Source organism: Fibrobacter sp. UWB13, from assembly GCF_900177805.1.
Taxonomy (GTDB): Bacteria; Fibrobacterota; Fibrobacteria; order Fibrobacterales; family Fibrobacteraceae; genus Fibrobacter.
In genome coordinates, this window is record NZ_FXAX01000001.1 from 1,728,342 (window position 1) to 1,959,027 (window position 230,686).

The 230,686-nt window shown below is 48.1% G+C and carries 185 protein-coding genes and 2 tRNA genes (2 of these 187 only partly in view); 86 read left to right on the top strand and 101 right to left on the bottom strand.

The features are described 5' to 3' along the window. Positions 1–1,191: the 5' portion of a threonine--tRNA ligase gene (gene thrS, locus B9Y77_RS07210; RefSeq protein WP_085491012.1), read on the bottom strand. 747 nt of this gene lie to the left of the window's left edge; the window shows 1,191 of its 1,938 coding nt (coding positions 1–1,191); it begins with the start codon at positions 1,189–1,191; the stop codon falls past the left edge of the window. A 389-nt stretch (positions 1,192–1,580) separates the two neighbouring features. Between thrS and B9Y77_RS07215 the strand changes: the two genes are divergently transcribed. The 10 genes from B9Y77_RS07215 (at position 1,581) to B9Y77_RS07260 (ending at position 12,698) form a co-directional block, all read left to right on the top strand. Next, complete coding sequence (locus B9Y77_RS07215; RefSeq protein WP_085491013.1) at positions 1,581–2,177, top strand: restriction endonuclease subunit S; 597 nt, start codon at positions 1,581–1,583, stop codon at positions 2,175–2,177. Between the two features lie 2 nt (positions 2,178–2,179). Then, positions 2,180–3,730: a type I restriction-modification system subunit M gene (locus B9Y77_RS07220; protein WP_085491014.1), complete on the top strand. Its 1,551-nt coding sequence runs from the start codon at positions 2,180–2,182 to the stop codon at positions 3,728–3,730. Between the two features lie 78 nt (positions 3,731–3,808). Next, positions 3,809–4,684 (top strand): KilA-N domain-containing protein, encoded by an 876-nt coding sequence (locus B9Y77_RS07225; RefSeq protein ID WP_254899954.1) that lies wholly within the window; start codon positions 3,809–3,811, stop codon positions 4,682–4,684. 2 nt (positions 4,685–4,686) lie between these two features. Continuing rightward, a complete protein-coding gene (locus B9Y77_RS07230; RefSeq protein ID WP_085491015.1) occupies positions 4,687–5,616 on the top strand; it encodes an MBL fold metallo-hydrolase in 930 nt (309 codons plus the stop codon). Then, entirely contained in the window at positions 5,613–6,110 is a 498-nt protein-coding gene (locus B9Y77_RS07235) for a hypothetical protein (protein ID WP_085491016.1), read from the top strand. The genes B9Y77_RS07230 and B9Y77_RS07235 overlap by 4 nt, the downstream gene beginning before the upstream one ends. A 5-nt stretch (positions 6,111–6,115) precedes the next feature. Further along, positions 6,116–7,381 (top strand): restriction endonuclease subunit S, encoded by a 1,266-nt coding sequence (locus tag B9Y77_RS07240; RefSeq protein WP_085491017.1) that lies wholly within the window; start codon positions 6,116–6,118, stop codon positions 7,379–7,381. Continuing rightward, the gene (locus B9Y77_RS07245) at positions 7,378–10,473 is read left to right on the top strand and encodes a type I restriction endonuclease subunit R (protein ID WP_085491018.1); all 3,096 of its coding nucleotides are present in this window, start codon (positions 7,378–7,380) and stop codon (positions 10,471–10,473) included. The genes B9Y77_RS07240 and B9Y77_RS07245 overlap by 4 nt, the downstream gene beginning before the upstream one ends. Beyond that, positions 10,473–11,174: a M48 family metallopeptidase gene (locus B9Y77_RS15935; RefSeq protein WP_085491019.1), complete on the top strand. Its 702-nt coding sequence runs from the start codon at positions 10,473–10,475 to the stop codon at positions 11,172–11,174. Before B9Y77_RS07245 ends, B9Y77_RS15935 begins: the two co-directional genes overlap by 1 nt. 238 nt (positions 11,175–11,412) lie before the next feature. Next, positions 11,413–11,904, top strand: a complete 492-nt coding sequence (locus B9Y77_RS07255) for a hypothetical protein (protein ID WP_139829271.1) — start codon at positions 11,413–11,415, stop codon at positions 11,902–11,904. 59 nt (positions 11,905–11,963) lie between these two features. Continuing rightward, positions 11,964–12,698: an acid phosphatase gene (locus B9Y77_RS07260; protein WP_085491021.1), complete on the top strand. Its 735-nt coding sequence runs from the start codon at positions 11,964–11,966 to the stop codon at positions 12,696–12,698. Positions 12,699–12,753: 55 nt separating this feature from the next. Here B9Y77_RS07260 and B9Y77_RS07265 read toward each other — a convergent pair whose 3' ends face one another. Continuing rightward, on the bottom strand, positions 12,754–13,689 hold the full coding sequence (locus B9Y77_RS07265) for a bile acid:sodium symporter family protein (RefSeq protein WP_085491022.1): 936 nt from the start codon (positions 13,687–13,689) through the stop codon (positions 12,754–12,756). A gap of 125 nt (positions 13,690–13,814) precedes the next feature. On the opposite strand from B9Y77_RS07265, the gene B9Y77_RS07270 reads away from it, so the two are divergent. Both B9Y77_RS07270 and B9Y77_RS07275 read left to right on the top strand, forming a co-directional pair. Then, positions 13,815–14,843, top strand: coding sequence for an acyltransferase family protein (locus B9Y77_RS07270; RefSeq protein WP_254899955.1), 1,029 nt, complete (start codon positions 13,815–13,817; stop codon positions 14,841–14,843). A gap of 92 nt (positions 14,844–14,935) precedes the next feature. Further along, the gene (locus B9Y77_RS07275) at positions 14,936–17,857 is read left to right on the top strand and encodes a galactose-binding domain-containing protein (RefSeq protein ID WP_085491024.1); all 2,922 of its coding nucleotides are present in this window, start codon (positions 14,936–14,938) and stop codon (positions 17,855–17,857) included. 137 nt (positions 17,858–17,994) lie between these two features. Here the strand turns inward: B9Y77_RS07275 and B9Y77_RS07280 are convergent, their stop codons facing one another. Next, positions 17,995–19,005 carry a hypothetical protein gene (locus B9Y77_RS07280; protein ID WP_254899956.1) on the bottom strand — a complete coding sequence of 337 codons (1,011 nt, stop codon included), beginning with the start codon at positions 19,003–19,005 and terminating at the stop codon, positions 17,995–17,997. Positions 19,006–19,408: 403 nt separating this feature from the next. Here B9Y77_RS07280 and B9Y77_RS07285 point away from each other — a divergent pair, with 403 nt between their 5' ends. After that, complete coding sequence (locus B9Y77_RS07285) at positions 19,409–20,260, top strand: DUF4423 domain-containing protein (RefSeq protein ID WP_085491026.1); 852 nt, start codon at positions 19,409–19,411, stop codon at positions 20,258–20,260. Then, positions 20,257–21,825: a carboxypeptidase-like regulatory domain-containing protein gene (locus B9Y77_RS07290; protein WP_085491027.1), complete on the top strand. Its 1,569-nt coding sequence runs from the start codon at positions 20,257–20,259 to the stop codon at positions 21,823–21,825. Before B9Y77_RS07285 ends, B9Y77_RS07290 begins: the two co-directional genes overlap by 4 nt. 76 nt (positions 21,826–21,901) lie before the next feature. On the opposite strand, the gene B9Y77_RS07295 is transcribed toward B9Y77_RS07290, so the two are convergent. The 3 genes from B9Y77_RS07295 to B9Y77_RS07305 are packed head-to-tail and all read right to left on the bottom strand — an operon-like array spanning position 21,902 to position 23,768. Then, positions 21,902–22,225 (bottom strand): DUF3392 family protein, encoded by a 324-nt coding sequence (locus tag B9Y77_RS07295; protein ID WP_088640469.1) that lies wholly within the window; start codon positions 22,223–22,225, stop codon positions 21,902–21,904. Between the two features lie 12 nt (positions 22,226–22,237). After that, entirely contained in the window at positions 22,238–22,870 is a 633-nt protein-coding gene (coaE, locus tag B9Y77_RS07300; RefSeq protein WP_085491029.1) for a dephospho-CoA kinase, read from the bottom strand. Positions 22,871–22,898: 28 nt separating this feature from the next. Next, a complete protein-coding gene (locus B9Y77_RS07305) occupies positions 22,899–23,768 on the bottom strand; it encodes a DMT family transporter (RefSeq protein ID WP_085491030.1) in 870 nt (289 codons plus the stop codon). Between the two features lie 88 nt (positions 23,769–23,856). Here B9Y77_RS07305 and mscL point away from each other — a divergent pair, with 88 nt between their 5' ends. Continuing rightward, positions 23,857–24,306 (top strand): large-conductance mechanosensitive channel protein MscL, encoded by a 450-nt coding sequence (gene mscL / locus B9Y77_RS07310; protein WP_085491031.1) that lies wholly within the window; start codon positions 23,857–23,859, stop codon positions 24,304–24,306. Between the two features lie 200 nt (positions 24,307–24,506). On the opposite strand, the gene B9Y77_RS07315 is transcribed toward mscL, so the two are convergent. From B9Y77_RS07315 to B9Y77_RS07330, 4 genes are read right to left on the bottom strand one after another with little or no spacing between them, the layout of a single operon-like run. Beyond that, positions 24,507–25,742 (bottom strand): DNA replication/repair protein RecF, encoded by a 1,236-nt coding sequence (locus B9Y77_RS07315; RefSeq protein ID WP_085491032.1) that lies wholly within the window; start codon positions 25,740–25,742, stop codon positions 24,507–24,509. After that, entirely contained in the window at positions 25,739–26,788 is a 1,050-nt protein-coding gene (locus B9Y77_RS07320; protein WP_085491033.1) for a PorV/PorQ family protein, read from the bottom strand. Before B9Y77_RS07320 ends, B9Y77_RS07315 begins: the two co-directional genes overlap by 4 nt. After that, complete coding sequence (locus B9Y77_RS07325) at positions 26,785–28,398, bottom strand: hypothetical protein (protein WP_254899957.1); 1,614 nt, start codon at positions 28,396–28,398, stop codon at positions 26,785–26,787. The genes B9Y77_RS07320 and B9Y77_RS07325 overlap by 4 nt, the downstream gene beginning before the upstream one ends. Positions 28,399–28,416: 18 nt before the next feature. Further along, entirely contained in the window at positions 28,417–29,049 is a 633-nt protein-coding gene (locus B9Y77_RS07330) for a LolA family protein (RefSeq protein WP_085491035.1), read from the bottom strand. Positions 29,050–29,212: 163 nt separating this feature from the next. On the opposite strand from B9Y77_RS07330, the gene B9Y77_RS07335 reads away from it, so the two are divergent. Further along, positions 29,213–30,346 carry a hypothetical protein gene (locus B9Y77_RS07335; protein ID WP_085491036.1) on the top strand — a complete coding sequence of 378 codons (1,134 nt, stop codon included), beginning with the start codon at positions 29,213–29,215 and terminating at the stop codon, positions 30,344–30,346. Positions 30,347–30,637: 291 nt separating this feature from the next. On the opposite strand, the gene B9Y77_RS07340 is transcribed toward B9Y77_RS07335, so the two are convergent. Next, on the bottom strand, positions 30,638–31,693 hold the full coding sequence (locus B9Y77_RS07340) for a hypothetical protein (RefSeq protein ID WP_085491037.1): 1,056 nt from the start codon (positions 31,691–31,693) through the stop codon (positions 30,638–30,640). A gap of 157 nt (positions 31,694–31,850) precedes the next feature. Between B9Y77_RS07340 and B9Y77_RS07345 the strand changes: the two genes are divergently transcribed. The 4 genes from B9Y77_RS07345 (at position 31,851) to B9Y77_RS07360 (ending at position 36,081) form a co-directional block, all read left to right on the top strand. Then, the gene (locus B9Y77_RS07345) at positions 31,851–33,284 is read left to right on the top strand and encodes a glycogen synthase (RefSeq protein ID WP_073423469.1); all 1,434 of its coding nucleotides are present in this window, start codon (positions 31,851–31,853) and stop codon (positions 33,282–33,284) included. Further along, positions 33,275–33,348, top strand: a tRNA-Ile gene (locus tag B9Y77_RS07350). The genes B9Y77_RS07345 and B9Y77_RS07350 overlap by 10 nt, the downstream gene beginning before the upstream one ends. Positions 33,349–33,449: 101 nt before the next feature. Next, complete coding sequence (locus B9Y77_RS07355; RefSeq protein WP_085491038.1) at positions 33,450–33,953, top strand: type IV pilin protein; 504 nt, start codon at positions 33,450–33,452, stop codon at positions 33,951–33,953. A 91-nt stretch (positions 33,954–34,044) separates the two neighbouring features. Then, positions 34,045–36,081 carry a glycoside hydrolase family 3 N-terminal domain-containing protein gene (locus B9Y77_RS07360; protein ID WP_085491039.1) on the top strand — a complete coding sequence of 679 codons (2,037 nt, stop codon included), beginning with the start codon at positions 34,045–34,047 and terminating at the stop codon, positions 36,079–36,081. On the opposite strand, the gene B9Y77_RS07365 is transcribed toward B9Y77_RS07360, so the two are convergent. Both B9Y77_RS07365 and B9Y77_RS07370 read right to left on the bottom strand, forming a co-directional pair. Beyond that, positions 36,078–37,076 (bottom strand): HigA family addiction module antitoxin, encoded by a 999-nt coding sequence (locus tag B9Y77_RS07365; RefSeq protein WP_073423472.1) that lies wholly within the window; start codon positions 37,074–37,076, stop codon positions 36,078–36,080. The genes B9Y77_RS07360 and B9Y77_RS07365 overlap by 4 nt on opposite strands. 8 nt (positions 37,077–37,084) lie before the next feature. Further along, positions 37,085–37,408, bottom strand: coding sequence for a type II toxin-antitoxin system RelE/ParE family toxin (locus tag B9Y77_RS07370; RefSeq protein ID WP_085491040.1), 324 nt, complete (start codon positions 37,406–37,408; stop codon positions 37,085–37,087). A gap of 170 nt (positions 37,409–37,578) precedes the next feature. On the opposite strand from B9Y77_RS07370, the gene B9Y77_RS07375 reads away from it, so the two are divergent. The 5 genes from B9Y77_RS07375 (at position 37,579) to B9Y77_RS07400 (ending at position 43,895) form a co-directional block, all read left to right on the top strand. Further along, positions 37,579–38,610, top strand: coding sequence for a hypothetical protein (locus B9Y77_RS07375; protein WP_085491041.1), 1,032 nt, complete (start codon positions 37,579–37,581; stop codon positions 38,608–38,610). Positions 38,611–39,388: 778 nt separating this feature from the next. Further along, the gene (rffA, locus tag B9Y77_RS07385) at positions 39,389–40,534 is read left to right on the top strand and encodes a dTDP-4-amino-4,6-dideoxygalactose transaminase (RefSeq protein WP_085491043.1); all 1,146 of its coding nucleotides are present in this window, start codon (positions 39,389–39,391) and stop codon (positions 40,532–40,534) included. A gap of 6 nt (positions 40,535–40,540) precedes the next feature. After that, on the top strand, positions 40,541–41,737 hold the full coding sequence (locus tag B9Y77_RS07390; protein WP_085491044.1) for an ATP-grasp domain-containing protein: 1,197 nt from the start codon (positions 40,541–40,543) through the stop codon (positions 41,735–41,737). Between the two features lie 97 nt (positions 41,738–41,834). Continuing rightward, positions 41,835–42,974 carry a Gfo/Idh/MocA family protein gene (locus B9Y77_RS07395; RefSeq protein WP_085491045.1) on the top strand — a complete coding sequence of 380 codons (1,140 nt, stop codon included), beginning with the start codon at positions 41,835–41,837 and terminating at the stop codon, positions 42,972–42,974. Then, on the top strand, positions 42,975–43,895 hold the full coding sequence (locus B9Y77_RS07400) for a glycosyltransferase family 2 protein (protein WP_085491046.1): 921 nt from the start codon (positions 42,975–42,977) through the stop codon (positions 43,893–43,895). Here the strand turns inward: B9Y77_RS07400 and B9Y77_RS07405 are convergent. Genes B9Y77_RS07405 through B9Y77_RS07415 form a run of 3 tightly spaced genes read right to left on the bottom strand, consistent with a single transcriptional unit; the run spans position 43,852 to position 44,919 of the window. Beyond that, on the bottom strand, positions 43,852–44,106 hold the full coding sequence (locus B9Y77_RS07405) for a hypothetical protein (RefSeq protein WP_014546710.1): 255 nt from the start codon (positions 44,104–44,106) through the stop codon (positions 43,852–43,854). The two genes, B9Y77_RS07400 and B9Y77_RS07405, sit on opposite strands and share 44 nt — an antisense overlap. Further along, on the bottom strand, positions 44,097–44,660 hold the full coding sequence (locus B9Y77_RS07410; protein ID WP_085491047.1) for a DUF3990 domain-containing protein: 564 nt from the start codon (positions 44,658–44,660) through the stop codon (positions 44,097–44,099). The genes B9Y77_RS07405 and B9Y77_RS07410 overlap by 10 nt, the downstream gene beginning before the upstream one ends. Beyond that, positions 44,653–44,919 carry a DUF3791 domain-containing protein gene (locus B9Y77_RS07415; protein WP_254899959.1) on the bottom strand — a complete coding sequence of 89 codons (267 nt, stop codon included), beginning with the start codon at positions 44,917–44,919 and terminating at the stop codon, positions 44,653–44,655. The genes B9Y77_RS07410 and B9Y77_RS07415 overlap by 8 nt, the downstream gene beginning before the upstream one ends. Positions 44,920–45,076: 157 nt before the next feature. Between B9Y77_RS07415 and B9Y77_RS07420 the strand changes: the two genes are divergently transcribed. Continuing rightward, a complete protein-coding gene (locus B9Y77_RS07420) occupies positions 45,077–45,946 on the top strand; it encodes an ABC transporter permease (RefSeq protein ID WP_085491048.1) in 870 nt (289 codons plus the stop codon). A 35-nt stretch (positions 45,947–45,981) separates the two neighbouring features. Here B9Y77_RS07420 and B9Y77_RS07425 read toward each other — a convergent pair whose 3' ends face one another. Together B9Y77_RS07425 and B9Y77_RS07430 are read right to left on the bottom strand one after the other, a co-directional pair. Beyond that, positions 45,982–46,788: a nucleotidyl transferase AbiEii/AbiGii toxin family protein gene (locus tag B9Y77_RS07425; RefSeq protein ID WP_085491049.1), complete on the bottom strand. Its 807-nt coding sequence runs from the start codon at positions 46,786–46,788 to the stop codon at positions 45,982–45,984. Beyond that, entirely contained in the window at positions 46,785–47,684 is a 900-nt protein-coding gene (locus tag B9Y77_RS07430; RefSeq protein WP_085491050.1) for a type IV toxin-antitoxin system AbiEi family antitoxin domain-containing protein, read from the bottom strand. Before B9Y77_RS07430 ends, B9Y77_RS07425 begins: the two co-directional genes overlap by 4 nt. A 203-nt stretch (positions 47,685–47,887) precedes the next feature. Between B9Y77_RS07430 and B9Y77_RS16195 the strand changes: the two genes are divergently transcribed. From B9Y77_RS16195 to B9Y77_RS07465, 8 genes are all read left to right on the top strand, one after another. After that, the gene (locus tag B9Y77_RS16195) at positions 47,888–48,010 is read left to right on the top strand and encodes a hypothetical protein (RefSeq protein WP_254899960.1); all 123 of its coding nucleotides are present in this window, start codon (positions 47,888–47,890) and stop codon (positions 48,008–48,010) included. Between the two features lie 178 nt (positions 48,011–48,188). Beyond that, complete coding sequence (locus B9Y77_RS07435) at positions 48,189–49,490, top strand: ABC transporter ATP-binding protein (protein ID WP_085491051.1); 1,302 nt, start codon at positions 48,189–48,191, stop codon at positions 49,488–49,490. Beyond that, the gene (locus B9Y77_RS07440; protein ID WP_085491052.1) at positions 49,487–50,650 is read left to right on the top strand and encodes a CDP-glycerol glycerophosphotransferase family protein; all 1,164 of its coding nucleotides are present in this window, start codon (positions 49,487–49,489) and stop codon (positions 50,648–50,650) included. The genes B9Y77_RS07435 and B9Y77_RS07440 overlap by 4 nt, the downstream gene beginning before the upstream one ends. Continuing rightward, positions 50,650–51,054: an FAD synthase family protein gene (locus B9Y77_RS07445; RefSeq protein ID WP_085491053.1), complete on the top strand. Its 405-nt coding sequence runs from the start codon at positions 50,650–50,652 to the stop codon at positions 51,052–51,054. The genes B9Y77_RS07440 and B9Y77_RS07445 overlap by 1 nt, the downstream gene beginning before the upstream one ends. A 20-nt stretch (positions 51,055–51,074) precedes the next feature. Beyond that, positions 51,075–52,058, top strand: coding sequence for a glycosyltransferase (locus B9Y77_RS07450; RefSeq protein WP_085491054.1), 984 nt, complete (start codon positions 51,075–51,077; stop codon positions 52,056–52,058). Further along, a complete protein-coding gene (locus B9Y77_RS07455; protein WP_085491055.1) occupies positions 52,055–53,065 on the top strand; it encodes a glycosyltransferase family 2 protein in 1,011 nt (336 codons plus the stop codon). Before B9Y77_RS07450 ends, B9Y77_RS07455 begins: the two co-directional genes overlap by 4 nt. Further along, on the top strand, positions 53,058–54,083 hold the full coding sequence (locus tag B9Y77_RS07460; RefSeq protein WP_085491056.1) for a glycosyltransferase family 2 protein: 1,026 nt from the start codon (positions 53,058–53,060) through the stop codon (positions 54,081–54,083). The genes B9Y77_RS07455 and B9Y77_RS07460 overlap by 8 nt, the downstream gene beginning before the upstream one ends. Positions 54,084–54,095: 12 nt before the next feature. Next, positions 54,096–55,049, top strand: a complete 954-nt coding sequence (locus B9Y77_RS07465) for a glycosyltransferase family 2 protein (protein ID WP_085491057.1) — start codon at positions 54,096–54,098, stop codon at positions 55,047–55,049. Here the strand turns inward: B9Y77_RS07465 and B9Y77_RS07470 are convergent. Together B9Y77_RS07470 and B9Y77_RS07475 are read right to left on the bottom strand one after the other, a co-directional pair. Then, the gene (locus B9Y77_RS07470) at positions 55,005–55,904 is read right to left on the bottom strand and encodes a glycosyltransferase family 2 protein (protein ID WP_085491058.1); all 900 of its coding nucleotides are present in this window, start codon (positions 55,902–55,904) and stop codon (positions 55,005–55,007) included. The genes B9Y77_RS07465 and B9Y77_RS07470 overlap by 45 nt on opposite strands. A gap of 15 nt (positions 55,905–55,919) precedes the next feature. Beyond that, positions 55,920–56,969 carry a glycosyltransferase family 2 protein gene (locus B9Y77_RS07475; protein ID WP_085491059.1) on the bottom strand — a complete coding sequence of 350 codons (1,050 nt, stop codon included), beginning with the start codon at positions 56,967–56,969 and terminating at the stop codon, positions 55,920–55,922. Between the two features lie 44 nt (positions 56,970–57,013). Here B9Y77_RS07475 and B9Y77_RS07480 point away from each other — a divergent pair, with 44 nt between their 5' ends. The 4 genes from B9Y77_RS07480 to B9Y77_RS15940 are packed head-to-tail and all read left to right on the top strand — an operon-like array spanning position 57,014 to position 60,522. Further along, entirely contained in the window at positions 57,014–58,903 is a 1,890-nt protein-coding gene (locus tag B9Y77_RS07480; RefSeq protein ID WP_139829272.1) for a hypothetical protein, read from the top strand. Further along, positions 58,903–60,138 (top strand): alkaline phosphatase family protein, encoded by a 1,236-nt coding sequence (locus B9Y77_RS07485; RefSeq protein WP_085491061.1) that lies wholly within the window; start codon positions 58,903–58,905, stop codon positions 60,136–60,138. Before B9Y77_RS07480 ends, B9Y77_RS07485 begins: the two co-directional genes overlap by 1 nt. Continuing rightward, positions 60,111–60,392: a hypothetical protein gene (locus B9Y77_RS07490; protein WP_139829273.1), complete on the top strand. Its 282-nt coding sequence runs from the start codon at positions 60,111–60,113 to the stop codon at positions 60,390–60,392. Before B9Y77_RS07485 ends, B9Y77_RS07490 begins: the two co-directional genes overlap by 28 nt. Further along, positions 60,379–60,522, top strand: coding sequence for a hypothetical protein (locus B9Y77_RS15940; protein WP_176221721.1), 144 nt, complete (start codon positions 60,379–60,381; stop codon positions 60,520–60,522). Before B9Y77_RS07490 ends, B9Y77_RS15940 begins: the two co-directional genes overlap by 14 nt. 70 nt (positions 60,523–60,592) lie before the next feature. Here the strand turns inward: B9Y77_RS15940 and B9Y77_RS07495 are convergent, their stop codons facing one another. From B9Y77_RS07495 to B9Y77_RS07515, 5 genes are all read right to left on the bottom strand, one after another. After that, positions 60,593–61,591, bottom strand: coding sequence for a PD-(D/E)XK nuclease family transposase (locus B9Y77_RS07495; protein WP_085491063.1), 999 nt, complete (start codon positions 61,589–61,591; stop codon positions 60,593–60,595). A 264-nt stretch (positions 61,592–61,855) separates the two neighbouring features. Next, positions 61,856–62,152: a hypothetical protein gene (locus tag B9Y77_RS07500; RefSeq protein WP_085491064.1), complete on the bottom strand. Its 297-nt coding sequence runs from the start codon at positions 62,150–62,152 to the stop codon at positions 61,856–61,858. A gap of 437 nt (positions 62,153–62,589) precedes the next feature. Further along, positions 62,590–63,834, bottom strand: a complete 1,245-nt coding sequence (locus tag B9Y77_RS07505; RefSeq protein ID WP_085491065.1) for a type II toxin-antitoxin system HipA family toxin — start codon at positions 63,832–63,834, stop codon at positions 62,590–62,592. Then, complete coding sequence (locus tag B9Y77_RS07510; RefSeq protein WP_085491066.1) at positions 63,834–64,052, bottom strand: helix-turn-helix transcriptional regulator; 219 nt, start codon at positions 64,050–64,052, stop codon at positions 63,834–63,836. The genes B9Y77_RS07505 and B9Y77_RS07510 overlap by 1 nt, the downstream gene beginning before the upstream one ends. Before the next feature lie 318 nt (positions 64,053–64,370). Next, entirely contained in the window at positions 64,371–64,784 is a 414-nt protein-coding gene (locus B9Y77_RS07515; protein WP_176221722.1) for a hypothetical protein, read from the bottom strand. Between the two features lie 18 nt (positions 64,785–64,802). Here B9Y77_RS07515 and B9Y77_RS07520 point away from each other — a divergent pair, with 18 nt between their 5' ends. Next, positions 64,803–65,015: a DUF3791 domain-containing protein gene (locus B9Y77_RS07520; protein WP_085491470.1), complete on the top strand. Its 213-nt coding sequence runs from the start codon at positions 64,803–64,805 to the stop codon at positions 65,013–65,015. Positions 65,016–65,040: 25 nt separating this feature from the next. Then, entirely contained in the window at positions 65,041–65,271 is a 231-nt protein-coding gene (locus B9Y77_RS07525) for a hypothetical protein (RefSeq protein ID WP_217807223.1), read from the top strand. Here B9Y77_RS07525 and B9Y77_RS07530 read toward each other — a convergent pair. Continuing rightward, positions 65,268–66,425: a HipA domain-containing protein gene (locus B9Y77_RS07530; RefSeq protein ID WP_085491069.1), complete on the bottom strand. Its 1,158-nt coding sequence runs from the start codon at positions 66,423–66,425 to the stop codon at positions 65,268–65,270. The genes B9Y77_RS07525 and B9Y77_RS07530 overlap by 4 nt on opposite strands. 337 nt (positions 66,426–66,762) lie before the next feature. On the opposite strand from B9Y77_RS07530, the gene B9Y77_RS16200 reads away from it, so the two are divergent. After that, positions 66,763–66,891 carry a hypothetical protein gene (locus B9Y77_RS16200; RefSeq protein WP_254899961.1) on the top strand — a complete coding sequence of 43 codons (129 nt, stop codon included), beginning with the start codon at positions 66,763–66,765 and terminating at the stop codon, positions 66,889–66,891. Between the two features lie 139 nt (positions 66,892–67,030). Here the strand turns inward: B9Y77_RS16200 and B9Y77_RS07535 are convergent, their stop codons facing one another. From B9Y77_RS07535 to B9Y77_RS07560, 6 genes are all read right to left on the bottom strand, one after another. Further along, on the bottom strand, positions 67,031–67,543 hold the full coding sequence (locus tag B9Y77_RS07535) for a type IV pilin protein (protein ID WP_085491070.1): 513 nt from the start codon (positions 67,541–67,543) through the stop codon (positions 67,031–67,033). 356 nt (positions 67,544–67,899) lie between these two features. Next, positions 67,900–69,234, bottom strand: coding sequence for an ATP-binding protein (locus tag B9Y77_RS07540; RefSeq protein WP_085491071.1), 1,335 nt, complete (start codon positions 69,232–69,234; stop codon positions 67,900–67,902). Positions 69,235–69,599: 365 nt separating this feature from the next. Next, on the bottom strand, positions 69,600–70,955 hold the full coding sequence (locus B9Y77_RS07545; RefSeq protein WP_085491072.1) for a GGDEF domain-containing protein: 1,356 nt from the start codon (positions 70,953–70,955) through the stop codon (positions 69,600–69,602). Positions 70,956–71,086: 131 nt separating this feature from the next. Further along, on the bottom strand, positions 71,087–71,305 hold the full coding sequence (locus B9Y77_RS07550) for a hypothetical protein (protein ID WP_085491073.1): 219 nt from the start codon (positions 71,303–71,305) through the stop codon (positions 71,087–71,089). Further along, the gene (locus B9Y77_RS07555) at positions 71,305–71,778 is read right to left on the bottom strand and encodes a DUF3990 domain-containing protein (protein WP_085491074.1); all 474 of its coding nucleotides are present in this window, start codon (positions 71,776–71,778) and stop codon (positions 71,305–71,307) included. The genes B9Y77_RS07550 and B9Y77_RS07555 overlap by 1 nt, the downstream gene beginning before the upstream one ends. Next, on the bottom strand, positions 71,775–71,993 hold the full coding sequence (locus B9Y77_RS07560) for a DUF3791 domain-containing protein (RefSeq protein ID WP_085491075.1): 219 nt from the start codon (positions 71,991–71,993) through the stop codon (positions 71,775–71,777). Before B9Y77_RS07560 ends, B9Y77_RS07555 begins: the two co-directional genes overlap by 4 nt. Before the next feature lie 66 nt (positions 71,994–72,059). Between B9Y77_RS07560 and B9Y77_RS07565 the strand changes: the two genes are divergently transcribed. Next, on the top strand, positions 72,060–74,633 hold the full coding sequence (locus B9Y77_RS07565) for a TIGR03960 family B12-binding radical SAM protein (RefSeq protein ID WP_085491076.1): 2,574 nt from the start codon (positions 72,060–72,062) through the stop codon (positions 74,631–74,633). Here B9Y77_RS07565 and B9Y77_RS07570 read toward each other — a convergent pair whose 3' ends face one another. After that, entirely contained in the window at positions 74,634–74,846 is a 213-nt protein-coding gene (locus B9Y77_RS07570; protein WP_015732184.1) for a DUF6812 domain-containing protein, read from the bottom strand. 212 nt (positions 74,847–75,058) lie between these two features. On the opposite strand from B9Y77_RS07570, the gene B9Y77_RS07575 reads away from it, so the two are divergent. The 3 genes from B9Y77_RS07575 (at position 75,059) to B9Y77_RS07585 (ending at position 78,731) form a co-directional block, all read left to right on the top strand. After that, entirely contained in the window at positions 75,059–75,901 is an 843-nt protein-coding gene (locus B9Y77_RS07575) for an LOG family protein (RefSeq protein WP_085491077.1), read from the top strand. 167 nt (positions 75,902–76,068) lie between these two features. Further along, positions 76,069–77,175, top strand: coding sequence for a protein kinase domain-containing protein (locus tag B9Y77_RS07580; RefSeq protein WP_085491078.1), 1,107 nt, complete (start codon positions 76,069–76,071; stop codon positions 77,173–77,175). Between the two features lie 71 nt (positions 77,176–77,246). Next, positions 77,247–78,731 (top strand): hypothetical protein, encoded by a 1,485-nt coding sequence (locus tag B9Y77_RS07585; protein ID WP_085491079.1) that lies wholly within the window; start codon positions 77,247–77,249, stop codon positions 78,729–78,731. Positions 78,732–78,873: 142 nt separating this feature from the next. Here B9Y77_RS07585 and B9Y77_RS07590 read toward each other — a convergent pair whose 3' ends face one another. Beyond that, on the bottom strand, positions 78,874–81,021 hold the full coding sequence (locus tag B9Y77_RS07590) for a glycoside hydrolase family 9 protein (RefSeq protein WP_085491080.1): 2,148 nt from the start codon (positions 81,019–81,021) through the stop codon (positions 78,874–78,876). A gap of 436 nt (positions 81,022–81,457) precedes the next feature. On the opposite strand from B9Y77_RS07590, the gene B9Y77_RS07595 reads away from it, so the two are divergent. Next, a complete protein-coding gene (locus tag B9Y77_RS07595; RefSeq protein ID WP_014546686.1) occupies positions 81,458–82,399 on the top strand; it encodes an aldolase catalytic domain-containing protein in 942 nt (313 codons plus the stop codon). A 253-nt stretch (positions 82,400–82,652) separates the two neighbouring features. Continuing rightward, positions 82,653–83,393, top strand: coding sequence for a hypothetical protein (locus tag B9Y77_RS07600; protein WP_085491081.1), 741 nt, complete (start codon positions 82,653–82,655; stop codon positions 83,391–83,393). An 85-nt stretch (positions 83,394–83,478) separates the two neighbouring features. Here B9Y77_RS07600 and B9Y77_RS07605 read toward each other — a convergent pair whose 3' ends face one another. Together B9Y77_RS07605 and B9Y77_RS07610 are read right to left on the bottom strand one after the other, a co-directional pair. Continuing rightward, positions 83,479–84,312, bottom strand: coding sequence for an aldo/keto reductase (locus tag B9Y77_RS07605; RefSeq protein WP_085491082.1), 834 nt, complete (start codon positions 84,310–84,312; stop codon positions 83,479–83,481). Positions 84,313–84,425: 113 nt separating this feature from the next. After that, positions 84,426–85,355, bottom strand: a complete 930-nt coding sequence (locus tag B9Y77_RS07610) for a cation diffusion facilitator family transporter (RefSeq protein ID WP_085491083.1) — start codon at positions 85,353–85,355, stop codon at positions 84,426–84,428. 87 nt (positions 85,356–85,442) lie between these two features. Here B9Y77_RS07610 and B9Y77_RS07615 point away from each other — a divergent pair, with 87 nt between their 5' ends. Further along, a complete protein-coding gene (locus B9Y77_RS07615; RefSeq protein WP_083555476.1) occupies positions 85,443–86,741 on the top strand; it encodes an efflux RND transporter periplasmic adaptor subunit in 1,299 nt (432 codons plus the stop codon). Between the two features lie 65 nt (positions 86,742–86,806). On the opposite strand, the gene B9Y77_RS07620 is transcribed toward B9Y77_RS07615, so the two are convergent. Then, positions 86,807–87,658, bottom strand: coding sequence for a prepilin peptidase (locus tag B9Y77_RS07620; RefSeq protein WP_085491084.1), 852 nt, complete (start codon positions 87,656–87,658; stop codon positions 86,807–86,809). A gap of 71 nt (positions 87,659–87,729) precedes the next feature. Between B9Y77_RS07620 and B9Y77_RS07625 the strand changes: the two genes are divergently transcribed. The 3 genes from B9Y77_RS07625 (at position 87,730) to B9Y77_RS07635 (ending at position 89,014) form a co-directional block, all read left to right on the top strand. Beyond that, complete coding sequence (locus B9Y77_RS07625; RefSeq protein WP_085491085.1) at positions 87,730–88,188, top strand: DUF6941 family protein; 459 nt, start codon at positions 87,730–87,732, stop codon at positions 88,186–88,188. A 92-nt stretch (positions 88,189–88,280) separates the two neighbouring features. Then, complete coding sequence (locus B9Y77_RS07630) at positions 88,281–88,841, top strand: hypothetical protein (RefSeq protein ID WP_085491086.1); 561 nt, start codon at positions 88,281–88,283, stop codon at positions 88,839–88,841. A 99-nt stretch (positions 88,842–88,940) separates the two neighbouring features. Beyond that, positions 88,941–89,014, top strand: a tRNA-Val gene (locus tag B9Y77_RS07635). 85 nt (positions 89,015–89,099) lie between these two features. Here B9Y77_RS07635 and B9Y77_RS07640 read toward each other — a convergent pair. The 3 genes from B9Y77_RS07640 to B9Y77_RS07650 all read right to left on the bottom strand — a co-directional run bounded on the left by B9Y77_RS07640 (position 89,100) and on the right by B9Y77_RS07650 (position 96,847). Beyond that, positions 89,100–90,137: a hypothetical protein gene (locus B9Y77_RS07640; protein ID WP_085491087.1), complete on the bottom strand. Its 1,038-nt coding sequence runs from the start codon at positions 90,135–90,137 to the stop codon at positions 89,100–89,102. Between the two features lie 250 nt (positions 90,138–90,387). Further along, positions 90,388–92,016 (bottom strand): SLC13 family permease, encoded by a 1,629-nt coding sequence (locus B9Y77_RS07645; RefSeq protein WP_085491088.1) that lies wholly within the window; start codon positions 92,014–92,016, stop codon positions 90,388–90,390. Positions 92,017–92,062: 46 nt separating this feature from the next. Further along, positions 92,063–96,847 carry a T9SS type A sorting domain-containing protein gene (locus B9Y77_RS07650; protein WP_139829277.1) on the bottom strand — a complete coding sequence of 1,595 codons (4,785 nt, stop codon included), beginning with the start codon at positions 96,845–96,847 and terminating at the stop codon, positions 92,063–92,065. 187 nt (positions 96,848–97,034) lie between these two features. Between B9Y77_RS07650 and B9Y77_RS07655 the strand changes: the two genes are divergently transcribed. Then, positions 97,035–97,880: a hypothetical protein gene (locus tag B9Y77_RS07655; protein WP_085491090.1), complete on the top strand. Its 846-nt coding sequence runs from the start codon at positions 97,035–97,037 to the stop codon at positions 97,878–97,880. A 156-nt stretch (positions 97,881–98,036) separates the two neighbouring features. Continuing rightward, positions 98,037–98,807 (top strand): hypothetical protein, encoded by a 771-nt coding sequence (locus tag B9Y77_RS07660; protein ID WP_085491091.1) that lies wholly within the window; start codon positions 98,037–98,039, stop codon positions 98,805–98,807. Positions 98,808–98,937: 130 nt separating this feature from the next. On the opposite strand, the gene B9Y77_RS07665 is transcribed toward B9Y77_RS07660, so the two are convergent. From B9Y77_RS07665 to B9Y77_RS07695, 7 genes are all read right to left on the bottom strand, one after another. After that, the gene (locus B9Y77_RS07665) at positions 98,938–100,758 is read right to left on the bottom strand and encodes an extracellular solute-binding protein (protein WP_085491092.1); all 1,821 of its coding nucleotides are present in this window, start codon (positions 100,756–100,758) and stop codon (positions 98,938–98,940) included. Positions 100,759–100,865: 107 nt separating this feature from the next. Continuing rightward, positions 100,866–101,678 (bottom strand): ribonuclease III, encoded by an 813-nt coding sequence (rnc, locus tag B9Y77_RS07670; protein WP_085491093.1) that lies wholly within the window; start codon positions 101,676–101,678, stop codon positions 100,866–100,868. A gap of 299 nt (positions 101,679–101,977) precedes the next feature. Continuing rightward, on the bottom strand, positions 101,978–102,217 hold the full coding sequence (gene acpP / locus B9Y77_RS07675) for an acyl carrier protein (RefSeq protein ID WP_014546672.1): 240 nt from the start codon (positions 102,215–102,217) through the stop codon (positions 101,978–101,980). A gap of 47 nt (positions 102,218–102,264) precedes the next feature. After that, a complete protein-coding gene (gene fabG / locus B9Y77_RS07680; RefSeq protein ID WP_085491094.1) occupies positions 102,265–102,993 on the bottom strand; it encodes a 3-oxoacyl-[acyl-carrier-protein] reductase in 729 nt (242 codons plus the stop codon). A gap of 193 nt (positions 102,994–103,186) precedes the next feature. Beyond that, positions 103,187–104,170 carry a phosphate acyltransferase PlsX gene (gene plsX / locus B9Y77_RS07685; RefSeq protein WP_085491095.1) on the bottom strand — a complete coding sequence of 328 codons (984 nt, stop codon included), beginning with the start codon at positions 104,168–104,170 and terminating at the stop codon, positions 103,187–103,189. A gap of 14 nt (positions 104,171–104,184) precedes the next feature. Next, positions 104,185–104,373, bottom strand: coding sequence for a 50S ribosomal protein L32 (gene rpmF / locus B9Y77_RS07690; RefSeq protein WP_014546669.1), 189 nt, complete (start codon positions 104,371–104,373; stop codon positions 104,185–104,187). A gap of 2 nt (positions 104,374–104,375) precedes the next feature. Beyond that, positions 104,376–104,903 carry a YceD family protein gene (locus B9Y77_RS07695; protein ID WP_014546668.1) on the bottom strand — a complete coding sequence of 176 codons (528 nt, stop codon included), beginning with the start codon at positions 104,901–104,903 and terminating at the stop codon, positions 104,376–104,378. Positions 104,904–105,094: 191 nt separating this feature from the next. Between B9Y77_RS07695 and B9Y77_RS07700 the strand changes: the two genes are divergently transcribed. Continuing rightward, entirely contained in the window at positions 105,095–106,852 is a 1,758-nt protein-coding gene (locus tag B9Y77_RS07700) for an Ig-like domain-containing protein (RefSeq protein WP_085491096.1), read from the top strand. 189 nt (positions 106,853–107,041) lie between these two features. On the opposite strand, the gene B9Y77_RS07705 is transcribed toward B9Y77_RS07700, so the two are convergent. The 5 genes from B9Y77_RS07705 to B9Y77_RS07725 all read right to left on the bottom strand — a co-directional run bounded on the left by B9Y77_RS07705 (position 107,042) and on the right by B9Y77_RS07725 (position 113,419). Further along, a complete protein-coding gene (locus tag B9Y77_RS07705) occupies positions 107,042–108,937 on the bottom strand; it encodes a glycoside hydrolase family 5 protein (RefSeq protein WP_085491097.1) in 1,896 nt (631 codons plus the stop codon). Positions 108,938–108,964: 27 nt separating this feature from the next. Next, complete coding sequence (locus tag B9Y77_RS07710; protein ID WP_085491098.1) at positions 108,965–110,191, bottom strand: carboxypeptidase-like regulatory domain-containing protein; 1,227 nt, start codon at positions 110,189–110,191, stop codon at positions 108,965–108,967. Next, positions 110,191–111,030, bottom strand: coding sequence for a TIGR02147 family protein (locus B9Y77_RS07715; RefSeq protein WP_073423516.1), 840 nt, complete (start codon positions 111,028–111,030; stop codon positions 110,191–110,193). Before B9Y77_RS07715 ends, B9Y77_RS07710 begins: the two co-directional genes overlap by 1 nt. A gap of 87 nt (positions 111,031–111,117) precedes the next feature. Continuing rightward, positions 111,118–112,578: a LamG domain-containing protein gene (locus B9Y77_RS07720; protein ID WP_085491099.1), complete on the bottom strand. Its 1,461-nt coding sequence runs from the start codon at positions 112,576–112,578 to the stop codon at positions 111,118–111,120. Next, entirely contained in the window at positions 112,568–113,419 is an 852-nt protein-coding gene (locus tag B9Y77_RS07725) for a TIGR02147 family protein (RefSeq protein WP_085491100.1), read from the bottom strand. The genes B9Y77_RS07720 and B9Y77_RS07725 overlap by 11 nt, the downstream gene beginning before the upstream one ends. 193 nt (positions 113,420–113,612) lie before the next feature. Between B9Y77_RS07725 and B9Y77_RS07730 the strand changes: the two genes are divergently transcribed. Both B9Y77_RS07730 and B9Y77_RS07735 read left to right on the top strand, forming a co-directional pair. Beyond that, positions 113,613–116,018 carry a DUF4859 domain-containing protein gene (locus B9Y77_RS07730; protein ID WP_085491101.1) on the top strand — a complete coding sequence of 802 codons (2,406 nt, stop codon included), beginning with the start codon at positions 113,613–113,615 and terminating at the stop codon, positions 116,016–116,018. Positions 116,019–116,189: 171 nt separating this feature from the next. Further along, positions 116,190–118,424, top strand: a complete 2,235-nt coding sequence (locus B9Y77_RS07735) for a rhamnogalacturonan lyase (protein WP_085491102.1) — start codon at positions 116,190–116,192, stop codon at positions 118,422–118,424. Between the two features lie 66 nt (positions 118,425–118,490). On the opposite strand, the gene B9Y77_RS07740 is transcribed toward B9Y77_RS07735, so the two are convergent. Next, positions 118,491–119,903, bottom strand: a complete 1,413-nt coding sequence (locus B9Y77_RS07740) for a CotH kinase family protein (protein ID WP_085491103.1) — start codon at positions 119,901–119,903, stop codon at positions 118,491–118,493. 112 nt (positions 119,904–120,015) lie between these two features. Beyond that, on the bottom strand, positions 120,016–120,246 hold the full coding sequence (locus B9Y77_RS07745) for a hypothetical protein (RefSeq protein WP_085491104.1): 231 nt from the start codon (positions 120,244–120,246) through the stop codon (positions 120,016–120,018). A 75-nt stretch (positions 120,247–120,321) separates the two neighbouring features. On the opposite strand from B9Y77_RS07745, the gene B9Y77_RS07750 reads away from it, so the two are divergent. Beyond that, positions 120,322–122,943, top strand: a complete 2,622-nt coding sequence (locus tag B9Y77_RS07750) for a hypothetical protein (protein ID WP_254899962.1) — start codon at positions 120,322–120,324, stop codon at positions 122,941–122,943. A gap of 76 nt (positions 122,944–123,019) precedes the next feature. Here B9Y77_RS07750 and B9Y77_RS07755 read toward each other — a convergent pair whose 3' ends face one another. After that, positions 123,020–123,868 (bottom strand): TIGR02147 family protein, encoded by an 849-nt coding sequence (locus B9Y77_RS07755; RefSeq protein ID WP_073423527.1) that lies wholly within the window; start codon positions 123,866–123,868, stop codon positions 123,020–123,022. Positions 123,869–124,159: 291 nt separating this feature from the next. Here B9Y77_RS07755 and B9Y77_RS07760 point away from each other — a divergent pair, with 291 nt between their 5' ends. From B9Y77_RS07760 to B9Y77_RS07780, 5 genes are all read left to right on the top strand, one after another. Beyond that, a complete protein-coding gene (locus B9Y77_RS07760) occupies positions 124,160–126,511 on the top strand; it encodes an Ig-like domain-containing protein (RefSeq protein ID WP_254899963.1) in 2,352 nt (783 codons plus the stop codon). A 61-nt stretch (positions 126,512–126,572) separates the two neighbouring features. After that, on the top strand, positions 126,573–128,243 hold the full coding sequence (locus B9Y77_RS07765; protein ID WP_085491107.1) for a LamG-like jellyroll fold domain-containing protein: 1,671 nt from the start codon (positions 126,573–126,575) through the stop codon (positions 128,241–128,243). 128 nt (positions 128,244–128,371) lie between these two features. After that, the gene (locus tag B9Y77_RS07770; RefSeq protein ID WP_085491108.1) at positions 128,372–129,502 is read left to right on the top strand and encodes a glycosyltransferase; all 1,131 of its coding nucleotides are present in this window, start codon (positions 128,372–128,374) and stop codon (positions 129,500–129,502) included. 2 nt (positions 129,503–129,504) lie between these two features. Continuing rightward, positions 129,505–132,027, top strand: a complete 2,523-nt coding sequence (locus B9Y77_RS07775; protein ID WP_085491109.1) for a DNA topoisomerase III — start codon at positions 129,505–129,507, stop codon at positions 132,025–132,027. Positions 132,028–132,146: 119 nt separating this feature from the next. Next, the gene (locus tag B9Y77_RS07780) at positions 132,147–133,418 is read left to right on the top strand and encodes a glycoside hydrolase family 3 N-terminal domain-containing protein (RefSeq protein WP_085491110.1); all 1,272 of its coding nucleotides are present in this window, start codon (positions 132,147–132,149) and stop codon (positions 133,416–133,418) included. Between the two features lie 76 nt (positions 133,419–133,494). Here the strand turns inward: B9Y77_RS07780 and B9Y77_RS07785 are convergent, their stop codons facing one another. Together B9Y77_RS07785 and B9Y77_RS07790 are read right to left on the bottom strand one after the other, a co-directional pair. Beyond that, entirely contained in the window at positions 133,495–134,061 is a 567-nt protein-coding gene (locus B9Y77_RS07785) for a 3'-5' exonuclease (RefSeq protein WP_085491111.1), read from the bottom strand. Between the two features lie 6 nt (positions 134,062–134,067). Next, the gene (locus B9Y77_RS07790; RefSeq protein WP_073423542.1) at positions 134,068–134,655 is read right to left on the bottom strand and encodes a hypothetical protein; all 588 of its coding nucleotides are present in this window, start codon (positions 134,653–134,655) and stop codon (positions 134,068–134,070) included. Positions 134,656–134,817: 162 nt separating this feature from the next. Between B9Y77_RS07790 and B9Y77_RS07795 the strand changes: the two genes are divergently transcribed. Both B9Y77_RS07795 and B9Y77_RS07800 read left to right on the top strand, forming a co-directional pair. Then, positions 134,818–135,678 (top strand): glutamate--tRNA ligase family protein, encoded by an 861-nt coding sequence (locus B9Y77_RS07795; protein ID WP_073423543.1) that lies wholly within the window; start codon positions 134,818–134,820, stop codon positions 135,676–135,678. A gap of 35 nt (positions 135,679–135,713) precedes the next feature. Continuing rightward, entirely contained in the window at positions 135,714–139,796 is a 4,083-nt protein-coding gene (locus tag B9Y77_RS07800; RefSeq protein ID WP_085491112.1) for a hypothetical protein, read from the top strand. Positions 139,797–139,917: 121 nt separating this feature from the next. Here B9Y77_RS07800 and B9Y77_RS07805 read toward each other — a convergent pair whose 3' ends face one another. Both B9Y77_RS07805 and B9Y77_RS07810 read right to left on the bottom strand, forming a co-directional pair. Further along, positions 139,918–140,319, bottom strand: coding sequence for an SPOR domain-containing protein (locus tag B9Y77_RS07805; RefSeq protein WP_073423545.1), 402 nt, complete (start codon positions 140,317–140,319; stop codon positions 139,918–139,920). Between the two features lie 61 nt (positions 140,320–140,380). After that, complete coding sequence (locus B9Y77_RS07810) at positions 140,381–145,096, bottom strand: fibro-slime domain-containing protein (RefSeq protein ID WP_254899964.1); 4,716 nt, start codon at positions 145,094–145,096, stop codon at positions 140,381–140,383. A 389-nt stretch (positions 145,097–145,485) separates the two neighbouring features. On the opposite strand from B9Y77_RS07810, the gene B9Y77_RS07815 reads away from it, so the two are divergent. Further along, positions 145,486–146,301: a GGDEF domain-containing protein gene (locus B9Y77_RS07815; RefSeq protein ID WP_085491114.1), complete on the top strand. Its 816-nt coding sequence runs from the start codon at positions 145,486–145,488 to the stop codon at positions 146,299–146,301. 22 nt (positions 146,302–146,323) lie between these two features. Here the strand turns inward: B9Y77_RS07815 and B9Y77_RS07820 are convergent, their stop codons facing one another. The 3 genes from B9Y77_RS07820 to B9Y77_RS07830 all read right to left on the bottom strand — a co-directional run bounded on the left by B9Y77_RS07820 (position 146,324) and on the right by B9Y77_RS07830 (position 149,951). Next, positions 146,324–147,718, bottom strand: coding sequence for an MATE family efflux transporter (locus B9Y77_RS07820; RefSeq protein WP_085491115.1), 1,395 nt, complete (start codon positions 147,716–147,718; stop codon positions 146,324–146,326). Positions 147,719–147,888: 170 nt separating this feature from the next. Next, entirely contained in the window at positions 147,889–148,731 is an 843-nt protein-coding gene (locus B9Y77_RS07825) for a hypothetical protein (RefSeq protein WP_085491116.1), read from the bottom strand. Positions 148,732–148,739: 8 nt separating this feature from the next. After that, on the bottom strand, positions 148,740–149,951 hold the full coding sequence (locus B9Y77_RS07830; protein WP_085491117.1) for a Rossmann-fold NAD(P)-binding domain-containing protein: 1,212 nt from the start codon (positions 149,949–149,951) through the stop codon (positions 148,740–148,742). A gap of 129 nt (positions 149,952–150,080) precedes the next feature. Here B9Y77_RS07830 and B9Y77_RS07835 point away from each other — a divergent pair, with 129 nt between their 5' ends. Beyond that, positions 150,081–151,403, top strand: coding sequence for a polysaccharide deacetylase family protein (locus tag B9Y77_RS07835; protein WP_085491118.1), 1,323 nt, complete (start codon positions 150,081–150,083; stop codon positions 151,401–151,403). Between the two features lie 129 nt (positions 151,404–151,532). Here B9Y77_RS07835 and B9Y77_RS07840 read toward each other — a convergent pair whose 3' ends face one another. Both B9Y77_RS07840 and B9Y77_RS07845 read right to left on the bottom strand, forming a co-directional pair. Further along, a complete protein-coding gene (locus B9Y77_RS07840; RefSeq protein WP_139829278.1) occupies positions 151,533–152,420 on the bottom strand; it encodes a hypothetical protein in 888 nt (295 codons plus the stop codon). Between the two features lie 45 nt (positions 152,421–152,465). Continuing rightward, positions 152,466–153,281, bottom strand: a complete 816-nt coding sequence (locus tag B9Y77_RS07845; protein WP_085491120.1) for a TIGR02147 family protein — start codon at positions 153,279–153,281, stop codon at positions 152,466–152,468. Positions 153,282–153,548: 267 nt separating this feature from the next. On the opposite strand from B9Y77_RS07845, the gene B9Y77_RS07850 reads away from it, so the two are divergent. Both B9Y77_RS07850 and B9Y77_RS07855 read left to right on the top strand, forming a co-directional pair. Then, complete coding sequence (locus B9Y77_RS07850; protein WP_085491121.1) at positions 153,549–154,121, top strand: NUDIX hydrolase; 573 nt, start codon at positions 153,549–153,551, stop codon at positions 154,119–154,121. Next, entirely contained in the window at positions 154,088–155,167 is a 1,080-nt protein-coding gene (locus B9Y77_RS07855) for an SDR family oxidoreductase (RefSeq protein ID WP_085491122.1), read from the top strand. Before B9Y77_RS07850 ends, B9Y77_RS07855 begins: the two co-directional genes overlap by 34 nt. Here the strand turns inward: B9Y77_RS07855 and B9Y77_RS07860 are convergent. From B9Y77_RS07860 to B9Y77_RS07905, 11 genes are all read right to left on the bottom strand, one after another. Beyond that, positions 155,136–155,906: a hypothetical protein gene (locus tag B9Y77_RS07860; protein WP_139260778.1), complete on the bottom strand. Its 771-nt coding sequence runs from the start codon at positions 155,904–155,906 to the stop codon at positions 155,136–155,138. The two genes, B9Y77_RS07855 and B9Y77_RS07860, sit on opposite strands and share 32 nt — an antisense overlap. A gap of 6 nt (positions 155,907–155,912) precedes the next feature. Then, entirely contained in the window at positions 155,913–156,695 is a 783-nt protein-coding gene (locus B9Y77_RS07865) for a hypothetical protein (protein WP_085491123.1), read from the bottom strand. Between the two features lie 61 nt (positions 156,696–156,756). Next, positions 156,757–157,260 carry a hypothetical protein gene (locus B9Y77_RS07870; protein WP_073423558.1) on the bottom strand — a complete coding sequence of 168 codons (504 nt, stop codon included), beginning with the start codon at positions 157,258–157,260 and terminating at the stop codon, positions 156,757–156,759. Further along, positions 157,260–158,102, bottom strand: a complete 843-nt coding sequence (locus B9Y77_RS07875; protein ID WP_139829280.1) for a hypothetical protein — start codon at positions 158,100–158,102, stop codon at positions 157,260–157,262. The genes B9Y77_RS07870 and B9Y77_RS07875 overlap by 1 nt, the downstream gene beginning before the upstream one ends. Positions 158,103–158,367: 265 nt before the next feature. Continuing rightward, a complete protein-coding gene (gene carB / locus B9Y77_RS07880) occupies positions 158,368–161,586 on the bottom strand; it encodes a carbamoyl-phosphate synthase large subunit (RefSeq protein WP_085491125.1) in 3,219 nt (1,072 codons plus the stop codon). A 256-nt stretch (positions 161,587–161,842) separates the two neighbouring features. Continuing rightward, positions 161,843–162,019, bottom strand: a complete 177-nt coding sequence (locus B9Y77_RS15945) for a hypothetical protein (RefSeq protein WP_170861494.1) — start codon at positions 162,017–162,019, stop codon at positions 161,843–161,845. Positions 162,020–162,142: 123 nt separating this feature from the next. After that, a complete protein-coding gene (locus B9Y77_RS07885; protein WP_073423564.1) occupies positions 162,143–162,445 on the bottom strand; it encodes an HU family DNA-binding protein in 303 nt (100 codons plus the stop codon). Between the two features lie 106 nt (positions 162,446–162,551). Beyond that, entirely contained in the window at positions 162,552–163,679 is a 1,128-nt protein-coding gene (locus tag B9Y77_RS07890) for an AI-2E family transporter (protein ID WP_073423565.1), read from the bottom strand. After that, complete coding sequence (locus B9Y77_RS07895) at positions 163,657–164,445, bottom strand: hypothetical protein (RefSeq protein WP_254899965.1); 789 nt, start codon at positions 164,443–164,445, stop codon at positions 163,657–163,659. The genes B9Y77_RS07890 and B9Y77_RS07895 overlap by 23 nt, the downstream gene beginning before the upstream one ends. Beyond that, positions 164,429–165,160 carry a CIA30 family protein gene (locus tag B9Y77_RS07900; RefSeq protein ID WP_085491127.1) on the bottom strand — a complete coding sequence of 244 codons (732 nt, stop codon included), beginning with the start codon at positions 165,158–165,160 and terminating at the stop codon, positions 164,429–164,431. Before B9Y77_RS07900 ends, B9Y77_RS07895 begins: the two co-directional genes overlap by 17 nt. Continuing rightward, positions 165,161–165,664, bottom strand: coding sequence for a hypothetical protein (locus tag B9Y77_RS07905; protein WP_085491128.1), 504 nt, complete (start codon positions 165,662–165,664; stop codon positions 165,161–165,163). It abuts the gene before it with no gap. A gap of 190 nt (positions 165,665–165,854) precedes the next feature. Here B9Y77_RS07905 and B9Y77_RS07910 point away from each other — a divergent pair, with 190 nt between their 5' ends. After that, the gene (locus B9Y77_RS07910; RefSeq protein WP_085491129.1) at positions 165,855–166,679 is read left to right on the top strand and encodes a tetratricopeptide repeat protein; all 825 of its coding nucleotides are present in this window, start codon (positions 165,855–165,857) and stop codon (positions 166,677–166,679) included. Between the two features lie 163 nt (positions 166,680–166,842). Here the strand turns inward: B9Y77_RS07910 and B9Y77_RS07915 are convergent, their stop codons facing one another. Then, complete coding sequence (locus tag B9Y77_RS07915; RefSeq protein WP_085491130.1) at positions 166,843–168,804, bottom strand: FISUMP domain-containing protein; 1,962 nt, start codon at positions 168,802–168,804, stop codon at positions 166,843–166,845. A gap of 175 nt (positions 168,805–168,979) precedes the next feature. Between B9Y77_RS07915 and B9Y77_RS07920 the strand changes: the two genes are divergently transcribed. After that, entirely contained in the window at positions 168,980–169,516 is a 537-nt protein-coding gene (locus B9Y77_RS07920) for a DUF4823 domain-containing protein (RefSeq protein ID WP_085491131.1), read from the top strand. A gap of 120 nt (positions 169,517–169,636) precedes the next feature. After that, positions 169,637–171,214, top strand: a complete 1,578-nt coding sequence (locus tag B9Y77_RS07925; protein WP_073423572.1) for a biotin attachment protein — start codon at positions 169,637–169,639, stop codon at positions 171,212–171,214. A 149-nt stretch (positions 171,215–171,363) separates the two neighbouring features. Here B9Y77_RS07925 and B9Y77_RS07930 read toward each other — a convergent pair whose 3' ends face one another. The 4 genes from B9Y77_RS07930 to B9Y77_RS07945 all read right to left on the bottom strand — a co-directional run bounded on the left by B9Y77_RS07930 (position 171,364) and on the right by B9Y77_RS07945 (position 177,371). Further along, a complete protein-coding gene (locus tag B9Y77_RS07930) occupies positions 171,364–172,128 on the bottom strand; it encodes a hypothetical protein (RefSeq protein WP_085491132.1) in 765 nt (254 codons plus the stop codon). A 70-nt stretch (positions 172,129–172,198) separates the two neighbouring features. Further along, positions 172,199–174,694: a hypothetical protein gene (locus tag B9Y77_RS07935; protein ID WP_085491133.1), complete on the bottom strand. Its 2,496-nt coding sequence runs from the start codon at positions 174,692–174,694 to the stop codon at positions 172,199–172,201. After that, on the bottom strand, positions 174,694–175,971 hold the full coding sequence (locus tag B9Y77_RS07940) for a hypothetical protein (protein WP_139829281.1): 1,278 nt from the start codon (positions 175,969–175,971) through the stop codon (positions 174,694–174,696). The genes B9Y77_RS07935 and B9Y77_RS07940 overlap by 1 nt, the downstream gene beginning before the upstream one ends. A gap of 176 nt (positions 175,972–176,147) precedes the next feature. Continuing rightward, complete coding sequence (locus tag B9Y77_RS07945) at positions 176,148–177,371, bottom strand: sensor histidine kinase (RefSeq protein ID WP_254899966.1); 1,224 nt, start codon at positions 177,369–177,371, stop codon at positions 176,148–176,150. 176 nt (positions 177,372–177,547) lie between these two features. On the opposite strand from B9Y77_RS07945, the gene B9Y77_RS07950 reads away from it, so the two are divergent. The 7 genes from B9Y77_RS07950 to B9Y77_RS07980 all read left to right on the top strand — a co-directional run bounded on the left by B9Y77_RS07950 (position 177,548) and on the right by B9Y77_RS07980 (position 185,240). After that, entirely contained in the window at positions 177,548–178,399 is an 852-nt protein-coding gene (locus B9Y77_RS07950) for a sigma-70 family RNA polymerase sigma factor (RefSeq protein ID WP_085491136.1), read from the top strand. A 118-nt stretch (positions 178,400–178,517) separates the two neighbouring features. Beyond that, positions 178,518–180,302 carry a S41 family peptidase gene (locus tag B9Y77_RS07955; protein WP_085491137.1) on the top strand — a complete coding sequence of 595 codons (1,785 nt, stop codon included), beginning with the start codon at positions 178,518–178,520 and terminating at the stop codon, positions 180,300–180,302. Between the two features lie 21 nt (positions 180,303–180,323). Further along, entirely contained in the window at positions 180,324–181,097 is a 774-nt protein-coding gene (locus tag B9Y77_RS07960; RefSeq protein ID WP_235002871.1) for an MlaE family ABC transporter permease, read from the top strand. A gap of 18 nt (positions 181,098–181,115) precedes the next feature. Beyond that, positions 181,116–181,439 carry a DciA family protein gene (locus B9Y77_RS07965; RefSeq protein ID WP_085491138.1) on the top strand — a complete coding sequence of 108 codons (324 nt, stop codon included), beginning with the start codon at positions 181,116–181,118 and terminating at the stop codon, positions 181,437–181,439. 21 nt (positions 181,440–181,460) lie between these two features. Next, positions 181,461–183,401 (top strand): DNA topoisomerase (ATP-hydrolyzing) subunit B, encoded by a 1,941-nt coding sequence (gene gyrB, locus B9Y77_RS07970; protein ID WP_073423581.1) that lies wholly within the window; start codon positions 181,461–181,463, stop codon positions 183,399–183,401. Further along, positions 183,402–184,406, top strand: a complete 1,005-nt coding sequence (locus B9Y77_RS07975) for a polyprenyl synthetase family protein (protein WP_085491139.1) — start codon at positions 183,402–183,404, stop codon at positions 184,404–184,406. A gap of 129 nt (positions 184,407–184,535) precedes the next feature. Beyond that, positions 184,536–185,240 (top strand): hypothetical protein, encoded by a 705-nt coding sequence (locus B9Y77_RS07980; protein WP_085491140.1) that lies wholly within the window; start codon positions 184,536–184,538, stop codon positions 185,238–185,240. A gap of 55 nt (positions 185,241–185,295) precedes the next feature. On the opposite strand, the gene B9Y77_RS07985 is transcribed toward B9Y77_RS07980, so the two are convergent. The 4 genes from B9Y77_RS07985 to B9Y77_RS08000 all read right to left on the bottom strand — a co-directional run bounded on the left by B9Y77_RS07985 (position 185,296) and on the right by B9Y77_RS08000 (position 192,429). Then, positions 185,296–186,228, bottom strand: a complete 933-nt coding sequence (locus B9Y77_RS07985) for a magnesium transporter CorA family protein (protein WP_014545607.1) — start codon at positions 186,226–186,228, stop codon at positions 185,296–185,298. Positions 186,229–186,401: 173 nt separating this feature from the next. After that, a complete protein-coding gene (secD, locus tag B9Y77_RS07990; RefSeq protein WP_085491141.1) occupies positions 186,402–189,014 on the bottom strand; it encodes a protein translocase subunit SecD in 2,613 nt (870 codons plus the stop codon). Between the two features lie 186 nt (positions 189,015–189,200). After that, the gene (locus tag B9Y77_RS07995; RefSeq protein ID WP_085491142.1) at positions 189,201–190,475 is read right to left on the bottom strand and encodes a glycoside hydrolase family 13 protein; all 1,275 of its coding nucleotides are present in this window, start codon (positions 190,473–190,475) and stop codon (positions 189,201–189,203) included. After that, complete coding sequence (locus B9Y77_RS08000) at positions 190,456–192,429, bottom strand: 4-alpha-glucanotransferase (protein ID WP_085491143.1); 1,974 nt, start codon at positions 192,427–192,429, stop codon at positions 190,456–190,458. The genes B9Y77_RS07995 and B9Y77_RS08000 overlap by 20 nt, the downstream gene beginning before the upstream one ends. 649 nt (positions 192,430–193,078) lie before the next feature. Here B9Y77_RS08000 and B9Y77_RS08005 point away from each other — a divergent pair. The 3 genes from B9Y77_RS08005 to B9Y77_RS08015 are packed head-to-tail and all read left to right on the top strand — an operon-like array spanning position 193,079 to position 196,522. After that, complete coding sequence (locus B9Y77_RS08005) at positions 193,079–194,902, top strand: BatD family protein (protein ID WP_085491144.1); 1,824 nt, start codon at positions 193,079–193,081, stop codon at positions 194,900–194,902. A 13-nt stretch (positions 194,903–194,915) separates the two neighbouring features. Then, positions 194,916–195,686, top strand: coding sequence for a tetratricopeptide repeat protein (locus B9Y77_RS08010; RefSeq protein ID WP_085491145.1), 771 nt, complete (start codon positions 194,916–194,918; stop codon positions 195,684–195,686). Between the two features lie 11 nt (positions 195,687–195,697). Next, positions 195,698–196,522 carry a BspA family leucine-rich repeat surface protein gene (locus B9Y77_RS08015; RefSeq protein WP_085491146.1) on the top strand — a complete coding sequence of 275 codons (825 nt, stop codon included), beginning with the start codon at positions 195,698–195,700 and terminating at the stop codon, positions 196,520–196,522. A 10-nt stretch (positions 196,523–196,532) separates the two neighbouring features. Here the strand turns inward: B9Y77_RS08015 and mnmA are convergent, their stop codons facing one another. The 3 genes from mnmA to B9Y77_RS08030 all read right to left on the bottom strand — a co-directional run bounded on the left by mnmA (position 196,533) and on the right by B9Y77_RS08030 (position 206,885). Further along, positions 196,533–197,600 carry a tRNA 2-thiouridine(34) synthase MnmA gene (gene mnmA / locus B9Y77_RS08020; protein WP_085491147.1) on the bottom strand — a complete coding sequence of 356 codons (1,068 nt, stop codon included), beginning with the start codon at positions 197,598–197,600 and terminating at the stop codon, positions 196,533–196,535. 13 nt (positions 197,601–197,613) lie between these two features. Further along, entirely contained in the window at positions 197,614–204,870 is a 7,257-nt protein-coding gene (gene sprA / locus B9Y77_RS08025; RefSeq protein WP_085491471.1) for a T9SS outer membrane translocon Sov/SprA, read from the bottom strand. 122 nt (positions 204,871–204,992) lie between these two features. Further along, positions 204,993–206,885: an AIPR family protein gene (locus B9Y77_RS08030; protein ID WP_073423591.1), complete on the bottom strand. Its 1,893-nt coding sequence runs from the start codon at positions 206,883–206,885 to the stop codon at positions 204,993–204,995. Between the two features lie 256 nt (positions 206,886–207,141). Between B9Y77_RS08030 and B9Y77_RS08035 the strand changes: the two genes are divergently transcribed. From B9Y77_RS08035 to B9Y77_RS08045, 3 genes are all read left to right on the top strand, one after another. Continuing rightward, entirely contained in the window at positions 207,142–207,894 is a 753-nt protein-coding gene (locus B9Y77_RS08035; protein ID WP_073423592.1) for a leucine-rich repeat domain-containing protein, read from the top strand. A 120-nt stretch (positions 207,895–208,014) separates the two neighbouring features. Next, a complete protein-coding gene (locus B9Y77_RS08040) occupies positions 208,015–209,367 on the top strand; it encodes a S41 family peptidase (protein ID WP_085491472.1) in 1,353 nt (450 codons plus the stop codon). Next, positions 209,316–210,704 carry a S41 family peptidase gene (locus tag B9Y77_RS08045; protein WP_085491148.1) on the top strand — a complete coding sequence of 463 codons (1,389 nt, stop codon included), beginning with the start codon at positions 209,316–209,318 and terminating at the stop codon, positions 210,702–210,704. Before B9Y77_RS08040 ends, B9Y77_RS08045 begins: the two co-directional genes overlap by 52 nt. A 3-nt stretch (positions 210,705–210,707) precedes the next feature. Here the strand turns inward: B9Y77_RS08045 and B9Y77_RS08050 are convergent, their stop codons facing one another. Together B9Y77_RS08050 and B9Y77_RS08055 are read right to left on the bottom strand one after the other, a co-directional pair. Next, positions 210,708–212,015: a M23 family metallopeptidase gene (locus B9Y77_RS08050; protein ID WP_085491149.1), complete on the bottom strand. Its 1,308-nt coding sequence runs from the start codon at positions 212,013–212,015 to the stop codon at positions 210,708–210,710. Between the two features lie 228 nt (positions 212,016–212,243). Beyond that, positions 212,244–213,035, bottom strand: a complete 792-nt coding sequence (locus tag B9Y77_RS08055) for an FKBP-type peptidyl-prolyl cis-trans isomerase (RefSeq protein WP_085491150.1) — start codon at positions 213,033–213,035, stop codon at positions 212,244–212,246. Positions 213,036–213,163: 128 nt separating this feature from the next. Between B9Y77_RS08055 and glmS the strand changes: the two genes are divergently transcribed. Next, complete coding sequence (gene glmS, locus B9Y77_RS08060) at positions 213,164–214,993, top strand: glutamine--fructose-6-phosphate transaminase (isomerizing) (RefSeq protein ID WP_085491151.1); 1,830 nt, start codon at positions 213,164–213,166, stop codon at positions 214,991–214,993. Positions 214,994–215,106: 113 nt separating this feature from the next. After that, positions 215,107–217,050 (top strand): segregation and condensation protein A, encoded by a 1,944-nt coding sequence (locus B9Y77_RS08065; protein WP_085491152.1) that lies wholly within the window; start codon positions 215,107–215,109, stop codon positions 217,048–217,050. Between the two features lie 19 nt (positions 217,051–217,069). Here B9Y77_RS08065 and B9Y77_RS08070 read toward each other — a convergent pair whose 3' ends face one another. The 12 genes from B9Y77_RS08070 to B9Y77_RS08125 all read right to left on the bottom strand — a co-directional run. Next, positions 217,070–217,918 carry a TIGR02172 family protein gene (locus tag B9Y77_RS08070; RefSeq protein WP_085491153.1) on the bottom strand — a complete coding sequence of 283 codons (849 nt, stop codon included), beginning with the start codon at positions 217,916–217,918 and terminating at the stop codon, positions 217,070–217,072. Positions 217,919–217,929: 11 nt separating this feature from the next. Continuing rightward, positions 217,930–218,787 carry a TIGR02172 family protein gene (locus tag B9Y77_RS08075; RefSeq protein ID WP_085491154.1) on the bottom strand — a complete coding sequence of 286 codons (858 nt, stop codon included), beginning with the start codon at positions 218,785–218,787 and terminating at the stop codon, positions 217,930–217,932. A gap of 232 nt (positions 218,788–219,019) precedes the next feature. Next, complete coding sequence (locus B9Y77_RS08080) at positions 219,020–219,736, bottom strand: zinc metallopeptidase (protein WP_073423601.1); 717 nt, start codon at positions 219,734–219,736, stop codon at positions 219,020–219,022. Positions 219,737–219,926: 190 nt separating this feature from the next. Beyond that, positions 219,927–221,108 (bottom strand): ABC transporter permease, encoded by a 1,182-nt coding sequence (locus B9Y77_RS08085; protein ID WP_085491155.1) that lies wholly within the window; start codon positions 221,106–221,108, stop codon positions 219,927–219,929. Further along, positions 221,105–222,316: an ABC transporter permease gene (locus tag B9Y77_RS08090; protein ID WP_085491156.1), complete on the bottom strand. Its 1,212-nt coding sequence runs from the start codon at positions 222,314–222,316 to the stop codon at positions 221,105–221,107. The genes B9Y77_RS08085 and B9Y77_RS08090 overlap by 4 nt, the downstream gene beginning before the upstream one ends. Before the next feature lie 17 nt (positions 222,317–222,333). Beyond that, positions 222,334–223,332, bottom strand: a complete 999-nt coding sequence (locus B9Y77_RS08095) for an HlyD family secretion protein (RefSeq protein ID WP_085491157.1) — start codon at positions 223,330–223,332, stop codon at positions 222,334–222,336. Next, on the bottom strand, positions 223,332–225,023 hold the full coding sequence (locus B9Y77_RS08100) for a TolC family protein (protein WP_085491158.1): 1,692 nt from the start codon (positions 225,021–225,023) through the stop codon (positions 223,332–223,334). The genes B9Y77_RS08095 and B9Y77_RS08100 overlap by 1 nt, the downstream gene beginning before the upstream one ends. Positions 225,024–225,149: 126 nt before the next feature. Then, on the bottom strand, positions 225,150–226,856 hold the full coding sequence (locus B9Y77_RS08105) for a lamin tail domain-containing protein (RefSeq protein WP_085491159.1): 1,707 nt from the start codon (positions 226,854–226,856) through the stop codon (positions 225,150–225,152). 35 nt (positions 226,857–226,891) lie between these two features. Beyond that, positions 226,892–227,710, bottom strand: a complete 819-nt coding sequence (locus B9Y77_RS08110; RefSeq protein ID WP_073423607.1) for a polyphosphate polymerase domain-containing protein — start codon at positions 227,708–227,710, stop codon at positions 226,892–226,894. Between the two features lie 3 nt (positions 227,711–227,713). Next, positions 227,714–229,111: a TolC family protein gene (locus tag B9Y77_RS08115; protein WP_085491160.1), complete on the bottom strand. Its 1,398-nt coding sequence runs from the start codon at positions 229,109–229,111 to the stop codon at positions 227,714–227,716. Then, on the bottom strand, positions 229,111–230,220 hold the full coding sequence (locus B9Y77_RS08120) for an HlyD family secretion protein (RefSeq protein ID WP_072827835.1): 1,110 nt from the start codon (positions 230,218–230,220) through the stop codon (positions 229,111–229,113). Before B9Y77_RS08120 ends, B9Y77_RS08115 begins: the two co-directional genes overlap by 1 nt. A gap of 13 nt (positions 230,221–230,233) precedes the next feature. Continuing rightward, positions 230,234–230,686: the 3' portion of a DUF4956 domain-containing protein gene (locus B9Y77_RS08125; RefSeq protein WP_014545640.1), read on the bottom strand. 231 nt of this gene lie beyond the right edge of the window; the window shows 453 of its 684 coding nt (coding positions 232–684); its start codon lies beyond the right edge, outside the window — the gene reads right to left on this strand; the stop codon is at positions 230,234–230,236.

Consider the following 230,686-nt stretch of genomic DNA (forward strand, 5'->3'; position numbering starts at 1 on the left):
GCAGAAAATATGAGCATCGTCCTGCACAAAGCCACGCACACGCATAAGGCCGTGCATCGTACCGGCAGGTTCGTAACGATGGCACTTACCGAATTCGGCAAGGCGCATCGGAAGGTCACGCCAGCTGCGGAGCTGAGAATTGAAAATCAAAATGTGGCACGGGCAGTTCATCGGCTTCACAGCCATTTCGACATCGCCAGCCATCGTCTTGAACATGTTTTCGTTGTACTTGTCAGCGTGTCCGGACTTGAGCCAAAGAACCTTGTTCACAATTTCCGGAGTGATCACTTCGAGGTAGCCGCGATGGTCGATCTTGCCACGGATGTAATCCTTGAGGGCGTTCACCATCTTGGTGCCCTTCGGGTGCCAGAACACCATGCCAGGAGAATGGTCTTCGATGTGGTAGAGGTCCATTTCCTTGCCGATCTTGCGGTGGTCGCGCTTGGCGGCTTCTTCGAGCAACTTCACGTAAGTTTCGAGACCTTCCTTGTCAGCAAAGCAGGTACCGTAAACACGAGTGAGCTGGTCGCTCTTCTGGTCGCCGTGCCAGTAAGCACCGGAAATCGAAAGCACCTTGAAAGCCTTAAGCTTGCCCGTAGAAGGCACGTGAGGACCGGCACAGAGGTCTTCCCAGTTCTTGCCCGGTTCGCCCGTTACATAAAAACTCAACTTGCCATCCGAACCTTCGCGAGCGAGGGCACGTTCAGCGTTATCGTGCTTGTACTTGTCGCCTTCCGTGCGAGCGAGGCCTTCTTCGGCGCTAACTTCGCAACGAGTGAACGGACGGTCTTCCTTGATGATTTCCTTCATCCGCTTTTCAATCTTCGGGAAGTCTTCTTCCTTGAGCGGAGTCGGTGTCATCAAATCGTAGTAGAAACCCTTGTCGATTGCCGGACCGTAAGCGAGCTTTGTGCCCGGGAACAAGTCGCAGATGGCTTCGGCGAGCACGTGGCTGCAGCTGTGACGGAGGAGCATCAATGCATCCGGATCGTCGTTGCTCGGGGTGATGATGCGGATGGAACCGCTTTCGGTGAGCGGACGGGTAAGGTCCAAAACCTTTTCGCCGAGTTTAACGCCAAGAGCCTTGCGTGCGAGGCCTTCAGAAATGCTCTTTGCAATTTCGAGGCCGGTGGTGCCCGATGCTACGGAACGTACGGAGCCATCGGGGAAGGTAAGTTCGATTTGAGACATAAATAATCCTTTTTTGTGGGCGGTTCTCGCCCGGTTCCCCAGAAATACGACATCTGGCGGTGAGGCGTAAGATAGAAAAAGACTATAAGTGTGGCTAGTGGTTGGTGATTAGTGGTTAGGAAATGTAATCGGAAATTGACCCGAAAAACGTCATTGCGAGGAATGAAATGACGAAGCAATCCATACAAAAAGGGAGGGGAAAGCCTTCCCCTCGCTCGCACTACGTTGCTCGCTACCCCTTCGCCTAGGGGCACCGCCCCCTAAAACCCCTGAAATTCCAAAAACAAATCACAAATCATCCATAACAAAAAAAATCTTCAAAAACCATTGCGTTCCCGGCCGAAATAACCTATATTACCATTGTAAAATCACAAAACAACCGTTGCAAAATGTTTTTGAAGGACGTTTCGAACATAAGAACAGGGCTGGTTACGGCCCGAAAACAGGCAAAAGGGCCCAAAAACGGCGATTTTCGGGAATATCGCCTGCTCAGCCTGCGCTGCATCAAGGAGCCGGGCGTCTTGGACGTGGGCCTTGCCGAACCGTATGCGGCCAACGACGAACTGAAGCAGGACTTTTTGACCCGGCAGGACGATATCCTGGTTCGCCTTAGCGCCCCATACACAGCCGCTTTGGTCAATGACGAATCCGCCGGCTATGTGGTACCCTCCCATTTTGCGATTATCCGCGTCGACAAATCGAAGGTGGATCCCGCCTATGTGTTGTGGCTTTTGCGCCAGCAATCCACTTTGAAGCAAATCTACCAGAATGTAAGCGGAACCATCGCGTTCGGCACAATCAATTCTAGTTTCTTCAACGATTTGAAAATCGACATCATCCCGCTCGAAAAGCAGCGGTTGATCGGTGCAGTCCTGAAGCTTTCGGAAAGGGAACAAGCCCTGCTTTCGGAACTTGCGAAGGCGAAAGCGGAACTGAACATGGCAATCATGGCCAATGCGTACAAAAGTTTAAGTAAAGGAAAATAGCAATGACGACAAAGCAAAACATCGAAAAAGTCCTCTGGAACGCATGCGACAGTTTCCGCGGTAAAATCGACAGTTCCCGCTACAAGGACTACATCCTGTCCATGCTCTTCGTGAAATACCTGAGCGACGTCTATAAGGAAACCCGCGAAAAATACGAGAAGCAGTACAAGGGCGACAAACAACGCGTAGAACGAGCCATGAGCCGCGAGCGTTTTGTGATGGATGAATCCTCCACGTTCGATTACCTCTACGAAAAGAGGAACGACAACCAGATTGGTCAAAAAATCAACGTGGCGTTGGCGGCAATCGAAAACAACAACAGCGCCAAGCTGCACGACGTTTTCCGCGCCATCGACTTCAACTCCACGGTTGACTTTGGTGAGCCCAAGGAAAAGAACGCGACCCTCAAGAACCTGCTGGAAGATTTCAAGGATCTTGACTTGCGTCCGTCGCAGTTGGACAACGCCGATATTATCGGTGATGCCTACGAATACATGATTGCAAACTTTGCATCGGATGCGGGCAAGAAGGGCGGCGAATTTTACACCCCGAACAAGGTGTCAGAACTTGTCGCGCGCTTGGTGAAGCCCAAGGAAAACGACCGCATTTACGACGGCACCTGCGGAAGCGGAGGCTTGCTGCTCAAGGCATTTGCGCAAATCAAGAACCGCAAGGCTCGTATTTACGGCCAGGAACAGAACATGCAGACTTGGGCTCTCTGCCGCATGAACATGTTCTTGCACGGAGTTGACGATGCCGTGATTTGGCAGGGTGACACGCTCTCAAACCCGGGCAACATCGAAAACGACCAGCTGATGAAATTCCAATGCATCGTGGCCAATCCGCCCTTCTCCTTGGACAAATGGGACAGCGGCTTCTTGGGCGATGCATCTGAGAACGACAAAAAGGCGAAAATGTCCGCCGATCTCGATCCGTATAAGCGTTTTGACTGGGGTGTTCCGCCGACGTCCAAGGGTGATTACGCCTTCGTGATGCATTTCCTCCATAGCCTCGACGACGCAACGGGCCGCATGGGCATCGTGCTTCCGCATGGCGTGCTATTCCGTGGAGCAAGCGAAGGCAAGATTCGCCAGACAATCATCGAAAAATTCAACTTCCTGGATGCGGTCATTGGCCTCCCGGCGAACCTGTTCTATGGCGCCGGCATTCCCGCCTGCATTCTCATTTTCCGCAAGAACCGCGGAGCCAACGAACACGTTCTCTTTGTGGACGCGAGTGGCGACGAACACTATGAGAAGGGCAAGAACCAGAACATTTTGCGCGAACAGGACGTGGCGAAGATTGTCGATACGTACAAGACTTATCTTGCCGACCCTAGTTACGGCGGCGAAGAAAAGTACAGTTACGTGGCGACGCTCGACGAAATCAAGAAAAACGACTACAACCTGAATATTCCGCGCTATGTTGATACCTTCGAAGAAGAAGCGTTGGTGGATATTGACGATGTCAAGACGAATATCAAGAACATCGAAGAAGAACTCTCGAAGGTCCAGAAGCAGATGGCTAAATACATGAAGGAGCTTGGGCTGTAAATTCATCAATTATCATTTTCGTGAAGTCACGAAAATGATGATGAGATATTTGTAATAAGGCAGAAATAGGAGCATGGTATGGTAAAAAAGATGATTCAAGCGAAAAAAGAGACGATTCATGCCTTAGGGATTGATATTGGTATCTATACCGCAGATTTCGAAAATGAGTATATCTCCCTGACGGATATTGCTCGTTTTAGAAGTTCTGACCCAAGAATTACGATTCATAGTTGGCTTAGAAATAGGGATGTGGTGGATTTTTTGGGGTTGTGGGAAGCCCTTCATAACACGGATTTTAAACGTAGCGAATTCGATACGTTTAAAAAAGATGCCGGTAGTAACGCTTTTACGTTCTCTATAAAGAAGTGGACCGATGAGATGGGAGCGGTGGGCATTGTCTCGAAGTCTGGCAGATACGGTGGCGGTATTTTTGCGCATAGCGATATTGCCATGGAATTTGCTTCGTGGATATCTCCTGAATTCAAACTGTATATTGTCAAGGATTATCGGCGCCTAAAATCGGACGAAAACAGCCGCCTGTCCCTAAATTGGAACCTGAATAGGGAAATTTCCAAGCTGAATTACAGGATTCATACTGATGCGATTAAGGGAAAACTCATTTTGCCGCAGTTGACCTCGATGCAGAAGAGTTTTGTTTATGCCGATGAAGCTGATTTGTTGAACGTGGCTCTTTTTGGAGAAACCGCCAAGGAATGGCGGGATGAAAATCCGGATAAAAAAGGGAATATTAGGGACTATGCCGATATCCCGCATCTTTTGGTCTTGGCGAACCTTGAAAGTTACAATGCCATTTTGATAAAGGAAGGGGTGCCGCAATCAGAACGACTTGTAAAATTACGTGAAACAGCAGAAAGTCAACTAGGAACTATTCTATCACTTGATTTACAAAAGCCGATTTTGATTGAAAATGGAACAAAGAGGATAGGGAAGTAAGTATGAGTATCATCAAGTCGTTTTCTGTTGGCGAAGGTGACATGTTTTACATAAAACATGGTAGCAGTAATTTTACCATTATAGATTGCTGCATGGATGATGATAATGCAGATTCTATTATTGGTGAGATCGTCCTGGAGAAAAAAGGAAAAGATATAACAAGATTTATATCAACACATCCTGATGAAGATCATATTCAAGGCTTAAAAAGGCTGGACGGTGCAATTGACATACGTAATTTTTACTGTGTAGAAAATAAGGCCACAAAAGATGAGCCTACGGAAGACTTTAAGTATTATTGCGCTCTTCGGGACAATAATAAAATCAGTTTTTATGTCTATAAGGGTTGTTCTCGTAAATGGATGAATGATTGCGATAGCAGTAATCCGAATGATTATGGTTCTTCGGGAATTAATTTCTTATGGCCAGATACAAATAACGCTGATTACAAAGATGCGTTAAAACAGGCTGCGGAAGGAACGGCGTTCAACAACATTTCTCCTATTTTTACTTATGAAGTTACTAATGGCGTTAAAGTGATATGGATGGGAGATATGGAGAAAGATTTCCAAGAAAAAATAAAGGATTGTGTAACTTGGCCTCAGGTTGACATACTCTTCGCACCGCATCATGGAAGGGACTCAGGCAAAGTTCCCGAAGAAATTTTAAAGAAACTAAATCCTCAAATTATTGTAATAGGAGAGGCTCCATCGGAACATCTTAACTATTATAGGGGATACAATACTATTACACAAAATACGGCAAAAGACATAATTTTTGATAATGACGGCGTTTGGACGCATGTGTATTTTGCCGAGCGGAATTATCCGTATGATTTATCATTTTTGACAAACCGAAACGCATTTAACAGAAAATTAGGTTTCTATGCAGGTTCATTTTTACCATATAACGCAATGAGGACAATGCGATGAAAGAAAAAATACCTTTCTACAACATAGTGAATATGTTCTTCGTTGGATGTGTGTTCGTTATATTTACGATCCCGTTCTTTATTGGCGCTATTGATTTAGATGCAACAAAAAAATACAGTGAAATAATGTCGAATTGGACCGGAATTATTTCGGTAGCTGCAATTGCAGCAATGTTTGAAATAGGTTTTATTATAAATAGGCTTGGCTCAATAATCATTGAACCTCTATATGTCATTCTAAAAATCTGGCCACGTGAAAAATACGATGCAAAGATTTCTGAAATAAGTCAGAGCAATGCCAAGTTTCAGTCGATGATAACAGAAATCAATCTTATGCGTAGTCATATTATGATTTGCTTGATAATCTTGATTGCAGCGTTGTTTTTAGGGAAATTTCTTTATGCATTGAGCATGTTTGCCTTGATATGTATTTTTTCTCTTGGCGGAAGAAAACATAATACAAAAATCAATATTATTAGAAAACAGAATGGGTAGAGTGTATGACTCCAGAGATTGAAAAAAGAATTAAGGCTGTGCAGGCGGGGCGTGTTCCGGCTGGGTATAAAAGGACTAAAGTTGGGATTGTTCCGAAGGAATGGGGCGAGGTTCGCTTCCATGATATGTTTTCTCGTGTTGTGCGGAAAAATAAAGAAGGCAATACAAATGTATTGACTATTTCGGCTCAATATGGTTTGATTAATCAAAACGAATTTTTCAATAAGACTGTGGCGAGCGATGATAAGTCGAATTATTATTTGATGGAAAAAGGCGAATTTGCCTATAATAAAAGTTATTCAAATGGTTACCCATTTGGAGCTCTAAAACGACTAGACTTTTACGACAAGGGTATCGTTTCTCCTTTGTACATTTGCTTTGCCGCAAGTGAGAATAACAAATGTCCTGATTTTTATGTTCACTATTTTGAAGCAGGTCTGATGAATGGCGAAATTCAGGCGTTTGCTCAAGAAGGCGCTAGAAATCATGGGTTGTTAAATATTTCAGTAGATGATTTCTTTAATTCAAATTTGTTGAACCCGCCTCTTTCGGAGCAGAAGAAGATTGCGGAGATTTTGGCGACGCAGGATAGGGTGATTGAGCTGAAGGAAAAGCTGATTGCCGAAAAGCAGTGTCAAAAGAAATATTTGATGAGCACTTTATTAGATAAAAGACAAGAGGCGAAAGACGAAAGAGGAACAAGCTCATCTAATAAATTTAAAATCAATGGAATTGAGATAGACAAAAGCAAATGGGAAAGGAAGCGAATAAATGAATTCTGTTCATTAAAAAGCGGCAATACCATTACTGCATCAAAATTTCACGAAAACGGGAAGTGTCCTGTATATGGCGGTAATGGATTAAGAGGTTATACAGATACATACACCCATGAAGGGCAATATACTTTAATTGGACGTCAAGGTGCCTTGTGTGGAAACGTGAAATTCGTTGAAGGAAAATTTTTTGCGTCTGAACATGCAATTGTTGTTTCCCCTTATCAAAGTTCTAGTATTTTCTTGTATTATTTCTTTGATTTCTTGAATTTAAACAAGAAATCAGAATCTACGGCGCAACCAGGCTTATCCGTAGATAAGATTTCAAAAATTTATTGCCACCTCCCCTCTCTCCCCGAACAAAAGGCGATTGCCGATGTTCTTTCTGCAGCAGATGAAGAAATTTCCCTTTTGCAAAAAGACTTGGAACAAGAAAAACTCAAGAAAAAGTCCCTGATGCAGTTATTGCTTACCGGTCTTGTGAGGGTAAAAGTATGAGCTTTACAAATCAATCTGACTTGATGCTTGAAGACAATGCAAGCAAGTACCCCGCAATCGAAGTGCTGGCGAAGCTGGGCTATACCTACATTTCGCCCGAAGATGCTGCCCAGGAGCGTGGGACGCAATACAATGTTTTGCTCAAGGAAATCCTCCGCAAACAGCTCCAGAAAATAAACCAGTTTGAATATAATGGCATTGCTTACAAGTTCTCCGCCGAAAATATTGAAAGGGCTATCGCAGAACTTGATGTCCCGTTAACCGAGGGGCTGGTAAAAACGAGCGAACGCGTTTACGATGCCTTGATGCTCGGTAAGAGTTATCAGGAAAAATTGGTGGATGGGACAACGAAAAGTTTCAATCTGAATTATATCGATTGGGACAATTTCGAAAACAATGTTTTCCATGTGACGGAGGAATTCTCTTGCGACAGCTGGGACAAGCAGAAAAACGCCCGCCCCGATATTGTCGTGTTCGTGAATGGAATTCCTTTTGCCGTTATCGAGTGCAAGGCTCCCGATATTTCTGAAGAAAAGGGTGTAGAGCAGAATATCCGCAACCAAAAAGCGGAATATATTCCGCAGCTGTTCAAGTACGTGCAGATGGTTGTCGCAACAAACAAGAATGCGGTCGAGTATGCGACTGTGGGCACCGGGAAAAAATTCTGGAATATATGGCGTGAACAGGATACAGAATGGCAAGCGAGCCTTGTTGATCAGATTGTTGCGGGGCGTGTCCCGACGGAACAGGACAAGACGCTGATTTCGCTGTTCGAAAAAGAACGCTTGCGCAAGTTCGCGAAGTATTTTGTCGTTTACGATGCCAACATCAAAAAGATTTGCCGATACCAGCAGTTCTTTGCGGTAGAGGCGATTATGAAGACCATTGCCGAAAATGACCCGGCAGGCAACCGTCAGAGTGGCGTCATCTGGCATACGCAAGGCTCGGGCAAGTCGCTTACTATGGTGATGGTTTCCAAGTATATTCTTGAAGAGCTGAGTTCGGTAAGCCCCAAAGTGATTGTCGTGACCGACCGTAAGGAACTTGACAAGCAGATTGCAAAGACGTTTACGCACACACGCCTGACGCCGGCCCGTGCTACAAGCGGCAAAAACCTTTGCGACCTGATTAACGAGGGCAAGGCTGACGTCATTACATCGATTATCAACAAGTTCAATACGGTAGATAATCAGGGTGTCAAGAACAATTCCAGGGATATTTTCGTCCTTGTTGATGAAAGCCACCGTTCGAACTACGGCTCGCTTGCTACCAAGATGCGAACGGTATTCCCGAACGCCTGCTACATCGGCTTTACCGGCACGCCGCTTCTGAAAAACGAAAAGAACACCTTGCATAAGTTCGGCAAGCTGATTCACAAATACACGATTAAGGATGGTGTAGAAGACAAGGCGATTGTACCGCTGATTTATGAAGGCCGCTTTGTGGACCAGAAAGTCGATGAAGAAAATATCGATTTGTGGTTCAAGATGGTGACGAAAAAGCTGAACAAATCGCAGATTGCAGAACTGAAAGCAAAATGGAGCAGCATTCAAAAACTTACGTCTAGCGATTCGCGCATTCGGCGTGTGGCAATAGATATTTACCAGCATTTTATGGACGGTTACAAGGAATCGGGATTCAAGGCGATGCTGGCGTGTAATTTCAAACGCGATGCCGTGCGCTACAAGCAAATTTTCGATACCCTTTGCGACATCAGGACGGAGGTAGTCATTTCGGCCCCGGATATGCGCGAAGGTCATGACGATGTTGACGAAAGTTCCGATGACCTTGTCGTAAGCTTCTGGAACAAGATGATGAAGCAGTATGACGATGCCGATGACTACGAGGATACGCTGAAAAGCCAGTTCTACGATGGCGAAATTGACATCTTGATTGTCTGCAGCAAGTTGCTTACGGGTTATGACGCCCCGAGGACGCAGGTCCTTTACATAGACAAGGAACTTAAGGATCATGGGCTGCTACAGGCGATAGCTCGTACGAACCGACTATACGAAGGTAAGGATTTTGGCCTGATTGTAGATTATCGAGGCCTAATTAGCAAGTTGGACGCCGCCATGGAAGTGTATAGCGGTGCCGGACTTGAAAATTACGATTCGGCGGACATCAAGGGCGTTGTCGTCGATGTCATGGCTTGCGTGGCACGCCTCCGCGAAACATACTCGCAGTTGTGGGATATTTTTGCATCTGTCAAGAACAGGAAGGATACGGAAGAGATTGAAATCTTTTTGGCGGATACAGAAGTCCGAGCCAAGTTCTACGATGCTCTCTGCGTTTTTGGTCGCGCTTTTACAATGGTGATGAACTCCGTGAAGGCGTTTGCCGCGTTCGAACGCAGAGAAATCGAAATGTTCCGAGATACATTCGTGTTTTTCTCGAAGATTCGCCGCAGCGTGAAAATCCGCTATGCCGATGCGCTTGACAATTCGGAATACGAACCGCAAATGCGAAACCTGCTGGATACTTATATGTCCGTGAAGGATGTGCAGCAGATTTACGAACCGATTGATATCATGAATATCGGCGATTTCGACAAGGTTGTTGACAAATTGCCGTCGGATAGGTCTAAGGCCGATGCTATCGTATCGCATCTTACAAAACGCATAAAGCTGAACCGCGATGAAGACCCTGCCTTTTATGATAGTTTCTCTAAAAGAATCAATACTGTCTTGGAAGAATTCAAGAATAGGATTCTTTCAGAAAAGGAATACCTCAAGCAAATATTTGAGGTGTTAGGGGATTTCCGTAGAGGCGATACCAAACAGAAGTTCCCGGAAAAGATTGCGGGTGATTTGGATGCGCAAGCATTTTATGGCGTTGCCATGCCTGTACTTTCTGAAAAATACAATATGGATTCCGAAGCTATCGCGACTGTTTCGCAGAAGATAACGCAGATAGTGCGGACTCATGATACCGTTGACTGGAAAACGAATATCGATATCCACAACCGTATTCGCCAGGATATTGACGACTTGTTCTATGAATTGGAAAACGACAAGAGTATTGCAGTAGATTTTGACGACATCGACAAAATCACGGAAAGCGTGCTGAACGTCGCCATGAGGAGATTCTGATGCTCCGCACAGTTGTTGTAGAGGGCAAGTCTATAGGCTACATGCTTGAGCGAAAGCCCGTCAAGAATATAAACCTGCGTATCCGTGCCGACCAAAGCGTGTATGTATCTGCTCCGAAAGATGTAAATGCAAAGACTGTCGATGCATTTGTATCCGAAAAATCAGCGTACATATTGCGCGCACTCAAAAAATTCAAGGACAAAAACCGTGAGACTGTTTTAGAGAACAACTTTGTTAATGGCGAAACGGTCAAGTTCTTGGGCCGCAACTTGCGTCTCAAAATAAAGAATGCATCGCGCAGTAAAGTAGAATCAGACGAAAGTTACGTGACGTTATATGTTAAGGATGTGCAAGATGCCGATTTAAAAAAACGCGTGCTCGAAACATGGCTCCGCAAAAAATGCAAAGACGAAATAACGGCAATTTGCAAGAAGGTTTACCCACAAGTAAAAAAATATGGCATCGCGTTCCCAGAAATCCAGCTCCGCGAAATGGTTTCTCGTTGGGGTTCCTGTTCTCCGAAAAAAGGATTCGTGACATTCAATACTGCACTAATCGCCATGCCAGTGTCGTGCATTGAATATGTAGTTACGCACGAATTTACGCATTTCCTATACCCGAACCATTCCAAAAAGTTCTACCAGCAGCTGGCGACATTCATGCCCGACTGGGAAGAACGTAAAAAACGGCTGGAAGGGTGATATCAATAATTAGGATAATATGCAAACTCCACTTGAAATTCTGAAGACGGTCTTCGGCTACAGTTCCTTTCGCCCGATGCAAGAGACTTCGCAAATTCGTTCACTGTTTTACCTCTTTTACCGTACTTGTTTTTCTCAAATTTTAATTGTATATTACCTTCAGCACCAGAAAGGGTGATGTTATTAGATCGCAATCCGCGCAAGCGGGGCGGTCTTTATTTTTTAAGGGAGCAAAAATATGAACAGAATCAAACTTATCGGAATCAACACAGAGGGATCCATGCGATTGTGGTTTGGGCCAGAAACGAAAATCGGTGTTTTCGCGTCGAGAGATTTTGACGCAGATGATTATCGACTGGAGCAATGGGCCGCAGAAGCAGGGCGGTTCCATCAATGTCTTGTGGGCACATTCCATTCGGATGCGGAGCGTCGTATTTTAGACATTGCGCTTGCGAACGGTGCGTTTGCGGTCTGGATTCGCGGGTGCAGTCTTCCCCGCATTTATCGTGGCGCCGTGGAAAAAGCGATGGAAAACGACCACTTGCTTACGCTTTCGTGCTTCCACAGAAAGCACCACACAGAAGCGACTGCGCGTTATTGCGTGCAATTGGTGTCCATGTGCACGAAAAAGCACACGTTCTTTATGAACGAAAACGATTCGCTGTTGGAGCCTGCTTATCGTAAAGTAGCATGGCATCGCAACACGCAGCTTTTTTACGGACGCGATTAGTGCGCATTTCATTACTGTAATAAACGTTCACGCGTTTTCTAAAAATATATCTTTAAAATATGATTACACTTCTCCAAAAATCTGTTTTCGCTCTTGCCATTTGCGGAGCAACTCTTTGCAGTTTTGCGGCAGACGCAAAGCCATACGTCAAGGCAGACGCGCTTCCGAACGCGCTCAACTTCTACCCTGCGCCGCCGGAAACAACGTCCGTCCAGTTCATGTACGACATCTCGCAATACATGTGGGGCAAAGCGATGCGAGCGGATTCCGCACGTGCCGCCCTGGCCGTGGCGCAGGCGGTAGAAACGATCGAGGACATGGCCAAGATGTTCAGCGAACCTTTTGGCATGGAAATTTCGGCAAAGAAGACGCCCGCCATCATGAACATGCTCGAACGCGGAATCCGAACGCTTAAGCAGGTGGGGAGCCAGCCCAAAAGGCATTACATGAGACGCCGCCCCTATGACCGCTTCAACGAATCGACTCTTGTCCCTGCCGAAGAAGAGCGGCTGAGAACGAATGGCTCCTACCCGTCGGGACACACCATTCGCGCCTGGTCAATGGCATTGCTCTTGGTCGAGGTGAACCCCGCTGCGCAAGACGCATTGTTGAAGTACGCCTATGAATGGGGTCAAAGTCGCGTGATTGCAGGGTTCCATTGGCAAAGCGATGTTGATGCCTCCAAGGTTCTTGTTTCAGGAGCGTTTGCAAGCTTGCACAACGACGAAACGTTCCTTGCCGACATGAAAAAGGCACGAGCCGAATTCAAGAAGTTATCTGCAAAAAAGAAATAGCCTGCGGAAATTATCCACAGGCATTACATGGAACTCGCTGCAGTACTAGACAGCGCTATTTATCCCAGCGGCGGTAAACATTCGCGAGAATCGCACCGGAAATGTTATGCCATACGGAGAAAATGGCTCCAGGAACGGTCGCCATGGCAAGGCCAGAGAATGCGGTCGCCGCAAGGCTTGTAGCAAGCCCGGAATTCTGCATGCCGATTTCAATAGAGAGGGCTTTTGTTTTGGGCGTAGAGAACTTGAGCATTTTGCCGAGACCAAAGCCACAGCCGTAACCGAGCAAGTTGTGCAAAATCACCACCGCGAACACGATAGCGCCCGTCGAAAGAATCTTCGCTGCATTGTGCGAAACGACAGCCGCAACAATCATCGCAATAGCAACCACAGAAACGAGCGGCAGAACTTTAATCGCCCGCGCAGTCCATTTGCCAAAGAACTTGTTGATAACAAATCCTAACGCAATCGGCACAAGCACCACCTTCACGATGGAGAGGAACATCGCCATCACATCGACATTGACCGTTGTTCGGAGTAGCAAATAGGTAATCGCCGGAGTCAGCACAGGCGCAAGAAGCGTATTCACGCTCGTCATGCCGACAGAAAGTGCGACATCGCCCTTCGAGAGGTAAGTGATGACGTTACTCGCAGTGCCACCTGGGCAAGTGCCCACGAGAACCACGCCCGCCATTAAAGCTGCATCGAGTCCAAACGCTTTCGAAAGTAAAAAAGCAAGTGCAGGCATCACGATAAATTGCGCCGCGCATCCAATCGTAATTTCTTTCGGTCGCATGAAAACCAGCGCAAAATCACTCAACTTGAGCGTAAGCCCCATGCCAAACATCACGACCATCAAAAGGTAATTCACCCACGAAAGTTGGATCCAAAGAGTCGTGCTTGGGGCAAATAAAGAGAGGGCTGCAATAGCAAGCACCACCACAGCCATCCACTTGCCAATAAATTCACTTATTTTTTCAAGAATACGCATTGCAAAACACCTTGTTAAAGCGAAAGCTCCGAGCCTCCCTAGAGCTCCCAATGAATATAGAATATTTACAATTTTCACTAAAAAAACAGACATCGCTATTTTGAAAAATCAAGTATATTAATAGGGTGAACAGCATACTTCAGACATTGTCAAAACACAGAAGTGCCATAATGGGCTTTGCCATATTATGGATTATGCTGTTTCATTTGCGAGTCCCTACAGATATAGACTTCATAGATTTTTTCAGGTCCGTCGGTTATGGCGGTGTAGACATTTTCTTATTTTTGTCCGGTTTCGGTCTTTACTATTCCCTATCCAGAAAAAATTTTGATTTAAAGAAATATTATAAGAGCCGTTTTTTCCGCATCCTTCCCGAATTTTGGATTGTGATAGGCTTTGCCTTTTTGGCGCAAATGGATTTTAGCACTAGGGCTTTTTACCAATTGATATGCAAGGCGACAACACTAGGCTACTGGATTGGGTATCGTGACGAATCGTGGTTTATTTCTTGCATAGTGTTCCTATACGCAATATTCCCTGTTTACTTCAAGCTATTCAAAAAATACGGGTATAAAGCATCGTTCTATTTTATCGGAGCGGGATTTTCTTTAATGTTAATCTACGCATTAACTTGTATTCTTTGCTACAACAACAAGAACTACGGGGGATTCATCATATTAACTTACGCAAGGCTCCCGATATTTTTCATAGGTGCAATTTTTGGCCATTGGGCAAAAGACGGTTGCAACATTAGACTCACCAAAAAGCTCAAAACAATAGGTTTATCATCAGCCTTTATCGCGACAATTATTTTATTCACATTCCAGACCTATTTTTTCTACGCCTTGCAAACCTGTTCTCTAGCCTATCTCCCCTACATTATCATAACACCTGTTCTGTGCTTACTTCTTGCAAAATTTTTTGACAAATATAAAACCATTGATAAGATTTTCACCATCTTCGGGCTCATGTCATTGGAATTGTATTTGTGCCACATATTTATATACAAATTATTCTTTGATTTCATAGACTTTTTGGATAAAGATTCTTCGAACATTCTTACCATGCTAATTTCATTTTTTGCGGCATACCTCTTGTACATCGTCAACAAAAAAGTCTTGTCAAGAAGAACCCATATTAGAATTAGGCCCTAACGCCATTCGAAGCCGCACAATGCCCATGTTGCAAAATCGTTTTATTACATTTTGAACATGAGTAAACCCTACCCCATTCTTGAGGAGGATAAATGAAATTCAAGCAACTTTTGTGCAGCACGGCCTTCGCAATTTCTGCGACATCTGCGCTTGCCGCACAGAACATCATCGAGATTGACGATGCGCATCCGGGCGTTGTCATCAACAAGCAAAACATGATGGGCGCCGATCTCGCCATCTGGAATCCGCCCACGCGTTATTACGACATGACGCCCGCCCTCGTCGATGGCGGCTACACCATTTTCCGTTTCCCGAACGGAAGCTTGAGCAATGACTACCACTGGAATGGCGCAGGCAAATACGACAGCACTGGACTCTGGACACCAAGCGAAGAAAGTTGGGCTCCGGGATTCCTCGGCGAAACAATTTACCGTGGCACGACCAAAGACAACTACGGATTCATCCGTCGCAGCCACCTTGCCGATGGCGACAAGAGCACTATGTGGTGGGGCGAAATTCTCGATCCAAAAGACCCGCCTTGGATCGTTATTGAATTCCCTGAAAAGAAAGACCTCGATTCCATCATCGTCGAATGGGGCAATCTCCGCCCGAAGTCTTTTGAACTTTCATATTGGACGGACGAATACGCCGAATACCCGGGCGTTCACCAGAATCTCGAAAATAAGTTAAAGAGATGGGGTACCGTCAAGGTCACTAGCGGCGAAACAAAGTACAAGTTCGCCACAACGCGCGCTCGCTATGTAGCGCTCCGCTTCAAGACGACCGACTTGCCGTCTAAAGGCGTGCAAATTCGAGAAATGAAGCTCTATAGCGGTTCTGACGATTTACTCGCCGGGAACGATTACAAGTTCTTCGCGATGTCCACGCGCAACGGCGACAAGCCGCGCACCGACTGGACCAACATCAAATGGCATTTCGAAGAATTCATGACCTACATCAACAAGCTCCCAAAACTTGTCAATGGTCAAAAAGCTCAAGCCGTCATTTGCGTCAACGCAGGCACTGGAACCTCTAAGGAAGCAGCCGCCTGGGTGCGCTACGCCAACAAAGTCAAAAAGTACAACATCAAGCAATGGCAAATCGGCAACGAACTCGACGGCGAATGGGAAGAATCCGGCCCGCTCTCGGCAAGGCAATATGCCGCACGCTTTATCGAATACGCCCGCGCCATGAAGGCTGTTGATCCGAGCATCATTCTGCACGGCCCGCTTCTCAGCACACACAAGATGCAGCAGAAAGGCGCAGGTCTCATGGATGGCAAATACTGGATGGCAGAATTCTTGCGTATCGTCGGTGAAGCCGAAAAGGCCGATGGCAAGCGCTATCTCGATGTCGTTGACTTGCACACTTATCCGTACTGGGCTCCGAACAACTTGAATGCTGCAGACATGCTCAAGGCGAGTCTCGATGTTGCACACAACGCCGACACGCTCAACGCCTGGATGAACAAGTATCTCGAAGGCAAACGTCGCGTATTCCTCTCGGAATTCAGCACGTCCGTGCAAGGCTCTCAAATTTGGATGGACTACCCGCAAGCAGCTGGCATGGCAAACATTTTTGCACAATACGCCGTCCGCTTTGGCGACCGTTTCCAAGCACTCCCATGGGATGCTTTCGGCAACGTGTTTGAAGGTCCAGACCACACTTGGGGTACTATCAGCATGACCGCGCTTTTGAAAGAAGGTTCCTGGAACCGTTGGGCAAGCCTTGAACCTACTGCAGAATATTACGGTGTCTACATGACGTTCAAGCGATTCCTCGAAAGCGGTTACGCCGTCGTTCCTGTCAAGAGCACTACAGAATCAGTCGTGCCATACGCTATTTGCAAAGGCAACAGCTGCAACGTTCTTCTCGTGAACCTCACCGACACCAAGCAAATTGTGCAGGTTGACCGCAAGAGCGAAAAGAAAAAACCGAGCAATGCACGCGTAGAAGTTGACGTGTTTGGTGCAGAACAGTTCAAGTGGATTGGTGACCAGCGCGACGCTTACCCGTACCCGAAAATGGGTCCGAGCGGTCGCCGCATCGAAGGCAAGAACCGCGATATCGAAGTGCCGCCGTTTGGAACTGTCGTTGTCCGCATGAACCCGGCTCAGCAAAACAGCGCTCCCGAAGTTCTCGCTGCAGCACTCGAAAAGAAAGTCCTTGTCGTAGGCGATACGCTTGACCTCTTCGTGACCGCCGTGCAAGAAGGCGGCGAACTCGCCGGTGCAGAAATTCAAATCAAGAAATGGGACAAGAACGGCCCGCTTACGGTTCGTGCAACTCCTGATGACGGCAAATGGAATTCTTCCATCGAAAGTTTCCACTTGCAAATTCCGCTCACAGAAAAAGTCTCGATTGGCAATAAGGAAATCAAAGTCACCATCACAGGCAAGAACAAAAAGCAGGCGTCGTTCAACATTCCGTTCCGCGTCCGCGGCGCTTACCGCACCACAAGCGTGATGCAGAACTTCGACAACGGTTTAGACAACGTATCGTGGTTCCCGGTCGTGAATGGCGACAACGCCACCTCGATGGACGCTAAGGTCTTTAACGGCAACCCGCCTCTCGGCGGCTACATCCGCCACGACTTCATCGTCGAGCAACCGCCTAATCTCGGTTGGCCGAACTACTCCGGAGCCTACTACAACGTGCCGGAAGAAATCAAGAATTCCGTCGGTATCGTTTTCGATTACGCCACATCGCACAACAATCCGCAAGGCTACATCGAACTGCAAATCATGTCGAGCCAGGTCGAAGACTACGACGAATTCATGGTCCGCCTCAAGAATACGCGCGGCAACTGGGTTCGCGATACGCTCATCTGGGAGAACATGAAGCAGGAAGGTTGGGGCAAGACGATTCCGCAACTCGACCCGACCAAGATCAAGAACTTTGCCTTCCGCGCCCGCTATAGCGGCAAGGGATTCATCAACCTCGACAACATCTACTTGCTTGGGGAAAACGGCAAGGAAGTCCCGATGCCAAGAGGTCTGCGGAGACTCCGATAGCATCAGCGATTCGAGACGCGTATGGTGATGCCGGCACAAAGACCGGCATGACATGAAAAAAACGCCGTCCTTGCAATAAGCAGGGGCGGCGATTTTCATATTATGGATCCTATCGCCTTCGGCTCCAGGAAGACTAATTACGCAAGTTCGTTCACGTGCTGAAGCACAAGCTTTTGTGCAGCACCATTGTACAAGACGGCGTCATAGTTTTCACCATTCTTGCCCACGCGCGATTCCGTCACAATGCCGTTTTGAGCGCCCGTTTCCGTCGGTTCAAAGAAAATCTTGCCAAGAGCAGTCTTCTTTTCTTCAAGCATGTTCTGAGCAACAAACCAGTCGCGAATGGCCTTGAAATAAATCTTTTCAACATTCGAATCCTGCGGGAGCAAGTCGTTCAAACGTCTTGCAATTTCGCTGACCGGCACCGGAGATTCATCTGTCGGATAATTCTTAAGCTGTTCTTCGGTCACATGGAATTTTTCCTTACCACTGCGGCCAGTCTCGCCCAATTCTGCACGCGATTTGCGCCTTGCCAAACGTTCATTCGCCTGGGCAACGCATTTATCAATATTATCCAAGATAAACTTCTGGGCATCGGCATTGCACTTCGTGTAAATCGAATGGTGTCCACGAATATCGGCTTCGACCTTTGCAAAACCAAGTTCTTCACCACGCGGAGTCGGCAAATTCAAGTCCTTGCCCTTATCGCCCTCTTCCTTCAAAAGAATACCTTCTCTTGAAAGCACCTCTGCCACGTCTGCGTACACAAGCGGCATCATTCCACTTTCATGCGGGATCAAGAAATTCAAGCGGCGTACAACACCCGATACAGAAACCGGTTCAACAGAAATTTCGAACTTGGACAACATTTCAGGAGTAAAGACAAGTTCTTGCGTCGCTACTTCGCGGACAGGGCGCGGCTTTACAACCTTTTGCGGTTTCGGAGCCACCACCTTTTCGCGGCGTTCCATCACCGGCATAACCTTTTGCTTTAAATAATCAGCCACATAGGTAAGGCATTTGCTAATACGTTCCTGTTTACAAACATCCGTTTCCGGCAAAGCTTCCTCGGTCAGAGGGTTCACACCTTCCGAAAGCTTTCGCAAATACATTTCAGCACGTTCAAGAATCTTAATTTCTGCTGGCATTTTTAACAATCCCTTTTTAATCTTTTTCAGGCTAGAACAATATAACATCTTTTATAAACAAAAAAAGCCAGAGCAGCTCTTAACCGCACCAGCTTTACGCCTATACACCAAATTTTACTTAAAGATTAGCCGTAAACAAAGCCAAGAACAATAGCAACCAGTGAAAAAATCACAACTTGCCTTAAAACAACGATGTCTTCTTTCTGCATAGCTACCTCTCTGTTTTCTGTTCCCTAAATTAAATTTTTAGAGAGCGAACCGAACCGATGTAAGAAAAACATCATTTTTACAAAAATAATCCGTGATAAACATCATACACCATATTGTCAATTCGTCAATAAAACTTAAAAAAAAACTGTCCTTGTCCTTTGTAAAAAATCTATTTCATAATAGAGGGTTTACCATGTTAAACATAGACGAAATTGGCGATTACAGAGATTTACTGAAAAATTTCTTTGTGCAAAAGAAATTGGAATTTCCGCTATTTTCCTATAAGATGATGGGACAAAAACTTGGACTCGAAACGAGCCAGGTTTTCCGTGTATTGAATAAGGAATCCCACCTCCCCGCGCAGAGTATCCCGCTCTCCAAAAAATTGCTCGGACTCAAAGGCCGCGATGGAGAACTTTTTGAGATTTTGGTGGCAGCATCGAGAACCAAATCCAAAGCCAAAAAGGACAAGCTTTACAAGATGGCTCTCGCATTGCAAGACGTGAGCCTCCGCAAGCTGAACTCCAACGAAATTTTATTCCTCAGCCGCTGGTGGATCCCAGTTGTCCGTTCGATTATCGAAATCAACGGAGGCAAGGCGGATGTCCACACCTTGGTCAAGCAGATTACCCCCGCCGTTTCCGAAGACCAAGTCAAAGAAGCAATACGCGTCTTGAAAGAGCTCAAGATGATTACGCCGCTTGCTTCCGAGCGTTACGCCGTTTCGACCGTCAATTTTACATCGGCAGGAGCAACCAAAGTTACCGCCATTCGCAGTTACCAGAATCAACTGCTTACGCTTGCGCAAAACGCGCTCGTCAACATTCCGCCGAGCGAGCGCAACATTTCATCAATTCTCGCTTGCGTCGATGACGAATGTCTTGAAGACCTCGTCGAGATGACTTGTGAATTTCGCAGACAAGTTCAAAAACGCGTTGCCGAAGTTGCAGAGCCCAAGAAAGTCATGCAGTTCATTTTTTCGCTATACCCCGTCGCCGACATTTCTGACAAAGAAACATCTAAAGAAAAAGCGAGGATAGCATGAAAAGATTATTAGCATCTCTATCCTGCATTTTGCTATTCGCCTGCTCCTCGGATAAGAATCTCGCAGGCGCTAGCACCGTTGAAACCGAAAACGCTTGCATCATCAACGTTGTAAACATCGATTCTAAACCGGCTGCCAACGTCGTCGCAAGGATCCGTCCGCTTTGGTACGTGGAAGGAGTTTCATCGGATTCCGCCGTCACGCAAAATAATATACAAGACGCAACATTAGAAGTCGCCGCAGATTCACTCGGCAACATCGTCATGGATTCCATCAACTTCGATAAAGGCTACATCGAAATCATTGATGGCAATTCCGGCGTTTTCCAGGCAATCGCCTCTAGCGACTTAAAGAAGAATAAATTAACAACCATGCAAATGGAAGAACTCGGTTCCGTCACCGGCAAGGCAGAGCTCCCTGAAGGAACCGACTACGCCTGGGTCCAGATTTACGGCACCGATAAAATCGTAAAGACCAACAAAGACGGCGAATTCACACTCGATTCACTCCCGCCAGCAAGCTACCAGATTCGAGCCATTTTGCCTGACGAACAAGAAACCATCGGCGAAGCCTCCATTACAATTTCTGCTGGCGAAAAGAGCGATATCCTAGCGCTAGCAAAACCGACTCTCGAAAATGAACAATTAGAGCAATGGGCACATGTTCGCACCATTCCGCTTGATTCTACAATCTCGGATTGGATGAAACCCATCGCAGAAACTACCGTTGTCTTTGTGCGATTAAACGAAACGAACTTCGACTTTAGCGAAGCCATGGACAACGGAAACGACATCCGATTCACCGACCAAAGCGGGAACCGACTCGCATTCAAGCGAGCTTTCTGGAACAGCACCACTCCAGACACTCCGCAGTCCGCAGAATTCCAAATCCGCATCGACGGCTCATCAAGCGTTGAAAACCTCGAAATGTACTGGGGCAAGACCGCCGCACTCGACGCAAGCGCAAGCAACGATATCTGGGCAAGCCTCCCCGACTCGCTCGTAAAAGCCATCCATTCCATCACGCTGATTGACTTCGAAAATCAAAAACTCGAATCCGCATTTGACTACGGCGACGGTCCGCGCGAATGGTACTTCCATCCACAAGACACAAACGTCACGACAACGCCCTCAAGCGAAAACATCCAGGACGCCTTTGAATCCAGCAAGGAACGTGGCGGCTACGTATTCCATTGGAAGAGCACTAGCAAAACAAGAGGCAAGTGGTCGATGATAGGCACACGAATCAACCGCAATCCATCAAGTCTCGAGGGCATCGATTCCATTGCGTTCTACGCCAAAGGCAAGGGCGAGCTCGGTTTTGCGGTAGAAGTTCTCAACGAGCCAACCGGCAAAACAAAGTATGTGGACTATCTCGATTCCACCTGGAAACGCTTCAGCTTTACGCCAAGCGATTTTGTCGAAGGCGATGGCGAGTTTGGGAATATGGGATGGGATTTCGTCAAGCCGCGCGTCACGACTTTCACCATCTGGATTGTAGACGAAAGCGAAATGTGGATTGACGACGTTATTTTATACGGAGTAAACCGCGACAATTTTAATTAGCTATTAGTCATCAGTCATTAGTTAATAGTTATTGATTGAATCTAACGACTATTGACCATTGACTATTGACTAAGTATCAGATATCTTTCCCGCTTTTGGCGAGGAACGCAAGCAGCACAAAGCATCCCGCAACCACACCAATCAAAGGCAAGTCCGAAAGTTCGCGCAATACCATGCGCAAAAGGCGCACCATCTGCGAACTTGCAAACGCATACCCGACACTGCACAGCACAACAAACAGTGCAAAGCGCCCAATGAACGGGATGCTTTTCGTGATGCGCTTGAAATAGTTATTGATGCAGGCGCCATAGAGCATCAAAAGCGTTGCAATCAGCCCGACCGAAATTGAATTCAAATGGGCTCTCAAAAAATTCGCGAACTGGTGAATATAAGGTTGCATAATTCCAATAAATTAGTGTAAGTCTCTTAGCAGTTCATCAAGCTGCTGTTCCACGTGCAATTTATCGCCATCGTTCATAACCGTGCGAATCCGCTTGCCCGGGAAAAGTTCTGGTGCGCAGGCGCCACGCTGATTTTCAATACGGCGTTTAGCATCGCTTTCGCTGAGGCCACGCAGCACCAGGCGTTCCAAGCGAACGCATTCAGGCGCATCGACAATCCAGATTTCGTCAAGCATTTTTACAAGCTCGGGCGCACGCGAGAAAAGCGCAGCCTCCACGAACCGGCACTTGTCCGCGACTCTCGTCAACTGCGTGGCTCTTTCACTAGAAGAGTCCGCGGCCTCCCCTGTAAAAAATTCCGCCACGGCACGGTTCAAGTACGGGTAAACAATCTGCTCCAACTTCACGCGAGCATTAGCATCCGCAAAAACTCGGTCCGCAATCAGCGCGCTATTCACGCCCGTCGGCGTCAAGCATTCTTCGCCAAAGTACGCCGCCATTTCAGCGCGCAGCCCCGCCGAATCGCGGTAAAGTTCATGCACTTTGCAATCGGCATCAAGCACCTGGAAATTACGTGTACGCAGCAAGGCCCCGACAAAGGACTTGCCCGCACCTATCGAACCCGTAATTCCAATCTTCAGCATAACGCTACTACTCCGCGACCATAAAAAATCAACGTCCGAGCGAAATCAGGCACAAGCCAATGACCACGCCCAACATTGCAAAAAACTTCGTTTTGCTCTTGCGTTCCTTGAATATAAGAATTCCCGCCAAGAAGCTGATGAACACACTCGAACGACGCAGCACCGTAATGATCGAAATCAACGCATCCGAATCGCTCACCGCCAAAAAATAGCAACGGTCTGCAATAATCAACAGCGCCGCCACCGCCAAGAACGACCAACGGAACTGAAACGGAGTCGTCTTTTTACGCGTCGGGTACCACGTGAACATAGTCGTCAAGAACTGCACCACGCACATGTAAATGCTGAACCAAACCTGAACCGTCAACGGTTCAAAATTCATGCGTTGCAAAATCAGCTTATCGTAAATGCCGCTGCAAGCCGCCAAAATCGTCCCGAGGAGCATCGCCACGACCCAGCCGTTGCTAAAGAAATGCCCCATTTCCTTGCGGCCCGCAAGCGAGAGCCCGATGTACGAACAAACGCAAACTGCAATACCCACCCACTGCATCACCTGCGGACGCTCGCCCAAAAAGCCAACCGCAATCATGATTGTAAACAAAGGAGCTAGCGCACGAATTGTCGTAGAAATGCTAAGCGGCATGTGCGCAATCGCGCTGTACGTAAAAAGCCAGCTTCCGCCGACAATCACCGACTTGACCATCAAAAACAGGTGGTCATGCAAAGTCAGCGGCTCGCAATGCCCGGACAAAAGTACCGGCAACATCAAAAGCGCATAAAAAACACTGCAGAGCAAAAGTACCGGACGGACAGCGTTATCCTGAACCGATTTCTTCTTAGCCAAGTCGTAAAAGCCAAGAAAAACCGCCGAAGCAAAAGCCAATATTAACCATGACATAACGCGCCAAATTTAAAAATTGCTAGCCAATAATCAAAGGTTTTTCCTATTATTTAATAACGTTAAACAACCCAACAAGGAGAAAGAAATGGGAATCAAAAACAAAGCAGCTTCACTCATTGAAGAATTCAAGGCATTTGCCTTCAAGGGCAACATCGTCGACATGGCCATCGGTATCATCATCGGTGCCGCCTTCGGTAAAATCGTTAACTCCTTCGTGAACGACATCGTCATGCCGCTCGTCACTGCAGTCATTGCCAAGTGCGGCGGCCAGAACGCAGGCGAAGGCATCAAGACGCTCGTCTACACGACCTCCGAAGGCATCGCCATTCCGTACGGCACGTTCATCGGTGAAGTCCTGAACTTCCTCATCGTCGCATTCGCCGTGTTCCTCATGATGAAGAAATTCCTCGGCTTTATGCAGAACATGCGCAAGAAGAAAGAAGCTGAAGCAGCCGCAGCTCCGGCAGCACCTCCGGCACCGAGCGCCGAAGAAAAGCTCCTCACCGAAATTCGCGACCTCTTGAAGAACAAATAATTAAAAAGGGGGAAGCCTCCCCCTACCTCGCACGACGTTGCTCGCTACCCCTTCTAACGGGGTGGTCCCCGTAACGCCCCCGATGCAAAAAACGCGCAACCCAGTTGCGCGTTTTTTTATTGTCACCCCGCACCTGTTGCGGGGTCGCCATCTCGTAATACGAAAAAAAATTCTAATGACTAATGACTATCAACCATTAACTAAATCTTCAGTTCAAACATTGCATCTGCTTTAAACGGCAGATCTTCAGCCTGTGGCGTCGCAATCACCACCTGACACTGCTTTTCGCGAATGAGCGAAGCGACTGCATCACGGCGGTTCACATCAAGCTCGGCGAAAATATCGTCCAAAAGCAAAATCGGCTTTGTCAAGTAACGCGATGCCACATCGACCGCCGCAAAGCGCATCGCAACCGCCGCCGAGCGGCATTGCCCTTGCGACCCGACAGAACGCATCTCGTAACCAGACGCACACAGAGCCAAGTCGTCACGGTGCGGCCCCGCCATTGTCATTCCCTGCAAGCGTTCTACGAATTCCAAATCCGCGAGCTTTCGCGCAAACGCATTCCGCAACATTTCCTCGCTAATAACATCCGAGCCGTCCGCCGCACTCCCGGCGACATTCCCAGAACCGTCCGCAAAACATTCCGCGCACTCTCCGCTAGCATTCATCGCACCCGCCGGAATCTCATCCATCATCTCATCCGACAGCGGGTCCGCCATATCAAGCGCATCCAGCGTCTTGAGAATCGAGCTCTTGTAAGCGCAAGTGATTTCATCCACCCCGCCCGAAAGCTTGCGATAGTACCGCGTAATAATTTCCGAGACTTCTTTCGAGAGCGCCATTCGCGCCGCCCAAAGTTTGGCACCAAGATCTATCAGCTGTTGCGTCAGCACACGGAACAAGTCTTCGCCACCGACCGCAGAACCCTTCTGCTTAAATTCCTTAAGCCATTTGTTACGCTGTTGCAGCACGCGCTTGTAATTGCGCAACACTAAAGAATTTGCAGAAGAACGGAAACAGAGAATTTCATCGAGCCAATGCCTGCGCACATCAGGTCCACCTCGCAAAAGCTCAATATCCGAAGGCTGCATAATCACCGCCGGGCACGTCCCGAAAAACGCCGTCGGAGACTTAAGCGTTTCACCGTTTTCACGAACCTCGCTCCCGCGAGAAAACACGCGAAGCGCTCGCTTCCGCTCGCGCCCCTCGTCCTCAAATTCACCGCGCAGAATCAGTTCGTTCTGCTTCCATGTAATCAGTTCACGCAAATCACGCGACCGAAACGAGAATCCCTGCGCAAGCAAATAAATCGACTCCAAAATCGTCGTCTTGCCGCAGCCATTCGGTCCGCAAATCACATTGATGTGAGCATCGAAGTTGCAGTCCATCGATTCTAGACTGCGCACCTTCGAAATGAACACTTTAGAAATCAAGGAATGTATCCCCGCAAGCCAAGGCTGAACGGAGACCAAATTCCCGCACTCGTTTCGTAAAGGAACGCATAGTTCACTTCAATCGGGAACCTTCTCCTACCCACGCGAATTTCAAACTTGTAACCAGCACCGAGCATCCAGTTCAAATCGTCCATACCTACGCGGAACGTCGCATTAGGGATAGCCTCGCATTCAAAACCGACGCGACCTGTCCAAACATGAAGCTGCGGGTCAAAAGCCAAAAGCGTATCGGCAACCTGGTAGTCAATCGCTTCCATCCAAGCATAAACAGGCTTGCCCATAATCTTAGAACGGTAGCCAAGACCTATCTGCAACACCTTCGGGCGCACGCCTTCCGTCGAGCTCAATGTATTATCACGGCTCGGGTTTTTCGTCCACTTTGCAGACAAGTTCTTACTAAAGCTCAAGTTGCGAATAACAACAGACGAAGACCACTTTTCGTTCCACTGACGGAACCAAGCCAAGTTAATCGTCACCGGGCTGCGGAAGGAATCTTCCATCTCGATGCCTTCGAAATATTGAGCCACATCCAAATTATCATAGCTCATCGAAAGCGAAAGACCGAAAGCATCTTGTCGTGTGGCGCGGTAGGCAAAGCCTAAGTAGAACATCGAGAAGAACGGTTTCGCCGTACCCATCGTTTCGTCGTCATCGTCAATCACTTTAAAATCGCGGTCACCGCGGTAAAGCATGGCAAAACCGACACCCATGCGCTTACCGACCTTGCCTTCAACGCCAAAGGCGCCACCCAGACGGTCCAAGTCACGCTTTTCAACGTTCAGCGTATATCCAATATCCTCGCGGAAACCAAGCAAAGCGGGGTTCCAGAAAGCGCCCGGCATAGAAGCCGTATCCGCAGAACCCGTATTGCCACGGCCCAGTTCACGGACACCGCCGCCCATACGTTCGACAAAGCCATCAAAACCGCCAAGCTCAGACTTTTTCGTAAAGCCAAGCGCCATCGCCGAAGAGGCAAAAGCACCCACAGCCATAGCTGTAACTACAAGATTCTTAAACTTAATCATCTGAAGTTACCTCCGAGCGTCATAGCCTTGCCCCAGCCAATGTGACCGTGATTATCCTTTACCCTGATGTAGTAAACACCCATCGTGCAATCCTTGCCATGGTCATCTCGACCATCCCAAATGTCTTCCTTCGGATTCGTGCTACGCGAAGCATCGGCATTACGCACCGCATCTTTCACAATCGTACGCACCTTGCGCATATCGTAGCTGAACACTTCAATCGTAATTTTTGATTCACGACCCACTTTATACGAAACAAGCGCTTCGCTGCCCGGCGTAATCACAGAAGGCACCATACGGATGCTTCCGAGATTGTTGTTCAGCTTTGCACGGTTCAGCACCACACTCCATGTTGCACCGGAGTCCGCCGACACAGACACACCGTTTCCGCGAGTCGCAATGGCAAGCCCCATACGATCCTTCGTAAGCGGGAAAGTACACATCGACATGATAATCGCCTTGCGGTCCGTAGCTCCCGTTTCATAGCCATAAAGCCACTGGAGCTTTCCATCGTCGTCTTGCTCCCAGGCATGCGCACCAAGCGAATCCAGCTTGAGGTAACCGCTAATCGAACCACCTACGGCACGTACCAGTACAAAAGCATTCTTACCCAAGAAAGCGACATCGCCTACCGTATAATCGGCTTCGTCATAGATATCCTTCTTTTGCACCTTGCCTGCCGTATCGAGGAAATTTACCTTGGAAAAGTCAGTAGCCTTTTCACCATACATGCGCCAAAGTCCGCCCACCACATTATCGTCTTTTTTGTAGGCAGTTTCTGCAATAATCTGAAGCGGTTCACCACCCATCCAAAGCCCCGTCACACGGGAATCCTTAAGGTTCTTCGAAACATTCTTGAGCCCGTCCGAAGACTTGACCCAAATGCCCTTAGCCGTTGCAAGCCAAAGGTCACCAGTTTCCGGGTGCACACGCACATCGAAAATTTCAGGATTGTTCTTCAAATCCAGTTCGGCATTATCCTTGAGCCTTTCAAGCTTATTCGTCTTTAGGTTCAGAACAAACGTCGTATCCTTGGCGCCGTTTTTGCCAGAAACATCGTACACCATCAAGCCCAATGCGCCACGGGCAGCCCAAAGGCGTTTTGCCGAAACTTCATAAGCAAAACCGCTGATAGCATACTGCATCGGCTTATCCAAGTCATCTGCCGCAGACGGGACATCAACCGGAGTTTCAACAATGTTCTTCAAGTCACGAACAGAATAAAAGCCCGCCGGTATCAAGTAGCGGTTATTCTTGTCCATTCCAAACATCGGGAGCACAAGCCCAAGCTTTGAATCCGCATAAACAGCGGGTAAGCGCCTGCGTTCTGCAAGATCGTCTTCAAGGATGGCATCCGACACAGCCGTTAGCGTATCCGACTCGACTTGAGCCTTGTCCGTAGACTCGGTCATCACAGTCCCATTGCTCGTCACCTTAAACTTCAGCAATGTCAAGCCGCTATAAGAATAGTCCCACGAAAAAGCCCACAAAGCTCCAGTTTCACCCGAAGGTGCCACCGCGTGCACATAGTTGCTAAACAGCGTTTCGCCAGCAAGAGCATTTGTACACAACGCCCCCCCCATAAGGAGGCCCGCCATAAATTTTTTCATCAAGCCCTTTTTCACAAGCTACCTCATATCGATTTCGTCAACGCCCGCAACAGGCTTGTACTTGAAATCATCGTTAGAAATATTCTTGACCACTTTCATGTCGATAATGCCATACCAAGTTGAATTCCCTGCGGGGTCTTCCGTAAAGAGGCGCACCGGGGAATAATCACTCTTGGAAAGCCAAACTTCCATCTTGGTAAACTGTCCCGCATATTTCGACGGGTCGAGCTTCAAAATCCAAAGCTTTTTACCAGCAAATTCGCCCTCGCCCATTTCGAGCGCCTTACAGTTCAAGTACTTGAACAAAAGTTCCGATGGATGGAGTGAACTCGACAAGTCTTCCACCGCCTTGATGAGCACCTGCTTCTGGTCCACATTCCACTGCCAAAGGCTCTCGCCATCACTATAAAACTTTATTCCCGAAAGATCCAACTTGAACTTGTCGCCCTCGGCAACAACGAGACTACCCGACTGGGTTCTGATATCCGGAGAATCCGCCTGATAAAGTTGAGCCCTAAAACTGAGGCTCCAGGCACGCCCCGACTTGAACCAAGCCTTGGACTTGTCCAAAACCTGATCCGCCGTCAACGCAAAAACACATTGCACCAAGGCAAGCGATAAAAAAACAAAAAAACGGGAGGAGAATTTCATATCCACCTATATTAAAGACTCTATCAAATTTACAAAACTCAATCCATCAAGGCGTAACAAATTCGTATTTTTAAGGGAAGATGGAGCCAAACATTGGTCTTGCGATAAAGATATTTCTATCTTTTGCACGTAAAAACCAAATTTTCTTTTTTGGAAGGATTGTATGCGTAAACTCATTTTGCCGATTGCCCTTGCCGCTACCGGTTTTGCCATGGCTGCAGACATCGAAATTCATGGAAATGTCGATTTTGACTTCGGTAGCTACTTCGACAGAGATTTTGACCCGACAAACGCCGCAAACCAGGACATCGACTTGTCCGTAACGGCAAACCTCGACGAAAACGTTTCTGTAACCGTTTTCACGAACACAAAGAGCAACATCACGAACTCCGACCAGGCATCAGAAATCCGCCATGGTCTCCCGCGTTCGACCTCCATTACTAGCGACAAAGACCGCTACACCGCCTTCAACTTTGACGGCGTGGAACTCCGCTGGAAGCCGTTCCAGGATGTAAGCTTCGTATTCGGTGACTTGACCTACAATGCAGGTACATTTAACTATTACTTCTGGCGCGATCCGAGCCGCTATGCCGTGATTTCTCGCGATCAGAGCGTTCGTGGTTTCGGTGTCGAAGTTGGCAACAACAAGTTTGGCGACGGTAAGTTCTACATCGGCGCAACCGACGACAGCAAGGCAGCAATCGCCGTGTTCGGTACTTACGCCCTCAAGCTCTTGAACCGCCCAGACGAACACCTGACCATTACCCCGAGCGTGGACTGGGTCTTCGGTTCTGAAGTCGGTCGTGGTTACACCTACTTCTTCGGTACTGAACTCGACTACTCCAAGAGTCTCGACATCCTCAACTACAGCATCTATGCCGTCTACGGTCTCCACCCGTACAAGGGCGACGCCGTCCACTCCTTCCTCGTTGAACCGAGCTTGAACTACAACATCTTCAACTTGGGCATGAGCTACTTCTATGCAATCGTCAACAAGGATGACGGCTACAAGGCAGCAGACCAGATCTTCACGGATGACCAGATGCTCTTCGCTATTGAACCGAGCTTCAACATCACAAAGAAGTTCGCTCTCGGCGTTAGCTTCGAATACCATGATCCGGATGCCGAAGTCAGCAAGGACGAATTCAAGTTCCTCGGCATGAACTTCTACCTCTACCCGACGCTCAACACGAATGTCACGTTCTGGTTCGGCTACAACTTCAGCAAGGACAAGAACCCGGTCGTCGGCGAAGCTACCAAGTTCTCCCTCGGCATGAGCGCCCACGCAGATTTCTAATCAGTGGTTAGTCAATAGTCATAGGCTATTGGTCAATAGCTATTAGACGATTGTAATTAGTTCCTCGGCAATACTGCCGGGGATTTTTTATTGTATGGATCCCCTCCCTTCGGTCGAGGATGACAAGAAAGACATAACAGCTTTTTGCAACTGTCATGCCGGCCGGAACCTGCCCCGGACATGTTCCGGGGTGCCGGCATCACCATCTCGTCGTAAAAAAGGTGACAACAAAAAAAGACCCGCCGCGCATCCGCGGCGAGCCTTGAAACAGTCTTTAAATTCCGTTACGAATTAGTGACCAAGGTACTTACGACCAATGCCGTACTGGTCCTTGTATTCGATGTAGTCCGGAACAAAGCCATTCGGATAAGAGAAGCTTACGTTCACAGAGCACTGGAATTCGTTCATCAACTTGCCCTTGCCCTTGAACTTCTTCTGCTTCTTTTCAATCTTTTCGTCACCCTTCTTGCCTACGAGAACTTCGGCTTCGCACCAGCCCGTGTTGCCCTTGGCATAGACTTCCTTGCCTTCGGTAGAAACAAGCTTGATCTGAGACGGGTCGAGTTCAGTGTTGTTACCCGTAGAAGCCCAGAACTGGAGTTCGCAAGAGAAACCATTCTTGGACTGCTTCATAGTCGGGAGAGCCATCACGTAGCCCCACTTGTCCACACGCTGCTTGCCACTCAAGTCCGGAACGTTTTCGCCGAAGATGAGGAAGTAACCGCGAGTGACCTTGCGGCTCTTGTTCAAAGCATTCTGGATTTCCTGATTTGTCGGAGCCATTTCAGCCATGCGGAGGAGCAAGTATTCCTTCACGACCGGATCGTCTTCGCCCAAAGCTTCCTGCAAGTTGCGAGCAACATAGAGCTTTTCGGTTTCTTCGCGGATGCTCTTGATAGCAGATTCTGCAACGTGGCGGGTCTTTGCGACAGATTCAGCGGAGTCAATCTTTGCAAAAGCGTTGATGATCGTAGCGTAGTCAACACCTTCCTGTGCAGCCTGGCGCTTACCGATTTCACCGAGCGTCTTGACATATTCTTCAACGGTTGCGTCTTCCTTGACCTTACCGATGTTGGATGCAGCCTTTTCAAAGTAGTTGCTGATAAGATCGCTGCTCAAGTCCTTCTTGGATTCCATATCGCCCGCACGCACGAGAGCGAGGGTGAAGTTGTCAAAGAATTCATCGGACATTTTGCCCTTCTTCTTTGCCTCAAGATAAGAGTTGATAGCATTGCGGAAACGGCCTTCCTTAAGGTGTTCGTCGCCGCGCTTTTCGTTAGTACCCTTACAGCCAGTCATCGTCAAGGCGACGGCAGTAGCCAAAGCAGCAATGAAAATCTTCTTCATTTTGTATCCTTCAGATGAAGTTTTAATAAAAAATATTGAAAAGGACTATTTATCAGGTTAAAAAGTAAAATACACCCTTTCAGTTGAAATTTAAATAAATAAATTTATACATACTTACTTTTGTAGGTAAATTTTTATTTGGAGTGTATAAAAACCAATGAATATACTCGTCGTAACTCCAGAAGCGGGGAACTGGAAGGTACCGAGCCCCCTCGCAACCGCGGTCAACTGCATGACGCAGGCATTTGCCAACGCCGGTTCTCAGGTTATTACTTGTTCGCCATTCTATAAAGACCATATTATCGATCCCGACAAGTATCATTGCGTTTATCAAGGCGTCGAAGCGTTGCAGAACAAGCCGTTCGAAGTCTGGCGTTCTGAAGACGACCCCCTCCACACTTATATATATAATGAGGAATATTTCGGCAGGCCCTATGTTTACGGACCACCGCACGCCCTCCCCTACAGCGACAACCACCTGAGATTCGCCATGTTCGCCTCGGCAGTGCTCTCCTACAGCGCGCAAAGCGGCATCCAGTTCCAGGCAATCCTCGGTCATGAATGGGGTGGTGCCCTCGTCGGTGCACTCTGCCACACCGTCTACCAAGAAGCATTCCACAACATCCCGTTTTTCTTCAACGTCCATAACATCACTTACGACTTCCACGTGCAGCCGAGCGAAATCGAAAAAATCGGTCTCCCGCGCAAGGATTTCAACATGGACGGCTACGAGTTCTGGGGCAAGGTCAGCCTCCTCAAGGCAGGCATCCTGTACGCCAACAAGGTCCTGTTCCCATCGTCAGGCTATCGCGACGCCATGCTTAACACGAACCTCCCCGGCGGTCTCAGCGGATTCTTGAACCGCAACAGCAGCAAGCTCCTCGGCATCCAGTTCGGCGTGAACTACAAGTTCTGGGACTTCAACGACGAAGCCAAGCGTCCCATCAAAGAAGCGAAGCGTATCGCCAAGGCGAGCCTCGGCCGCCAGTTCGACATGGATCTTTCGAACAAGCTCATCATTTACAGCCACATGGACATGGAGTCGGGCAACGCTTCCGAAACGCTTGCGACCATCCTTTCGGACATCGCCAAAGAGAACGTCCTTATCATCGTGGGCATTTCGCCAGAACACCCCGAATGGAACTACTACCAGGAAGTTTCTCACCAGTACGGCAACTTCATCCGCATCCTCCAGTTCGATTCCGAAGAAGCGAACAACAGAGAAAAATTACGCAACACGCTTGCCGCCTCGGACCTTCTATTTGCGGCAAACCTGCAAGAGCCGTCCGCCTCGATAATCCTCAAGGCCATGGCTGCAGGTACGCTCCCGCTCACGGGCCGCAACGTCGGCATCGCAAGCATGCTCACCGACTACACCCTCGAGACCGCAGGCGAAGCCAACGCATTCCTCGTCGATGACGCAAACGCTCCGCACCAGATGCTTCGTCGCATCAAGGACGCCATCAGTGTGTACAACACGGAAGTCGCCGATTGGGACAAATGCGTCGTAAATGCTTACAGCGGATTCCACTACGAGTGGGCAAAGACAATTTCAAAATATTTACTAACTTTGGGTGAACTGGGGCTTTAGCTCAATCGGTTAGAGCAGCGGACTCATAACCCGTTGGTTCCCGGTTCAAGTCCGGGAGGCCCCACGAATAGCGTTATCTAACAAGGTAACGCTATTTTTTGTCCTCATTCTACAATTTCCTCTGTAAATATCTTATTTTTATAAGCATAATACAGAGGGAGCAATATGGAGCAAAAAGGTTTTTCCCTTATCGAACTAATGGTCACGATCGTCATCATGGGCGTTCTGGCCGCCGTTGCCGTTCCTAAGCTGTTCGGCTTTATTGACAAATCCAAAGCTTCCGAAATTAGCGTCGCCGCAGGCACCTACATGAAATTGCAAGAAACATACGCTTTCGAACATGGGAAAGGCGGCACCTGGCACGAGATTGGATACAGATCCCCTGCAGGCAACAGCCTCGGAATCGCAAGCTCCACAAACTTCACCTACATTGCCATAGAAAACGATTACAACTGGTCAGCCGAATCTAACGTCAGCCTAAACAATTGCCCCAAAGGCAGCAAATGGTACCTCAATTATTCCCTTAGCGAAGGGGCTCACAACATCAAGTTTTGGACCTCCAGCGACAACATCGTCGGCTGCATCGACGAATTGACTCCAAGCTTCAAACGATTGAGCAACACGACGACCCCAATTACAACGCCCACAAAGTCCGGCGGAAAAGAATAAAATTGTTTCCAGACGTACACAGCAAAAAGCGGGCTCGTGTTTTCACGCCCGCTTTTTTGAATGTAGATTTATTCTGTAGAAAGGGTAAATTATGAATCTTTCAAAAATCGGCATTTTTGCTTTTGCGACAATCGCAGCCATCACCACTGCACAGGCAGGAATTAGCGGTTCCATCGTTGACGAATCCGGCGCTCCCATCCACAACGCGGCTGTCACCGTTAGAACTCTTCCGAAGCTCATCGCCAACGCGCGAACGCTCTCGAACGACAAGGGTGCATTCAGCTTGAATAATGCCAAGAAAGGCCAAAGCATCGTCGTACGCAAAGCGGGATTTTTGCCCGAAACACTCAGCGTTGTTCCCGGCAAAAAGAATTACGGCAGCATCACGCTAAAGCGCGACCCGATTGAAACTCGCATCGACAGCATCATGGCAAAAATGACACTTGACGACATGATTGCCCAAATGACGCAAGCCAAAGCACCGACCGTAAAATGCGGCAACAGCATCTGCGGTTCTGCCCTCGAAGGCGGCGGCGCTTACACAGCAGACTTCTACACCAACGCTTGGAAACAGAAAATTCCAGTCATCTACGGCAAGGACAACGTCCACGGCGTCGCCGACGTGAATAACGCAACAATCTTCCCGCATAACATCGGGCTCGGAGCCACGCGAGATTCCGCACTCGTCCGCAAAATCGGGCAAGCCGTTGCTGAAGAAATGTGGGCAGCACACATCGACTTGAACTTCGCACCCGCCATCACCGTTCCGCAAGACGAACGCTGGGGCCGTGTGTACGAAGGATTTGGCGAAACAACGGAACTCGCCGTTGACCTCGGAGCCGCATTTGTACGCGGCCAGCAGGGAGACAACAATGATGCCGAATGGCGCGTCATCACCACGCTCAAGCACTTCATTGGCGACGGTGCCACAGATAACGGTTACGACCGCGGCAACGCCACCATGACAGACAAAGTCCTCCGCCAAAAGTATTTGCCACCTTACGAAGCTGGCGTTGAACAAGGCGCCCTCAGCGTCATGGCAAGTTTCAACCAGGTAAACGGCATCCACCAGCACGTAGACTCCGCAAAAATCACGGGCATTCTCAAGACCGAACTTGCATTTGACGGCTACGTCATCGCCGACTGGGAAGGCATCGAAAGTTCCACAACACCGGGCGCCGCAGGCGACTACTCGCCCGGACTCGTTACCGGAATTTCTTCGAAAGACGCCATCAAGAACGCTATCAACGCAGGCCTCGACATGGCAATGGTTCCGCAATCCGCCGAAAGCTTTGTCAAGAACATGAAGGAGCTCGTTGCATCGGGTGCGATTAGCGAAGATCGCGTCAAGGACGCTTGCCGCAGAATCTTGCGTGCAAAAATCCGCGCGGGCAGAATAGACAATCCGAGCGGCCCAGCCGCTTACGTTGGCGTCACAAAGAACATCGGCAGTGCAGAGCACCGCCAACTCGCCCGCGAAGCTGTGCAAAAGAGCCTCGTCATTCTCAAGAATAAAAAGGTTCTCCCGCTCAAGACTACAGACAAAATTTTCGTCACCGGTAGCCACGCCAACAACACCGGCTTACAATGCGGTGCATGGACGCAAGGCTGGCAAGGCACCATGGAAAACGTCCCCGGCGCAACATCAATCCAAGCAGGCTTTGACGAAGTTGCCAATGGCGCACGCGTCGCCACCGCCGAAGAAGCAAAGACAATCGTTTATGTTATCGGTGAAGTTCCGTATGCCGAATGGTTCGGCGACTACCGCGGTGACGATTTCAACAACAAGATCATCACCAAAAAAGCCAGAACCGATATGTCATTCAACAGCACCGATAACGACATTGCACAAATTAAGGAATGGCAAAAAGCAGGTCACAAAGTGGTCGTTGTACTCATCACCGGTCGCCCGCTCCCCATCACCTCGCTCATCAACGTAGCCGATGCATTCGTCGTCGCATGGCTCCCCGGCAGCGAAGGCGCAGGTGTTGCAGACGTGCTCTTTGGCAAAGTCAAGCCCACGGGCAAACTCCCCCACACTTGGCCCAAAGACGCCAAGCAAATCCCGATCAACGTTGGCGATGGGAAAAAAGGACTCTTCCCATACGGATTCGGGTTGACATACTAAGCGTCGAAACCAGCCTCCAGCATGCACTTCTGCGCAAAGCAGTTGGCTTCGTCCTCTTTTTCGGGATAGTTGTGCGTAATTTCGATGTTCTGCAAACAAATTCCCTTCTTGCCATGATAAAGCACATGTGCAAGCTCATGGAAGAAAGTGAACCACATCGTTTCACGTTTTTTAAAGCGGTCGTGCAATTGGATTAGCGGGACATCCTTGTACCAACGGTACATGCCGTGAATCGGCGAGCTCTTGAAATTCTGCACGAACAACACACGAATACCAATCTTACGGCATAGCGCCTGCAAGCCTGTCATGCAATCGTCAACCACCTCCGCCTCGGGCGTCCAGTAAGTGATACGCTTTTCGCGCTTCGGCAACTTCTTGTTTGCAGCCGCAAACGCAATAATTTCAGGAAGCGCCGCCTTAAGCTTTTTACGAACCGCAGGCTGCCCCAGCTTTTCCATCGGATCCTGATCCGACAGAATCTCGCCACGGCGAATCCACGCCGAAGTCGCATACGGATCCTTGACCTCCGCAAGCGAAATACGGAACGCCACCTTCAGCTGAGCCTTTTTGTAATAACCATCCCACGCCTGTGGGGACGCCACTGCAAAGAATTTCAGCAGAGGCATCAAAGATTTGCTTTCATCCTTTTTTTGTCGAACCCATTCGCGGACATCAAGTTCCACGGGGAAAGACTTTTTCCAAAGGGACTGATCCATAAGCGAAGCCTTAATTTTCTCACGCGACAAAAATTCGTCGTAAGCCATCTGACTACGCAGCCAAAACCCAGCAGGTATTTCCGTAACCATTTCAAGAGAAATTGCCGATTCGGGCGTGATTCGGCAATTTCCCTGCAAAATGTCATTCACAGCCTTGGGCGTGTAGCCCATGCGTGCAGCCAAATCATTGGCATCAAGGCCCATTTCTTCGATTTTTTCAGCAAGATGCCGCCCAGGTGGCGTCACTACAGCTAATTCATCACATCTATAAACCTGCATAAGTACTCCTAATCATGATAATCTACAATTTCTAGAATAGAAACTGTTTGTTCAACAATCAATCCGATGACATTTCCGTCACTATTCAAAACCGGCTTGAAGATAAGCCGATACGGATGGTCCAAATCACAAGCCCATTGCCCTGCACGATTGCCGGTTAACTCATGGAAACGGCCTGCCACATTTTTCAAAGCGTCTAAATCAACCGCTCTATGCAAAGCATCTATTCTTGTCGAATAAGTATCCGCTAGTCTTTGCCCCATTTTTCTCACTGCATAAGCCCTATCACCCGCACAGCGAGCCAATTCCTTATCTGCGTACACAACCTGCATTTAATCCTCATAATTTTAATACACCTATAATATAATTCAAAATTTTAATAGAAGCAAATGGTGTAGTACTTTCATCAGAGCACCAGTAAAAGTTCGACCCCTTGACAGCGAAATCGTGAGGAGTATAAATTTAGGGGCGTTAAAATTTTCGAAAAACTAAAGGAGTAGAAATGGAAAGAACATCCAAAATCATTCCATTAAACATCGTTTTCACATACCCCGTTCATTGGGATTCATTTCAAATTTTGCGAGATTATATCCAAAATTTCTACGATTCGGTTCCCGTAGACCAATGGGCAAAACGTTTTCAGTACGAATTTAGTGACGGAACATTAACCATGCGAGTCGAAGACTCCTCATTCAGCTACGAATGGCTATTGCATATCGGAGCGTCAACAAAAACTAATTCAGAAGAAAAACACGCCGGTTATTTCGGTGAAGGCTTCAAAATAGCCTCTCTCTGCGCACTCCGTGATAAGCATTGGGAAATCAAAATGTCATCTGGAAACTGGAGCATCAATGTCATTTGCACAGACCAAACGATAGATGGACAAAATGTTAAAATGCTCGCATACAATTTGACAGAATCAGAAACAAGCATTCCTAAAAGCGAGCTAATCCTGCAAGGCGTTTCAATTGCAGATTTCAACATATTCAAAACCGCTTTAAGAAGTTTTTACCACCCTGAAAACGAGCTCCTAGGAGAAAAAATTTGGGAGAACTGTGATGGAGCAGTCTACACACGCAGCAAAAAACAATATGATAACGAACTTCCGTATAATTACAGCTACGGCAGAAAAGGAATTGTTTTCTGTGGCTATCAAATTCGAGGTTCAAATCCGTTCGATCTTGTAGTATGCCTACATGACTTTGAGCAAAACGATCGTGAACGAGATTCACTCCTAGACATGGAAGTTGTAACCGTATTCAAAAGAATGAGCGCATTATTGCCAGCACAAGCCTCCTTTAAAATCGTTGAAAAAATGAGACGTGTCTGGATATCCAACAGCACAGACCGTTTCGATTTCGAAAGTTGGACTTCTGTCCTCCGACGGTTACTGTATAACATTTTGTTTTCTTCTGAATATTGCAAAAAATTCAAAGACAAATATCCGAATCTTCTGTACCTCTACCCAACCCTAAGCAAAATACAAATGAATTGGAGGCAAGAAGCCCGTTGTTGGTACAAAAAAAGTTCATGACAAATACATTCTTGTCGGTGAACCATTTTCATTGTTAGGTTATTCATCACTCGAAGATGAATGTAGACGAAATGGCGGACTTGTAAAAGATGACGACATTCACACAGAAATAGAAAGGAACTGTTTCTCAATTCTTGAAGATACATGCAAAAAATTATTCCCCGACTTTTTTATTGCAGATCCATGGCCATCCCACAAAATCATAACAAATCCCAAAGCAACCTATCACGGAATGGCTACAGTCTGTAAAAACAAGCGAAAACAATTTAATAAGATGCACTTATGTATTAAGAATAAAATTGACTGTGTGTACCTAAAGCGTTCCATTATCGAAGCCGATAAATTCTATGATGGTTTATCCACCTATGTTCATGAAATGAGCCACATGTTCGGCGGAGATGCTTCCGAAAACTTCAGCCTCGGTCTCACGCTCGCAATGGAAATACTTCTACAAAACACAGCAATCGTAGAATCAGCACATCAAAAATGGCGTCAACAATTCAGTAACAACTCACAAATATGAGAAGAAAACGAAAACATAAAACAGATATCTTCAGAAGCTATGAAGAAGCCCATTCTTACGGACGCGCAATGGGCCGTTTAACATGCGTATACGAAATGGCTGTAAAAATGCGAGATTCGAAAGATTTTGACTTAAATTCGATTGCAAAATACACAAAACTTCCTATAAAAACCATATTGGTATTGTAATAAACCACAATAGAATTGCACAACATTCCCAAAGAAATTATATATTACGCTTTGTAAACAATTAGGGATGTGTAGAGCAATGAGAATTCCTTTCAACCAGCCCCCCTTCGTGGGGCCTGAAATCGATTATGTACGGAAGGCCGTTGAAAGCGGTCGTATTTGTGGCGATGGGCAATTCAACCAAAAATGCCACGCCTGGCTAGAACAAAAAACGGGTGTCGCCCGCGCATTGCTCACTACAAGTTGCACCCACGCTCTTGAGATGTCCGCACTGTTGTGCAACATCCAGCCCGGCGACGAAGTCATCATGCCATCGTTCACGTTCGTTTCGACCGCTGATGCTTTTGCCATGCGCGGTGCAAAATGCGTGTTTGTGGACATCCGCCCCGACACCATGAACATTGACGAAAAGCTGATTGAAGAAGCCATTACAGAAAAGACGAAGGCAATCGTCCCAGTGCATTATGCAGGCGTCGGCTGCGAAATGGACACCATCAACTCCATCGCCAAAAAGCACAATTTATTCGTCATCGAAGACGCCGCGCAAGGCATGATGGCCACCTACAAAGGTCGTTCGCTTGGGGCGCTCGGAGATTTCGGTTGCTATAGTTTTCACGAGACAAAGAACTACAGCATGGGCGAAGGCGGAGCCATTCTCATCGCCGACAAAAAGTATTCCGACCACGCCGAAATCATCCGCGAAAAAGGCACGAACCGTGTGCAATTCCACCGCGGCGAAGTCGATAAATACACATGGGTCGAACTCGGCTCCAGCTACTTACCGAGTGAACTCAACGCAGCTTACCTCTACGCCGAACTTGAAAACGCTCAGAAAATTTTCGACAATCGCATGGCAAGCTGGAACGCTTACCGAGAACGTTTACAGCCGCTCACCGATGCAGGCGATTTGCAGCTCCCGTACATTCCGGCAGAATGTTGCCACAACGCGCACATGTTCTACCTGAAGGTCGCCGATCTCAAAACACGAACAGCACTCATTGCGCATCTCGTCAAAAATGGAATTCTCGCAGTATTCCACTACGTGCCGCTCCACAACGCTCCCGCCGGTAAACGTTTCGGACGTTTCAATGGCGAAGACCGTTACACCACCCACGAAAGCGACCGTTTGTTGCGACTCCCCATGTTCTACGGATTAAAGCAAAACGATTTGGAATTCGTGTGTGACAAGGTCAAGGAATTTTTCGGGAAGTGAAAAGAAATGGAGCAAAGCAATCCTCAAAAGAAACTCCTGCTATTAGGCGGCAGCCACGCCGAAATTCCGCTCATCAAGGCTGCACAGGAACTCGGCTGGTATGTGATTACCACGGGCAACAATCGCGATGGACTCGGCCACCCTTACGCCGACAAGACCATTTTTGCAGACTTCAGCGACAAAGATGCTATGCTAGAACTCGCCAAGAGCGAGAATGTGCAAGCCATTTGTTCCGGATGCAACGATTTTGCGTTACTTTCGACAGCGTACGTCTGCGAAAAGCTCGGGCTCCCTGGGCACGATTCCTACGCGACGAGTCTCGAAATCCACCACAAAGACAAGTACCGCGCCCTCGCTGCACGACTCGACATTCCGACACCGCGCGCACTCGTTGTTCGAAACGCAGCCGACTTCGAGACCGCCATTTCGCAACTGACGTTCCCTATCATCGTCAAACCCGTTGATTTGACTGGTGGCAAAGGCATCCACCGAGCCGCCAACATCGAAGAAGCTCGCGCGGCCTACAAAGACGCCTGCAGCCGTACCCGCCAAGACCACATTGTGGTCGAAGAATTCGTACAAGGCACAAACCATGGATTCTCCGCCATGCTCGTGAAAGGCAAAGTCGCATTTGCATTTTCCGACAACGAACAGTATTACCTCAACAAGTACATGGTCTCGGGAGCAAACACGCCAAGCACCACAAGTGCAGCGGGCCTCGCCAAGCTCCGTGACTACAGCGAACGCATCGCCCGCGAATTACACCTCGTCGATGGCATTTTGCATATCCAATACATCGAGCGTGCTGACGGCACGCCAGTCATCATTGAGATATGTCGCCGACCGCCAGGAGATTTATACATCAAATTCGTCAAATACGCCACCGGAATCGACTACCCAAAATTCATTGTGATGGCAGAAACTGGAATGGACATTTCAGGCATCGCCGATGTTCCCACGCAAGGATTCTGGCTCAGGCACTGCATTATGGCGGACCGTGAAGGAATTGTCCGCGACGTCTCTTTCGCCCCAGAAATTCAAAAGAATATCGTCGAAAAATTTCTGTGGTATAAGCCAGGCGAACAAATTACAGATAAGCTTTTATACAAAGCAGGCATCGTATTTTTCAAGTTCGACACGCTAGCCGAAATGCAAGACAAAACAGCAAGAATGACAGAACTTGCCAAAAGCATAGTAGAATAAAGGAGATTCCGGGTCAAGCCCGGAATGACAACTAAAAACGCCATGGCGGACCAAATCCGCCATCTAATCGAAAAGAAATATCCTATATTCAAAAACGATGAAAAAAGAACCTTACCAAATTGCATTTATCGGAGGCGGAATCAATTCAGCCATTGGCGAAGTCCACAAGGCGGCAAGCCAGATGGACGGCCATTTTGAACTCGTGGCCGGCGCATTCAGCACGCACGAAGAAACAAACCGCGAAACCGCCCACACCTGGGGCGTCGCCGAAGAACGCACGTACGCGAAATATCAAGATTTATTGCAAGCCGAAAAAGGCAAACTCGATGCCGTCGTAGTGCTCGCACCGACAGACTACCACAAAGACATCGTCATCGAAGCTCTCAGAGCAGGTTACCCCGTCATTTGTGAAAAGTCGCTCGCCACAAGCGTTGCCGAAGGCGAAGCCATAGCAAAAGTTGTTGCCGAGACAAAAGGATTTTTCTGCACCACATACAACTACACCGGTTACCCGATGATCCGCGAACTCAAGCAGTTCATCGCCGATGGCAAGCTCGGAAAAATCCAGCAAGTGCAAGTCGAAATGCCGCAAGAAGGCTTTATGCGCCTAGGCGCAAACAACGAACCGCCCAAGCCGCAAAGCTGGCGACTCAAGGACACCGTGATTCCGAAGATTTCGCTCGACCTCGGCAGCCACCTGCACAACATGATTTACTTTTTGACCGGCGAACGCCCCGAACACATCGTGGCCGACCAGACAACCTTCGGACTCTTCCCGCAAATCGTTGATAACGTGGGCGCACTCGTGCAATACACGAACAACGTCCGCGCACAAATCTGGTTCAGCAAAACCGCTCTCGGCAACCGCAATGGGCTGCGCATCCGTGTTTACGGCAGCGAAGGCAGCGCCGAATGGTTCCAGCTCGAACCCGAAACGCTCAAGACATGCGACCTGCGCGGCAACGTGAGCCTCCGCGACCGCACCGGCGACGTCAAAATTGCCAACCAGCAGCGTTACAATCGCTTCAAGGCAGGCCACCCCGCCGGATTCATCGAAGCATTCGCGAATTACTACAAAGACATCGCCGATTGCCTCAACCAGTATTTTGCCACAGGCAGTTTCAAGAGCCAATACGTATGCGGTATCCGCACATCGCTCGAAGGCCTCGCCATGATGCAAGCCGCAGCCAAGTCCGCCCAAAGCAACAAGTGGGAATCCGTTCAGCAAAGGTTCTAGATGAAACTCTCTTTTGTAATTCCCTGTTACCGTAGCGAAAATACAATCTCGGCAGTCGTCCAAGAAATCCGCGAAACAATCGCCACCCGCCCGAGCACCGAATACGAAATCGTACTCGTCAACGACTGCAGCCCAGACAACGTATGGCAAGTCATTAAGAAGCTTGCCGCCGAAGACACGCATATCAAGGGAATCTGCCTCGCCAAAAATTTCGGTCAGCACAGCGCACTGATGGCTGGTTACGGACAAGCTACAGGAGATTACATCATCAGCCTCGATGACGACGGACAAACGCCCGCCAGCGAAAGCTTCAAGCTCGTCGACAAAATCGAAGAAGGCTACGACGTCGTTTACGGCTATTACAAGCATGCCGCACAACACCTGTTCCGTCGCTTTGGCAGCTGGGTCAACAAGAAAATGGCAGAAACCATCATTGGGCAACCCAAGACGCTCCACACCACGAGTTTCTTTATCATGCGCAAGTTCATCGCCGATGAAATCGTGCGCTACCCCCACCCCTTCGCCTACATCAGCGGACTCGTTTTCCGAGCCACCAAGAGCCTCGGCAACGTAGAAGTTGAACACCGCCACCGCATAGAAGGCGAATCCGGCTACACGCTCGCAGGCCTCATTCGACTTTGGATTAACGGCTTTACCGCATTCTCCGTGAAGCCCCTCCGCGCAGCCACCTTCATCGGCATTCTCTGTGCCCTCGTAGGCTTCGGAGCAGGCCTCTTTGTCATTTACAAAAAACTCATGTTCCCCGAAGTCCCCGTTGGCTACACCAGCATGCTCGCCACCATACTCTTCATAGGTGGCATGATTATGCTGTTGCTCGGGCTCATCGGTGAATACGTCGGCCGCATCTACATCAGCATCAACCAGTCACCGCAATACGTTGTGCGCGAACGGACGTTTTAGATAGTTCCTGACGGTATAGTTCCTCTATAAATGCGGGGCCATCCCACCAAAGCTTGCTACTTTCATTATAGAGCATTTGTCCCGTATGCGAGCGTAAAAAGCCAGGCAAAACATCGGATGCATCACAACCATCCTCTTTTGCTATGCTTTCAACAACCATCGTAGTAAGCAAGTCAATGGCTGCATTAATGCGATCAGTCATTACATCCATACACGTTCACTCCCCATAAACGACAGTTGGTTCAATGCGGCATTAGACTTGAAGCAATACTGATTCTTTAATCGCTCTGGAAGTAACAACCGAATGCAAATATCATCTGCAGAGGCAGAGCCAATCTCGCCAAACGCATTCGCCATATAAGTCACAATCGTACTATTGGTTGCATCATTTGCAATTTTGCCCCCAATAACATCATATTTAGAGCAATCTCCCAGCACATCAGCGAAAACATTTTTCTTCCGATGAGCGACTACACAATGAAGCCAAGATGAATCAGCAGTCTCATAAATTTTGATATTAAGATTGACGCCTACATTATACCGAAATGCAGAAACAACGCCAAATCTTTGACTTGCGACAACGCCATTTTCTATAGCCTTCTGCGTAGAAATTTTAGCAAAGGATTCGGCCTGTTTCTTGTCAGTTGTCAGGTAAAAGCCTTGACCAAAATCCTTATAACGAGCGCACTTCTGTAAATCAGGAGTTTGTACTTCGCAAAAGCTACCATGGTAAAGGATGTCTCCATCTTTCAATAAATCAACCACAGGTAGCCCCCTTCGCGTCAAGATACTGCTTTACATCGTCAAGTACAGCTAAATCACCCTCTACATGGAACAAATCCCACATCTTCGCGATATAATGATACACCCCCTTTTCTTCAAAAAGGGTTGCAACCTGCGGAAGCGACATTTTCCACCTTTCCGCCGCAAGACGCGTAAGCCTAGTCTGCATATAGATGATTTGCGATTTTTCGTCCATCGTTAATAAAATATATAAAAACAAACCTAAACCGGATTTTTTCACTTTTCAATAAACCAACCCCCTTGAATTCAAGGGGGTTAAATTAGGAAAAAGAACCTAGCTGATTTTTAATTATGGCGAATTCGCCATCTTTAGCCTTAAGCATATGGCAGAATAATCTATATTGCACGCATACCTACCGAGAAACCAAAATAGCAGAATGCCCCAAGAACAAGCAACACAATCTAGCGAATGGACTACAGTCATCAAGCCTAAGGCAAGCCTTCTCGAAGTAGACTTCAAGGAACTTTGGCAGTATCGTGACCTTTACCGCATGTTCGTGAAACGCGATATCGTCACCTGGTACAAACAGACCATTCTCGGACCGCTGTGGTTCTTTATCCAACCCATCATGACCACCATCATGTTCATGGTCGTGTTTGGTGGCATCGCGAAAATCAGCACAGACGGGCTCCCGCAACCGCTATTTTACCTCGCAGGCATTTGCCTCTGGACCTACTTTTCGGAATGCTTGAACCAGACGAGCAAAACATTCATCGAAAACGCGAACATGTTCGGCAAGGTGTACTTTCCGCGGCTCGTCGTGCCACTCGCAACCGTCACAAGTAACCTCGTGCGCCTCAGCATTCAAATGGGGCTATTCCTGATTGTCTTTGCTTATTACCTTATCTTCACAAACGCTCCCGTACACCCGAACATTTATCTGTTGCTTACGCCCGTACTCATCCTCCTTATTGCAGCCCTCGCGCTCGGCTTCGGCGTACTATTCAGCAGCCTCACCACCAAATACCGCGACCTCACATTTTTGCTCACGTTTATCGTGCAACTTTGGATGTACGCAACCCCGGTGATTTACCCGCTCAGCACCATCGAAGACCCGCGCCTAAAAATGCTCATGCAGGCCAACCCGCTCACCAGCATCATGGAAACGTTCAAGTTCGGTATGCTTGGCGTGGGCGAATTCAGCTGGGCAGCCCTCGGCTACACAGCGGGCTTCGCCGCATTCATCCTTGCACTCGGAATTATCGTGTTCAACAAAATCCAAAGAACGTTTATGGATACGGTGTAAAAAGGGATCGAATTCGATCCCTTTTCTAAAAAACATCACTTTCTTCGGCCAGAAAGCCTTTCTATAAAAGATTCACGAACCATTTGGAAAGCCCGTTCCGGATCAAATTTGTCGGCATCGGGTCGTAACAGTAGTTCGGTATCGCCTAGAAATTCGGAATCACGCATTTTCAATTCCATATTCTGCATAAATTGCTTGTAGCTTGGCGGTTTTTCAACCGAAAAATCCATATATCGACTATAGCATTCAATGACTTTCCTAGCATCTACAGGACCTTTATCTAACGCAACTTGCAAATCAAACAAATCACGCCCTTTCTTGCGCTGATACAGAGCACGAAGCTTTGTACCGAGCAGTTCATCTAGCGCATAAGTCGTTATTTCGCAATCACCCCTAAACCAAATACTATCAACACTAAACGGAATTTTGCATAAGCCTAACACATTAAAATGTTCAAAGCAGTTGATCTCTATCTTCAAACGAATCGGCTGAACCGGAGGAAACTCGGATTCCATCCGGAAAAGCACTGTATTGTTATAGCGTTTAGGTTTCGTAACTCGATCCGGCATCCAGTCAAGAACTTCACCTAAGCGGAATAGGATCGGCTTTATCGGTCCCGGATTTATCTGCACCAAATCAATATCCTCACTATAGCGAGGCTGGGGGTGCAAATAAAGTTTATGCAAAGCCGTTCCCCCACGAAACGCTAACTCATTCTTCAAAAAATCATCGCTGAAAATATCCACAAGAGCACGACAGATAATTAGATCCTGCTCAACCATCGCAAAATCTGTCCACGGTGCATGTTCAGCCCAAGCCATAATCGAAGAGCGATCTATCATAAGTCATCCACCTCGATGTCGATATTGCCATTTACATGCCAGCGATTTGCCGGAGAACCTTCCCGTCTGTCATGTTCGTTGCACAATAAAACACTGTTCCAAGAACCTTGCTTTTTTAAGATTTGGAAAAGCATATCGGCCTGATTCTGCCTCAAAAGTACAAACTCAAGTAGATAACCAAAGCGCTGAAGAGTTGCAACAGTTGTGAACGGCAAGAGGTCCACCACCTTCTCCATATTCACAGAATCCATCAGCTCCGCCAACACTGTGGCCGCACGCTGGTAACCGCCAACATGCGCCGAGAATTGCACAAGATCTATCGCAGTCAACTCCGGTCCCGAATAACGTAGCGTTCCAATCTCGGCATTTTTCTTCAAAACAAACGCATTTGGGATTTCTTTTCGATAATTCCAATCAATAAAAGGATTCTTACCAGAAGCCTTAATTCGCGGTTCAATGGTCACTACCTGCGTCTTCATAGCTCGTTGATGTGAGGCACCGTGTATAGTAGCCGCAGACAGCAACCCCACATAATAAGGCTTGCCGACATAATCCATAAGACTATCAACATAATAGACGGGCGGAATTTCCCCCTTCAGCTGATACTGAACCGGAACAACGACATAAAACCCCCGATAAACAGACTGAACTCGCCCTCGGGACACTTGGCGCGATAGTTCCGTATTTATGCTTTTAACAGGACGCTCGGCGAACGCATCCTTTACATCGGCAATTGAGAACGTTACCTTGCCACGAATTTCCCTACCATGTATCCATTCTGATATATTCATTTTATTGTCAAAGTCATCATTTTTTGTTAAGTTTAACAACTTTTTAAATAAAAATATATTCTTTTGGGGAATAAAGCAACATTCCATAAAACTACTTTTCATCATAATCTCCCTGCGGACAAGCGTAAAACCGCAGTGTTTGAAGCTTTGAGCACTTGAACATTTGTTCACTTTCAAATATAACACCGAAAAATGTCATTGTCAATACCCACGACAAAAACTAGCGAAAAAAGCCCAAATTTGACCATATTACCCACAAAGATTCGCCGTTAGATTTCTTTTAATCTATATTATTAAAAGAGGTCTCTATGTCAAACAAAGAAGCTCTACATCAACTCTACACGCAATGTCAAAAAATCAATTTTGACGAATCCTTTGACATTATCTCATCGGCTAAAAACCAAGAAGAAGCTGATTTTTCCGCATGGTAACAGATCTTATCCTGAAGCAAAAGCAGAAAAAAGTTATCGAAGAGAACCTGTTCTAGATGAAACGCTATATTTTATTCGCTGGATGCAACGGGACCGGGAAACAACGTGTAGCCCGTTTTGAATCTGGGAAATGCATTTTTAAAGCAGAACACTGTCCTAATTGGGTTCCATAGCATACATGACCGCGATTGAATTTGAGAATATCAGCAAGCAATATCGACTGGGGCTAGTGAGCACCGGGACGCTCAGCCACGATTTGAACAGATTCTGGCAGACAAAAGTGTTGCGCCGCGAAGACCCCTATCTCAAAGTAGGCGAAGTCAACGACCGCGCACACAAAGGCGAAAGCGAATACGTCTGGGCTCTCAAGGACATCAATTTCAAAGTGGAACAAGGCGACGTCGTAGGAATCATCGGTAGAAACGGCGCCGGCAAGAGTACGCTCCTCAAACTACTAAGCCGCGTGACCGCCCCTACCACAGGCATCATCCGCGCACGGGGCCGCATCGCAAGCCTCCTCGAAGTAGGCACCGGATTCCACCCCGAGATGACCGGCCGCGAGAACATCTACATGAACGGCGCCATCATGGGCATGAGCCGCGCAGAGATTACCCGCAAGCTTGACGAAATCGTGGACTTCAGCGGCTGCGAACGTTACCTGGACACCCCCGTGAAACGCTACAGCAGTGGCATGACCGTACGCCTCGGGTTCGCTATCGCAGCGCACCTGGAACCCGAAATCCTCGTGGTGGACGAAGTGCTTGCCGTGGGTGACGCCGAATTCCAGAAGAAAGCCATCGGCAAAATGCAGGACGTGAGCAAAGGCGACGGCAGGACCGTGTTGTTCGTGAGCCATAATATGGGCGCGGTGAAGAATCTGTGTAAAACAGGTTTGTTGCTTGAAAATGGGATGATAAAATTCCATGGCGGTGTTGACGACACAATCAACACATACATCCAAACAAATATAACGGATTTTTCGCAACACAAAATTGTCACTCCGAGCATGCGAGAAAAAGGACCAACTGGAGAAATTACCATTGAAGAGGCTACGTTACTCAACAATGCTACAGAAATGGGAACCGACGAGCCAATAGAAATTGAATTACTGTTAAAAAAACATTTTGGTTCCACAACAAAATGCAAATACTCCGTAAACCTTTTTGATGAAACAGACAGCAGAATTGTCGGTTACGTATCAAAAGACGTTCCAGTTCCTCAAAATCAAAACTCTTTTAAAGTTCGATTAAAATTAACCAATCATTCCTTAACACAGCGTAAATACAAAATAAGTTTAAATGTTGGTTATAAGGATTTCGGCTCAAACGTCCAAAACTTCGATGTCGTCAAAGCAGGTGTTTTATCTTTTGAAGTAAAATACATTAACAAACATTCTGGCGTTGAATACTCAAGTTGGGACCGTAATTGGGGAGCAGTCATACACCAGGGAACGAACATTGAGGCATCAATAACACAATGACTTTCCGCGAACATTTAAAAAACAACGCTATAATTGTTTTCCTTTACTGGTTGCCCATACGACTATTTCTTAAAATCGCCAGTTTTTTTCCGTTGCAAAACAAAATTGTTTTTGATAACTTTTGCGGAAGAGGACTTGGAGACGACCCGAAATACATTCTTTTGCAACTCATAAACGATGGTGTTAAAGTAAAATACATTTGGCTTGTTAACGATTTATCAGAAAAAGTTCCCCCTGAAGTAAAAAAAGTCAAATATGGATCGTGGCAAGCAACATATCACTTTTTAACAGCCAAAATATGGGTTGACAATGTCAAAAACGTAGTAAAGCCTCCCAAAAGACGGAAACAATTTTATTTGCAAACGTGGCATGGATCCTTCGCAAATAAAAAAGTTGAAAAGGATGCAGAAGAATATTTAAACAAAGAATACATAAAAATCTCTCAAGAGGACAGTTCAAAAATTGATTTAATGTACTCTAACAACGATTTTAAAATCAATTTGTTCAAAAATTCCTTTTGGTATAAAGGACCTGTCATAAGATCAGATTCTCCTCAATTATCCATTTTAATAAACAGACAAGAGAAATTAAAAGAATCCATTTTTTCGCAGTTCAATATCAATTTAAAGAACAAAGTTGTAATATACGCGCCAACATTTAGAAAAGCATCTAGCATTTCAGCCTACAAATGGGACTATCATCATATTCTGCAAATTCTAAACAAAAAATTCAATGCAGATTTTTCCTTTCTTATACGATTACATCCAAATATTTCAAATCAAGAACAGCTTCACTGGGGAGAAGACATCATAAATGTAACTGATTATCCCGATATGGATGAACTTATGGCCATTTCTGATGTAATGATAACAGATTTTTCAGGAGTCGCATATGATATGGCTCTTGTTCAAAAACCAGTATTTTCATTTGCTCAAGATTATGACGATTATATAAAAAATGATCGGCCTCAATATTTCGAAGCATCAGAATTACCATTTTCCTTCGCTAGAAACCTGCTAGAATTAGAAGAAAACATTCGTAATTTTAATGAGAAGTCATATCAAGACAATCTTTGTGCATTTTTTAATAAAATTGGAATGAGAGATTCAGGTAAGGGAGCACAAAGTATTGCAAAAATCATTCTGGAGAAATTAAAATAATGAAACGTATTTTCACAGTCGGCGTTTTCGACATTCTACATATCGGGCATTTGCTTCTATTCAAAAACGCCCGTAATTTAGGTGATTATCTTATCGTTGCCATTCAGGAATCCGACTTTGTAAAAAAATACAAGCCACAAGCAAAATTAATTTATAATACCGATGAACGAATATTCATGGTCAAATCTATTACATACGTAAACGAAGTCATAACATACAAAGATGTAGACGAAATCATAAAAGAAGTCAATTTCGACGTTTTTGCAATCGGTCCAGACCAGAATCATTCAGGATTTCAATCTGCAATAGACTGGTGCAAAAAAAATGGAAAAGATGTAGTAATATTACCTCGAACAGAAGGGGTTTCGTCATCAACTTTACGAGAGTATCTAAAAGATAAATAAAATTATACTGTCTAATCATAATGATTTTTCCTCTTGTTTCCATCATAGTTCCCATCTACAAGGTCGAGCTCTACCTTCGACGTTGCTTAGACAGCATCGTCAACCAAACATATACCAATTTGGAAATTATCTTAGTAGATGACGGCTCTCCCGACAGTTGTCCGCAAATTTGCGACGATTATGCAGCAAAAGATAAACGCATTGTTGTCATTCATAAAGAAAATGGCGGGTTATCGGATGCAAGAAACGCCGGGTTGGATATATGCAAAGGCGAATACATTTCATTTATAGATAGTGATGATTACGTAGACCGAGATTATATTGAAAGCCTTATCGAACCAACAAAAAAAGGCTCATACGATTTTATTATTGCGGACTATCAGTCTTCTAATGAAAAAAAAAATTCTACACATCTGTCATGCAAAGATGGTCCAATCCAAGACAATCTCACAATAATTCGCATCTATTGCAGCCAACAATATCCACCAAGTGCATGGGCTAAGCTATACAAGTTTTCGTTTCTGAAAGAAAATCAATTCCATTTTCAAAAAGAACTTCTATTTGAAGATCAATTATGGAGTTGCACTTTAGCCCGTTTCGCAAAAAACATCTACATCATCCACAAGCAAATTTATCATTACACCACACGAACCGATTCCATCATGCTATCCAGAGATATCGGCTTTTCAAAAAGACTTTCCTCATGGTGTTTTATTCTGGCTCAGGAAGAGAAAATTCTTTCTTCTTATCAGGAATCATTAAGAAGAGAAATCAGTTCCTTTTTCACAATCAAAATCACTGAAGTCCTAACAACAGCAAATAGAAATAGACCTCAATTTCACAAAGCATTCCAAGCAATAACCCAATCAATGAATAAAAAGATTATTTCACATTGGATTAATCAAGCGAAAGGACTTTACAAAATTTATTTCTTTACATTATCGCTTTTGCCATCTAAATTGCAAGAAGAAATAATGTACTTTCATCTCAGGAATAGAGCATGATTACACAGCCATTAATATCCATCATTGTTCCTATTTACAAGGTCGAGTTATATTTACGGCAATGCTTGGATAGCATAGTCAAACAGACTTACACCAATTTGGAAATCATCTTGGTGGACGACGGTTCCCCAGATGGTTGTCCGCAAATCTGTGATGAATATGCCGTCAAAGACAAACGTTTCGTAGTTATACACAAAAAGAACGGGGGACTATCTGACGCAAGGAATGCTGGACTTGATATATGCAAAGGCGACTATATCTATTTTTTAGACAGTGACGACATAATCCCATCACAATGTATCAGCACACTTTTAAAAATAATCATTCAGGAAAAAGCCGAAATAGCATCATCTTCTTACAAGGAATTTTCAGACAAGGAGCCATATTTAGTTCTACCAAATCAAAACACTTCATACATCACAATAAACGGCAGCGAAGCCCTTATTTTACTATGCAGAGACAACACGCCCGGCATCATGTCATCATGCATGAAAATTTACAAAAGAGAATGTTTTAATGGTATACGTTTTCCTTTGGGAAAACTCTACGAAGATGCGCATATAAATTACAAAATCTACCACATATGTAAAAAAATTTGCTATACCAGCACACCCCTATATTATTATAGACTACGCAAAGAAAGCATAATGGCAAGCACCACATGCCCCATATATGATTTAGAAGCCCTAGAAAATCGTTATGTTTTTTTAAAAAAACATAACGAACCCGCAGCACAATACTGTATTGAGCAATTATGTTGGGACTTTCTCACAGCATCCGTGCAACCCCCTAATTTTTTCAAAGACAATTTCATTTTATCACCTCAAGACGCTCTAAAAAAATTTAAAACATACGCTTCTGATTTACCGCAAGCCCACCACATTATGTGGCTTCACAAATTTTTTCTAAAATGTTTTTACATTTTCCCGCAACTATATCCATTTTTATTCAAACTATCGCCTTGGCATATAAGAAAGCCCTTTCAACGAGGCCTAAAAAATGATTAAAATTTCCGTCATTGTTCCTATTTATAAAGTACCGTTAGAATATTTACGGAACTGTTTTGACTCCTTAATCGTCCAAACAATGCAAGAATGTGAATTCATCTTGGTCTCAGATGGCGCTCCTGAAGCAGAATGTTCCATCTGTGAAACATACTCTCTCAAAGATTCTAGATTTATATTTTTTAATCGGGAACATGCAGGTGTCTCAGCCACCAGAAACTTTGGAATAGAACAAGCGCAGGGAGAATACATTACCTTCGTTGACTCTGACGATTGGATTGAAAAAGAAACCTATTCTTTGGCATATAATTACGCCAAAGAAAATGACAGCGACATCGTCTTATGGGATCAATGTCATTTTTTCGAAAAAAATAAAATTTGCGGAAAATACCAAAACGAATCCATAAAAAAAATGACTTATGCACAAAAAAACACATTAATTGAGGACTCCATTTTCACAAAAAGCATTGACCAATCTTCGGCAGCAATGGTCACATGCAAACTATTCCGCAAAAGTCTCATAAACAACCACAACATCCGCTACAATTCTGATTTAATCATTAGCGAAGACCGTCTTTTTAACATAACATCCTACACACATTCAAACAATATTTCTTATTTCAACAGTGCTCTCTACCACTACAGAATTCATCCCAATTCATTGGCACATAAATATACGCCTAAAGCATTTGAAGAATACATAGCGTTTATTGAGCATTTCCCACAAGAAATAAAAGACAACTATCTAAGATCTATAAGTTCTGAAATCATTCGTTGTTTCTTTTTAAGTTGGAACAACTGCTATATGCACCGTAAAAATCTTTCGCCGTTTAAAGAAAGAATGCGTGAGATTATCGAGAATACAAAGACATCACAATTCAGGCAAGCAATTTGCTATTATGACACTAATAATTTTTCAAAAATCATACAATTAGAATTATTCCTAATTAAGCACAATATCTACTTATTAATTTACTTACACGGAATAAAGTCTTTATTAAAAAACATTTTTAGTAAATAACATCAAAGTAAAATGATCATTTCCATCGCACTAGCCACATACAACGGTTCCAGATTTCTTCGAGAACAACTTGATTCAATTCTTGGGCAATCGATAAGTAACTTCGAAGTTGTCATTTGCGACGACAGTTCGACAGACAACACTCTTCAAATTTTACAGGAATACGCAAGCAAGGATTCCCGTTTTAGAATTTTTCAAAATCAACAAAATCTTGGCTTCAAAAAAAATTTTCAACACATTCTTTCGATTTGCAAAGGTGATTTCATTGCTTTTTGCGATCAAGATGACATTTGGGAACCAAACCATTTAGAAGTTCTCATCAACAATATCGAAAACAACGATTGCATCGGAGCAAATTCCCTCATTATCGACGAGAATGGCATATCTCAAAGAAAGACGCTTTTAGAATATTGGCCTATACACATTATGCCAAAAGATGCTGAGCAGCTATTTCAACATGAGTTGTACTCAAATGTCATTCAAGGTACCGCTTCATTAATTCGAGTCTCCTTAGCAAAATGCGCATTACCATTTCCAGATAGTATCAAGTATCACGACTACTGGTTTGCTCTTATAGCAGGGCTCAATGGAAAGTGCAAATACATAAAAGACGTTGTTTTAAAATATAGGCGTCATTCAAGCAATGCTTCAGGCTATCAAGAATTTTCCATCTTAAAGGCTATCAAAGACTTATATCGATTTTCAAAAGACAGAAAAGGCTTCTATGGCGACAGCATAAATCTACTACAAAACTTGCAGGCACAAAAGGATATACCTCCCCAAAGTCAACAAGTAATAGCAGATGCACTCAAATTCTACACCAACCTTTCCGAAAACAAGAATAGGCTTTCAACACTTTGGTTCTATATAAAGAACTACGAAACAATAACACTTTCTAAAAAATCCATCTGGCAATTATTCTTATACCGTTGTTTGGGCATTCTCTTTTTCGGAATCAAAGGATGATTTAAACACACAAAACAAATCATAAAGCCAAAATTCTAATTTCGTATACGCGAACCACAATTTAGCGAATGTCATTTGCAAAGCATTCGCTTTTTTGTACTTTCTTAAAAATAAATCTGCACTTTTTAAAAGAACGGCATGTTGTTGCGACCAGCGCCGATATGTTTTGGAAATACTGACATGATGATTATGCTGATAGGAGCAATCTAATCGTAAAACAGTTTTCAAGCCGGCATCATCAAATTTATGTGCTAGAACTGGTTCCTCATAATAGAGAAAGAATTCTTCGTCATACATGCCATACTTTAGCATTTTTTTCAAATCAACCATCAACAATGAGCCAGGAACCGCAAATACGGTAACAGACTCTTTATCCTTAAAATATTTCTTTGGATAGGAACGTATCTTTAGCCAGACCTCAAAAAACAAGCTAGTCGCAAGTACATATTGCAAAGTTGTGCAATTTTTCCAAGCACAATCCGGAGAATTTGACTGTCGAGCAGAAACAACAGCAACAGATTGCTCATCTAAAAAGGTCTTCAGAAATTTTTCTACGCAATCTTCATCAAAAAACACGTCTGGATTCGCAATAATCGAATAATCGACGTTTAAAACATCAGACGAATAATGTAGACCTAAATTATTTCCAGCCCCATACCCACCATTTTTAGGCGATTGTATCACATGAACTTTATCGTTTTTACAACACTGCAGCAGGCTCCAAGAATCATCCGTCGAGCAATTATCAACAACAACCAAAAAATCAATAATAGTATAATTTTTTATACGTTCTACCAATTTTATTGTAGTAGAAACATCGTTATAGTTCAATATGACACAAGAAATCTTTGGCATTTTAAAACAAATCCATTACAAATAGAGCTTCAACAGCAGCGACAATAGTCTACAATACTTATTTCGCATTAAGAAAATCAAAACATTTTCTGGTAAAGAAAAATAGTCTTTATTTATTACTTTCAGTAAATTAGAATACTTTTCTAGATTCAGTATTTCTTTTAATCCCCAAAAACGTTTTTTCAACGGAATTTCATTGTCTTTATGAAAGATATCCTCTTTCAAAATACCAAATAAATAATGAACAAACAAACAATTTGCAGCATCAATAAAGTTCTGATTTTTTCCCGTTTTAGCAATCCACTCTTGTATTTTATTAATTACAAAAGAAAAGTACTTTTCACTATTAGGGCGATAACGATTTTGTGCAGAACATGCGCTCTGTTCATAATGATAAAAGCAATCTCTTGAATAACCAATTCGATGAAAAAAATCCAAAGCCAAGGTATTAAACAAGACATCTTCACTGATAATCGTTTCTGTTGCAAAGCGAAGATTATTTTTTAACAAGACCTCTCGCCTATAGATTTTTCCCCACACACTTCCAGCAAAGCGAGTATTTACTTTATAACTATAAATCGGCGACTGCGGGGTCAAAACCTTAATTTGCAATTCTTCTTTTTGTTCTTGAGAAAATAGTTCTACGCAATCACTAAACAAATATGAAGCAATCGTTTTATATTCTTTATGATACTGGGCAGAATAACAAAACAGATCATAATTATACTCGGTATTTAAATTTGCAAATATTTCAAAAACGTTCAAATCAACCCAATCATCAGCATCAACAAATGTTATAAAATTACCATTTGCAAGGTCTATTCCTCTATTACGTGCACTAGAAACACCTTTTTCCAACAAATCATCGACAATAATTCGATCATCTTTCGAAGCCAACTCCAAGCACAAATCTAAACTACCGTCAGTCGAACAATTATTAACTAAAACAATCTCAATATCATTATAACTTTGCGCTCTCAAAGAATCTACACACTTGTTAAGCGTAGCAAAAGCGTTATACACAGGAATAACAACTGATACCAAAGGAGTCTTTTCTACAGCCACAAACTAATCCTTCGCATTCACGATTTAACTCATAATATATTTATATGCATTTTAATTGTCAATACACCTCAAATTTCAATAATACGCAAAGTTTTTTTTCAAAAAAAAACGCCAATAATACGCAAATTATTACTTTTTCACACTTAATTCAGTCTCTACAACAAGTTTTTTTTCATCAAAAAGCGCATATATTTTATATTAACGGTATGCCTTTTAAACGAGCACTCTCTTTCTCTTTAGTTATCAATCTGTTCTTTTTAGCATTATGCCTGATTTTTGGCGATCTTAAATTTGGTGCTATCGACGATTACTTTATGGCAGCACGCCTCACTGGCGCACTCGGCACAGATTATAACCCACACTTGATTTTCGTCAACGCCATTTACGGATACGCTCTTTTACCCCTTTATCACCTATTCCCGAAAATCGGATGGTATTACATCGGCGAAATGTTCTCTGTATTTCTCTCGTTTACAGTCATTGGATACGTATTATTACAGAGATGCAGAGAACATTGGGGAGCAATTTTAACAACCCTATTTACCGCACTTTTCGCAAGCGACTTTTATTTGGTGGTTCAATTTACTCAATGTGCCTCTATTTTGAGTGCTGCTGGAATGTTGCTATTTGCATACGGCATTATTTCAAAAAAGAACGCACTAGATAGCCACGCCCCCCACGAGGCTCGCATCGACATTTGGAGCAACCTTCGAACTACAGCTCCGTTTATTTTGGGCACAATACTCATGCTTTGGGGTTCCGTAATGCGATGGCAAGCTTTCTTGATGGGCATGCCATTCTTTTGTCTAGGGTTGTTATTTATTATACGCAAATGTTGGTCTGCCAAGTGGCACGTCATTGCAAGCCTAACAATTCTTTTGGCAGGCGCATTTGGTATGCATGCTTTCGATCAAAACATATACAAGTCGCCCAAATACGAGGCTTTCAACAAATTTCAGGTACCTCGCGTAACACTAGGCGACAACCGCAATTACCACAAAAACGCAGTTTACGAAGACGTCGAAGAATTTGGACTTTCAGGCAAAGACTATCACATGCTTACTGAATGGGTGCTATACGATACAGAAGTATTCTCAGTAGACAGCCTCAAACAATACACAGACATTATCCCACCATACCGAGACCGCAATCCGATACAAAGTATTCCTCGCAACATACTTAAAGCACTTTCACATTCTTTGCACGCTCCACTTTTTTGGATTTGGTTTATTCTCTGCATAGTAGTCTATGCAACCAACCCTAAAAAAATTTTATATCTATGGGCATCTCTAGCACTAATACTAGCACTGATGGCATACTTACTCGCTATGGGACGCCTTGTGTACCGCGTCGAAAGCGGTTTTTGGCTTTACGCATCAGTCTTGGCAATCCCTATTTTAGGGAAAATAAAATTCGACATACAAAAAAAAGCCGTCATCGCAGTGCTCAGTATCATAGCAATTTTAAATACATTCTCTTACGCAACATCCGGTAAAATCGTCCATGATCCAAGTTCTGGAGAAACGCGCACATTAGCGATAAAAGACTCCACCGACTACGCTCAAGTATTCCACTATATAGACAGCCAACCTGACAAGATGTTCTTACTTTCCATGAACGCGTTCATGCGATTCAGCCACCATCGAAACCCGCCCTACTTAGCAACGCCAATTGGCACATACCGCAAAACAATTTCCTTCGGCTACTGGACCCCATACCTCCCCGAAATAACCAACGCACTCAAAGAATTTGGAATCACCAATCCTATAAAAGACGTCATCAAAGACAATGTCATTGTTCTAAACGAGGCCGGTCTTATCGATTTTTTGCAACGACATTATTACGATAGCGTAGCCGTTGACACGCTCAAGTCTATCGGCGAAATGAAATTCTTCAAGTACAGATTAGCCAATAAAATCAAGGAGGCTGAATAATGCAACGCCTTCTGTATCCACTAATTGCAAGTGCACTTATCACTATTGTTCCTTTCTTAATGACCTTCGAGAAAGGGCAAAACATCGTGCGCGGCTTATTCGGCTATGAGTATTTTGCACTACTGTTGTTCATAGTATTTATAAAAAATAAACTCAAGAAAAATTCACACGCCTTCGCTGGCATGGTAACAGCATTTGCGCTGCTCATAGCAGCACTTTTCGCAATCGCCTGGCTCGATTTACAGAATCTACTTTCTATAAAAAATTGGGGCACAAGCTGGTACGGAACAATCCCATTCGTCACTTGTGGACTCGCCATCGTGATGGTTTGGCAAATCAAGCCATTCAAATTCAACGCAATATGTTTCATTCTCTTCGTTGCACTAATTCTGCATTTAGAAGCGAACAACCAATATGCAGCGCAACCGCTCGCACAATTTCCTACCATAGACTACCTAGAAAGAACCGCACCCAGACCAGTCCAACGCAGCGAAATCACTAACGAATTTCGCAACAAATTTGCAGTCACAGATTCAGTTTTCATCACAAGAAATTACGTTGATACAACCCGCAGCAACGTCATCATCCTTGTAGAAAGCTGGGGCGCTCCACTAGACATTCAGCGTTTCGAAAAACAACTCGAAATATTCGACGGGATTACCACAGTCATCGGCATACACAATCGAATGTACAGCCGCACAAAAACTGCCGAACGAGAAGATTTAATTCAAGTAATCACACACGATTCCGTCACTAGAAAACGCGACACAATATTATTGCCCCAAGTTCTTAATAGCATCGGCTATAAAACAACATTCCTTTTCGGTGGAGACAGTCTAAAACATCAACGATACAAGTACATTAAAAACATAGGATTTAACGAAGCCGTTTACGGCAAAGATACAAACAACAGCATCTTAAACGATATTCAAATAATTAACAAAATTGACAGCATACTTGCCGATACAACACAAACGCATTTTATCGCATGGACAACCCTAGATACAAAATTTCCATTATCAGGATTCACAAACATTTATTACAGCAATCCAGATGCTGTTGACTCTGCCTACACAGCGCAACTAACTAACACACTCCTGCATATCGCAAATCTAGCCAGCAAGCACCCCAAAACAAGATTCATCGTTCAAGGCGACCACAACCCCATTCTCTCCCCCATAAAATTTCAGGAACGATTCTACAAGCGATGGGTTCCGTTCGTAATATTGAACTAATTTTTTCATTATCTAAAATAACCACATACTACGTGAAGTTGCAGGATACTTTTGCAGCTGAAACAGGTGCCGCTGGTACATGGAAGGTCATTGGATATATCGGACCGGGTTCTAAAGATGCTTCGGCAAATGGTAAAAAGTATACTACCACCACATTCGATTATACTGACGAATTCCAACCAAAAGATACGGACAAGGGAACTACAATGGTCAATAGCACTGCTCTAAGCAAAGACTGCTTTGAACGATTGTAAAATTGGTTCTAAGTGGACTGTTAAAATTGCAGCTGCCGGTGCAAGTTCTACCATCACGTATACTCCGGAGATTGAAAACGGTAATGACTGCAGTTCTTTGACTCCTAACTTCTTGAAAATCGGTCAGTAATCGTCTAATTTGATAAAGAACTTCAAAAGCTCTCCCGAATGGGAGAGCTTTTGATATATAACCGATTCCGTTATTTATCGGCTTTAGTTGCCAGCGTCTTTTGTAATTCCAATATTTTTTCTTTAGGTAGATGCGAATACTTTACGATTTCTTCGATTGGCTTGTCATCAGCGAGCATGTCAAGCGCAGTTGCCGTACGCTCTTTATCACGCCCTTGTTCTGCTCCCTTTTCGAAGCTTTCATCAATAGCATCACTATATGCATAGAGAAAATCTTTCATATTCGCCTGCCTGATTAAGAGTTCGTCGCTTGCCGTATCACATTCAATTCGCCTTAGAGCATCTTCGAAAGTGGGATTATCGAATTCCGGTAGCGAACTTGAAGATCCTGCATTCTTCAGTATGTAAAGCCAACGGTCTTCATCCGTTTCGAGTTTGTCTTTTGACTTGTCAAACTTGGTAAGGTCTACAATAATATACTTATTTTTCGTAGAAATGGGAATGCAGCTTTCCTTGCCGACACTGGACAGGTTATAAAGGCCGACTTCATCTCTATAAACATTCTCCATAAACTGAACAGGGTAATCCATAATCCAAATAGAATAGATTTCTGGTAATTTGTAGCGGAACCTTTTCTTTTTGGCGTCAGGCATATTCTGAAAGTCTATTTCTTTATTGTAGTCGTTCTTCGCTCGCAATAACAAAAAAGCATTGTATATCATCATTCGGTCAATGTAATCGTTCAATTTGAGCTTTTGCATTTCAACATCAATTCGCTTTCCGGCTTTGGTCTTGGCTCCTATATCAAACTTAACACGGTATGGTTCTGGCAAATGAAAAACTTCATCCTGTTGAACGGTATAAGTCAGCGAATGAATCGCATTTTCGCCTTCAAAATGCAGAATTGCGTTCAGAAAGTTCACGAGCGCATCTTCGCTGTCAAGCAGAGCCCTAAATGCGGGATCGCATCGAGGATCCAGGTATTTTTGCCCCTCAAATTTTTTTCTAGCGCTTTCAACATCATTTATACGGTCATATGTTTCGAATAAGGATTCGTCATCTATATTCATCCTAAAATCTCCATTTTTTGAACGAAGAAACATTCTCCATCCATATAGTTAACACGCTTTTTTGGAGATTTTGGTTCACCTGTTTTTGAAAAACTTTTGTAAAAATAGGTTTAAGCGCCTGAAAGATTCTGCTATGATATAACAAAAGCCTACTCTTTCGAGTAGGCTTTTGAAGTTTTTTACTAAATCAGACGATTAGTCGTGGCTGATGTTCTTAAAGTTTGCGGTCAAAGAGGAACATGCTGTTCCGCCATCGATGGAAGCTCAAAACTTAAGAGTTGCACCCGTGCCCGCAGCAGCAATCTTAACATGCCAAACAGAATTAATTGGGCAGTCGTTCAAAGCTGTTTTTGCCTTGGCTTCCCAAGCATCTACAAGTGTACCGCCTAATGCATTAACCATGATGGAGCCATTATTTGTACCGAGGAATTTATTTTCATAAATAAACACGTTAGTGTTGTAGCTTTCTGAACTTGTTTTAGCACCCGGAGCAATATAGCCGATATTTTCCCACTTGCCTGCTGCACCAGTTTCGGCTGCATATGCATCCTGCAACTTCACGTAGGAAGTGGTGTAAAAATTGGGTATTTATGCAAAAAAAACGTTTTTTACAATATTATATGGTCTTAAAAACGGTTCCCTTTTAGGGAAAATCCAAAAATGACCAACAAAAGCAATATAGCCAGCCGACTTAAACTAGTTGTTTTGTTTATATTTATAGTATGACGAAGATGGAAATGAAATCTTTGCAAAAAAAAGCGAAAGCGGCATACGAAGCGATGTTGCATTTTCCTGTTTATAACGAAAATAGGTTCCGCAGGATTAACAACTTGCCCAAATTGTCAACGAAACAACTTTCGAAATGAATGAAAGTTCCTTTTTTTTCATTGCAAGAGACACCGTTAACAGTGTCATGTGATGATTGATTCACCGAGAAGCGTCTTTCGCAGATGAACATGATAAAGAACGTCCAATGCGAACGAATTCTCGACTTTGACTCAGAGTGGGAATTTTAAATTCTTCAAAACAGATTTTTCAACAGCCTCTAACGTTTGTCCATGCTCTTTTAACGACAAGTCTTCTTTGAGTCTTTCGAACGCATCGGCAACATTTTCGGCTATATCAGAATAGCAATCTAGAATTGTTTTTGACTTTAACCCCATTTCTTCAGCAAGCAAACCAAAATCGTCAAGATTGACTTTCTTGATTTCGTAATGTTTGCCAACCTTCATTGAAAATTTACGAGTCAAATTGGGGTAAACGATGGTACAGACTGCATCATAAATCGGAGCAAGGCGAATGGTCCCATCGCGAAACAGTAAAGAATAATTTTTTCCGTGGGCGTCACAATTTCCGATAATAAGGTTAAAAACAACATATCGTAAAAAGTTTCTTGTTTCTAGCAGAGGAATAGTCGTCTTTTCTTTAATGAGCTTATAGATATCAGCAATGCCAGGGCCTCCATCATTCTGATATTTTCTATCACTCAAAATTCCAAGAGCTTGGCACATATCTTCTTGATGAATTCGCGAGAAACAGTTCTCATCACGAATCCTGTCATAACGATTAATCAAAAGAAATTCCACATCGCCAATTCGCTTGAGCTCCATCTTTGAAGTCGGTAACCCACAGTATTCAGCAAGCTTGGTACAGATATATTCGTTCGCGGCCAAGCTAGATAATTCACCACTACCAGTAGGCTTGACGATATGCGTTGATGGAGCCCCGTTCTTTGGCAAATAATATTTCCCGTCAACATAAGTTAGCGGTAATTTTTCCTGAGCACCTGCTAATGATAGACGAAGTTTTTCTTTTGCCTTCAACAGTGGTCGAGTGTTAATATTCGTAATGTATTCGGCAAGTTTTTTTTCAGAGAGTGAATCGTAATTTTGGGAAGAAAATTCATAAACGTTTTTTGTTTTATTTTCTTCGCCATCTGGTAAAATTGAAACAAGTCCCGCACACTCGCCACCAAGCTCTTGCAATAGCTTGAGCGTGCTTGTTTCAGAAATGTGCAAATAATCAGAAATTCTTCTCTTTACATCGCCCTCAGGAAGAAGTCCTTCAAAAAACGGAAGACATTCTCTCTGCGTAAATTCATTTGCCCCCAAAGGCAACGATAAGGAAATAGGTGGATGTCCTGCATTTAAATATATGGAATCATACGAAAAAACGACACCTTTGTCGGCTGTAGATGTCAAATGCCCTGCAAGATTTTCGCCCAAATAAACCGCTAATTTCATCACTTAGCCCCATTCTCAGATAGTTGCAAATTCAAGCCCAGCATTTTCAAGACTTGAAGTGTTTTTCCCAAGTGAATGGAGTCTTTTCCGTTCTCCAATTCAGAAAGAAAACGGGTACCGACTCCACAAAATGCAGCGCATTCGGCCTGAGTAAAACCCAGACTTTTCCGGCGAGCCCTAATCTGCGATGAAAGGTCTTTGAGCGATTGAATTTTCATGCTCTAAATATAATATTCCCGAACGGGAAAATCAATATTTCGTCATGCGGCAAATTAAAAAATATTCCCGAACGGGAAAATGTAAGATGCCATAAAACATATTTGTTTTTTATCATAGAAATATGTTGCCTGAATTCTTTGGATTACCCGTTCTGCTCTTGGAAAAAGTTTGTTGAGGTGAAGTAGTTTTTTGTAATCTATCTAGTGTAAGCAAGTAGCAAACAACAAAAAACGCTAAATAACAGAAATGGTTATGATATAACAAAAGCCTTCCCGAAAGGGAAGGCTTTTGAAGTTCTTTATCAACTCAGACAATGATTATTCATGACCAATGTTTGAGAAGTTTGCAGTCAAAGAAGTACAATCGGTCTTGGTTCCACCATTCGGATCGACGTCAGCAGTATAACTTACAGAAGCACCATTGCCAGACTTGTTGAACTTAATAAACCAAAAACTGGAAATTTTGCAATCATTCAAAGCTGTTTTAGCTGTTGCTCTCCAACCTTCTGTTTCGGAATTGATAGAACCAACCATGGTTGAACCATCGTTAGCACCATTGAACGAATTGGTATAGTCAAAAACTGTGGTAGAGTAGCTTTCAGAACTATTGTTCTGCTTTGCACCCGGAGCGATATAACCAATGTTAGCCCACTTACCAACAGCACCAGTTTCGGCTGCATAAGCATCCTGCAACTTCACGTGTATATGGTTATTATTGACCATTTTACTCATTTTTATATATTTCTCTATATGGAAAAGCAAATAATATGGACTGTGGCTGCTATTAGCGAATTTGCGAAAGCCAAAGCGCTTTCGGTAAAGCAGGCTTTTAATTATCTGAGCCTTTTTAAGGGGATGGATTTTTTAGAAGCTCACTATGGGGCTGAACATTTGCTTTCATTCGACGATACCGTAGAAGATTTGACCGCAATCTGTCAAAGAAACGGAGGTCAGATTCAATGATGTTGTGCTGTGATTTTTAAGTATGATGCCAAAACAAGAATTTCTAGTTGAGGGAATTGTCAGCGACATGGCTAAATGGCTGATGGAAGAACGTAGTATTTCTCTACAGTCGGCATTGAGCCTCATCTACAACTCAAAAACTTTTGAATTGCTACAAAATCCATCAACAGGCCTTTGTACGGAAAGTTCCGCCTACAATTACGATTTGCTAGATTCTGAATTAAAGAACGGGAAATTAATTCAAACGGAAATTTAAAATTTCCACTTTGAATCAAAACCAAGAATTCGTTCGCATTGAACGTTCTTTATCATGTTCATCTGCGAAAGACGCTTTTCGGTGAATTTGTCATCACACGGGACGGATAGCGGAGTTTCGCGTATTTCCTCTACGCATTTTTTGATTTCAGACGTGAGAATTGCACGGGCTGGAGCAACGTAATCACTACCGATTACAGGGCCTCGCTTCGACAGGTATTCGTCAAAGTCCGGTTTTGATCCGTCTGCGCGTACGCCAAAATCAAAGCCATCTTCGGCAAGAGGGACAAAAGCCATATTAAAGTCAAAACACGGATTCATTGCAGTGCGTTCAAAGGTTTCATTGTTCACTAAGAAACCGAAATTTCCAAAATGCCTATCAGAATTCAACGTAATGCAATCCGCCACGACCATACGGCGGAATTCGTCTTCGCAATTAAATTCGCGATAAATTTCAAGAGTTTCGGGAAGTCCGTATTTCACACCATTCTTCAAGAAAAGGCTAACAGGTTTATAACCACATGCCTGACTTGTAAAAATTTTGCAATCGGAAACAACTCGACCATCATATTTTCGCAAATCGTATTTTACCGAATTACAAATTTTTTCAAAGACCTGACTTGCAAGAACTTCACCATAGGGCTCTAATCCCGCGTTCCTAGCTCCTGAGCTACCCGTTTTTATAAGATGAATTCCATCTTTTTCATTCAGCCAGCATTTGTCGTAGGCGCCGTCGGTAGTGAGTTCAGGAGACGTTGTGGACATCTGAATTCCAAACAACCCATTTCCATCAAAAGATAGCTTCGAAATTACTTCATCAAAGCGATTTTCATACAGATTTACATCTTTCCAAGAAATATTTTCACGTTCGCTTTTTACCCAAAGCGTGTCGGTTAAAGAGAGGCAATGCGTAAGAGCAATAAAACCGCTTTTTGTTTTACCACCGCATAATTCCAGTATTTTATTCACGTGGCTACGGTGTTTTGCCGCACTTCTGTTCGCAACCCATGTAGAAAGCGGATCACACCAGAATGGTAAGGCTGCATATGTTTTAACGATTTTGCAAAATTCAAGTTCACCTTCACCTTCGATGATGAAGTCACAAAGGGGAGTTTCCTTATTTATAAGAGTGTAGGTTAAATTTTGCATAGCCATATATGATATAGAATATTTCGGAAAAGAAGTCAATAGAGTCAATTTTTCTAGAGTCTATCATTTCAATAGTACGCAAAGTAAAAAAATGATCTAATCACCAATAGTGCGTAAGGTATTTTTCAAAATAATTGAGCAAAAATGAGCGAAGTGACACAATATTTAGCCATATCCTTCATGAAGTTGCAGGATACATACGTTTCTGAAAGCAATGTTGTCGCGAACTGAACTAGAATTGGTTACAAAATGGAATCCAAAGCCAATTTCACTTACGCTGGTTAAACTGCTACCGACAATGGTGGTACGACAACTCTTGCATTTTTGACAGTAAATATGATTGTTGGCAGGAAGAAAAAAAGTTACACTCAACGACTGTACTGAAGCAGACAAGTGCAAATGGCAGCTTCAGATGAATTCTTCTGATGGCGGAAATGGCATCGCATACACTCCGGCATTGTACGCAAATTAGACCCGCTACTCCATCTTTCACGAAGTTGGACTCAGCTGTAGCTGGCACAATGCAATATATTTGCAAAAAACAAACCGATTACACACAAAAAAACCCACCAAATGGCGGGTTTCTTCTTTTGTTTTAAACAATGTTTAAATTACATTGTGCCCTGACGGAGGTTGATGAACTGCGGAGTCAGCACAGAGCATTCAGAATCCATATCAGAGGTGTTGGAACCTGCAGCGCCCTTCTTGATGCCTGCGCCCCAGTTAAGACCATTGGCATCGCCGTTCTTCTTTACGTAAAGAGTCCATGTAGAGTTTGCAGTGCAGTCATTCAAACCAACACGAGCTTTTGCTTCCCATGCTGCTGTAGCAGAAGTCGGAATTGCGACAGAAATATCAGTTCCAGTAACCTTATCTGCATAATCAAAGGACGGAGTCTGAGTATTCATCGTATAACCAATAGCATTCCACTTTCCGATATACAGACCGGTTTCGCTTACATAAGCATCCTGCAGCTTCACGTATTCACCGGCAGCCGGACCGACTTCAGAGGCCTTGGACTTAGCGATCATACCGAACAGTTTCGGCACTGCGACGGCGGCGAGAATGCCCATGATCACGATAACGACCATCAATTCAATAAGGGTAAAACCTTGCTTCTTCATAGTGTGTTCTCCTTGTTTTTGTGACACATTCTTGTTTTGAGCGTTATTGCTCGTTTACATTCAGTAATATATCCACTTTTTTTCCGAAAAGCAACACTTTTGTCAAACTTTTGTCACGTTTTTGTCATGACTCAGTATATTCCAACTTAAAAGTGCCGTTTTTCGCAAAATTTCGCAAATATTAACCAAACTTTCCGATGAACTATATATAGATAATTTTTTACGAAAAAGGGATTTTCATCTGTTTTTTATATTCCAATTTGGAATATAAACACCGAGAATGTGATGGTGATCACACTGGTTTTAATCCTATTTGTTTAAGATTCTTTACTTTCAAAGATAATTATCACTAAAAACTAAAATTCTTCCAACATAAAAGGCAGCAAATACAGCGGTTTTAACAGCAATTGTCCCACATGAGCAACATCCTTTTGAGAAAACAGATATTCCTTGTATATTTTTTTAGAATATTTGTTTACAAAGTTTTCAATAGATTCGTGGTTTCGTGTAGCAGAAGACTTAATTTCCAGAGGAATAATTTTGTTTCCTTTAGAAAGCAAAAAATCTATTTCAAAATAATGGGAACTGTTTTCTTTCAACCAGGTATGGTAATAAAGTTCTTTGCCTCTAGCGGTAATAATTTGGGCTGCAACATTTTCATACAGATAACCAAGATCAGCATCCAATTTGTCGCTTAAAAGTTTTGCATATATTTCATTAGCTTGTTTCGAATCGTCGAACATCAAAGAAATAAACAACCCGGTATCAGACGCGTACAGTTTAAATCGGTCCAAATCTTTTGTTTGAGCAAGGGCCGAATCGGGATTAGCAACATGATAACAACAAAGAACAGTCTTTGAATCCAATAATTCAAAGAAACGACTTTCATCTTTTGTGGTTTGCCGTTTTCCAATCGCAGAAGATAGGACAAAATGTTTCTTTTTTAAGGCTAATTGGCTAGGAATTGCCTTATAAATATTAGACAATCGACCTGTCGGATCAATTTTTTTCAAATCCTCAAAATACAGATTTAATATTTTTCTTTTTACATTATCGATATATTCAAAATTTTCTTTTTGAATATACGCTTCTACGGCCTGGGGCATACCGCCTACAGCCATATAAAGCCTAAAATCTCGCATTAAACTTCTGTTTGTCGAGTTTCCAATAGCCGTATTCGCCTTATAAATCTCTCGGATGGTATTCGGGTCCTTCCCTATAGCCCACATGAATTCCTCATAATCCATGGGATACACACTTATCCGATGTTCTTCTGAGGGGATTACAATCCCTTGAACATTTTTCTTTATAGAAATGAGTGATCCAGTTTCAATATAATCGTAACGACCATCCTTTACCAAGAACTTGATAGCCTGCCGAACTTTGGGTTGCAGCTGGATTTCATCAAAAATAATGACAGATTTTCGTTCCTTGAGGGATATTCCCGATTCAGCCTGAAGTCGCAAGAAAAAAACATCCAACTTCGCTATATCTTTGAAAACATCAAGCATTTCCTCCGTTATATTTGCAAAATTCACTACAATATAGGAGTCATACTCATTTTTCGCAAATTCCTCAGCAATGGTACTTTTTCCCACACGACGGGCTCCTTCCAACAAGCAAGCGTACCGTCCCGAATAAGACTTTTTCCATTCCAGCAACTTATCGTAAACCTTACGTTTGAACAACATTTATTCGCCTCTTTGAGAAAAATTACAAAAAATTCAACATAAAAATACACCAAAAATTACAAAAATTCAACATAAAACATGAATAAAAATTCCATTTTTTCAACATAGAAGCGTTTTTCTGCACTATTTAACATTTTTTCGGGGCTAAAATCGGCCAAATCATACACTTTTTCCGACCTGAATTCAAAAATCCGCGCAAAACAGGAAGTCAACTTCCATTTTAGCACGGTTATACACAAAAAAAGGCCTCCCGAGGGAGGCTTTTCTAGAATTAACTGGATCCTTCGCTGCGCTCAGGATGACGTAATAAACAGTGTCAGAACGACGATATAACGCATGACGTAATAGGCGGCGTCAGAATGACATTACTTCATCACAGAATTTGCAACGACGACGCGATTGCCACCGGCCTGCATTGCCATCTGGAGGGAGGCTTCTGCGGTGTAGATGAGCGAGCCGGCATCGTTTGCGTGGGTCGGCATCACGGCAACGCCCATGCTGAGCGTGGTCGCGAGGATTCCTTCACCGTAGGCAATCTGGAGCTGCGAGATTTCATTGCGGATGCGTTCAGCACGGTTCCTCGTGATGTTGAGGTCAGCGCCCGGCATAATCACGCAGAACACGTCATCGGAGTAGCGGCACGGGATGTCTTCGCCACGGATGTAGCTCGGCAAGCGCTGTCCAAGTTCCCAGAAAAGCTGTTCCACGGCGTGGCGGCCTTGGGCGTTCTGCACGGCAGGGATTGCATCGGGGTAAAGCATCACGATACCAATGGGCGACTTGTGGCGCACGGCAGCAGTGATTTCGCGGCTGAGCGATTCTTCCATATAACGTTTGTTAAAAAGACCGGTCAGCACGTCGCGGATGCTGTGCTGTTCAAAGCGTATGCTCAGGTCCTGGTTCGCCACATAAAGTCCAAACGCGGTAGCGACAATGCTCACCTTCGCCTGCCAGTATTCCTTGGTTTCGGTTTCCGGGAGCTTATCGACCTGGAGTGTCAGAATGCCGAAGTGTTCTTCAAGGCCTTCGATCGGGGCGCAAATGGCAATGCCCTTCGGGCGGTGGTGCAAGTGCGTACAACCGCTAGAGACTTCAGGAGAGCTATAGTCAGTCACGACGATGTCGCCGGTATTGAAGCTTGCGCATTCAGCCGGGAGCACGGTTTCGTCACTGATGACGTTTGGGCCAAAGCGGAAAATCTGAGAAAGTTCAGTCTGCACGCCGCCGTACATATAAAGTACGCCAGAAGCTTCGGGGAAGAGTTCCGGCAAGAGCTTTTGCATGGCATCGATGACTTCGGTAAACGGACGGTTGCGCAGAATACCGATCTTAAAGCCGTTCCAGGCTTCGAGCGGGAACCCGACCTTGAGGGCGGCTGCATCGAGCTTCTTGATGGAGGCGGGCACGGGCTGCTGTTTGAGCGCCTCAGCGGCGGGGATTGCACCCGGCGGGAGCGGGTTTTTCTTTTCTTCTTGGAGGCGGACCGACACGAACTGCGTGTCCTTGGGCTGCGGCTTGTTCAGCACCTCGTTAAAATCGTTTTCGATGGCTTCAATCTGCCTGCTGCAGACGGTATAAAAAACGAAGCCGAGCACTGCGCCCCAAGCTCCGACAAATATGAACTTCGCCCCGATGGACATAGTTTCTTCGGGGACTACATATGCAGCAATAACGCCCATCAAAAAGGCGACCAACCAAAAGATATATTTAACGATATTCATACCATAAATAATATTAAAATATTACAGGGCATGGCTGTAAAGAATTTTTAAAACAGCCCCTTAAAAGCGAAGTTCCTCTACGATACTCATTGATACAAAAAGGATGGAACTATTAATGTGCGATATAAAACTTAGCCCTTTTGCAAAAACTCTTCGCGAACGAATTCATAGATGTAATCAGCACTTCGAGCCCGCAATCCCGTACTAGGATCATTTAAAGAATCAAAAATCTTTGACTTATAAACAAAATTGAAAGCTGTTTCCATATCCAAAGAAAACTCATTCATCAAAGATTGAACATTTTTTTCAACAATCCTCGAAACCAATGATTCGCTTTGAGCCGCAGTCATTACTTAACCCTCCGCAAAAGAGAAACAGCCTTTTCTGTTAAAAAGCAATATTGACTATTCAAGTCTTTATACTCAAGTTCCTTAGCCAACTCTTCTAACGTACGTAGGCCGTCTTCATACATATTAAGCAAATAAGCGACTCCATCATCAGCAATCGGACCTACAACAATATCATAGTTATGAGTAAACTTAGCAGAACTACTTCTATTTTTATAAATAAATTCAGCCCATTCAACACACACTTTTTCAAATCGTAATAATCTCAATTGATTTGATTGAAAAATACTTTCATCAAATTCATATTCTTGGACAACAGGATTTCCTCCAAAAATACGACTACGATTTTTAGCCAACTCATACGCTTGACGTTGGATATCAGTCACATAAAAGCCTCTTCCAAAGTCCTTATAAGGCTTTGTTTTCTTCAAATCTATTTCAGAAAAATCGCTATTTGTCCCATGATAAAGAATCATCCAATTGTGCCCCCATTATTTTTGCAAACAACAACCAAGTCATTCAATGCATCTTCTACAGGAAGAAGGTGTTCCGAAGAATAGCATTCATCGAGAAAACGAACGCCTTTGAAATCACATAAATAACTTGCTGCAGCCTGAAGCGACAATCGAAAACGCTTCGCAAAAAGCCGGATGCACATATTCACATATGGGATTTTGTATTTGTCAGCCATATCCTGAATATAGATTATCACTCGTAAAAAGACAACCCTTCCCCATTCTATTCTATATTTAACAACATGACAATCCTTGAGAAAATCGCACTTGCACTCCCCGCAGTAGAATCCCCCGCCCGTTACATGGGCGGCGAAGCGAACAGCGTCATCAAAGACCACAGCAAAATGCTTGCACGCATGGCGTTTGTGTTCCCGGACACTTACGAAATCGGCATGAGCAACAACGGGCTCAGAATTTTGTACCATGTGCTGAACCGCGAACCGGATTTGCTTTGCGAAGTGGCTTTTGCGCCGTGGGACGACATGGCCGCCGAGATGAAGAAGTACGATATTCCGCTTTATACGCACGCGAGCTATACGGCGGTCAAGGATTACGAAGTCGTGGGGCTTACGCTCCAGACCGAGCTCAACTTTACAAACGTGCCGTACGTGCTTGAACTTGCAGGGATTCCTGCATGGCAAAAAGACCGTGCCGAGAGCGACCCGATTGTCGTTTCGGGCGGACCCTCGATGGGCAACCCCGAACCGGTCGCCGATTTCTTTGACGCGTTCATGATTGGCGATGGCGAAAAGCTGATTGTCAAATTTGTGCGTTGCGTTGGCGAAGGGCGCAAGGCGGGACTTTCACGTGCCCAGATTCTGGAAAACTTGTCTAAAATCGATGGCGTTTACGTTCCGAGCTTGACAAAGGTCGTCAAGAACGAATACGGCGTGATTGTGCCTGCGGAACCTGCAAAGGGCTCTTACGAGAAGACGAACGGTGTACGCCGCCAGTTTATCCCGGTTTTGGACCCCAAAGACTACCCAATCAAGAACTTGATTGCAAACATGCAACTTGTCCACAACCGCTTTAGCGTGGAAGTGATGCGTGGTTGCGCGCAGGGTTGCCGTTTCTGCCAGGCGGGCATTTGGTACAGGCCGTGCCGCGAGCTCAATCCGGACGATGTTTTGGACATTGCAAAGGCTGGCATTCAAGCCACAGGCGAACGCGAACTCGGTCTTTTGTCGCTTTCTACCGCTGACTACAAGCCGGTCGAAGCGCTCACGGATTCCATCATTGACGACCCGTTTTATGACAACGTAGACGTAAGCCTTCCGAGTATCCGCGTCAACAGTTTTGGACAAAGTCTTGCTGAAAAAGTAGCAGCGCTCAAAGGCGGTCGTAGCGCCACGTTCGCACCGGAAACAGGTTCTGAACGCATCCGCAAGATGATCAACAAGACCATCAGCGACCAGGACATGTACGACGCCGCCGAACACGCATTCTCCAGTGGGTTCAACAAGATCAAGCTTTACACGATGATCGGTTTCCCGACAGAGAACTTGGATGATATGCAGGCATTCTGCGAGCTCATCTTCAATCTCGTGAAAATCGGGCGCAAGTATAACCGCGGCATTCAAATTGCAGTGAGCATCGGCATTCTCATTCCGAAATCATTTACGGGCCTGCAATGGGCTCCGTTTATGGACAAAGAAACAGCACTCGGGCACATCCGCTACGTGCGCGAAAAGTTCTTCAAGCACCCGAACGTGAAAATCAACTGGGCGGCCTGGGAAACAAGTTTCTTGGAAGCAGTCTACAGCCGCGGCGACCGCAGCCTTGGTCCTGTCATTTACGCCGCCTACAAGAAGGGCATCATCTTCGAAAGCGACAGCTACCGTTTTGACTTTAACAAGTGGCTCGAAGTCTGGCAAGAATGCGGCTACGACACGAACTGGGTCTACCGCGAACGCGACAAGGATGAAGTCTTCCCGTGGGACTTTATTCACGCAGGCACGACAAAGCAATACTTGCGCCGCGAATGGGAAAAGGCATTTGATCCGAATTCCGCACCCGTGCCAAACTGCAAATGGGGTGATTGCCAAGCTTGCGGTATCCCGGGATTCGGCAAAGAAATCGTCCTCGCCGACGACCCTGTGCGCCACAAGGCGCCGAGCCGTACCCCTGAAGAAATCAAGAAGCTCGTGGCAGAACGCCGCCCGAGCCAGAAGGTGAGCTACAGTTACAAGATTACGTTCAAGAAGTCCGGCATCAGCCGATTCCTGCCGCACCACAACATGCTTAGTTTCTTCGAACGCACGTTCATTTGCGCAGGCATCCCGATCAAGTTCAGCGAAGGCTTCAGCCCGAAGCCCCGCATTGTGAACATGGGTGCCTTGCCGCTCGGACTTGAGACTTACTGCGAAGTCATTAGCGTTGATTTACTGCAAAAGCTTGACCTCTCCGCCGAAGGTAAACCCGCCATTATTGCAAAGCTCAGCGCTCCGTTCCCGCGCGGCATGGAAATCGTGGATATCGAGCCTTTGAAGGAAAAGCTCTCGAAGCATTTCCCGAAAGCGATGGTCTACCGCCACACGCCCGAAAGCATCCCCGCCGACCTTATGCAAAAGTTCGAACAAAAGCAATTGCCTATTGTCACGAACCACCGCGGTCAGCAGATGGACTTGAACGAGCAGATTTTAGGAATTGATATTCAGAACGGCACAATGGTTGTGCGCGTCAAGTGTAACAACCAGGGGACAACCCCTAGTCCGTTTGTCATTTTTGCAGGGCTGCTTGGCATTGAGATTGACCCGGCCAAGCTCGATGAAGTCTCCCGCCGCTTCCTCGTCGCAAAGATTGCCATTGAATGGTAATTATTCAGCCGGGAGAATGATCTCGATGTGACTGGTGCTGACGTTAAGAAAGTGCGTACGGAACAGGTCCTTTTCATTCCTGTCGCAAACGCGCACCTGCGTCACCGCAATAAAATCCTTGTTTTCACGGATATAGTCCGTGAGGCGTTCGTCACGCAGCGTGTCGATTTCGCCCGTAATGACAAAATTATCTGTCCACATTTTTACTAGCATACCACTAATATATAAATGTTAGTCCAAGTAAGAAGATAAAAACCTTATTTTTTCGCCCCTAAAGCCATTTTATCGTATATTATTCAATAAGATACAACAATGTCATGCCCGATTTATTCGGGCATCTCCCTTTTAAAAGAAAATAGGAGATTCCCGCCTTCGCGGGAATGACAAGAATGAATCAATTTAAACTTAATTAAGAGGTTCGCATTATGGCACCGAAAAAAGTACGCACGATTCCAGGGCAGATGGCATACAACAACGCCGAATTCATGGAAAGCGATGCCGCACGCCCCATTCGATTCCTTTCTGAATTTTTCCAGCCTGCACAAGTTTTTGCACAAGAAGATATCAAGAATTCTATCGTGTTCTTTGGTTCGGCACGCACACTTCCGCCCGACGAAATCAAAAAACGCCGCAAGGGCTGCAAGGATAAAAAGGAACTTGCAAGGCTTGACAGGCTCTCCAAAGTCGCTGATTCTTACAATGCAGCTCGTGAACTCGCTGCCAAGCTCGGCAAGTGGATTAACAAGCGCCACCACGGCTACGCCATCATGACGGGCGGTGGTCCGGGCATTATGGAAGCCGGCAACCGCGGTGCATCTGACGTGGGTACGCCTTCTGTCGGTTTGAACATCAAGCTGCCTTTCGAACAACATTGCAACCCGTACATCGATGACGAACTGAACTTGCAGTTCCGTTATTTCTTTGTCCGTAAGTACTGGTTCTTGCGCATGGCTCGTGCGCTCGTTATTTTCCCTGGTGGATTCGGCACGCTCGACGAAGCCTTCGAAATGCTCACGCTTATCCAGACCGATAAGTATGCGCAGCAGATGCCGGTCGTGATTTTCGATTCCAAGTTCTGGAAGAAGGCTCTGAACTGGGAATTTTTCGCCGAAACGGGCATGATCAATCCCGAAGACCTCAAGCTCTTCAAGTTCTGCGACACCGTCGATGAGGCTTACGACTTCATCACCTCCAGGCTCGAAGAACAGAGCGAAGAAAAGGTCACGTTCGCGCGCTCCCACGCCGAAGACGAAGAAAAGAAGAAGTAAAGAACAAGACTTAACTGGATCCTTCACTTCGTTCAGGATGACGATACAATAATGTCATGCCCGCCGGAGCCTGTGCTGAGCGCAGTCGAAGTAAGCGGGCATCTTTTTTGTCGCCCCTGTCACCCCGGCCTCCGTGCCGGGGTCATCTTTTTTGCTAATTTTTTTTCATGTTCTGGAACAATTTGGCAGAAACGATGGACAGGGTCTCGCGCAATTTGGCGCTCCGTCCGAACTACACCATGGAAGAATACCAGCGGTGGTTCGACCACAATCCTGACTTTAAGCACAACGGCAATGCAGAACGCATCGAGCTTATCGAGCCGCTTTCGCTCGTAGGCACAAACCAGCTCTACCGCGCCAAGCTCTGGATTGAACACCCGCGCGATGAAAAGCGCTACGACGAAAAAGAAATCGTCGTGAAAATCTGCAAGTACTGGGCTCCCCCAGGCAAGAACCGCCTGCACCGTTTGAACATGCTCTTGAGTGCGTTCCAAGACGAAATCCGCATCAACAACCTAATCCGCGCCACAAACATCGAAGGCGTGGTGCAGACTTTTGGCGGAGGCATCGCGGGTCGCCACCCCTACCTCAAGCTAGAGTTTATCAAAGGTTGCTCGCTCGATAGAGTCATCAAGCCAAAGCTCACTGACGAAGAACTTTTGCAGCGCGTGGCACAAATCGCCTACCTTGCAAACACCATCAGCCAGCTCCATTACTACCAAATTGTGCATAAGGACATCAAGCCCAAGAACTTGCTCCTTTGCCAGAATCCGGCGCACAAGAACAACCATAAGATTTTGATTTGCGACTTTGGTTACGCCCAAGCCAAGATGCGCGAATCCGTTACCGAAGGCGGCGGAGTCTTTTCGCCTAGCTACAGCGCACCGGAACTCGCCCAGTCTAGCGAAAACATCACGTACGCCGTGGACTACTTTAGTTTCGGTGCCGTGATGCACGAATACCTTACCGGCGTAAAGCTCTACCCCAAGGCGAAGGAAATCTACACCGAAGAAGGGCGCCTAATAACCAAGCGCTACATGGAATACATCGAGAACGGTCGCGAAAACGTGTTTAACGATGAACGTTTCCCGGAAATTCACGATTGGATCGATGCACTGACCACGTTTGACGCCAACGAACGCATGAAAAAGAGCCCGAACCTGTTCGCCCTCGCCCACAAGCTCCGCGAAGAGGTAAATGCCCAGGGATTCCGGGACGTAAATACCGATTTTCTGTGGAACCAGCTGAATGAGTACGGAAAGCGCACGTTCTAACACGCTTTTAGACTACATTTCGCCCCCTAGCCCAATTACACTTCACTAATGATTTGTTTATATTCATTAGTATGAAGAAAATATTGAGCATCCTCCTAAAACCGTTCCGGTTTTTCAAATTCCATCATTACGTGACGCTTATAGCGATCGCGGCCCTCGGGGTTTTCAATTTCCAGACAACCCTCAACCCGACCATTCAAAAAATCCGTCAAGAAAAAGACATCCATCAATCATTTGACAAATGGTGGAACGAGGAACGCGCCCAAGAATTCAAGAACGTGGGCCTCACGCCAAACGACACTATCAAGGCGCAAGAGTTCGAGCTCTACAAGGAACGTTACCAAGTCGAGAACCCAACGCCAATTATCGAAGACCGCATCGAGGAAATGAAGGGAGAATTCCTCAATTGGTGGGAAAATCAGGGCGGCAAGGAACAGTACGCCAAGGAGCATGGCAACTACCCGACCGACAAGCAATATGAGGCGGAACTCAAAAAATGGATTTACAATTATACGGACAAATTCATCCGTTACCGTTGGGCATACCAGCCTAGCCGAGGCAATACCGAAAGTTGGCTCACTTGCAGTTTGCTGTTCCCAAGCACATGGTCCTTTATTTTCTTCGTCATATTTTTCATGTTTGCGCTGATGCAGCTTGAGAAGCGTTGGCACGCAATCTTTGTTTACATTTACGCGGTAGTAATCGCAATTATTAGCGGTTTCTTTGTCGATTTACTCGTAGACACATCGTTCTTTGGGCAGTTCGCCACACAGCGTTACATGGGCGTAAGCCTGATGGTTTGCTTTTTGCTTGGAGCTAACGTATTCGACAAAGAGAAAGACGCCATTCCGTCTTACGTCAGCAAAATTTCGCAACTTGCGCTTGCAGGGAGCATGGCTATTGACTGGTTCTTGAATCCGGGGATTTTCAACGCGGTTGCCGTGGAATCGCCGCTCTTCTTTGCTTTGGGCGGACTAGCGGGCTACTACATGCCGCACCGCGCTGAAGGAAGCACCAAGCAAGTTGTTACCGAGCAAAGGCCCGAAGAAACGGAATCACCTAGCGAACGCACCCGTAAGATGATCAGCAAGGGGCTTGAAGCGGCAAACAATGGTGAAAACGAGAATGCGGCCCGCCTACTGCAATACGGGCTGACGGCGCTTCTGCAAGAAGAACCGGTCAAGTTCCAAGACGTGAAGGACGCGGTAAATAGAATTGCAGGTTGCTACGCCGAAATTCCGAGCACGCAATGGATTGAATGGGGAGCCATAGCAAAGCAAAAGAAAATCCCAGAGGCCGCAATTACGTTGCTCGAGAAGGGACTTGCAAAAGAAACAGATGCAACCATAATCCGCCGCGCACACTTTGACATTGGCGAGCTTCGCATCCAGACAAAGTCCGATGTGAATGCGGCCATGGAGCACTTAGGCAAGGTCATCAAGGAAAACGACAGCGACACGCTCGCCGAACAATCCAAGAAGCTTATGGAAACCGGCAAGGACATCCTAGTTCAAATGGCCTACGCCGCCCCCAAACAGTTTAAAGTCTCTAATTAGTTTGGACTCTCCGTCATTCTGAGCGTAGCGAAGAATCCAGTTACATTATCAGTTGCTTCACCAAGAATTAACTGGATCCTTCGTCCTTACGGACTCAGGATGACGAAACGCACACTTGACTCAGGATGACGTCAAAGCGTTCTTACTTTACAACAAACTTCTTGGCGGAGAGGCCTTGGACTTGCACAAGGTAGAGTCCGCTCTTGAGCGTGTTTACGTTGAGCGATTCGTTCATGCTTTGGGCGGTCTTTTGCATTTGCACATTGCCCTGCACATTCAGAATCTTGACAGCGCGGCCCACAGCCGTGCGCGGCAAATTCAGCGAAAGCATCTTGCCAACAAGCGACACGCCAAACTTCGCCGTTGCGACAGCATTCGGCAATGCAGAACGCGGCGGTTCCACCTTCTTCGAAACTTCATCATAACGTTCCACAACAGCCATCAAATACCATGTGCTATGCGGAAGCCATTGTTCATCCCAGCGCCACACCTGCCAAGATTCCTTCATAGAATCAAAGCCCACGGCAGCAACACCATCGTCCGTCCAGGCAATACCCGAACCATCCTGATTCTTGCCGGTAATGCCATTTGCAATACCGCCTTCAAGCGTTGCATCATAATCAGACTGGCCATCGTATTTTTGCGGATTCTTAGATCCCTTGCCATACATCATGCAAGTTGCATACGGGTTCTTGCCTAAAATCCAGTCGAGCTGATCAGTTGCATATTTCTGTACACTATCGGCAACACTTTCGTTCAAAGCACGAGCCGCAAACATTGATGCAGCTGCAAGGCTTGCAATGCGGGCATCTTCACCCTGCCACCAATAATTACTTTCATTATCGTGCGGGATAAAGAAGCCATCCTTTATCTTGTCCTGAGTCTTGTAAGTCTGGCGAGCATAACCGAACGGGTTATCCACCTTGTTCGTAACAGAAATTAGCCATTTAGAATGATTTTCGATGGTCTGTCGGGCGCCAAACAAGAGCTGATTGTTGCAGCTACACCCCATACAAAGCGGACAAACCCAAACTGGACTTCCGTCAACAACCTCATCAACAGATTCCTCAGTAGTAGCTTCAATTTCAGCATAGCGAACAAGTGCAATCAGCGGAAGGCCGGCATCACTTGCATGCCAGAACGGACGCTTTTTCGCATCATCACTCCAGAAATAGCCATCTTCGCTCAAGCGTCCTTCAAGATGCAGCGCACGCTTGCGTGCATCCGTCAAATACGCCTGCGTCTTGGTCGCCGCATAAAGTTCCGTTGCCGCCAAAAGCGCCGTGTAATCGTCGATGATATTTTCCTTGTGGTCATCGCAGTAAGCGCAGTCGCCGCCAATGCTCTGTTTTTCGGACAAATGCTTGTAAGCCTTTTCTGCCGCAGCCAAATACTGTTCGCTCGTAAAATCGCCCTTCAGCTTCAGCCTTGCAGCACTTGCGAGAGCCGCTATCGCCATGCCACCGCCTTCGCGGAACGCCGTCTGGTAATCCGTACTCTTGATGCCATCGGAACCGGAGAACGCGCAAATTTCACGTTTGCCCAGAGGCGAGCCCCAGTTATCGAACACGGTCATATAGAAGAAGCCCTGTTCATCAAGCATACGCACCAAGAAGTCCGCACCGTACGCCGCTTCATCAGCCGTTTTCGCCTTTGTCAATGTCGAACCAAGCAACTTCGGGATGCGTTCCGAAGCAAAAGCAAGCGACCAGACTGTTAGCGGAATCTGCTGCGGGTTCAAATAATTGGCATAAGAAAGATGGCTCAAGTATTTACTCACGTCGCCACTGGCATCGTACCAGCCGCCATGCACATCGAGCTTTTTATCGGACTTATACACGCCCATGCTCTTGTCCCAATCGACAACAGGAGCCTTGTCCGCACGATCATCATAGAAGTAATTGAGCACTGTCGCAAGCGTGTTTGACGCCAAAGCGTTTTCGCCCACCGTAAATTCGCCCGAATTCTGCGCTTGGCCATTCTCGGAAACCTGGAGCGTGTACTTGCCAGCCGTAAGGCCACTCAAGTCCGCCACATAAAACTTGCCGTTGTTCAGCCAGTTATCCGGATTCGAACCCGCCGAAAGTTTACCCGTCTTGACCGCCGAACCACCCGACATCACGCTAAATTCTGCTCCATCAGCAAGATTATCGCTCTTGACAATCACAGAAATCGGCTGACCGACATCGTAACCGACCTGGTTATAATAAAACTTGGTATCCGCAGAAGCTGCGCCCGCGTTCAAAAGAACCGCGGCAGAGAAAATCGGGGAAAGCTTATATATATGCATGCGCTAAATATAGATACACGAGGCTTTGGAAAAAAGTAAAATAAACCTCATACGAGATAGGGAAACACCGTTATTTTCAACGCATATTTAGCGTAAATTATAAAATCAACCAGTTAAAGCTTAAACGGCAAGCCATTCAAAGTAACTCGAAACAGCAATTTATTATAAGGGCTTTACGGCAACCGAGTCCAAACGGAGACATCTTTCGAAGGTTTAAAGTCCTCAAAACTAAAGCAAACAAGCCTTACCCAGTCATTTCAACGCAAATTTTACGTTAAATATTAAATATTTTTCATTTCATTCAAAAATTTTATTGACCATTCAAATTTCAAAACCTATGTTTGCAACGTAATAAAAAAACGACTGGATTCTTCGCGATTTCATCGCTCTGAATGACGTCACAAGTAACTTTAAACCTAAAACCAAAGATCTAACCATGTACTACGAAACAATTAAAGTTCTCGACTGCACGATCCGCGATGGCGGCCTCGTCAACAAGCACGATTTTTCTCTTGAATTCGTGCGTAGATTGTACACCCTTCTCACTGCAGCCGGCGTAGACTACATGGAAATGGGTTACAAGAACTCCCCGGAACTCTTCGACCCGAAGGAATACGGTCCGTGGAAGTTCTGCGACGACGATTTGCTTTGGAAGGTCAAGGACGGCATCGATTCCAAGATGAAGATGGCCGTGATGGCTGACGTGGGCCGCGTCAACATGGATGCCGTGAAGCCCGCTTCCGAAAGCCCGTACCAGATGTTCCGCGTGGCAAGCTACGTCAAGAACATTGACAAGGGCATCAGCATGGTGAACGCCTTCCACGACATGGGCTATGAAACGACGCTCAACATCATGGCTGTGAGCCGCGACCGCGGTCCGGAACTTGACGAAGCCCTCCACCAGGTCAACGAAGAATGCAAGGCCGACGTGCTTTACCTCGTCGATAGCTTCGGCGCCTTCTACCAGGAAGACATCGACAAGGAACTCGCCCGCTACAAGGGCATCGTGAAGAACAAGAAGTTCGGCTTCCACGGTCACAACAACCAGCAGCTCGCCTTCTCCAACACGATCCAGGCTATCATCAACCACGTCGACTACCTTGACGGTTCCGTATCCGGCATGGGCCGCGGCGCAGGCAACTGCACCACGGAACTCCTCCTCGGCTTCCTCAAGAATCCGAAGTACGACCTCCGCCCGGTTCTCGACGCCATCCAGGAACTCTTCTTGCCGTTGCAGAGCAAGTACGAATGGGGTTACATCATCCCGCAGATGATTACGGGTATGCTCAACCGCCATCCGCAAGACGCTATTGCCGTCCGCAAGACCGAAGAAAAGGACATGTACCGTAAGTTCTACGAACACATGATCAACGACTAAAGTAAAATACATTGGCGATGCCGTCCCGGAACAAGTCCGGGATGACATAAAGTCCGGCACGACATTTCAACAAAAAGGTCCCGCTCCGTAAGGAGCGGGATTTTTTTTAGTTTATCTACCACAATACACCTATAATACGTCAAAATCTCCTACAACTTAAAAAAGAAAGAAATTTATCATAATTACTTCATTTAGAAAACTTTATTTTTACAAACGAACAAAAAAGTTCATTTTTCACATAAGGAGGAAACAAATGAAACTTGTCAAAGCCATAACTGCATCCATCGTAGCCCTAGGTATTTCATCTGCATGGGCAGAAACTGTGGGCATTCGGATCTCAAGTAATTACAAAAACGAAGGACGCACGGACTACGTCGAAAACGGAAACAAGCATTTTACAGTATGCTACGTAAAATCATCCGACAATTACGAAACATCTGAACAACAAGTATGCGGAGAAGACCTCAAAGACTACGGTATTTCCTACACATTTACCAAAGACGTCAATGGAGAAGATCCGACCCAAATAATCGTAAGTAACGAAGATTTTGCAGCCAATCCCATTCAATTTGACGGAGGCATCAACGTATCCAAATCATGGGATCCCATAGTAAACACAGACCATTTAAAACAAACCATACCTTCTGGAACCTATTATCTTGTTGTTAAAATAGAGAACGTTCAAAAAGCAATCAGTGTAGCAGTTACAGAACCCGTCCCTCCACAAAACGCATTGCAAGGCGATGAAGGGACTTTGAGATTGGACAAAGCCGCCAACACCAAAGATACATTCAACGCCACAAGAACAAGCGCTTCCGAAATTACAATTACCACAGATAAAACGACAGACTCTAAATACACAATTACAGATATGAAGGGTCAAGTTGTTTCCGCAGGACTATTAAAAAACAACGAAACCCGCGTAAAAGTACCAACAACGGGTTCATACGTCGTTAAGGTCGGGCGCAACTACAAGAAAGTTAATGTGAGATAAAGCAATAAAAAAAGGCGATGCCGGATCGGAGTCCGGCATGACATTTCAAAAAAAAGTCCCGTTCCATAAGGAGCGGGATTCGTTTTTATAGTCCATCGAGTTCTAGCAGCGCAGCCATGTCGTTCGAATTGATTTCGAAATCAAGCTTAGCGTTCTGACGGATGCGCTCTTCGTGTACAGATTTCGGGAGCGGCAAAAGCCCGAGCTGTAACACAAAACGGCTTGCAAGTTGCGGCACCGAGACGTGATACTTTTCCGCCATCGCACAGACTTCCGGCACTTTCAAGAGGCGACCCGTCGCATTCGGCGAATACGCTTCCACCAAGATTCCGACCTGTTCGCAGAAGTCAATCAGTTCCGTCGGCACATGACCGATGTGAACGCGAATCTGGTTTACCGCAGGCACCACGCGAGCTTCCGCCAGCAAATTATTCAGGTCGTCAATTTCAAAATTCGAAACACCAATTGCACGGATTTTACCCGCTTCGTAAGCTTCTTCTAGCGCATTCCAGACATCCACATTTTCACGGTAATAATGGTTTCCGTTAGGGACGCCCATTTCGGCCCACGGACGCGGAGCATGAATGAGCATCATGTCGATATGGCATGCATCCAAGCGATCCATCGATTCCTGGATACAGCGTACCGTATCAGCATAATTCTTGACTTCGGCAGGGATTTTCGTCGTGATAAAAATGCTTTCACGGTGAATTCCAGTCGATTTTAGCGCCGCCTTGAGCCCAGCACCGACTCCCGCCTCATTTTCGTAGGCGATTGCGGTATCAATATGGCGATAGCCCGCATCTATAGCGGTAGCGACCGCAGTTGCAGCCACGTCATTTGGGGTTTGCCATGTGCCCAATGCAATTTTCGGGATTCGCTGCCCATTATTCAACTTGTAAAATTCGTCGAGTACCATAATCAAACCTCGCTACTTGTACCAAATTAATATAACTAGAAACACGATTCCAGCGAGGCAGAATCGCCAAAGTCCTAATACCACATTGGAATATTTACTGGTGTGAAAAGAGGCTACTTCTCGATTGTTTTAATTTCGCCCTGGGCGGCGCGATTGGCGTTGTAGGGGTCTATGTGCACGAGGGCATCGACGACATTTTCGTTCGAATCGATGAGCAACTGTTCGACCTCTTCGGCAACATCATGGGCATCTTTCAGTGTCATTTGGTCATCGACCACGATATGCACGTCCACATGCAGGTCACTCCCGACGTAGCGGGAACGGAGCCCATGCAAACTGATGACCTTCGGGTGCGAAAGCGCCAAATTGCGCAATTTTCCAAGAACATCCGGATCCGCACCGCGGTCCACGAGCTGGCGAAGCCCCGGAGCCGCAATTTCAATCGCCGAATGCATAATGAAAAACGCAACAACCAACGCACCGACAGAATCCGCAAACCAAAGCTGCGGGAGCAAAATGGCGAAAACGACCGCCACAAGCACGGGAATCGAGCTAAAAGAGTCGCTACGGTGGTGCCAAGCGTTCGCCTCGAGCACCTGACTGCGGATTTTACGCCCCGCATTTCGCGTGTAGCGGAAAAGGATCTCTTTTACGATAATGGAGGCAAGCGCCATCACGGCAACGGACGTTTCCGGGTGCGAAGCTTCACCCGCCAAAAGCGCAAGGACCGCCTTATACCCAATGCCAATACCCACGGCGGCAACGGCAAGCCCAATACCAATCGTAATGAGCGTTTCAAATCGGCGGTGTCCGTAAGGGTGCTCGGCATCCGGTGGCGAGTTCCAAAAATGACTGCCAACAATCACGGCGACATCAGTCACAAAATCAGACGCACTGTGGATAGCATCTGCAACGAGCGCCTGGGAGTTCCCCACCACGCCAACAACAAACTTGGCCACGGAGAGCGCGGCGTTCCAGCCAAGCCCCACCCAAGTCACTTTGCGGACTTCTGAACTATCGTCTTTTTTGCGTACGCGAGTCATGACCTTTAAGCTAGAAAATTTGCAACCTTACGTGCTCCCAAATCATCAAAATTGCTGTAATAAAAAAACAATGTTACTATTTTTCTAATGCTTATGAAAAAAATCTTGAAAATCATCATCGCTATCGCCGTTTTGGCAGGGGTTGCCCTCGGCGTCAAGTCATTCTTCTTTAACGGAGATGCCACAAGCCAGGCTGGAGCCCTCATCAGTACCAAGGTGGTGACAGACACCATCAAGACTACAATTTCGGCAACGGGTTCGTTAGAGCCGGTGGACCAGGTGGAAGTCGGTACGCAGGTTTCTGGCGATATCGCCAAGATTAACGTTGATTTCAATTCCAAGGTCAAGAAAGGCCAAGTCATTGCCGAACTTGACAAATCCAAGTTGCAGTCGACTTTAAAGCAGACGACAATCTCTTACAAGAGCGCCGAAAACGACTTGAATTACAAACAAAGCACATACGACCGCGTCAAGAAGCTCGCCGAAAGCAAGAGCGCAAGTGCGGTCGAACTGGAACAGGCTGAGTACAACCTAAACGCAGCAAAGCTCGCCGTGGAACAGCGCAAGAACGAAGTCGCCCAGGCAAAACTGAATTTGAGCTACGCCACCATCAAGAGCCCGATTGACGGCGTTGTGCTGAAACGAGCGGTGGATGTCGGCCAAACCGTTGCAGCCTCCATGAGCACGCCGACATTGTTCGTCATCGCAAAGGATTTGAGCCAGATGAAAGTCATGGCGGCAGTAGACGAAGCGGACATCGGACAAGTTAAACAAGGCCAACGCGTGACGTTTACGGTTGACGCCTTCCAGAACGACACGTTCCATGGCACCGTGCAAGAAGTCCGCCTAAACCCGACGACCACGAGCAATGTGGTGACTTACACCGTCGTGATTACCGCCGAGAATCCAGAACAGAAGCTATTGCCGGGCATGACCGCCACCTGCACAATTGTCACTCAAGAAATTACGGACGCTATTACGATTCCGGTCAAGGCGCTCAAGTTTACGCCTGCCGCAGGAACACCGATGATGGATCCGAAAGACATGCCGCGCCCGGAACGTCCGAAGACCGCCGAAGCTGGCGACAACTTCCCACCCCCGCCTCCTGGCATGGGACCGGGTGGTGCTCCAAGCACAGGCGCCAAGAAAAAACACAAGAAGCCCAAGCTTGAAGGCGACCACGTATGGATTAACATCAACGGCAAGGCAGCTCCGCGTCGCGTGAAGATTGGTCTTAGCGATGGCGTGAACGTCCAGATTCTCAAGGGCCTGAGCGTCGGAGATTCCGTGGTCACAAGTCAAGAAACGGTTTCGGCAAAGGGTTCAAGCGAACCAAACGCCAAAAGTCCCTTCATGCCGCAGAGACCCGGGAAAAAGAAAAAGTAGTAGATCCTTCGACTCCGCTCGCGCGGAGTTTATCCCGGACTCCGTTCCGGGACTCAGGATGACACCTACTCTAGAACATATTTAAAATAAGCATCCACTAGAGCTGACCCCCAGAGATAAATAACAGGGGCTGCAATGGCGAGGAACGGTCCGAAAGGAATTTGCCCGGCATCCTCGCTATTTTTGTTTTGTGCAGCCTTTTTCGCAGCAAGCATCCCATACGGGACCATAATCACAATGCCAAGCAAAGCGGCTACCAAAAGTGTTTCGACAGCGCCAGTGAGCCCCATAAGAGCCCCATAGCCAGCCAAAAGTTTGACATCGCCAAAACCCATTGCGTCTTTCTTGAGCACCTTAGTGGCAATCCAGCCGAGCAGATAAAGCCCGCCGCCCGCAACAACAGCCCCAATCAAGCTCTGGAGAGGCGTCACGCCACCCGGCACAAGCGAAATCAAAAGACCTGCGACAATCCCGCCGACCGAGATGGAATCGGGAATCAGCTTGTACTTGCAATCAACGGCACAAACGGGGTAAGCACCAAGCAAAAGCCAGAACATCGCAGCAGCATCCGCCCAAACTTCAGGCGACAAGACCGGTCGCGAAAAGTCCGTCCCGAAGCCAGCCGCCGCATAAAGCGCAAGCGCCCCGAGCAAACCGCAAAGGCTTTCGCCAATCGGGTAAATCACGCTAATCGGCTGTTTGCAGCAAGCGCTCTTGCCACGCAGCCAAAGCCAGCCCACAATAGGCAAATTGTAGCGGATAGGGATCCTCTTTTTGCAAAGCGGGCAGTGCGAAGGCGGATTAATCAAGGAAATTCCACGCGGCATACGGTAAACAATGACGTTATAGAAGCTCCCGACACAGGCGCCGAGACCAAAAAACACAATTAACCAGTACCAAAGTGGAATTTCTTGCATAAAATCCTCGTCTTTTTCGGAATATAATTATAATTTAGTTAAACATTTATCAAATACTGGGAGACCCCTAAATGAATATTGAAATTGCTGCTATTTGTGACGCCGCCACCGCTAACGATGTGGGCGGCCGCATGAACCTTCTTGGTGCCTTTGACCGCATTTTCGCAAAGTTTCCGCTTGTGATTCCGCAGTGCTCCGCCGCTTTCCGCTTGCGCTACCAGCGCGCAGAAGCAGGCACGCACCAGTTGAGCCTTTCTATCGAAGACGTTGTTGGACACCCGATTGTTCCGCCGATGCAGTCCGAAATTGAACTCCAGCCGGTTGCACAGGGCTTTGATACAGCCGCCGTCAACATGATTTTGAACATGCAGCGTTTGCAGTTCGTGCGCCCGGACAAGTACATTGTGCGCCTCGTCGCCGACAACGAAGAACTTGCCGCACTCCCGCTGTACGTGCTCGAAGACCCGCGTCTCGCCCAGCAGAAGCAGCCGCCTCAGGCCGAAGAAAACGGCGTTGACGGTCGAGCATAGTAGACGAGAGAACGCCCGCTACAGCGGGCTACTAGCCCAAAGACTAGAGAGCGCCGGGTATCTAAGCCCGGCGTTTTTTCTATTTTAAAAACATGAAGTTAGCCTTTTTGACACGTTATTGCGCAAAGATTACAAGCCATGCAAGGTCGGCACAACTCGCAGCAAGATTCGTCGGGATTGCAGGAATTGCCGCAAGCCTTACCGCCTGTAGCGGCATCAACGACAGTTGGGAAGTCAAAGGCGGCGGATTCATCAAGTATAGCATCAATGACGGCGAAGAAATCACGCAGGAACTCGACCGAAACGATGTCGAAATCCCATTCATACGCAACCGCCACCACTACCTACTGGTTCAAATCCCGACAGGTCGCAGTGAACGCAACAATCGATTAAGCATCATGGTCAATGAGCCCAAGCTTAGCAAAAATAACATCGTTGCAGGCTACACCTGGATTCAAGTCGAAGGTTCCCCCAAAGCGCTCATCAAAGGCGACAGCAACTACGTTACCATCGACCAAAAAGACGATACAAAATGGACGGCGTTCATCAACCTACATTTTGAGGACTGCAGGTCGGGAAAATGCAATGACACACTCCCTCCAATACTATTTAAAGGTCGTCTGCACTACTGGATTGCCGAGGACGATCGTTAAAAAAAACTTTTGGGGTGATAAATAAATTTTTTTTTGAATTTTATCGCCAACCACCCTTGACAAGCGCTCAATCATTTTCTAATATTGGGCTACCTTAATGGTCGATTAGCTCAGTTGGTTAGAGCGCTACCTTGACATGGTAGAGGTCACAGATTCGAGTTCTGTATCGACCACTGAAAAATCCTCGCTGAAAAGCGAGGATTTTTTTTGCATAGAATTTCGCTGCAAAGAAAAAGCCCGTCGGATGCGGGCCAAATCTTATTCTTTCCAGTTGTCGTCGTACTTATCGCCGTAACGTTCAGCAGTCAGCATACCAACACATTTAGCGTTCGTTACGTTATTGACCAAATCATTCGGCGTTATAAACATGGACTGTTGTTCTCTTGCAATTTTCATCATTTCCGAGAACGAAACTCGGTCGCCCTTCAAGAACGTCACCAAGGCTTGGATAACATCCTTAATGGCATTGACGATGTCCAAGACAACGGAAAACTCATCTGCATTCATTGCAGGAACCTTATCGGCACTCTTCTTCAAAAGAAGCTTTTCCAAATCAGCCAGGATTTCCTTTTGGGAGCGGAGCTTTGTCGCAGTCTGGAGCTTTTTAGCCTTGAAATTCTTCTTGCATTCTTCTTCATGCGATGCCACGTAATCGGCATACATATCGAAGAGAGTGAAGAATTTTGACTTGCGGCCTAAAAGGGCGTGTTCCTTAAAGCCAACGTCACCGTCCTTGATTTTCAGCTTGAGAGCCGGATTCTTCTTGGAAGCATCCAGATAGCATTGGTAAACATAAGAAGAGCACACCATCGTATGCTTGCCCGGGGTATTCTTGTCTTCGATGATCTTTTTGAGTTCTGCGGCAACCAAGCACAGGAATTCAACAACAACTCGAGACATAAGCGGTCTAGTCACCTTATGCTTGAAAATAAGAATCAAGCCCAAAAGAATCAAGTCCGAATACGGATACGGAAGATCCTGAAGCACATAATCCTTGGCAATCGGCACAACAGGTTCAACGCCATTTTTACCTGCCTTATTATGGCGCATTACATAAGCTTCACGAGCATCCGCATTGTCTTTCATTCGGCGTGCATGAATACCCTCGCTACCGGCTTCAGCAAGGACGTTATCCAGATTCTGAACAAAGATTGCGCCATGCGACACATCAGAACCTGTAAATTTCATGATAAGTTTACTAATATCATCATTGATGTCGCCCTTAAACGCCAAAATATCGCCCGGGAGCAGGTCGTTCACAGAAATTTTTCCAGCTTTTTTCAATTTTGTTGCCATTTTACATTTCCTTTTGTTTAAGTTGTATAATAATTTACATACAACCGCATTACATTGCAATAACCCATTTGGGCTATATTGCCCCCACCCTCAGGATTATAAAGTGGGTACAAAAAAAGCCCGGGGGTTACCCGAGCATATTAACTTCAATTTTTAGGAGAAGCAAGCAGGACAAGGCCGCAGGACCGAAGCTGTACAAGTCGTACAGCGAGAGTCCGAGAACGCAGTCATGCGCCGCTTATCGTAAAAATTACTTAGCAGCAGCGGAGTCCGTAACAACAACCTTAGCAGCAGAGTCAGCCGGGATGGCGACAGCGGCGCTATCAGCAGCCGGTTCAGCAATCGTTTCCGCCGGAGCAGCAACTTCGGCAGGTTTTGCATAAACAGGTGCGGCAGGAGCCGGAGCGGCAACAGCGGCAGTCGGAGCAGCGGCAGCTTCAGCCGGATCTTCGAAGAAGTTCACCTTAGAAAGACCGAACATCATGATCCAGGAGAGCACGAGACCGCCGATACCCATCACGATACCCGTGATAGCCATGCCACGCGTATCCGTGTAACCCGTAGCGTGGGCAAGTGCGTTAGGAGGCGTAGAAATCGGGAGGCACATACCGAGGGAGCTTGCGAATGCAACAGCAACCATCAAGGAGGTCACGCCACCGAGCGGAGCGAGGTTGTCCTTGCAGCTCACAGCCACGACGATGAAGATCGGGACGAGCAAGCTAGCCGTAGAGGTGTGGCTCATGAAGTTTGCCATGAAGAGGCAGATGAAGCCGCAACCGACCATAAGAACAACCGGAGACCAGGTATTGAACGGAATAGCGTTGATGAGGTCCTTGGCAAGACCTGTCTGTTGCAAACCGAGACCAAGAGCAAAGCCACCAGCTACGAGCCAAAGAACGTCCCAGCTCATTTCGTTGAGGTCCTTCTTAGTAATCACGCCCGTCAAAGCAAACACAGCCATCGGGATCATAGCAATCACGTTGTCGTTGAGGCCATGAACATTCTTACCGGTCACCCACAAAAGTACGCACACAGCAAAGGTAATGTAAACGATGATAGCGCGCGGACTCTTGTCAAAACCTTCGGCACCTTCGATATCGAGGTTCATTTCCTTCATCTTGATCGGATAGAGCTTGAGGAGCAAGAACCATGCAAGAATCATCATAACAATCACATACGGAACACCGAATTCCATCCACTGGCCAAACGAGATGTTGAAGCCGCTGGACTGGAGAGCACCAAGAGCGATGGCGTTAGGAGGCGTACCGATCGGAGTACCCATACCACCGATGTTAGCACCGAGCGGGATGGCAAGGGCAAAAGCAGCTTTACCGCGGTCGTTTTCATCAAAGAGCTTGAGCACCGGGCCCAAGATAGCAAGCATCATAGCAGCAGTAGCGGTGTTGCTCATGAACATGGAGAACACTGCGGTAATAATCATGAGGCCAAGGAGCACCCACTTCGGATCCTTACCAAACGGCTTGAGGAGCACGCGGGCAAGGTTCTTGTCCATGTTGTACTTGCAAGCGGCAGAAGCAAGGAAGAAGCCACCCAAGAAGAGCATGATGATCGGGTTGGCAAACGTTGCCATGATGTCCTTGAACTTGAGCGGTTCAACACCTTCCACGCGGAACGGGATAAGAGCCGAGTTCGAAAGCGTAAGGATCATCAACACGATGACGAACATGGACGTAGACCAGATTGGGAACGGTTGGAGGATCCAGAAAAGGGCAGCCATCACAAAGATTGCGATGACGCGAATTTCGAGAGTGTTCAACGCGTGGTCACCAACGAAGCCGAGGGCTTCGTACGGGACGAAGAGGGCAGCGATGGCGAGCACCGATGCAATAATGAGTTTGATGAGTTTTGCTTTTGTCATAACGAGCGCAAATTTAGTAATTAAACTTGCGTTCGGCTAGACTGATTTATCGGACCATAACGCGGGTGACGGCACTAAGGCTTCCGACCTTGACCTTCACAAAGTAAACACCCTGCTTAGGCTTTTTCATGGAAATGGCGTTTGAGCCTTCGCGAGCGACAGCCCTGTTCGTTGCAACTACTCGGCCATCAATACCCACAACAGAGACCTTCACATTGGCACCAGCAAGCTTGGAGGCGGCATCGAAACCAACATTCAAGACGTTCGGAGCCTGGTTCACGCGGAGCCCCTTGAGGAGATTCTTCGCGACGTTAGCAACTACTGCACTCTTGGTCACTCGAACAGAGACATTTTTTGCATTCGACGAGAGTTTGACATCCACCGGGCTATCCTTTACGACTTCGACCGTTTCATTATCGACCGTCGCATAGACTCGCATGCCCTTCTCCCAGACGCTTTCGAGCCCTTCAAAGCTCAACTTGCCATCACGGGAAGTCGTTGCACTCACTTCAAGATCCCATTCGAGGTCGTCTGCGTTCTTTTTCACGCTCTTGGCAAGGCGCTTTTTGCCCTCGACAATGGAGAGGTTCACACGGTCACCCATGCCTGCCGGCGGTTCACCCAAGGTTTTTGCCGTACGACCTACCGCAATTTCGTTCCAGGAATCCCGCTTACCGTTATTATCAGACAGCACAACGCGGAGATTCCAGTTTTCAGACTCTGCACTCTTGTTCAAGGACTTTTTCTCGTCTTCGAGAACAATCGCCGCCTTCAGCGGAATGCGATACGTCATAGATTTTTCCGTATGCACCCAAAGGGCTTCATACGGTCCAAGTACATCAGGTTCCACATATCCGCTTGAATCCGGATCCCACTGGCAGAAGTTGATATTTTCATCCTTAGGGAGTTTCACATACCAGCCATAGGGATTTGCCACGAGATTCCAACCGGAATACTTATTCTCGAGATGCCATTCGATTGCATCATTCATATTGGGAGTCTGCAAGCTCATCGCAAATGGTTCATGATTAACAGGACCATACCAGTAACCGCGAGTAGAATCGAACTTGTCCTTCACGCTAAACTTGCGATACTGCCAGAATTCGCCCACCGGATTCGATTCGTCCCACCAGTAAACAGAAGTCACAGCACCTGAGCCACTCGCCTGAGCACAAACATTCTTCATTCTTTGGTAGAACTGAGCGTCATTCATGCCACGCTTGACTTCATCCTGCATGTATTTGCATTCTTCTTTTGCCCTGTCGCTTTGCGTAAGGCCAAAACGAGTTTCGAGATCAGACAAGCATCCATCGCCCTTGTTGTAGCAGAACGCATTCAGAGAAAGGGTCTGCCAAGCACGCGGCGTATACGTCTTTTGTTTTTCCGTGATGAACTTTTTATCATAGCTGATAGAATCATCGCCGTCCGTAAGCGTAAAGGTTACCGTGTATTCCCCGACAGGCGCCGGGTCAAGGCGCCACAATCCATTCTTGACACTTTCAACAGATTTTGCATCGACAACGGTATCGAGGTAGACTCCCACATCGGAAACAACCTTGATATGGTAATCCACCTTTTCGGACGTACTTGCAAGCTTGTTGTCGAATTCCATGCGGAGCGCATTGCCGTCCTGCGTTGCAGTCGGCTCGGCAATTTCGAGCAGATACGTCTTGTGAGAGGCTCTGCTAGAACTGGACTTTACAGAAGAACTGCTCGACTGGGCGCGGCTAGAGCTGCTGTATTCATAGCTGTTACCCGCGCTCGAAGAACTAGACGAAAATTCGATATTCCCAGCGCTGGAGCTTGAAGAATAGTCCCCGTTGCCAACACTTGAAGAACTCGAAGAAATGTCGACACTCGAACTAGAATTCACAGAAGAGCTAGACGATGTACCGCTAGAACTAGACTCTGCAAAAGAACTGCTGGATTCAACAAAATCGCTAGAAGACAAATACATTTCGCTTGACGAAGACTCTTCCTCAGAACTACTAGATTCCACAAAAATCGAAGAAGAAGACTCTTCCACACCGCTGCTAGAACTCATTTCCACACTAGAGCTGCTTTCAGCGCACTCCTCGTAAAGTGCTTTAATCGTCAGATCCCTATCCACACTGAGGTAATCCGTAGAATTCCACTTGTCAAAAGAACAGCCCACAGAATTTACCGTCGGAGGATTAGGGACTGGAGAAGGCCAGCCATGAACAACTTCGTATTCCTTGATGACATCATCGCCATCTACGAATTTAACGCTATGGGTCTTAAGATTTGGAGCAAAAACCGGTTTCAACGTCGGCAACGGAGCCGCATCAGCAGCATTTTCATCATACATCCAAACTTGATCCGATTCGTCATCCAACACTTGGTTCAATGCATCCGCAAATTCAGCCGATTTCATATTTGCAGAAAGCATGCAGCCGTTTCCTGTTTGATCCACAGACTGAGTTTCATTAGCCGTGCAGTTTCGGACATTATTTTTTGCGGTACTTCCTTGATAAGTCGGCACCGTATATTTTTTACCATCCCCAATAGAAATGGCAGGTATTTTTTCAGGTTCTTCGCTATAGTGATAGTTAGAGATAAATTGAGAAGCCCTACCGGTATTGCCATAAAGAACACCAAACAAGTAACCTATATCAGAATTCGAGGGAAATTCTTTGGTCAAAGAGCCATTCGAGTAGGTATTTTTAACGATAATCGGGGCTCCAATAGAAGAACGACCGACAAGACCACCAACATAGAAAGCCTTATTTGCGGCAGCAACCTGCTTTTCTTTAATATCGCCTTCAACAGATACAACACTCAACTCGGTAACAGACTTACAATTGCCGCAAACGCCACCAATATAAGCTGTGGAAGCGAATCCCGCATTCATATAAGTATATTGCAAAAGAGTCGTTATGTTTCCACTCGGCTTCACACGAACATCATTGAATGCTATTTGAGAATTCCCAGAATTATCAATCAGAGGGAACATACCAACAATGCCACCAACATAAGTGTTAATCCCATAATCCTTTACAGCTAAAGAGCCATTGTAATTTAACCCTGACAATTTCAAGACAACACCAGAAGTATTGTACATACTAGCGGCGCCAAAAGCACCTCCTATAGAAACCGTACCCGTCACTTTAGTTGCCGTAGAATTCTGGCTATCAATATCATAGTTTATTCTAATCGACGATGTATTACCCGCAATTGCGTTTTCTTCGGTAGCAAGCATGGCCGTTCCAACAAGACCACCAATAGAGGCCGAAATCAACTGCTCTGAAAATGATTTACCCCAGATTTTTATGTTTCCACTTGTATTGGAATTTTTGAGAGTCAAGAACAAATCATCCCCATTGCCCACATTAGTGGTATTATCGCAACCGGCATACCCAGCAATACCTCCAACAAAATAATTGTAGGTTCCTGCCTTTGCATTAAGATCAACCAACACAACACTTGCGGTTGCATTTACAATTTTCAGGACACTGCCGTTACAAAGATTACTCTTTCCGATAACCCCACCCCAATAGATATTTACAGTTTCGTCGCCTACAGCTCCAGTTCCGGCAGCTTCTAATCTTTTCACATTTACATTGCTGATTAACAAATCAGATTTTGTCTGATTATTTGAGCCATCTTTCTTTGTTTCACCAAACACACCACCAATAGAGGTTCCGCCTGTCACTTTTTTACCACTCGGCACAGACACCTTGATGTCCTGATTTAAATACGGCTTGTTATTATCACTGCCAGACTGCGCATAGACATACATGCCCGCAACACCGCCTAAAACGGACTTATCAACGCTAGCGGAGTTATTTATATCAACATTGATCTCGATATTTTCGTAAGTGGTAAACTTGGAAATAGCGGCAATACCGCCCATGACCGCCATATACCCATCTGTGGAGGTTTCACCGATACTTGCGCCGATAAAATTCGTAAGGTCCACAACATTAGGAGTTTCAACAAGCTGGACGCTGTTAGACAAAGCGATGAGAGAAGTTGCTGCAGTAGTTTTGTCCGAATAAATCTGGGAAACTTTGGAATTCCGGATAAGCCCTGCAAGCCCACCAGCAAACGGAGAACGGATAACAACTTTATCAAGAGTGATATTATCGACGTTCGTATAAGAAATCTGCCCCGCAAGGGCCCCCATCGGATAATAGTCGACTCCGTTAGTTGAAGGGTCAGCCTCTAAAGTTTCACCAGTTGCGCTATACCACTTTTTCCCGACCACAAAATTCACACCCGATATCGTCAGGTTCTTGACAAAAATATCAAGTCCATTGGCTCCAATCGGAGGGATGTCGTATCCAATTTTTCCAAAAAGGCCTATATAACTATCACCATCTTTCCTTTGGATATAGCAAAGGTTCTTTATGGTATGACCGTTTCCATCGAAAACTTTTCCGCCGAACTTGATAGGAGTATGTTCCGTCGAGCAGGACTCCGTATCATCGTCTTCGTTATGACTATACGTTTCCCCAAAATTCAAGTCAGAGGCTAGGGTCAAGTTGGTATACTTATTTTTAGACTCGTTCTGAGTAGTAGCCCAAACGCTAGACAGCATCTGATTAAGGATTTGGGCGTAAGAGTTGCCGCTCTCACTCAAATTTTTAGAAGCAAGGCATATAACAGAGGCACCCGCCATCTCCGTGGATTCATTAACCGTACACCCCTCGCCCGCCTGCTCCAAGTAAAGCGATTTTGCTGTTGCATTATAGCCAAGATTTATGTATTGAGTCACTAAGGCGACAGGATCTTGGGTATTATCCCCAGCCCAAGCAGACATCGGGATGGCCAAACCTAGACCAAGCAGCAGACGAGTTAAGTAATCCATTCAAGCCCTCTAATTTTACTTGTAAAAATAATTTTTAAGGCTACTTTGGCAACCGTCAATAAAAGTAAAAAGCGCCAATTGTGACAGTCAGCACGGAGATGAAAATTTGCTTACAAATATTTAATTGCTTTAGTGCCATAGGTTTACTAAATTGAAGTCACCATTATGGTGTTTCATAGGAGTTAAAATGTTCAAAAAGATTCTTCTTCTCACGGCTGCGATTGTCACATCCAGCTTTGCAACATGGGATTATTTCGGCCTGCTTCAGAACAATTCTGGTTCTGTCAAAACGGGACTTTACTACGACTGGGACGGAGACTGGTCCCAAATGGGTCTGAAAGTCGGCGCACGCGTGAATATCGTTCCGCAATTTGAACTTTCTTTCCAGAGTTTTGGCTACCAGTTCTGGGGCGAAAAGGAATGCGATGAAGATAACAACTGCGGTTACGCAGACGGCGGTAAAGGTCTCCGCGACCTAGTCATCGGCGCACGTTACGCCTTGGATCCGGAACTTTACCTTTTCCTCGACTTTAACCTCCCCATCGGTCGCGACAAGAACGATGGAAACGGAACGACGCCTCCCAGCAACCACGAAATGTACATCTACGCCGGTGCACAGCACCACAGAGACATAGCATCCATCAAGGGCGCATCCTACGGTGCAGAAGCAGGTCTTTTCTGGGGATTCAAGCATCACGACAGAGAAAGAGGTCTCGAACTCCGCCTGGGCGGTGAATTCGACTTCACACTCCCCTCTGCACCTGTAACGCTCTTGGTTGGCGGTCAGTTCTGGTTCCGCCTTTTTGCATCGGAATACAACAACGGTACCAAGAAAGACAAGGAAATGCATGACGACTGGTCTCATCAGTGGAAATTCTGGGTCGGTGCAAGCGTCCCGCTGAGTGACGACATCTCCATCAAGGGTACAATTATCGCCCGCAGCCAGGATTTGAAAAACAAGAGCTACGAACCGGAAATCGTGATGGAAGGCGATGCCCTCGGCGTTACCTTGGAAATGGAATTCAAGTTCTAATCACCGGGTCTAAGCTGAAGACATAAAAAAATAAACGTCTAAATTTCTTAAAAACCAGTCGATTATTCCGACTGGTTTATTTTTATTTACAGAGTCCGTTTAAACCCCATAGTTTTTACCTATATTTCGAAGAAATTTTCTTTCTATGGAGTAACTATGTTAAAAAAAGTAATCGTAGGCACTGCACTTCTCGCATCCGCCAGCTTCGCAACCTTCAGCAACTTCCCGGTTCCGGCAGCCATGAGTGGCGACGCCAAGATTGTTGCAGACTTCATCGTTCATGATAAATGGAAAGGTCTCGACCTGAGCGCAAAGGCTCGTTTCGTTCCGGTCCAGAACTTGGAACTTTACTTGAAACTCCCGTTCAGACCGATTAGCCGCTACGATGGCGAAAACGACCATAAGACCGGTATGGAAAACTTGACCACCGGCGTACGTTACCAGGTGGCTCCGATGTTCGCCGCATTCCTCGATGTTACATTCCCGACCGGCAAGGACAAAATCTCTGACGACGGATTCAACTTCTATTTCGGTGGACAGTTCTCCAAGGACTTTGGCGCTGTGGGTCTCGGCACAGAAGCAGGTCTCTCCATTACAACGGAAGGCGATGACCGTAAGAAAGGACCGATGAGCTTGATCCTCAATGCGGAATTGGATCCGAACGTTTCCCAGGTCGTTTCCCCGTACTTCGGCATCACCTTTGACATTTTGCTTAATGACGAAAAGACAAGAGGCAAAAAATCTGCCGAAACGAGTGGCGATGTCGGCGTTGCCCCGTACGTAGGTGCAAATTTCAAGGTCAACCAGTTGCTTTCCTTTGATGCTTGCGTAACATTCGGTCTCGGCGATGACGACTACCTCATCTACACGAGCGGCAACAAGAAAATGACCGTGACGTGGGAAGGCTCTGTCAACTTCTCCTTCTAATTAAAATTCTTTATCCATCTATGAAAAGTCCCGGCGATGCCGGGACTTTTGCGTTTCGAGAAATGTTTCGCGCAATTACAAGACCTGACTGGGTCCTTCGCGCTGCTCAGGACGACGAGATGCGCGCGGGTTAGCGGATATCGAACGGCGGGATGGGCAGGCTTTCGCCGGATTTCATCGCCTTGTCGAGCGCAGCAGACTTGACCGGATCGACCCACCAATAGACCGGGATGGCGTCTTCGCGGTTGAACTGGTCGAGCACCTTTTCGGGCGTGCCGTAGCGGTTCCAGTAGAGGATGCGGTGGTGGTCGCATTGCCACATGAGCACGTACGGGACGATTTCGGCAAGGCGGTTATCAAGCGCCTTCAAGATTTCATTGCGCTTCGCGAGGTCAAATTCAGTCTTCTGCAAGTTGATGAGGCTATCAACAACAGGGTCTTGAACACCAGCGAGGTTGTTCGTGCCTTTCTGCATGGCAGTCGTAGAAATCCAGCTCGCTTCCGGGTCACGGAGGCGGCCTGCGCCCCAGTTCACCCAGTAAAGGTCAAAGTCAGCATCGTCCAAGCGCTTGCGGAGCGTGCTCTGGCTCATCTGTTCGATGGTCGCCACAACGCCCACCTTCTTCAAGTCTTCCTGGAAAAGCGTGAGGTGGCGCAAGTCTTCCTGGCTCGTGATAAAGTTGATGGCAAACGGCTTGCCGTCCTTTTCAAGAACGCCTTCCCCATTCACCTTGTAGCCCGCTTCGGCAAAGAGCGCACGGGCCTTTTCGGGATTGTAGCTGTAGACTGGCGCCGTCGGGTTCTGGTTATTCGCCCAGAGGTCCGGATAATAGCTATTGAGGAGGAAGTACTGGCCGTACATGTACTTTTCATTCATCGCTTCACGGTTCAAGAGGTACGAAAGTGCGCGACGGACGCGAACATCTTGGAACTGCGGCTTGCGAAGGTTGATCGCCATGCCTTGGAAACCAATCGGTTCCTTGTTGTAGATGCGCTGTTTGACAGCCCAGCCCTTCTTGACAGCATCAAAGTCGGTCTGTTTCATCCAGATGCTGCTCGTGTAAATGGCGTAAGCGTTGAAGTCCTGCTTCTTGAATGCTTCAAGCGCCTTCGTCTGGTCGTTCATGAAGCGGTAGCGGATTTTCTGGAAGTTGTACTTGCCATGGTTCCAGTTTTTCTTGAAGCCCCACCAGTCGCTGCGGCGCTGGAGTTCGACAAAGCGGTCTTCACGGAACGTCTTGATGATGTACGGACCAGAGACGACCGGGAATTCGTAACGAATCTTGTTGAAGTCCTTGCCTCCCCACACATGCTTCGGGAATGCGAGCATGCCAGCCGCTTCCCAGAAGTTGCCCCAATGAGATTCCTTGGCAGTCATGCGGACAGTCAAGCTATCGACGACTTCCGGGCGTTCAAAGCGGCTGAGCCCCACCTTGAAAATCGGCGTGAGATTCTTTTCGTCCATGATGACGTCATAGTAGAACTGCACATCTTCGGCGGTGATGGACTTGCCATCGCTCCACTTCGCGCGCGGGTCCACATGGAATGTGAACGTCTTACCGTCTTCGGAGACTTCCCACTTGTCAGCGAGGATGCCGATTTCACGGTCTTCGGTGGTATGCAGGCTCACGAGCGGTTCGAACATCATGTTCATGAGTTCGGCGGAGAAGCTGTTGTAGTCTTCCCACATGTTGAAAGACTTCGGCATGGCGGAGCCCCAAAGCGTAATAGAGCCGCAAGCGCGAGCTTCCTTGGAAGCTATCGGGTCGAACTCGCCGGTCGCTGTAGAATCGAGCGGGAGAATCGGGCAATCGGCTTCGGAAACAGCGGTGCCTTTTTTCGAAGATTGGCCGGATTTGGAATCGCCGGATTCATTGCAGGCGGCAAGAGCAAAAGCGAGAGCTGCCGCCATCGGAACGGCAAGTAAAGAGCGGAAGGAGAAAGTTTTCATGAGAGACAAGATAATAAAAAGGCGACCCCGGCACGGTGGCCGGGGTGACAGCGCAGGCTCTACATACGAGCCACTTCCTACAGTCTACTTCCTACCGTCTACTAAAATTACGGCAATCCGATATGGTGTGCGGGTTGTTTGACTTTTGGGGCAGCGGCTTTCTTAGCTTCGGCTTCGGCAGCTTCAGCCTTGAGCGTTTCAAGCGACAGGCGGGAGGCTTCCTGTTCGGCCTTCTTCTTGTTCGGGCCTTGACCGCGGGCATACGCTTTGCCGTTCACGACCACTTCGACCGTAAACACTTTCTGGTGTTCCGGACCTTCTTCGCCGACAATCACGTACTCCGGAGAGCAGCGCAATTTGCCCTGGCAAAATTCCAGAAGTTCGCTTTTGTAGTTCACGAAGTCGGTCGCACTGATGATTTCTTGCACACGCGGGAAGTGGAACTTATTCAAAATGGCACGGACTTCTTCGAGGCCGCCATCGAGATAGACGGCGCCAAGCACAGCTTCATAGGCATCAGCGAGAATGCTTTCCTTGCCGCGACCGCCCATCTTGGCTTCGGACTTTCCGATTTTCACATATTCGCTCAGGTCCCATTCCTTGGACGACTGGGCACAGGCGTGTCCCGAGACAATCGCGCTCTTGCGCTTGGAGAGTTCGCCCTCCGGATCGCTCGGATAAGTCCTGTATAAGAATTCCGTCGTGAGCATGTTGAGGACGGAATCGCCGAGGAACTCTAGGCGCTCGTTGTTGCTTGCGTACGGGACATCTTTCCCGACGAGGAACGAGCGGTGGACGAGTGCATGAGCCAGCAGTTCTGGATCGCGGAATCTGTACCCAAGCTTAGCCTCAAGCCCGTCACCGGACTTCTGGCGAAACCAGAGTTTAAGAATCTTGTGGAGCAGGTTTTGTTCTTCCAACAGAATCTCCTTAATAGTTTAAAATGCAAACATAAATTAAAAAATCTAGTTCCTAGTTACTTGTTCTAAGTTACTAGATAATCTGATTTTGCTATGTGGTCAGAGGTCTTTTGCCAACAGTCACCAATCAATCCGTCATAGAACGAGCACCTCCTTTTTATAAACGAGAAGGCGATGCCGGAACGGAGTCCGGCATGACAAAGTGTCAGGCATGACGAGAATAAAAAAGAATCCCCGGCGGAACCGGGGACCCAAAGCTCTTTCTTTGCCCAACGGATGCGGGCTAAAGTAAAACTAGATTACTTCTTGTGTGCTTCGAGGAAAGCAACAACGTCAGAAACCTTCTGGAACTTTTCAGCGTCGGAATCGAGGATTTCGACATCGAATTCGTCTTCGAGAGCCATAACGAGTTCAACACGGTCAAGGGAGTCTGCACCGAGGTCATTACCGAATTCAGATTCGGGCTTGACATCTTCAGCCTTGACTTCCAACTTAGCAACGATCACGTCCGTGACCTTCTTGAAAATTTCTTCGTTCATTTTTTTCTCCATGGGAAAAAGTTTTGTCCAAATTTAATAAAATGTTTTTAAGCGTTCAAGCCCCCATCGACACCAATTACCTGTCCGGTAATGTATTTGGCATCGTCGGAAGCCAAAAATGCGACTGCCTTGGCAACATCTTCCGGCTGACCGAGGCGGCCAAGCGGAATCTGGGCGGCATATTTTGCACGAGTTTCTTCACTCATGGCGGCGGTCATGTCCGTATCGATGAATCCCGGAGCGACAGCGTTCACCGTAATGCCGCGAGAACCGAATTCCATGGAGTTGGACTTTGTCATGCCGATCACGCCAGCCTTAGCAGCGGCGTAGTTAGCCTGACCTGCCTGAGTTCTGATACCGTTCAAGCTTGCGATATTCACGATGCTGCCTTTGCGGGCGCCCATCATCGTCCTGAGGACGGCTCTGGTGCAAAGGAACGTCGAGCGGAGGTCCGTTGCGATAACGTTATCGAAATCTTCGTCCTTCATGCGAAGTACGAGACCGTCACGGGTGATGCCAGCGTTGTTCACGAGGCAGTCCACGCCACCCAGTGCGTCGATAGCTTGTTTGAAAGCGTCCTTCACAGATTCGGAATTGCTCACGTCGCATGCGAACGTGAACGTCTTGACACCGAATTCCTTGGCGATAGCTTCTGCCTGTTCCGGACAGCCGCCGCGGGAAATAAGAACAACGTCAGAGCCGCGAGCAGCGAGTTCTCTTGCAATGGCAAGACCGATACCACGAGATGCGCCAGTCACAATAGACTTCGTAGGCATTATAAATTGACCTCCTGTATGACATTAAGTGTCATGGGTGAATACAAATGATTTAAGCTTAGAATAGCCGTCACACCACCGGTGCCAGACGGTTCGTCCAAAGCATATTATTTGTTATCCAAGATAACAAAAAACGGACCTAGCGTTCACTAGATCCGTCTAATTGCAACTAAAGTCTTAATGCAGACAAAAGCTATGCTTTAGGAGCTTCCTCGGACTTGATTGCAGCGAGGCGAGCGTTGACCTTATTGGCAACGTCGGCTTCGGCATACTTGGCAGCCACTTCAACAGCCTTTTCGATAGCGAGAGCGTCGGAACGGCCATGAGCGATGATGCCAATACCATTGAGGCCAAGCAACAAGGCACCACCCGTAGCGCGATAGTCCCACATTTCGGAGAAACGCTTGCCAGCCGGAGTGTCGATCGTGCCAAACATTTCCTGGTGCATTTCGAAGAAGCCTTCCAGGAGCTTGAGCACAACGTTACCCGTATAGCCAGAAGTCGCAACAACGTCGGCCTTACCTGCAATGAGGTCACGACCTTCGATGTTACCCATAAAGTTAACCGGAGCGGACTTGAGGAGCTGGTATGTTTCCTGGAGAACCGCCGGGCCCTTGTGTTCTTCTTCGCCCATGTTCAAGAGGCCAACCTTCGGATTTTCGATTCCGAGGTAAGCTTCGGCGAATGCAGAACCTGCAATGGCAAAGTCAACGAGAGTGGAAGCACGTTCATCAACGTTTGCACCGCCATCGACCAACACAATGCGGCGATCCTTTGTCGGAAGTGCAACCCCGATAGGCGGACGAGAGAACTCGTCGCAAGTCTTACCGAGGATCATGAGGCAGCTAGCCATCATAGCGCCAGAGTTACCGGCACTGACAGAAGCGTCCACAAGACCTTTCTTCTGCAAGGCAACGCAAGTCACCAAGCCAGAATGTTGCTTCTTCTTGACCACCATGACAGGATGTTCATCCATAGCCACAGGATCCGGAGCATCAACTACGGAAATCTGATTGCCGGTGTAACCAAGCTTCTCGAGAGAAGCCTTGACCTCGGCCTCCGGTCCGCAGAGAACCACATGAATATTGGGGTTTTTCTTGACTGCGCTAACGGCGCCTTCAATGCAAACACTCGGGGCGTAATCGCCACCCATGGCATCCAGTGCAACTTTGATCACGGATTCCTCCTAGATTAAGCTTCGGCACCCTTCATGTCAACAACTTCCACACCGTTGTAGAAGCCGCAAACCGGGCACACGCGATGCGGACGCTTCACGGAACCGCAATGATCGCAGGTAGCCATAGCCGGCACTTCCATCTTCCAGTGGGTGCGGCGCTTGTCACGACGAGCGGTCGAAGTTTTTCTCTTAGGTACTGCCATTTTTAACTCCTGTTTTCCATTTTGCTCTTAAGAGCTTTGAGTTTTTCCCAGCGGGGGTCGAGCGGCTTTTCAGCATCGGCACCATCGCCAGCTTGATTGTTTGTTACAAAGATAAAATCTTCGTCAGGATTTTTCACGGGCGCAATGGGTTCCTGTAGGGTCACCAGCTGTCGGACGCACTCGGAAACATCTACGAAGTCCTGTGTCTGCGGAATCGTGTAGGCGAAAACATCATCGTCGTCGTCATGAAGTTCCTGTGCAGCGCATGCTCCGCGCTCCACCTCGACAACAATCTCGGTTTCGAACGGACGGTCAAAAAGATCCAGGCTGCGGACACAAGTGAGTGTTTGCACTCCAGAGATAGTACCGGTCACAAGGCACTTGCCGTTGCCTTCGGGGCTAACCAGCACCTCGGCTACCAGATCGCCCTTGAGGTGCAGTTCGTCGAAGATTTCAGGAGCGTCGGCATGGGACCAGACCACTCGTTGGTCTTCGGAATCAGTAAGTTTTTGTGCGATATTTATTCTCAAAGTGGCACAAATGTAGTAAAACGCATAAAAGGGGTCAAGTGGGGATTAGTAGTTAGTAGGCGGTAGACAGTAGGAAAAAGAAAACTGAAAAACATTAGCCGTTGTCTATAGACAACCATTTATAATAATGGCAGGCTGATTTCACCAAAACAAAACTATTTTTGCAGTATATTGCAATATAGGGGTTGTTTATGGGATATTATTTTGGTTTTAAGCGAAATTTCGCGGTTTCGGTGCTCTGTTTATCGTTTTGGTGTATAGAAGCAAGCGCCGAGCCGCTCGCGTTTCCTGAAGCGCTGGGATTTGGCGCAAACGTTACGGGTGGCCGCGCAGGTACCGTTTACCACGTGACAAACTTGAACGATTCGGGCGAAGGCTCGTTCCGGGATGCAGTCAGTCAAGGGAACCGCATTGTCGTTTTTGACGTTGGCGGCATCATCAATATCAAAACTGCCGTTTCGATCAAGTCGAACATCACTATTGCCGGGCAGACAGCCCCAGGCGAGGGGATCGCCATTCACGGCGGAAAGCTTTCGACCGGTAAGCAGAGCAATATCATCATCCGATACTTGCGCATCCGTCCGGGCGAAAATACGGCAAGCACCAAAGACGACGCGCTCAACCTCTACGATGCCAAAAACGTCATTGTGGACCATTGCTCAGTAGAACTTGCTCCGTGGAATAACTTCGGAGGCTCTTCGGACAACGCAGATTACCGTGTCACTGGCATCACTGTGCAGAATTCGCTCATTGCAAACCCGATTGGCCAGCAGTTCGGCGCCCACATCGAATCCATTGACGGTACTTGGGCATGGTACTACAACGCCTTCGTGAATACGCACAACAGAAACCCGCTCGACAAGATTAACGACATTTTCGTCAACAACATCCTTTACAACTTCGAAGCGGGCTACACGACACACACTAGTGCAAAATTCAAGCACGACATCGTGAACAACTACTTTGTCTATGGTCCAGAAGGCAAAAACGAGTGGTTTCAGGTCGATAAAAAACAGAGCATTTACGCAAACGGAAACCTAATCGATAAGAACCGCGACGGAGTGCTCAATGGCGGGCCAACAAGCATTTATTACTACCAGGGACCTGGCGAAGAACTGAAAAATCCGTGGAACGAGCTCACGACAAAGGGCCCGATGATGAGTGCGGCAAGCGCCTGGCGCTACGTGACCTCGCAAAGTGGCGTCCTCCCCTACGACGACATTGATTCGCTTATCTGGCACCAGGTCGGCACGCTCGGCAAGGAAGGCGCGCTCGTAAAATCCGTAGGCGCCATGGGCCTCAAAACAAACAACGGCTGGGGTGAAGTCATCGCCGGGAAAGCAGCCACGGACAGCGACAAAGACGGCATGCCGGACTACTTCGAAGAAGCAATGGGCTATGACTCCGCAAAAGACGACGCTATGACCAAGGAAAGCGACGGCTATGTGCGCATTGAAAAGTACATCAACTGGCTCGGTGCCATGCATGCACAAGTCGAAGGCAACGGGACGCTCGATTTTGACCAGCGTACAATCACGAGTGGGTTCCAGGAAGTAAAACCGTCTTACACCGTATCGGCTGCAGAAAACGGCTCGGTTGAATTACAGAAAGACGGCTACACCGCAAGATTCACTCCTGACAAAGACTTCAAAGGACTCGCCTCATTCAAGTACACTGTCAAAGGGAACGACAACACCGAATACACAGGCCGCGTAGAAATACTCGTCGAAAAGTCCGCAAACGCAAGCGAGCCACCGGAACAGCAGCGAGACTCCAGCGAAACGGCACAAGACTCTAGCAAGACAGCGCAAGATTCCACAACGGCAATTCGAGATGCATTCCGAGAAGCCCACACATTCCGCAACGCGCCTCAAATGCGCAAGAACACGTTCCACGACCTCAAAGGCCGCCGCTTCGAAAAGCAAATTCCGTACAGAGTAACGTTCTAATTCATATTCTAATCATTCTCTTCGACCTAAAACACAAAGCACCTCGGGAAATACCGGGGTGCTTTTTATTGACAAAGTCAATTCTAAGCACTGCGCCTCGGTCATGGGCAAGCAAGCTTGCCCGCGACTCTCGGCTTGGGTGCTTTTTATTGGCAAAGTCAATTCTAAGATTTAATAGAAAGATGAATATTACTTTACCGTTACCGGATAGACAGAATTTCCAATGCGGAGAATGTAGCGACCAGCACGCGGCGCAGTCATCGAGAAATTGCCCGCTTTCGCCACGCCCACACGCAAAGTTTGTCCAAGAACATTGGAGAGCGAATAATGGCTTCCATTCTTAACGCCCGTCGCAACGATATTCATGCCGTCAGTATTCACGCGAACAAAATTGCGAGCAGCCATTCTCGCCGTCGGGATACTTAAAACGTCCGGGATTTCCATAACCGTGTAATTGGACACATTTTCGACGCACTTGAGACTATCAATCCAAAGATAATCGCCAAACGCAACGTTGGTAACGCTAAAGCGGAGCGCCGTCGTCAACTTTGTAGAGAAAATTGTCGGTACATCAGCCTGCCAGCCATTATTGACCATCCAGCCAAAATCCACATAAGCGGTTGTCCATTCTGGAGAATAAGGCATGCCGACAAACGGATAATCCCAAAGCCCCTGACCGAGAATTTCGGTAGACGTATTCCAATCGCTATAGGCTACAAATTGATGGTTCGTACCTTTATAGCGGTAGCTGAACATCTTGCACTTGGAAATATCAAAATCGAAAGTAAAATCGGCATTCACATAAGGTGCATAGTCAAAAGCCGTGCCGACCGTATCAAGCTTGATTTTATCCATCTTGACCATTCCGTTTTCGGAGTTATCTTCGAAACTAGAATTACCGTGGTCACCCTGTTCATCGCTACCGCTCACATCCGTAATAAAGCTCCATTCTCCGGTAGCATCTGTCGATGTCGTCTTGAGAGCAAACGGGAGATCATCGTTAATTTGCGAAGCCCAATCAAGGTTCTTTGTGTAAGTCGTCTTTTGCGGAAGAACGTTCGCCTTGATATAGTTGTCGTCATCATTATCTTCAAGATACGGTTTTTCGACATCCCATTTGGCGGTAGAAAGTTTCTTTTCGTCAACCCATTTCAAGAACGCATCGGCATTCGCCTTGGTCTTGGCATCGTTGATATCTTTTTCGACCCAGCCCCATTCGGTCACGAAAACACTGAGACCCGCAGCAATAGCCTTGTTCGGGCTTGCATTCTGGCTAGTCGATGTTTCATTGATGTTATGCATATTGGCATAAAAATGATGCGTGTAAGCAACATTCTTGTCAACGACGGGATTTGCAACAGCATCGCCAGCCGCAGAAGACCACATCGGTGTCCCTACAACAATTAAGTTATCCGAATATTTACGAATTTCCTGAACAACTGTATCAGCATAAGCCTTGAGGTCATTCCAACTTTCACTCACAGGTTCATTGTAAATTTCAAAAATCACATGCGGGTATTTGCCATAACGCTGAGCCATGGTCCCAAAGAATTTCGCAGCGTCACTTGCCGTAAAGCAAGCCTTATTATCGTTAAATTCGTACTTCGGTTTTACACCCTTGTGAATGCAATTATAATAGCCACCTTCACTGTGCCAGTCCACCAAAACATAAACATCGTTTCTGATAGCCGCCTGTACGACCGTATCCATTTGTGCGGAATAATATTCAGGACGAGTCTTGTAATTCCCTTGTCCCCAATTTCCAACGGAACCCATTGCAGAGCGAACAAGTTCAACATTCCACTCGCCTACAAGCGAATCAATAAAGGAATTGCCGTAGAACGACATTCCGTTTGGCCAAAAGATACTCCAGGTAAGGCTCATTCCGCGCACCTGAACTTCGGCTCCATCTTTGACGCCTTGCACGCTTCCATAAATGCGGCCTTCGCCAGCGGAATTCTTGCCGGCTTGCAAAGCACCGTATTGACTTACGGGACCTACGCGCGTGGGCTGAATTGTTGCAAATGCGCTACCCACAAAGGCAAACGCACACAAGGCGACAATCGCCATTTTTGACTTTTTCATACTCTCTCCTATACGTGAAAAAGAATTTTAAAAACGCATCCCGAGACTCGGCCACATACTGGGCGAAATACCGTCAAAGCGGATATTGTCAAGGTAAATTTCGGTATCGTCAATAACGAGAATGTTGATTGCATTGACTGCAATAAGTTCTGTATCGAAATCATCTGCCGTAAACGTGAAATGTTCCCATTTTTCCGTAAGCGTCACAAAGTACGATTCGTGATATTCACGTTCGCCTTTATCACTGCGTTTGGCTATCTGCAACGAGATTTTTCCAGAACCTCTGGCATCAAACGAAATTGCAGTCGCCTTACGCAAATCATAGAACGCAAACATTTCTGCCTTATCAAAATCGTCACCAATCGTAAAACCGATAACTCCATAATGCCCCGGAGTTTCCTCATCTATATCAAATGAGACGTGCAAGCTTTTTCCGCTTTTAGCGCTATCGCCAGAAACAAAAAGATTTTCACTATCGACACCCGCGCTTGCACGGCTTCCGCCACCCTGCAACGAGTCTGTGCAAATAAACCACCAGCCCTGTCCAAAACTTTTTCCGATAAATGTCTGTTTTTTCCAGTTTTCAAAATCCTCGACAACCGTAAAAATGCTATCTGCGAGATTAATGTTGTTCGTTGTCGCACCTTCATTCAATCCGGTTTCCATCTGGTACGAGAACTTTCCAAAATAGCCTTCGACAAAAGCGTAATGCACGCCCGCAGGCAAATCATTAAATTCAAAGTTTCCGTTTGCATCCGTAACAACAGACTTATCCAAAATGGAAACAGTTGCACCTTCTACAGCAGCACCGTTATTCGTTATTGATCCCTTAAGGGATTCGCTTGCCGCAATAGAAAGGGTTTGTTCGGGACTACGTTCGAGATTGACCCAGCGCATTGTAGATAATGAGTCGCCCGAACGCGTTTCCAAAAGCTGGACAGGCGCTTTTTCACCAAGAACAGCGGACCTAATTTCAAGAACACCATTGTTATCCAAAGAATCTTCATACGCCACATGCATGGAGTCTTCGTCCAAAATCCACACACGGGCAAGCGCATTCACCAAAGGTTTCCCATGATTTGTCGCCGTGATAATCCCTGCAATTTCAGTTTCACCAGCATTACTACCCGTGCCGTTTGCGATGTCAGAATTTCCGCTACAACCAACAAGCGAAATACAAAGGATTGCGACAAAAGCCACAACACCCAAAGGGAATACCCAAACCAGTTTTCGTAAAACATTACGGAGGTACATTACTTTACCTCCTTGACTTTGGCGCGGTTCACCAACTGAAACCCTACATGGCAAACACGGTCTGGATTTTTCTCTTCACGAGATAACGCAAGAATTTTTTCGCGAAGTTTCGCAATTTCTTCGCGGACTTTTTCAAAGCTTTCTTTAGACAAACTGCACGTAACACTCGTAACGCTGCGGTCATCACTAGTGAACAGATCATAAACTTCACTATTCACTTCAAGATTTTTTAGATGGTATTTGCGTAAAATCGTAGAACGCACGCGAGGCGGAGTTGAAACAATAGGCTGTTCCACACGATATACACCATTTTCATCTAACGTAACGAATCCCGATTCCATCAAATAGCGAATACCACTTTCCACCTGAGGAGCGCGAAGCACTGGCGTAAACATGCGTCCAATTTTTTCCGCCGGCATATTGGGCGGAAGCAGAGGGAGCAAGTCGCGCAACACGGGATAGTACCATTTCGAGAAAAACTTGAGCGAAGAATCCTGCAGAGCAAATTCCTGATTGTTCGCACGGACCGCAAGGAGCTTTCGCAACAATTCTTCGCGTACATCTACATTCTTTTCGTTACCGAAGCGCACCAAATCGAGAAAGTAATCCGATTCATCATCGGGAAGTCCCCACGACTTGGCGATATTTTTCGCATTCGCAACGGACAGCGGGCGCGAGCCATCTAGGATTCGGCTGAAAAACGCAGAACCGGAAACACCCGCATTTTCTTGAATCGCTCGGAGCGAAAGGCCCTTTGACTGCATTGTTTCCAAAACAGCGCGAATAAAATCGCGGTAATCAAAATACATAAATACACTAATTTTGGAAACATCTATCATATTTCCAAATATAAGTAATTATCATCAATTTTTCAATGTAAATTTTTATATATAATTTACAAAATACATAATTTTTGGAAACACATTTTAAGGCTTCAGTTGCTCGTACATGACCTCAATCCACTCGGGACTGCGGGCGATTGATTCCACCCAAATTTCATCGAGTGCGCCGTTCCAGGTTTCAGTCTCGATTTCATCGCCACCGATGCGGAAGGGGACGTTACGATTCAGCTCGTTCGGCACAAATTCCCCTGCAAATTCAGTTCCATCGGAACCCGCAATTGCTATAGGTTCGCCATTCACATACATGCTCACCTTGTGATTCTTGGAAACGAGCACAAGGAAAGCCCACTCCCCGACAGGCACGGATGTTGAATCCCCGAAATACACCGCCTCGGGGCTGCCCGGCATACTTTTCATCACGGCAAACGTTCCGCTATTCACCTCGTAATGCCACTGGAATCGCGAAGTTGAATCGCTCCAATAATCACGCTGGCTAAACAGCACTTGGTGTTCGCCATTGGGACCATTCCACTTCGTCCATAACGACAGCGTAAAGTCGCCATCTGTAGGGTCAAGCGTATCGAGGTCGATAAATTGGCCAGGTAAAAGTAAAATAGCCTTTTCGTACCCGCGAATTCCTTCCACACGCACCACACTATCAGCAAGCGTAGAATCGTTGTCGTAAACAACAGCGTTTTGTTCCACGTAATGCAACTGTAACGGGATTTCCCTTCGCTTATCTTCTGAAACAAAATTCGGCGCATAAGTCACAATTCCATAGTCATAGCCCAAATCCCGGCTAGTCATGTAACCGTCATTACCTTCCAAAATTTCGAGCGGCGGGAGCGATATCGTATCACGGGAATCAGTCGTAGCAAAGTGAAGGCGTCCCTTCGCCGTATCGCCTTCCACATAAAACAATTCCATACGCCTACCGGAAGGCACTTTTTCAAGCGTAAAGTGACCATTTTCGTCAAGTTCTGAAACAATATCCGTAGCAGCCAACCGCACATAGCCCGAAGACTTTCCGTCAAGGCTACCCTTCAGCGTTCTAGGCTTCTCAATTTGCATCATGTAGTACCCTTCTAGCCCCATGCCACCGACAAGCAAGGAAAGGCCTTCGTGTTCTGCATAAAGGAACATGTTCGAGCCAGCATTCTCGAAGCCGCTATACGTCTTCCTGCGGTTTATGTAAGCGGAATCATGCATTATCACACATTCGCGTTCCAACTCAAAACTGAAATGACCTACAGAATCGGAAACCGTTTCGACAGAATCTCGGAAGTCCTCCTTATTATTCGAATAAAAGCCATCTGTATAAAGCACCACACGGGCATGGGCGACACCATTGCCCTGCACGTCAATAACTTCGCCAGCAATCAATTCGTATTCAGGCGGTTTTACAACGGAATTTCCGATATCGGTCACGCCACCGGCGACATCCTCGCTACTTGAGCACGCTAAGAACGTCAAAGAAATCGCAAGCGACATCACGCACGCAACGCAATTACGCGACAACTTTAGATAAACTTGTCTATTTTTCATTTTCCGCCTCCTTCCCTATTTTCTTGCTCATCGGGAACGCCACAAGCATCATTTCGTAAACGCGTTCCACTTCCGAATCATTTGCCGCACGGGCAATAATTTTCTTGCGGGCTTCTTCCAGCACCTCTACCGCATAATTGTAGGATTTTTCGCTCATCGCAAGAGTCGTGAACGCCGCAAAGCGTTCGTTTTTGGGCATAGATTCCACGGCACCCACCGCATGCTGCATATACTCATGACGGATGCGTCGCAACGCCATTGGCGGAATTTCCGAAGCATCAAGCATTTGCGATGTTTCGACATAGCGTTCACCCTCTTTTTTCAAGAGTCCCCATTCCAGCAGCTTTTTCACCGCATCGCGTGCCTCGTCCGTCGTTATCTGCGGCACAACCGAACGCGCAAGCACACGGAAGTCACCATTCCAATCCGATGACACCGCCAATTCGCGTACAATCGGGTAATACCATTTTTCGAAGTATCCCTGTTCACGCGTCGTGACATGTGTAAATTCTATCTGCTTACGAATCTGTACAATTTGATTCCAGGCACGTTCGCGTGCGTCAACTTGTTGCGCCTGGTTGTACTGCACCAGCACCTCGAAATACGTCTTTTGCAACGGTTCGAATTCCATCGCCTTTGAAATTTTTTCGATAGATTTCGGGGTCAAATTGAAGCGCCCACGGATAACATTCAGGCAATAAGAAGAACTACTGAAGCCAGCCTTTGCTGCAAAAAATCGATGCGAAAACACCGACCGCATTTTCTTCTGTTCCTCAAAATAGTCTTGCAGGAACTTGCGGAAGTCGTCATAGTCAAACAGATGTTCAAGCGCAATGCACATGGTTTTAAACTAGAAAATTTTTACACAAAAATCAATAAAATACACAAAATTACAATTAAATCAATATATTTCATTAATTATTCTTACACATTTACACACTTCCAACACAGAAAATCATTCCATTTTTCTTAAAAACTTGCACTAGGGCACACCAAAAATTATTTCTCTAAATAGCATAAAAATGGAGTGTGTTATGCAAAAAAGTTGTTTGGGATGGATTCCGGGCACGGCATTGACGTTCGCCCTAAGCATTAACGTTTACGCGGCACCTGGCGATGCCTACACTTGGCCCGGCTATCGTTCAGATTTGGATTACGATACCAAATCGAACCTAGGCGAAATCAAGCCGCCGACCAAGTTCAACAACAATTGTTCGGGCGTTACCGGAAAGAAGGCCGGTAAGTGGTGGGCGTTTTACTGGGGCAAGGATCGCGACAGCCGCATTACCGACGTGACGATTGATTCGATCCTCAAGAAGTACGATACCGATTTCGAGTATCTGTACAATGAGATGGGATGGGCGCCGGATGCCCAAGCGCAAGAAGGCCAGTACAGCGCAGTTTATTACTACGGCTCGGGTACGTGTGCCGGTGGCGCAAAGACGGATACTACGGGCGGTTGGCAAACATGGGTAGCAGGCTACACGGCCGTGGCCGCTTCGTTCTATCCGCTGTATAGCTTCAATACGAGTTGCCCTTACCGTGATCGCGTGGCGCAGATGGATGCGATGATTCACGAGGGAATACACTCGATGACGAACGGTTACCCCGGCGCAAAGGATGCGCATTGGTTCCAGGAAGCGGGTAACACCTGGATTCAGCAGGATATGTTCAGCCACCGCGATGGTGTATACAGCGGTATGGGATTTCTGAATGCGGCGACGGTTATTGCGCCGTTTATGCCTATTGAAACCTATTCGGGCTGGCTGATTGACGGCACCTTCGGTGGTCCTGGCGGCGGTGCCGATGGCGGTGGCGTGACCGGTAAGAACCAGCGTTACCTGTTGGGAGGCTCGCAGTACAGCAACATTTTCCCGACGTTTATCGGAACATGGATCGGTACGGGTGCGGTGCGCTGGATTTACGGAAACGCTTACGGCAAGACCAAGTACCTGCTTGAAACTTACGGTCTCGACAAGGGTCTTGGCGATGCGGGCGTGCGCAGGCTCATTACCGAATTCCGCGCAAGGCTTGCAATGCTAGACATGAAAAAATGGTCCGGCGAAATCAGGAACCTGCTGAATCAGCATTTCGGAAGCGACACCTACTGGGAACAGGACATGTGGGACAACAACAGGAAAAGCTACACCTGGACCATGACGCCTTACCAGACGGTAACGGAAAGCAACGGTTACCTTGTACCGAATCAGGAAACAACTCCGGGATGGTCGGGCTCGAATGTGGTGCCGCTGAAGGTACAAAGCGGCGCTAAAGAAGTGACGGTGAGTTTCTACCCGAACGGCGCAAATTCCAATAACAAGAACATGAATTTCTTGCTGTGCTACCGCGCGACCGACGGTACACCTGTGTACAGCGAACCCATTACGGGCGAAGGTTCCGCGACGCTTCGCCTAGACAAGACGCCTTCTTCGACGAACGGCACGCCGATGGTTTTTGCGGTCATCGTGAATACCGATTACCAGTACACTGGCAACACGGGAATTCGCAAGCTGCATTACGATTATAAGTTGAAGCCCGAAGCTGGCGTAAGCGGCGCAGGGGCGGCAAACGTCAAGTATTACAATGACTTTAAACTGGATTACAAGTGGCCTGAAATCGGCGAAACCCCGGTTGCGTCCAGTAGCTCTGTAGCTTCGAGCAGCTCTGTCGCTCCCGCAAGCTCTAGCAGTGAAAAGCCCGCGAATTCCAGCAGTTCCGCAAAAATCGTCACGGACGGCGCAACCACATACAACATCACAGCAACACTTCCGATTGACGACAACTACGCCACCGTTTCTGCAAAATTCAACGCTAGCGAGGTTGCGAAGAAACTCGGACTCACCACAGCAACGCTCACACAGGCACAATTCTTCGCACTTGAAAACGACGGGAACATCGTCACCAACAGCACGACAAACACACCGGGCCATTGGTTTAGCAAAGATGGCAAAGTCGTTGAATGGGGCGAAACCGCCTATGTATTCAGCGAAGCAGATTTATCAAGCGGAACTATCGCAATAGGCCACTACCCCAACCGAGTCAGCAACGGCGAAAAGTTCAACTTTACGCAAGGGCTCTCGTACAACGGGAAAACGGTTCTTTTCAAAGTCACGATCAGCATCACCAACGAAACTGGAAGCGACGAAGGTGGAAAGACCACAGCTCTGATGTACGGACTTGATAAAGTTTCGACACACATGAACCTCGCCCTCCGTAATGGAAATCTCGAAATCCGTTACACGCTCCCTCAGCGCGACAATGTAAAAATCAGCCTATTCAATGGATTCGGAGCATTACTTGCACAAGAAATCACGGGAATGCAAAACGCAGGCACGCACACGCGCTCGCTCAACATGAGTCAAATGCCGCGCGGCACCTACATCGTAAAAATCACGACGGGCAGCTATCGCGAAGCAAGACCAATTAACATCACAAGATAAACGAGCAAAAAGCACTGCACCTCGGCGAATGCCGGGGTGTTTTCATAGGCAAAGCAGTTGTCCGCAGACAACGAGAAATCGAGCTCATTAGGCACACCACCAATATCCAGGTTTATATTAATCTTGCCGGATTATTGTTGTTTGGTTATTCGGCTAAAAAAGGGATAGGATATGAACAAAATTTGGTGTTTGGGATTGTCCCTAGCGCTTGGGCTAGGGAGTGCGCAGGCGGCTCGCCAGATGGAATGGCTGAACCGCGGTTTGGTCGCCGTAAAGACGACTAACGGAGTTTTCCTCAGTTGGCGAGTTCTCGGAACAGACGGTAATACGACCGGCTTTAACCTGTACCGCGATGGCGAGAAAATCGCCAGTTTTACGGGCTCACAAGCAAGCAACTATACCGACGCGAAAGGGACGGCCTCGAGCAGGTATTCCGTAAAGGCTGTTGTCGGCGGCAAAGAAATAGCGGCTGACGCTGCAGTTTCTGTTTGGAGTAATCAATATCTGACCGTAAATCTTGACCGTCCGAATGGTGGGAGCGATTACACCTACAGCCCGAACGATATCGCGGTAGGCGATGTAGACGGCGATGGAGAATTTGAGCTGATTCTCAAGTGGGATCCGAGCAATTCTAAAGACAATTCGCAGAAGGGCAAAACCGGCAACGTCATCATCGATTGCTACAAAATGAATGGCAAAAAGTTGTGGCGCGTTGACCTCGGCGTAAATATTCGCGCAGGGGCACATTACACGCAGATGCTCGTGGGCGACTATGATGGCGACGGCAAGACAGAATTTGCCGTAAAAACAGCGCCCGGAACAAAGGACGGTAGCGGCAATTACTTGTCACTCGGTTCTGCAAAAGGCGCAGACCACAGCAAGGATTACAGAAACTCGAACGGCTATATTCTTTCGGGACCTGAATGGCTCACGATTTTCAACGGCGAAACAGGTAAGGAAATGGCGACGGTCGATTACAATCCAGGTCGTGGCACCGTCAAGAGCTGGGGCGATAGCTACGGTAACCGCGTGGATCGATTCCTCGCAACAAACGCCTACCTCGATGGCAAAAAGCCGAGCATGGTGTTTCAGCGCGGTTACTACACCCGCATGGCAATTACCGCCTACGATTGGGACGGTAAAACGCTTTCGCAACGCTGGTATTACAACGCAGCAACAAGCGGACAGGAATGTTACGGGCAAGGCAATCACAACATTTCCGCAGGCGACGTGGATGGCGACGGTTTCGATGAAATCATTGAAGGAAGTTGCGCCGTTGACCACGATGGAAAATTCATGTACCGCACAGGCAAGGGCCACGGCGATGCCATGCACTTGAGCGATCTCGACCCCGACAACCCCGGTCTTGAAGTTTGGCAAGTTCACGAAGAAAAGCCCTACGGATACGATTTGCACGATGCCCGCACCGGCAAGCTACTTTTTAACGAAAAGAGTTCGGGCGATAACGGGCGCGGTGTCGCAGGCGATGTGGATTCGCTAAACCGTGGACACGAACTTTGGTCTGCCGCTAATTGGAACACCTATACCGTAAAAGGAAAAATTTGGAAAGCAGACAAGCGCCCCGCTTATAACTTCCGTATTTATTGGGATGGCGACTTGCTTGATGAACTGTTGGACAATACGACTATCAGCAAGTGGGACCATGCAAAGCAACAGAGCAATACACTTTTCCAGATGCAGGGCAACAGTTGCAATACCACCAAGGCGACACCGAATTTCAGCGGTGATATTTTAGGCGACTGGCGCGAAGAAGTCATTTTGCACGATGGCGCATCCAAGCTCTACATCTACACAACTACGATTCCAACAGAACATCGAATGTACACGCTTGCGCACGACCCGATTTACCGTCTCGGCATGAGCTGGCAAAACACCGCCTACAATCAACCTCTGCATTTGGGATTTTGGTTATACGGCAATAAGGACAAGTTCCCGACGCCTGACATTACGCTCGTCGGCGACCATACACCGAAACCCGCCGCGATTATCAAGCAGGGCGCAGGTTCCAGCAGCCAAGCCATTGCGCTTGGGGATTCAATTGTTCCGTTCACTTTTGCAATCCAGAATGCCGATGGCGCAACTGTTGAAAATCTCCCTGCAGGCGTAAGCGCAAAATGGAACGCACAGACAAATTCGCTATACTTCAGCGGAACGCCAACCGTCAGCGGAGAATTCACCTACACGATCACCACAAAGGGAGGCAACGCGGAATACGGCGAAGCAACCCGCAGCGGGAAATTTACCATTGACGATCCGAACGCTAAAACAACTTCGCTAAAGCCTCGTACGGAAAGAGCTTTGCTGAACGGTTCTAGACACGTTTATGATTTGCGAGGACGTCTTGTGAAACAACGTAAACATCGTGGTTTTTATCTAACAAGATAACGACAGCCAATCCAACACCCAACCCATCCTCCCCCCGGCGAATGTCGAGGGGAGAACTTTTGTTAACTAGTATTTTTGCAAAGCCGACTCGTAACGGTTCACGCGTTCAGTAAGCCAGCTTTTGAGGCTTTGAACTTCGTCAATGTAACTGCGGACAGGTGTCCATTTTATCGCATCATTTTCAAGAGCCTTTTGTGTTTGCACCATATAATCGTCTAGCTTTGAAAATACATCAGCCAGAATACTTGTTTTAAGCTGCCCCCAGCGAGCCTTGTAATCAGCCAGGAAATATTCATTTGCAAACAAGTTTATAAAGAATCCGGAAACCGCCCGATTTCTATGTAAAATCCAGTCCTGATCAACAAAGTATTTCTTGGTATCTTCATCCCAGCTATAAGCAAGCCCACCATCAAAATCCCATACAGGCCCCATATGATACAAACCCGAAGAATCCTTATACAAATACATACTGCGCGGGGCTTCTAATTCAACATTGTGCGTCAATTCCTGCAAGATTAGAAAATCCATAAAGCTGCTGATATCCATGAGTTTTTGAACGCTGTCATAGTCGGAATTTGCAATGGCCTGTTCCAAAACTGCAAGGTTCGCAGATATGGTATCGATTTGCGTTGCGGTCACATTTTTAGGGTACTTGACGGCAACAGGCAACTTGTAAATTTTGCTATAGAAATTATTCGTGGCACTCGGCGAAAGTTCCGGTCCATCATCCTTGTCAAGACTCAGCAATACCCCTCCATTACCCGTATTGACTCGCGATACCCCATGTTCAATTTGCTCGGTAAGTTGATAGATGCCCATATACTCGCCATTGATTTCAACTTCGACAAATCGGTTGGCGTTCACAAAAGCGAAGCTCCCCATGTAACGCGCCATATCAAAAGCAACCGCATTCATGAATTTGCTTTGATCGCGATAATTCGCAAGCAACACCCAATCTTTATTGGCAGGGAGTCCGAGAACAGAAGTCTTTGCATCAAGTTTGACGCGGTAAGGCTTTTTAGGGTACCAGAGGCGCGTAGAATTTCCACGAGTTCGGATTTTACCACTTGCAGGGGCTAAATCCTCATAAATTCCGTTCCCAGCAATTTCAACAGAACAAAGAGCGTAGGCGCTATCGACATTTGCAGAATCATAAGTTATAATACGAATGTAAGGAACTCCGTTATTGGGAGGCGAAGGGAGAACCGAAGATGAGGATTGTACGGGAACCCGCGAAGATGACGATTGCGCGATTACCGATGAGGAGGACGACTGCGTGATTATTGACGAGGACTGTATAATCGTCAAAGAAGATGAACTTTGCAAAAGTTCACTGGACGAACTCTGGGCTTCGCCGCCAAACGAAACGAGCAATTCGTTCGGCGAAATGAAATTCACCGATTCAGAGTTTCCGCAAGCAAAAAGAAATAGCGGGAAAAGAAGGGCAACGCCCTTCGCAAAGTTACAAACATATCCCATAAACAACACCTCTAAAGGAAAATAGATTTTTTGTTGATTAAAACAAGGAATCTTGAATTTTTCCGTGTAAAAGGTGTTTAAATGGGCTTTCCTGCTTCTAATATACCTTCGCTTATTCCCTGTTGATGCGGAATGTCTTTTGCACGTTTTTGCCGTGGATGCGAACTAGACGACTATCCAAGCCAACATAAAGAACCAAATCTTTCGCCGCAATAAACGACGCAACATCCTTGGTGGATTTTTTGGATTTGCAAGCCGTCACAATCTGCTCCGCACCCTTAACAGAATCGGGAACCGTCGTAAAAGTAAGGTAGCGTAGTCCACGGACAACCTTAATTTTCAAGAGCTCTACCCTCGATATTGAATCGAGGGTATTTTTATATGCAACAGGGAGTATGTTATGGGATATTTTAAATCAATGTTGGTTTTGGGACTCGCTGCGCATGCCTTCGCGGGTTCGCCAATCGTCAAAGTTGATTTCGACATGAGCGGACGCAATTCGAGCGAGGTGACAGAGCCGAATTATGTGCCGTGGGTAGTTTCGGGAGTCACTTCCAAGGATACGACGATTTCTGGTGTAAAAATTGGAATTGCCGGTAGCGGAAATCTCAAGGCGAACTGGTACAAAGCCGGAGTGCAATCACCTTCCTATGCAAAACTAGTGTGCGATGGTGTGATGGTCGAAGGCGGCGGAAACATTACTCTCACGTTCTCAAATCTTGCTGCAGGGACGCACAGCCTCCTTTTGTACCTGAACAATGTCGATGGCGTTGCGGCAAGCAACAGCATTGATGTCTATGTGAACAATTTGAAGCAAGCCTCGGTCAAACCAACAAATCGAGCGCTTTCGACTTCCGAATCAGCAATCGCGTATGTAACTTTTTCCGTGAGCGGCGCAAGCGCATCGACTGCCATAAAGCTAAACACGAGTACGATTACCCTGAATGGTTTTGAATTGAATGTTCCCAATGTGGCAGCACAGGCAACAAGTCCTTCTCCGACGGATTTGGATTACCACGCACCACATGAAAACGGAGCTTTGACACTTTCATGGACTGCAGCGAAATCCGCAAAAAAACATCAGGTTTATTTTGGTACGGATTCAGCAACGGTTTTAAAGGCGACAGCCTCGACAGCCGACGTTTACAAAGGCGAGCAGACGGCAGCGACATACAAAGTTTCGGACACAAATCCATTGCAGACCTACTATTGGCGCGTGGATGAAGTTGATGCGAATGGAACGGTTACGGCAGGAAATATCTGGTCATTCAAACCAGGGCGTTTAGCGTTTGAAGGAGCCGAGGGCTATGGTCGTAACGCGGTCGGTGGCCGTGGCGGAAAAGTCGTGTACGTAACAAATCTGAACGACGATGGCGCCGGCAGTTTGCGCGAAGCGTGTACAGCAGATATCGGTCCACGAACCATCATGTTCAAAGTCGCAGGCGTAATACAACTCAAAAGTCGTTTGGTCTGCAATCAGGACTATGTGACGATTGCTGGGCAGACAGCTCCGGGTAAAGGAATTACAATCAAAAGCGCTCCCATCGGCTTTACAGGCAAAGATATGGTTATCCGCTTCATGCGCGTGCGCCTGGGTTACGGAGCCACTTACGACGGCATGGGGCTCACCGGCGGCGACCACAGCATTCTTGATCACGCAAGTATCAGCTGGACAATTGACGAAGCTTTTTCTAGTCGCGGCGGCAAAAACCTGACGCTACAACGCACTTTGATTTCGGAAGCCTTGGATGTCGCAGACCACCAAAATTATGCAGCAGGAACAGGACATGGATACGCAGCAACAATCGGCGGCGACATCGGGAGTTTCCACCACAACTTGCTGGCGCACAACGCAGGGCGCAATTGGAGTCTTGGCGGTGGGCTAGACGGTAACGGCTATTATGCAGGTCGCCTGGACATTTTTAACAACGTGGTCTACAATTGGAAAAGTCGCGTGACCGATGGCGGAGCGCACGAAGTAAACTTCGTCGGCAATTACTACAAGGAAGGCGCAGGCACAGCTCTTCACGGCTATACGTTGCGCGCCCAATTTGAAGGAACTGGCAAAGGTTCGCAAGCTTACTATTACCACAACAACATTTTGCAAGCCGCAAACGGTTCATTCACTTGCAATGGGAACAACGACAACTGCGGACGCGAATACACACTGAGCGGCGGGCAAGTTCTCGATTGGGAACCATGGAACAGCAAACCTTTCTTCGCCTCTTACGCCACTGTACAAAGCGCATCGGCAGCATACAAGGACGTGCTGAGCGATGTAGGCCAAACCATGCCCATTCTCGACAATCATGACCAGCGCATGATCAGGGAAACCAAAAACGGAACTTACAGCGTCGTGGGTTCTGTCGGCAAAACCAAAGGAATTCCCGACCGCGAAACGGACGCAGTTGACACAGCGAATATCAAGGGCTGGGAACCCTACCCGAGTGTGAGCTGGGCAGACGATTATGACAGCGACCTCGACGGTCTTCCGGACTGGTGGGAAAATATGTACGGTTACAATCCGAAATCCAAGAGCGGTGACTTTAGCGACGCAAACAAAGACCGATTGGGTGACGGCTGGACTGAACTCGAACGTTATCTTGAATGGATGGCTCGCGCCCACTATACTTTTGCAAAAGGTGAAACCCAAGTCATTGACCTTGCTCAATTTACCAAGGGCTACGACAACGGCTCCTATACCGTGAACGCCCCGACAGGCGTTACCGCAACCGTGAGCGGATCCAAACTCACCATAAAACTCGCCAACAACTTCGGCGGCGTGGGCTATATCAAGTTTACGCTCAAGGACAATGCTGGCGACACCTTTAGCCGCAACATCGGCGTGACGCAACAGCTCGCAATATCAACTATTGTTGCAGGAGACTCCACCGAAGTCGGAGATTCAACAACTACCGCAATTATGAATCGACAAGCGGCAAACCGCAATGATTTACGTCTGTTCCCTCGCAAGCAAGGTTTCCACGACTTGAAAGGCCGCCGCTTCGAAAAGCAAATTCCATACAGAGTAATGTTTTAAATATTCTCATCAACCTAACCAAAACACCTCGGCGAACGCCGAGGTGTTTCGTTGTAGGATTTGATAGAGAGAAAAATTATTTTCCGCCGACAGGGAACAGCGCAAATTGCAACTGAAAAACTTTATCTGAATTCTTATCTTCTTCGGCGATGAGCGCAATTTCCTTGCGGAAGGCGTTGATGCGCTCTACGATGCGTTCGTAACCTTCCTGGCTAATGCCTAGCGTAAGCCCAGAAACATGACGCGAGCCCGGCGGGTCGCGATCAATAGAATCCGCAGCAAGCTTTAGACAATGCTGGTGGAAACCGCGCAGCGCAAGTTTTGACGTGCGATCCCCCGTGCTAATCGCGCTCTCGGTGAGCACGTATTTGCCGTCATCCCCTTTCTTGATAAGTTCACAGTCTTCGAGCAACTTGACCGATTTTTTTGCCTCGTCCGCCGTCACATGCGGGTGGACCATTTTCGCAAGCGCTTCGTAATCGCCATCAAAACCGAACATGCCGATAAGACTGCGAATAATCAGGTGCCGCCAATGCGAATACACCATGTACTGCGCATGCCCGAGAATATGCTGTTTCTCGGAAAAGCGCACCACCTTGAGCGCCGCCTGCATTTCTTCAAACGCAGCATTGCGCTCCTCCATCGTATCCGCCTGATTGAACTTCACAAGCCCAATAAAAAACTCGGTCTCGTGCTTGCCCAGGCGCAGCCCAGAAGCCACTTTCGGGATGCTCGCGCTCGAAAGATTTTTGTCACCGTTCATCACGCGACTGATGAAATCTTTGGCCTTGAACCCGATTTTATCCGAGAAAACGCGGAGCGAAAAGGCAGGGTTCGCCTCCTTCTTTGCGCTATAATAATCCTTCAAAAACTCCCGGTAGTCCAGGTATTCGAAGATTTTTTTCCCTAGTTTCTTTTCGCCCATGCCATAAATGTAAGAAAATTATGTTTTGCGGGGTATAAAAAAGCGACTTTAGCGTTGTCCAGAAACAACGAGAAATCAGCTTTCACGAGAAAAGCGCTTTGAAGTGCGCGCCGCAAGATATAGATTATGGGTATGGGGGAATAATCCCCCTAATTGCAGCCCGCTTCGCGGTCTTCCATTACCCCCAATGCGGGCTTCAGACGCCAGCCCGCAACGCCTGGCTTAATTGCTATAAAGGGATGGAACAAGCCAAAAGTTGGGTAATCGCAAAAAAAGTGAGGAACAATGGGTATGAAAGGTTTTGGTCAAATAGCGCTTGCAAGCGTTGTCTCAATTTTCGGAATTTCCGCAGTACATGCGGCAGATGCGGCTGCAAAAATTCAAGCCTCTGAAGTCGTTACGCTCCCGTCCGACGCCGCTTACGGCGGTGGCGACAAAGTCGGTTCACAGCTGATTGCCGCCACGTACAACGCCGGGAAAGGCCCAGGCATTTGGATTGTCGCCGATGGCGGTTACAGGCTCTACCACAACGGTTCACTCCTCGCCGAAGATAATCAGGCAGGCCGAGTACGCTTTATCCCGATGACATTCCTGCCCGGCGAAAACGCCATTTCTGTCGTGAGCGTGAACGGCAAAGGCGCCCCGGGCGTTCTCGTGCAAATCGACGACCTCGACAAATCTTACTATTCCGGCAGTGGCTGGAAGTCAAAGCCCGTTGTCAGCAACAACTCCTGGAAAAACAAGGGCCGCGACCTCTCGCAATGGGGAGGCGCCACAACGCTTTCTTACGCAAACAACAAGCTCCCGAGTGGCGGTGCGCTCGGAAACTTCGCCGCAAACACACAAGCGAAATGGATTTGGACAAGCGATGAATCCGACCCGACAGCAGTGCTCCTTTTCACGTTCAACGTGAAAGCCGAAGGCTTTGGCGTATCCACAACGGGTGGCGACGCAGGCAAAGTCGTCATTGCAAGCGATTCCGCAAGCATCCGCAAGTACTTGCAGAGCAACGATGCGGTCACGATTCTCGTGCCCGAAGGCACTTACGACTTCAGGCGGATGCGCAATGCGGTGACCGAGGCGAATGCGGCCGGACGTACCTGGTGCCGCACGACTTGCGGCGAGACGAACCGCGTGACGGGCAAGACGAACAAGTTCTACCGTATCGCCTTCGAGAAAAACAGTTGCGCGAGCCTCGGCGAATCCGGACTTGAAATCGTGAAGGAATCGGACAATCTGCAGGCGTGGAGCAACTGGATTACCACCAAGCCTAACAAGAGTCTTGTGGGCATGGGCCGTGGCGCAAATCTCCGCGGAGCATCCATCGCCGTGCGCAGTAACGAAGGTTCTGGGAACCACATCTACCGCAACCTCGCCATTTACGATGTGAACCCGCACTTGATCGAAGGCGGCGACGGCCTTGAAACCGTAGGCACCGCCAGCAAGCACGTAGACAAATTTTGGGCCGACCATATCAGCTACAAATGGATTTCCGATGGCATGGATATGGAATTTGTTGACAACGCCACCATCAGTTATCTCGATTTTGACGGAGCCAACGAATACAACTGCTGGGGTACCGACCCTTACATGGCTCTCGTTGAAGACGCCCATTTAACTTACGCCAACAACTACTGGCACAACACTTACGGTCGCGTCCCGAAAGTCACCGGTGAAAACAACGGCTCGCAAGTTCATTTGTACAATCAGTACGTTGATTACAACCGATTCTTTGTCGCAGGCGCAAACGGTCACAGCGCAAACGCCAAGGCTTATGTGCGCTACGAAAACAGCTACATCAGCGATGGTCAAGGCTACCTCGCCGAATGGGGCGATAACGGCTACGTTTACTTTAGCGGAGTTACGTTCGGGAACGGCACCAAGCAACAGCACCGCTACAACGGCACCGTGAAGCAAGGCATTCCGCAGGCAGAAACATTCAACCCGAGCTACAGTTTTGAAAAGCGCAATGTCGCAGACCTTCCGAAAGAAATCCCGAACCTCTCGGGCGTGGGCGGACGCTACGGCAAAATGCCCGAATACAACCAGGGCTTCGGTCAAAGCAACAAGGCTGCAAGCGTAACGCTCACCGCACCTGCCGCTGGCGCAAAAATCACTGCAAGCGCAGACGTAACCTTAAAAGCCGACGCCAAGGATAACGACGGCTCCGTGAAAAGCGTAGCATTCTACGTCGGCAACACGCTCGTTGGAACATCGACCACTGCGCCGTACCAGGTCACCGCCAAGAATCTCGCCTCAGGCACACATTCCGCAGTCGCCGTCGTGACGGACAATTCCGGACTCACATGGATGTCTGAATACGTGACGTTCACCGTCGAAAGCGCAGCAGAATCTAGCAGTTCAACAGTCGCTGAATCCAGCTCTAGCGAAGTTTCTTCATCGAGCGTCGCGGAATCTAGCTCCAGTGCGACACCCGCAAGCAGCTCCAGCGAAGGGACCATCGGCATCGCCTCCCCCATGCAGCGCGCGACCGAAGCCGAAGCAGGCTTCTACCGCATCTTTGACATTCAGGGTCGCCCGCTGTACTCCGGCAACAGCAAGCCCGCCAGGATGCCCGCTGCGCACGTCATCGTGATTGAATACTCCAAAACAGGCAAAACATTACGCCACTATATCCAATAACGATTACTATAGCGATTAATAGCCCTCCCGCTTTTAGCAAATCTTATATATATTGGTATCAATGAAGTTCTGCAAAAACATATTGGCTGTTTCGATTGCGTCCACCGCAATTTTTGGAGGTTGCTCCTCCGACAGCCAAATTGCAGGCAACAGCGCCGAGACGGGTTCTCCTGAACTCGCCGGCATTTTCCTTTTGGATAACGGCAAGCCCGCCGCATTTGCGCGCGTGCATTGCGTCCCTAGCGACTTTGACGCGGCCTCAGGCGAGCTCCCCGCCGCCTACACCACGGATACGGATTCCACAGGCTACTACAGCCTCGATTCCATTCCTGCAGGCACTTACGCCGTCGAAACTTTCCATGAAGAATCCGGCAAGCGGTTCCTCGTACAAAACGTAAGCATCACCGAAGACGATTCCATCGCCGTTAGCGACACACTCCGCGCACCAGGCTCTGTCGAAATCGCGTTCAACAGCCTCATTGAAGACGGCACGTCCGCCATGGTCACAATCCCCGGAACAACCATCTTACGCAAAGTGATCGTTCACGCGCAAAAGGCCATTATCGACAGCTTGCCCACCGACACGCTTGGTCTCAGAATTTATATAGAAAACGACACGTTGGATTACGGGGATGTCTTCGTCAAATCAGATACGACCGTCCAGACGCTCGTCAACTATCCACTCATCGAATACACGTTCGTCGCCCCGCTTGCACTCCCCGAAGGCGAAGACACTCTCTCGTCTTTTGTGAGCGACATTCCGCTTGCGCTCCGCCTGACTGCAGAAAACAGCGACATCGATACACTCGCTCGCTTGCAAGGCCGCTGGGAAGTTGTACGCATTTCAAAAGATGGCAAGCGCAGCAAAAAGCTCCCGATTGTGAATTCAGTCCTTGACGAAAAAGAAGCTATTTTCTGGGTAAGCGTGGATTCTCTAAACGTTTCCGACTCACTCGAACTTTCATTCAACAACGCGCTTGAACCAGGTTACGCTCACGACGTATTCCCGACCAACCGCAGCTATTCGCTCGTGTACCATTTCGATAGCGAAACCGACATCAAGGACGATGCCGAAAAGGGCTATTTCGACGGATCGCTAACCGCCGCAGAAACGGGAACCGAAACGGTGGCAAATCTCAACGCAGACGGTGTACTCGGCACATCCATTACGCTAGACGCAACAACTTCAATCATCGCGACAAACTCCGCCAAGATAGACTCCACTCGCAAGGTTAATTTGTCCTTTGACGGCAAGCAATTCTGTTTTTCGCTGTGGGTCAATCTCGAATCGCTAAAGCAACAGACCATCTTTGAAAAAAATGATGAATACGCACTCCGCTACTCACCTGAACAAGGCTTTGTCGTAGAATTCTATCACATCGCCACAGAAAATGCCGCCGATGAAGGTGCCACAGACACCGCAAGTTACAAACAAACGTGGGCGTCAGGCACAAAAGGAATTGAAGCAGGCAAATGGATATTCATTGCATTCAGCAAGCATTCCATACCGCAAACAAATTACTTTATCAACAGTGCACCAATCGAAGCCGAAGAAACCCGCAGCGATTGGGATGGCAACCGAGAATTTGCAGACTTTAAAATCGGCGGATTCAACGGGAAAATAGACGAGCTCATGCTCGGTAGCGCATTCCGCGACGATTCCTGGACTCGCCTCACCTACCTCAATCAAAAGCCCGAAGATTCCTGGCCAAAACTTTCCGCGAGAAAATAACTCGGTCACTGCCCACGCGTTCAGCACTCAGTTACTTACTATTATATTATATACGCAAAAATGCCCCGCGATTTTAAGAGTGCGTTTTAAACTTTCAAAAAAACCTTATTACATTTTGCCGAAGAACAATGTTCCTTACGGTTTTGACATACATAGCCATCGGGCTTTTGGCAATACTCGCCATCTTCTATCTCGGGTTAGAAGTGCGGTTCTACCGTGCGCTCGGGCGTGTGCGCGAAGGCTTTGCCGACCCAAAACCGCTCCCGAAGGTGAGCATCCTGATTGCGGCGCGTAACGAATCCGAAGGCATCCGCGAAACGCTCGATTCCGTCCTCTCGCAAGATTACGAGGGCGAATGGGAGGTCTGGGTAGCCGATGACCGCTCCACGGACGACACCCCGAAGATTCTCGCGGAATACGAAGCAAAGTTTGAACGCCTCCATGTGCTCACGATTGATTCCATTCCCGAAGGCGTGAGCCCTAAAAAGCAGGCCCTTTCAAAGCTCATCGATGCCTGCAACGGTGAAATTCTCTGCCTCACAGACGCCGACTGCATCGTACAGCCGTCCTGGATCAAGTTCCTCGTCAAGGAATTTGAACCGGGGATTGAACTTGTCGCCGGGCATTCGTACATTCCGACCGACAAGAGTTCGCCGTTCATCATCTGCATGCAAGCGGTCGAAACGCTGATTTACCGCATCGCAGGCACAGCAGGCCTCGCCATGCACCTCCCGCTCACAAGCACTGGCAACAACCTCGCCTACCGCAAGAGTTTCTTCCAGAGCGTGAACGGCTTTACGGGCGTCATCAAGATCCAGAGCGGAGACGACGACCTCCTGATGCAAAAACTGGCAGCCGACCGTCCATGGGCCATGCGCTACTGCATCACGCCCGCCACGTTCGTCACCACAAGCGGCAAGGAAACACTCAAGGCCCTCTGGGAACAGCGCAAACGTTGGGCATCAAAGACCATCTACTACACCCCGAAAATCGTCTTTGTGCTCTCGATGGTGTTCCTGTTCCTTACCATGCTCTGCATCACCGCAGCATTCTCGATTTTCAGTTTCAAAATTTTCGTCGCCACATTGATAGCGTTCTTGTGCAAGAGCGTAGGCGACATGGTTCTCATTATTCGCGGGCTCAAAATATTCAAGCAGGAACACCTCCTCAAGTGGTGCATCCCGGTTGAGTTCATCCACGCCCCCTTTACCGTACTGGCCGTTCTGTTCGGACTGTTCGGACGTTTTAAGTGGAAATAAAAATGGCAACGACTAAAACAACAACTAAGGCGACAACTAAAACCACTACAAAGAAGACCGCCACCAAAACGGCAAAAGCGGCAGTCGAAGGTAAGACGCTCATCATCGCGGAAAAACCCAGCGTGGCAGCCGACCTCGTCAAAGTGCTCGGTGCAAAGTCCTTCAAGAAAGAAACCGCCTATTACGAAAGCGACACGACCATCGTAAGCCATGCGATCGGTCACCTCGTAGGTATCGCCGACCCGAAGGATATTGACGAACGTTACAAGGCATGGGACATGAAGACGCTCCCCATGCTCCCCGAAAAGTTCCCGCTCGTTGCCCTCCCAACCACTAAAGCCCATCTCTCCGCCCTCGGCAAGCTCATCAAGCGCAAGGACGTGACGACGATTATAAACGCGTGCGATGCGGGCCGCGAAGGTGAACTGATTTTCTATTACATCGTGGACTACATCCTCAAGGGGAACTTCAAGGGCAAGACGTTCAAGAGACTTTGGATGCAGAGCATGACGCCTGCCGCCATCAAGGACGCCTTTGAACACCTCCGTACCGAAGAAGACATGGTGAACTTGAGGAACGCCGCCCTCTGCCGTAGCGAAGCCGACTGGCTCGTAGGCATGAACGGCAGCCGTGGCCTCACCGCCTACAACAGCTCGATGGGCGGGTTCCAGATTACGCCGTGCGGACGCGTGCAGACCCCAACGCTTGCCATTATCGTGAAGCGCGAAGAAGAACGCAACCGCTTTGTGCCGCAAAAGTTCTGGACCATCGAAGCCTCGTTCGACAACTCCGGAGCCGGTTACCAAGGCAAGTGGTTCACCGTCGATAAAGAAAACAACAAGGACCGCGTCAAGCAGATTTTTGACGAAACCCGCGCCCAGGAAATTCTCGCCAAGTGCAAGGGGAAGACTGGCTCCATCGAAGAGACCACCGCCCCGAGCCAGCAAAAATGCGGCCAGCTCTATGACCTCACCACGCTCCAGCGCGAAGCGAACAACCGCTTCGGCTTTAGCGCTAAGACAACGCTTTCCATTGCCCAGTCGCTCTATGAACATTACAAGGCGACCACATACCCGCGTACCGATAGCCGTTGCTTGCCCGAAGACTACGTCGCTCCGGTGAAAGCCACCCTCGGCAAGATCGAAGGTCCGCTCGCCAAGTTTGCGCAAGAAGCTTTGGACAAGAACTACGTGAAGCGCACGCCTAAGGTTTTCGACAATTCCAAGATTTCGGACCACTTCGCCATCATCCCGACAGGCGTCGTGCCGAAGGGACTCTCCGAAGCCGAAGAAAAAATCTACACGATGATTTGCCAGCGCTTTATTGCGGTGTTCTTCCCGCCTGCGCAGTACTTGAACACGACCCGCATCACGACGGTCGAAAACGAAACCTTCATCACCGAAGGCAAGATTCTCGTGGACCCGGGCTTCAAGGCTATTTACGGCAAGGAATCCGACGAAGAATCGAACATTCCAAAGCTGAACGGCAACACCGCCAAGACGCTTGCAATTGAATCGAAGGAAGACTTTACCAAGCCGCCAGCACACTACACCGAAAGCACGCTTTTGTCGATGATGGAAAGTGCAGGTAAGCTCGTGGAAGACGATGAACTGCGTGACGCCATGAAGGAACGCGGTCTCGGAACGCCTGCCACACGCGCCGCCATCATTGAAAAGCTCGTGAGCGACAAGTACGTTGTCCGCGACGGCAAGGAAATGATCCCGACCGCAAAGGCTTTTGACCTCATCAAGGTCCTCTCCGCCATGAACTGCGAAGCCCTCACCAGCCCGGAACTCACCGGAGAATGGGAATACAAGATGGACCTCATCTCGAAGGGCAAGGAATCTCGCGAAGCGTTCATGAACGGCATCGTCGAAATGACAAAGACGATGGTGAAAAATATCAAGGGATTCAAGGAAGAAAGCACGACTGGCGAAGCAAGCTTCAGCCCCGTGAACGGCAAGAAGGTTTTCGAAACGGTCAGCCGCTACACCACCGAAGACGGCATCGTCATCCGCAAAATTGTGGGCGGCAAGCACTTGTCCGAAAGTGAAATCGTAGAGCTCTTGACCAAGCGCAAGATTGGACCGCTCACAGGTTTCCGTAGCAAGAAGGGCGCTGAATTTTCAGCAGGCCTCATCATCAATGACCAGAACAAAGTTGAATTTGTCTTTGAAGAAAAGCCCGAAGAAATCGAACTCGGTGAAGTTATCGGCAAGTCTCCGGTAGACGGCTCCGACGTTTACGAAACGCTCACGGGCTACGTTTCCGAAAGCTATGTGAAGAAGGAACCGAGCGGGCTTTCGCTTCCGAAGATTCTTCTCGGCAAAGAAATTCCACTCGACGACATCAAGAAATTGCTCGCCGGCGAAAAGACTTCGCTTATCAAGGGCTTCCGCAGCAACAAGACTCGCCGCCTGTTCGACGCCTACCTCACGCTCGTGAAAGGCAAGCTCAAGTTCGAATTCCCGCCACGAGAATTCAAGCCCCGCCGATTCGGTGTGAAGAAAAAGAGTGAAGAGTGATTGCAGGAACTTAGTCATTAGTAGTTAGTCAATAGTTTAATTTTGACGCCTTCGGCGTGGTTATACATCACTAATGACCATTGACCAATGACTATTGACATTTTCTTAGTTTCAGTCCCATGCCTTTAAGATTTCTACTTACACTTACTCTTATCGCGGCTTGTTCTCTCTTTGCGCAAGATTACCAGATCGACCGGTATATACCGGAATCGAGTTCTTCCGAAGTTTCAATATGCGTGATGATATCATCGTCTAGCGTACAGCAGATGACTCCTACCGTGAGCAGTTCTTCCGCAACCTCGCAGTCTTCATCAAGCGTTGCTAAGTCCGGCAAAAATCCGTATAACTTGCCCGACGAACTCATGCCCTTGTGGAATTCCATGTCCATGCGCCAAAAGGCAGGCCAAATGATCATGGTGTTCCTCACCACTCCACAATTCGTCATCGAAAACGAACTTGGTGGCGTGCTCATTACAGGCAAGCACCTCCGCAGTTTCGACAGTTACAAAGAACGAATGGACGAAATCGACAGCAACCTGAAGATTCCTCTTTTCACGGCACTCGACCAAGAAGGCGGTCTCGTCAACCGCTTAGTATCGTATTCCAAGCAATGGGAATCCCTCCCGAGCGCCCGCGAAATGCGCCGTATGGACACCACGCAAATTCGCACACTTGCAAAAAAAATTGGACGCGCACTCAAGGATATCAGAATTAACATGAACTTAGCTCCCGTTTTGGATCCGTCCAAAGACCATCGGCAGTCTAATTCGTTCATGGAAGAGAGCCGCCGCTCCTGGGGTCACGACACTACAAACGCTTACAAAGTAAGAGCATTCGTCAACGGCATGCGCGACAACGGCATCATTTGCGTTTCAAAGCACTTCCCCGGTTACGATTCCTGGACCAATAGCGATTTGCAAATCGCCATCAGCGCCTCGCCCAAGGAAAAAATCGAGCAGAACATAAGCTTCTTCAAGACGCTTTCCAAGGACATCCCCGTTACAATGATGTCAAGCGTTCACTTCTTGCGCATTTCCAGCCGCCCCGCCGTCTTTGACGCCAACATCGTGAAAATGGCACGCAAATTCTCCCCAGACATGGTCATGCTTACCGACGACCTCTGGGGCACCTCGTTACGCACCTGGGCCAGCGGCAAAACGCAAATCGCTCCTCGCAAGACCTACCCGGACAAAGACTTCAAGCGCCTCGTCACCGCCATCATTGACGCGGGTAACGACATCCTCATGATTTCTTACACGTCCAAAGCCAAGGACATGCTCAACATCATGATGGAACTTTCAGACAAAAGCTCAAAATACAAGAAGCGCATCGAAGAATCCGCCGCCCGCATCTTGAAGCTGAAATACAAAGCTGGTATTTTGAAGTTATAAATTTTCGCGGCGTCTTGAGCAACAATTCCGCGCGCATCTCGCAGACACAATTTTCGCAATAGCCATTGACTAATGACTACTTACTAAAAGCCTGCTTCTTGGCAACGGAGATATTCACGACGTTCTTCATCACGCCCGCCTCGCCAACTTTCTCCAACGCAGACCTCAAAATGGCAGCCGCCGCAAGCGTATCGTCCAAAGCGCGGTGATGATTAAAATCCGGGAGTCCCAGTGATTCCGTGAGTTTGTGCAAACTATAGCTCGGTTGCCCCGGGAACACACGCCGCGAAAGCTTTACCGTACAAAGTCTCGCAGGATTGAACTTAATGCAACAGCGTTTCAGTTCCGCAGTCATGTACTTGCAGTCGAACTGAACGTTGTGCGCTACAAAAATGCGGTCTTGCAATAAAGCAGCCACATGCTCAGCAATCACGCCAAATTGCGGTTGTCCACTAACCATCTCGTCGGTGATGCCCGTAAGCTCTCGCACAAACGGCGTTATCGGCTTTCCTGGGTCTACAAGCGCGTGGTACGTTTCAACAATTTCGGAACCGTCCATCAGGGCGATTCCGATTTCCATTATTCGATTATCTTCACCATGTCCGCCGGTCGTTTCGAGATCGACTACCGCAAATTTTAGCAATGCAAATTACCTAACGGGGATATCGATATCGAGCGTCTCCATCCCGTCGCGAGCCTGCACACGCGCAAGCATCACATTAGACTTCGGGTGCCCGTAAACAGGGACAACCATCAAATTAGACACGCCTCTCTGTTCACTCGGAACCGCTTCGGTATCGTAAGCTGTTTTCGTAAATATAGGTTTCTTACCGCCATCGTAAAGGGAGTAAGTCAGCTTACGCGGGAATCCTTTCTTGATTTGCGAAGTCTTGACCTGGAAATAGATGTATCCGCCCTGCGGAACTGCTCTTAAGCTATCTCTAATTTCTTGTTCGGTGGCGTATTCCGCTTCCATGGCAAGGCGAACGTTCTTGCGCACACGATCCGGAGATTCATATTCCACCATCACATTGAACTTGGCATCTTCAGGGATGGCGCTCTCACGCACATCACGGATTCTACTGTTATTCTGGTGATATTCCCAACGACCATTGTCGTGTAAAATAACGGTCGAGCCGTTAGAAGCCATTGCGACAACATCTTCAGCGAAGACATTTGCGGCAATCGCAAAGACAAGAGCCATGCAGGCTCTCGAAAGATTTTTCATTCCACCCATAAGTACTCCGTTTTTATAAAACATCCCTTTACCTATGAGTAATATATATCACAAAATCGATTTTATCGAAAAAAACAAAATATTTGTGAAAATTCATAAAAAAAATGTGAGTTATGTAACAATTTTAAAACTTATTTTTGTACCGAAACCTAAATTTGCACCATGTCCGGAAAAATTCGATTTGCACCAAGCCCCACAGGATACCTTCACGAAGGCCATTTGCTTTCGGCACTTTATGTGTGGGCAGCGGCAAAAAAATGGAACTTAAAGATCCACTTGCGAATCGAAGACCATGACCAAAGCCGCGCACGACCCGCCTATATTGCTGGCATCCGAGAAGATTTGGCTTGGCTTGGGTTTAAATACGATTCCGAGAGCATACAAAGTGCACGCGGACAAGTCTACGAAGCGGCCCTCCAAAAGTTAAAAGAAAAATCGTTAGTTTACCCGTGCTATTGCAGTCGCAAGCAGCTCCTCGCCGAAAACCCGCAAAGCGAAACCGGTGAAATCATTTACCAAGGGAAGTGTTTGCACGAAACGCGCGTCATCCCGCTCCCTCACAACCTCCGCTTTATTGTCCCGAATAAGTTTATTGACTGGCACGACCTGCGTCTAGGGGACTTTCACGAAAACCCGAAACTCCAATGCGGAGACTTCCCCATCCGCGACCGCGACAACCAATGGACATACCAGTTCGCCGTCTGCGTAGACGACATCGACGAGCAAATCACGCACATCGTCCGTGGCGAAGACATTCGCAATTCCACCGCCCGCCAGATTGCGCTCATGGAAGCTCTAGGACGCACAGAGCGTCCCATCTACCTGCACCACCCGCTCATCGTAGACGCGAACAACAAGAAGCTTTCCAAGCGCGAACTCGCCCACAGCCTACGCCAAGATAAAGAAGCGGGAATCACGCCCGAGATGCTTTTCGGACGCGTCTGTTACAAGGCTCACCTGACTGAAAACGACACACCCATAGCCCTCGTTGACGCGATATCCATAATTATGGAAACTCTCTAGCGTTTTATTAGTTAAAAAAAATTTATATTCATGACATGGCATCAACGTCCGTGTCCGCAACCATTGAAAAAATTCGTGAAGAGGCATCAGTCTTTGAAAGCAAAGACCGCTTGCTCTGTTTTTCGCAAAAAAATAAATTCCAGTCCCCACTGCTTTTAGGCAATGGCGACCAGTTTTTTGAAACATGGCAAAACGAGCCCTCCCCACGCGCGTTTTCACAATTCTTCCCCATCTCTGCAAAATACGATGAGGAAAAGCAAGCCGCCGACCTCGACAAGTTCCGCAAGGTTCTCAAAGCAAAGACCGAAGACTTTTGCAACCAGGACTTGTACATCGCAACGGGATTCATCAAGTGGGGCGAAAAGAGCCTCGCTCCAGCGATCCTCATCCCGCTCGACTACGACGCTGAACACGACACGGTCGCCATTTCGGCACGCGCCCCAATAGAAAATATTGCTCTCTCGACACTTGATAAAGAAATCAAGTTCCCTGTAGCACTTGACTTTTTCAAGAACGGGACTTTTGCCATCCAGAAATTTTTTGACGCCCTCGAAAAAAAGATAGCGTCCAAAGCCGATTGGAAATTTACACGTAACGGCTACTGCGTCACGTTCTACAGCACCAACAGACTTCTCCTCAAAAAGAAACTGGCGAATGAATGCTGGACAACCGCCAAAGCCGCCAACCACGATTTCTTCATCGCAACGATAGGCAATGAAGGCTTCATGCCGCAGCCATCGCTCTTTGAAGAAATCCCCTACGACCACGTTTACAGCCCTGCGGATCATTACTTCCCGTACACGACTGATTCGCAGACAAACAAAGCGGTTATCGACGCGCTCAATCCAAAATGTTCCGCCTTTGCCATACAAGCACTCCCCGGATCAGAAAAAGCAAAGGCAGCTGTCAACATCACCGCAGACCTTATCCAGCAAAAGAAAAAAGTTTGTGTGGTAAGCCGCCGTGCCATTTCCAAGCTCAATTTTGAAAGCGCCTGGAAACCGCCATTCCGTTCGTTCCAAGGTCCTGACCGCGACACGCTTCAAACGCAGTTGAGCGAAACAAGGGCAAAGCTCGTCTCCTATTACGACGCCGTCAATTTTCCGCTCAAGCCCAGTGACGCTAAACTCACAGAACTGCTCGACGAAATTGCAAAGTTAAGACCTGTCAAGACAAAGTTTGCTAGCGACCTTTTCGAGAATATCGAAGACGTTCGCTATAAAAAGTTCAAGTCCATGCTCTCTAGCCTGGAACAAATGGAACAGCTGTTCTTCAACGAAAACGGCATCGAAATTTACAACGCCTTTGAAGGGGTTACACGACCAGCCGCATCGCAAGAGCGCAAGAACCTGATTGGCGAAGACTTGATTCAGGCTAAAGCTCTTGTCGAAACAATCAAGCCTTTTGTCGCAAGCATCAACAAATCCAAGCTCTATCTGGATGGATTCAAGCTTTCTGACATTTTAGAACTTGTCTCTATTTTCAAGAAAAACTTTGACAAGGAAATGCCCGGCTTCGAAGATTGGGACCTCCATTCAAACGGATGGATTGCCTACCAGGACGATCTCAACGACTTGCCAAACGCAGGCGCCCGCTGGTCCAGCTACCGTCGCAAGGGTTCCGACATCTTTACCGACGACGCCATCGAAGCAAACGTCCTTGCCGCACGCAAAGAATTTGAACAAAGTTTGAGTTCCGCCCTCAAGGCGCTCTCGGACCATTACCGCAGACCCAAGCGTCAACTGCTCAGCGTATTCAAGGATCCCAAGAGCATCACCTCCGATAACATGCTCATGGAGCAAATCGATAAGCTTATCGAAATGCAGGAATACAAGCGCAAGTACACGGATTCTTCTGTACTCGCCGCCCGACTGTTCGGCAAAGACTGGAAATACGAAAAGACCGACTGGAAAGATTTGGCAGACAAGATTCGCCATTACTACGTGTTCCGCGCACACATCAAGAATAGCGAACAACACGACTACTTGTTGCAATTGCTTTCCAAATGGCACTTGTTCAAACAATTCGCCGAAAGTCTGGACAAGATACAAATCAGCGCTCAAGAACTGCAAAAGAAGCTCCAGAGCATCAGCAAGTCTTTCAACTTGAGCGAATCGATGGATACTCAAACGGTCGACTCCTGGATTGACAAGATTGAACGCTGGTCTACATATTGGGATTCGCAAGACATTTATTTGCAACTTTGCGAGCACATCGAAAACATCTGCGATTCGCCCTGTGAAAACTTGGCACAATTTGTAAAGAGTTCCAAGAACGCAAGCAAAGACCTCGCCATGGCATTTGCACGCGCCTGGACGAACCGCCAAATGCAAGCCGCCTCTGCAGAATGCCCGGAATTGTTCAGCCCTTCCGCAAAGAACAGGAAGCAGCAGGGCAAGCAATACAGAACCCTTTTGGACCAGTTCTGCAATGCTAACTTTAGAGAATCTCACGATTCCGTTGAAAAGAATCCCGACTTGCTCCGTAGTTTCAAGCTATCGCAAACTTACGAACAAGATTTCGATTCATTCGACGTTACGTTATTCCTAGATGCCGACTGCATGACCATCGCCGAAGCGATGCCTGGAATTTTAAACTCAAAGAAGATTATCCTCTTTGGCAATCCTTGTGCGCCCACGCTCGAAATGCTCCCGATGGATGCCTGCAATATGGAAACCTCTTCGCAATCCATATTCTTCAAGGACAACGTTCTTTCGGCTGCACTGCGCAAGGGAATCCCCACACGCGTCATCGGCTACACAATGCAATATGCAGACCCGTCGTTATTCAGTTTCGCCAATAGCAGAATCTACAATAACGAAATGGCGCAGTTCCCGAACAGCAATTTGCCAACAGCCAAATTGCAGTCGCTCAAAATCGTTCGCGATAAGATTTTATCCATCGCCGAAAAGGCGGTGCAACATGCGACAAAGAACCCAAGCCAGACACTTGGGATTCTCGCCTCAAACCAATCTCTTTGCAACGAAATTGAAGAAGCCATCCAGAACCTTCTGAAGAAGTTCCCGAACGCATCGAGATTCTTTACGCAAGGGAATCTTACAAACAAGTTCTATATAAAGACGATTGAACGCGCTATAGACTTGTACCGCGACGTCATCTTCGTCTGTGTCGACATTGATAACATGACAAGCATCGCCGGAGCATGCAAGCTTTCGATTTGCACAACACTTGCAAAACAGAGCCTGAGCCTGTTCATGACGAACGAAGATGCCGACAAGTTCGCCAATGCCAAGCTGAATCTTTTCCAAGAATGGGTCAGCTCGTTAAAGAGCAAAACGACAGCAGAAAACACCATTGCATACGTCCAAAGTTCTGTTCTCGACGAACAAATTAAAGAAGTTTTCAAAAACGAATCCATAGCCTACAAGGACTATATCGCTCAAGGCGATATTCCTATAGGTCCGGTCGTCATCGATGCAAACAACTCCAAGCGTTTTCTCGCCGTTATCGAGACCGATTGCAATTGCGCACCGTTCAAGGAATCCATCGAAGACCGCGAATACACGCGCCCGAACACTCTTTCGAGACTCGGCTGGAAGGTCCTCAACATGTGGCTCCCGCTATGGAACATCTCGAATGCAGACGAAAAGGAAAACTTGATTGCCACTATTGCGATTGAGCAAAGTGTCGCACCGCCACCGCAAGAAGACATTCCTCTCGACGAAGCAGAACCGCACACCGAAGCCAAAATCGAACCGTACTGCGTCAAGCATCCGGCGATGACAGAAGCAAGCAGCAAGCCCATTACGGAGCTTTCGATGGACACGATTATCGAAGAGCTCAAGTTCTATGTCGATAGCGAAACGCCCATCCATGGCGAGCTTTTGTTGCAGAGGCTTTTAGAGAGGCACCACGTCGAACGTACTAGTACCAAGATAAACACCATCCTAAGTGAAGCGATCAAGCTTGCACTGCACCAGAAGCAGTTTATCAAGACGGGGCCGTTCTTCTACTCGCTCACGAACAAGAATGTGGTGTTGCGCGACCGTTCCGGTAGACCCGACAGCGAACGCAAGATGGCTTACGTGCCTCCCGAGGAACGCGCCCTCCTGAAGCTCGACGACCACAGCATCAAGCAAATGCTAGGCGTGCTGTAGGCGCCTCCAGTGTGACAATGGCGACCCCGGCACAAGGCCGGGGTGACAAGGCAAGAATGTATAAATACAAAACAAGAGCAGGCGGAGCCTGCTCTTTGTGCTTTAAGCGTTTGGACAAGCCTTAACGAAGCTTGACGACAAATGCGTTGATGTTATAAGCGGAAAGTTCGCGAGCCTTATCTTCGGCAACCTTGCGCTTTGTCCATCCACCGCCACGGAGCTTGTAGAACGGAGGATCGAACACCACCTGAATGGTGTAACCCGTGCTTGCAGAAAGCTGGGCTTTGCGTCTCTGAGCGGCATCAAAATCACCGACAGCTTCGAACTGGAGCATGTAGTAACCATCAGCCTTGTCGTTCTTGCCAGTCACCTTGGCAGGCACAGCAGAATTGCTTGTCGTATCGCGGAGCGATGCATTAAGCGTCGGCTTATACTCGTTACCGCGGAAAAGGGAATCCAAATCAGTTGGCGATCCGGCCCAAGCCATCGCGCATAAAGAAAGGGCAATTAAAATCTTTCGCATGTTCGAAATATAGAAAAAGCCTCCCCCTAAGGGGAGGCTTTAAAACCTTTACAGGTGCGTTTTATTCATTCGCAAGTGGAGGGAGGCTGCCAACTTCATTGGCGTTGTGACGGACACCCCACATTTCAGACTTTTCAAGCTTGTTCTTCTTGCCATACTTATCAAGCTGAACGAAAGTCTTGACCTTGGAGATGTAAGCACCGGAACCCACCATGCGGTTATCGTTGGACTTCATGTTCCAAACAAGGACGATGTTTCTACGATTCTTGACGCAGTTGCCACCGAAGAGGTCCTTGTCGTTGCAGTACACACGACCCTTCTGATTTGCGACAACGCCACCCAAGTTCGTGAAGAGCTGGAATTCGTAGTCGAAGTAGATATTGGCGAGATCTGCATCGGCGAATTCTTCCTTAGATTCCTTCAAGGCACCCATATCGCTCTTGACAAACCAGCCATGCGGAATATAACCATATGCATCATAGCCAGCACCACCAGCGCGGATATCCTTTCTGAAGTCATTTTCGTTCTTGTTAGCATCGTAGGTCATCACCGTGAACACCGGGAGTTTTTCGATTTCAGCCGGAGTATGGTTCGTCGGAATACCGCCCTTAGCACTCGGAATGAGTCTTACGATATAAGAGCTAACGTCACCAGTAATCAAGGCCCAAGGAGACGGGAGACGGTCCGTAGCATCGTAGCCAGGAGCAACGTTCCAGTTATGGGTTGCATCTTCAGCCGGGCGGAGAGTATCAGCACCAGGAGCAGAAGCGTAATCAGACTGGTCAGCAATCAAGCCTTCGCCATTCAAGCTTCTGAAGTGGATGTAGTCACCTGCCTGCGGGAATACAGCAGAACTCTGGCTATAACGGAGGTTCTGAGTTTCAAGATACTGTTCACCGTAGCTGATGTTTTCATCGACATCGATAAATTCTTCGTAATGACGAGTCTTGCCGTTGTTGATGAAGAACGAGAACACCTTGTCACCTTCTGCAACACCTGCAGTGGTCTTCCTAACCGGTTCAGAGAAGCGAACCTTCAGTTCAACATTCTTACCCGATTCGCCAGCCATAGCAAGTGCAGAGACGATCACCGGAGCAATACGGTCGTAAATATCTTTTTTGAAAGCAGTCGTAATAGGATCGCTTGTCGGAGTAGGCCTGTAGGTAGCCCAGGACCTAATTTGACCAATACCGCCAGTCTTTATGTCCTTGGAGAGGTTCTTGCCACCAAGCTTGATGACCGGTTCGCAATAATCCGGTTCGACATTTGCGGTATTGCAAGCTGCACCAGCTGCGATTTCATCCTTTTCAAAGACCACGGAATCCGTTTCATTTTCCCAGAAGACTTCAATCTTATTCGGGAGAGAGTCCTTATGGAACGGACGATGGTAGTAAGCAACGAGGGAGTCACCGATACCATCAAGGTATTCCTTAGCCGGGTCAAAGTACGGAGATTCGATATTCATCGCCATGTCAGAGACCTTACCATGAACGTCGTAAATGTCGGCAAACTGTAATACAGGAACCTTCGGTTCTATGAACTGCAAGTTCGTGTAGAGAGCATGCACATTACCAGCACCAGCGAGGCTTACATCAAGCGTAGCAAACTTCGGACTCTCATAAACCTGAGAAGATGTAACCACAACTTTACCACGGCCATTAATAATTTCACCGCTGACCATATCAAGACCGGCAGAAGTTTCACCGCCCTGAGCGAGCATAAAGTTGCAGTCTTCTCCACAGGGGGTATCATCAGGATTTAGAGCTAAGACATAAAACATTTCCGGAGACCCCTTCACACGCGTTGTGTCCGACCGGTCAGAGGAAATGATGTTCGTCGAAGTCGGGCCGTCCACAAAGACGAGCTGCGGCACGAAGAACTTGACCTTAGCGGCACGAGTGCTACCCACCACGTTCACAGAGACAGAGTCTTCCAACTTTGTACCCATGGAGCGAGCGAGGATCGTCACATAGACCGTATCGATACCATCATTCACTTCACGAGATGCACCCGGATTAGCAATCTGGGAAAGCTTGCCATTCTTCATTTCGTAGAAGACGGCATTAGCATTAGAAGAGCTCAAAGAGTAGCTACCTGTAGAGGCTTGCATTTCGAGAGGATCAGTGCAATCAGGAGTGGTGCAAGGATCGCGGAGACCGGCAATGTAGAGCGGAACGAGCTGGTCGACGTCCACAGCGCCATCCTTCGGAACAGCAGCCATCTTGCGTTCGATAAATTCATACGGGAGGCTATGGTTGCCAACATCGTCCACAACGACAGCGGTACGATTCGCAACACCAAGCTGACCGACAACATCAACCGTAATAGCCTTGAAATCATTACCAATGCGGATGATCAAATAGTACGTGTCAGCAGGAAGGAAGTTCTTCAACACATCCTTATTGACAATCGGATCATACGAAGTGGACACATTTATGCCATAATTCTTGCCGTCAAAATACTGTTTCGGATTGGCTTTTAAATCATCAACAGTAAGAACAACCTTGGTCGGATCCTGTCCGGTCGGGTCTTTGGTAAGTTCATAGTTAATTTCCATACCAGCGAGTTCCGCACCGCACATCGTCTTGTCACCACCAGCCGGATCTACTTCAGCAGCGCAGTTGCTTGCACTAGATTTCTTGTAGCAAATAGAGTAGTGCTGGTTACCATTATCAATGTAATCCGCATGGGCTTCACCCTTATTGTTCTTCTTATCAGTAATGCCTGTGGTCTGCTGGATGTACATGTTTGTCTTGATATGGACGTTACTCATCGTCGTACGACGGTCGCAGAAGTAGATATCGATCTCATAGTTGGAACCAACATCGGCATCCGGCATGAACTTATCCAAGTCAACGTAACCCGGAGCGGCAAGGTGAGTACCACCAAGGTCCACAGCGAGCTTGTTATCAATAAAGACCCAAATGTCATCGTCACCACGGAAACTGAACTTCAAGCCCTTCTTGAAGCGGAAGCTTGCATGAGATTCAAAGCAGAAGTGCTGGTTACGGCCACCCTTCGTAAGAACTTCGGAATCGCTAGCACCAGAAGTCCAACGAGGAACACCACCTGTAGGAACCTGATTCTTTTCGACAAGCTTGCCAGCAACAGTTTCAGTTCCTTCCTTAAAATAGGTCCAGCCGAGAGGTCCCATATTCGGGCAACCCCAACCCCAGCCGTCACCTTCCCAGGTCACGCCGAGCTTCTTCGTAATTTGAGCAGCGTCAGGAGTATCCTTGAATTCTTCACCAGCAGCAAAGAGACCTTCGCAGTCAATACCGCCATCCCAACCCGGGCCATTGCAAATGAGGTCACTCATAGCAACACCTTCAGTCGCATGAATAGTACGGAGACCATCCGGAGACTTAGAAAGCTGGTTATTATAGTCAGCGCAGAAGAAAATCGGACCTTCAGCCTTGCGCTTGTTTTCAGCAGCAGCCAAACGGGCAGAGAGCATCACCGGTCTTTCACCCGGAGTCATGCCAGAATCCAGAGGAGGTTCTTCGGCAGGATAGAAGCCACCCACCACCGGAGCACCCGGGCTCTGGTAGGTATCGGATTCAAATTCAAACTTACCGTCAGAAACCTGATTAAAGGTCATGTTAAAGCAGTACTTTTCGTTCACGCCCGGGGTGTAGTTAAACATAGCCGTGAAAGCTTCTTCTGCCTGAGCACCAAAGCAGCTCTTACCCTTAGTAGTAAGCACCATTTTCTTTCTGCCTGTGGTAGCATCCCTTTGCAAAGTGCTTTCCACCATGCCCTTAGTCACACCGATACACGGAACTTCGCCACCAGCAGAAGCAACCTGATACTTAGCAGACGCAGTATAGCAAGCGTTAGCATGAGCCTGAGCAGGAGTCTGTCCAGGAGCCCAGTCCGGGTTGCAGGTAAATGCACCATGCAAAGAAGCGTCGGTATCGTAAATCAAAGCGGCCAAATCGTAGCTGCACTTGCCAACAACATTCGGGCGGGTGTCGTACCAACCCATTTCATCACTCGGGAGCTTAGTAGCTTCATCAGGGTCAGCCACAAAGAAAAGTTCATCAGAATCAAAGAGAGCGAACATGCCTTCCAAACCGATCGGTTCAGCAGCGGTGCCTTCAACCTGCCAGCCACCATCCTTACCGATAGCTTCCTTCACTTCCGTATCATCATCGCGACGGATAAGGACCTTGGACGGGAGAGCTTCATCAATATAGCGTCTAAAATACCAACCGCACTGTTCGTCAAGTTCCAATTCATGGTCCTTGCCATCTTCAACAAGCAGCGGAATAGCACTCTTCCACGTTTCATTATTCGGCAAGAATACGTAGAAATACTTGACGTCAGGAGGAGTCTTGCTCATGTAGGTGATGTTAGCCTTGTTCGGATCCGGATGAGCGGAGATCCACAATTCACCTGCAGAACCGAAATCGGAGCAAGTAAAAGCAGTAGCGCTGTTATCGCTTATCTGCAAATACTTGACGTTCATCGAGTCTTTTCTTGCGCAATGACCGCTATTACAGTCATTAGCACCGGTTTCTTCAATGACAAAGCCCTTAGCTGAGTTCGGACCGCCGATTTTAGAGGCGCTAACTTGGAGCCAGTTAGCAAAGGTGCTCTTTTCAAATTCAGCCTTTTGTCCACCGGCAACAGCATAAGCAGATGTCCAACCTTCGGGCAGCTTGAAATAAACAGTGCCCTCACAAGCCAATGCAGCAAAAGCACTCTGCGCACCGGCAAAGAGCATTATACAGCCCAATACCCACCATTTTAAGGAGTTGATTCTGTTATTCATTGTTTTTCTTTCCATTTTCGGTTCTCTCTGACCGCGTTGCACATCAAGAAGAACAGCCTCCTCGATATACTACACCGAAACGAAATCTACTTTTTTAAATAAAAAAACGGAATTTTTTCTTTTAAATCCATGTGAAAAAAAATTTATATAAGGAAATCCACAGCTCTATTCACAAACTTTCAACATTGTTTGTAAGTGTATTTTTACAAACAAGACTTTGTAACAAAAGATTTTACAAAAGATGTGATGTAAGCTGTATCATAGCCGTATTATAGAATTAGTGGTTAGAGGGTGGGGATTCCCGTTCGGAGTAGAGGAGGACAGTGCCGAGAGCAAGGACGACTTTTGCAAAAGGTCCTATATTTGGGGCGGGATTAACAAGGGATTTTATGGAAATTTTAAAACCGATGGTCGTTCACCCGCACTTGATAGTGCTGTACCCGCAAAGCGAGTTCGCAGAGCTTCCGCTCGAATTAGGGACCGTGGTGCTCGGTCGTGGGCAAGATGCCGACATCCGTTTTGAAGACGAACTGGTAAGCCGCAGGCATTGCGCGCTCACGTTTGACGGTCAGAGTGTGACGGTCGAAGACCTCGGCAGCACGAACGGAACGTTCGTCGACGGTAACTATATAAATAAGCAAATTCTCGATTCGGACAACAGGCTCCAGATTGGCAAGATGGTCTTGAAGGTCGCCTACAAGGACCAAAGCGAAGAAGCTTTTAGCCGCGAACTGTACGAAGCAGCGACGATGGACGAACTGACGGGAGTTCTGAACCGCCAGGCGTTTATGGACCGCTCGGCAGGAGAACTTGTATGCGCCCGCCGCGGGGGCACATTTATCCATGTGGCGATGATTCGCGTGGATGAATTCAAACGTCTGACGGAATCCTGCGGTGAAATGTGCGGCGACCTAATTTTAAAGGAAGTCGCCAGGATCTTGAACGATGAGAAGCGCGATTCGGATTTGCTCGCACGCTACGAGGGAGAAAAGTTCCTGCTCCTCATGAATGGGATTTCGCCCGAAGACGCCACGAAGCGCGCCGAGAAAATGCGTTTGGTCATTGAACGCCACATATTCTCGTGGATGGATTCGAGAATCCCGGTGACAATTTCGATTGGGCTAGTGTCTCGACAGGGGGCCGAAGTTTCGCAGATGAACGAGTTCATCGCCGAAAGCGATGGATTGCTCAATACTGCGGGGTAAATGCGGCGAGAAGCGCCGCGCCTTAAATGCGCGGGATGTTCTTGAGTTCGGCGCGGAGCATGATGATGGCGATAACGGCCGTCACAAAGTCTGCAATGGGCTGTGCCATGAACACGCCACGAAGTCCGAAGAAACGCGGCATAATAAACAGGAACGGAATCAGCAAAATGAGCTGACGGCAAGCGTTTAGGAACATCGAACGCCAGGCTTTGCCCGTTCCCTGGAAAAAGTTACCCGACACCATACCTAGCGGTACAAACGGCATCATGCAAATGAAGGTGCGGAGAGCTTTGCTCGTGAGCTGTTGCATATTCTGGTCGTTCGGGACAAACGGCTTCACAAAAGCAAGCGTATTCGTCATCACGAGTAGCCATGCAACCACGATGAACGCAATTGCATAAAGCATGGTGAACTTGACAGTATCGCGCACACGGTTGTTGTACTTGGCACCGTAATTGTACCCGATAATCGGTTGAGAGCCCGTCACAAAGCCCATGAGCGGCAAAACAATCATGGAGACGATACTCATCAGAATTCCGAATGCGGCAATTGCCTGGTCTCCACCCGTCATACCGTTCACAATCGGCAAGTCACGAGTACCATACGATGTGAGGCTGCGTGCCAAAATGGCGTTCACAAGGCTGTTGCTAATCTGCATAATGCTCGGCGGAAGGCCAAGAATGAAGATTTTGCGCACATACGGGAGGCGGAGCTTCATGTAACGGCGGTTGACCTTGATAGGCGTCGTCTTTTTCACGAAGAACTGCATCACGGCAAGGCCGCCGATGAACTGGCTCAAGACAGTCGCCCAAGCAGCGCCCTCAATGCCCCAGTTGAACTTCATGATGAAAAGCCAGTCTAGAATCACGTTACTGCCGGCACCAATCATCACACGGGTCATGGCCGTTTTCGGGTGGCCCATGCTGCGGATAAAGTGGTTCATGCCGGGGACAATCGTCTGGAAAATCGCACCGCACAAGATGATGCGCATGTAACTCGAAGCCACAGGCAAAAGCTGGTCGCTTGCGCCAAAGAGCTTGAGGAGTGGCACCATGAAAATCTGACCAAGCGTAAAGGAGCTCACCGCCATGATGATGAGCAAAACAAAGGAGTTATTAAGGATGATAGCCGCCTGCTGGTACTTGCGTTCACCGAGGCGGATGGCAAAAAGCGTGTTGCCACCCACGCCAACCATCATAGACATCGCCATAATGAAAAGGGCAATCGGAAAGCAGATGGTGATGCCGCCGATGCCGAGGCTACCGACGCCCTGGCCTACGAAATAGCGGTCCACGATGTTGTAGAGCGCTTCGACGAGCATACTGATGATAGCCGGGACCGAAAACTGCATGACAATCTTCGGGATACTCGCCGTCCCCATCGCGTTAAGTTTTTTATTGTTTATTACATCTTCCATAAACACACCCGTGAGGCCCGCAAGACGCAAATGGTTGGACTAGATGCGCGGAGCCGCTCAAGATAACCGCAAAATGCGGAAAACGTCGCAAAAACCTCGATTTTCGCGCGCAAAGATAGAAAATTTGGGGGCAAATGCCAAGCTTTTAATTTAGATAAGAAAAACGCCTTCTAGTGCTTTTTCTCAAGAATCTGGAGCGCCTGCTCGATGATGGCGGGCGACAATTTGAAAATGTCGCTGAGGGTTTGCACGCGGTCGGCGGGCTCAATGCGCTTCATTTGCGAGCCTGTGCTGCTGCGAACGACGAGGTTTCCCTTCTGGTAGTAATACTGGATGCCTTTTTCGCGGTCAAGGCGGTTCAAGACCGGGTAGGTCATCATTTCGCGGTAGAAACTCTCGTTCCAGTGGTGCTTGAATTCTTCGACGGAGACACCTTCGACGGGGTACTCGAAACGGAGCTTCATCGGGGCGCCAGCGCCACCTGTCCAGAGTTCCATCGATTCGAGCGTCGGGCGCACGAGACGCACGCAGTTCGGGGAAAGCGGGAAAAACGCTTCACCGGTGCCAAAAGGCTGCGGAAGCGGCATCTGGAGCGGGTCGAAAATCAAGTAACCCGGGTCAAGAAGGTAGGAATTAGACGAGAGAACCGACCCCAGCACGGAGGTCGGGGTGACATTCGTAGAAAAAAGTTGCCCCGGGGTGACAACGCTGTCGTCGGGGTCGGGCAAGATGAGGGCGCAGTGGATATTGCGTTCTTTGCGCTTGTGGCCCATGACAAGACGCGGTTTGAAGCCCATATCCGTGAGCGCCTGGTATAAGTGCCATGTCATGCTGAAGCAGGTGCCCCCGCCCATCCAGGAATCGATATCATTCTGGTCGCTATCGTCAAGCTTGCGCGCGCCGGTGGCGCTTCCCGTCTGTTCCAGACGGATGATTTTCGTCAAGTTTTCGTAGGTGATGTTCGAAATCTGGTTGCAGAGATCGACGACCTTTTTCATGTTCTCGGGGGTCATTTTCGCACCTAGTCCATTTCGGTGGGGATACCACCGAGCATACTGCAAATTTCAGGACCAATGACACCATTTTGGATGGCGATGGTGAGCAAGCGCTGCTCAATTTCTTGCGGCGGGAAGCGAAGACCGACGGCATTTTCTGCAGAAGCCGCATCGGAAGAGTCTTCAAGAGTCGCGGCTTCTTGGACCAAGCGTTCGGCAAGGGCAGCATGGAGCGCAAGCGACGTATCAATGTACTTTAAATGTGTCGGTTCTTCGAGAATGAAGTTCAGCGGACCTTTATCATTGAGCACTTTTTCTGCCGGGATAGCTTCGCCATATTCATCTTCGACCCCCATATTGGCAAGATTTGCCTGGGTCGAGAGAAGCGCTTCCGTCAATTCCGGGGCTGCAAGGGCATTTTTGACTCCCGTCGCCGTCACGACGAAATCCGAATTTTCAATCAAGGAAGCGACAGTTGCATAGTCATGGCAATCCACGACAGCCACGTCATTTTGCTCAAGGACGGCAGAAAAATCGCCTGCGGGCATTGTTTCAGGAGCCGCGGAATGTTCAGCATTTTCGGAATTCGCTGTTTGAGACTGCCCGCGTTTCAAGTCCGTCACAACGGTCACATTGCAGCCTCGGCGCACGCCTTGGAGCGCAATTCCCGAACCGACTTTGCCACTACCAAAAACCAATAACTTCTTGCCTTCGAAATCTCCACCAAAGCCCAGCTTTTCGAGAGCGCGGAAATAGCCATCGCCCGTGCCCAAGGAAGTCTCGATGCGCTTGACGATACCACTATCGGCAACGTAAACCGGTTTTTCTGCATTTTTATAATAGTGTACACCCGAACGCGTGAGTTCCACAAAGCCAATTTTCGGGTGGAGCACCGCAAAAGGTCCCGCACAGTCGAGTACCACGTCTACAAACTCGCCGTGGGATTCAGCTTCGAGCATTTCGGCAGGCGTTACAACGGGCACGCCCCATTCCCTCATAAAGTCCACGACATCGGGGTCGTTAAATTCCGAAAAACCAACGAGAAGGTCGGCACCGCCCGCCACGAGAGCCCGGTATTCGGTCATGGTGTTGCGGTAAATCGGGGTTGCCACCAGCACGCGGAGGCCATCGAACGGACGGGTATGTGTCCATTCGCTTTCAAGCGCCGCAAGTGCGGGGTATTCGTTTTTTTCGTAAACTTCGTCTAGAACGGAGGAGAGAATCGACTGTAAATCCATGTAAGGAAATATAGAATTTACCCCTCCCCTGTTGCATTACTATACAACAAAAAGAAATTTAACGTGGGACGGTTCTTTATATATGGGGGTAAATTATTTTCGCATAATACTATTAACAAGGTGTGGATAATGAACTACAAAAAAATTTCTATTGCCTCTGTCGCAGTTGGAATGTTCGCAGCAGGCGCAGCTTTCGCTCAGAATGCAGAAATTGCAACCTGGTCGGGCTTCCGCAAGGGTGCCGCCTCCTTTACATTTGACGATGGCGCCCCGAGCCAAGTCAGCGATGCCGCTCCGGTATTCGACAAGTACGGCTACAAGGGTACCTTCAACCTGGTTTACAACTGGAACCCCAACTGGAGCGGTTTCCAGGGCATGGCAGACAACGGTCACGAAATCGCAAGCCACAGCAATAGCCACGGTCAAAACATGAGTGGCGAAGAAGCCTCTTCAAAACAAAATATTAATGGAAAAATCAAGCAGAAGTACGGCATTATCACAGTCGCCTACCCGAACTGCAACGTACCAAATGAAAGTGCAGTAAAAAGCAACTACATCGTAGGCCGTATCTGCAACGGCAGCTGGAAGGGCATGTCCGATGAAATGGGCAAGGACGGTCCCAGCAACTGGGCTCAGACTCCCGCTACCATGACCGGTGCCGAAGGCCAGATCAAGAGCACAAACGACTTTACCGGCAGAATGCAGAAAGTCATCCAGAGCAACGGCTGGGCCGCATTCCTTACCCACGGTTTCCAAGGCAAGAACAACGGCAACGCCACCTACTCCCCGACCGACCTCGGCGCTATCGAAGGAGCATTGAAGTGGGCAAAGGAAAACGACAAGGACATTTGGGTTGCCCCGATGGGCTTTGTCGCCATGTACATCAAGGAACGCAATGCCTCCAAGATTGAACCGCAGGACGGTGGTGCAGCAAACACCATGACGTTCGAACTCAAGCACTCTATTGCAGATAACATTTCCAAGTACGACTACCCGCTTTCCATCAAGGTAAAAACCGACTGGACCAAGGTCGAAGTCACGCAGAGTGACGCCAAGCTCGAATCCAAAGTTGATGGCGGTTATGTTTACTTTGACGCTGTTCCGAACGCAGGCAAGATTGTCGTGAAGAACGCCAACGCCGCCGCAGAATCTTCTAGCAGCGCTGAACCGCCGGCAAGTTCCAGCTCCAGCGAACCGGCAGTTTCTTCGAGCAGCACAACAGCTCTCCCGATGCAATCACTTGACGGTCGCCACCTCGCTGCATACGTAGACGCAAGCGGCTATATCACCGTTCAGAACGCCCAGGGCTTGAACATCACCGTGTTCAACAGCCTCGGTAACGTTGTCCGTACCACCAAGGGTATCGGCATGTTGCAGAAAGTCTATACCGGTGCCAAGGGCATGTATGTCGTAAAAATCGGCAACAGAGCTTGGACAATGAACATCAAGTAGTTCAAAAAAGTTTGTGGTTTAGGGATAGCCCGCTCCGATTGGAGCGGGCTTCTTGTTTATTGATAGGGTAAACATGAATAGCTCCCGCTCTCACGAGCGGGAGCGTGCTTATTTCAGGAGATATGGGATTTAATCATTCATATCAGCACAGCTGTCAATAACATACTTAGCGTTTTTAGCCCAGTGAGGATCTTTGTATGTCGGAACACTATCAATCATCTCAGGTTTGACAAAACACATACCACCATGAGGAGGTTCTATTCCTGGATATCCCACATATTCTGGGAAATATTCCAGATAATCCATATATTCTCCATTTTCGAGAGCACAATCAGCTTTGAATTCCTCATACATTTCATGATCTTGACGAGTAACGAGACTTTTCAGAACAACAAGACCAGAGTCTTGCTCTCTAAAACCGATTGAATAACCTTTTGATTTTAATTCAAGTTGCGAGCATTGCAACCTCTGTTGTCCATAATTTCCATGCCCCCCATAGCTCATAAAAAGTGGCCAACGCATATGATTATGTTCTTTGTCAATCATCGCCACTTCTGTTTGGTAATATACTTGATTACAGGAAGTTACACCGGAACAAACAGAAGAATCGAAATCAAAATCGTTGATAATATCATTGACAACATAGCGAATGGAGCCTGCTTCAAGAATTTTTTCAACAACATCGTTATAAGTTTTATAGGCATCCACAGAATCGTAATGGAAGATGCTTCTATAGTTTCCCTGAGGATCGTTTGATTGCGAGGTATCTCCAGCCACATGATAAATTGTCACTGCATGATTATTACCCACGCGATTAAGTAACGCAACAAGGTCACTAGATTCTCGATTTACGTCGAAAGAATTCGAAGACCCCGGCCCGACACCAGAGCTAGAGCTCAAAGCAACGGTATTCGCCTGTTCGTCCGCACCGACAACCTTGTTATCAGAGCAAGCGCTTAGCGCACCTGCGATACTCAACGCAGCAAGCGTATGCGGTATGATTTTTTTCATATTCATAGGAATCCTCCTTTGAAATTTTTTCATATTCATAATGTTTCCTCCTTACACTTTTTCCGTCAGCGGGAAAAGCTGTAGATTTAAACGATAAACTTGGTTGATTTTTTTGGATTCGCCAGCAATGGCAATAACTTGTTTGCGGAAACGGTCCACCTCTTCGGAGATGCGTTTCACAGCATTTTCGTCGACTCCGATGGTCACGCCCGATATGTTGCGTTCACCCGGAGCAATTTTTTCGATAGCCTCGCGAGCAAGGTCAATCATCTGGCCGTTCATGGAGCGGAGCGCAAGCTTAAGCGCATCGCCCGAACCTGTAATGACTTTGTCAGTCTGCTCGTAGACGTTCTCGCCAAGCGACTTGAGCAAATCGAGCTTTACCAAGAGTTTTAACGAAACGCGGACTTGTTGCGCCGTAAACGTATGTTTGATTTTCTTAGCGATTTCACCCGGAAGTGCTCCTGGCATCAACGGGGCAAGTTCACGAACAACGGAATTTACCGCTGATTCGTAATAGTCAAACGCATCAGCATTCAACACTCTAGCACGCTGTTCGTTTGCAAGCCTCTCCATTTCGAGAAAAGCTTCCTTTTTATAGCCATCGTCTTTGGCATTCGTGAATTCGACCATGAGCTTGAAATATTCCCGTTCAAAGTCGTTCAGGTTCATCGCAGCAGCCACAAGCGGGACACCCACGCGGCTCAACGAGCTCTTGCCATCACATACAAGTTTTAGGTACGATGGCGACGAGAATCCGGCGATCTTGGAAAATTCACGCCATGAGAACGCAGAACTTTTCTTTCGCCATTCAAAATAATCAAGCATGTACTTTCGGTAATCTTGATATTCTGTTATCGGTTTCATGTTTTAACCTCCTTTCGCAAACAAATATACCTCATTTGCGTAGGACTCGCAACAGATAAAATGATACAAAATTTTCGATTTTTAACAGAATTACGAAAATTTTGCAAATTTCAAAAATTTTTAAAATTTAATGAATCAGTAGTAGATGTAGATGAATCAGGGAGAGACTTAACTGGATCTTTCGCTACGCTCAAGATGACGATGCATAACGAGGGGGTGGTGCCCGCTCGGAGGCGGGCATGACATTGTATTTTCTAAATTTGGGGTATGAAACCGTGGAAATTATTGGATTCTGAATTTTTGGTGGATGCGCCGTGGTTGAAGGTCGCAAAGGAAACATGCGAACTGCCAAGCGGCAAAGTCATCGATGATTTTTATACGTTGTGGCAGCCCGACTGGGTTTTGATTCTTGCCCGCACAAAGGAGGGCAAGTGGGTCATGACGGAACAGTACCGCCACGGGACGGGTAAGATTGCGCTTGAGTTCCCGGCAGGGATTATAGACAAAGGCGAAACGCCGGAAGAGGCTGCCGTCAGAGAACTGCAAGAAGAATGCGGGTACGGGGTAAAAGGCGCCCCCGGCACTGAGGCCGGGGTGACAATGTATCTCGGTTCCTTTCCGGTGAATCCAGATAGGCATCGCGGGAAGTTCCATGTGGTGTTCATCGACGGCGTGGAACGCTTGGGCAAAACGAGCTTTGACGATACGGAAGATATCGAAACGTTCCTGTACACGGACGAAGAATTCCAGGCAAAAGTTGCTGATGGCACGTTCAATCACCCGCTTCAAATCGCAGGCTACTTCAAGTGGAAATTATCGCAATCCGCCTCCCGATCTTAATTCTCGGGCTGAATGGCGTTCCCGGTTTTGCACTTTTTAGGCATTTCAATAAACTGTACGGCAACGTGGCCGTTCGCGGGGATGTACCCGGCGTTATCGGCGTTCGCCCCATCAAGCACCCGTGCGTTTTTGGCGACAACGTTTTTGGCGTAGACGCCGAAGAAACGGAACGCTTGGGCGAGCTTTTCGAGCGTTTTCACTTTGGCACAGTCATCGACGCCAGCGGAAACTGCGCGCTGAAAGCCTGCGAATGCGACCCCGCGCGCAGCCGACTTTTGAATTACAGTCAAGGCGTTGATGCAGCCACGTTCGCCGCACGCTACAACGCAACACTCATCCGCATTTCCGCCGACATGGTCTTTAGTGGCAACGAAAAAACAAAGCCAAACCGCCCTTACGTCGAAACCGACCCCAAAGACCCCATCCACAATTACGGCAAGCACCAGGCCGAAGCCGAAGATGCGATTACCGCCATCAAGCCAGATGTGGTGATTCTCCGCGTGCCGCTCCCGATGGATTACGCTCCCGGCGGATGCGCCGGCGCTATCGACTGGATCACATACCGGTTCCGCCCCGGTCGCCCAGCAACCTTGTTCACCGATGAATTCCGCAACCCGCTTTCGGGTCCAGACCTTTGCCGCACCGTGCAATACATCTTGGAACACAAATTCCCCGCAGGCATTTACAACTGTGGCGGTCCACGTCGCGTTTCACTCTACAATGTCGGCCAAATCGTAAATGCCGTCGGAGGCTACCCCGCCGAACTCCTCCACGGAGTGCCGCGCATCGAAGGTGGTCGCATGCCCCCACGCGTTGGCGACCTGAGCATCAATTCAGAAAAGCTCTACAAATTGCTGCCGCCAGGATTCATTAAGCCTTGGCCCGTCTTTGACGAACTCGTACCCGACAGTTTCGACTGGCACAAAACTTTTGGTCGCCACATAAAAGAAAAAAGCAAGATGGGTAGCGACGAGGCTATCACCAACTTGCTTGTTAACGGTGTAGATACGGGTTTTATCCGCGAGTTAGGCGGAACAAAAGACTGATCGTGTGACGGCTCGATTTATTGTGTTCATAATAGCCATCATCGTCGTCAATTACAAATAAATTTTTGTAGGCAAAAGCAACGCCTACTGACCATGTGTCACTAACCCACCAATCTTTACCGATTTCATAGCGGTTAAAAATTCCGATAGCGTCGCCATCTTCATGATCTTCGACAAAGCCCGCGGCAAAAGCATCAAAGCCGCCAGCAAAGCTCACATAAAGCCCATTCAAAGGTGATGCCAGGTTACTGATCGGATAAACGGAAATTCCGAGTCCAAAAGAGAAATACAAACCGACACCATCATCTTTACGATGTCTATAATCACGAATTTCGTCGCTTATCTTAACTAGCGTTCCATTTTGTTCACTGAATACTCTGCGATAATCCGTCTCAGAATACTCAGCCTCACCAGTAAACAAGCCCATGTCCCAAAGAGTATACAGAGCAACATAATTTGCGATAGACACACCCATTCTCAATTCGAATTTGGGAATGTCTACGCCACTAAATTTCCAGCTGCGCTCTTCATCGTCGCGAGTAACCTGACGATAGTAATCCAATTGCGCGGAAGTCCAATCATAACCATGAGTTTTTTCCGATTCAAAACTCGTGTACGCAAAGCCCACGCCCATGCTGTAAAAGAAGCCACGATGTTGACAAGGCGGACGGGAATTTCCTTGAGCCCAAGCCATAACGGCGAAGGTCAAAATAACGATTAGCGCTTTAACCATCTTCATCGTCAATTATCCACGCGTAATACGGAACGAAATTGAAATGACATTATCAGAATTATGCGAAGCCACCGTTTCCCAAATCAAGCTATTGTGTGCAAAGCCAAGCCCAACACCAATAGACATGTGGTCATTGACCCACCAATCCTTACCAATTTCCAGTTCAAAACCAATACCGCCATTTCCGGTAGCATCTTCAACATCGGCTTCTCCATCCAACAAAGTCAAAAATAGCGTATACCCGAAGGAGCCACCCACAAAGAATCCATTCATCGGCGAGTTTTTATCCTGGAACGGGTAAAGCGTCGTACCAAAGCCAAAATAAGTCCTGAAGCCATAAGCTGCGATTCCCGGTACAGATTTCGGTTCACGTGCTCTAAGAGAGGTCTCTTCACAAATGTTACCTTCATAGCACCCATAATTATGCGTTTCATAGCGGTAATCGATGGACCCCGCATAGAATCCAAAATTGAAAACGGAATGGAGCGCAATTAAGTTTCCGAGAGCAACGCCAAACTTGAATTCAGTCAACGTAAAGGAGCCACCGCCGAACTCAAAGTAATCGGTTTCTTCTTCCTTTAAGGTCTTATAAGGATCCACATAGCCACTACGCCAATCGACATCGTTACGGCTATTTTTAAACCAGTTGTAGGCATAACCAAACGACATGCTGCTATAAAAACCGCGATGTTCACGCGGGGCAGACTTGCCGATGGACGGAGCAGACGGGGCCGATTCTGCAAACGCAAAACCTGCAACACATAAAATAAGAGCGGCTATGATTTTATTTTTCATAAATTCAATTATTATTAACAATGATGTAAAAATTTAGACAAATAATTTAAGTTTGTCTATATTAATCCTTCGCTGGTTGATCCCATGGGAACGGGGTTACAGAACCATCGCTTGCCCCTATAGGAATGGTCATATTTTTCGGAAGCGATCCAAGATTATCCGGAAGCATAAGAATAATAGGAAGGGCAAAAATGCCACCGACCAAAACAGCTCCACCTAGAAACAAATAAAGCATCGTATCGCCACGACCACTCGGGCTCATGAACCCAAAAAGAAATTTTTCCGTATTGACAACAGTATGATACGTAGTACTAAGCGCACCGGAACCATGTTTGCTATCCTGACGTGCAACAAGCAAATGTCCATACACAATGCTATCCTTGCGAGCTTCTAAAAGCATTTCCTTGCCACCAGACGCTCGGACCTTACAACTGTTCGTCGATTTGCAAACAAGCTCGCCATTGCGATAAATATCGTAACGTTCATTTCCCGGGACAGAAATCCAGGAACTGCTGCAACCTACCAGCAATACAGTCAACAACAACGCAATTATCTTTTTCATCATTACCACCATACCTGTGCGCTGACACTCCACCCTTGAACAGGCATCCAACCTTTAGTGGAAATTTTCTGAATTTCATAGAAGTTATATAGATAGCGGAAATCTATAGCAAAAATGGTTTTATAATCAATCGGCTTAAAAAGAATACCCGTTTTCAAAAATAAACTTAAGCCTTCCCCGCTCAAGTTTTCGCTAAATGAATACTCATCCGACTTGTACCCCATAAAGGACCAGCCAGCCCCCGCTCCCACAAAAGGAAATGCATAGCGACCATTAAACACGTAAGCAGGAGAAAAGAATATTCCAAAATACCAGAAATCATCGTCACCTAATCCTTCGTCAATTCCCCAATTAAAATCTATAGAAGCAAGGAAGTTGCTATATAAGAACTGAAACGAAAAATCGAGCAATGGCGCCGCCGCAAATTCAGGAACAGTCAAGACATGAGAGCCCAAGCCCAGACCAACCCTAAACCCATTCCATTGTCCAAACTTCATTGTAGTCACATCGACAATGGGAATCAAGTCATTGGGTGTATAAGCCATGTGCCTGTACGTCCAAACTTCTTTTTTGTTTTTGGAATTCATCAGCGTATAGACAACGACAATGCCATCGTCTTTTCGCAACATCTTGATTTGCAAAATAAAATCGCTTTCGATTTCGTATTCGACCACGCGCACATCTTTTTTGTTTTCGATGTACCCTTTAGTCCAACGGACAAGCTTATCGGCATAATCCTGATGCACACCATCCAATTCCACAGCGGGAATAAACACGCTAGGTTTTGCCCAAAGGGCAGCGCACAAAACAGCAACAATAAACGCACTAAGTTTCATATCTAACAAAATCTCTCATTCAACATTTGTTATAAAGATAGGAATAATAAAGGACATAAACAAAAAGACCGCAGCATTTTATTGCTACGGTCTTTAAAGTTTTTGGATCCTATCGCGTCCTTACGGATGCTCCAGGATGACACGCTAATTACACCTCTTCGATGCTTGCGTGGTATTGACGCCTACGGCGTCAGCGGCTTCGGCTCAGCCATGCCAGAGTGCAAGCACTCTGTCGCGGCATTCGCCTTGCACGCTACTCTTGCAGGCTCTTCAGTTAAATCTCTTCAATGCTTGCGTGGTACTCTTGCAGGCTCTTCACTGCACCATGTCCGTTCCTTGCAGCGGCGATGCCCTTCACGGTGTTGTAAGCACCGGCGAGGGTCGTGATGTAAGGCACCTTGTACTTGATGGCGGCCTTGCGGATGGCGCTTTCGTCCTTGATGGCGTCGCGCTTTGCCCACGGCGTGTTGATGATGAGGTTCACCTGCTTGTTCAGGATGATGTCGAGAACGTTCGGGCGGCCTTCGGCGATCTTGTTCACCACTTCGCACTTGACGCCGGCCTTCTCGTAGAACTTGGCGGTGCCTTCGGTAGCGTAAATCTTGAAGCCGAGCTTCTGGAATTCCTTGCCGATTTCAATTGCCTGTTCAGACAAGTTAACCTTGTCGGAGAGGCTGATAAGCACGGCGCCTTCGTTCGGGAGGAAGGAACCTGCGGCTTCCTGGCTCTTGTAGTAAGCGAGGGCGTAGTCGTCGGAGAGGCCGAGCACTTCACCCGTGGAGCGCATTTCGGGGCCGAGAACCGGGTCCACCTTCGGGAACTTGTCGAACGGGAACACGGCTTCCTTGGCACCGTGGTGGTTGAACTTCTTGTCCTTGAGCTTAAGGTCTTCGAGCTTGGCACCGAGCATCAGGCGGGTCGCGAGGCGGGCCATCTGGGTGTTACAAACCTTGGAGACCAGCGGCACCGTGCGGGATGCACGCGGGTTGGCTTCGAGGACGAACACCTTGCCGTCTTCGATGGCGTACTGCATGTTCATGAGGCCACACACGTGGAGGGCTTCGGCAATCTTACGGGTGTAATCCTTGATGGTTGCCAAGTTTTCCTTCGTGATGGTCACCGGCGGGATAATGCAAGCGGAGTCACCGGAGTGGACACCGGCAAGTTCGACGTGTTCCATCACGGACGGGATGTAAACATGTTCGCCGTCAGAGAGGGCGTCGGCTTCGCATTCCAAAGCGTTGTGGAGGAAGCGGTCGATGAGGAGCGGACGATCCGGGGTCACGCCCACGGCCTTCGCCACGTATTCGCGGAGCATGTTCTCGTCGTAGATGACTTCCATGCCGCGGCCGCCAAGCACGAAGCTCGGGCGGATCATCACCGGGTAGCCGCCAATCTGCTTGACGCAAGCGAGGGCTTCGTCGATGTTCGTGGCCATGCCGCTTTCCGGCATCGGGATGCCGAGCTGATCCATCATCTTGCGGAACAAGTCGCGGTCTTCGGCGATATCGATGGAGTCGATGCTCGTACCGAGAATCTTGACGCCTTCGTCGCTAAGGGCGCGGGCGATGTTCAGCGGAGTCTGGCCACCGAACTGCACGATCACGCCGGCCGGCTTTTCCTTATGATAGATCTGCAGAACGTCTTCCAAAGAAACCGGTTCGAAGTACAGCTTGTCGCTGGTATCGTAGTCGGTAGAAACCGTTTCAGGGTTGCAGTTCACCATGATGGTTTCGTAACCCAGTTCGCGAAGAGCCATTGCAGCGTGGCAGCAGCAGTAGTCGAATTCGATGCCCTGGCCGATTCTGTTCGGGCCACCGCCGAGAATCATGATCTTCTTCGGGTTGTTGGAAGCGGTAGATTCGTCCTTGCAGTTGTAGGTGCTGTAGTAGTAGAACTGGTTTTCAACACCGCTCACCGGCACTGCACACCAGCCTTCGACCACGCCGAGTTCCGTACGCTTCTTGCGCACGTCCTTTTCACGGATGCCGAGGATCTTCGCGATGTACTTGTCGCTGAAGCCGTCTTTCTTGGCCTTGACGAGGAGTTCGTCAGCAGGCAGGCGGCCCGGAGTCTTGAGCATTTCTTCTTCGAGTTCCACGAGTTCGCGCATCTGCTGCACGAAGTAGGCCTTTTCGTAGGTGGCGGCGAAGATTTCTTCGTCGGTAGCGCCCTTGCGGATGGCTTCGTACATCTGGAAGTGGCGTTCGGAAGAAGCGGTCTTCATCATTTCGAGGAGCTCTTCCTTGCTCTTCTTGTTGAAGTCCTTCGCAAAGCCGAGGCCGGAGCGACCGTTTTCGAGACCGCGAATAGCCTTCTGGAGGGTTTCCTTGTAGGTCTTGCCGATAGCCATGACTTCGCCCACGGCCTTCATCTGGGTGCCGAGGCAGTCATCGACGCCGCGGAACTTTTCAAATGCCCAGCGAGCGAACTTGAGCACCACGTAGTCACCGCTCGGGGTGTACTTTTCGAGGCTTCCATCGCGCCAGTACGGAATCTGGTCGAGGGTGAGGCCTGCGGCGAGCTTTGCAGAAATGAGAGCGATCGGGAAGCCGGTAGCCTTCGAAGCAAGAGCGGAGGAGCGGCTGGTACGCGGGTTGATTTCGATAATCACCACACGGCCGGTCTTCGGGTCGTGAGCGAACTGCACGTTGGTACCGCCAATCACGCCGATAGATTCCACAATCTTGAAGGCCTTTTCCTTCAGTTCTTCTTCGAGCTTCTTGTCGATGGTGAGGAACGGGGCTGCGCAGAAGGAGTCGCCGGTATGCACGCCCACCGGGTCGATGTTTTCGATGAAGCAGATGGCAATCATCTGGTTCTTGGAGTCACGCACGACTTCGACTTCCAGCTCTTCCCAACCGAGGATGGATTCTTCGATGAGGCACTGGTGCGTCATGGAGAGTTCAAGACCGTTAGAGCAAATGGTGCGGAGTTCTTCCACATTGTAGCAGAAACCGCCGCCTGCACCGCCCATGGTGTATGCCGGGCGAACCACAACCGGGTAGCCGATTTCGGAAACGATCTTTTCGGCTTCTTCCACAGAGTGGCAAATGCCGGAGCGCGGGGTGTCGATGCCGAGCTTCTGCATGGTTTCCTTGAAGATTTCACGGTCTTCGCCGCGTTCGATAGCGTCGAGGTTCACACCGATCACCTTCACGCCGTACTTGTCCAGCACGCCGGCCTTGCTCAAAGCAGAGGCGAGGTTCAAGCCGGTCTGACCGCCCAAGTTCGGGAGGAGTGCCTGCGGGCGTTCCTTTTCGATAATCTGGGTGAGGCGGGCGACGTTCAGCGGTTCGATGTAGGTGGCATCGGCCATGACCGGGTCGGTCATGATGGTAGCCGGGTTAGAGTTCACGAGCACAATCTTGTAACCCTGTTCGCGCAGGGCCTTGCAAGCCTGGGTGCCGGAATAGTCGAATTCGCAAGCCTGACCGATCACGATCGGGCCAGAACCGATGATAAGGACTTTGTCGATGCCTTCAATCTTCATTTTGTTTATCTCCGTTGACTAATTATTTATTAAAACTCGTATTTATTGTTTAAAAAAAGAGCTGAACCAAATGGCTCAGCATCTTTAAAAACAATATTGGAAATAGAAAGAGTAGCGAACGGCGCGACATGCATAATGTCGCAGTTGCGCTTAGCGTTTTTGAGCATTCCGTTCATCACTTTCCTATTTCGCAAAGACTTAAACTTGTGCAAATATAGAATAAGTGATAAATCCTTTCAATAGCGGGCTATAAAAATTAGTCCTCATCCATCGAAGAATCGTCTTCCTGCACGTCATCCTGGCATTCCGGAAGCGACGGCTTATTCTTGCACTTTTCATGAAGCGTTTCGTAATCAGAGTCTGCCGGAGCGGAACAAGCCATAAGACCCAGAATCGAAACAAGAGAGACCAAGCTCAAAATCCAACGTTTCATAAAATACCTCTAAATCGTTATCCACCAATATAATAAACAATTAAACAGAGACACGCGTTCAATACAAAATAGGGTCGCAAAAAGCGACCCATCCTTTGCAAAAAGCAAATCTAGCTCAGAGAATTACTTCTTAGCCGGCTTGTTCTTAGCAGCGGTTTCCTTGAGAGCTGCACCAGCCTTGAAGCCAACAGTCTTGGAAGCCTTGATCTTGATGGTTGCACCAGTCTGCGGGTTACGACCAGTACGAGCAGCACGAGCCTTCACAGTGAAAGTACCGAAACCGATGAGCTGAACGTTGCCGTCCTTCTTGATGCCAGCAGCGATACCGTCGAGAACGGCGTCGATAGCACGAGCAGCAGCAGCCTTAGATTCAATGCCAGCTTCCTTGTTAGCGAGCACAGCTTCAATAAGATCTTGTTTGTTCATTTTATAACTCCTTGAGTCAGATTTGTGAATTGTTGGTAATATTATACCTTTTTTTTCACGGGGAGGAAAGCTTTTAAATGAAAAAAGTTTTTAAAACCGCATAAAATCAAGCCTTGGGAGCCAGTCTGCCCGCATCTTCTACGTACTGGTCGGCTCTAGTCCTTAATTTCTCTACATAGACAAGGCATATGCACGTAAAGGGAATCGCCACCAAAAGTCCCAAAAAGCCAAGCAACTTGCCCCAAATCGAGAGCGACAGAAGGATCCCTACAGGCGGCAAATTCATGGACTTACCGACAATGTGCGGCACCAAAAAGAAGTCCTGGATAATCTGTACAACAAGGTAAATCGCAAGGATGATAATTGCCACTTCCCAAAACGGCATGCCCTTGTCCAAAGCGTAAACCACCGCCAGTAGTAAGGCGAGCGGGATAGTCGTGAGCTGCATGTAAGGGATCATGTTCAATGCCCCGGAGAAAAGTCCAAACGCCATCCCCATCGGGAGTCCCATCACGCTAAAGCCAATTGCATACAAAACGCCAACCGTAAAGGCGACCATGGATTGAGCACGGAAGTACGTTCCCATAAATTTGTCCGTAGAGCTAGCGAATTCACCAGCTTCACGGCGGTAACGTCTCGGGATCAAGCGGCGAATGCCCTTCCTGATTTTATGCATGTCAAGCATAATGAAGACAAGGTACATAAACACGACAGCCGCACTGGAAATACCCATGACAATCGTAGATGTCTTCGAAAGAATGTCCCAAGCGCCCGGAAGAATGCGGTCCGATACCGTCTGCACCACGCTCCACACGTCAAGCGATTCCATCGCCTCGGCAATGCTATTCCAAGAAATCATCGTCTTCACAGATGCCCACATATCCGCAGGCAAGAACGTCATGATTCGATCACTCCAAGTGGAGTCCGTAAAGATTTTCGAAATGAGCGTTCCCAGATACTGGACTTCATGCATGACTTTCGGGATAAAGAAATACATACAACCGCCAATAATAATAGCGGCACCCAAAAGCACGACCACCACGGCAATCACGCGATAACGGAATTTTATTTGCAACCGGCAAACAAGCGGGTCCATGATATAGGCAATCAAGAACGCCGCAAAAAACGGGAACAAAACTCCACTCAGATAATTCAATACAACAAGAGTAACGGCGACTGCAGCTGCAATCAGCACATAGCGCATTACCCTATCAAGCGTCCAATTTCTTTGCATCTTTTCTTCCCCTACTTCTCAAGACATAAACTAAAAACAGCATAAAGCCGAACAAAATACATGCCAAAACAACATGCATCATTTTCTTTTGTTCTGCGCTATGCCCCCAAATGCGCACAAAGCGAACTTCCATTTCATCCGGAATGCCGCGAAGCGTCGAGGCGCCACTTACAATTTCAAAGAATGCGGCACGGTTCAAGTACGTTTTGCCATCGTCTTCTTCAAGTCCCTGCTGCGACAGCCACCATTCCGGAACTCGGAATTCACTGAGCGAAATTTTGCTTACCGCAAAGCGTTCCTTCGAGCCACCCATCAGTAAGTAAGGCGCCGACGGGATTTCCTTTTCCAGAACGCGAAGGTTCGCATAATCTCCATTCCGCGTATAGACCGGGTCATCCGTCAAAATGCGGAGTTTCATGGAATTCATGCGTTTCGAAGCAACACGCACTTCCATGGAATCGAACTTCGTCAGGTCAAAAACTCCGGCAGGCCGTTTGTCCACAGACTTCAAGTTAAAGCCAACGCCCGCATACGTAAACGCCTTGCCCGAATGGATGACCACAGAAGAGGTCAAGAGCGTATCCGTCAATTGGACTTCGCTTGTCGAGAATCCACCGACTGCGCTATCATTCAACGGAAAAATTTCAAAAGTCCGCTCAGGGAAAAGCTCCACCGCCACTCCCCCACAGCGTGAATAGAAAAAGCCCCAAGCAATCAGCAGGACTAGGAAAAACGAGATTCCAATCCACCTACTTTTTTTCATCATACTCCTTCACAGGGTGGCTACGTCCAATCGCCACGATCATAAGCCCAAGAATCATGAACAAGAAGATTCCGTAAGCCGTATTGCTTATACCGCTTGCAAAAATTTCTCGGACATTTACGACAAAGTTCTTTCCACGAGGCTGTTTCCACCCTGCAGAAATTTCCACACGCGCAACGCTTTCGTGATGCAAGCGGTTTTTCGAGCGCTTGACTCCAAGATCGTCATACCAAAAGTCCGGGATGTAGAAATGTTCAAACGGGATGGCAATCTTATTGCGTCCGGTCTTCACAGGGACTTCTTTCAATAGCAACTTGAACGTATTAGACTTCTGCAAATCCGTCACATCTGGGTCATACGTCCAGACTTTCACAAGGATTTCATCTGTCCCGGCGATATCAAGGTCCATATAAAGCGTATCGACATTTTTCCAGTTGTGGAATTTCTTTTCGCCCGCCGGGTCAAAGTCAAATACAAGTCCGCACCAAGTCGGTTTCTTTTCGTCAGTGCCAAGAGCACACTGGAACGAGGTTAGGGAATCCGAAGCTTTAAACTGGACAGCAGACGTTCCCCCGGCCGCATTATCGTCAAATGCAGATACTTTTGCACCATCCCCTAGTGGAAACACCGTTTCAGCAAATCGCTCTTTCGGAAGCATTACATAGATGGCAACAACAATAATCGCAATGATTGCTAAAATCGTATAGGATTTTTTCATTTACTCAAAAAATTTCCTTAAAGTTCTATTGTACTGGATGTAATCTAGCGGATCTTCTTCCACAGGTTTTTCACCAAAGAGCTTGTTCACAATCGAATCAATCCAATGGATAAAGAAGAAGTGGTGTTTGCCTTCTTTTGCCTGCGGAGCCGCCTTGATATCCAAGGACCACTGCAAAAGCTGTTTCACCGTCGAAGGCGGCATATGGAACGTTTCGCAGCAAGTCGTCACATAGCCATCAAAACCGTAATGCGGGAGTTTGCCCTTCACAAGCGGTTGACCATGATCGATGCATACCGGATTTTCGCAGGGCGGGTCCTGCACGTTTTTCTTATTCAAGTCGTTGAGCCACAATTCGCGCGTCTTGTCCGAGAGTCCACCGTAAAAGGCGAACGTCTGGTTGCACGGGAAATAAATGGAATAACACTTCGGACAAATCCTCAGATCAAGATTGACAATTCTGAGGGACTCGACTTCTGAACCGCAAAAAGAACATTTACACATGTAGATTAATATAGATAATAGACGAAAGACGAAAGACGAAAGACGAGAGAAAATAGTGTTTAGGGGAAAGCTTTCCCCTGGCTCGCACTTTGTTGCTCACCACCCCTTCAAGCGGGCACATCCCGCAACGCCCTGTTTTTACATATCACTAGTAACTAGTATCTAGTAACTATTAACTAAATTTACCAGCATGGCTAAAGTAGTTCAAATTACAGCAGAAAATTTTGAAGAAGAGGTCATCAAGGCCTCTGAAACGCGCGCTGTCGCGATTCTTTTCTCCTCCGCAGAATACCCGGATTGCGCCCCGTACTCCCAGTTGGCAGGTCAGCTTTCCACAAGCATGGACTTTACGCTCGGCGTCGTAAGCTGCGATGACCGCGAAAACATGCGCCTCATCCAGATGTTCCGCGTGCAGTCCGTCCCCGAAATTCACGTGGTCGATAAAGGCCAAATTGCAGACGTCATCCAGGGCGTGCTCCCCGAAGCCGATCTCAAGAAGCGTCTCGAAAAGTTCTACGTCTCCGAAGAAGCCCGTTTCCAGACGGCTCTTGAAGACGCCATTGCACAAAAGAACTTCGACCAAGCGCTCCCGATGCTTGACGAAGCTCTCGCCAAGAACCCAAACGACAAGAAGCTCCAGCTCCTGTGGGCAAAGGCAAGTCTTGGTCTCGGCGATACCGCAAAGGCAAAAGACATTCTCTCCAAGTTTGTCGAAAGCGACGACCAGTACCGCGAAGCCAAATCGCTCTTGGAACTTCTCGACTTCCACGCCGAAGTCGCCAAGAAAGATGTCCAAGGTAAAGAAGCCATCGTCTATCACGAAGCTTGCAAGCTCGCCTGCGAAGAAGATTTCGAAAGTGCACTCCAGGCATTCCTGAACTTGTACGTCGAAGCTCCGGAATGGAACGACGGCGCCGCCAAGAAGGCAATGCTCACGCTCTTCGGCGTTCTCGGTCCGAAGCACGAACTCACCTGGAAGTACCGCGCAAAGCTCAACACGATGATGTTTATCTAAAGATAGAAGGGGCTACGCCCCTCTCATGATCTAGTTTGCAGAACTTAAACAAGAAGCGCAGCTCAATGAGCTGCGCTTCTTAATTTGTTGATCCCGTCATCCTCGAACAGTCATCCTGGAGCGTAGCGACGGGAACCATTATTTCTCGCATTTAGCGGTTCTTTTATTTGCACTTAGAATTAGCAAGGTTCAGCAAGTTCTTGTATGCCGCCATGCACCTTCTGTGGTCCTTAGAACCTTCCTGGTAAGAATAGCATTCGCCAAGCTTATTGTTCGCCATGTCACGTTCCTTGCACTTCTTCGGAGCAGCTTCAGGAGCAGGCTGAGCCTTCTTCTGTTGCGGCTGAGCAGCCTGTGCCGGAGCATCATAGGAGTACACAAAGATTTCAATGCGGTTGTTCTTCATGCGGTTATCCGGAGTTGTATTCGGAACAAGAGGTTCATCGCCGCCCTTGCCCGTCGCAATGATATCCTGTTTCGAAAGACCTGCCGTCACCAAATAGCTCTTCACTTCTTCGGCACGCTTGAGAGCAAGCACACGGCTTCTTTCCGGGCGATCCAAGTTGTCCGTATGGGAGACAATTTCAATCGTCTTGCCGTGATAGTTTCCTAAGTGACTTGCAAGTCTATTCAAGCCATCCGTAGATTCACGAGTGAATCTGGACTGTCCAACACCAAACGTCACGCCCTGCAAAATGAACTTTTCAAGGACAGTCTTGTTGGCAGCGTTCTTCGCCGGATTTGCCTGAGCTGTAGGCTTTGCACCAGCCTGAGAAGTCGTTACCTGCGGCTTCGGAGCACCGTAAGACGAGCCATCCTTCACACAGCGGAGCTTGTTCGTATAAGCATCGCCATGTTTGAAGTACGGAGTACCCTTTTCGCGGATAGCATTGTACTTCCAGTCCACATAAGTCATTTCATTGCCGTTCTTCGAAGACGTCCAGTAGCCGCGCTTGAAGTCGAAATTCAAGCTGCACGGATTTTCCTTAGCATCACGATTTTTTCTTGCACGCTTGTCGTTGGCATGGATGTCAAATTCAGAAGCCTTCGAGAAAAGCTGTTCGTATTCAGCCTGTTCCGGCACATGCCAGCCACGCGGGCATCCACGGTTAAGGTTTCTCGCTTCCATTTCGTCCAGACGGTCCAGAATCACGTCTTCAGCCATCCAAGTCTGGTCGCCCACCTTGAGCGTTCTGTAGGTCTTTCCAGAATTGTCCATCACGCTACCCAGACGGTCCTTGCAAGCCGCTTCCCAGTTCTGGATGCAACGCACAGAGTAACCATTTGCCTTTCGGCCCTGGAACGAGAACGTTTCGAGATTCTGACCTCTAAAGCTCATCGCATCGGCGCGGTCACTACCCTTGTCATCGCCAAGCCAGAAGAAGGCGCGGTTGCCAATGTCAATGAAACGTTCGCCATCGACATAGTAGCCACCATCCAAAACTCTAAAACCATTCAGATTAAAGTCCTGGTAGTTGAGGTCATCGCCCATCGGCAGGCTCCAACCATCGGGGCAAGCCTTCCTTGCAGCATTCCACGTGTAAAGTCTACCGTAAGTTTCGCAATTCTGGGTATTGTTTTCATAGCAGTAGCTATCCGGCAAACGGAACTTCAAGTTTTCCGCCATCCAGACGCGACCACCAATCTTCACCGTCGTATAGCGTTCGCCATCGCGGTTATCGATCAACAAATTTCTCGATTCGTCATACGTCGAAGTATTCTGGTACTTATTCGAAGCATACGTATTCTGCTGAACAGGCTGAGTCGGGCGCAACATCTGTGCCGCGCGTTCCTCTTCAGAAATACTGCAATCAAATTCCTGCGGAAGCTTTCCGAAATAGTAATTATACCTGTCCGGCGTAATCCAGATTTCACTACTGCCGACAGAAGAACGCATAAAAGAACGCGGATAATTGACGCATCTGTAAAGCACATTGGCACAACGATCGTCTTTCTTTTCCGTTCTATACGTATCCTCCATATCCGGGCAGCGCCAATAGCACGAATTACCGAACATGTCGTCAAAGCTACAAGTAATCACAGTTCTGTCACCAGACTGAGCGGCAAACGCCGATCCAGCAGCAAGGAAAGTGGTAGCTACAGCTAGAGCGTACTTTTTATTCATTACAATACTCCGTATTCCAACACAATTCAATGTGTATAATATATGATTAGACCAAAAATACAAATTTCAATCTATGGTTTTATAAAACAGCACCGCCGTTCGAGCTTTTTTAGTCCAAAAGAGAGGATTTAGAACAACATTTTATTATATTAACTATCCAAGCAAAAGGTTTTCTATGAAAAATATCATATCCGTACTTTTACTCATCGCCTCAATCACACTCTTTACGGGCTGCACGGCTTCATACCAAAATGAGTTCATGAACCAGCCGTCAAAACTCGCCAACACATCGAGCCGAATCCTCTTAATTACTCCAGAAAACGGAACGTACGAAGACATCGAATACCCCACATCCGGAGACGATGTCATCTTTGCCCTGAAAAAAGAACTGAACCGCTATACACCAGTCATCGGCGTCATTCCCAACCCCATCCCTATCGAAAACCTCGAAGAACAAGTTTTAGAACAAACGGACTATATCATATTGCCAAAGATTCTGCACTGGGAAGACCGCGCCACAGGATGGTCGTTCAGACCGGACCGTATCGAGATCCTATTCGAGATATACAACAACAAGCGTGAACTCATTGACGCCTACCGAATCAAGGGCAGAAGCGCCTATGTCGTTTGGATTAGCAAGCAGCCAAAATCCCTCCTCCCCCGCCCCATCCGCACCATGTGCGAAGATCTTTTCGGAAAAATTCAAAATTAAGCTGTAAATTATCCCTCATTTTCCCTCGTCTCTCGTTTCTCTTCTCTCGTCTTTTCTATTTTTGACCCCGTATTTTATTGTACAGTAAAAACAAGGGATTAAATCCCACAGGAAAACATTATGAAAAAGATTCTGTTCCAAGACACCTCGTTCCGTGATGGCTTCCAGTCCATCTTCGGCGCTCGCGTGTTCATGAAGGACTTCATGCCTGCTGTTGAAGCAGCTGTGAAGGCTGGCATCACCCACTTCGAAGCAGGTGGTGGCGCCCGTTTCCAGGCTCTCTATCAGAACTGCGGTGAAGACGCATTCGACATGATGGACGAATTCCGTCGCGTTGTCGGTCCGAAGATCCGCCTCCAGACTCTCGCTCGCGGTATCAACGTGGTCGCTCTCGCTCCGCAGCCGCGCGATATGATCAAGCTCCATGCCGACATGTTCAAGAAGCACGGCATGACCCGTATTCGTAACTTTGACGCTCTCAACGACGTCAACAACCTCATTTACTCCGGTAAGTGCATCACGGACGCAGGACTTGAACACGAAGTCGTCGTCACCATGATGGAACTTCCTCCGGGATGCGACCTCAACGCCGCCCACAATCCGGAATTCTACGAACGCATCCTCCGCAACATCTTGGACGCCGGCGTTCCGTTCGCTTCCGTCTGCTTCAAGGACGCTTCCGGTACGACAAACCCGACCAAGGTCTACGAAACGTTCAAGCGCGCTCGTAAGCTCCTCGGCGACAAGGTCGAACTCCGCATCCACAGCCATGACACTTGCGGTACTGGTGTGGCTCAGTACAAGGCAGCTATCGAAGGTGGCGCAGATGGCGTCGACCTCGGTCGCAAGCCGCTTTCTGGCGGTACGGCTCAGCCGGACCTCTTCTCCATGTTCCACGCCCTCAAGGGTACGGATTACAAGCTTGCCCTCGGTGAAGACAGCATCGTCGACGATCACATTCCGGAACTCATGGAAGCTAACAACGTCGCTGTTGAATGCCTCAAGGACTACAACTTCCCGCCTGAAGCACGTCAGATCACTACCGACGTTATCTTCAGCCCGATGCCGGGTGGCGCTCTCACGGCTAACACGCTCATGATGCGCGAAACCAAGACCTTCCACCTCTTCCCGAAGGTTATCGAAAACATGAGTGAATGCGTACGCCGCGGTGGCTTCGCTTCCTCTGTGACGCCGGTTTCTCAGTTCTACTTCCAGCAGGCTTACATGAACACCTTGAACCAGGCTGCCGGTCGCGGTACGTGGTTCAAGATGACCGAAGGCTACGGCAAGATGCTCCTCGGTTACCAGGGTAAGACTCCGTGCGAACCGGATCCGGAACTCGTGAAGATCGCAGCCGACCAGTTCAACATGAAGCCGTTCAAGGAAGCCTATCCGGGCGTCCAGTGCGCAGAAGAAATTCTTCCGCCGGGCATTCCTGCAGCCAAGAAGCTCCTCGAAGAAAATGGTCTCCCGGTCAACGACGAAACCATCTTCATCACGGGCTGCCTCCAGACGAAGGCTGGCAACAAGGGTATCGAATTCCTCAAGGGCAACCGCCACATTGGCGTGCCGAAGAAGGACCCGAATGCCGCTCCGGCTGTCGACACCAAGAACATGAAGGCTGGCGCTGCAAGCACCTACCGCATTGCCCTTGGCAACCAGAGCTGGGACGTCCAGGTTCAGACCCTCAGCAAGTAAGAGCTTTCGCGAAGTCCTCTGGGCTTCGCTCAAGACTTTACAAAAAAGACTTCGAGCATCCGCTCGAAGCCTTTTTTGTACGCTAATCAAACAAGGTTGCAAAGCAAGCCAAATGAAGCTTCACTTCACAATCTGTCAGAAACTAAATATCAGAAGCTAAACGTCTTGCCGACATTCACACCATAGCCGACCTTTTCCGCTGCAAAGATACCGCCATGGAATCCAGACGGATGGAAGTAATTCAGCATGAATCCGATGTTCATCGTTTTGAGCCACATGACATCCGTATCAAAAGCGATCACGCCATACTGTCCAAGCCTAGCGCCAATGCGAGCCGAAGAATAAAGCTTTACGCCAAACCCTTCGTCGTCATTTTCAGCAAGACTCTTCCCAAGATAGTCGCGAACGTCATCAAAGTCGCCACCGCCTTCAAATAGCTGGACACCAGCACCAAGTCCCAAAATCACAGGACCTACGTCAAAGTCAGCACCAACAGCGATACGTTCCTGGAAACTCCAGAACGAATACTTTTTCTTTCCTTCTGGAGTCGCAAGCCATGCCATATAGCCTTCATTGCACTTACCCGCTTCCGAGCAATCGAACGACGCTTTACCACCCTTGCCTCCCAAAGCAGCCTCTACGTACAACGGTGTCATAGCACCAAGCAGTCTATAGTTCAATGATGCCGTTCCGCCAGCAGTAAAGCCGTCCTTAACATTACGCCCAGTCATCTTTGCACCGCCATACGCATCAACAGAAAGAGTCATCGGAGAAGATTCTCCATTGACAGCCAAGCGAGGCTGATGAGCCACAATCATCTGCGAGGATCCAATTGAACTCAAATGCGGATTCAAACAACCGCACAACGACAACGCCGCCGCAGAAAGCATACAGAAAAGAATTGATTTTTTCATCTTATTCTCCAACTTATTTGTTTTTGCGCCAAATAATATATCATAATTCATCAAACGCATCAAGAGACCTTCATTTCAACGAAATTGACTTTATAAGACAACGCTCATTAGCAACAACAGGCTGTAGATTCAAGCGGCGTGCGGATTTAGAGCCTTGCGGGGTAACATCCGTATCGATGATTTCGTCTAAAGGTAAAATTTTTTGAACAAATCCATTTTGCAAACTACCGTTATCAAGATTCATCTTCAGCAGCTTTTTAGAGTCAAAATAAGCGATCGAATTTTGGCAAGTTCCCGGCCAATAGTCTACAACAAGATTTTTGTAATCATCCATCGAAACCATCTTTCCAAAATCAAAATGCAACCCCTGTCGAGCCCTGTCAAACGTTATCTCAAGCCCTAAACCGAGTTCATCATGATATGGGTTTGCATGGACCGATGCATCCCAAAGCGTATATTCATACGGACCCGGATAAATTTCCGACGATGCAATCTTTGGCGGAACCGCAGCATCCCCCTGCGTATTCAACACAAGATGAGGATTCGACAACGTAACGTTCCCACCATCAGAATTAAGCACAAGACGAAACCAGTGCAAACCATTAAGAGCCCCATCATTTGCGGGCATCTGCCAACGCAATGTATGAGTTTTGCCATCAAGCGTCACCGGCAATTCATCTAACTGCAAATGACCAGAGCAACCCTTAACTCGGCAAACGAGAAGTTCCGCTTTCATCCAGTTTCCCTTAGGATTATCGACCTGAATATCCACCTCAAAAGAAGTATTCGCCTGAATATCGGTTCCATAATTCCAAGTCGCCACTTTTTTCCATCCCGCCGGAAGATTAAACTTCACAGACTCATTCTTCTCCGTTGCTAAAGCGTTGTAGTCATAACGCGCATACGCAAAAGGAATCTGCTGGACAAAGCCGGCATAACGAATAACATCAGGCATCTTACTAGCATCCATGCAATTCGCATTCGGCGAGAAATATCCCACCAATTTCGGATTTCTAAACCGCCCTGCATCAGCATCGTAATCGTACTTTGCCACCTCGCATAAAATTCGCCACAAATCAACCTGCATCCCCTCCATCACGGTCTCGTTTATACGTCCGTTTTCAACAGGCATTTCGACATGGCGACCGCTAATGGCTTCAGCATAACGCGGGTGCGTCGGATCCACGGCATAAGCCGCATTTGCCGTACTTCTGCTCCCCGGATTTTCAAATGGGAAATCCTTATACGACTGTTTAAAACCGCATTCTGAGCGAATTGCCAAATCACCATTGCACTTCATATCCATAGCGCTTACCGTCGGGATAAACGTGCTGCGGTCCTGAATCAATTCGTCATAGCCCCAGGAAGTATTCAAGTTAATACTGAAAAAGAGAACCTCCTGTTTCATATCCTCTGGCATCGCATCCAAAAATCCCTGCCGCAAGGAATTGTAAATAGTCCCCGCAAACGGATACGTAGAGCCCTGAATAAAATCATATTTAGAAGTCGAGCGGTAATCAACTTTTATAGGATCATCCGTCGTTTCCTTTTTACGGTTATAAGAAATCGTTTCATTGTTATCGGAATAATGCATATGGCTTATCGCAGAACCAAGCGATGCCGGACCCTTTTTCACATGACGTTCGAGTCGGTAATAGTCATTTTTATGTTCAGGATTTTTTCCTTTCAACTGTCCTTGCGCAATAAGCACAACAGGGAACTTCTTGTATTCTGCAGCAAGGCGATAATCATCAAAAAGGAACCTGTCCCTTGTATTCACTTCTGAAGTGCATAAACCATCCGTGCACTTATTTTCATAAACAAGCAGATCTGCCGCTCCTTTCGAAAGCAAGATATTCTTGAACATTTCAGCAGACGCAGAGCCACCCTTATCGCCCCAGAATGCCACTGTATTGAATAATCCCATCGGCATTACCGCCCCCTGATGCGGAGAATCCAGCGACGAGAACAAGCGAATCGGAGCATCGGATTCATTTCGATGCGTGTCATAAAGGTAAGAGGCGTAACGTCCAATAACGCCACCCTGACTTATGCCCATGATGACAAAACCATCTTCTTTTGCTCCCGGGAACGGGATATGCACATTATCATTCAAGAAGGCAAACAACTGGCTCAGCGCCTTAGAATTTTGTTGAAGCGAAACACGCACCGTTTCATCAAACTGCACTAGCACAGGAGTGTACCCTAAAGATTTAAGAATATTCGGAATACCGACCTGAGTCACATCGCATTCCAAATCCGTCAAGGTTCTCTTTTCTTCAGGATCCAAATTGATGCCATCAATAATCATGAATGGACGTTCCAAGTAAATGCCTGATGGAGAACTTGCATCTTGAGGGGCATCCATAATGCGGATACGGACCGACTGGTTATTACCGGTACACGAACTACCTACACGATCTAAGCCTTTCAAGGTCACCAAATTATTGCCATTTTCAACGCAAAGACGGTCTTTTTCATCCACAAAGAACGCATAATCCTTAGACGCCGCCATCGCATTAGTCGCTAAAAGCGAAGCAAGAGCAAACCAAAAACAACGCATCATTATTTCACCTCCACAAATAGATTTTGTTCAACATTATGCATACCGCTTTTCAGCTTGACCACGATTTTCTGCAACCCCGACGACGGGAACTCCAGTTCAAGCCGTTCTTTGGGAGAAATCGATTTGCACGTTCCCGAAATGCAAACAGAAACAGAGGGCAATTCACGCTGTTTCGTCACAACAAAGTACGGATCAAGCACAAAGCTTATTTTAGAGCTGCGCACAAAAGAGGTCGGAAGCCCCGCCATCAGCAAATGCGCATTCACATTCTGAGTTGAACCGCACGTTTCATCGGCACACGCCTTATACACGTAATCTAAATCAGCTACAAGCAACGGAATCACTGTATAATCCGAATTTGCAGCAATCGCCTCCGCTTCAAAATAAAGCTGTTTCGGATTGGCAACTGCATTTTCTCGTAATCGATTACGAACGACCGAATACATATTATCGTACCATGTCAACCGCGACTTTTTCGCAGGCATTTCCGATGCACTAATACTATTCACAATTTTCAAGTGTTCCAGTTCATTTACCAGAAAATCTGCATTCACTGTCGAAATGAGAGAATTCCGTTCTTGAGGCGTATATGCAGCACTGAATTCAGGCTCCAATGCAGGCAGCAATCGTGCCTCGCGTTTTTCGGACCAAGCTTCCACATTGGAAAATTCATATTCCCAATGTTTAGCACCATCTACACCAACCGTTGCAGAAGTCCCTCCCAAATTAGAGTCTCTCTTGACGCAACTGAATCCGATATCGTCAATAAAGAGCGTCGTGTACTGGTTTTGCGGAACTTGGAAAAGTCCTACACCCAAATTTACAACATCGATTGCCCCCGTCACGCCCAAACTTGAGAGCGGAATTTCTAGCGCATGCGTTTTATTCGCCGTCAAGTTCACATAATGGACTCGACTCTCAGAAAGCGCTCCCTTCAGCCAAACTCCAAACTTTGCGTTTTGCGTAGCGCGCACCTTCAAACGGAGCACGCCACCATCCACACGCAACGGAAGCGCTTGGAACGAAAGCAATCCCGTCCAGTCACCTTGCTCATTTTTCGAGCCCGACAACCGGATGTACGGAGCATTCATTCCATCGAAATTTCCCCAGTTCGCTTTCCATTCCGGCGACTCCGGGAAAGTCCTCCCCGATTCAATCATTTGACCATTGTCGCTACCATCCGAATACAGTGCGACGCCCTTACATTCCTCGGCAAAGCCATCAAGAGCCAACAACGCTCCCGCTAAGGCAACGCCTTTAAACATCCTACGCATCATAGGATTTTTCCTTTCTATTGATTTTGAGAATAAACAGGCTTACTCAGCCGTAACGGATATATTAATCGATGTAAGGAAAGGATATAAGTAAGAATATAATAAACCGCCTCGACAACATCGAAGCGGTAAATAAACTACAATATTTTTTTTACTGTGTAAAGGGGTTCAATAAATTTTTATGATTTTTCTTTTTTTAGCTGAATCACCAAATCACTTATATAAACTCCATCGACTATATTCACGGAATACGTATAAGCATCCAGATAAATCAAGTCCAATCGCTTTTCAAATGTAGAAAGTCCAAGCCCGCTTCCCTTGCGGCTCGACTTTCTCGGGAAATTAGAATTTTCAGAATGGAAGTGGAGAACATCCCCCGCCTGCGTAATGGTGATATGCGCAAAGCTCTTGCCGTTCGGATTCACGCAATGTTTCATCGCATTTTCCATCAAGGGCATTACCAACAACGGTTCTATCATCATTTTCGGATTTTCAAGATTCACGTTAAAGACAAAGTCAAAGCTTTCATCGAGACGGAGTTTTTCCAAGTCCGCATACTTTTGCAAAATATCCACATCTTCTTGCAACGTGATATACTTGTCCTTGACCTGGTAAAGCATCATTCTCAAAAGTTGCGAAAGTTTGTTCATCGAACTTTCAGCCCGCTTCGGATCAATCTGGATTAAAGCAGAAATGTTATTCAAAGTATTAAAGAGAAAATGCGGACTCAGCTGGTTTTTCAAAAAATCCAGCTCGTACTGCAATTCCGAGCGTTTCTGTTCGCGCAAAATAAACGCACGCACAATCTGTCGGAACATCACGTGGTACAGCACGCAAAGAATGCAAACAAACACAACAAGGATAGTAAACGATATAACGGGCCAAACGCCAAAGTGTCCTTTAACAAACGAGAAACAATAGGAACTAAAGAAGTCACCAACCCCTTCGTTCGGAGAACGTTCCATCACAAAGAACGCCACTTCTCTAAAGAACAACGTTGCCACCACTAAAACGGAATTACAGACAAAATACGTCGCATAGCGTTTTTTAAACACAAGCTGCGGCACCAAAAACTTTTGGTTCAAGATAAAAACGAAAACCGTACTCAACATGGGCAAATAAAAGCCCACAAGCCCTTTAATGTTTACGCTCATATTCAACGCATTTGTCGGGTCCAGAATAAGCCCCAGCGGGAACAAAAGCATGAACAGCCAAACTAAAAATGCAGGCAAAAAGAGCGGAATAGGGAACTGAACCAAGTCGCGTTCGTCTTTCAAGAGCTCACGAAGCCTGTTTTCATTGCGTTCAAAGCCGATTTCTTGCAAAACGGCGAATTTGTTACGAGTTCTTTGGAAAAGACCTTCACACTTTTCAGTGTTATTTGTAGAAACATTGTCATTCATACTAAAAAATTTAGTCAAAAACCAGCCTATTTTGCCCGTCATGACAATTTCGTGACAAAAATCACGAACTTTTTTAACAAAAACTCAATTTAACTTTTGCACGCACCATTCTAAGTAATGACACAAGGAATTCAATCTGGAGGTAAATTTGATAATGTAAAAATGAGGAGGTCACCATGAAAACCCTTAACAATCGAGATCAGAAAGACATTTACATGCAATACTTAAACGACATTTCTCGTTACCCGTTGCTCACAAGAGAACAGGAAACAGTATTGCTCAAGAAGTCCGCCGAAGGCAACAAAGCCGCCTTGGACATGCTGGTCAACTCCAATCTTCGCTTCGTCGTGAACATCGCTAACCTTTATAAAGGTCGTGGTCTCGACATCATGGAACTGATCAACGAAGGGAACATGGGACTCATCGAAGCGGCTCGCCGTTTTGACCGCTCCCTGAAAATCAAGTTTATCAGCTATGCAGTGTGGTGGATTCGTCAGAACATCACCCGCGCTCTCTCCGAAAAAGGCCGCATGATCCGCATTAGCGCCGAAAAGGAACTGATGCTTCGCCGTTTCAACCGTCACGCTAAGGATGTTCAGCAGGTCATTGGCGGAACTTACACCGTCAACGCCCAGTCTCTCGAAGGTCTTTCCAAGTACAAGGCAAACGACATTGAAAAGATCCTGATGATGGGCAACACGACTTCTTCGCTCGACACTCCGGTCAATGAAGATGGCGATGCAACGCTTGGCGATACCATTTCGGATACTCAGAACCGCACCGACGAACTTGCCGATAACAACAACCGCGCTGAAGTTTTCGACAAGGTATTGGACAAGAACCTCTCCAGTCAGGAAAAGGAAATCATCAAGCTCTATTACGGTTTCAAGATGGATTCCGACCTGAACCTCAAGGAAATTGCTCCGATGGTGGGTCTCTCCAAGGAACGCGTGCGCCAGCTCAAGGAAAACGCCTTGAACAAGCTCCGCGAAGCGAACGTCGAACGCCTCCTCTGCGAAGCTGCATAACACCTTTATTGCTCCTAACAAGTTTCATACTCTCTCCTTTCATAAAAAAACCGGCTATTCATAGCCGGTTTTTCCTTATAAGGTGGCGATTTTTTATAGGAAATTGTATTTTTAGAGCATGATGTTTAAACCTTTTAGTTTCCGCTCTGTATTTATGGCAACGCTGTCCGCGCTTTGCATCGCGAACGCAGCAACCGACAAGAAAACTCCTCCCGGAGATTTTTACGACGAAGTTTCACGATTGAACAAGGTCCTTTCCGAAGTCAACCGCAAGTACGTTGAAAACGTCAACCCTACGGAACTCACGGACGCCGCCATCAATGGTATCAGAAACATTCTCGACCCGCACACAACGGTTTTCGCCCCCAAGGATTACGAAAGCCTCCGCGTCTCGATGGAAGGTAAGTTCGGTGGCGTGGGTATTACCATCAGCCTCCGCGACAACATCCTCACCGTTATTTCGCCGCTCTCCGGCACACCGGCATTCAAGCTCGGCATTCGCGCTGGTGACCGCATCCGCAAAATCGACGGCAAAGAAACGAAAGGCATGTCGCTCGATGACGCAGTCAACAAGCTCCGCGGCAAGATTGGCACAGACGTGACGGTCGCTATCGAACGTGAAGGCGTTCCCGACCTCATGGACTACACCATCACCAGAGCTGAAATCATTGTTCACGCCGTTCCGTATTACGGCATGGTCACTCCGGAAATCGGCTATATCAAGCTCGCCACCTTCAGCGACAAGACGACAAGTGATGTCGAAAACGCCCTCCGCAGCCTCCAGAAGCAAGGCATGAAGAAGCTCATCCTCGACATGCGCTACAACCCGGGTGGACTTCTGAACCAGGCTATCGAAATCAGCGAACTTTTCCTCAAGCCGGGTAACGTCATCGTCAGCACCCGTGGCCGCACACAGAAGACCGAAAGTGCAGCCCGCAGAACTCCGCTCGTGAAGCCGGAAGTTCCGATGGTCGTCCTCGTGAACCAGGGTTCCGCCAGTGCCGCTGAAATTGTTTCCGGTGCACTGCAAGACTGGGACCGCGCTTTGATCGTCGGTAAGACCTCGTTCGGTAAGGGTTCCGTGCAAACGATTTTCCCGCTGGACAATGCAGGCAACGCCCTCAAGCTCACAACTGCATTCTACTACCTCCCCTTCGGTCGTTGCATCAACAAGCCTGAAAACGGCATCAAGGGTCTCGCCCTGCAAGACGAAGAATATGAAGATGAAGAAAAAGACGCCGCCAAGACTGATTCCGTGAAGGCCGACACAGCCAAGCGCGACACGTTCTACACGAACAACGGCCGCATGATGTTCGGTGGTGGCGGCATCAAGCCGGACGTCGATGTGGAACTCGATCCGATGCCGTGGGTTGTCCAAGTCCAGGAACGCATGGCCATGTACTTCAAGTTCGCCGTCAAGATTCGTCCGAGTCTCGAAAAAGCTGGCGTCAAGGTGAACTCCGAATGGGCAGTGCCTGATTCTCTCTTCACGCAGTTCAAGGCGTTCTGCAAGAAAGACACGAACTTCATGAAGGTCAAGAGCAACGCCCTCGTCGGTGTGGACCAGCTTGAAAAGAGCATCATCCGCGAACAGAACTACATGGGCGATAGCGCAAAGACAATCTCTGATTCTACGCTCGTGAAGCGCATCAGCGAAATGCGCAAGGCTCTTGAAGACAACCGAGATGCCCAGTTCGAAGCCAACAAGGATTACATCAAGGACGGCATCAAGCGTGAACTTCTCACTGCATTCGTGAACGACTCCGTCAGCACCGCATTCTCGCTCAAGCGCGACAAGCAGCTGAACGAAGCCATCAAGTACCTGAGCGACACGCAGCTTTACAAGAAAGCCATCAGCGCTCCGCCGAAACAGAAGAAGAACGCTGCAAAGCCTAAGAAGTAACGGTTCAATTTGATTTCTTTAATGAACAAAATGGCAGAAGGTCTCGGACGAGCCGTAAGACGCTTCCTGAACAAGGTTGTGGGTTACGTGCTGTTTATCTGGGAGTTGTTCAAAAACATTCCCGGAGCCTTCACCAATCTTCACACGACTGTCGAACAGATGCACCACGTGGGTATCACGAGTATTCCCGTGGTGTTCGCCGCATCGCTTGCTACAGGCGCCATCATGTCTTGGCAGCTCGCCTACCAGTTTGGCGACATGATTCCCATGATGTTTGTCGGCATGGCTGTCGGCAAATCCGTGATGGTGGAACTCTGCCCAATTCTTACGGCGATGGTGCTTGCAGGCCGTATCGGCGCTTCGATGTGTTCGGAGCTTGGCACCATGGCAGTCACGGAGCAGCTTGATGCATATAAAGTATTAGGACTCAATCCTTACAAATACTTGCTTGCACCAAGACTGATTGCAACCGTCATCATGCTTCCGGTTTTGACCATTTTGAGCATCTTTATCGGCATTGTCGGCGGTTACGAAGTCGCCCACCTCTACAAGGAAGTTTCTTGGTCGGTGTTCTTTTATGGCGTACGCATGTTCTACCAGAACTGGGACTTGGTCGTGGGTCTTATCAAAGCAACACTTTACGGATTCTTCATTTCGAGTTACGCTTGCTTCTTCGGATTCTTTACCCATAGCGGTGCAGAAGGCGTGGGCAAGAGCACCAAGGCAACCGTGGTTGCCGGCATGACAAGCATCCTTATTGGCGGGTTTACCCTCTCCAAATTGCTGCTTGTTTAATGCGATAAATTTGTACAAATGTTCGAAACAAAACGCACGAGCAACAAGAGCTATACGGGGAACAAAGTTCAGGACATTCAAGTCCTTTTAGAGCGTGTTCTCCAGAAGAACCATATCACCGAAGATATCAACTTCAAGACCATTTCGGAGCGGTTTTCGGAGGTGGTTGGTCCCCTCCTAATTGACCATGTAAAGCCTGAGAAAATCGACAAAAATATATTGGTACTCAAGGTCGCTAATTCGGCGTTAAAGTTCGAAATGAACCTCCAAAAAAAAGCTATTATTGGTAAGTGTAATACCCTCTTAGGGAAGCCTTTTATTCAAGGAATACGATTCGTCTAAGAGGGGTTTAATAGAGGAATTATGGCAGAAGAAACAGAAGAAGTAAAGAAGGCGGAAGCAGATTATAGCGGTTCAAGCATTACCGTTCTCGAAGGTCTAGAAGCAGTTCGTGTCCGCCCTGCAATGTACATTGGTTCCACCGATATTCGCGGGCTTCACCACCTCGTTTGGGAAGTGGTCGACAACTCCGTGGACGAAGCTTTGGCTGGCTTCTGCAACCATATCGAAATTTCGATTTTGCCGGGTAACGGCATCCGCGTCACTGACAACGGCCGTGGCATTCCGACCGACATCCACCCGAAGGAAAAGGTTGGTACCATCCAGGTCGTGATGACCAAGCTCCACGCCGGTGGCAAGTTCAACAATAGCTCTTATAAAGTTTCCGCCGGTTTGCATGGTGTGGGCGTGAGCTGCGTGAACGCACTTTCCAACAAGCTTATCGTGACCGTGCGCCGCAATGGCCGCGTTGTCCGTCAGGAATTTGCACGCGGTATTCCTTGCGGTCCGCAGGTCGACATTGGAGAATCCGACGGAACAACCGGTACGTCTGTTGAATTCTATCCGGACGATACTATCTTCTCGGAAACCGTTTACGTGTACGACACGCTCGCCACGCGTTTCCGCGAACTCGCATTCCTCATGAGCGGACTTCGCTTGACGCTTACCGACGAACGCGATCCGGAACACAAGCAGACCGACACGTTCTGCTTCCCCGGTGGCGTTTCTGAATTTGTGCGCTATGTGGACGAACACCGCACACCGCTTTTTGCAGAACCGATCCACTTGGTTCTCCCCGATGGCCAGTACCCCTTGGAAGTTGCCATGTGGTACAATGACGGTTATCAGGAAAACTTCTTCAGCTTCGTCAACAACGTCAATACTTACGATGGCGGTACGCACGTGACGGGCTTCAAGACGGCCCTCACCCGTGTTATCAGCAAGTTCGCACAGGACATGCCGAAGGGCAAGAAAGAAGCGCAGATTACCTCGGACGATATCCGTGAAGGTCTTACCGCAGTCATCGCTATCAAGGTCTCACAGCCGCAGTTCGAAGGCCAGACCAAGCGCAAGCTCGGCAACTCCGAAATCGCAGGCTATGTAGCTTCTGCATTCGGTGCCAAGCTCGAAGAATACTTCCAAGAAAATCCAGCTGCAGTCAAGATTATCTTGGATAAAGTTTATAATGCCGCTGTGGCTCGTGAAGCAGCCCACCGCGCACGTACACTCGCCCGCCGCAAGAACGTTCTTGAAAGTGGCGGCCTTCCGGGCAAACTCGCCGACTGCTCCAGCCGCGACCCGAAGGAATGCGAAATGTTCATCGTGGAAGGTGACTCTGCAGGTGGTTCAGCAAAGATGGGTCGTAGCCGTGAATTCCAGGCCATTCTCCCTATCCGCGGTAAGATTTTGAACGTCGAAAAGGCAAGCCTCCACCGCGTACTCGACACCGAAGAAATCCAGAACCTGGTGAACGCCATCGGTACCGGCATCGGCACGGAATTCAAAATTGAAAAGCTCCGCTACGACAAAATCATCATCATGACCGATGCTGATGTGGACGGCTCTCATATCCAGACGCTTCTCCTCACGTTCTTCTTCCGCTACATGCGCCCGCTCATTGACGCTGGGCACATCTTCCTTGCCATGCCGCCTCTGTACAAGTTAAAGATTGGCCAGAAAGAACGCTACCTGTTCGACGAAAACGAAAAGGACAAGGTCATGGCCGAAATCGAAGACAAGAAGAATGTCGCGATTACCCGATTCAAAGGTCTGGGCGAAATGTCGCCGGAACAGCTGAACGACACGACCATGAACCCGAAGACACGATTCCTCAAGCAGTGCCATGTGGAAGACAGCGTCCTTGCCGACCAGATTTTCAGCATGCTCATGGGCGAAGACGTGGAACCGCGCCGCAAGTTCATTGAAACGAACGCATATAAAGTCTTGAACGATTTGGATATTTAAATGAGTCCGACGAAAGCCGACTTCAAAGCTGTTTTATCACAGGCTCGCGACTTGGTAAAAGTCGAGCTTGACAAGACGGAACAAGTCATTATGCAGGTGGCAAAGAACGCCCCCGCAGGGATTAGTGACCGCCTTGTAACGCTCTTTAGCCGCAAAGGCAAGCGCATCCGTTCAACACTCCTTTGCCTGCTCGCAAACTGCGGCACGCAAAAGCCGGACATCGATCGTGTTGCACACGCCTGTGCAGCCGTAGAACTTTTGCACCTTGCAAGCCTCGTGCACGATGACATCATCGATGGTACGGACGTCCGCCGTGGGCAAAAGACAGCCCACCGCGAATGGGGTACGCAAGTAGCCGTGTTGATTGGCGACTATGTGCTTTCGCAGTCCATGCGCTGCGTCATTGACGAAGAAGCTCGCAACATTCCAGTCATCATCTCTGATGCCGCTGACAAGCTCATCATCGGTGAAATCATGGAACTCGACCATTGCGGCGACATGGGACTTTCTCGCAAGGCTTACAACGAAATCATCGATGGAAAGACAGCAGCGCTCATTGACGCCGCAGCACGCATCGGTGGCATTTTGGCCGGTTTCGATCAGCCGATGGTTGATGAATGCGCTAAGATGGGAACGCACTTTGGAATTGCCTTCCAGATTATCGACGACCTGCTGGACTATGGCTATGGTTCCGTGAACATGGACAAGGCAAAGTTCACCGACCTTTCAAACGGTCTTATCACGCTTCCGCTCCTCTATTACTTCGAGGACTGCACAGCTGAAGAACGTCGTGAAATGGAAGGCTTTATCGCAAAGGCATCTGCAGAAGGCATTCCCGAAAAGATTCAAGACCGCCTGTTTGCAAAGAAGAGCTTTGCGAAGGCAAAAGCCGAAGCCCAGGAACACTTGGAACAAGCGCTTGCCATTGCCGACAAATTCCCGAAGAGCAACTTCACCGAAGAAATTACCGCCATGTTCGCCAGCATGTCGGAACGCGGGAACTAAGGCGACTACGCCGCAGTAAAAAGCAGACAACAGCCACTTTTTACAACACTTTCTAAAAGACAACGTGCCAAACGTTGTCTTTTATATTATTTTCTTTACAAGTGTTATGGGGCACAAGAAGGAGATCTTATGAAAAACAAGCTTTGGGGGCTTGCCGTTTTGCCGTTATTATCGGCGTTATTCTCAGCATCATTCTTTACAGGCTGTGCACAAAATAATCCAACAGTATCTATAAACCCGAGCTGGACTGAAAAACCAACAAAAATTACCGTCGTCTTCACAGAACCTTTTGTCGACAATGTAGACGATCTCGAAGACGATTTAGAAGAATACACCGAAAAATTTGCAGACTGGTACAAAGCAGAGCTTCAAAAGAATTACGACAGCCTCACCCACAATTCCATCAATTTGGATTTCAAGCAAGTCAACATTGCAGGCATGAGCATTGAGCACGATTCTGTAGGAGCAAAAGAATTCAACATTCCAAAGCCCTCAACAATCAACATGAATGAAGGCTACTACATCGCCATTTCAAATGCAGGATTCAGCCGCAAAGAAGAATCTTACGCCTACCAAGCCTATAATAATTCAAACTATCTATTCGAAAGTGCAAACGATTCAAGCTACGTTAAAAACTCAGGGAACGTCATTGTCGATAGAGGTCTCTGTTTCTTTGCCGATTACGCCATCTATAACCAGTCCGGTGAACGAGTCGCCTTCGGGCACGAAGCATTCCACAACAAGTTCCCATATGCCATGCACCGTAAGCATTGGGAAAAATGCGTCGCTGAATTTGTGAAAAAGAGCCTCGAAGAGACCCCAATCCTGAATTAAACGATAAAACGCGACCACAACGGTCGCGTTTTCAATCCTAAAGCCAAAATCCAGTTTACTTCTTGCGCATCCAAACGGCAAGGAAGACGAACACTGATAAGAAGCAGATGGCGATGATAATCCAAAACGCAACCGGAGAACCAACGGTCGCATCGCCGTTCATGCCAAAGGGGAGCTTCACGTTCATGCCAAACAAGCTTGCGAAGAACGTCGGGAGCGAAATAGAAATCGTCACGATAGTGAGGTTCTTCATCAACTGGTTCACGTTGTTGTTGATCACGCTTGCACGAGCATCCATCATAGATGTCAAAATGTTGGCGTAAATATTAGCCTGTTGCAAGCTCTGCCCGTTTTCAATTTGGATATCTTCCAAAAGTTCACGTTCAGCTTCGGTCCAGTTGAGGCTACGACCAAGCTGCAACTTGCGCAATAGCGTATCGTTACTGTTCAAGGCGCTCACGTAGTAAATCAAGCCCTTGTTCAAGCTGAACATCGAGAGCAAATACTTGTTTTCCATCGACGTATTGAGACGGAGTTCCAAGTCGTCATTGATGCGGTTGATGATCTTCAAGTGTTCATTGAAGTGTGCAATCGCAAAGCTCAGCACGCGGAGCACAAACGTATTCAGGCTGTCGATTTTCGAGAACTTGCGCTCATCCATCACTGGGATATCGCTGTCCGTAAGGAGCAAGACCCAGTCCTTGAAAATGAAAATTCCAAAAGATTCCACGCGGAACTGGAAATTATCCTCGGCAGAATAATTCTTGGGCTTCTTAAACACGATGGTCGTAAAATCATCGTCATATTCGATACGGGAAAGTTCGTCCGAGTCAAATGCGGAGGCAATCGTATGTTCCGTTATCTCATATTCCTTAACAAGGATGCTGCGCTGTTCCTGGCTTAAAGAACCCATCATAACGATGTCAGCAGCTTCTTCGTTCGGAGCTACTGAGAGACGACCGGATTCGATTTTGTAATACTTGAGCATACCGCCCCCTTTATCGAACATGGGCAATATAGTAAAAAAGACCCTGTGCGAAAACCCGAGAAGAAAGAAAAGCTATTAAAAACAGCAGATAATAGCAATAGAAAAGCCCCGGCACTAAGCCGGGGCTCTCTAGTCTTAAATCTGTAGCCGCGTAGCGGCGTACTCTCGTCTAATTACACACCCTTCTTGAACTTCTTGCTCCACCAGAGAACGATCGGAGAGCAGACGCACACAGAAGAGTAAGTACCGATGAGGATACCGAAGCACTGAACGAGACCGAAGTCGCGGATGGAAGAGCCACCCTTAACAGCGAGAACCACGCAAACGAAGAGCGTCGTGAGAGAGGTAATCACCGTACGGCTGAAGCACTGGTTCAAAGAGCTATTGATGGTCTGTTCGTACTTAGCAGAACCGAAGATAGCGGTATTTTCACGGATACGGTCGAAGTTCACGATGGTGTCGTTGACAGAGTAACCAATCATCGTGAGGAGCGAAGCGATCAAGGCGCCATCGAAAGAAAGGCTGAAGGCAGAGATGAAGCCGAGCGTAATGATGGTATCGTGAATAAGGCCGAGCACAGCAGCAACACCGAAGCCAAGGCCGAGCTTGCCGAATCGGAACCACACATAGAGAGCGATGCCAAGCCATGCGAGAATCACAGACAAAATAGCATTGAAGCGGAGTTCCTTACCGATGGTCGGACCCACAGCGTCCTTAGCCACGATCTGGCACTTCTGATTTGCAGCTTCGAAAGCCTTAGCCATGGCGAGTTCGAAGCTCGTGTCATCACCGCGAACGCTGATTTGGTAAGAGTTAGCAGATGTACCGCCGAGAGAGCGGACGCGAGCACCCTGAATGCCAGCCTTGCTCAAAGCCTTGTTCAAGTCGGTTTCGTGCTTGGCGTCATCCTGATACTGAATCGTATAGACCTGACCACCCGTGAAGTCGATGCTGAAATCAAAGCCCTTCACAGCGATGCAAGCGATACTTGCGATAATGAGAATCCAGGAGAGAACCCTGAACTTGCCGCGGTTCTTCATAATCTGGAGGTTAGCATTGTTCAAAGTCTTGAAGCCAGAACCGATAGAGAGCGTCGTTCTGTCGCGCTTAGCAAGTCTCCAGTCGAACACGGCACGGGAAATCGTGATAGCGCAGAAGAGAGAAGTGAGGATACCGATCGTAAGAGTAAGACCGAAACCCTTGACAGAACCCGTACCAATCTTGTACAAAATAAGACCCGTCAAAACAGTCGTCAAGTTGGAGTCCAAGATGGCGCTGAATGCACGTTCGTAACCCTTGGCGACAGCGGCGCGAGCCGTGAGGCCGTTCTTGAGTTCTTCACGGATACGTTCGAAAATAATCACGTTCGCGTCGAGAGACATACCGACGACGAGGATGAAACCAGCAATACCCGGGAGAGTAAGCGTAGCGTTGAACACAGACATCACAGCGGCAGTCACGAGAGCGTTGACCATCACGCCGATACTTGCGATGAAGCCACCGAGACGGTAGTAAGCAACCATGAACACCAAGCAGAGCAAGAGGCCGATAGCACCGGAACCGAAGCCCTGCACAATGTTTTCTTCACCGAGAGTTGCACCGACGCTACGGCTTTCGATGATCTGCATCGGAGCCTTGAGGGCGCCAGCCTTGAGCACGACAGCGAGACGGTTAGCTTCAGCCATGTCGTCAAGACCCGTAATCTGAGCTTCACCGTTCGGGATACGGTCACGGATGACCGGAGCGCTGATGACCTGGTTATCGAGAACGATGGCCATCTGCTTACCGACGTTAGCTGCAGTAACAGCAGAGAACTTCTTAGGACCGATGCCGCCGAACTTGAGGTTCACAGCAACTTCACCGGCGCTCATACCATCGCTGACGCGGTACGGACGAGCATCCGTGATATCGTCACCGCCCATTTCTGCACGGCGCTTGAGGAGGTAAAGACGCTTAGCCTTGATGTTTGCATCGCGGCGGAGTTTTTCGAGACCGCTACCGAAAGCAAATGCGACATCGCGCGGGATGAGCTTCTGGACACCTTCAGTGGCGAGGAGCTTCTTCACCTTTTCGATGCTTTCTTCAGCAATGAAACCGCCATTGCCGAAAGAGAGGAAGAAAGAGGAAAGGGACTGTCCGACCACGTCTGCCGGAGCGGCTTCTGCAACAGCGGAATCCTTCTTTTCAGCAGCTTCAGTCTTTGCAACGCCACCAGCAAGGAGTTCATCGTCCGACAATGCTTCCTTCTTCACAGAGTCCGTCTTAGCAGAGTCTGTTGCAGCGGAATCAGCAATGATGTCAGTCGTCTGACGAGTCAGGTACTGGTCGATGAGGCTAACAACCTGCGTAAACTTTTCAGATTCAGCGAGAATCTTGAATTCGAGCTTTGCCGTAGAACCCACGAGAGCCTTTGCCGTGGAGTCATCCACACCAGCCAGTTCAACGACAATGCGGTCGTCGCCGGTCGGGGAAATCTGCGGTTCAGAAAGACCGTACTGGTCAACACGGTTACGAATAATTTCAAGAGACTGAGCCTGGATATCCTTGATATCTTCACCATCCTTCAGGCTAGACTGGTCAATCTGGAGCGTGATGCTAGTACCACCAGCAAGGTCCAAACCGAAGTTGATGGACTTCGAGCCCAGTTTCGGATTTTCCTTGAGGAAGGTCTGCTTTGCTTCACCCTTCTTGGAGTGAACCTGAATAGAAGGCCATACAGTGTAGGCCGAAAGAATGATGACTGCGAGAATGATGAATTCTCGGAAGCCGAATTTATTTTTTTTCATTTGTAATCCCTTAAAAGGCATTATACATACTAGTTGCGGGACAAAGATAGAAAAGTAGGAAGTAGGAAGTAAGAAGTAAGAAGTAATTTTAGGCTCAAAAAGGGGGATGTTCCCCTGATTGCAGCCCCTACGGGTCTTCCATCACCCCTTCAAACGGGCTTCAGACGCCAGCCCGTAACGCCTGGCTTATTTTATCTCAAACAAAGGATCGGTTTTTGCGGTCGAAACAACAAGAGTCATCTTCTTCTTGCCGAGGGTACGGATAATTTCTAGGCGACCTGCACGATAGGCAATCTCAAGCGAGCCCTCGCGAAGCACACGCTCCTTATTACGGAGTGCAATCAACCCTTTTAAATAATCATAGACAGGCGTCTTCTGCATTTCCGCAAATTTATCCCACGGGAACGATCTACGGTTATCGGGGTCCTTGCCCCCCAACATGCCGATTTCGTCGCCATAATATATACAAGGAGCGCCCGGTAAAAAGAACAACAGCGCAAGCGCAAGTTTCACGCGCTGCAAATTTGAGCACGGGAGCGAAGATAACCGAATCGTATCGTGACTCCCGAGCAAATTCATCGGCACGCCGAAACGGCCTTCCGGGAACGCTTCACGCAAACGCTTTGCAAACTCGGCAAGTGCAATTGGCTTTTCGTCAAAGAGATACGCAAGCACCGCCTTACGCAAGGGATAATTCATCACGCCATCAAACTGGTCGCCCTGCAACCAGCGCGAAGGCTCATCCCAAATCTCACCGACAATGTACGCTTCCGGGTTAATCGCCTTGATGCGGCGACGGAATTCCTGCCAAAAACTATCGTCATCAATCTCGTTCGGAACATCGAGGCGCCAGCCGTCAATACCGCGCTTCATCCAATATTCGCCCACCGAGAAAAGGTAATCGCGAACGTCAGGATTATCAGTATTGAACTTCGGGAGTGCGGGGTAACCCCACCAGCAATCGTAATTGGGCTTGCCCGAATACGCGTGGAGCGGCCAGCCGTGCACATGGAACCAATCTACATACGGAGAGTTTTTGCCCAGCTCCATCAAGCTGTTGAACTGGAAAAATCCGCGTGAGCAATGGTTGAACACGCCATCCAAAATCACTCGAAGCCCAAGCTTGTGCGCTTTCTTGACAAGCTTATCAAAATCCTTGAGAGTCCCCAAAACTGGGTCAATTTCAAAATAGTCAACCGTATGGTAACGGTGATTCGAATTGCTCTTGAAAATCGGGCAAAGGTAAATGGCATTCACGCCAAGCGACGCAATGTATTCAAGCTTTTCGCAAATGCCCGCGAGGTTTCCGCCGAACATGTTTTCACGGGTCGGGAGCGTATCCCAATCCACAAACTTCCCGACCGCCTTGTACTTTGCACTACGGCAAAAGCGGTCCGGAAAAATTTGATAGAAAACGGCGTCCTTGCCCCAGGCGGGAGCGCTAAATCTTCCAGAGGGCACGGGACTTACGTTCTTCGACAAGTTTGTTAATCTCCGAAATCAAGCCCGCATTGGCAAGCAAGTCCTCGACACTGCACGGAGTGCGATAAGTCCAGTTCTTGCCACCGACCGTTCCCGGAATGTTGACGCGTTCTTCCTTCGGGTCGCAATCAGAAAGCGAAGCCGAAAGTGCAAAGTAGTCCTGGATCGGCGGGATGCAGAACAAACTATTTGCAGTAAACACATGCGACAAAATGTCGTGCACCACCGGCGGCGTAAGCTTTTCAGGAGCAACACCCGGCAAGCCCGCATGAGACCAGTAGAAGCCCTTGTCAAAATCAGGTTCTTCCCAGAGACCGCGCAAGGTCGAAGTGTCGTGGCAGCTCGTTGTGCAAACGGAGAGACGCGGGTATTCATCCATGCTGTAGTACGGAGAATACGGAACATTCCAGTTGCGAGCCCAGCGTTCAATACGCAACGACATGATATCGAGCTTCTTGAGCACGGTCGGCACGCATGGCGGCACAGCGCCAAGATCTTCGGCACAAACGAGCATATCCGTTTCGTTGGCGAGTACAGACAAAAGCTTCATGGCATTCTGTTCCCAGAGTGCGTTCTGAGCCTGTTCATTTTGGCCAATCAAGTCATGCAATTTATCTTGTTCGTTCTGCGGGAGCGTAAAGAGCACCGGCTGGTTGTACCAGTACCAGTACGGGTAGAACGTATTTTCGTCACCCGTCGGGATAAACACGCGGTTCCAGTAAACGCGGAGCATGGAATCCTTGACTTCTTGCGGTTCGTCAAGCGAAAGAATTGCGCGTTCCGACAAGTATTCCGGTTTGATGACAAAGCGGTCGAACTTTCCCGGCAAATTTTCAAAATACAGAGAGATAAGCCTGTCCGTTTCCTTGCCGAGGAACTCGCGCAGCTGGTCCACAGAGAAGTTCGGACGGCGCAAATATTCAAGCGTTTCACGGTAGAAACCCGCATTGCGGAGCACGTCCCATGTAAGCGGGATGGACGGCTGGAAGCGGCCCAAGATACCCGTCGATTCAGATTCAGGAATGGCCCAAATGCGGAAGAATCCGAGCACGTGGTCAATGCGGTAAGCGTGATAGAACTTGCTAGCCTGAGCCAAACGGCGGCGCCACCAACCAAAGTCATCGGCTTCAAGCACGTCCCAACGGTAAGTCGGGAAGCCCCAGTTCTGGCCACCGTAGCTGAACATGTCAGGAGGTGCACCCGCGCGGTCGGCAAGCGAAAAATACTTGCGGTCAAACCACACGTCGGCACTGTCTTCGTTGATGAGGATAGGCACGTCGCCCTTCAAACGGAGCCCAAGTTTGGAGACTTCGTTCACGGCGGCGGTAAACTGACCTTCGGCGGTGTACTGCATCCAGGCCTGGAACAGCACGTCCCTGTAGTTCTTCATCCAAAGCTTGTCGACATCGGCAGCGGAGGGGTTCTGGAACTTTTTCCAGTCTTTCCAGCTAGCTTCGTTATTCTGCGCCTTGAGCGTGCAATAAACGCAATAGGACTTGACCCAGGAATTCTTGTCAATCCATGCCAGGAGCTTCTTTGAAGACTTCAGGACGTCATACTGGTTATCAAAAATCTTGCGAAGGATGGCACGCTTCCATGTGGTAATGCGGTAGTAGTCCACACGTTCAATTTCAGCGAACTGTTCACGCGCCTTTTCGATTTCATGTTCGAGGACGGTAGCGCCTTCAACGGACTGCACATTGATGAACACCGGGTTCAAGGCAAATGCGCTGCGAGCACTGTAAGGACTCGACTCGGAGCCAGTATCATTTACAGGCAAAAGCTGAATGATATTGAATCCGCAGAACTTTGCCCACTGGGCGAACGGAATCAAATCCAAGAATTCGCCAATGCCAATGCTGTGCTTGCTGTGAAGACTGAAAAGGGGAACGGCTACGCCGGTTTGAAAGGAAGTTAAATCACCATATCGCATGCTTCAAATATAACTCTAATTTTGTAAAAGATTCTTTTAAATTGCTAGCAAATAAAAAAAGGCTCGGAAACCCGAGACCAATTCTTATTCTTAATCGTTCTTTATAGAATTAAGCGCGCTTTGCGTACTTCTTAAAGCTCTTGATCAAGAGGGCGGCGAGAATGCAGTACATTATTTTGACTCCTTGTTTTTGACGGCGCCAATATTAACAAAGTTTTACTAACACGTCAAGGTATTTTAGTATATATTTCGGCAACTTTTTTGGACATTTCGTCCATACCAAAATGTCGCCCCGCACTTGTCACCCCGGCCTCCGTGCCGGGGTCGCCATACACATCTTCATAAAAAAGCAAAGCCACGGAAAACCGTGGCATCGCGTTCGTTAGTTGGAGAGAGAAAAATCTTTTTTCGATTAAGCGCGCTTAGCGTATTTCTTAAAGCTCTTAATCAAGAGGGCGGCGAGAATGCAGTACATTGTTTTGACTCCTTGTTTTTGACGGCGCCAATGATAACAATTTTTTACTAACGTTTCAAGGGTAAAAAGTATATATTTCGCGAAAATTTTTCGAAACGAATCGGAGGGGGCAAAAGCACATTTTCACCCATTATATTGCAATCTCCGGGGTGGAAATTTGGTAAATTATGGGCTATGAAACGATTTTTGCTTTTATGTCTCGGTTTAACAGCATTTGTAAACGCAAAGCCATCTCTTCAAGTCGATAGCGACCGCATCGAAGCGGGTCAGACATTCAATTTGCAGTTCATTGTTCCGACACAGGAACTGCCGCAGAACAGAGGCGCGCTCCGCCTCGAAACACGCAATAACTTTAAGCTCCTCGGGCTCGACAGTGCCGATCAGGTGATGCGCCCGGACATGGACGATATTTTCAACTCGTTTTTCGGCGGTGGCGGAAGAGCCTACAAAGCCCGCGTCTATTCTTTTAAGATTAAAGCCCCGAAAAAGACAGGTACACAAGACCTCGGAACGCTCACATGGATGATTAATGGCGAAGCCAACACCATCAGCAGCAAAATCCCGGTCAGCGTGCAGCGTTCCTATAACGACGACGCTCTCGCCGTAAGCCTTACCCCGAGCAAAAAGTCCATTTACGAAGGTGAACAGTTCAGCGTCACCCTCAGCCTCCACACTTTTGAGCACTTCCAGGGCGGCCTCCAGGCTACCGACATGAGCACCGGCAACGATTTCATCGTCCACCGCAACGACCTCTCGAATCTGGATTTCAAGCCGGTCGAAGGCGCCCGTCGCGAAATGAAGGCATCCGCCAAATACGCTTGGCTCAGCCCGACCAAGAACGGCACGCTCCAAATTCCGTCTTTCAAGTTCAAGTACACCAAGCTCGGTGAACCCAAAGTTGTCGAAGAAAAGAAGCAAATGGGAGGCATGTCGTTCTCGAGCCGCAGCGTAAAGCAGGAATCCATCGAAACGGAAACCTCCACCGCTCCGCTTTCCATTACCGTTCTCCCGCTCCCGACCGAAGGCAAGCCCGCCGATTTCTCGGGAATGGTCGGCAACTACAGCTTTAGCGCCGATTTCGACCGCACAAATCTCAAAGTTGGCGAGGCGTTGACGCTTGCGATTAGCATCAAGGGCGACGGCACTCCGGGCACCATCACGGACCCGAAACTCCCCGACTTTAGCGAATTCCGCTCCGTACCGCCCGAAAACAGCATCAATAAGAAAGTCAAGGGAGCCAAGGTCATCACCTCGAAGGATATCAAGGTTTTCCTCTACCCGAAGAAAAAGGGAACTTTCGAAATCCCGGCCATTACCTATTCCTGGTTCAACCCGGCTAAAAAGAAGTACGAAACCGCTTCGGCAGGCCCGTGGACCATCGAAGTTGAAAAGAGCGACGCCCCCACAGAACCCGTTTACCAAGCTCCGGTTTCCGCAGGCACTGGCACCTCGGCTCCTGTCGTTCAAAAGCAAGAAATTGAATTCCTCGGCAGCGACATCCGCTTTATCCACCCGATTACGGACAAGTCCGAAACGGCAGCCCCGCACAGGAGCGTGCTCTTCTGGATTCTATTTGCCGCAGCGATTCCATTCTACCTGATAGCAAACTTCGCCATCACGAGAAACCGCAAGCGCAACAGCAACACAGCACTCGTCCGCAAGGGCAAGGCCAACAAGCTTCTCAAGGAAAAGTTCGCGAACGCACGCGCCGCCCTCAAGAACGGCGACGGCAAGGCGTTCTTTGCAGCTCTAGAAAATGGCCTCATCGATTACCTCAGCAATTTGACAAACGTTGAATTCAAGGGTATGACCCGCCCACAAATGAAGCAGGAACTTTCAAAGCGCGGCGTCAAGGAAGAAACGATTGAAGCCATCAACAGTTGGCTTGAAAAATGCTCGTTTGTACGTTTTGCTCCGGTCACAGCTTCGACCGAAGAACAGTCCCAAATGCTCGCAGATGTCGAAAAGCTCTGCGAAAGCCTCGAAAAACTCAAGTAGCGTCGGTAAAAACATGAAGAACTTTAAGCAGATTATTTTGACGATCGCCGCAGCGCTCTTCCTCACCTCCGCAGCAAGCGCCGCCGACAAATGCAACGGCCTCGAAGCCGGCACAAAGGCATATAACGAAAACGATTTTGAACGCGCAATTGACGAATGGCGTACATGCGTTGACGAAGGCATCGTCAATGCGGACCTCTATTACAATTTGGGCAACGCCTATTACCGCAGCGGGAAACTCGGCTTTGCGATTTTCTACTACAAGTCAGCACTCCGTTTGCACCCAAGCGATGACGATATCCAGCACAACCTGAATTTCGCACAGACTAAGACTCGCGACAAAGAAGGCGACGAAGAAGAGAACCCGATTCTCGAAGGATTGATGGACCTGCACCACGCACTTTCGCTCAAGAGCCAAATGAACATTTCACTCGTTCTCTTCTGGGCAATTGCGCTCGTAATTCTCGCCCGCCGTTTCGTGAACGGTAGTCGCGGCAAGAACATCTGCACAGGCGTCGTGTTTGGCTTAAGCGTCATCCTCTGCACGATTGGCGCAAGCGCTCTTTACAAAATGTACACGCTCGAAACGGACATCACGGGCGTCGTAACAGCCTCAAGCGCCGACGTGACAAGCGCCCCGAGCGACAAGTCGCAAACGCTCAACACGCTCTCCGAAGGCACAAGCTTCGAAGTCATTGGCGAACAAGGGAACTTTGCCGAAATCCGTCTCGGCGAAAAAATCCGCGGATTCGTAAAGCTCAGTGAAGTCGGGATTGTGAAGTAATAAGCAAATATATGAACCCGAACGAAAAGGTCATCGCTCGCGACCGCGATCATTTGTTAGAACTCATCGAAGAAACCTTCGAAACAGAAGGCAAGAACTGCGACTTGAGTTTTATCGACGTGTCGCAAGTGACTGACATGCACGATTTGTTTGCCGGGGAAGGTCCGATTCTTAATCTTGACACAGGTGAAGAGGAAGAACGGATCCCGTTCGATCTTGGCATCGGCCATTGGGATGTATCGAACGTGACGGACATGAGTCACATGTTTAACGGTTCGAATTTCAACGGCGACATTAGTCGGTGGAATGTTTCGAATGTGGAAAAAATGGCATGTATGTTTGATGAGTCACTGTACAACGGGGATATCAGCAACTGGAATGTGTCCAAAGTCCAAGACATGATGGCAATGTTTAGGGAGTCCCAATTTACTGGCGACATCAGCCGCTGGGACGTGTCTAATGTTCGGAATATGAGAGACTTGTTTAGAGGCTCTCAGTTCAACGGAGACGTTAGCGATTGGAACGTCTCAAATGTGACGGATATGGCTTATATGTTTTGCCTTTCTCCGTTCAATGGCGATGTCAGCCGTTGGAATGTTTCGAACGTGACGAATATGAATGCCATGTTCTCCGAAACTCCATTCAATGGGGATGTTAGCAACTGGGATGTGCATAACGTAACCAATATGATTTTGATGTTCGAACAATCAGAGTTCAATGGCGATGTTGGCAAATGGAATGTTTCGAAAGCTACAAATGTAGAAGGCATGTTCGAAAATTCCGCTTTGGAAAAAACAGGCAAACTCCCCGCCTGGTACAAAAATTTTCGTATCTAGCGTCTAAAAACTACACAATCTGGCCGCCGCCAAGAACCATGTCGCCATCGTAAAAGACGGCACATTGCCCCGGAGTCACTGCAAAAAGCGGTTCGTCAAAAACGGCGACCGCCTTATTTGTATCGACGATGGTAATTTCGCAGCCAACCGCCCGCTGTCGGTAACGCACCATGCCTTCGGCGCGGAACGTCGTCCCGACCTCCCGCGCACCGCCGTGCCATTCGCAGTTCATCAATTCAACACGGTCAAAGCAGACCGACGACTTATCGCCCGTCACCAGAATATCGCCCGTTTCCGGGTCCACATGCTTCACGAACGCAGGCACACCAATCGCCACGCCCAGACCTTTGCGCTGACCGACCGTGTACTTATGGAACCCATCGTGCGTATTCCATACCTTGCCCTTTTCATCCACGAAGCGGCCCGGGCGCGTCATCTCGCCAAAACGGTCCTTCAAAAACTCCGTGTACTGCGAACCGTAAATATCAAAGCAAATATCTTGGCTGTCGCCCGTCTTGGCGTTCACAAAACCGTTCTGTTCGGCGATTTCGCGCACTTCACTTTTCACATACGTTCCAAGCGGCGTAAGCACATGATTGCGGCGTTCATCGGGAACCCAGAACAAAAAGTAGCTTTGATCCTTGCCTGGGTCACGACCGCGCAAAAGCCTGCGCACACCATTCACTTCTTCGATGCGCACATAATGCCCTGTCGCCAAGAAGTCCGCACCGAGCGATTTGGCGTAATCCATCATCCAGCCGAACTTGATAAAGCGATTGCAATAGCAGCAAGGGTTCGGCGTACGCGCATGCGAAAAGTCCGCATGACAGCGTTTCAAGACTTCACCCGTAAATGCGTCGGAGCAGTTCGCCACGTGATGTTCGATACCGAGCTTTTCGGCAATCATCTTTGCACGGACCACACTCGGATCATTTTCGGCATCAAAGGCGCCATCGACATCGGGCAAAACGCGGAGCGTCACGCCCACGACTTCATAACCCTGCTGTTGCAAAAGAAGAGCGGCCACGGACGAATCCACGCCACCGCTCATGCCGACTGCGACTCTAGTTTTAGACATGGCGCAAGCGCTCCTAGTCAAATCTCAGCATCAACGCAAGTTCGAACTGGAGAATCTGACGCATGTGAGCCGTTTCGTCATCCAGCTTTTCGTAAATCTGCCTGTATTCGATGTACGAACTCAGCGAAGCCATCTTGTTGAACGTGTAAGATGCACTCGGACGGATAAACCATTCATGCGTTCTTGACGGAACCGTGCGGTAATTCAGTTCAAGCTTCGGCTTGTAAGCCACGAAAGGCTCCACGCCAGAATCATAGTGCCACTGCACAAAGACTCCGTCCGTACCGGATTCCTTGTTCATCATGTCGTAGCCCTGCACAGGTTCATATTCCTTGCGGATAGTCTTCTTGTAATCGTAACCGGCAGTGAGCTTCAAGTCGATATCGTTCTTGAGCTTAAAGTACCACTTCCAAAGCTGGAAGCCCTTATCAAGCTTCAACGGATACGAAATAGAGATGTCATCACCAACGTTAATGGCAAAATCGTTATAGAGCGATGTGTGCATCCACGGGGTTTTCAAGAAGTAACTTGTCGTATCTCGACATTCATCGTCGTCATCACGCGGGAAGCATGGATTAGAAATGACTTCCTGCTTCGGGCGACGATCCGTCGATTCAATCTTCAAGCGCACGCTGTTTTCGATGCGCAAGTTGTTCTGCGTCAAGAAAGACACTCGAATAAGCGGGTTGAAGTTCAAGACCTTCGCCCAAGAATCTTCGGCACTCTGGAACGGGCGTTTTGTCACAGAACGGCTATAGTCGAAACGGCTATTCAAGCTCACGCTACGGAAGCTGTTGAGCAAAGAGACCTTCTGGGCGATATTCGGAATGGCAATTCCAATGCCAAACTTCGGGAGAAGAGTCGTCGTATCGATATACAGCGGGTATTCACGAGACTGCGCAAAGTCCTCTTTCCACTGGAAGTCTGTCGAAACAGAAATATCCCAGAACGGCAAGGTAAAGCCTGTAGAAATCTGCAACGAACGCGATACCGCATTACGGAAACTTCCCTGATAAACAAGCGTATCCACATTCTTGTTTCTGTACTGGGCAAAACCGGTAAAATCATCGCGATCGGTCAGTCCCATATCGCCCGTCATGATATTCCAAAGACCACGGCTGCGGTATCCATTACCCAGACCCAAACCGTAAAGGTAATACTGGAACGGGGTCACGCCTTGTTCTTCGTACAATTGGGCAAGAGTAAAGTTTTCACCGATAGTGTTTGTACTAGCATTCCAGTTGAACTTGATTTCACGCCACTTGAGCTTATTCAAAGCGCTCGACACGGCGTTGTCTTTTCCGAACAGGTTTGCAATTTCAATAATCTTGAGCGTCGGAGTAAACTCGAAACGGTTCGTCTGCGAAATCGTCCAGTAGTTTTTTTCGACATTCGACGGATCGAAGAAATCGAAATCATCCGGAATCGTCTTCTGCTGGTTAAAGTCAGAAGAGAACTGCATATTGAACGGAAGGAACGGAATCAGCTTCGGGTTAAAGTTGATCCTGAACTGCTGATTTCTAGAACGTTCGTTACGGAGAATACCATAGGCACGTCCATATTCGCGATGCCCCACGCTATCGACCTTGTAGAACGAAGTCGTGTCATAGCGGATTTCATAGGAATCCGGATTCTGCATGTCAATCGCAAGTTGCTTGCCATTCGCATCCGTCTTTGCAATCGTATCCGTCGGAATAATCACAAGGCTGTCTCGAGACACATAAACCTTTCTGTCGGAATGGTCATGGTCAAAGATATAGCCACTAGCAAAGAGACCACCTTCATCAAAACTAAAGAAGTTTTCCTTGGTAAAGCCTTCACGGTCGCCGCCACCAAACATGTCACGCCTGATGTTTACCGCATAGTTCACAGAAAGGAACGAAAGGATGTTCCAGCGCATATTCAACTTGTGGTTGAGTTCTGCGGTATAGGTGACCACCTTATCGACCTGCGGTTCCACAAAGTCCGGATCGCGGGTCTGGTTCACATAGCGCACGTAGTTAAAGTCAAAGAGCGTCACATCAAACGTTTGCGGCCACGGTTCAAATTCCGTTCTCGAAAGATCCTTGAGCCAGGAATACTTGGCAAGACCTTCGAACGGTTTGAACTTGAACATGCTAAACGTACCCAGCTTATACTCGATCAAAGTGTGGTAGGAGTATGTGGAGTCCGCCGATGTCGTGGAGCGGCCTTCAGACTGGTGGTAAGAATAGCTCAATGCCGGACGTTCCAAGAATGCCTGAGAGAAGAATTCAGCAAGCTTGGATTCACGAGCCTTGTAATCCTTATGGTAGCTGACGCTAAAGCTCAAGTCCTGCTCATAGGATTCATAACCCTTGGATTCTGCATTATCCCTTAAGCGATTTTCTTCATCATCAGAATCTACAGCAAGGTCTCCCTGGAACATATCCCCAGTCAAATCGACAAAGCTGCTCTTCCTAAGCATCATGTCGTCTGTCGGCTTCATGTACGGACGCTTGGTAGAGCTATGGTAGCCAAACGACATCGGAATATGGTATCCGAGAGAATCATTCAAGAACTTGTTAAGGGCAATAGAAATGTCAGCCGAAACATCGAGCTGGGAGGCAGCTTGAGCAGGATCCGGTTTCGGAGAGCGTCCAGAATTGGAAAGCGTTGCAAAATCGCCATCCTGATAGCGTACGGCACCCGAAAGCGAAATGAAGTCTGCAAAATTGACCTGACCGTTCACACGGGCGGCATACCCCCATTCCGTATCCATTTCAGAAAGACGCAAATCATTGATCCAGAATTGTCCCTTCAAGTCATTCGGAGAAGCAGACGAATCAGCGATAATAACAAAGCGAATCCAGTCCACCTTCGTAATAGACGGATTACCAACCAAGCGGAGCATTTCTTCTCTATTTCCATCCAGCTTTTTCACCACTGGTTCCAGATACGGCGGGTGGCGACCACGCTTCAGATCTGAGAAGTCCGTCAAGTTCATCGCAAAGGCGTTGTCAAGCCAGTTCTGTTCATGGCAATCCTGCTGGCGGCTCGGATCGCAAGACGACAAGTCCAAATTGACCGGGCGGAAACTCCATTCATAAAAGTCCTTGGAACCGTCGATAGAGCCCTCACCGAATTGCAAGGCGAAGCGAACCGGCACTTTTTCAGTCTTCGATTCAGCCTTGTTTTCGTAGTGGATTTCCATCTTCAGAGACTTATACGTCGAGAAGTTCTTCGTGTCCGTTTCGAACAGGCGTGTCACCCCCACTTCCTGACCAGGAGTCAAGTTATGGTAATCGAGCACAAGAGCCGTTTCCTTGAGAGGAGCGTTCGAATCGGCATCGCGTTCCGTCACCGTATTCGGGGACTTGTAATACGTTTTTGCATTTTCGCGGTTGTTAATCGTCGAAACCTTGATGTAGGTCGTATCGCGAGTCACAACAGATTCAGAGATGCGGTTTTCGACACCATTGACTTCGACAATCTGGGAATTTTCAGAAGAAGTCGTGCGATAAAGGTCTGCGACAGAATTTTCTTCCCAAGCATTGCCCAGCACACCAAGGCTTACAATCTGCACCTTCGCTTCGGCAACACCAGGATTCAGCCTGCCCAACCACAGACGCGTAAACTGGGATTCTGCAAGAATTTCCTTATAGCTGTTTCCGGTCGGCGAGACAATCGTATCGTACTGGTTAAGAGGAATGCGCCACTTACGCCAGCCATTTCTGAGTTCTTCGAAATCGCCTTCCGTATTCGACAAGTCGATGCGGTAACGGACAAAGCTAATGTCCTTATCGAGAGAACCGTTCCTATTGATATCTTCGGTATCGTAAGAACGTTCACCCAGGTTGTTTTCTGTACCGTTGATATTTACAGGCGGGTCACTTTCTTCGTCCAAATCCTTGAAATCGTCACGGGCGATATCCCTTGTCGCGGCATCGATATTCGTAGAATTGTATTCGGCACCTCTACACGGAGAAACGCGGCAATCCCAAACCATTCTGGTTTCATCAGCACCCGTTTTTTCATCAAGACCGCGGTCATGCTGTGCCGTTGTCATACCGAGCTGGTTTTCACCGTTATACTCACCATTCGGAGCATAACCGCAAATCGAAAGGTCTTCGCTGATAAGACCCAAGTCGATAAAGATGGAACCGGAATTACCACGGGCGACAACTTCAATGTACTTCAGTTCGCTCATGTCCTGATAGTAAGAACTATTCGGACGCATGATACCACCCCAGGAATTACCCATCAAGTTGTCGTTCGGACGCAAAGTCAACTTGAGCACGGTCAAATGCTGGTTATCGACATCAGAATTACCGACGCTCGGATAAATGTACTTGTACAGCTCCGTATTGTTGCTATGCCAGATAAATTCACCCTGGTGCTTGTAGTCCTGGCTTTCGATATACGTTCTGTTATCCGAAGCAACACCGCCCGGAGGAGAAGCCTGATACCAAGAAAGTCTAGACAACGGATACACAAGACCTGTCGATGTCGATTCAAAATCTTCGACAAGGGCGGTCTGCGTCTTGCTGGTATTTGCATTGTGACGGCTACCGGCAAATTCCGCTTCAACACGCCAGTTCGATGCTGCAGTTGTCTGAATACCCGGAATGGCATTAACCAAGTCCGTAAGCGCCTGTACAGAATCCTGCAAGCGGATGTTAAAGCCCCACAAGAAGCTGGAATACGGTTCATTGCCAAGAGTCGGGACTTCAGCAGTCGTGCTCTGGCTTCTGTAAAGGGCTGTAATGCCAAACACAGAACCCGCACCAAAGCCATACAGATCCAAAGGCAATTCCGCACGGGCGCCCAAGAGCAACTTGTTGTCCACTTCGAACATCGGTTCGCATTCGAACTTGACCTTGATTTCCTTGTTCGGGTCAAGGGCGCGTTCACTCAAAAGTTCAATCTGTCCAAGCTCGTAGTTGACTTCGTAGTCCGTACCACGGATAAGCGTTGTAGAACCGGCAGTCACCTTTTCAGAACCCGGAGAAATATCCATGCAGCTACCGCTATTGACAGAGTAGCTCGAATTCGGATCACGCACGCTAATCATGGAATTACGGCGTTTACCGACAGACTCAAAATAGAACTGGCTCGTGTATCGGTTCAAGTTATAGACCGGAAGCGTATAGAGCTGCGCCATCGTGGCGCTAGAATCCAAGTTGCGCAACGGTTCCAAGCAGTTTGCACGGGCACGGACAGCGGCGTTTGCTCCCGAATATTCCGATAGCGGTTTACAGGGCAACCACATTTCACCAGTATAGCTACCCGAAGCATCCTTCGTAAAGATTGTAGCATCGTTGATCAGCGGGGTTCCCGAAGTCGTATCGGCAAGCCCAAGTGTTTTCAAATATGAACCCGAGATGCCAGACTTGTTCTTCATGCGGAGCACAAAGTTGTTCGCACTCGCATCCGAAATGCCGATGGAATAGACATTACGAAGCATCAACTTGTCAATATCCGTAAGTTCGCTCAGCACGGCATCCCACTGGATAAGCACGGCTTCGCCACCATCGCGCAACATCTTGCCCTTGCGGCTTTCGTTACTGTAGTTTGCCGCCACAAGCGTATTGCGGTTGACGCCATTAATCTTCACAATACCCGTTCTTGAATCGTAGGTAAATTCAGTAGACGGGATTTCCACCATGCGGTCTACGGTTTTTGTGATTGTCTTGCCTTGCGGGGTCGTATAAACAACATTGACATTCTTAATGACATTGTCAGAAGTATTTAAAGCGCTTCTCTTATAAAGCTTCAAGTCCGTGACTTTATAATTCGAAACGGAACGGCCCAAAATAGCGGCATCGACATACTTGCTCCTCGCCTCTTGGTTCAAGAAGTAGTAGCGGTATGCAAGGAACTGTTTATCCGTCACCTGGAATTCAGTCGTCGATTCATTTGCCTTGATGGAATACTCTTCCTGTTCGCCACCATCCTGAGAGGCAATCGTCGTGAGTTTCCAGTCACCCAGTTTCCAGTCCGCCTTGATACCGAAAAGCCCCTGGTGGTTTTCTGAGTAACCCGTAAATTCCGTACCAGTCAAAGACAAGTTCGTCGTACCCGCTTCGACACGCTGCAAAATGTAATCTTCAAATTCGCCCTTGAACGATTCTTCGTAAACGACGCGGACTTCGTTTTGCGAGCCAAGACCTTCATCGACGTTCTTGATTTCGACCGTGATGTAAGGACCGATCTTACCTTCGACCATGAAGCTCGGGTTGTAGTCCAAAGACGGAGACGGCCACAAGCTCGTCTTGGTGCTGCCCTCGGCATTGTCCTTTTCGCCATAGCCCTTGAAGCGAACATCCATAGAACCCTTGAGCATGAGCTTCGGCTTGTTGAAGCCAAAGTCCTTCATCCACGCAGGCATGTTCACCGGAATCGTGATGTCAAAAACGGAACCCGTTTCAGGAGCTTCATAACCGCCATCGTTCTGACCGACAAGACCATTGAGCCACAAGCGCTTGCGACCCACATCGTACATGTCCGAAACGTAGTCTGCCAGTTCCGGATAATGCGATGTCCAGAGAACCGTCGTATCCGTACGGGAAACCGTATTCACGCGTTTTTCGGTCACATCGATTTCGCGAGTAGCCACATCGATGTCATGAGCAAAGATTTGCCCTTTCGACGTATTCATCAATCCCGAACGCATGCCAATGCCGCCCATCGGGAGGAGTCCGTCTAGCGGAGATGTTGACTTCGGAACCGGGATATACTTAATCGCCGGGGTCCATGCATCCATTGATTCTTCGGAAACCGATTCCGCAGGAGTTTCTGCACTTGAGACCGTACGCGGCGGTGTTACCGTTTCAGACTTCGGAGCTGTAGCCACAGACGTCGAAGACTTCACTGAAGCAGAAGACAAAGACTCCTTGACGACAGAAGAAGAGGACGGGACATTAACACTTGATGAAGACGAGGACTTCGCAACACTCGAGCTGGATTTCGGAGCAACCGCACTCGATGCAGGCTTAGACGCGCTAGAAGCAATAGCCGATGATTTAGGCGCCTCAGCACTTGATGCAGGAGCAGATGCAGACGAAACCGCCACAGACGGTTGAGACTGAGGCTTGGATGACGTAGCGCTTGATACAGGCGCAGGCGCACTCGAAGACGAAGCTACAGAAGCGGTCGACTTCGGGGCAGGCACATCCTGGAAAAGTTCATCGTCAAAAAGAGATTCATACGAGCTAAGCGTTCCATCTTGAGACCAGACGGAACCCACAGCCACAATGCTGCTTGCAGCAAAACCCCAGAGGGCAGATTTTAAAGACTTTCTAAAACGCAACGGTGTACAAAATACAAAAACGGGACGTTCAAAATTACCACCGATAACATAGAAAAAAAGAAACGCACCCATTTTAGAGGTGCGCTTCAAAACCGGATTCTAGACCCTATTTAAAGGATAAACTAGAGGAATACTTCAATGCCACCGCGGCACTTTTCCCAAGCCGGATTCTTCTTGCACAAGAGTTCAATCATCTTGTCGTAAGTAGCCGTATTGGAGAAGCCCTTCCACAAGCGACGTTCCACAGATTCACCGGAATCCTTGTCGATCGTCGTAATGGTATCGTAGTAGGCGGTGTTGTCCTTGAATTCAGAAATCAAGATGTTCTTCAAGTCGTCCGTATAGATGCGGGAGGCGTACTTGAGGATGGAATCGTTGAAGTTGAGTTCGTTTTCAACAAGCCATTCGAAGTCCTGGATCGGATTGCCGTAGATGAGCCAGTGACGGAGTGCGAGAGCGACCACGAGGTCCTTCACGGCACTGCGGAAGATGAACTTGTCTTCGAGGCGGCCATTCCACGTGATGCGGGTCAGCGGGTTATCGTCGTTAGCTTCGATAGACACGCCCTTACCCGGAGTGACCTTGCGGATCTTGATCGGGAGACGGCTAAGGAGCTGCCATGCCTTCGTGAAGGCGATGGTCTTACGGACAAAATCCTTTTCCTTTTCAGGGGCAACGCGCACAAACGCACCGAAGCAGCGCTGGTAGAGCGTTTCCTTATCGAAAATGCAGTCGCTGGAGCGGCATTCGCTGAGCTTGCCATCCATCATGAAGAGGGTCTTTGCAAGTTCCGGGCGCATGCGGACTTCGAGCTTACGGGTACGGGCCTTGAGACGGACACCGTCCTTATAAACGTAGGTAAAGCCTTCTTCCTGGTAACGCTGCCAAATGAAGAACTGCAAGTCGTCTGCAGCACGCAGATGGTAGCTGAACACCGGGTTCTGGCGGTTGTTAGCCATGGTCACCTGGTTCAAGAAGTTGTCGGCGCCCTGGTACGGCACAACGACCTTCACGAGCACCTGCGGATTCACCGGATGCTTGCTCTTCTTGGCATACTGTTCGTACGTGAAGAGGGACTGGGCACCGTTAATGATCTTCGGGCGTTCAATGAAAAGCACCTTCTTGCCATCGCGTTCCTTGAGGCGCAGGTCGTCACCCGTGAGGGTCATACCGTTGTGGAGGAACGGGAAGTCATCGACGTTCACGTTCTTGTCGTCATTCCTTTCCATGGTCTGGAAGGCATCGATAAGAGCGGCGTTCGTATGAGTGAGGTTACCGAGGTAAGTACGGATGTTAGAGCTAACAATAGCCATGTTGTGCTTGGTCTTGAGGCGCTTACCAAGGGCAACATGGTAGTCAAAAATCGTGCGGATCGGGCAGAAGCCGAGGAAGAGCTCGCCGTGATCGGAAGTGAGGTGGAGCGGTTCGGAATCCATCTCGATTTCAAGTTTGTCGTCTGCAGAGCGGAAATCGCGAGTGAGGTCGTCGTGTTCGGCGATAATTTCGAGCTTGGCCTTGACGTCGGTCTTCCAGAGCATGAGCTTGCGGCGCATATCCTTGAGGGTGCGTTCGAGTTCAGAGTCCGTGATATCGCGGCTAGCGCGAGTGCGGAGCACCGTAATTTCGAGAGTTTCCATGTACGGACGGCTTGCAGGAGCGTTTTCATCCTCTTCGGTTTCTTCGTCAGTAATCTTGTTGACGGCCCACGGGTCGGCTTCTTCGCGGAGTGAGAGGAAGAACGGATTGGTCGGGTCGCTAGTGCGGAACACGGCGATCTGGAGTTGCTTCAGATCGGCGTTCAAGTGTGCGACAACCTTTTCGAGCGGAGTATCTTCGTCCAAGAAGATGAAGAATTCCATAAAGCCCTGTGAATACTGGAAGCCGTGGAAGCATCCATTTTCATCCAGGTTCAGATGCCGGAGTGCCTTAATTCTATCGTTAGGGTCGTTAGGGTTCAAGCTCAAGAGGCTAGCGACAAATGCTAAGCGGCGTTCCTGCGATTTTGTTAGTTCCATTTTTTCCTCAATAATTACACTGCAAGACCAATATACAATATTATTATATATTGGAGTATTCTCGTAATTCGCACCCTAAAAATAGTTTCAAATCATAGTATTTGCGTGCAAAAAAGATAAAACATTCAATTTTTTTTTATAATTTAGCAAAAACTCAGTGCTCAAATGTGTAAAAATCTCATTTTTTACATTTTTTTTTGTCGACTTTACGTTTTTTCTAACAAAAAAGCTATGATTTAAACATTAGGAGCTTTTTATGAATTTACTAGATGTTATAGCCAAAGCGAAAGCTGAAAAAGCAAAGACTCTCGACCTTTCCCAGAAAGGCCTTCGTCTGTTGCCCCCTGAACTTTTTGAAATCGAATCGCTCGAGGAACTCAACCTCGACCGCAACATGCTCGTCGAAATTCCGGACGACATCGGCCTTCTCAAGAACCTGAAGAGCCTCTCCGTGAGCGAAAACGACCTCATGGAACTGCCGGAATCCATCGGTGAACTTACAAAACTTGAAAACCTCTACCTCGGTTACAACAGCCTTTCGGACCTTCCGGAATCTGTGGGCAAGCTCGTGAACCTCCAGACGGTGAACATTGCCAAAAACCAGCTTCTCGACCTGCCGCTCGAAGTGGGCAACTGGAAAAAGGTCGTCAAGTTCTCCCTGCACGACAACATGCTCTCCGAAATCCCGCCGACCATCGGCAAGATGACGAGCCTCGTGAAGCTCTACCTCGACAACAACGAGCTCACGACGATCCCGGCAACGCTCTCGCACCTCGAGAACCTCGAAATTCTCATGGTCTCGGGCAACCGCCTGGGCGCCATCCCGTCGGAATTCAGCAACCTGAAGAGCCTGCGTGAACTTGTGCTCGACGCAAACCAGCTCGCCACGCTCCCAGAAAGCCTTGCCGAATGCGAAAACCTCAAGACGATTTCCGTCATCGAGAACCCGATGGAAGAAGGCATTCCTCGCGTGCTCCTCGACAAGAAGGGACTGAGCATCGACCAGTAGCAGCTACGCTGCAGTTACTAGTCACTAGTCCTTAGTTACTAGAAGATTGTCATTCCCGGCATAGACCGGGAATCTCCTTTTTAGGAGCTATCACAATTCCAACATTCAAAGGATAAAGTCATGTTTCTCCGAATAATTCTAGCTGCTACGCTCTTGAGCTTACTCGGATGTTCGGACTTTATCCATCCGGTCAAGAGCACGCCTGAGCCCACAGAATATTCTTTTAACTACTGGCTCCTGCAAAAAGTATATCTGTACGAGGACGAGCTTACCGACTTGTCCCCAAACGGGGATTCCGATTCCATTAAAACTCAACTTTACGATCTTCTCAAGGACCCGTTTACCACATACGTTCCCCCCACCAAAAGTGAAGAACGAGCCACCGCCATCAATACAAGTCTTGTAGTAGGCGGCGATGTCGGGATGCGTTATTTCTACAACGAAAATCTGGATTACCCGATTATCATCACGCGAGTCTACCCCAAGAGCCCCGCCGGCAGAGCTGGCGTTCCAAGATACGGTCGCATCATCAGCGCAAACGGGATCGACCTCTCTGGAGAAGCTAAAAAAGTTAAAGCCGTTTACGATTCGGTTTTAAGTTATAGCAAAAACATAGACCTCGTCGTCGCACAGAATAACGACACCAATTTGTACAAGCTCGAAAAAGAAACCGTCTACGCACCTACTGTCTTTGTCGACACGGTAGATAGCAAGACCGCAAAAAATTCCTCCGGAATCATCTTCATTACAATTGAAGGATTTAAGCCGACAACGGCAAACCAAGATAGCGGCACATACGGGGAACTCAAAGCATACCTCGACTCCACCGGCTCTGACAAACGAATCCGTGTACTCGACCTGCGAGGGAATCCCGGTGGTCACGTGAACCAGTGCCTTGCCGCAGCAGACCTGTTCGTAAAACAAGGAACACTATCGACAAGACGTCAGCGCTCTCTCGACGCCGACGGTGAAACCAAATATACAGTATCGTCGATTAAAGCTAAAGCAGGCGACCCCGGAGAATCCGGCAAGTACATCATCTATGCCAATGGCGGCTCCGCCAGCTGTGCCGAAATATTTATCGCCGCAGTGACCGAAACGACAGACATTCCATTCGTCGGGAAAAAGACTTACGGAAAGGGCATCGGACAGACCAACTATTTCACATACGCAGGTGGGCTGGCGACAATAACCAATTTCGAATTTTTGACACCCAAAGGAAATTCCTACCACAAAAAAGGAATCTACCCCAAATACGAATGTGACAATGTAGCAGACCAAGATTGTGCCATCCAGTATGCCAATAAGATTTACGGCTCAAAAAGTTCCAAGCAAGAAAACGCGCTTACCAAGCCATCCTATGAATTTGTATATTACAACAAAGATAATGCGATTTCGGAATTTGAGGGAGGCTCAATCATATGGGAAAATTCAAGCCATTACTTAGACGCGTTCAAAAAGTCTCAGCATTAATTTGTTTAGCAATAAGCTTTTTTTGCGGCATCAACCTTACCGCTTGCGCTTCAGAAAACAGTTCTCCGTCAGGCACCAATTATTACACGCCCACCGTTTCCCGAGAATTTTTATACAACTATTACCTCCTCTTCTACCATTATAACGATAAGGATAAGTACCTAGGCAAGCCAGAAGACTATGTGGGCAAACTTAGCGAAGAGCAGGAAACCGCCTTGTCCCAAAAGGGTATTCCATGGGATTATTTCGACCTTTATTACATGTACGCACAAATGAACGATCCTTATACGTATTATTTGGATCCAGCCCATGCCGTAAGCAGGATTGAAAACATTTATAATTCCGACAAAATATTCGGTTCTGGCTTTGAACTTGATTCAACCTTGATTTCTGAAAAATATGTCATCAAAAAAGTTATACCCAGTTCGCCTGCAGACAAGGCGGGGATAAAGGTCGGTGACGAGATTACAGCAATCGAAGGTATCGCCCCCACAAAGGAACTCATATACCGCAGGCTTTCCACGGATTATGAAGGCGAAACCATTACCTATACAATCAAACGCGATTCAACGACATTGACAATCCCCGTTGTACTCGCCACGTTCTTGTCTCCAACAGTCGAGCTGTCGTTCAAGGATTCCATCCCCATTATCAAAATTTTGGAATTTGTCCAAACCACATCAAACGAGCGCGGGACATACGGAGAATTTATGGATTACCTCCAGGCAACGCAAAACTACAAGTCTACCATTCTTGACCTTAGAAATAACAGAGGCGGCAATCTGAATCAATGCGTAGAAATGACGAAAGTCCTACTTTCCAAAGGCGATACGGCGATAAACATTATTCTTTCAGATGCTGACACCATTAACAAAAGGCAAATTAAGAATACAATAACAGCCGTTGCAACAGACGATGGATTTGCCAGCAACCGTTATTTTGTAATTCTCGCCAACGGCATGAGCGCAAGCTGCTCTGAAACCATGATTGCAGGCATTGTCTCGAACAAGAAATTCCCAGTTATCGGAACAACCACTTACGGAAAAGGCATCGGGCAACATATCATTGTGACCCCATCTTACTCATACGTTTCAATCACAGATATGAAAACCTATGACAAGAACATGGTCAGTTTCCACAAAGTCGGAATTGTCCCAGACTTCGTCATCAGCGACAACGAGCAAGCCTTAGAAAAAGCAATTGAACTCGCGAAAGCGAAAAGCTTCATTCGTATCGCGGGCTATGGAACCGAAAATACAGGGCATTTTGCCAAAGCAGCTCTCGAACCCGACTCTATGCCGGGATTCTACCTGCTGCCCGGAGAACATATTCAGTAGGAATTACTTCAGCACGCGCATACGGACCATGACGTCCGTATCGTTCACCTTGACCGCCGGCGAAGCAAGCGTAAGCTCAATTTCCTTGCGGATATCAGCCACCTGCTTTTTGAGGCGGGCCATACGATTACCTTCGAGCTTCGGCGTTGCAATCATCGTCTTCTTTGCCGGATTCATCCAGTTGCCACGATTGTCCTTGAAGCCCAAGTGCAAATGCGGACCTGTGCTGCGGCCAGTAGACCCCACCTTACCGATAACCTGACGCGGAGCAACCTTCGCGCCGACATTCACGCCACGCACGGAGAGGTGCATGTACCAGCTTTCAGTATTGTCCCTATGGCGGATGGCAATCTTATTACCGCTCAAGTCATCGTAGCCAGAAACCGTCACGACACCAGCAGCGACCGCATAAACCGGAGAACCCTTGGGGCTACCGTAGTCGATACCGTGATGCACTGTGCGACGCCCCGTAATCGGGTGGATGCGGGCACCATAAGGGCTTGTGATATGTAAACGGTCGAGCGGGTAACGGAGACCTTCGAAAACGAGCGCCTCGCCCTTTTCTGTGTAATGGGCATTGAAGGTACTCTTCGGATCCGGGTCTTCATAGCGGAAAGCTTCGTGATGACCAACGGTATGTCCATCAAATTCAGCGTAAAGCACCTTGCCACTAATCCAGATGGAATCCTGATAGAACTTTTCTTCGAGCAAGATGCGGAACTTGTCGCCCGGGCGAGCTAGCTGGAAAGAGACCTTGCACTGCAAAACGGCGCTCACGACGCCAACCATGCGCCCAGGAATACCGACCTTGTGCAAAATGCCGCTCAGCGTGCTCCCGTTTTCCAAAGCGCCTTCAAAAACGGACTGACGGATTGTTACCGGCTTGTCGATACGGCTATAAGTAAAACCAGAATCGACCTTGCTCAGCATGTGGACTGTTGCCGGGTTCGGAGCAAAGCGGAAACGCTGAACTTCGCCTGCAGTATCGAGAGCGGCATAGAACACCTGCCCCACGCGCAGCGCTGCCAGTTCAACAGAGTCCTGCAAGGCAATCACAATCTTGCCACGTTCCTTTTCATTGATGTTCATGCGGTAAAGCACCTGGAAAAGACCATCGCCCGCACGGACGGTATCGTTTTTCACAAGCCACTTCGAAGTTTCGCCCTGAGCTTTGGCAATCAGCGCTTTCAAGGAATCTGCGGCAGCTTCGAGCTTTGCATTTTCTTGCTTTAAAGCATCTATTTTTTCTTGTTCGTTACATCCGGTAAGTGCAATCGCAACAACACACAGTAAAAAGAAAATTCTGGACATAAACACCCGCTCTTAAAATTTCAAAAGCAAAGATAAAATTTTTTACACCACCAACGAGATGGCGATCCCGCCCCGTCCCCATTCGCGGATCATGACCACATAAGAGCTGAAGCTCTAAGTGGTCAAAGAGAACATGTCCGGGGTGACAATAAAGCAAAAATGACAGGGCAAAAAAATACCCCGCGCGGGTGGGCGCGAGGCATTCAATTTCAAGCGAAATGCTTAAGATTACTTGGCAGCCTTCTTAGCAGCCTTCTTCGGTTCCGGCTTAGCCTGTTCTGCCGGCTTTTCCGGAGCGATAACTTCGAGAAGTTCCATTTCGAACTTGAGGACAGAGTTACCCGGGATAGCACGGTTGCCACGCGGACCGTAAGCGAGATCGCTCGGGATCCATGCGACGACCTTTTCGCCAACCTTCATGAGCTTGAGCATTTCCGTCCAGCCAGCGATAACGGCAGTGACCGGGAATTCAAGCGGCTGACCACGGTCGACAGAGCTGTCGAACTTGGTGCCATCGAGGAGCGTACCGGTGTAGTGGACCTTGACCCTGTCTTCGTCCGTCGGGGTTGCACCCTGACCTTCAGTAATGATCTTGTACTGGAGACCGCTCTGCGTGGTCACGACACCTTCAACAGTCTTGTTCTGAGCGAGGAAAGCTTCACCTTCAGCCTTGTTCTTTTCGGCAGCGAGGCTGTCTTTCTTCATCTTTTCAGCCTGACGGTCAGCAGAAAGCTTGTTGAGCGTTTCCATGACGATGGAGTCGTTCATCAAGAACTTGGCAGAATCGCTATTGTAGCGTTCCTTGAATGCCTGGATGAAGAGATCGAGATCGAGATCGATGGAATCGCGAGTCACGAGCTGGAAACGAGCCTGGTTACCAAAATGAGCACCGAGAGCGTAGCTGTACTTGTCCTTTTCAGTCACAAGCGAGGTCTTTTCGGCAGATGCTGTTTTGCACGGTTCGCAACCCGTCATAAGCATGGCAAGAGCGCCAGCTGCAACAATCAATTTAGTCTTCATTTTTATCCTCTATGAAAAATAGACTTCCTTAAAATAGTAAAACAAACCACATAAAGCTTACAATAATTTTCTTTTTACCTTTACATTTAGTATATTTTCCGCTGTCAATTAAACTATCAGGAAATATTATGTGCGGAATTATCGGATATAATGGAAAAGGGGAAGCTTTACCGGTCCTCATCGAAGGGCTTAAGAAAATGGAATACCGAGGCTACGATAGCTCAGGTGTTGCCGTCATCGAAAACGGACAAATCAAAGTTGTCCGTGCCTCCGGGAAAATCAAGGCTCTCGAAGACAAATTAAAAACCACCCCGATCAAGGGTTCCATAGGCATCGCCCACACGCGCTGGGCCACCCACGGCGCCCCCACTGAAACAAACGCCCATCCACACACAAGCTATGATGGAAAGATTTCGATAGTCCACAACGGCATTATCGAAAACTACGCAAGCCTCAAGGCAAAACTCATCTCCGAAGGCATTGAATTCAAGTCTGAAACCGATACCGAAGTCGTAGCCCACCTGATTGCACGCTATTATAATGGCGACCTCAAGTCCGCCGTACTCAAGGCACTCAAGCAGATTGAAGGTACATTCGGTCTCGGCGTCATCAGCAGCGACGAACCGAACGTCTTGATTGGCGCCCGTCGCGGAAGCCCGCTCATCTTGGGTATCGGAAACGACGACGATTTCTACCTCGCGAGTGACGTTTCCGCCATCATCAACCACACACAGAAAGTTGTTTACCTCGATGACAATGACATCGTCCAAATCAAGGACGGCGGATACTCCATCGTAAACATGAGCAGCCACGAAGTGCAGCGCGAAGTCCAGGACGTGGAATTTGACGCCGACGCAGTCGCCAAGGGCGGATTCCCGCACTTCATGCTCAAGGAAATTTTCGAACAGCCCGAAGTGTTGCGCAATACAATGCGTGGTCGTTTGCTCACCGCCGAAGGTAATGCAAAGCTCGCCGGCCTCGACACAAACATCAAGGAACTCCGTAACATCAACCGTATCATCATCACTGCCTGCGGCACGAGCTACTATGCAGGCATGGTCGGTGAATACATGATCGAAGACCTCGCCGGCGTTCCGGTCGAAGTCGAATACGCTTCGGAATTCCGCTACAGAAACCCGATCATCAAGCCGGGTACACTCGTTATTGCCATCAGCCAGTCCGGCGAAACCGCCGACACGCTCGCCGCTCTCCGCGAAGCCCAGCAGAAAGGCGCAACAGCACTCGCCATCTGTAACGGCGTTGGTTCGACAATTGCACGCACAAGCGACGGTGGCGTTTACCTGCACGCCGGTCCGGAAATCGGTGTGGCCAGCACCAAGGCATTCACAAGCCAGGTCACCGTGCTCGCCATGATTGCCCTCTTGCTCGGTCGTCAGCGCAGACTCAGCTTTGAAACAGGCGCCGACATCGTGAAGGACCTCTTGGAACTCCCGGATCTCGTAACAGAAACGCTCAAGCTCTCCGACAGCATCGCCGAAATTGCAAAGACGCTCTGCAAGGCAAACAACTTTTTGTACCTCGGTCGCCACTTCTGCTACCCGGTCGCCATGGAAGGAGCATTGAAGCTCAAGGAAATCAGCTACATCCACGCTGAAGGCTACCCCGCTGCAGAAATGAAGCACGGTCCAATTGCCCTTATCGACGAAAACATGCCGGTCGTGGTCATCGCCCCGAAGGATTCGCTCTTCGACAAGATCATCAGCAACATCCGCGAAATCAAGGCACGCGGTGGTAAGGTCATCGCCGTCACGACGGAAGATTGCCACCCGCTTGACGAAATCGCAGACCACATCATCACGGTCCCGAAGACCCGCCCAATGCTCATGCCGATTCTCGCCTGCGTCCCGCTCCAGTTGCTCGCTTACCACATCGCCGTGTTGCGCGGAAACGACGTGGACCAGCCGAGAAACCTCGCCAAGAGCGTGACAGTGGAATAAGACAGCTTTGCCGCAGTTAGCAAAGCTTAAAACGTAAAGCATTGAACGCAAGCCCCTCCCGATGGGAGGGGCTTTGTGATTGACTGTTTATGTAATTTCTATATTGTAGTTCAATGGTTGATTCCGAAGCTCTTGAGCAAGAAGATTATGAAGTAAAAATCGGTTCGTTTAACGGGCCGATGGATTTGCTTGTCTATCTCGTTCAGAAAAAGGAAATGACACTAGACCAGATTCCCATTGCAGAAATCGCAGATGACTTTTTGAAATGGGTGAACGAGTATTCCGAAACAGACCTTTCCAAGGCAGGCGACTTCTTGTTTATGGCAAGCCGCTTGATGGCGCTCAAGGTGCAGGAGTTGCTCCCGGCCGAAGAACGCGATCCGGAGATGGAAGAGGAATACAACGAAGACCGCGAAAAGCTCATGAAGGAAATGTTGGAATACCAGCGTTTCAAGCAGGTCGCGAGCGGTCTCCAGGAAATGGAAGCGAAGAACTTCGGAACGTATTCTCGTGGGCGCCTCGAAAAGACGCAGAGCGACGACGACACGCTCGCCGATGCAAACATCTGGCAGCTTTTCCGCGCCTACCAAAAGAGCTTAAAGACAAAGATTTCCGAGACGATCCACCATATTGAATTGGACTACGTGACGATTCAGGACCGTCAGCAGGCGATTAACAACTACCTGAACGTACATGGACGTGCGCTTTTTGAAGACTTGCTCGACAACGATTCGCACCCGATTGTCGCAGCGGTGACGTTCATGGCTATGCTTGAAATGATCAAGACGGACGACATCGTTTTCCGTCAGAGCGAACTTTTCGGACCAATCTGGATTTACCGCAAGAAGAACAACCCCGAGTACGCCGACGAAATGGCACACGAGACCGTATTCTTCAGCAAGGATCCCGAGGTCAAGGCAGGGCTTGTGGAAACAATCCGCAGCCAAGCAATTGCACGTTCCAAGGAAAAGAGCGTGGGCGACCTTGCCGCTACGATGCGCGAAGCCGTACTTTGGACGGAACGCGGCAGGAACGTCACCGAAGAAGACCTCAACGCGATGTTGGAAGGTCGCGAAGACATTTCCGAAGTGCAGGACAACCCGTTTGCCGACATGATTGCGGAAGCGGACGCCGCCGAAGGCGCTCAGCAGGCAGCAAGCGCACCTGATACCGCCCAACAGCCCACAACTCCAGAAAGTGCAGAAACCGCACCGAGCCAAAATGCCGCTACTGCAAATGACAACGCTGCGGCCCCGGTCGAAAATACGGAAGCTGTTTCGGCTCAAGAAGCCGCGCAGTCCGCAACTTTGGAAAGTGCAGAAATGTCCGCTAGCGAAGACGAAGCTCCAGTACTTAGCAAGAGTTCGATCCCTGAATTCGGCGCTAACGATGATGACGATTCAGAAGAACGCGCCCACACATTCGAACCGGTAGATGAACCCATCGAAGAAGAGCCCGTTAAGGACGAGCCCGCCGAAAGCGCATTCCAAGGTTTGAACGAGCAGTCCGTCCAGCAGATGAGCGACGAGGAATTTGCCGCCTTTATGCAGAAAGCTCAAGCATTCTACAACAACGCAAGTTCCGCACAGTCTAACGAAGCGCAATCCGCATCAACAACGGCACAGTCAAGCGCCACGAAGCCGACCTCCGCAGCATCTCACAGCACTAATTCTTACACTTCTTACAGCAGCTCCAGCAAGAACTCTTGGGATGAGCCCGCACCGGCTGCAGTTCAAACGGTTCAAGAAGAAGAGCCGGAAGAAGACAAGTATTCCTCTTACAGTTTCGGCAACGAAATGACAGACGAGGAATACATCGCCTACTTGAACCGCAGCGCCCGCGCAAGCCGTAAGGAAGAATCGAAGCCGGCGGCAGGTTCCGAGAAGTCCGCAGCATCCACAAGCGCGGCTCCCGAGAAACCCAAGAAAAAGTCTTTCATGCCCGAAGATGACGAAGGCGGAATGACGGACGAAGAATACCAGGCATACCTCGCCGAGCATGGCGACGACGATGAAGACGAAGAAGGCCCCGTTGTCTACGGAGCCGGTAAAGATTAATTCTTCGTTTGCCTAAACTTTATCCAAACAGTTTGGCGATATACGGGTAGGCTTCATCCGGCAAAGTGAAATGCTTTGCGATATAGAACATATAAGGAATCTTGACTGCTGCAAACGGCAAAATCCGTTTCGTGGCTTCCGCGATTTTCTGCGGGTCCGTCGTTCCCAAATAAGCAGGGAAGAAAATGTTCCAATGAGCCAAAAGATTTTCTTTACTCATGTGGAAAACAAGATCCGCCTTTTGCTCATCCATTCTGTGCGTCATGCTCCACAACATTCCCAAATCCCAACCAGGGTCACCATAGCCGAAATCACCCATATCAATCCAAAGCGTTCGCGCTCCATCGGTAATGACGTTGCTAATTTGCAAATCGCCATGAAGGCAAGTCGGGGTGTCGGGAACGGTGTCGATAAAAGCCAAAGCCTTTTGCTTGTAAAAGTCAGGAACTACAGCCTTTTCAAGATAAAAGCGACGGAATTTTTCTTTTGTAGACACAAGTTTTGACGTATCCGCTTTCGTCGAATGGAGTTTCTTAGCCATTTCTGCAAATATCAAAGAAAGCTCTTGCAGTCGGCCCGGCTCTTCTGAAATAATTCTCGAAAAAGAACGCTTATTCCGGATAAGTTCATATTCAGCACCAAAACGTTCGCCATCCGTTATCAACCGAATTGGTTTTGGAGTCAGGACACCCAAACCAAAAGCACTGCAAGATGTCAAGAAATCTTTTTTAGCACAGTCCGCTTCGAATCCGGGGTGATAAAGTTTCGCAATCGTATCGCGAGTCTTGTGCGTGTACGAGACTGCTGTTGCGCCTTCTCCCGTCGCTACATAATCATCTAAATTGATTTTTTCAACTTCTTCAGACATAACAGCCTCTCTTAATAAAACTTTTCGACCAGGGAATGAACCAATCCTGCAAACAACTTCTTATAAGCTTCAGGAGTCGGCATCAAGATTGAACGGATACAAGCATCCAAAGGAGCAAACTTGCCAGCAAGAGCAGTGAAGGCGGAAATGTCCTTATTCCCCGTGTAGGCCTCAGCAAACGCATTCCAGAAGTTTTTCAACTGTTCCTGCGACATGTGGAAAATTTCCTGCGCTGCCGGGAACTGAGAATAAACTTGGCAAGTCATGAAAAAATGCCCTATATCGAACATTGGCGACCCGTGACTAAACCAGCCAAGATCAATCCAATAAGGTTTATCGTCACCAGAAATAATCAGGTTGCCCATCTGGAAATCGCCATGCAAGCAGGTTTTCTCGTCTTCTATACTCTGAACAAACGCCCGCATTTTTTCTCTATCATCATCTGCAACAAAATCAGACGCATCGATACCCTTCAGGGCAAGATCCTTGCGGCTTGGGAAAAACTCCGTATCGCAAATCGTCGCGTGCAGTTGCAGGCCCAATGAAGCAAGCAACTTAGCCATTTCACTGATGCGTGACGGATCATCGGAGCAAATACGCGAAAGAGACTTTTTTCCCTTAATGATTTCTACGAGCTGACCGTAACCATCCCCCACACGCACCATATCGAACATACGAGGAGTCGGGATTCCCAAATCAAAGACATGCTGGGCTGCGTCACGTTCTTGCTTTACGGTTGCCTCATCACAACGAGGCGGGTTATTCACTTTCAAGAGGAAATCAGGATGACCGGGATGCACATAAGTTTTCCCGTTACCGCCCTCACCTACCTGCGTCCAGGTACTAATATCAATATTCTGGTATTCCATTTTTGCTCCCTAGAAAATGTTTCTCCTTATAAAGATATCGCTTTTTCTTTAGAAAAGGACAAAAAGAATTTGGCTGATACTCCAAATTATTCAATATTGGCGAGTTATTATTTGATATTGGCGAATTCTGCCGCAAAATCAACAAAAAAGCCCCGCCGAAGCGAGGTTTAAAGGAGATTCCGGCTCGTCCCCGTCAAGCGAGGACAGGTAGGCCGGAATGACAGATTGATCGTTAATCGTCGTTACGACCGCCGAGGAGCCCCGCGCGGTATGCCCAGTAGAGCAACTGCAAGATAGAAGAAATTGCAGCGGCGACGTACGTGAGGCCTGCGGCAAAGAGCACGCCAGAGACGGTATTGTATTCGCGACCTGCGGCAACGACTTCCATGCGGGCAAGAGCCTTCTTGGCACGTGCAGAAGCGTCAAATTCCACAGGCACGGTCACAAGCGTAAAGAGTGTCGCAAGCGCAAAGAGCACCACACCTACAACCGCGAGAGACTGGCCAAGAGCCTTGCCCATGCCCATAAGCATAATGCCAATAATCACGAGCCATGGTCCGAGATTAGAACCGATGTTGGCGGCAGGCACAATGGCAGAACGGAGCCACAGCGGGAAGTAGCCTTCGGCATGCTGGATGGCGTGACCGACTTCGTGAGCGGCTACGCCTGCGGCACTTGCATTGCGGCCGGAATAGACTTCGGGCGACAGGTTGAGCGTCTTGTTCAGCGGATTGTAATGGTCCGAAAGGAAGCCCTGGTGCTTGAGGATTTTCACGTCAGTAATGCCAGCTTCCATAAGGATAGCCTTGGCAACATCGGCTCCGGTGAGGCCGCTAGAAATTGTGACTTTTTGGCCAGCGGCAAAACGCTTCTTGACCAACAGGGAAACGGCGCCCGAAAGCACGAGCGTCACCACGAGAATCATCATGTATAAAGGATCGAACATCATAGTTGTTATTAGTTGTTAGTCAGTGGTTATTAGTAATTAGTTATTGGTCAATAGTTATTGGTTGTTAATCATTAGTTCTAATGACTACGGACTAATGACCATTGACCTTACTATTCTCCATCAATTTACAAAAAGAATGGCGAAAGCGACTGTGATTTCGTCACTCTTTTTTGCTTATTGTCGCCGATTTTTACATGTCACCGGTGGTGAACTTGCTCTTGTCGCGCAAATGCGTGAGGAACATGCCCAGCACGAAGTAGATGACCGCCTGTATCGCTAGCAGATAAAGCTTAGGCGCCACATCGTAAATGTCACCGCCCATCTGTTCAATCGAGAGCCATGCGGGTACGGCAAACGTACTCGGCAGAATGTACGAAAGCCCCACCATCCAGCTCGGCATCAAATAGCTCGGCCAGCTAAAGTTCGCAAGGAACAAGATTGGGATGGAGAGGTTCAGGAACAGCTGCATGCTCGATTCGCGGTGCAAGAAAACTTGCGAGAGGCACATGCCAAAGTTGATGACCGATGCAAGGAACACCACCGCAAAAATCGTCATCGGCAAGAGTTCGCCACGACGCGGGAAGTCGAACAAGTTGTAGATGAAACAATGGTAGAACAAGATGAAGCAGCAATAATGCAAGAAGTATGCGAGCGAACGCCCTAAGTAACGGTACGGCATGCTCTCGTTTTCAACTTCGGAATAGCGATTGTTCCTACGGAAACGCCTGTGAGCACGGGATCCACCCATAATGCAAATGCCGATAATCAGCGACTGCTGCAAAATCACCACAAGCACGCTCGGGACAACGTAATTCGAATAGCTGCCCGTATTGTTGAACATTGTCTGGATGGATAGCGGCATCGGGTCTCGCATCGCCATTGCCTTTGCCGAGGGCACCTTTTTGCCAAGCGCAATCGCCTTCACCTTACTCACCGCACCGACAGTCAATGCACATGTCGAGAATGCCGTTCCAATCGTACCGTGGAGCATCACGTAGGCGCCATGCGTAAAGATATCAATCTTGGTCGTTTTCTTGTCGATCAAGTCCTTTTCCATGTTCTCGGGAATGACCATGAAGCCGAAAATGTCTTCACGCGCCATTGCGGTTTCCGCTTGGAGCATGTCGTTAAAGACAGCCTTGACTTCGACCTGTTGCGTTGCAGCCGCCATTCGCGTAAGTTCACGGGATTTTGCAGAATGGTCCAAATCCACCACAGCTACAGGAACTCGTGTCACCGTCTGGTTCACGTATGCTGTCGGGTAGTAAAACGCGTAGAGAATACCCGCCACCACAAGCAACAACACCGCAGCAGGGTCCGTTACGAACAACTTCCATTCTGTCAAAGTAACTTTCAAAAGACGACTAATCATTTGCGCCTCCTGATTTTCTTGAGCAACTTCTTGAATAGCGTATCAACGGGCACGATGTTTTCTTCTTCAACGACAACCGGCATTTGAGAATCCAGTTTCAAGCGGTATTGCCAGCGGAGCACAATTGTAAAGCAACCAAGCAAACTCCAGAACAAGGCCATGCCGCCCATGAGTTTGATAACTTCCCAGGATTCAGCCATGCCGACATCACCGAGGAGCATCATAGACTGCACGCGGAGCACGTGAGTGAGCGGGAGCAAGAATGCAAAGCAACGCACGGCAAACGGCATCGCCATCACAGGGAACGTCTGACCGGCAAACGCAAATGCAGGGCCGCCAATCACGCCCGCAACGCCTGTCGCAATACGCATCACGCCAGTCACGCCCACAAAAGTAATGCCCGCACCAAAGCAACAAATCACCATCAAAAGTTGCGCTACGGAGACCATCACAAATTCTTCAAAGCTCATCGGCATAAGCATGCGGTGCGTGTATGCATAGCAACCCATGTATTCGAGCCAGAGGATAATCACAGCCGGGACAAAAGCGGCCACGCCAAGCGTTACCCAAGAACGTTCTGCAGAACTAAAAAATTCACGGACGCGATGGTCGCGAAGCGGGAACGAAGCAATATACACCGCCACAAGCATCCCTGCCAAGTGGAACATCGCAGACAAAAGCCCTAGTGCCAGGAACCCCTGGTAATTGCCCTCGATGTTACCCACCGAATGGATTTCCGTCTTGACTGGGTCATCATACGAAGCGGCAAAAAGGTCCGAACCGATACTTGTGATGACCGCACGGATTTCCTTTGTCGCAAACATGTTCGTGAGGTAGTTCTGACCACTGGAAAAAACGGGGATCACAGGCGCTTCAAGTCGCAAAGCACGGCGTTCCAAATCCGTCGGGAGCACGATAAACGTCTGCAAGTCTCCGCGAATCACCGCATGTTCACATTCGCTCATGTCGTGGCAATTCAATTTAACATCGAGCACGGGGCTCGACTGGATTGCACGTTCCAAGCGGTCCGCAAGTTGGCTATGGTCCTGCTTGAGAATGCCCACCGGGATGTGCTGCACGATTTCGCTCGAGAACATTTCCAGCATGAAGACGGAAACGCCTACGGGGAGCACCGTAAGAATCATCCACAAAACAATCTTGTGGCCGAAGTAAATCTTCCCGATTGTCTTTAAAAGACCTTTCAGCACGATAACCTTCTATCCAATTATTGAATATCGTCGGCAGGGAGCAAGACGCTCATGCCCGGGCGGAGGTTCTCGACCTTGTGTGTCGGGCGCATGCGAACTTCGAACGTCTTGAGGTCAAAGCCGGAGCTTTCCTTGGAGCTGCGCCATGTGGCATAGTCACCGACAGAAGCGATGTAGCTTACGGTCATTTCGATGGTCTTATCAAGAGCAGGAACCTGGAGGTAGAACTTTTTGCCCTTGGAGACGTTCTTGAGGTAATCTTCACGGAGGTGGAACACCGCCCAGGAATCGTTCAAGTCCGTCACGGCGATAATCGGCATACCGGAACCGACAACTTCGCCTTCTTCGGCGAGCTTGAGAGAAACTTCACCGGTAATCGGCGTGCGAATCTTGGTTTCTTCGAGGTAGGCATCGACTTCGGCGTTCGCGCCCTTGGCCTGCATCACGAGAGCGTTTGCGGCGGCCTTGTCTTCGCTACGGGCACCAGCAACTGCCTGGTTGTACTGAGCGCGGGCGGCATCAGCAGCGGACTGGGTCGCCTTCATCTGCGTTTCAGCTTCATCGCGCTTCTGGAGCGGAAGCACGCCTTCGTTGTAGAGTTTCTGCACGCGGTTGTAAGTGTTCTTGGCAAGCGTTGCGGCTTCTTGAGCACGATCAGCCATTGCCTTGAGCGCCGTGATGTCTTCGCTGCGGGCACCATTGCGGGCCTTGCTTGCTTGAGCCTTGGCAGCACCGAGTGCGCCCTGAGCCTGCATTTTCTTGGCTTCGATTTCCGGGCTGCTGATAACAGCCACAAGAGAATCCTTGTAGACGACATCGCCTTCGTGAACGAGCAAACGTTCGATACGGCCCGGGACCTTCCCTGCCACGAGCACGCGGCGGGCTTCCATCTGGCCTTGCAAGAACAGTTCACGCGGTTGCGTTGCGAACTGCTGGAGCTGGGAGATGCCCATAATGACGAGCACTATCAAGGCAAGTACGACAACAACTTTTCCAATCATCTTTAATGCGTTCATTATTTATTCTCCGTTTCTAAATTCTGTTCGACCGGTTGTGCAGATTCAGTTGCAACAGGCGCTTCAGTTGCGGCCTGCGGTTCTGTTGCGGCAGGTTCACCGGTTGCTGAGCTTGCCGAAGCATCAACAGGCTTTTCAACCACAAGCTGCTTAGACACAAGGACTGTACCTGCGGTAGAAACTTCGCCGGCGGCTTCAAGGAGTCCAAGCCAAGCAATCACAGCATCGTAATGAGCCTTGATATCAGCCACCTGCAAACGGGAAAGTGCAAGTTCAGCATCCACCACTTCTAGCCCCGTAGCAAGCCCTGCTTCGTACGCCTTATTCTGGCTACGCAATGCTTCAACAGCAAGCTCTCGCGTCTTGACAAGGCTTGCGAGCCTCCCCTTTGCATGTTCCAGTTCACGCCAGCGCTTTTCGACCAAGAGCTTCAAGTTGTCAATCGTTTCTTCTTCGAGGCTTCCCAAAGAACGGTCCATCGCCTTTGCAGAGCTCACCTTGGCACGGGTATCACCACCCTTGAAGATATCCCACTGCATCTTGGCGCCAATCGCCCATTCCGGTTCAAGAATCGTCAAGTCCTTGGTGTAAAGTTCCTTGTAGCCAAACAAAGCAATCGTCGGGAAATAATCGGCACGGGCAGCTCTAATCGCGTTCTGGTTACGCTTGCGTTCAATGCGGAGCTGGCGAAGTCCCGGGTGCTTTTCAACAGCGAGCGCCTTGAATTCATCCATCGAGCGGATACCTTCGGGAGATTCCACCGGCGTTGTTGCAGTAAGGCTTGTATCCGTATGCAAGAGGCTTGCAAGAGCCATACGGGCGAGCGACTGGTCGCGGAGGGCATCTTCATAAGCGTTTTCGGCTTCGGCAAGGGCCACTTCGGCACGGAGACGTTCCGTCTTGCTAATCTGGCCGCCCTCTTCGAGCTTCTTGGAACGGTTCAGATGTTCTTCAAGGTCCTTTTTAGTCGTCTCGCGCATGCCGACAAGCTCTTCGCACAAGCGGAGCGTAAAGTACTTGGTCGCCACATCCATGAGCACGGTGTTCTGCGCCATTTCAAATTCTGCCTTACGGGCGTTCACATTCTCCTTGGCGGCGTCATAAGCAGAATAAATCTTGAGACCGGTAAAAATCGGCCAAACGACGGTCAGGCGAGCGTTAAAGAACCAATCGTCTTGCACCTTCATGTTGAAATCGGCATCGTTGATGTTCTTAGTCGCGGCCGAGCCATACTGTTCCGCAGTCTGCTGAGCGAATGTTTCTGGAGAACTCGTGCCAAGCTTTTCCTTAAGGGCATTTTCGGCATAAGCCTTTGCCTGGGCTTCGCTCCCCGTCTTGGCATAGGCGCCTTCGTAAGCCTGCTTATAACCATCGGAAGCTTTGTTGTAGGCCTCGATATAAGCCTTGGAATAAGCGGCAGCACCGGCTATATCGCCAAGCGGCTGCTGGATACGTCCGAGGTCAATATTAATGGGGTCATTGATTTTGGTAATGCCAGCCGACAGACTCACCGTCGGGAGGAAACGGGCAAAAGCTTCATCTTCGCCACTTTGGGCAATATCCACTTTCGCCTTTTCAGCCTTGATTTTGGAATTGTTCGCCATGGCCATATCCAGCGCATCTTGCAAAGAAAGCGCTGTCGCATTAGCAGCCACGCAACCACTGAGAATAAAAGCAAAGTACCGTTTCATAGCTATAATAATAATACAAAAAGATGACAAAAACAGCAATTCCAAAACGACGCAATCCCTACAAGTAATAAAAAAAGTTCCGACAAAATGTCGGAACTTTTGGTTTTTAATTCAAATTAGGCGTTTTTACTTGCCCGGAGTCGGAGCGAGAGCGCTCCAAACTGCAGAACCGTAACCCGTCGTGGTAAATTCCTTGCGGTTCAAGCTCTTGCCCTTACCATCCGCATCGGTCATTCCCGGCCAACGGTCACTGTAAAGTGTAGCATCAGAAATTTCATAATACCACTGCTTTGTGTTATCGGCCTTGGTCACGTAAGAATACGGCTTCTTGACAGCAACTGTTTCACCGCGGTTCGAGAGCTTACCTGCATAGAAACGGACAGGTACTGTTTCGTCAATCGTATAACGGGCGCGGAGCAAAGCTTCCTTCGTCTTGAGAGAATCGTTAAACAGGACCATCTTGCCACCAGCAGGAATCACATCGCCAGCCGCAAATTCCATGTTCACGCCTTCAATCTTCCAGCCCTGCGGAGCGTTGTTAACGTTTTCAACAAGCGTCACATCCGTCGTTCCCTTGTTCACAAGTTCAAGGAATTCCAAATCGTTCGGGTCATTTTCATTTTCGTGATAATGGATTTCATTGATGAAAATCGGACCGGCCTTAAGCGCAGAGTTTGCGGCACCCGGAGTTTCCGTAGCCATAGCACCCTGAGCCACCGTACCGCCAGCGACTTCGACAATACCGCTAGACTGCTTACCGGCGAAAATCAGCAAGCTCGTTTCCTTACCCGTGCGGACACCGGCTGCGGCTTCGTACAGATAAATTTCATCACCATTGTCGCTCAAGTACAGACCATCGCCAAAGACATCAGCGGTAGCTTCGAGGAGCAAATAGCCATTGGCAGGGACAACCGTATTGGCGCCACCAATCGTCCACTTTTTGCCTTTCAACTTGGATTCAAGTTCCCAGCCCTTGATATCGACTGGAGCGGAACCATAGTTGTAAAGTTCTATCCATCCATCGGTTTCACCGAGAGAATACGGCTTGATTTCGTTCAAGCGAACAGTGGTAGCATCGAGAACCTTATCGTCACCAACGCACGGGTTACCGTTTTCGACAGCGCTAGCGCCCCAAGAGTTCGGGTCAGCTTCGTTACCGGATCCACGATACACGAGCGTACGGCCATTGCCATTGGCAAGACTCGGCCAAGGCGGCAAGTTACTGAAAGCGGCACTCACGTCGCCTTCACCCTTGAGCTTGACTTCGACGACATCGCCTTCGTTCACAAGCTTTGCAACAGCATTCGTCTTGGAATCATTATCCCACGGGCCAAACACACGGCAACCCGCCGGAAGGCTCGGATAAGTCTGCTTGAACAAAGTCGGATCGTTCGTGACAATGACATATTCGCCCTTCTTCAAGGAGCCGGTCGGGAAATTGAAAGAAACTGCACCATCCAAGCGGAGGTTGCTGAGCTGCATGTCCGTAATATCCGGACCCTTCTTGATATAGACTTCGACCCATTCCAATGCAGAGCCACTTGGTGCATTGTACATGATTTCGGAGACGCCCATATTCGTAATCGTAGTATCGATAACGCCTTCGGCACTGGAGCTAGAAAGCACCGGATTCGGATTTGTCGCAGAAGAAGACGACCCGGTGGAAATATCAGAAGAAGAGGTCGCGACATCACCACTGCTTTCCGGAGTAATAGCAGAAGAGCTTTCCGGTGTAACGGGGATGACAGGGCTAGATTCGTCATCGGAGCAGGCTGAGAACAGAGCGAGCGCAGTAGCGCAAGTGCCTACTGCAAGCCATTTTTTGGTATTCATGAGCGCCTTCCTTTTTTAAAAGTTTAAAACCTATGTTAGAAATTTCCCGCGAGAGGAGTCCAGTACGGGCTCTTGAAACGACGCGGATTTTCGTAAACTCTTTTCCATTCTGCAGCGGCGTTCCCAAACTTGGAGAATGCACCGTGCTTTAAATTCAATGCACGAATCAAGTCGAACATCCAGTACGGCATCTGTGCGGCCGGGCACTTGAGTTCGAGAACGGCATCGGCACCCGGCTGGAAGAATCGCGGGAGCCCCGTGGAGTGCATGTAGTGCGGGTCCACAGTGTAGTCAAAGCCGTTTTCTTCGCGGAAGCGCATGCCCGTGTCAATCGTCACGCGGGAGTATTCTTCGCGAAGACCAAACCATGCACGACGCTTGTACTGCGTAAGGAGTCGCGGGTGTGCACCATGGAGTTCCGTCTTGTACAAGAAATCCTTGAGGTACATGCGGTCTTTATCGCTCTTGCACGGCCATTCCTCGGGCTTCATGTGCCAGACTTCACCGGGATTGATACCCTTGATCGTTGCACGGCTCTTGTAGCAGATATTGCGAATCTTGCGCTTGACTTCGAAATGGAATGTACCGTCCTGAGCGGGGTGCTCGCCGTACGTGCGGATACGCATGTTGAAACGGTCGAGGAGCTGTTTCTTTTTCCAGCCGAGGAACGTCCACGTCGGTGTGTCCAGGTAGAGGTTCGTAATCCAGTAGAATCCACCCGGAGTAATCTTGGAATAGTAGTCTTCTTCGCAATACGGCGCCAAGAACGCACCAATCCGGTCCGCCCATTCGACGGGGATATGGTACTTCAGTTCGAAGCGTTCAAGAAGACTAAATCCGCGGGCCTCAGCCATAAACTACCTGATTCCTTCACGAAGATGGTTCACGACACCCTCACGGGCAAGTCCACCGGAGAAATCCAGCAACTCCAAATAGCGGGCATAGATATCGTATTCAAGCTTGGCGGCCTTCAAATCGCTTTCGAGAGCGCTTTCGCGGGCGCGGAGGAGCAGGAGCGGGTCGGAACCAGCCTTGTGCGCAAACTGTTCCATAAAGCCACTGGCGTTCACTTGTTCGGCATAGTCCTTCAAGACCTTCCACTGGTCGATGAGCGTGAGCACTTCTTCGGTGAGGCGGGCGACCTTCTGGTTTACTTCGCGGACTTCGTCCAAGTACTTGCTTTCGGCATCGAGCTTTTCGACCTGTTCACGAAGAGAAGCATCCTTGTTGCTGTCGAAGAACGGCAAGCGGAACGCGAGGTTCACAAAGAACTTGTCCGCAGTCTTGCGGTTATCCGTATCCGGGAAAAGCTTTCTTAGCTTATAAGAAGCATCGTATGAAGCGCATTCACCTTGAACAGTTTGAGTACAAGCCTTAGACATCCACTCTGATTCGTATTCATCATACCGAGCACCACTCTTGATATCCTTGTATTCCAAATCCTTGTACTTTTCCATCAAGGATTCTACCTGGAGCGAGTAACCAATACCGACATGAGAAATGTAGTTGCGGTCCTTGCTTGCATCCTGTTGTGCCTTGGAAATATCGGAATCGCGCTTGCCCTTGGCAAGAGCCACAAGCGGGAAGCTTTCGTCAACAGTCACGCCATTCTTCAAGAATTCGGCAAGTTCTTCCATCGTCGGGAGGAACGAGGAATCCAAATTGACATTGTCATAATCCGGAGCCCAGCTCAACATCTTGAGTTCGGCATCGCGGAGCGCCGTGCTATCCGAAAGCAGGTTTGCCTTAAGCGAGGCGCTTTTTTCGAGTGAAGTCATCAAGTCTTCGGCATTGAACGAAGCAGAACCGGACTTGAGGTGGAGCACCTCGATACGGTCCTGAATAACCTGCAAAAGTTGCTTGTTGATTTCGTTAATCTTCTGGCGAAGTACATAGCGCACGCCGCGTTCGTAACGGTCGTAAAGGAGGATCGAACGTTCAACGGCAAAAGTAGCCTGCTGGTAATTCTTAACGGCCTCATAGTGTGCCTTGTCGGCAGCGCGTTCACCAAAAGCCTGCGGGGTCACGCGAAGTTCAAAGTCATGCTTGGCAAAGCTAAAACCGTCCAGCTGATAGCGGAGTTCCACCTTGTCCCAAAGCTTGAGGTTGCGTTCTTTCGATGTCGCCTCGGCGCGTTTTTCAGCAGCCTCATACCTCGGATCTGCCTTAGCGGATTCGATCAGGCGTTCCCATGTGAGAGGGCTTGCGATTGCCGCCGCAGTCAGTGCAAGCGTTAAAAAGGATACAGTCTTCATTACTTCTTAGCCTTCTGTTGCTGCTTTTCCAAGTTGCGCTTGCTCGTTTCGGTGATGGTCACCATTTCGCCAAGCAAGAACTTATTTTCTTCAGGGATCTTGATGGTCACTTCGCGGCCATAAACCGGGATTTCCGGCATCTTCCACATGCGGGTCGGGAACGGCACGATGCGGCTCGAAAGGCCGACCACTTCGCCAATCACGGCCTTGCCTTTACCGGTAAGGGAAGTCACCTTCACGGCTTCGCCGAGGTTCGTGTTTTCGTAAATCTGTTCGTTGATGTAGCCGCGGATAAGCGTCGGGGACTTGTGGGCAAGCGTTACGATCGGAGCAAAGCTCGAGACCTTTTCGCCATCGCGCACGTTCACGTCACCGACAACCCAGTTTTCCTTGGCAATCTGAGTGAGTTCCTTCTGCTGCTTGCGAAGTTCGGCGAGTTCCTTGCGGATGTTTGCAGCTTCGGTCTTGCCGCTAGACTTCTGGAGTTTGTTGCTACCGCGAAGGAGGGCAATCTGTTCGTTGGCGCTCCTGGTTGCAACAGCAAGTTCGTTCTTGAGGCTCTTGATGCGCATAGCCATGGCATCGTTGCCATCGGCCTTGGACTTGGAGTTCGAGAGGCTCTTGAGCTTGGCAGAAATAGCCTTGTTGCTTTCGTATTCCGCTTCAAGGTTGCGAATTTCAGCCAAAAGTGTGAGGCGACGAGATTCGAGGTTAGCCTTGACTTCGGCCACTTTCTGGTCGATTTCGGCAGAGCTCAAGTTGCTGCGGCCTTCGAGAGCGTCGAGTTCGCGGGTAAGTTCTGTAATGCGGAGAGTCAAGTCCGGGCGGTTGATAACCACGATGGTATCGCCCACATTGACTTCCTGGCCCGGCACCACGTAGACCTTTACAATTTCAGTCGGAGACGGAAGGCTGATAATCGTTTCGCTGGATTCGGCAATGCCACGGAACATGGCTGCCTTGCCCTGGTAAATGAAGCCAAGCATCACGGCAAACACGACGCATGCCACCCAGGCAATAGAAAGCTTATGAGTATAGACATAAGCAACGCCCGCATTGTTCTTGTGGGTATTCCAGAAATTGTCGAGAAGATCTTCGAGCTTATTCATTTTTCAAACCTCCTTACATTTCCGTCGTAGCGTCTTGCATCATGAACTGGACATCCGAAATGCCTTCAACCTTCGAGAGGAGCGTGAGGATTTCGGCAGCGGGCTTCGTTGCGCGGAGGCGAATCTGGTAGGCGACGTCCAAGCGGGCACCGCCATCGACTTCACGCATCGTAATCAAAATAAACGTCTTCAAGTTGCCCTTCATGATATCTTCGACCTGGCCACGAACCTTGGGTTCGTTCGGGAGAGCAAAGCGGAGCATGCCGTCAAAGAAGTGCTTGGTACCAAGACCCGTGCGAGAGAGGAGGAACGCGACACAGCTGAAAGCGATTGTACCGCCGACTGCAGCACCCCAGGCGTAAACACCGCAACCGATACCGGCGCCGAGAGCGGCGAAGATGAACATGATATCGCGCGGATCTTTGAAGCTCGTACGGAAGCGGACCACCGAGAGAGCACCCATCAT

What these genes read in the sequence shown, in the direction of transcription:
- B9Y77_RS07295 (WP_088640469.1), bottom strand. Translation starts at nt 22,225, where the DNA reads ATGCAACCTTATATTCACCAGTTCGCGAATTTTTTGAGAGCCCATTTG.
- B9Y77_RS07340 (WP_085491037.1), bottom strand. Translation starts at nt 31,693, where the DNA reads ATGAAGAAGATTTTCATTGCTGCTTTGGCTACTGCCGTCGCCTTGACG.
- B9Y77_RS07395 (WP_085491045.1), top strand. Translation starts at nt 41,835, where the DNA reads ATGAAAAAAGAACCTTACCAAATTGCATTTATCGGAGGCGGAATCAAT.
- B9Y77_RS07505 (WP_085491065.1), bottom strand. Translation starts at nt 63,834, where the DNA reads ATGAAATTAGCGGTTTATTTGGGCGAAAATCTTGCAGGGCATTTGACA.
- B9Y77_RS07465 (WP_085491057.1), top strand. Translation starts at nt 54,096, where the DNA reads ATGATCATTTCCATCGCACTAGCCACATACAACGGTTCCAGATTTCTT.
- B9Y77_RS07345 (WP_073423469.1), top strand. Translation starts at nt 31,851, where the DNA reads ATGAATATACTCGTCGTAACTCCAGAAGCGGGGAACTGGAAGGTACCG.
- B9Y77_RS07260 (WP_085491021.1), top strand. Translation starts at nt 11,964, where the DNA reads ATGATTACACTTCTCCAAAAATCTGTTTTCGCTCTTGCCATTTGCGGA.
- B9Y77_RS07390 (WP_085491044.1), top strand. Translation starts at nt 40,541, where the DNA reads ATGGAGCAAAGCAATCCTCAAAAGAAACTCCTGCTATTAGGCGGCAGC.
- B9Y77_RS07800 (WP_085491112.1), top strand. Translation starts at nt 135,714, where the DNA reads ATGGCATCAACGTCCGTGTCCGCAACCATTGAAAAAATTCGTGAAGAG.
- B9Y77_RS07520 (WP_085491470.1), top strand. Translation starts at nt 64,803, where the DNA reads ATGGAAAAGCAAATAATATGGACTGTGGCTGCTATTAGCGAATTTGCG.
- B9Y77_RS07860 (WP_139260778.1), bottom strand. Translation starts at nt 155,906, where the DNA reads ATGAAGATGGTTAAAGCGCTAATCGTTATTTTGACCTTCGCCGTTATG.
- B9Y77_RS07840 (WP_139829278.1), bottom strand. Translation starts at nt 152,420, where the DNA reads ATGAATATGAAAAAAATCATACCGCATACGCTTGCTGCGTTGAGTATC.
- B9Y77_RS07900 (WP_085491127.1), bottom strand. Translation starts at nt 165,160, where the DNA reads ATGAAAAAATCCTATACGATTTTAGCAATCATTGCGATTATTGTTGTT.
- B9Y77_RS07750 (WP_254899962.1), top strand. Translation starts at nt 120,322, where the DNA reads ATGTTGGTTTTGGGACTCGCTGCGCATGCCTTCGCGGGTTCGCCAATC.
- B9Y77_RS07590 (WP_085491080.1), bottom strand. Translation starts at nt 81,021, where the DNA reads ATGCATATATATAAGCTTTCCCCGATTTTCTCTGCCGCGGTTCTTTTG.
- rpmF (WP_014546669.1), bottom strand. Translation starts at nt 104,373, where the DNA reads ATGGCAGTACCTAAGAGAAAAACTTCGACCGCTCGTCGTGACAAGCGC.
- B9Y77_RS07445 (WP_085491053.1), top strand. Translation starts at nt 50,650, where the DNA reads ATGAAACGTATTTTCACAGTCGGCGTTTTCGACATTCTACATATCGGG.
- B9Y77_RS07650 (WP_139829277.1), bottom strand. Translation starts at nt 96,847, where the DNA reads ATGGATTACTTAACTCGTCTGCTGCTTGGTCTAGGTTTGGCCATCCCG.
- B9Y77_RS08030 (WP_073423591.1), bottom strand. Translation starts at nt 206,885, where the DNA reads ATGGAACTAACAAAATCGCAGGAACGCCGCTTAGCATTTGTCGCTAGC.
- acpP (WP_014546672.1), bottom strand. Translation starts at nt 102,217, where the DNA reads ATGAACGAAGAAATTTTCAAGAAGGTCACGGACGTGATCGTTGCTAAG.
- B9Y77_RS07575 (WP_085491077.1), top strand. Translation starts at nt 75,059, where the DNA reads ATGGCACCGAAAAAAGTACGCACGATTCCAGGGCAGATGGCATACAAC.
- B9Y77_RS07765 (WP_085491107.1), top strand. Translation starts at nt 126,573, where the DNA reads ATGAAGTTCTGCAAAAACATATTGGCTGTTTCGATTGCGTCCACCGCA.
- B9Y77_RS07730 (WP_085491101.1), top strand. Translation starts at nt 113,613, where the DNA reads ATGCAAAAAAGTTGTTTGGGATGGATTCCGGGCACGGCATTGACGTTC.
- B9Y77_RS07905 (WP_085491128.1), bottom strand. Translation starts at nt 165,664, where the DNA reads ATGTGTAAATGTTCTTTTTGCGGTTCAGAAGTCGAGTCCCTCAGAATT.
- B9Y77_RS07450 (WP_085491054.1), top strand. Translation starts at nt 51,075, where the DNA reads ATGATTTTTCCTCTTGTTTCCATCATAGTTCCCATCTACAAGGTCGAG.
- B9Y77_RS07555 (WP_085491074.1), bottom strand. Translation starts at nt 71,778, where the DNA reads ATGATTCTTTATCATGGGACAAATAGCGATTTTTCTGAAATAGATTTG.
- B9Y77_RS07265 (WP_085491022.1), bottom strand. Translation starts at nt 13,689, where the DNA reads ATGCGTATTCTTGAAAAAATAAGTGAATTTATTGGCAAGTGGATGGCT.
- B9Y77_RS07830 (WP_085491117.1), bottom strand. Translation starts at nt 149,951, where the DNA reads ATGGATTTACAGTCGATTCTCTCCTCCGTTCTAGACGAAGTTTACGAA.
- B9Y77_RS07290 (WP_085491027.1), top strand. Translation starts at nt 20,257, where the DNA reads ATGAAAAGATTATTAGCATCTCTATCCTGCATTTTGCTATTCGCCTGC.
- B9Y77_RS07420 (WP_085491048.1), top strand. Translation starts at nt 45,077, where the DNA reads ATGCCCCAAGAACAAGCAACACAATCTAGCGAATGGACTACAGTCATC.
- B9Y77_RS07480 (WP_139829272.1), top strand. Translation starts at nt 57,014, where the DNA reads ATGCATTTTAATTGTCAATACACCTCAAATTTCAATAATACGCAAAGT.
- B9Y77_RS07895 (WP_254899965.1), bottom strand. Translation starts at nt 164,445, where the DNA reads ATGATGAAAAAAAGTAGGTGGATTGGAATCTCGTTTTTCCTAGTCCTG.
- B9Y77_RS07980 (WP_085491140.1), top strand. Translation starts at nt 184,536, where the DNA reads ATGAAAAACAAGCTTTGGGGGCTTGCCGTTTTGCCGTTATTATCGGCG.
- B9Y77_RS07935 (WP_085491133.1), bottom strand. Translation starts at nt 174,694, where the DNA reads ATGATGCGTTGTTTTTGGTTTGCTCTTGCTTCGCTTTTAGCGACTAAT.
- B9Y77_RS07490 (WP_139829273.1), top strand. Translation starts at nt 60,111, where the DNA reads ATGGGTTCCGTTCGTAATATTGAACTAATTTTTTCATTATCTAAAATA.
- B9Y77_RS07540 (WP_085491071.1), bottom strand. Translation starts at nt 69,234, where the DNA reads ATGTTGTTCAAACGTAAGGTTTACGATAAGTTGCTGGAATGGAAAAAG.
- B9Y77_RS07335 (WP_085491036.1), top strand. Translation starts at nt 29,213, where the DNA reads ATGCGTAAACTCATTTTGCCGATTGCCCTTGCCGCTACCGGTTTTGCC.
- B9Y77_RS07245 (WP_085491018.1), top strand. Translation starts at nt 7,378, where the DNA reads ATGAGCTTTACAAATCAATCTGACTTGATGCTTGAAGACAATGCAAGC.
- B9Y77_RS07640 (WP_085491087.1), bottom strand. Translation starts at nt 90,137, where the DNA reads ATGGCAACAAAATTGAAAAAAGCTGGAAAAATTTCTGTGAACGACCTG.
- B9Y77_RS08100 (WP_085491158.1), bottom strand. Translation starts at nt 225,023, where the DNA reads ATGAAACGGTACTTTGCTTTTATTCTCAGTGGTTGCGTGGCTGCTAAT.
- B9Y77_RS07240 (WP_085491017.1), top strand. Translation starts at nt 6,116, where the DNA reads ATGACTCCAGAGATTGAAAAAAGAATTAAGGCTGTGCAGGCGGGGCGT.
- B9Y77_RS08050 (WP_085491149.1), bottom strand. Translation starts at nt 212,015, where the DNA reads ATGTCCAGAATTTTCTTTTTACTGTGTGTTGTTGCGATTGCACTTACC.
- B9Y77_RS07560 (WP_085491075.1), bottom strand. Translation starts at nt 71,993, where the DNA reads ATGGCTGACAAATACAAAATCCCATATGTGAATATGTGCATCCGGCTT.
- secD (WP_085491141.1), bottom strand. Translation starts at nt 189,014, where the DNA reads ATGAAAAAAAATAAATTCGGCTTCCGAGAATTCATCATTCTCGCAGTC.
- B9Y77_RS07525 (WP_217807223.1), top strand. Translation starts at nt 65,041, where the DNA reads ATGCCAAAACAAGAATTTCTAGTTGAGGGAATTGTCAGCGACATGGCT.
- B9Y77_RS07930 (WP_085491132.1), bottom strand. Translation starts at nt 172,128, where the DNA reads ATGAAAAAATCAATTCTTTTCTGTATGCTTTCTGCGGCGGCGTTGTCG.
- B9Y77_RS07545 (WP_085491072.1), bottom strand. Translation starts at nt 70,955, where the DNA reads ATGAATATCGTTAAATATATCTTTTGGTTGGTCGCCTTTTTGATGGGC.
- B9Y77_RS07325 (WP_254899957.1), bottom strand. Translation starts at nt 28,398, where the DNA reads ATGAAAAAATTTATGGCGGGCCTCCTTATGGGGGGGGCGTTGTGTACA.
- B9Y77_RS07655 (WP_085491090.1), top strand. Translation starts at nt 97,035, where the DNA reads ATGTTCAAAAAGATTCTTCTTCTCACGGCTGCGATTGTCACATCCAGC.
- B9Y77_RS08120 (WP_072827835.1), bottom strand. Translation starts at nt 230,220, where the DNA reads ATGAATAAGCTCGAAGATCTTCTCGACAATTTCTGGAATACCCACAAG.
- coaE (WP_085491029.1), bottom strand. Translation starts at nt 22,870, where the DNA reads ATGCTGAAGATTGGAATTACGGGTTCGATAGGTGCGGGCAAGTCCTTT.
- B9Y77_RS07715 (WP_073423516.1), bottom strand. Translation starts at nt 111,030, where the DNA reads ATGATAGATGTTTCCAAAATTAGTGTATTTATGTATTTTGATTACCGC.
- B9Y77_RS07215 (WP_085491013.1), top strand. Translation starts at nt 1,581, where the DNA reads ATGTTTTTGAAGGACGTTTCGAACATAAGAACAGGGCTGGTTACGGCC.
- B9Y77_RS08000 (WP_085491143.1), bottom strand. Translation starts at nt 192,429, where the DNA reads ATGCGATATGGTGATTTAACTTCCTTTCAAACCGGCGTAGCCGTTCCC.
- B9Y77_RS08110 (WP_073423607.1), bottom strand. Translation starts at nt 227,710, where the DNA reads ATGGCTGAGGCCCGCGGATTTAGTCTTCTTGAACGCTTCGAACTGAAG.
- B9Y77_RS07305 (WP_085491030.1), bottom strand. Translation starts at nt 23,768, where the DNA reads ATGTCATGGTTAATATTGGCTTTTGCTTCGGCGGTTTTTCTTGGCTTT.
- B9Y77_RS07455 (WP_085491055.1), top strand. Translation starts at nt 52,055, where the DNA reads ATGATTACACAGCCATTAATATCCATCATTGTTCCTATTTACAAGGTC.
- B9Y77_RS08075 (WP_085491154.1), bottom strand. Translation starts at nt 218,787, where the DNA reads ATGGAATACCAGAATATTGATATTAGTACCTGGACGCAGGTAGGTGAG.
- B9Y77_RS07275 (WP_085491024.1), top strand. Translation starts at nt 14,936, where the DNA reads ATGAAATTCAAGCAACTTTTGTGCAGCACGGCCTTCGCAATTTCTGCG.
- B9Y77_RS07825 (WP_085491116.1), bottom strand. Translation starts at nt 148,731, where the DNA reads ATGACCCCCGAGAACATGAAAAAGGTCGTCGATCTCTGCAACCAGATT.
- B9Y77_RS07725 (WP_085491100.1), bottom strand. Translation starts at nt 113,419, where the DNA reads ATGTGCATTGCGCTTGAACATCTGTTTGACTATGACGACTTCCGCAAG.
- B9Y77_RS07870 (WP_073423558.1), bottom strand. Translation starts at nt 157,260, where the DNA reads ATGATGAAAAAGATAATTGCGTTGTTGTTGACTGTATTGCTGGTAGGT.
- B9Y77_RS07280 (WP_254899956.1), bottom strand. Translation starts at nt 19,005, where the DNA reads ATGCCAGCAGAAATTAAGATTCTTGAACGTGCTGAAATGTATTTGCGA.
- B9Y77_RS07365 (WP_073423472.1), bottom strand. Translation starts at nt 37,076, where the DNA reads ATGCAGGTTTATAGATGTGATGAATTAGCTGTAGTGACGCCACCTGGG.
- B9Y77_RS07920 (WP_085491131.1), top strand. Translation starts at nt 168,980, where the DNA reads ATGAAAAATATCATATCCGTACTTTTACTCATCGCCTCAATCACACTC.
- glmS (WP_085491151.1), top strand. Translation starts at nt 213,164, where the DNA reads ATGTGCGGAATTATCGGATATAATGGAAAAGGGGAAGCTTTACCGGTC.
- B9Y77_RS07330 (WP_085491035.1), bottom strand. Translation starts at nt 29,049, where the DNA reads ATGAAATTCTCCTCCCGTTTTTTTGTTTTTTTATCGCTTGCCTTGGTG.
- B9Y77_RS07940 (WP_139829281.1), bottom strand. Translation starts at nt 175,971, where the DNA reads ATGATGCGTAGGATGTTTAAAGGCGTTGCCTTAGCGGGAGCGTTGTTG.
- B9Y77_RS16195 (WP_254899960.1), top strand. Translation starts at nt 47,888, where the DNA reads ATGTCAAACAAAGAAGCTCTACATCAACTCTACACGCAATGTCAAAAA.
- B9Y77_RS07775 (WP_085491109.1), top strand. Translation starts at nt 129,505, where the DNA reads ATGGCAACGACTAAAACAACAACTAAGGCGACAACTAAAACCACTACA.
- B9Y77_RS07955 (WP_085491137.1), top strand. Translation starts at nt 178,518, where the DNA reads ATGATGTTTAAACCTTTTAGTTTCCGCTCTGTATTTATGGCAACGCTG.
- B9Y77_RS07915 (WP_085491130.1), bottom strand. Translation starts at nt 168,804, where the DNA reads ATGAATAAAAAGTACGCTCTAGCTGTAGCTACCACTTTCCTTGCTGCT.
- rffA (WP_085491043.1), top strand. Translation starts at nt 39,389, where the DNA reads ATGTGTAGAGCAATGAGAATTCCTTTCAACCAGCCCCCCTTCGTGGGG.
- B9Y77_RS07430 (WP_085491050.1), bottom strand. Translation starts at nt 47,684, where the DNA reads ATGATGAAAAGTAGTTTTATGGAATGTTGCTTTATTCCCCAAAAGAAT.
- B9Y77_RS07925 (WP_073423572.1), top strand. Translation starts at nt 169,637, where the DNA reads ATGAAAAAGATTCTGTTCCAAGACACCTCGTTCCGTGATGGCTTCCAG.
- B9Y77_RS08015 (WP_085491146.1), top strand. Translation starts at nt 195,698, where the DNA reads ATGAACCCGAACGAAAAGGTCATCGCTCGCGACCGCGATCATTTGTTA.
- B9Y77_RS07495 (WP_085491063.1), bottom strand. Translation starts at nt 61,591, where the DNA reads ATGAATATAGATGACGAATCCTTATTCGAAACATATGACCGTATAAAT.
- B9Y77_RS07320 (WP_085491033.1), bottom strand. Translation starts at nt 26,788, where the DNA reads ATGATTAAGTTTAAGAATCTTGTAGTTACAGCTATGGCTGTGGGTGCT.
- B9Y77_RS07965 (WP_085491138.1), top strand. Translation starts at nt 181,116, where the DNA reads ATGTTCGAAACAAAACGCACGAGCAACAAGAGCTATACGGGGAACAAA.
- B9Y77_RS07620 (WP_085491084.1), bottom strand. Translation starts at nt 87,658, where the DNA reads ATGCAAGAAATTCCACTTTGGTACTGGTTAATTGTGTTTTTTGGTCTC.
- B9Y77_RS07615 (WP_083555476.1), top strand. Translation starts at nt 85,443, where the DNA reads ATGCTTATGAAAAAAATCTTGAAAATCATCATCGCTATCGCCGTTTTG.
- B9Y77_RS07565 (WP_085491076.1), top strand. Translation starts at nt 72,060, where the DNA reads ATGACAATCCTTGAGAAAATCGCACTTGCACTCCCCGCAGTAGAATCC.
- B9Y77_RS07660 (WP_085491091.1), top strand. Translation starts at nt 98,037, where the DNA reads ATGTTAAAAAAAGTAATCGTAGGCACTGCACTTCTCGCATCCGCCAGC.
- B9Y77_RS07985 (WP_014545607.1), bottom strand. Translation starts at nt 186,228, where the DNA reads ATGCTCAAGTATTACAAAATCGAATCCGGTCGTCTCTCAGTAGCTCCG.
- B9Y77_RS08035 (WP_073423592.1), top strand. Translation starts at nt 207,142, where the DNA reads ATGAATTTACTAGATGTTATAGCCAAAGCGAAAGCTGAAAAAGCAAAG.
- B9Y77_RS08045 (WP_085491148.1), top strand. Translation starts at nt 209,316, where the DNA reads ATGGGAAAATTCAAGCCATTACTTAGACGCGTTCAAAAAGTCTCAGCA.
- B9Y77_RS07740 (WP_085491103.1), bottom strand. Translation starts at nt 119,903, where the DNA reads ATGGGATATGTTTGTAACTTTGCGAAGGGCGTTGCCCTTCTTTTCCCG.
- B9Y77_RS07425 (WP_085491049.1), bottom strand. Translation starts at nt 46,788, where the DNA reads ATGATAGATCGCTCTTCGATTATGGCTTGGGCTGAACATGCACCGTGG.
- B9Y77_RS07570 (WP_015732184.1), bottom strand. Translation starts at nt 74,846, where the DNA reads ATGCTAGTAAAAATGTGGACAGATAATTTTGTCATTACGGGCGAAATC.
- B9Y77_RS07705 (WP_085491097.1), bottom strand. Translation starts at nt 108,937, where the DNA reads ATGAAAAAGTCAAAAATGGCGATTGTCGCCTTGTGTGCGTTTGCCTTT.
- B9Y77_RS07645 (WP_085491088.1), bottom strand. Translation starts at nt 92,016, where the DNA reads ATGACAAAAGCAAAACTCATCAAACTCATTATTGCATCGGTGCTCGCC.
- B9Y77_RS07610 (WP_085491083.1), bottom strand. Translation starts at nt 85,355, where the DNA reads ATGACTCGCGTACGCAAAAAAGACGATAGTTCAGAAGTCCGCAAAGTG.
- B9Y77_RS08080 (WP_073423601.1), bottom strand. Translation starts at nt 219,736, where the DNA reads ATGATGTTCGATCCTTTATACATGATGATTCTCGTGGTGACGCTCGTG.
- B9Y77_RS07805 (WP_073423545.1), bottom strand. Translation starts at nt 140,319, where the DNA reads ATGCGAAAGATTTTAATTGCCCTTTCTTTATGCGCGATGGCTTGGGCC.
- mscL (WP_085491031.1), top strand. Translation starts at nt 23,857, where the DNA reads ATGGGAATCAAAAACAAAGCAGCTTCACTCATTGAAGAATTCAAGGCA.
- B9Y77_RS08005 (WP_085491144.1), top strand. Translation starts at nt 193,079, where the DNA reads ATGAAACGATTTTTGCTTTTATGTCTCGGTTTAACAGCATTTGTAAAC.
- B9Y77_RS07510 (WP_085491066.1), bottom strand. Translation starts at nt 64,052, where the DNA reads ATGAAAATTCAATCGCTCAAAGACCTTTCATCGCAGATTAGGGCTCGC.
- B9Y77_RS07460 (WP_085491056.1), top strand. Translation starts at nt 53,058, where the DNA reads ATGATTAAAATTTCCGTCATTGTTCCTATTTATAAAGTACCGTTAGAA.
- B9Y77_RS08055 (WP_085491150.1), bottom strand. Translation starts at nt 213,035, where the DNA reads ATGAAGACTAAATTGATTGTTGCAGCTGGCGCTCTTGCCATGCTTATG.
- B9Y77_RS07945 (WP_254899966.1), bottom strand. Translation starts at nt 177,371, where the DNA reads ATGAATGACAATGTTTCTACAAATAACACTGAAAAGTGTGAAGGTCTT.
- B9Y77_RS07755 (WP_073423527.1), bottom strand. Translation starts at nt 123,868, where the DNA reads ATGGGCGAAAAGAAACTAGGGAAAAAAATCTTCGAATACCTGGACTAC.
- B9Y77_RS07810 (WP_254899964.1), bottom strand. Translation starts at nt 145,096, where the DNA reads ATGAATAACAGAATCAACTCCTTAAAATGGTGGGTATTGGGCTGTATA.
- gyrB (WP_073423581.1), top strand. Translation starts at nt 181,461, where the DNA reads ATGGCAGAAGAAACAGAAGAAGTAAAGAAGGCGGAAGCAGATTATAGC.
- B9Y77_RS15945 (WP_170861494.1), bottom strand. Translation starts at nt 162,019, where the DNA reads ATGAAACGTTGGATTTTGAGCTTGGTCTCTCTTGTTTCGATTCTGGGT.
- B9Y77_RS07960 (WP_235002871.1), top strand. Translation starts at nt 180,324, where the DNA reads ATGAACAAAATGGCAGAAGGTCTCGGACGAGCCGTAAGACGCTTCCTG.
- B9Y77_RS07225 (WP_254899954.1), top strand. Translation starts at nt 3,809, where the DNA reads ATGGTAAAAAAGATGATTCAAGCGAAAAAAGAGACGATTCATGCCTTA.
- B9Y77_RS07625 (WP_085491085.1), top strand. Translation starts at nt 87,730, where the DNA reads ATGAATATTGAAATTGCTGCTATTTGTGACGCCGCCACCGCTAACGAT.
- B9Y77_RS07815 (WP_085491114.1), top strand. Translation starts at nt 145,486, where the DNA reads ATGGAAATTTTAAAACCGATGGTCGTTCACCCGCACTTGATAGTGCTG.
- B9Y77_RS07770 (WP_085491108.1), top strand. Translation starts at nt 128,372, where the DNA reads ATGTTCCTTACGGTTTTGACATACATAGCCATCGGGCTTTTGGCAATA.
- B9Y77_RS07850 (WP_085491121.1), top strand. Translation starts at nt 153,549, where the DNA reads ATGAAACCGTGGAAATTATTGGATTCTGAATTTTTGGTGGATGCGCCG.
- mnmA (WP_085491147.1), bottom strand. Translation starts at nt 197,600, where the DNA reads ATGTCTAAAACTAGAGTCGCAGTCGGCATGAGCGGTGGCGTGGATTCG.
- fabG (WP_085491094.1), bottom strand. Translation starts at nt 102,993, where the DNA reads ATGCCTACGAAGTCTATTGTGACTGGCGCATCTCGTGGTATCGGTCTT.
- B9Y77_RS07370 (WP_085491040.1), bottom strand. Translation starts at nt 37,408, where the DNA reads ATGCAGGTTGTGTACGCAGATAAGGAATTGGCTCGCTGTGCGGGTGAT.
- B9Y77_RS07220 (WP_085491014.1), top strand. Translation starts at nt 2,180, where the DNA reads ATGACGACAAAGCAAAACATCGAAAAAGTCCTCTGGAACGCATGCGAC.
- B9Y77_RS07630 (WP_085491086.1), top strand. Translation starts at nt 88,281, where the DNA reads ATGAAGTTAGCCTTTTTGACACGTTATTGCGCAAAGATTACAAGCCAT.
- B9Y77_RS07255 (WP_139829271.1), top strand. Translation starts at nt 11,413, where the DNA reads ATGAACAGAATCAAACTTATCGGAATCAACACAGAGGGATCCATGCGA.
- B9Y77_RS08105 (WP_085491159.1), bottom strand. Translation starts at nt 226,856, where the DNA reads ATGAATACCAAAAAATGGCTTGCAGTAGGCACTTGCGCTACTGCGCTC.
- B9Y77_RS07485 (WP_085491061.1), top strand. Translation starts at nt 58,903, where the DNA reads ATGCAACGCCTTCTGTATCCACTAATTGCAAGTGCACTTATCACTATT.
- B9Y77_RS07780 (WP_085491110.1), top strand. Translation starts at nt 132,147, where the DNA reads ATGCCTTTAAGATTTCTACTTACACTTACTCTTATCGCGGCTTGTTCT.
- B9Y77_RS07820 (WP_085491115.1), bottom strand. Translation starts at nt 147,718, where the DNA reads ATGGAAGATGTAATAAACAATAAAAAACTTAACGCGATGGGGACGGCG.
- B9Y77_RS07360 (WP_085491039.1), top strand. Translation starts at nt 34,045, where the DNA reads ATGAATCTTTCAAAAATCGGCATTTTTGCTTTTGCGACAATCGCAGCC.
- B9Y77_RS07885 (WP_073423564.1), bottom strand. Translation starts at nt 162,445, where the DNA reads ATGAACAAACAAGATCTTATTGAAGCTGTGCTCGCTAACAAGGAAGCT.
- B9Y77_RS07600 (WP_085491081.1), top strand. Translation starts at nt 82,653, where the DNA reads ATGAAACTTGTCAAAGCCATAACTGCATCCATCGTAGCCCTAGGTATT.
- B9Y77_RS07230 (WP_085491015.1), top strand. Translation starts at nt 4,687, where the DNA reads ATGAGTATCATCAAGTCGTTTTCTGTTGGCGAAGGTGACATGTTTTAC.
- B9Y77_RS15935 (WP_085491019.1), top strand. Translation starts at nt 10,473, where the DNA reads ATGCTCCGCACAGTTGTTGTAGAGGGCAAGTCTATAGGCTACATGCTT.
- B9Y77_RS07585 (WP_085491079.1), top strand. Translation starts at nt 77,247, where the DNA reads ATGAAGAAAATATTGAGCATCCTCCTAAAACCGTTCCGGTTTTTCAAA.
- B9Y77_RS07710 (WP_085491098.1), bottom strand. Translation starts at nt 110,191, where the DNA reads ATGTACCTCCGTAATGTTTTACGAAAACTGGTTTGGGTATTCCCTTTG.
- B9Y77_RS08115 (WP_085491160.1), bottom strand. Translation starts at nt 229,111, where the DNA reads ATGAAGACTGTATCCTTTTTAACGCTTGCACTGACTGCGGCGGCAATC.
- B9Y77_RS08095 (WP_085491157.1), bottom strand. Translation starts at nt 223,332, where the DNA reads ATGAACGCATTAAAGATGATTGGAAAAGTTGTTGTCGTACTTGCCTTG.
- B9Y77_RS07720 (WP_085491099.1), bottom strand. Translation starts at nt 112,578, where the DNA reads ATGAAAAATAGACAAGTTTATCTAAAGTTGTCGCGTAATTGCGTTGCG.
- B9Y77_RS07890 (WP_073423565.1), bottom strand. Translation starts at nt 163,679, where the DNA reads ATGCAAAGAAATTGGACGCTTGATAGGGTAATGCGCTATGTGCTGATT.
- B9Y77_RS07235 (WP_085491016.1), top strand. Translation starts at nt 5,613, where the DNA reads ATGAAAGAAAAAATACCTTTCTACAACATAGTGAATATGTTCTTCGTT.
- B9Y77_RS07470 (WP_085491058.1), bottom strand. Translation starts at nt 55,904, where the DNA reads ATGCCAAAGATTTCTTGTGTCATATTGAACTATAACGATGTTTCTACT.
- B9Y77_RS08085 (WP_085491155.1), bottom strand. Translation starts at nt 221,108, where the DNA reads ATGATTAGTCGTCTTTTGAAAGTTACTTTGACAGAATGGAAGTTGTTC.
- B9Y77_RS07515 (WP_176221722.1), bottom strand. Translation starts at nt 64,784, where the DNA reads ATGAGTAAAATGGTCAATAATAACCATATACACGTGAAGTTGCAGGAT.
- B9Y77_RS08070 (WP_085491153.1), bottom strand. Translation starts at nt 217,918, where the DNA reads ATGTCTGAAGAAGTTGAAAAAATCAATTTAGATGATTATGTAGCGACG.
- B9Y77_RS07700 (WP_085491096.1), top strand. Translation starts at nt 105,095, where the DNA reads ATGGGATATTATTTTGGTTTTAAGCGAAATTTCGCGGTTTCGGTGCTC.
- B9Y77_RS07760 (WP_254899963.1), top strand. Translation starts at nt 124,160, where the DNA reads ATGAAAGGTTTTGGTCAAATAGCGCTTGCAAGCGTTGTCTCAATTTTC.
- B9Y77_RS07285 (WP_085491026.1), top strand. Translation starts at nt 19,409, where the DNA reads ATGTTAAACATAGACGAAATTGGCGATTACAGAGATTTACTGAAAAAT.
- B9Y77_RS07595 (WP_014546686.1), top strand. Translation starts at nt 81,458, where the DNA reads ATGTACTACGAAACAATTAAAGTTCTCGACTGCACGATCCGCGATGGC.
- B9Y77_RS07605 (WP_085491082.1), bottom strand. Translation starts at nt 84,312, where the DNA reads ATGGTACTCGACGAATTTTACAAGTTGAATAATGGGCAGCGAATCCCG.
- B9Y77_RS08065 (WP_085491152.1), top strand. Translation starts at nt 215,107, where the DNA reads ATGGTTGATTCCGAAGCTCTTGAGCAAGAAGATTATGAAGTAAAAATC.
- B9Y77_RS07790 (WP_073423542.1), bottom strand. Translation starts at nt 134,655, where the DNA reads ATGGGTGGAATGAAAAATCTTTCGAGAGCCTGCATGGCTCTTGTCTTT.
- B9Y77_RS07835 (WP_085491118.1), top strand. Translation starts at nt 150,081, where the DNA reads ATGAACTACAAAAAAATTTCTATTGCCTCTGTCGCAGTTGGAATGTTC.
- B9Y77_RS07910 (WP_085491129.1), top strand. Translation starts at nt 165,855, where the DNA reads ATGGCTAAAGTAGTTCAAATTACAGCAGAAAATTTTGAAGAAGAGGTC.
- B9Y77_RS08010 (WP_085491145.1), top strand. Translation starts at nt 194,916, where the DNA reads ATGAAGAACTTTAAGCAGATTATTTTGACGATCGCCGCAGCGCTCTTC.
- B9Y77_RS07580 (WP_085491078.1), top strand. Translation starts at nt 76,069, where the DNA reads ATGTTCTGGAACAATTTGGCAGAAACGATGGACAGGGTCTCGCGCAAT.
- B9Y77_RS07375 (WP_085491041.1), top strand. Translation starts at nt 37,579, where the DNA reads ATGGAAAGAACATCCAAAATCATTCCATTAAACATCGTTTTCACATAC.
- B9Y77_RS07550 (WP_085491073.1), bottom strand. Translation starts at nt 71,305, where the DNA reads ATGACTGCGGCTCAAAGCGAATCATTGGTTTCGAGGATTGTTGAAAAA.
- B9Y77_RS07530 (WP_085491069.1), bottom strand. Translation starts at nt 66,425, where the DNA reads ATGGCTATGCAAAATTTAACCTACACTCTTATAAATAAGGAAACTCCC.
- B9Y77_RS07535 (WP_085491070.1), bottom strand. Translation starts at nt 67,543, where the DNA reads ATGAAGAAGCAAGGTTTTACCCTTATTGAATTGATGGTCGTTATCGTG.
- B9Y77_RS07865 (WP_085491123.1), bottom strand. Translation starts at nt 156,695, where the DNA reads ATGAAAAATAAAATCATAGCCGCTCTTATTTTATGTGTTGCAGGTTTT.
- B9Y77_RS07735 (WP_085491102.1), top strand. Translation starts at nt 116,190, where the DNA reads ATGAACAAAATTTGGTGTTTGGGATTGTCCCTAGCGCTTGGGCTAGGG.
- B9Y77_RS07355 (WP_085491038.1), top strand. Translation starts at nt 33,450, where the DNA reads ATGGAGCAAAAAGGTTTTTCCCTTATCGAACTAATGGTCACGATCGTC.
- carB (WP_085491125.1), bottom strand. Translation starts at nt 161,586, where the DNA reads ATGAAGATTGAAGGCATCGACAAAGTCCTTATCATCGGTTCTGGCCCG.
- B9Y77_RS08040 (WP_085491472.1), top strand. Translation starts at nt 208,015, where the DNA reads ATGTTTCTCCGAATAATTCTAGCTGCTACGCTCTTGAGCTTACTCGGA.
- B9Y77_RS07845 (WP_085491120.1), bottom strand. Translation starts at nt 153,281, where the DNA reads ATGAAACCGATAACAGAATATCAAGATTACCGAAAGTACATGCTTGAT.
- B9Y77_RS07795 (WP_073423543.1), top strand. Translation starts at nt 134,818, where the DNA reads ATGTCCGGAAAAATTCGATTTGCACCAAGCCCCACAGGATACCTTCAC.
- B9Y77_RS07975 (WP_085491139.1), top strand. Translation starts at nt 183,402, where the DNA reads ATGAGTCCGACGAAAGCCGACTTCAAAGCTGTTTTATCACAGGCTCGC.
- B9Y77_RS07400 (WP_085491046.1), top strand. Translation starts at nt 42,975, where the DNA reads ATGAAACTCTCTTTTGTAATTCCCTGTTACCGTAGCGAAAATACAATC.
- B9Y77_RS07665 (WP_085491092.1), bottom strand. Translation starts at nt 100,758, where the DNA reads ATGAAAACTTTCTCCTTCCGCTCTTTACTTGCCGTTCCGATGGCGGCA.
- B9Y77_RS07440 (WP_085491052.1), top strand. Translation starts at nt 49,487, where the DNA reads ATGACTTTCCGCGAACATTTAAAAAACAACGCTATAATTGTTTTCCTT.
- B9Y77_RS07405 (WP_014546710.1), bottom strand. Translation starts at nt 44,106, where the DNA reads ATGGATGTAATGACTGATCGCATTAATGCAGCCATTGACTTGCTTACT.
- B9Y77_RS07435 (WP_085491051.1), top strand. Translation starts at nt 48,189, where the DNA reads ATGACCGCGATTGAATTTGAGAATATCAGCAAGCAATATCGACTGGGG.
- B9Y77_RS07950 (WP_085491136.1), top strand. Translation starts at nt 177,548, where the DNA reads ATGAAAACCCTTAACAATCGAGATCAGAAAGACATTTACATGCAATAC.